Annotated in this window: 207 protein-coding genes, 5 tRNA genes, 3 rRNA genes and 3 pseudogenes (1 of these 218 only partly in view); 143 read left to right on the top strand and 75 right to left on the bottom strand. The window is 34.9% G+C overall.

Annotated elements, in window-relative coordinates; genetic code table 11:
• The 7 genes from yidC to dnaA all read right to left on the bottom strand — a co-directional run.
• A protein-coding gene (yidC, locus tag LKV13_RS02210; protein WP_229088980.1) for a membrane protein insertase YidC crosses the window boundary here: on the bottom strand, positions 1-154 show its 5' end (the start). Its footprint begins 1,469 nt before the window's first position; the window shows 154 of its 1,623 coding nt (coding positions 1-154); its start codon is at positions 152-154; its stop codon lies off the left edge, out of view.
• Positions 130-495 carry a ribonuclease P protein component gene (gene rnpA / locus LKV13_RS02205; RefSeq protein ID WP_229088979.1) on the bottom strand — a complete coding sequence of 122 codons (366 nt, stop codon included), beginning with the start codon at positions 493-495 and terminating at the stop codon, positions 130-132. Before rnpA ends, yidC begins: the two co-directional genes overlap by 25 nt.
• On the bottom strand, positions 476-631 hold the full coding sequence (rpmH, locus tag LKV13_RS02200; protein WP_229088978.1) for a 50S ribosomal protein L34: 156 nt from the start codon (positions 629-631) through the stop codon (positions 476-478). The genes rnpA and rpmH overlap by 20 nt, the downstream gene beginning before the upstream one ends.
• 90 nt (positions 632-721) lie before the next feature.
• On the bottom strand, positions 722-1,021 hold the full coding sequence (locus LKV13_RS02195) for a DciA family protein (protein WP_229088977.1): 300 nt from the start codon (positions 1,019-1,021) through the stop codon (positions 722-724).
• The gene (recF, locus tag LKV13_RS02190; RefSeq protein ID WP_229088976.1) at positions 1,002-2,069 is read right to left on the bottom strand and encodes a DNA replication/repair protein RecF; all 1,068 of its coding nucleotides are present in this window, start codon (positions 2,067-2,069) and stop codon (positions 1,002-1,004) included. The genes LKV13_RS02195 and recF overlap by 20 nt, the downstream gene beginning before the upstream one ends.
• 19 nt (positions 2,070-2,088) lie before the next feature.
• Positions 2,089-3,252 (bottom strand): DNA polymerase III subunit beta, encoded by a 1,164-nt coding sequence (gene dnaN, locus LKV13_RS02185; protein WP_373464039.1) that lies wholly within the window; start codon positions 3,250-3,252, stop codon positions 2,089-2,091.
• Positions 3,253-3,504: 252 nt separating this feature from the next.
• A complete protein-coding gene (dnaA, locus tag LKV13_RS02180) occupies positions 3,505-4,959 on the bottom strand; it encodes a chromosomal replication initiator protein DnaA (protein ID WP_229088974.1) in 1,455 nt (484 codons plus the stop codon).
• A 234-nt stretch (positions 4,960-5,193) separates the two neighbouring features.
• Between dnaA and gyrB the strand changes: the two genes are divergently transcribed.
• Both gyrB and gyrA read left to right on the top strand, forming a co-directional pair.
• Entirely contained in the window at positions 5,194-7,098 is a 1,905-nt protein-coding gene (gene gyrB, locus LKV13_RS02175) for a DNA topoisomerase (ATP-hydrolyzing) subunit B (RefSeq protein ID WP_229088973.1), read from the top strand.
• A gap of 11 nt (positions 7,099-7,109) precedes the next feature.
• Positions 7,110-9,542, top strand: a complete 2,433-nt coding sequence (gene gyrA / locus LKV13_RS02170) for a DNA topoisomerase (ATP-hydrolyzing) subunit A (protein WP_229088972.1) — start codon at positions 7,110-7,112, stop codon at positions 9,540-9,542.
• Positions 9,543-10,088: 546 nt separating this feature from the next.
• Here gyrA and LKV13_RS02165 read toward each other — a convergent pair.
• Together LKV13_RS02165 and LKV13_RS02160 are read right to left on the bottom strand one after the other, a co-directional pair.
• Positions 10,089-10,298 (bottom strand): hypothetical protein, encoded by a 210-nt coding sequence (locus LKV13_RS02165; RefSeq protein WP_229088971.1) that lies wholly within the window; start codon positions 10,296-10,298, stop codon positions 10,089-10,091.
• 399 nt (positions 10,299-10,697) lie between these two features.
• A complete protein-coding gene (locus LKV13_RS02160; RefSeq protein WP_229088970.1) occupies positions 10,698-11,276 on the bottom strand; it encodes a YigZ family protein in 579 nt (192 codons plus the stop codon).
• A gap of 121 nt (positions 11,277-11,397) precedes the next feature.
• Here LKV13_RS02160 and LKV13_RS02155 point away from each other — a divergent pair, with 121 nt between their 5' ends.
• Positions 11,398-11,787, top strand: a complete 390-nt coding sequence (locus LKV13_RS02155) for a DUF1893 domain-containing protein (RefSeq protein ID WP_229088969.1) — start codon at positions 11,398-11,400, stop codon at positions 11,785-11,787.
• A 1-nt stretch (position 11,788) separates the two neighbouring features.
• On the opposite strand, the gene LKV13_RS02150 is transcribed toward LKV13_RS02155, so the two are convergent.
• Positions 11,789-12,109: a hypothetical protein gene (locus tag LKV13_RS02150; RefSeq protein WP_229088968.1), complete on the bottom strand. Its 321-nt coding sequence runs from the start codon at positions 12,107-12,109 to the stop codon at positions 11,789-11,791.
• A gap of 268 nt (positions 12,110-12,377) precedes the next feature.
• Here LKV13_RS02150 and rsmI point away from each other — a divergent pair, with 268 nt between their 5' ends.
• The 6 genes from rsmI (at position 12,378) to LKV13_RS02120 (ending at position 19,442) form a co-directional block, all read left to right on the top strand.
• Positions 12,378-13,052, top strand: a complete 675-nt coding sequence (rsmI, locus tag LKV13_RS02145; RefSeq protein ID WP_229088967.1) for a 16S rRNA (cytidine(1402)-2'-O)-methyltransferase — start codon at positions 12,378-12,380, stop codon at positions 13,050-13,052.
• 41 nt (positions 13,053-13,093) lie between these two features.
• Complete coding sequence (gene radA, locus LKV13_RS02140) at positions 13,094-14,446, top strand: DNA repair protein RadA (protein WP_229088966.1); 1,353 nt, start codon at positions 13,094-13,096, stop codon at positions 14,444-14,446.
• 187 nt (positions 14,447-14,633) lie between these two features.
• Positions 14,634-16,170 (top strand): 16S ribosomal RNA (locus LKV13_RS02135).
• Positions 16,171-16,239: 69 nt separating this feature from the next.
• Positions 16,240-16,313, top strand: a tRNA-Ala gene (locus LKV13_RS02130).
• 256 nt (positions 16,314-16,569) lie between these two features.
• The gene (locus tag LKV13_RS02125; RefSeq protein ID WP_229088965.1) at positions 16,570-18,111 is read left to right on the top strand and encodes an alpha-glucoside-specific PTS transporter subunit IIBC; all 1,542 of its coding nucleotides are present in this window, start codon (positions 16,570-16,572) and stop codon (positions 18,109-18,111) included.
• Entirely contained in the window at positions 18,108-19,442 is a 1,335-nt protein-coding gene (locus LKV13_RS02120; protein WP_229088964.1) for a 6-phospho-alpha-glucosidase, read from the top strand. The genes LKV13_RS02125 and LKV13_RS02120 overlap by 4 nt, the downstream gene beginning before the upstream one ends.
• Before the next feature lie 51 nt (positions 19,443-19,493).
• On the opposite strand, the gene LKV13_RS02115 is transcribed toward LKV13_RS02120, so the two are convergent.
• The 4 genes from LKV13_RS02115 to hpt all read right to left on the bottom strand — a co-directional run bounded on the left by LKV13_RS02115 (position 19,494) and on the right by hpt (position 23,118).
• Positions 19,494-19,567 (bottom strand) — tRNA-Ile (locus LKV13_RS02115).
• A 313-nt stretch (positions 19,568-19,880) separates the two neighbouring features.
• Entirely contained in the window at positions 19,881-21,275 is a 1,395-nt protein-coding gene (gene purB, locus LKV13_RS02110) for an adenylosuccinate lyase (protein ID WP_229088963.1), read from the bottom strand.
• Entirely contained in the window at positions 21,268-22,554 is a 1,287-nt protein-coding gene (locus LKV13_RS02105; RefSeq protein WP_229088962.1) for an adenylosuccinate synthase, read from the bottom strand. Before LKV13_RS02105 ends, purB begins: the two co-directional genes overlap by 8 nt.
• A 9-nt stretch (positions 22,555-22,563) precedes the next feature.
• Positions 22,564-23,118: a hypoxanthine phosphoribosyltransferase gene (gene hpt / locus LKV13_RS02100; protein WP_229088961.1), complete on the bottom strand. Its 555-nt coding sequence runs from the start codon at positions 23,116-23,118 to the stop codon at positions 22,564-22,566.
• A gap of 142 nt (positions 23,119-23,260) precedes the next feature.
• On the opposite strand from hpt, the gene LKV13_RS02095 reads away from it, so the two are divergent.
• Positions 23,261-24,097 (top strand): Cof-type HAD-IIB family hydrolase, encoded by an 837-nt coding sequence (locus LKV13_RS02095; RefSeq protein ID WP_229088960.1) that lies wholly within the window; start codon positions 23,261-23,263, stop codon positions 24,095-24,097.
• 53 nt (positions 24,098-24,150) lie between these two features.
• Here the strand turns inward: LKV13_RS02095 and LKV13_RS02090 are convergent, their stop codons facing one another.
• Complete coding sequence (locus LKV13_RS02090) at positions 24,151-24,630, bottom strand: hypothetical protein (RefSeq protein WP_229088959.1); 480 nt, start codon at positions 24,628-24,630, stop codon at positions 24,151-24,153.
• 203 nt (positions 24,631-24,833) lie between these two features.
• Between LKV13_RS02090 and LKV13_RS02085 the strand changes: the two genes are divergently transcribed.
• The 4 genes from LKV13_RS02085 to LKV13_RS02070 all read left to right on the top strand — a co-directional run bounded on the left by LKV13_RS02085 (position 24,834) and on the right by LKV13_RS02070 (position 33,316).
• A 23S ribosomal RNA gene (locus tag LKV13_RS02085) occupies positions 24,834-27,769 on the top strand.
• A 24-nt stretch (positions 27,770-27,793) separates the two neighbouring features.
• Positions 27,794-27,904: ribosomal RNA gene (rrf, locus tag LKV13_RS02080) — 5S ribosomal RNA — on the top strand.
• 151 nt (positions 27,905-28,055) lie between these two features.
• Positions 28,056-32,399 (top strand): response regulator, encoded by a 4,344-nt coding sequence (locus tag LKV13_RS02075; RefSeq protein ID WP_373464031.1) that lies wholly within the window; start codon positions 28,056-28,058, stop codon positions 32,397-32,399.
• On the top strand, positions 32,387-33,316 hold the full coding sequence (locus LKV13_RS02070; RefSeq protein WP_229088957.1) for a GGDEF domain-containing response regulator: 930 nt from the start codon (positions 32,387-32,389) through the stop codon (positions 33,314-33,316). The genes LKV13_RS02075 and LKV13_RS02070 overlap by 13 nt, the downstream gene beginning before the upstream one ends.
• Before the next feature lie 2 nt (positions 33,317-33,318).
• Here the strand turns inward: LKV13_RS02070 and LKV13_RS02065 are convergent, their stop codons facing one another.
• From LKV13_RS02065 to LKV13_RS02045, 5 genes are all read right to left on the bottom strand, one after another.
• The gene (locus LKV13_RS02065) at positions 33,319-34,359 is read right to left on the bottom strand and encodes a hypothetical protein (protein WP_229088956.1); all 1,041 of its coding nucleotides are present in this window, start codon (positions 34,357-34,359) and stop codon (positions 33,319-33,321) included.
• Between the two features lie 107 nt (positions 34,360-34,466).
• Positions 34,467-35,093 carry a nucleoside monophosphate kinase gene (locus LKV13_RS02060; protein ID WP_229088955.1) on the bottom strand — a complete coding sequence of 209 codons (627 nt, stop codon included), beginning with the start codon at positions 35,091-35,093 and terminating at the stop codon, positions 34,467-34,469.
• A gap of 33 nt (positions 35,094-35,126) precedes the next feature.
• Positions 35,127-36,335, bottom strand: coding sequence for a TraB/GumN family protein (locus LKV13_RS02055; protein WP_229088954.1), 1,209 nt, complete (start codon positions 36,333-36,335; stop codon positions 35,127-35,129).
• A gap of 23 nt (positions 36,336-36,358) precedes the next feature.
• Entirely contained in the window at positions 36,359-37,519 is a 1,161-nt protein-coding gene (locus LKV13_RS02050) for a chemotaxis protein CheB (protein WP_229088953.1), read from the bottom strand.
• A gap of 35 nt (positions 37,520-37,554) precedes the next feature.
• Positions 37,555-38,415, bottom strand: coding sequence for a CheR family methyltransferase (locus tag LKV13_RS02045; protein ID WP_229088952.1), 861 nt, complete (start codon positions 38,413-38,415; stop codon positions 37,555-37,557).
• Positions 38,416-38,562: 147 nt separating this feature from the next.
• Here LKV13_RS02045 and LKV13_RS02040 point away from each other — a divergent pair, with 147 nt between their 5' ends.
• The gene (locus LKV13_RS02040; RefSeq protein ID WP_229088951.1) at positions 38,563-39,585 is read left to right on the top strand and encodes a peptidylprolyl isomerase; all 1,023 of its coding nucleotides are present in this window, start codon (positions 38,563-38,565) and stop codon (positions 39,583-39,585) included.
• Positions 39,585-40,175, top strand: a complete 591-nt coding sequence (locus tag LKV13_RS02035) for a diacylglycerol/polyprenol kinase family protein (protein ID WP_229089689.1) — start codon at positions 39,585-39,587, stop codon at positions 40,173-40,175. The genes LKV13_RS02040 and LKV13_RS02035 overlap by 1 nt, the downstream gene beginning before the upstream one ends.
• 2 nt (positions 40,176-40,177) lie before the next feature.
• Here the strand turns inward: LKV13_RS02035 and LKV13_RS04300 are convergent, their stop codons facing one another.
• Genes LKV13_RS04300 through LKV13_RS02025 form a run of 3 tightly spaced genes read right to left on the bottom strand, consistent with a single transcriptional unit; the run spans position 40,178 to position 42,464 of the window.
• Positions 40,178-40,948 carry a hypothetical protein gene (locus LKV13_RS04300; protein ID WP_373464030.1) on the bottom strand — a complete coding sequence of 257 codons (771 nt, stop codon included), beginning with the start codon at positions 40,946-40,948 and terminating at the stop codon, positions 40,178-40,180.
• On the bottom strand, positions 40,945-41,826 hold the full coding sequence (locus LKV13_RS02030) for a DNA/RNA non-specific endonuclease (protein ID WP_229088950.1): 882 nt from the start codon (positions 41,824-41,826) through the stop codon (positions 40,945-40,947). The genes LKV13_RS04300 and LKV13_RS02030 overlap by 4 nt, the downstream gene beginning before the upstream one ends.
• Positions 41,823-42,464, bottom strand: coding sequence for a hypothetical protein (locus tag LKV13_RS02025; RefSeq protein WP_229088949.1), 642 nt, complete (start codon positions 42,462-42,464; stop codon positions 41,823-41,825). The genes LKV13_RS02030 and LKV13_RS02025 overlap by 4 nt, the downstream gene beginning before the upstream one ends.
• Positions 42,465-42,648: 184 nt before the next feature.
• Here LKV13_RS02025 and LKV13_RS02020 point away from each other — a divergent pair, with 184 nt between their 5' ends.
• Together LKV13_RS02020 and manA are read left to right on the top strand one after the other, a co-directional pair.
• Positions 42,649-44,520 carry a fructose-specific PTS transporter subunit EIIC gene (locus tag LKV13_RS02020; RefSeq protein WP_229088948.1) on the top strand — a complete coding sequence of 624 codons (1,872 nt, stop codon included), beginning with the start codon at positions 42,649-42,651 and terminating at the stop codon, positions 44,518-44,520.
• On the top strand, positions 44,517-45,653 hold the full coding sequence (manA, locus tag LKV13_RS02015) for a mannose-6-phosphate isomerase, class I (protein ID WP_229088947.1): 1,137 nt from the start codon (positions 44,517-44,519) through the stop codon (positions 45,651-45,653). The genes LKV13_RS02020 and manA overlap by 4 nt, the downstream gene beginning before the upstream one ends.
• Before the next feature lie 27 nt (positions 45,654-45,680).
• On the opposite strand, the gene LKV13_RS02010 is transcribed toward manA, so the two are convergent.
• Together LKV13_RS02010 and LKV13_RS02005 are read right to left on the bottom strand one after the other, a co-directional pair.
• On the bottom strand, positions 45,681-46,400 hold the full coding sequence (locus LKV13_RS02010) for a DUF3996 domain-containing protein (protein ID WP_229088946.1): 720 nt from the start codon (positions 46,398-46,400) through the stop codon (positions 45,681-45,683).
• A 9-nt stretch (positions 46,401-46,409) separates the two neighbouring features.
• Complete coding sequence (locus LKV13_RS02005) at positions 46,410-47,003, bottom strand: DUF3996 domain-containing protein (RefSeq protein ID WP_229088945.1); 594 nt, start codon at positions 47,001-47,003, stop codon at positions 46,410-46,412.
• Between the two features lie 420 nt (positions 47,004-47,423).
• On the opposite strand from LKV13_RS02005, the gene LKV13_RS02000 reads away from it, so the two are divergent.
• Complete coding sequence (locus tag LKV13_RS02000) at positions 47,424-48,101, top strand: DUF2259 domain-containing protein (protein ID WP_229088944.1); 678 nt, start codon at positions 47,424-47,426, stop codon at positions 48,099-48,101.
• Between the two features lie 45 nt (positions 48,102-48,146).
• Positions 48,147-49,613, top strand: coding sequence for a proline--tRNA ligase (proS, locus tag LKV13_RS01995; RefSeq protein ID WP_229088943.1), 1,467 nt, complete (start codon positions 48,147-48,149; stop codon positions 49,611-49,613).
• Between the two features lie 23 nt (positions 49,614-49,636).
• Here proS and LKV13_RS01990 read toward each other — a convergent pair whose 3' ends face one another.
• Entirely contained in the window at positions 49,637-50,827 is a 1,191-nt protein-coding gene (locus tag LKV13_RS01990) for a cation:dicarboxylate symporter family transporter (RefSeq protein WP_229088942.1), read from the bottom strand.
• 134 nt (positions 50,828-50,961) lie between these two features.
• Here LKV13_RS01990 and LKV13_RS01985 point away from each other — a divergent pair, with 134 nt between their 5' ends.
• A complete protein-coding gene (locus LKV13_RS01985; protein ID WP_306701191.1) occupies positions 50,962-52,485 on the top strand; it encodes a hypothetical protein in 1,524 nt (507 codons plus the stop codon).
• Here the strand turns inward: LKV13_RS01985 and LKV13_RS01980 are convergent.
• Together LKV13_RS01980 and LKV13_RS01975 are read right to left on the bottom strand one after the other, a co-directional pair.
• A complete protein-coding gene (locus LKV13_RS01980) occupies positions 52,415-53,134 on the bottom strand; it encodes an ankyrin repeat domain-containing protein (protein ID WP_229088940.1) in 720 nt (239 codons plus the stop codon). The genes LKV13_RS01985 and LKV13_RS01980 overlap by 71 nt on opposite strands.
• A 42-nt stretch (positions 53,135-53,176) precedes the next feature.
• The gene (locus LKV13_RS01975; RefSeq protein WP_229088939.1) at positions 53,177-54,490 is read right to left on the bottom strand and encodes an SH3 domain-containing protein; all 1,314 of its coding nucleotides are present in this window, start codon (positions 54,488-54,490) and stop codon (positions 53,177-53,179) included.
• A gap of 15 nt (positions 54,491-54,505) precedes the next feature.
• Here LKV13_RS01975 and LKV13_RS01970 point away from each other — a divergent pair, with 15 nt between their 5' ends.
• From LKV13_RS01970 to LKV13_RS01870, 21 genes are all read left to right on the top strand, one after another.
• Entirely contained in the window at positions 54,506-55,537 is a 1,032-nt protein-coding gene (locus LKV13_RS01970) for a tetratricopeptide repeat protein (protein WP_373464038.1), read from the top strand.
• Positions 55,538-55,548: 11 nt separating this feature from the next.
• Complete coding sequence (locus LKV13_RS01965; RefSeq protein ID WP_306701190.1) at positions 55,549-56,394, top strand: hypothetical protein; 846 nt, start codon at positions 55,549-55,551, stop codon at positions 56,392-56,394.
• A gap of 85 nt (positions 56,395-56,479) precedes the next feature.
• A tRNA-Thr gene (locus LKV13_RS01960) sits at positions 56,480-56,552 on the top strand.
• A gap of 18 nt (positions 56,553-56,570) precedes the next feature.
• Complete coding sequence (gene rpmG, locus LKV13_RS01955) at positions 56,571-56,750, top strand: 50S ribosomal protein L33 (RefSeq protein ID WP_229088936.1); 180 nt, start codon at positions 56,571-56,573, stop codon at positions 56,748-56,750.
• An 11-nt stretch (positions 56,751-56,761) separates the two neighbouring features.
• Positions 56,762-56,834 (top strand) — tRNA-Trp (locus LKV13_RS01950).
• Between the two features lie 31 nt (positions 56,835-56,865).
• Positions 56,866-57,036 carry a preprotein translocase subunit SecE gene (secE, locus tag LKV13_RS01945; protein WP_229088935.1) on the top strand — a complete coding sequence of 57 codons (171 nt, stop codon included), beginning with the start codon at positions 56,866-56,868 and terminating at the stop codon, positions 57,034-57,036.
• Positions 57,037-57,044: 8 nt separating this feature from the next.
• Positions 57,045-57,599, top strand: a complete 555-nt coding sequence (nusG, locus tag LKV13_RS01940; RefSeq protein WP_229088934.1) for a transcription termination/antitermination protein NusG — start codon at positions 57,045-57,047, stop codon at positions 57,597-57,599.
• A 48-nt stretch (positions 57,600-57,647) separates the two neighbouring features.
• Positions 57,648-58,082 carry a 50S ribosomal protein L11 gene (gene rplK, locus LKV13_RS01935; protein WP_229088933.1) on the top strand — a complete coding sequence of 145 codons (435 nt, stop codon included), beginning with the start codon at positions 57,648-57,650 and terminating at the stop codon, positions 58,080-58,082.
• A complete protein-coding gene (gene rplA / locus LKV13_RS01930) occupies positions 58,082-58,756 on the top strand; it encodes a 50S ribosomal protein L1 (protein WP_229088932.1) in 675 nt (224 codons plus the stop codon). Before rplK ends, rplA begins: the two co-directional genes overlap by 1 nt.
• A 10-nt stretch (positions 58,757-58,766) precedes the next feature.
• Complete coding sequence (gene rplJ / locus LKV13_RS01925) at positions 58,767-59,255, top strand: 50S ribosomal protein L10 (protein ID WP_229088931.1); 489 nt, start codon at positions 58,767-58,769, stop codon at positions 59,253-59,255.
• Between the two features lie 73 nt (positions 59,256-59,328).
• On the top strand, positions 59,329-59,700 hold the full coding sequence (rplL, locus tag LKV13_RS01920) for a 50S ribosomal protein L7/L12 (RefSeq protein ID WP_229088930.1): 372 nt from the start codon (positions 59,329-59,331) through the stop codon (positions 59,698-59,700).
• A gap of 84 nt (positions 59,701-59,784) precedes the next feature.
• Complete coding sequence (gene rpoB, locus LKV13_RS01915) at positions 59,785-63,252, top strand: DNA-directed RNA polymerase subunit beta (RefSeq protein WP_229088929.1); 3,468 nt, start codon at positions 59,785-59,787, stop codon at positions 63,250-63,252.
• 14 nt (positions 63,253-63,266) lie between these two features.
• A complete protein-coding gene (rpoC, locus tag LKV13_RS01910) occupies positions 63,267-67,406 on the top strand; it encodes a DNA-directed RNA polymerase subunit beta' (protein ID WP_229088928.1) in 4,140 nt (1,379 codons plus the stop codon).
• Between the two features lie 58 nt (positions 67,407-67,464).
• Positions 67,465-67,839, top strand: coding sequence for a 30S ribosomal protein S12 (gene rpsL / locus LKV13_RS01905; protein WP_229088927.1), 375 nt, complete (start codon positions 67,465-67,467; stop codon positions 67,837-67,839).
• 12 nt (positions 67,840-67,851) lie between these two features.
• A complete protein-coding gene (gene rpsG, locus LKV13_RS01900) occupies positions 67,852-68,325 on the top strand; it encodes a 30S ribosomal protein S7 (RefSeq protein WP_229088926.1) in 474 nt (157 codons plus the stop codon).
• Positions 68,326-68,381: 56 nt separating this feature from the next.
• Positions 68,382-69,401, top strand: coding sequence for a BMP family ABC transporter substrate-binding protein (locus LKV13_RS01895; protein ID WP_229088925.1), 1,020 nt, complete (start codon positions 68,382-68,384; stop codon positions 69,399-69,401).
• 579 nt (positions 69,402-69,980) lie between these two features.
• Entirely contained in the window at positions 69,981-71,054 is a 1,074-nt protein-coding gene (locus LKV13_RS01890; RefSeq protein ID WP_229088924.1) for a BMP family ABC transporter substrate-binding protein, read from the top strand.
• Positions 71,055-71,088: 34 nt separating this feature from the next.
• Positions 71,089-72,102 (top strand): BMP family ABC transporter substrate-binding protein, encoded by a 1,014-nt coding sequence (locus LKV13_RS01885; protein WP_229088923.1) that lies wholly within the window; start codon positions 71,089-71,091, stop codon positions 72,100-72,102.
• A 232-nt stretch (positions 72,103-72,334) separates the two neighbouring features.
• Positions 72,335-73,759 (top strand): MGH1-like glycoside hydrolase domain-containing protein, encoded by a 1,425-nt coding sequence (locus tag LKV13_RS01880; protein WP_229088922.1) that lies wholly within the window; start codon positions 72,335-72,337, stop codon positions 73,757-73,759.
• A gap of 54 nt (positions 73,760-73,813) precedes the next feature.
• Positions 73,814-75,175: a magnesium transporter gene (mgtE, locus tag LKV13_RS01875; protein WP_229088921.1), complete on the top strand. Its 1,362-nt coding sequence runs from the start codon at positions 73,814-73,816 to the stop codon at positions 75,173-75,175.
• A gap of 40 nt (positions 75,176-75,215) precedes the next feature.
• Positions 75,216-75,635: an HIT family protein gene (locus tag LKV13_RS01870; RefSeq protein WP_229088920.1), complete on the top strand. Its 420-nt coding sequence runs from the start codon at positions 75,216-75,218 to the stop codon at positions 75,633-75,635.
• Between the two features lie 589 nt (positions 75,636-76,224).
• On the opposite strand, the gene LKV13_RS01865 is transcribed toward LKV13_RS01870, so the two are convergent.
• From LKV13_RS01865 to LKV13_RS01850, 4 genes are read right to left on the bottom strand one after another with little or no spacing between them, the layout of a single operon-like run.
• Positions 76,225-76,707 carry an S-ribosylhomocysteine lyase gene (locus LKV13_RS01865; RefSeq protein ID WP_229088919.1) on the bottom strand — a complete coding sequence of 161 codons (483 nt, stop codon included), beginning with the start codon at positions 76,705-76,707 and terminating at the stop codon, positions 76,225-76,227.
• A complete protein-coding gene (gene metK / locus LKV13_RS01860) occupies positions 76,704-77,867 on the bottom strand; it encodes a methionine adenosyltransferase (RefSeq protein WP_229088918.1) in 1,164 nt (387 codons plus the stop codon). The genes LKV13_RS01865 and metK overlap by 4 nt, the downstream gene beginning before the upstream one ends.
• The gene (locus LKV13_RS01855; protein WP_229088917.1) at positions 77,864-78,592 is read right to left on the bottom strand and encodes a 5'-methylthioadenosine/adenosylhomocysteine nucleosidase; all 729 of its coding nucleotides are present in this window, start codon (positions 78,590-78,592) and stop codon (positions 77,864-77,866) included. The genes metK and LKV13_RS01855 overlap by 4 nt, the downstream gene beginning before the upstream one ends.
• 10 nt (positions 78,593-78,602) lie before the next feature.
• Positions 78,603-79,742, bottom strand: a complete 1,140-nt coding sequence (locus LKV13_RS01850) for an HD-GYP domain-containing protein (protein WP_229088916.1) — start codon at positions 79,740-79,742, stop codon at positions 78,603-78,605.
• 128 nt (positions 79,743-79,870) lie between these two features.
• Here LKV13_RS01850 and LKV13_RS01845 point away from each other — a divergent pair, with 128 nt between their 5' ends.
• The 6 genes from LKV13_RS01845 to LKV13_RS01820 are packed head-to-tail and all read left to right on the top strand — an operon-like array spanning position 79,871 to position 88,079.
• A complete protein-coding gene (locus LKV13_RS01845) occupies positions 79,871-80,647 on the top strand; it encodes a hypothetical protein (protein WP_229088915.1) in 777 nt (258 codons plus the stop codon).
• Between the two features lie 13 nt (positions 80,648-80,660).
• A complete protein-coding gene (gltX, locus tag LKV13_RS01840) occupies positions 80,661-82,142 on the top strand; it encodes a glutamate--tRNA ligase (RefSeq protein WP_306701179.1) in 1,482 nt (493 codons plus the stop codon).
• Positions 82,143-82,162: 20 nt separating this feature from the next.
• Positions 82,163-83,497, top strand: a complete 1,335-nt coding sequence (locus tag LKV13_RS01835; RefSeq protein ID WP_229088914.1) for a glycine--tRNA ligase — start codon at positions 82,163-82,165, stop codon at positions 83,495-83,497.
• Positions 83,498-84,715, top strand: a complete 1,218-nt coding sequence (tyrS, locus tag LKV13_RS01830) for a tyrosine--tRNA ligase (RefSeq protein WP_229088913.1) — start codon at positions 83,498-83,500, stop codon at positions 84,713-84,715.
• Between the two features lie 10 nt (positions 84,716-84,725).
• Positions 84,726-87,017, top strand: coding sequence for an AAA family ATPase (locus LKV13_RS01825; RefSeq protein WP_229088912.1), 2,292 nt, complete (start codon positions 84,726-84,728; stop codon positions 87,015-87,017).
• An 18-nt stretch (positions 87,018-87,035) separates the two neighbouring features.
• On the top strand, positions 87,036-88,079 hold the full coding sequence (locus LKV13_RS01820; RefSeq protein WP_229088911.1) for an NAD(P)H-dependent glycerol-3-phosphate dehydrogenase: 1,044 nt from the start codon (positions 87,036-87,038) through the stop codon (positions 88,077-88,079).
• Positions 88,080-88,095: 16 nt separating this feature from the next.
• Here LKV13_RS01820 and LKV13_RS01815 read toward each other — a convergent pair whose 3' ends face one another.
• Entirely contained in the window at positions 88,096-88,362 is a 267-nt protein-coding gene (locus LKV13_RS01815) for a PTS transporter subunit EIIB (RefSeq protein ID WP_229088910.1), read from the bottom strand.
• Between the two features lie 5 nt (positions 88,363-88,367).
• Positions 88,368-89,744, bottom strand: a complete 1,377-nt coding sequence (locus LKV13_RS01810) for an aminopeptidase (RefSeq protein WP_229088909.1) — start codon at positions 89,742-89,744, stop codon at positions 88,368-88,370.
• Between the two features lie 114 nt (positions 89,745-89,858).
• On the opposite strand from LKV13_RS01810, the gene LKV13_RS01805 reads away from it, so the two are divergent.
• The gene (locus tag LKV13_RS01805; protein WP_229088908.1) at positions 89,859-90,452 is read left to right on the top strand and encodes a hypothetical protein; all 594 of its coding nucleotides are present in this window, start codon (positions 89,859-89,861) and stop codon (positions 90,450-90,452) included.
• An 86-nt stretch (positions 90,453-90,538) separates the two neighbouring features.
• Here LKV13_RS01805 and LKV13_RS01800 read toward each other — a convergent pair whose 3' ends face one another.
• Genes LKV13_RS01800 through LKV13_RS01785 form a run of 4 tightly spaced genes read right to left on the bottom strand, consistent with a single transcriptional unit; the run spans position 90,539 to position 95,104 of the window.
• Positions 90,539-92,524: an EAL domain-containing protein gene (locus tag LKV13_RS01800; protein WP_229088907.1), complete on the bottom strand. Its 1,986-nt coding sequence runs from the start codon at positions 92,522-92,524 to the stop codon at positions 90,539-90,541.
• Positions 92,525-92,577: 53 nt separating this feature from the next.
• Positions 92,578-93,537 (bottom strand): prolipoprotein diacylglyceryl transferase, encoded by a 960-nt coding sequence (lgt, locus tag LKV13_RS01795; RefSeq protein WP_229088906.1) that lies wholly within the window; start codon positions 93,535-93,537, stop codon positions 92,578-92,580.
• 9 nt (positions 93,538-93,546) lie between these two features.
• Positions 93,547-94,680 (bottom strand): P-loop NTPase, encoded by a 1,134-nt coding sequence (locus LKV13_RS01790; protein ID WP_229088905.1) that lies wholly within the window; start codon positions 94,678-94,680, stop codon positions 93,547-93,549.
• Between the two features lie 4 nt (positions 94,681-94,684).
• Complete coding sequence (locus LKV13_RS01785) at positions 94,685-95,104, bottom strand: hypothetical protein (protein ID WP_229088904.1); 420 nt, start codon at positions 95,102-95,104, stop codon at positions 94,685-94,687.
• A gap of 61 nt (positions 95,105-95,165) precedes the next feature.
• Here LKV13_RS01785 and LKV13_RS01780 point away from each other — a divergent pair, with 61 nt between their 5' ends.
• The 6 genes from LKV13_RS01780 to LKV13_RS01755 are packed head-to-tail and all read left to right on the top strand — an operon-like array spanning position 95,166 to position 101,206.
• A complete protein-coding gene (locus LKV13_RS01780) occupies positions 95,166-96,584 on the top strand; it encodes a S41 family peptidase (protein WP_229088903.1) in 1,419 nt (472 codons plus the stop codon).
• Between the two features lie 3 nt (positions 96,585-96,587).
• A complete protein-coding gene (locus LKV13_RS01775) occupies positions 96,588-97,316 on the top strand; it encodes a 16S rRNA (uracil(1498)-N(3))-methyltransferase (protein ID WP_229088902.1) in 729 nt (242 codons plus the stop codon).
• A complete protein-coding gene (locus LKV13_RS01770; RefSeq protein ID WP_229088901.1) occupies positions 97,309-97,902 on the top strand; it encodes a hypothetical protein in 594 nt (197 codons plus the stop codon). The genes LKV13_RS01775 and LKV13_RS01770 overlap by 8 nt, the downstream gene beginning before the upstream one ends.
• A gap of 48 nt (positions 97,903-97,950) precedes the next feature.
• The gene (locus tag LKV13_RS01765; protein WP_229088900.1) at positions 97,951-98,436 is read left to right on the top strand and encodes a CarD family transcriptional regulator; all 486 of its coding nucleotides are present in this window, start codon (positions 97,951-97,953) and stop codon (positions 98,434-98,436) included.
• A 28-nt stretch (positions 98,437-98,464) separates the two neighbouring features.
• Positions 98,465-99,406: a hypothetical protein gene (locus LKV13_RS01760; protein WP_229088899.1), complete on the top strand. Its 942-nt coding sequence runs from the start codon at positions 98,465-98,467 to the stop codon at positions 99,404-99,406.
• A 12-nt stretch (positions 99,407-99,418) separates the two neighbouring features.
• Positions 99,419-101,206 carry a hypothetical protein gene (locus tag LKV13_RS01755; protein WP_229088898.1) on the top strand — a complete coding sequence of 596 codons (1,788 nt, stop codon included), beginning with the start codon at positions 99,419-99,421 and terminating at the stop codon, positions 101,204-101,206.
• 19 nt (positions 101,207-101,225) lie between these two features.
• Here the strand turns inward: LKV13_RS01755 and LKV13_RS01750 are convergent, their stop codons facing one another.
• Positions 101,226-102,323: a hypothetical protein gene (locus LKV13_RS01750; protein ID WP_229088897.1), complete on the bottom strand. Its 1,098-nt coding sequence runs from the start codon at positions 102,321-102,323 to the stop codon at positions 101,226-101,228.
• Positions 102,324-102,428: 105 nt separating this feature from the next.
• Between LKV13_RS01750 and LKV13_RS01745 the strand changes: the two genes are divergently transcribed.
• Positions 102,429-103,997 carry a hypothetical protein gene (locus tag LKV13_RS01745; protein WP_229088896.1) on the top strand — a complete coding sequence of 523 codons (1,569 nt, stop codon included), beginning with the start codon at positions 102,429-102,431 and terminating at the stop codon, positions 103,995-103,997.
• A 9-nt stretch (positions 103,998-104,006) separates the two neighbouring features.
• Positions 104,007-104,285 carry a 50S ribosomal protein L28 gene (gene rpmB, locus LKV13_RS01740; protein ID WP_229088895.1) on the top strand — a complete coding sequence of 93 codons (279 nt, stop codon included), beginning with the start codon at positions 104,007-104,009 and terminating at the stop codon, positions 104,283-104,285.
• 10 nt (positions 104,286-104,295) lie between these two features.
• Here rpmB and amrB read toward each other — a convergent pair whose 3' ends face one another.
• The 3 genes from amrB to LKV13_RS01725 form a co-directional block, all read right to left on the bottom strand.
• Positions 104,296-105,036, bottom strand: a complete 741-nt coding sequence (amrB, locus tag LKV13_RS01735; protein WP_229088894.1) for an AmmeMemoRadiSam system protein B — start codon at positions 105,034-105,036, stop codon at positions 104,296-104,298.
• 17 nt (positions 105,037-105,053) lie between these two features.
• A complete protein-coding gene (gene pyk / locus LKV13_RS01730) occupies positions 105,054-106,487 on the bottom strand; it encodes a pyruvate kinase (protein WP_229088893.1) in 1,434 nt (477 codons plus the stop codon).
• A 105-nt stretch (positions 106,488-106,592) separates the two neighbouring features.
• Entirely contained in the window at positions 106,593-108,002 is a 1,410-nt protein-coding gene (locus LKV13_RS01725) for an NFACT RNA binding domain-containing protein (protein ID WP_229088892.1), read from the bottom strand.
• A 166-nt stretch (positions 108,003-108,168) separates the two neighbouring features.
• On the opposite strand from LKV13_RS01725, the gene LKV13_RS01720 reads away from it, so the two are divergent.
• From LKV13_RS01720 to rpsI, 9 genes are all read left to right on the top strand, one after another.
• Positions 108,169-108,825, top strand: a complete 657-nt coding sequence (locus LKV13_RS01720; protein ID WP_229088891.1) for a LolA family protein — start codon at positions 108,169-108,171, stop codon at positions 108,823-108,825.
• An 11-nt stretch (positions 108,826-108,836) separates the two neighbouring features.
• The gene (locus tag LKV13_RS01715) at positions 108,837-110,039 is read left to right on the top strand and encodes a helix-turn-helix domain-containing protein (RefSeq protein ID WP_229088890.1); all 1,203 of its coding nucleotides are present in this window, start codon (positions 108,837-108,839) and stop codon (positions 110,037-110,039) included.
• A complete protein-coding gene (locus tag LKV13_RS01710) occupies positions 110,039-112,135 on the top strand; it encodes an ATP-dependent helicase (protein ID WP_229088889.1) in 2,097 nt (698 codons plus the stop codon). Before LKV13_RS01715 ends, LKV13_RS01710 begins: the two co-directional genes overlap by 1 nt.
• 9 nt (positions 112,136-112,144) lie before the next feature.
• Positions 112,145-112,429 (top strand): Asp-tRNA(Asn)/Glu-tRNA(Gln) amidotransferase subunit GatC, encoded by a 285-nt coding sequence (gene gatC / locus LKV13_RS01705; RefSeq protein ID WP_229088888.1) that lies wholly within the window; start codon positions 112,145-112,147, stop codon positions 112,427-112,429.
• Position 112,430: 1 nt separating this feature from the next.
• Positions 112,431-113,876 carry an Asp-tRNA(Asn)/Glu-tRNA(Gln) amidotransferase subunit GatA gene (gene gatA / locus LKV13_RS01700; RefSeq protein WP_229088887.1) on the top strand — a complete coding sequence of 482 codons (1,446 nt, stop codon included), beginning with the start codon at positions 112,431-112,433 and terminating at the stop codon, positions 113,874-113,876.
• Positions 113,866-115,323 carry an Asp-tRNA(Asn)/Glu-tRNA(Gln) amidotransferase subunit GatB gene (gene gatB / locus LKV13_RS01695; protein ID WP_229088886.1) on the top strand — a complete coding sequence of 486 codons (1,458 nt, stop codon included), beginning with the start codon at positions 113,866-113,868 and terminating at the stop codon, positions 115,321-115,323. Before gatA ends, gatB begins: the two co-directional genes overlap by 11 nt.
• Positions 115,316-116,107, top strand: coding sequence for a hypothetical protein (locus tag LKV13_RS01690; RefSeq protein WP_229088885.1), 792 nt, complete (start codon positions 115,316-115,318; stop codon positions 116,105-116,107). Before gatB ends, LKV13_RS01690 begins: the two co-directional genes overlap by 8 nt.
• 70 nt (positions 116,108-116,177) lie before the next feature.
• Positions 116,178-116,627 carry a 50S ribosomal protein L13 gene (gene rplM / locus LKV13_RS01685; protein ID WP_229088884.1) on the top strand — a complete coding sequence of 150 codons (450 nt, stop codon included), beginning with the start codon at positions 116,178-116,180 and terminating at the stop codon, positions 116,625-116,627.
• A 10-nt stretch (positions 116,628-116,637) separates the two neighbouring features.
• Complete coding sequence (gene rpsI / locus LKV13_RS01680) at positions 116,638-117,048, top strand: 30S ribosomal protein S9 (protein ID WP_229088883.1); 411 nt, start codon at positions 116,638-116,640, stop codon at positions 117,046-117,048.
• A 48-nt stretch (positions 117,049-117,096) separates the two neighbouring features.
• Here rpsI and eno read toward each other — a convergent pair whose 3' ends face one another.
• Positions 117,097-118,398, bottom strand: a complete 1,302-nt coding sequence (gene eno, locus LKV13_RS01675) for a phosphopyruvate hydratase (protein ID WP_229088882.1) — start codon at positions 118,396-118,398, stop codon at positions 117,097-117,099.
• Positions 118,399-118,552: 154 nt separating this feature from the next.
• Between eno and LKV13_RS01670 the strand changes: the two genes are divergently transcribed.
• Entirely contained in the window at positions 118,553-119,278 is a 726-nt protein-coding gene (locus tag LKV13_RS01670; protein WP_229089686.1) for an early set domain-containing protein, read from the top strand.
• A 119-nt stretch (positions 119,279-119,397) separates the two neighbouring features.
• Here LKV13_RS01670 and LKV13_RS01665 read toward each other — a convergent pair whose 3' ends face one another.
• The 7 genes and pseudogenes from LKV13_RS01665 to LKV13_RS01635 all read right to left on the bottom strand — a co-directional run.
• Entirely contained in the window at positions 119,398-120,378 is a 981-nt protein-coding gene (locus LKV13_RS01665) for an ABC transporter ATP-binding protein (RefSeq protein WP_229088881.1), read from the bottom strand.
• Positions 120,368-121,252, bottom strand: a complete 885-nt coding sequence (locus LKV13_RS01660; protein WP_229088880.1) for an ABC transporter ATP-binding protein — start codon at positions 121,250-121,252, stop codon at positions 120,368-120,370. Before LKV13_RS01660 ends, LKV13_RS01665 begins: the two co-directional genes overlap by 11 nt.
• Before the next feature lie 12 nt (positions 121,253-121,264).
• Positions 121,265-122,317 (bottom strand): ABC transporter permease, encoded by a 1,053-nt coding sequence (locus LKV13_RS01655; RefSeq protein WP_229088879.1) that lies wholly within the window; start codon positions 122,315-122,317, stop codon positions 121,265-121,267.
• An 11-nt stretch (positions 122,318-122,328) separates the two neighbouring features.
• Complete coding sequence (locus LKV13_RS01650) at positions 122,329-123,249, bottom strand: ABC transporter permease (RefSeq protein WP_229088878.1); 921 nt, start codon at positions 123,247-123,249, stop codon at positions 122,329-122,331.
• A gap of 496 nt (positions 123,250-123,745) precedes the next feature.
• Positions 123,746-124,921: pseudogene (locus LKV13_RS01645) on the bottom strand (peptide ABC transporter substrate-binding protein); the annotation flags it as partial.
• Positions 124,867-126,021: pseudogene (locus LKV13_RS01640) on the bottom strand (peptide ABC transporter substrate-binding protein); the annotation flags it as partial. The pseudogenes LKV13_RS01645 and LKV13_RS01640, both read right to left, overlap by 55 nt.
• A pseudogene (locus LKV13_RS01635) lies at positions 125,997-127,151 on the bottom strand (peptide ABC transporter substrate-binding protein); the annotation flags it as partial. The pseudogenes LKV13_RS01640 and LKV13_RS01635, both read right to left, overlap by 25 nt.
• A 296-nt stretch (positions 127,152-127,447) precedes the next feature.
• Here LKV13_RS01635 and LKV13_RS01630 point away from each other — a divergent pair.
• The 3 genes from LKV13_RS01630 to LKV13_RS01620 are packed head-to-tail and all read left to right on the top strand — an operon-like array spanning position 127,448 to position 132,327.
• Complete coding sequence (locus tag LKV13_RS01630) at positions 127,448-128,341, top strand: 1-acyl-sn-glycerol-3-phosphate acyltransferase (RefSeq protein ID WP_229088876.1); 894 nt, start codon at positions 127,448-127,450, stop codon at positions 128,339-128,341.
• A gap of 13 nt (positions 128,342-128,354) precedes the next feature.
• The gene (gene flcA, locus LKV13_RS01625) at positions 128,355-131,156 is read left to right on the top strand and encodes a periplasmic flagellar collar protein FlcA (RefSeq protein ID WP_229088875.1); all 2,802 of its coding nucleotides are present in this window, start codon (positions 128,355-128,357) and stop codon (positions 131,154-131,156) included.
• A 52-nt stretch (positions 131,157-131,208) separates the two neighbouring features.
• Positions 131,209-132,327: a vWA domain-containing protein gene (locus LKV13_RS01620; RefSeq protein ID WP_229089685.1), complete on the top strand. Its 1,119-nt coding sequence runs from the start codon at positions 131,209-131,211 to the stop codon at positions 132,325-132,327.
• A gap of 9 nt (positions 132,328-132,336) precedes the next feature.
• Here the strand turns inward: LKV13_RS01620 and LKV13_RS01615 are convergent, their stop codons facing one another.
• From LKV13_RS01615 to LKV13_RS01605, 3 genes are all read right to left on the bottom strand, one after another.
• Positions 132,337-132,696, bottom strand: coding sequence for an outer membrane protein assembly factor BamD (locus LKV13_RS01615; RefSeq protein ID WP_229088874.1), 360 nt, complete (start codon positions 132,694-132,696; stop codon positions 132,337-132,339).
• 104 nt (positions 132,697-132,800) lie between these two features.
• Positions 132,801-133,937 carry a LysM peptidoglycan-binding domain-containing protein gene (locus LKV13_RS01610; RefSeq protein WP_229088873.1) on the bottom strand — a complete coding sequence of 379 codons (1,137 nt, stop codon included), beginning with the start codon at positions 133,935-133,937 and terminating at the stop codon, positions 132,801-132,803.
• A gap of 96 nt (positions 133,938-134,033) precedes the next feature.
• The gene (locus LKV13_RS01605) at positions 134,034-134,174 is read right to left on the bottom strand and encodes a hypothetical protein (protein ID WP_229088872.1); all 141 of its coding nucleotides are present in this window, start codon (positions 134,172-134,174) and stop codon (positions 134,034-134,036) included.
• Between the two features lie 728 nt (positions 134,175-134,902).
• Here LKV13_RS01605 and LKV13_RS01600 point away from each other — a divergent pair.
• Genes LKV13_RS01600 through LKV13_RS01575 form a run of 6 tightly spaced genes read left to right on the top strand, consistent with a single transcriptional unit; the run spans position 134,903 to position 140,754 of the window.
• Positions 134,903-135,946 carry a hypothetical protein gene (locus tag LKV13_RS01600; RefSeq protein WP_229089683.1) on the top strand — a complete coding sequence of 348 codons (1,044 nt, stop codon included), beginning with the start codon at positions 134,903-134,905 and terminating at the stop codon, positions 135,944-135,946.
• A 10-nt stretch (positions 135,947-135,956) separates the two neighbouring features.
• On the top strand, positions 135,957-136,523 hold the full coding sequence (locus tag LKV13_RS01595; protein ID WP_229088871.1) for a 5-formyltetrahydrofolate cyclo-ligase: 567 nt from the start codon (positions 135,957-135,959) through the stop codon (positions 136,521-136,523).
• Positions 136,516-137,556 carry a BMP family ABC transporter substrate-binding protein gene (locus LKV13_RS01590; protein ID WP_229088870.1) on the top strand — a complete coding sequence of 347 codons (1,041 nt, stop codon included), beginning with the start codon at positions 136,516-136,518 and terminating at the stop codon, positions 137,554-137,556. The genes LKV13_RS01595 and LKV13_RS01590 overlap by 8 nt, the downstream gene beginning before the upstream one ends.
• 4 nt (positions 137,557-137,560) lie before the next feature.
• Positions 137,561-139,018, top strand: coding sequence for an ATP-binding cassette domain-containing protein (locus LKV13_RS01585; protein ID WP_229088869.1), 1,458 nt, complete (start codon positions 137,561-137,563; stop codon positions 139,016-139,018).
• The gene (locus LKV13_RS01580) at positions 139,015-139,947 is read left to right on the top strand and encodes an ABC transporter permease (protein ID WP_229088868.1); all 933 of its coding nucleotides are present in this window, start codon (positions 139,015-139,017) and stop codon (positions 139,945-139,947) included. The genes LKV13_RS01585 and LKV13_RS01580 overlap by 4 nt, the downstream gene beginning before the upstream one ends.
• Positions 139,948-140,754: an ABC transporter permease gene (locus LKV13_RS01575; protein WP_229088867.1), complete on the top strand. Its 807-nt coding sequence runs from the start codon at positions 139,948-139,950 to the stop codon at positions 140,752-140,754.
• Here the strand turns inward: LKV13_RS01575 and LKV13_RS01570 are convergent.
• Both LKV13_RS01570 and LKV13_RS01565 read right to left on the bottom strand, forming a co-directional pair.
• Positions 140,732-141,421, bottom strand: coding sequence for a tetratricopeptide repeat protein (locus tag LKV13_RS01570; protein WP_229088866.1), 690 nt, complete (start codon positions 141,419-141,421; stop codon positions 140,732-140,734). The two genes, LKV13_RS01575 and LKV13_RS01570, sit on opposite strands and share 23 nt — an antisense overlap.
• Positions 141,418-142,464, bottom strand: coding sequence for a polyprenyl synthetase family protein (locus LKV13_RS01565; protein WP_229088865.1), 1,047 nt, complete (start codon positions 142,462-142,464; stop codon positions 141,418-141,420). Before LKV13_RS01565 ends, LKV13_RS01570 begins: the two co-directional genes overlap by 4 nt.
• A 42-nt stretch (positions 142,465-142,506) precedes the next feature.
• On the opposite strand from LKV13_RS01565, the gene LKV13_RS01560 reads away from it, so the two are divergent.
• The 50 genes from LKV13_RS01560 to LKV13_RS01315 are packed head-to-tail and all read left to right on the top strand — an operon-like array spanning position 142,507 to position 186,982.
• Positions 142,507-143,085: an RlmE family RNA methyltransferase gene (locus LKV13_RS01560; RefSeq protein WP_229088864.1), complete on the top strand. Its 579-nt coding sequence runs from the start codon at positions 142,507-142,509 to the stop codon at positions 143,083-143,085.
• Positions 143,086-143,119: 34 nt separating this feature from the next.
• Positions 143,120-143,650 carry a chemotaxis protein CheW gene (locus tag LKV13_RS01555; RefSeq protein ID WP_229088863.1) on the top strand — a complete coding sequence of 177 codons (531 nt, stop codon included), beginning with the start codon at positions 143,120-143,122 and terminating at the stop codon, positions 143,648-143,650.
• Positions 143,640-144,473: an NAD(+)/NADH kinase gene (locus LKV13_RS01550; RefSeq protein ID WP_229088862.1), complete on the top strand. Its 834-nt coding sequence runs from the start codon at positions 143,640-143,642 to the stop codon at positions 144,471-144,473. The genes LKV13_RS01555 and LKV13_RS01550 overlap by 11 nt, the downstream gene beginning before the upstream one ends.
• 35 nt (positions 144,474-144,508) lie before the next feature.
• Positions 144,509-146,173 carry a DNA repair protein RecN gene (locus LKV13_RS01545; protein WP_229088861.1) on the top strand — a complete coding sequence of 555 codons (1,665 nt, stop codon included), beginning with the start codon at positions 144,509-144,511 and terminating at the stop codon, positions 146,171-146,173.
• A 13-nt stretch (positions 146,174-146,186) separates the two neighbouring features.
• A complete protein-coding gene (locus LKV13_RS01540; protein WP_229088860.1) occupies positions 146,187-146,945 on the top strand; it encodes a hypothetical protein in 759 nt (252 codons plus the stop codon).
• A 19-nt stretch (positions 146,946-146,964) separates the two neighbouring features.
• Positions 146,965-148,038 carry a hypothetical protein gene (locus LKV13_RS01535; protein WP_229088859.1) on the top strand — a complete coding sequence of 358 codons (1,074 nt, stop codon included), beginning with the start codon at positions 146,965-146,967 and terminating at the stop codon, positions 148,036-148,038.
• A 5-nt stretch (positions 148,039-148,043) separates the two neighbouring features.
• The gene (locus LKV13_RS01530; protein ID WP_229088858.1) at positions 148,044-148,874 is read left to right on the top strand and encodes a hypothetical protein; all 831 of its coding nucleotides are present in this window, start codon (positions 148,044-148,046) and stop codon (positions 148,872-148,874) included.
• Positions 148,867-149,766, top strand: a complete 900-nt coding sequence (gene rsmH / locus LKV13_RS01525; RefSeq protein ID WP_229088857.1) for a 16S rRNA (cytosine(1402)-N(4))-methyltransferase RsmH — start codon at positions 148,867-148,869, stop codon at positions 149,764-149,766. Before LKV13_RS01530 ends, rsmH begins: the two co-directional genes overlap by 8 nt.
• On the top strand, positions 149,763-150,017 hold the full coding sequence (locus LKV13_RS01520; RefSeq protein ID WP_229088856.1) for a hypothetical protein: 255 nt from the start codon (positions 149,763-149,765) through the stop codon (positions 150,015-150,017). The genes rsmH and LKV13_RS01520 overlap by 4 nt, the downstream gene beginning before the upstream one ends.
• Before the next feature lie 25 nt (positions 150,018-150,042).
• Positions 150,043-151,434, top strand: a complete 1,392-nt coding sequence (murF, locus tag LKV13_RS01515) for a UDP-N-acetylmuramoyl-tripeptide--D-alanyl-D-alanine ligase (RefSeq protein WP_229088855.1) — start codon at positions 150,043-150,045, stop codon at positions 151,432-151,434.
• 16 nt (positions 151,435-151,450) lie between these two features.
• Complete coding sequence (gene mraY, locus LKV13_RS01510) at positions 151,451-152,506, top strand: phospho-N-acetylmuramoyl-pentapeptide-transferase (protein ID WP_229088854.1); 1,056 nt, start codon at positions 151,451-151,453, stop codon at positions 152,504-152,506.
• A 52-nt stretch (positions 152,507-152,558) separates the two neighbouring features.
• Positions 152,559-153,617, top strand: coding sequence for a putative lipid II flippase FtsW (gene ftsW / locus LKV13_RS01505; protein WP_229089681.1), 1,059 nt, complete (start codon positions 152,559-152,561; stop codon positions 153,615-153,617).
• A gap of 38 nt (positions 153,618-153,655) precedes the next feature.
• Entirely contained in the window at positions 153,656-154,399 is a 744-nt protein-coding gene (locus LKV13_RS01500) for a cell division protein FtsQ/DivIB (protein ID WP_229088853.1), read from the top strand.
• Positions 154,399-155,640, top strand: a complete 1,242-nt coding sequence (gene ftsA / locus LKV13_RS01495) for a cell division protein FtsA (RefSeq protein WP_229088852.1) — start codon at positions 154,399-154,401, stop codon at positions 155,638-155,640. Before LKV13_RS01500 ends, ftsA begins: the two co-directional genes overlap by 1 nt.
• Before the next feature lie 20 nt (positions 155,641-155,660).
• Entirely contained in the window at positions 155,661-156,857 is a 1,197-nt protein-coding gene (ftsZ, locus tag LKV13_RS01490; protein WP_229088851.1) for a cell division protein FtsZ, read from the top strand.
• Positions 156,858-157,547 (top strand): tetratricopeptide repeat protein, encoded by a 690-nt coding sequence (locus LKV13_RS01485; protein ID WP_229088850.1) that lies wholly within the window; start codon positions 156,858-156,860, stop codon positions 157,545-157,547.
• A gap of 7 nt (positions 157,548-157,554) precedes the next feature.
• Entirely contained in the window at positions 157,555-158,499 is a 945-nt protein-coding gene (gene dprA, locus LKV13_RS01480) for a DNA-processing protein DprA (protein WP_229089679.1), read from the top strand.
• Positions 158,500-158,507: 8 nt separating this feature from the next.
• Positions 158,508-159,050, top strand: a complete 543-nt coding sequence (gene hslV / locus LKV13_RS01475; protein WP_229088849.1) for an ATP-dependent protease subunit HslV — start codon at positions 158,508-158,510, stop codon at positions 159,048-159,050.
• Positions 159,050-160,390 (top strand): HslU--HslV peptidase ATPase subunit, encoded by a 1,341-nt coding sequence (gene hslU, locus LKV13_RS01470; RefSeq protein WP_229088848.1) that lies wholly within the window; start codon positions 159,050-159,052, stop codon positions 160,388-160,390. Before hslV ends, hslU begins: the two co-directional genes overlap by 1 nt.
• Before the next feature lie 31 nt (positions 160,391-160,421).
• Positions 160,422-160,829: a flagellar basal body rod protein FlgB gene (gene flgB / locus LKV13_RS01465; RefSeq protein WP_229088847.1), complete on the top strand. Its 408-nt coding sequence runs from the start codon at positions 160,422-160,424 to the stop codon at positions 160,827-160,829.
• A gap of 25 nt (positions 160,830-160,854) precedes the next feature.
• The gene (flgC, locus tag LKV13_RS01460) at positions 160,855-161,313 is read left to right on the top strand and encodes a flagellar basal body rod protein FlgC (protein WP_229088846.1); all 459 of its coding nucleotides are present in this window, start codon (positions 160,855-160,857) and stop codon (positions 161,311-161,313) included.
• Positions 161,314-161,325: 12 nt separating this feature from the next.
• On the top strand, positions 161,326-161,655 hold the full coding sequence (fliE, locus tag LKV13_RS01455; protein WP_229088845.1) for a flagellar hook-basal body complex protein FliE: 330 nt from the start codon (positions 161,326-161,328) through the stop codon (positions 161,653-161,655).
• Positions 161,656-161,668: 13 nt separating this feature from the next.
• Positions 161,669-163,375, top strand: a complete 1,707-nt coding sequence (gene fliF / locus LKV13_RS01450) for a flagellar basal-body MS-ring/collar protein FliF (RefSeq protein WP_229088844.1) — start codon at positions 161,669-161,671, stop codon at positions 163,373-163,375.
• Positions 163,376-163,390: 15 nt separating this feature from the next.
• Positions 163,391-164,425, top strand: coding sequence for a flagellar motor switch protein FliG (gene fliG, locus LKV13_RS01445; RefSeq protein WP_229088843.1), 1,035 nt, complete (start codon positions 163,391-163,393; stop codon positions 164,423-164,425).
• 14 nt (positions 164,426-164,439) lie between these two features.
• The gene (gene fliH, locus LKV13_RS01440) at positions 164,440-165,351 is read left to right on the top strand and encodes a flagellar assembly protein FliH (RefSeq protein WP_229088842.1); all 912 of its coding nucleotides are present in this window, start codon (positions 164,440-164,442) and stop codon (positions 165,349-165,351) included.
• A 24-nt stretch (positions 165,352-165,375) separates the two neighbouring features.
• Positions 165,376-166,683 (top strand): FliI/YscN family ATPase, encoded by a 1,308-nt coding sequence (locus tag LKV13_RS01435; RefSeq protein ID WP_229089677.1) that lies wholly within the window; start codon positions 165,376-165,378, stop codon positions 166,681-166,683.
• Complete coding sequence (locus tag LKV13_RS01430) at positions 166,680-167,111, top strand: flagellar protein FlbA (RefSeq protein WP_229088841.1); 432 nt, start codon at positions 166,680-166,682, stop codon at positions 167,109-167,111. The genes LKV13_RS01435 and LKV13_RS01430 overlap by 4 nt, the downstream gene beginning before the upstream one ends.
• Positions 167,104-167,718 carry a periplasmic-type flagellar collar protein FlbB gene (locus tag LKV13_RS01425; RefSeq protein ID WP_229088840.1) on the top strand — a complete coding sequence of 205 codons (615 nt, stop codon included), beginning with the start codon at positions 167,104-167,106 and terminating at the stop codon, positions 167,716-167,718. The genes LKV13_RS01430 and LKV13_RS01425 overlap by 8 nt, the downstream gene beginning before the upstream one ends.
• Before the next feature lie 3 nt (positions 167,719-167,721).
• The gene (locus LKV13_RS01420; protein ID WP_229088839.1) at positions 167,722-168,888 is read left to right on the top strand and encodes a flagellar hook-length control protein FliK; all 1,167 of its coding nucleotides are present in this window, start codon (positions 167,722-167,724) and stop codon (positions 168,886-168,888) included.
• A gap of 46 nt (positions 168,889-168,934) precedes the next feature.
• Positions 168,935-169,333, top strand: a complete 399-nt coding sequence (flgD, locus tag LKV13_RS01415; protein ID WP_373464037.1) for a flagellar hook assembly protein FlgD — start codon at positions 168,935-168,937, stop codon at positions 169,331-169,333.
• A 4-nt stretch (positions 169,334-169,337) separates the two neighbouring features.
• Entirely contained in the window at positions 169,338-170,666 is a 1,329-nt protein-coding gene (gene flgE / locus LKV13_RS01410) for a flagellar hook protein FlgE (RefSeq protein WP_229088837.1), read from the top strand.
• Between the two features lie 11 nt (positions 170,667-170,677).
• The gene (locus tag LKV13_RS01405; RefSeq protein ID WP_229088836.1) at positions 170,678-170,902 is read left to right on the top strand and encodes a flagellar FlbD family protein; all 225 of its coding nucleotides are present in this window, start codon (positions 170,678-170,680) and stop codon (positions 170,900-170,902) included.
• Complete coding sequence (locus LKV13_RS01400; RefSeq protein ID WP_229088835.1) at positions 170,899-171,681, top strand: motility protein A; 783 nt, start codon at positions 170,899-170,901, stop codon at positions 171,679-171,681. The genes LKV13_RS01405 and LKV13_RS01400 overlap by 4 nt, the downstream gene beginning before the upstream one ends.
• The gene (motB, locus tag LKV13_RS01395; RefSeq protein WP_229088834.1) at positions 171,681-172,463 is read left to right on the top strand and encodes a flagellar motor protein MotB; all 783 of its coding nucleotides are present in this window, start codon (positions 171,681-171,683) and stop codon (positions 172,461-172,463) included. Before LKV13_RS01400 ends, motB begins: the two co-directional genes overlap by 1 nt.
• Positions 172,464-172,500: 37 nt before the next feature.
• Positions 172,501-173,031, top strand: a complete 531-nt coding sequence (gene fliL, locus LKV13_RS01390; RefSeq protein WP_229088833.1) for a flagellar basal body-associated protein FliL — start codon at positions 172,501-172,503, stop codon at positions 173,029-173,031.
• Positions 173,032-173,048: 17 nt separating this feature from the next.
• A complete protein-coding gene (gene fliM, locus LKV13_RS01385) occupies positions 173,049-174,107 on the top strand; it encodes a flagellar motor switch protein FliM (protein ID WP_229088832.1) in 1,059 nt (352 codons plus the stop codon).
• A gap of 41 nt (positions 174,108-174,148) precedes the next feature.
• Positions 174,149-174,493: a flagellar motor switch protein FliN gene (gene fliN, locus LKV13_RS01380; protein ID WP_229088831.1), complete on the top strand. Its 345-nt coding sequence runs from the start codon at positions 174,149-174,151 to the stop codon at positions 174,491-174,493.
• Positions 174,486-175,115 (top strand): flagellar biosynthesis protein FliZ, encoded by a 630-nt coding sequence (locus LKV13_RS01375; RefSeq protein WP_229088830.1) that lies wholly within the window; start codon positions 174,486-174,488, stop codon positions 175,113-175,115. The genes fliN and LKV13_RS01375 overlap by 8 nt, the downstream gene beginning before the upstream one ends.
• A gap of 9 nt (positions 175,116-175,124) precedes the next feature.
• Positions 175,125-175,889: a flagellar type III secretion system pore protein FliP gene (fliP, locus tag LKV13_RS01370; protein ID WP_229088829.1), complete on the top strand. Its 765-nt coding sequence runs from the start codon at positions 175,125-175,127 to the stop codon at positions 175,887-175,889.
• A 7-nt stretch (positions 175,890-175,896) separates the two neighbouring features.
• Positions 175,897-176,160: a flagellar biosynthesis protein FliQ gene (gene fliQ / locus LKV13_RS01365; RefSeq protein ID WP_229088828.1), complete on the top strand. Its 264-nt coding sequence runs from the start codon at positions 175,897-175,899 to the stop codon at positions 176,158-176,160.
• 15 nt (positions 176,161-176,175) lie between these two features.
• A complete protein-coding gene (gene fliR, locus LKV13_RS01360) occupies positions 176,176-176,964 on the top strand; it encodes a flagellar biosynthetic protein FliR (protein ID WP_229088827.1) in 789 nt (262 codons plus the stop codon).
• A complete protein-coding gene (gene flhB, locus LKV13_RS01355; RefSeq protein WP_229088826.1) occupies positions 176,961-178,088 on the top strand; it encodes a flagellar biosynthesis protein FlhB in 1,128 nt (375 codons plus the stop codon). Before fliR ends, flhB begins: the two co-directional genes overlap by 4 nt.
• A 4-nt stretch (positions 178,089-178,092) precedes the next feature.
• A complete protein-coding gene (gene flhA, locus LKV13_RS01350) occupies positions 178,093-180,183 on the top strand; it encodes a flagellar biosynthesis protein FlhA (RefSeq protein WP_229088825.1) in 2,091 nt (696 codons plus the stop codon).
• Positions 180,183-181,349 (top strand): flagellar biosynthesis GTPase FlhF, encoded by a 1,167-nt coding sequence (gene flhF, locus LKV13_RS01345; RefSeq protein WP_229088824.1) that lies wholly within the window; start codon positions 180,183-180,185, stop codon positions 181,347-181,349. Before flhA ends, flhF begins: the two co-directional genes overlap by 1 nt.
• Before the next feature lie 12 nt (positions 181,350-181,361).
• Entirely contained in the window at positions 181,362-182,252 is an 891-nt protein-coding gene (locus LKV13_RS01340; protein ID WP_229088823.1) for a MinD/ParA family protein, read from the top strand.
• 1 nt (position 182,253) lies between these two features.
• On the top strand, positions 182,254-182,757 hold the full coding sequence (locus LKV13_RS01335; protein WP_229088822.1) for a hypothetical protein: 504 nt from the start codon (positions 182,254-182,256) through the stop codon (positions 182,755-182,757).
• 2 nt (positions 182,758-182,759) lie between these two features.
• Complete coding sequence (locus LKV13_RS01330) at positions 182,760-184,655, top strand: FapA family protein (protein WP_229088821.1); 1,896 nt, start codon at positions 182,760-182,762, stop codon at positions 184,653-184,655.
• A 27-nt stretch (positions 184,656-184,682) separates the two neighbouring features.
• Positions 184,683-184,994: a hypothetical protein gene (locus tag LKV13_RS01325; RefSeq protein ID WP_229088820.1), complete on the top strand. Its 312-nt coding sequence runs from the start codon at positions 184,683-184,685 to the stop codon at positions 184,992-184,994.
• A gap of 15 nt (positions 184,995-185,009) precedes the next feature.
• The gene (locus tag LKV13_RS01320; RefSeq protein ID WP_229088819.1) at positions 185,010-185,507 is read left to right on the top strand and encodes a DUF6115 domain-containing protein; all 498 of its coding nucleotides are present in this window, start codon (positions 185,010-185,012) and stop codon (positions 185,505-185,507) included.
• A gap of 2 nt (positions 185,508-185,509) precedes the next feature.
• Entirely contained in the window at positions 185,510-186,982 is a 1,473-nt protein-coding gene (locus tag LKV13_RS01315) for an Hsp70 family protein (RefSeq protein ID WP_229089675.1), read from the top strand.
• Positions 186,983-187,033: 51 nt separating this feature from the next.
• Here LKV13_RS01315 and lepB read toward each other — a convergent pair whose 3' ends face one another.
• On the bottom strand, positions 187,034-187,555 hold the full coding sequence (gene lepB / locus LKV13_RS01310; RefSeq protein ID WP_229088818.1) for a signal peptidase I: 522 nt from the start codon (positions 187,553-187,555) through the stop codon (positions 187,034-187,036).
• Between the two features lie 49 nt (positions 187,556-187,604).
• Between lepB and LKV13_RS01305 the strand changes: the two genes are divergently transcribed.
• Positions 187,605-188,852, top strand: a complete 1,248-nt coding sequence (locus LKV13_RS01305; RefSeq protein WP_229088817.1) for a peptidoglycan DD-metalloendopeptidase family protein — start codon at positions 187,605-187,607, stop codon at positions 188,850-188,852.
• A 1-nt stretch (position 188,853) separates the two neighbouring features.
• Here LKV13_RS01305 and LKV13_RS01300 read toward each other — a convergent pair whose 3' ends face one another.
• Positions 188,854-190,236 carry a tetratricopeptide repeat protein gene (locus LKV13_RS01300; RefSeq protein WP_229088816.1) on the bottom strand — a complete coding sequence of 461 codons (1,383 nt, stop codon included), beginning with the start codon at positions 190,234-190,236 and terminating at the stop codon, positions 188,854-188,856.
• Positions 190,237-190,402: 166 nt separating this feature from the next.
• Between LKV13_RS01300 and LKV13_RS01295 the strand changes: the two genes are divergently transcribed.
• The 4 genes from LKV13_RS01295 to LKV13_RS01280 are packed head-to-tail and all read left to right on the top strand — an operon-like array spanning position 190,403 to position 196,888.
• Entirely contained in the window at positions 190,403-191,554 is a 1,152-nt protein-coding gene (locus tag LKV13_RS01295; protein ID WP_229088815.1) for a hypothetical protein, read from the top strand.
• Positions 191,532-193,703, top strand: coding sequence for a flagellar assembly lytic transglycosylase (locus tag LKV13_RS01290; RefSeq protein WP_229089674.1), 2,172 nt, complete (start codon positions 191,532-191,534; stop codon positions 193,701-193,703). The genes LKV13_RS01295 and LKV13_RS01290 overlap by 23 nt, the downstream gene beginning before the upstream one ends.
• Before the next feature lie 17 nt (positions 193,704-193,720).
• Positions 193,721-194,512, top strand: coding sequence for an undecaprenyl-diphosphate phosphatase (locus LKV13_RS01285; protein WP_229088814.1), 792 nt, complete (start codon positions 193,721-193,723; stop codon positions 194,510-194,512).
• Positions 194,513-194,533: 21 nt separating this feature from the next.
• Positions 194,534-196,888 carry a DNA translocase FtsK gene (locus tag LKV13_RS01280; protein ID WP_229088813.1) on the top strand — a complete coding sequence of 785 codons (2,355 nt, stop codon included), beginning with the start codon at positions 194,534-194,536 and terminating at the stop codon, positions 196,886-196,888.
• 39 nt (positions 196,889-196,927) lie between these two features.
• Here the strand turns inward: LKV13_RS01280 and rpsU are convergent, their stop codons facing one another.
• Genes rpsU through LKV13_RS01260 form a run of 4 tightly spaced genes read right to left on the bottom strand, consistent with a single transcriptional unit; the run spans position 196,928 to position 200,918 of the window.
• Positions 196,928-197,140: a 30S ribosomal protein S21 gene (rpsU, locus tag LKV13_RS01275; RefSeq protein ID WP_229088812.1), complete on the bottom strand. Its 213-nt coding sequence runs from the start codon at positions 197,138-197,140 to the stop codon at positions 196,928-196,930.
• A 13-nt stretch (positions 197,141-197,153) separates the two neighbouring features.
• Entirely contained in the window at positions 197,154-198,095 is a 942-nt protein-coding gene (locus LKV13_RS01270) for a M23 family metallopeptidase (RefSeq protein WP_229088811.1), read from the bottom strand.
• Positions 198,095-200,209, bottom strand: coding sequence for a single-stranded-DNA-specific exonuclease RecJ (gene recJ, locus LKV13_RS01265; RefSeq protein WP_229088810.1), 2,115 nt, complete (start codon positions 200,207-200,209; stop codon positions 198,095-198,097). Before recJ ends, LKV13_RS01270 begins: the two co-directional genes overlap by 1 nt.
• Before the next feature lie 22 nt (positions 200,210-200,231).
• Complete coding sequence (locus LKV13_RS01260; RefSeq protein WP_229088809.1) at positions 200,232-200,918, bottom strand: hypothetical protein; 687 nt, start codon at positions 200,916-200,918, stop codon at positions 200,232-200,234.
• A gap of 95 nt (positions 200,919-201,013) precedes the next feature.
• Between LKV13_RS01260 and lon the strand changes: the two genes are divergently transcribed.
• Entirely contained in the window at positions 201,014-203,434 is a 2,421-nt protein-coding gene (lon, locus tag LKV13_RS01255) for an endopeptidase La (protein ID WP_229088808.1), read from the top strand.
• A 9-nt stretch (positions 203,435-203,443) separates the two neighbouring features.
• Here lon and LKV13_RS01250 read toward each other — a convergent pair whose 3' ends face one another.
• The 7 genes from LKV13_RS01250 to rdgB form a co-directional block, all read right to left on the bottom strand.
• Positions 203,444-205,747 carry an efflux RND transporter permease subunit gene (locus LKV13_RS01250; RefSeq protein ID WP_229088807.1) on the bottom strand — a complete coding sequence of 768 codons (2,304 nt, stop codon included), beginning with the start codon at positions 205,745-205,747 and terminating at the stop codon, positions 203,444-203,446.
• Between the two features lie 10 nt (positions 205,748-205,757).
• A complete protein-coding gene (leuS, locus tag LKV13_RS01245) occupies positions 205,758-208,289 on the bottom strand; it encodes a leucine--tRNA ligase (protein WP_229088806.1) in 2,532 nt (843 codons plus the stop codon).
• 127 nt (positions 208,290-208,416) lie between these two features.
• Positions 208,417-208,500, bottom strand: a tRNA-Leu gene (locus tag LKV13_RS01240).
• A gap of 19 nt (positions 208,501-208,519) precedes the next feature.
• Positions 208,520-209,128, bottom strand: a complete 609-nt coding sequence (locus tag LKV13_RS01235; protein WP_229088805.1) for a DedA family protein — start codon at positions 209,126-209,128, stop codon at positions 208,520-208,522.
• A gap of 9 nt (positions 209,129-209,137) precedes the next feature.
• The gene (locus LKV13_RS01230; protein WP_229088804.1) at positions 209,138-209,842 is read right to left on the bottom strand and encodes a CDP-alcohol phosphatidyltransferase family protein; all 705 of its coding nucleotides are present in this window, start codon (positions 209,840-209,842) and stop codon (positions 209,138-209,140) included.
• Between the two features lie 15 nt (positions 209,843-209,857).
• Complete coding sequence (gene pepF, locus LKV13_RS01225; RefSeq protein WP_229088803.1) at positions 209,858-211,627, bottom strand: oligoendopeptidase F; 1,770 nt, start codon at positions 211,625-211,627, stop codon at positions 209,858-209,860.
• A gap of 124 nt (positions 211,628-211,751) precedes the next feature.
• Positions 211,752-212,351, bottom strand: a complete 600-nt coding sequence (gene rdgB / locus LKV13_RS01220) for an RdgB/HAM1 family non-canonical purine NTP pyrophosphatase (protein ID WP_229088802.1) — start codon at positions 212,349-212,351, stop codon at positions 211,752-211,754.
• A gap of 218 nt (positions 212,352-212,569) precedes the next feature.
• Here rdgB and LKV13_RS01215 point away from each other — a divergent pair, with 218 nt between their 5' ends.
• The 3 genes from LKV13_RS01215 to LKV13_RS01205 are packed head-to-tail and all read left to right on the top strand — an operon-like array spanning position 212,570 to position 214,628.
• On the top strand, positions 212,570-213,595 hold the full coding sequence (locus tag LKV13_RS01215) for a M23 family metallopeptidase (RefSeq protein ID WP_229088801.1): 1,026 nt from the start codon (positions 212,570-212,572) through the stop codon (positions 213,593-213,595).
• Entirely contained in the window at positions 213,596-214,144 is a 549-nt protein-coding gene (locus tag LKV13_RS01210) for a bactofilin family protein (protein WP_229088800.1), read from the top strand. It abuts the gene before it with no gap.
• Positions 214,134-214,628 carry a DUF327 family protein gene (locus tag LKV13_RS01205; protein ID WP_229088799.1) on the top strand — a complete coding sequence of 165 codons (495 nt, stop codon included), beginning with the start codon at positions 214,134-214,136 and terminating at the stop codon, positions 214,626-214,628. Before LKV13_RS01210 ends, LKV13_RS01205 begins: the two co-directional genes overlap by 11 nt.
• 258 nt (positions 214,629-214,886) lie before the next feature.
• Here the strand turns inward: LKV13_RS01205 and LKV13_RS01200 are convergent, their stop codons facing one another.
• The 6 genes from LKV13_RS01200 to LKV13_RS01175 all read right to left on the bottom strand — a co-directional run bounded on the left by LKV13_RS01200 (position 214,887) and on the right by LKV13_RS01175 (position 222,180).
• Complete coding sequence (locus LKV13_RS01200) at positions 214,887-216,452, bottom strand: glycerol-3-phosphate dehydrogenase/oxidase (RefSeq protein ID WP_229088798.1); 1,566 nt, start codon at positions 216,450-216,452, stop codon at positions 214,887-214,889.
• Positions 216,453-216,485: 33 nt separating this feature from the next.
• On the bottom strand, positions 216,486-217,502 hold the full coding sequence (gene glpQ / locus LKV13_RS01195) for a glycerophosphodiester phosphodiesterase (protein WP_229088797.1): 1,017 nt from the start codon (positions 217,500-217,502) through the stop codon (positions 216,486-216,488).
• A 73-nt stretch (positions 217,503-217,575) separates the two neighbouring features.
• Positions 217,576-218,940: a glycerol-3-phosphate transporter gene (glpT, locus tag LKV13_RS01190; protein ID WP_229088796.1), complete on the bottom strand. Its 1,365-nt coding sequence runs from the start codon at positions 218,938-218,940 to the stop codon at positions 217,576-217,578.
• Between the two features lie 102 nt (positions 218,941-219,042).
• On the bottom strand, positions 219,043-220,533 hold the full coding sequence (gene glpK / locus LKV13_RS01185) for a glycerol kinase GlpK (protein WP_229088795.1): 1,491 nt from the start codon (positions 220,531-220,533) through the stop codon (positions 219,043-219,045).
• Positions 220,534-220,568: 35 nt separating this feature from the next.
• Positions 220,569-221,336, bottom strand: a complete 768-nt coding sequence (locus tag LKV13_RS01180) for an MIP/aquaporin family protein (RefSeq protein WP_229088794.1) — start codon at positions 221,334-221,336, stop codon at positions 220,569-220,571.
• A 28-nt stretch (positions 221,337-221,364) separates the two neighbouring features.
• On the bottom strand, positions 221,365-222,180 hold the full coding sequence (locus LKV13_RS01175; RefSeq protein ID WP_229088793.1) for a hypothetical protein: 816 nt from the start codon (positions 222,178-222,180) through the stop codon (positions 221,365-221,367).
• A gap of 239 nt (positions 222,181-222,419) precedes the next feature.
• On the opposite strand from LKV13_RS01175, the gene LKV13_RS01170 reads away from it, so the two are divergent.
• Both LKV13_RS01170 and LKV13_RS01165 read left to right on the top strand, forming a co-directional pair.
• A complete protein-coding gene (locus LKV13_RS01170) occupies positions 222,420-223,022 on the top strand; it encodes a deoxynucleoside kinase (protein WP_229089671.1) in 603 nt (200 codons plus the stop codon).
• Positions 223,023-223,080: 58 nt separating this feature from the next.
• A complete protein-coding gene (locus LKV13_RS01165) occupies positions 223,081-223,851 on the top strand; it encodes a hypothetical protein (RefSeq protein WP_229088792.1) in 771 nt (256 codons plus the stop codon).
• Here LKV13_RS01165 and lnt read toward each other — a convergent pair.
• Positions 223,794-225,365 carry an apolipoprotein N-acyltransferase gene (gene lnt / locus LKV13_RS01160; protein ID WP_229088791.1) on the bottom strand — a complete coding sequence of 524 codons (1,572 nt, stop codon included), beginning with the start codon at positions 225,363-225,365 and terminating at the stop codon, positions 223,794-223,796. The two genes, LKV13_RS01165 and lnt, sit on opposite strands and share 58 nt — an antisense overlap.
• A 140-nt stretch (positions 225,366-225,505) precedes the next feature.
• Between lnt and LKV13_RS01155 the strand changes: the two genes are divergently transcribed.
• The 6 genes from LKV13_RS01155 (at position 225,506) to LKV13_RS01130 (ending at position 230,588) form a co-directional block, all read left to right on the top strand.
• A complete protein-coding gene (locus LKV13_RS01155; RefSeq protein WP_373464036.1) occupies positions 225,506-227,512 on the top strand; it encodes a tetratricopeptide repeat protein in 2,007 nt (668 codons plus the stop codon).
• A gap of 33 nt (positions 227,513-227,545) precedes the next feature.
• Positions 227,546-228,652, top strand: a complete 1,107-nt coding sequence (gene ychF / locus LKV13_RS01150; RefSeq protein ID WP_229088790.1) for a redox-regulated ATPase YchF — start codon at positions 227,546-227,548, stop codon at positions 228,650-228,652.
• A gap of 22 nt (positions 228,653-228,674) precedes the next feature.
• Complete coding sequence (locus LKV13_RS01145; RefSeq protein ID WP_229088789.1) at positions 228,675-229,508, top strand: hypothetical protein; 834 nt, start codon at positions 228,675-228,677, stop codon at positions 229,506-229,508.
• Between the two features lie 73 nt (positions 229,509-229,581).
• On the top strand, positions 229,582-229,839 hold the full coding sequence (rpsT, locus tag LKV13_RS01140; RefSeq protein ID WP_229088788.1) for a 30S ribosomal protein S20: 258 nt from the start codon (positions 229,582-229,584) through the stop codon (positions 229,837-229,839).
• 11 nt (positions 229,840-229,850) lie between these two features.
• Entirely contained in the window at positions 229,851-230,177 is a 327-nt protein-coding gene (locus tag LKV13_RS01135; protein ID WP_229088787.1) for an HU family DNA-binding protein, read from the top strand.
• Positions 230,178-230,180: 3 nt separating this feature from the next.
• Positions 230,181-230,588 (top strand): bactofilin family protein, encoded by a 408-nt coding sequence (locus tag LKV13_RS01130; protein ID WP_229088786.1) that lies wholly within the window; start codon positions 230,181-230,183, stop codon positions 230,586-230,588.
• Positions 230,589-230,686: the final 98 nt, after the last annotated feature.

Here is a 230,686-nt window from a genome sequence, read left to right as displayed (position 1 = left end):
CAACATCGAAACTCTTGTTTAAATTAAAACCAACCTTTTTGTCTACCACAGGAGAAGATTTTTGAGAAAAAAAGACGTCATTAATAAGCATAAAAACACCGACAAAGACCAACGACAAATAAACAGCTCTTAAAATTCTTTTGTTCTGCCCCACACTTCCCTCTTATCGATATCCGAAAATAGAGTCATCATTAGCGTTTCCACTTCACAATAGTCAACACCTGCCTTCTGGGGAAAAATTAAGAAGATAAAATCAAGACCACCGCCCCTAAACAAATGCGACTGCCTCCTAAAACACTCCCTAAAGAGCCTTCTGACGCGATTTCTCCTGACAGCACCTTTAAAAACTCTGGGAAACGTAACAAGAACCCTAGAAACCCCCAATCCTGCACGCTCATAAAATACACTAAGCCCACCCATCCGAATCAATTTACCTTTTCTAAAAATGCTTTGAATTTCCGCCCTTGTCCTTATGCTAGTATTTCTTCTTTTCATCAGAAACAGTCAATCTCGTTCTCCCCTTAGCCCTTCGCCTTGCAAGAACAAGCCTTCCGCCTCTAGTCTTCATCCTAGCTCTAAATCCAAACTTCCTGTTCCTCTTAACCCGACTCGGCTGGTACGTCCTCTTCAAAAAAATCCTCCAATTGAAAACATTCCCTATTGCTAACGCACAAATTAAACACTGTAATACTATATTATACAACCACAATTGTCAATAAATTCATTTTATCAAAACCTTTATATCCACTATCTCAATACCAGTAAAATCCTTTATTAGCTTTACTATCTTCGACTTTCGTAAAGAAACACTATACAAAACACTTGAATTTTTAACTCCAACATACAGCACTTTATTGTCCTTCAGATTCAATAATCTTACACTACCCGAAAGCTCGCCAAATATCATCTTCCAATTTTGAGAAAGCACTAAACTAGCATTTAGATTTTTATTAGAAATAATATCTGAGTTTAAATATTTCTTAAGCACATCGCCCACTTTTTTAAAGTTCAAATCTTCCATTTTTAACCCTATATACTACAAAGCTATTATTTCTTCCAAGATCATAACAATCATCCAGAAAAGTAAAAAAGCACTGAGAGCTTTTTGGTAAAACATCAAACACTCTTCTTCTTTTTTTCCTGTCTAGCTCCAAAAACACATCATCGAAAAGCAAAATAGGCGCCGCATTATATCTCTTGTTGAAAATAAGAACCTGAACAAGCCTGTAAATTAAAGAAAGCGTTCTGTTCTGCCCCGTTGAGGAATGATTTGTAAAGATCCTTTCTCCATCTAACACCTCATACAAATCCCTATGAGGTCCTATTAAGGTATTCCTTACAAGAAGTTCATTTTTCTCGTTTGAAAGCAAAGTTTTTAAAAATTCATCTCTTTCGCTAAACTTAACAGAAGGCATATATCTGACCTCTAGGTGATAAGAAACACCAAAAATTAAGGAATAATAGTATCGAAAAATCTCATAAAAGTGCTTGATAAAATCTTCCCGCATCTTTGTTACCATAAGGGCGTAATCAACAAAAGTTTCATTGTAAACTTTAAGTAATCTTTTATTTCCCTGCCTTAAGATCAAATTCCTCTGCTTTAAAATCTTTCGATATTTCCTAAGGGAATCAACATAGCCTAAAGAAGTAAGACTTATTGCCTGATCAAAAAACCATCTCTTCCTGGCGGGAGTTCCAACAATAAAATCAACGTCGTAATTTGAAAAGACAACTACGGGTATATTCAGTATCAACTCCTTCCTGTCCTTTATAATGCTATTGTTAACTCTTATTTCTTTTTTTTCATTTCTGAGCGATATATTAATTTCCCCTTCACTTCCATTAGTATTGTAAAAACATTTTAAATAACACTCCTGTTCTCCATATTTGATAAGCTCTTTGTCCGTATTGACCAGAAATGAGGAAGCAAAGGCAAGATAATAAATAGCATCAAGTAAATTAGTTTTTCCCGCACCGTTCTCTCCACAAAAATAAATGTTGTCAAAATTAAAGTCGATAACCTGATTCTCTATGTTTTTAAAATTACAAAGCTCAATTTTACTTATCATCTTGCCTTAACAAAGAATATCAATTTAGAATCATAGGCATTATTAGGTGAGTAAAGTCATCATTGCCAGGCTCTCCTAGTTTTAACACATCCCCTTGACTAAATTTTATTTCCAACCTAGGAGTGTCAAATACACTAATTGCTTCAGTAAGGTATGCACTGTTAATAGCGATAACTTCCTCATCTCCTTTGTAGTCGTAATTGGGAACTTGTACGAAAAATTCTCCTCTTCTTCCTGTAATCAAATCCTCTGCCACAAGTTTTAATTGATCAACTAAAAAGCTTAAAATGACCTTTCTAGATCTCTTATCCGTATAGGAACTTACTCTTGCAAGTCTATCTTTTAAAACGCTAACTTCAACCAAGCACTCATTTTTCTGTTCCCTCGGCACGATGCTTTCATAATCGGGATAATTTCCACTTATAAGGCTGCATGCTATTTTGTAATTGTTAAACTCAACATAAAACTTTTTATCCGAAATTTTTACTCTTACCATCCCCTCTCCAGTCATCATTTGTCTTAAAAAATTAAACATTTTGACGGGTATAATGAAGTTAATATCTTCTTCAGACACTAATTCTGTTCTATATATAGACATTCTATGTCCATTGGTTGCAACAAATATCAACCTGGATTCTTTATCCTTTGTAAAATAGACTCCGTTTAAAACGTTTTTAGATTCATCTGAAGATGCTGCGAAAGAAACCTTATTTATAATCCTTTTAAGCTCATTTTGACTTAGTTCAACCGCAAAATTATAAATTTCTCCATTTATCTCGCAATCGTAACTCTCAATTTCATCGTTGGGAAAAGTCGGTTCACTCAGCTGATCGTTTGTTTCGTCGTCATGCTTACTTTCAGATTCTCCACTGATCTTCAGTTTGCTCTCATTCTCATCAAAAATTATTTTCAACTCATCGTACAAATTTAGTGCCTTTACTGCATCTGAAAAATTTGAAGCATTTATTAATACTTTAAAGTTTTCTGAGGAAACGATAGGGACTGTGCTTTCAAAAAATATATTTCTATCTGTTGATTTTATTGTAAGGTTAGAATTTTTTACCTCAAACAATATTGCACTCCAAATATCGTTTATATTTCTGTTTACAATTATGTTCTTGGCTTTGTCAATTTCATTGGAAATTTGACCTGTGTCACATAGTACTAATTTTTCATTCAAGATTTTACCCTCTTTGGCTTATTATATTATCATCATTTGGTTTTAATAAGTTTAGTTTTTAATAGGATTTTTGTTTGGTTATCTTTTATATTTGTTAGTAGTTGTGTTAGTAGAGGATTGTCTAATTGTCGAATTCTTCTTATTTGATTATGCTAAAATGAATAACATATGTCGAATTGTTTGTCCAATTGTCTGTTTTTTTGTTGAATTTTTTGTTTAAATTGTTCAAAAGTATTTTAATTTTTATGGATTTTATCAGTTTTTGTTGATTTTGTTCATAAGTTCTATGATTAAATTGTTAATTTCTAGGTCATTGTTTCTTTCTTTATCGATCTTATTTATTGAATAAAGTACGGTTGAGTGAGTTTTTCCTCCGATGATTTTTCCTATTTCAATTGTCGAAAGCTCTGTAAAATTCCTCAAAAGATATGCATAAATGTGTCTTGCTTTTGTAATTTCTGGTTTCTTACTTCTTCCTTCAATGTCTTTATTTGTGAGTTTTAATTCCCTCAGTATAACTTTTTTTATGTTCTCAATGTCTACTTTGTTATACTCCTCTTTATCATTTTCTTCGCAAGCTATTATTTCTTTAATAATTTTGTCTACTGTATTGATATCGATTTTTATATTCTCAAGGTCTATATAGGCCTTTAATTTTGTTATAGCCGATTCCAAATCTCTTATGTTTGTTGTGACTTTTCTTGCGACTAGGTTTAGGATGTCTTTTGGAACTTTAATGCCGCCCTCTTCGGCCTTTTTTTCTATAATAGCTACTCTTAATTCAAAATTTGGTTTTGATATATCTACATTTAATCCCCTTGTGAATCTACTTTTTAATCTATCTGTAAAATTTGTAAGCTCTGAGGGCGGCCTGTCACATGTAAATACCATTTGCTTGTTATCTTCGTAAAGAGCATTAAATGTGTGAAAAAGTTCTTCTTGTATTCCCTCTTTTTTTTGCAAGTCATGAATGTCGTCTATTAAAAGCATATCCAGATATCTATATTTCTTTTTGAATTTTTTCGTCTCATTTGTTTTTATGCTTTCTACGAATTCGTTTAAGAAATTCTCAGCAGTTACATATAGTGCTTTCAGTTCCATATGTAGTTCTTCTGCTCTATTTCCTATACTCTGGAGCAAATGAGTTTTTCCAAGACCGACTCCACCATAAATCAAGCATGGGTTGTACTTTTTTCCGGGGTTTTTTGCTATTGATAAACTTGCGTTATATGCAAGTTTATTATTTGGGCCTATGATGAAGTTATCAAATGTATATTTTTTTTTCAAAAATGGATTTCTGTATTTTGTATGAATATCTTCTTTTGTGAAATGTTTGTTTGTACTTTCTGTTACATGCTTGGTATAGCATATAGAGGGCTCTCTTTTTTTGTGTAAATTTTGTTGCACAGAGATTTCTTTTAAGTTGGGGTTTTTGTATTCCATGTTGTCGGGGTTAAGTTCATTTTTTTTGCTTGTAAATTCGATGTTAATTTTTTTGTAGCCTTTCTCAATTAGGATTTCTTTTATTCTTTTGGAGAATCTTTTTTCCACTTGATTTTTATGGAAAGAATTTGGAGCAAATATTTGTATATTTTCGTTGGCCACATTTATGAAATATAGATTTTCAAACCATATATAAAATTCTTCATCAGATGTTTCTTTTTTTATTTCTGCTAAAATTAAACCCCATATGTCTTTTCCTTTTTGCATTCCTCTTCCTCGTTGGCTCTGGCGATTATAAGCACATCCTCGTTGATTTTGGTGATGTATGTATAGTATATAGTATAATAATTAACCGGAACATTATCTGATTATGAGTTGCAAGTTTTGAGGGTTTGGGTTTAGGTCAGTCTAATTATGTTCTATACTGTTTAATGTATGTTATCTACGTTTTTGGTTTTAATGCAGAGTTTGCTTGTTGGTTATGTGGAAGGTTGAAGGTTTATGAGTTATGTAGCTAGTAATATTCAGGTTTTAAAGGGGCTTGAAGCTGTTAGGAAGAGACCCGGTATGTATATTGGCTCTGTTTCAGTTAGTGGACTACATCATTTGGTTTATGAGGTGGTTGATAACAGTATTGATGAAGCTTTAGCTGGATTCTGTGACAAGATAGAGGTCGTTATCAATTCGGATAATTCCATAACAGTAAGTGATAACGGTAGGGGAATACCTACAGATATTCATGAAGAAGAGGGAGTTAGTGCTCTTGAGCTTGTTTTAACTAGACTACACTCTGGGGGAAAGTTTAATAAGGGTACTTACAAGGTTTCTGGGGGGCTGCATGGAGTTGGAATTTCTGTTGTTAATGCTTTATCGTCTTTTTTGGAGGTTTTGGTTCATAGAGATGGTAAAGTTTTTAGGCAGACCTTTTCAAGGGGTATTCCGACATCTGGAGTTGAGGTTGTTGGAGAAAGTTTTTCTAGGGGAACTAAAGTTACTTTTTTGGCTGATTGTGAGGTTTTTGAGACCTTGGAATATAGTTTCGAGATTCTTTCAAAGAGGCTTAAGGAGCTTGCATTCTTAAATGATAAAATACGAATTTCAATTGAAGATAGAAGAGTAGGGGAAGAGAAATTTAAAGAATTTTATTTTGAAGGTGGGATAAAAACTTTTGTAGATTACTTGACAAATAATAGTAGGAATATTCAAAGCGAACCATATTCTATTGAAGGATCTCTAGATGAGGTTGTTGTTGATGTTGGGCTTAAGTGGACTGAGGGGTATTCTGAGAATATTTTATCTTTCGTAAACAATATTAACACTAGGGAGGGGGGGACTCATGTTGCTGGGTTTAGGAGCGGGCTTTTTAAAGCAATGAATGAGGCTTTTAAGGGAATGAAAATAAGCAAAAAAGATGTTCCGTCTCTCACTTTGGATGATTTTAAAGAGGGGTTGACGGCAGTAATTTCTATTAAGGTGCCTGAGCCCCAGTTTGAAGGACAGACTAAGGGGAAGCTTGGTAATTCTTATGTGAGAAAGATTGTTGAGACTATTGTATACAATGGGCTTTTAGAGGTTATTGGCGATAATCCTTTAGAGATGGAGGTTGTTTTTGATAAAGCAATAAGAGCGGCTCGTGCGCGTGAGGCAGCAAGGAAGGCGAGGGAGTCTGAGAGGAAGAAGAGTACTTTTGAGAGCTTGGCATTACCTGGAAAATTAGCAGATTGTTCTTCTAGAAATCCAATCGAGAGAGAAATTTATATTGTAGAGGGGGATTCTGCTGGGGGGAGTGCGAAAATGGGGAGAGATAGGTTTTTTCAAGCTATCCTGCCATTATGGGGAAAGATGCTTAATGTTGAGAAAACAAGGGAAGATAGGGTTATCACAAATGATAAACTTATTCCGATAATTGCATCCCTTGGTGCTGGAGTTGGGAAAACTTTTTGCATTGATAAGCTTCGTTATCATAAGGTTATTATTATGGCCGATGCTGATGTTGATGGGTCCCATATTAGGACATTGCTTCTTACTTTTTTCTTTCGCTACATGAGGTCTTTGGTTGAAAATAATCATGTATATATAGCTATGCCGCCCCTTTACAAGGTTAAATCTGAAAACAGGGTTCATTATTTTTATGATGATTTGGAAAAAGATTCCTTTTTGGGATCAATTGATAGTGGAAAGAGGGATCGTGTTGATTTTCAAAGATATAAGGGGCTTGGGGAGATGAATCCCGCTCAACTTTGGGAAACTACTATGAATCCTGAAACTAGAAAGATGAAATTAATAGGGATAGATGATGCTGAGCAGGCTGAGAGGATTTTTGTTACTCTTATGGGAGATGATGTTGAACCTAGGAGGGAATTCATTGAACAGAACGCGCTTGATGTGGTAAATCTGGATGTGTAATTGGAGCAGTGATGCCAACTGAAGAGAATTTTGAACAAATACTAAATATTAAAATAGAGGATGAGGTTAGAACCTCCTATTTAAATTACGCAATGTCTGTAATTGTTTCAAGAGCGCTTCCCGATGTAAGGGACGGGCTTAAACCTGTTCACAGAAGAATCCTTTATTCAATGCATGAAATGGGACTTAGATCGGATAAGTCATTTAAGAAGGCAGGAAGAATAGTTGGTGATGTACTTGGAAAGTATCATCCACACGGTGATCAATCGATTTATGATGCACTTGTAAGACTTGCTCAGGGGTTTTCTTTAAGGTATCCTGTGATAAGTGGACAGGGGAATTTTGGTTCTGTCGATGGCGACCCTCCTGCTGCTATGCGATACACTGAAGCACGGATGGCAAAGATAGCAGAAGAGCTTGTAAGGGATATAGATAAGCAGACTGTTGATTTTAAGCCTAACTATGACGATTCTTTAAATGAGCCTGGGGTTTTGCCGGCAGCATTTCCGTTTTTATTGGTAAATGGGTCTAGTGGCATTGCTGTTGGAATGGCTACAAATATGGCCCCGCATAATTTGGGCGAGGTTTGTGATGCTTTGGTTTATATGTTGGATCATGATGATGTATCTGTTTATGACTTGATTGAAATAGTTAAAGGACCGGATTTTCCAACTTCTGCTGAAATTATTTATAGCGATAGTTTGGTTAAAGCTTATACAACAGGTAGGGGTAGTGTTGTTATTCGAGCCAGATATCATATTGAGAAGAAAGCAGAGGATATTGTTTTTATTGTAGTAACAGAAATACCTTATGCTGTTAATAAATCATCTCTGCTTATGAAAATTGCATTGCTTGCAAAAGAAGAAAAATTGGAAGGAGTTTCTGATATAAGAGATGAGTCGGACCGTGACGGAATTAGAATTGTACTTGAAATCAAGAAAGGATTTGATCCTCACGTTGTTATGAACTTGCTTTATGGGTATACTGAGCTTAAAAAGAATTTCAGTATAAATAACCTGGCTCTTGTTAATGGAATACCGAAGCAGCTAAATTTAGAAGAGCTTTTGTCTGAGTTTATTAAGCATAGAAAAGAAATTGTTAGAAGACGGACGGAGTTTGAATTAAGGAAAGCAAGGGAAAAAGCTCATGTGCTTGAAGGGTTGAGTGTGGCTTTAAGGAATATTGATAAAATAATAGAGATAATAAAATTTTCTAGAGTTGTAAAAGAGGCCAGGGAGTGTATTATTAAAGAGTTTAATCTATCAGAGATTCAATCCAATGCTATTCTTGACATGAAATTACAAAAGTTAACATCTCTTGAAATAGAAAGAATTGAGGAAGAGTTTAAACTTATTTTAGCTTTAATAAAAGATTATGAGGATATTCTTTTAAATCCAGCAAGAATTGTTGATATTATAAGGGGAGAGATTATTAATTTAAGTTTGAAATTTGGTGATGAGCGCCGAACAAAAATAATTTATGATGAGGAGGTTTTAAAAACCAGTATGGCAGATTTAATGCAGAGGGAAAATGTTATTGTTATTCTTACAAAGAGAGGCTTTATTAAGAGGATCTTGCAGGATGAATATAAACTTCAGGGTATAGGTGGTAAGGGTCTGAGTTCTTTCGAGTTGCAAGACGGAGACCAGGTTAATTTTTCTTTATGTGCAAGTACTCACGACTTTCTATTTATGATTTCAAACGAGGGGAAGCTTTATGTAATTAATGCGTATGAAATTAAGGATACTTTTAGGGCTTCAAAGGGTCAAAATATACGTGAGCTTGTTAATTTGGGAGAAACAGAAGAAATATTGGCTATTAAAAATTGTAACGAGTTAACGGAAGATAGTTATTTATTAATAACAACTGCTAGTGGAAAAGTGGCTCGTATTGAAACGGAAGGACTTAAAACAGTTAAGACAAGAGGAGTTATTGTTGTTAGGCTTGTTGATGAAGACTTTGTTACAAGTGCTGAAGTTGTTACCAGGGACGAAAAAATTATTTGTATTTCTAGAAAGGGAAATTCTTTTATATTTAATTCAGATGATATTAGGCTTACGCACAGGGGAACCCAAGGTGTATCTGGAATGAAGGTTAAGGAGGGCGATATTTGTATTAAGGCTTTAGCTGTCAGACAGGAATCTCATCTTTTAATTGTTTCTGAGAATGGATATGGTAAGAGATTAGGCATATCTAAATTGACCGAGCTTAAGAGAGGGGCTACCGGTTATACTAGCTATAAGAAATCGGATGAGAAGGCAGGTGAAGTTGCTGATGCTATTACGGTTTCGCATGAAGATGAAATATTGCTTATAAGTAAAGGCGCAAAGATGTTAAGAACATCGGCAGATAAGGTATCTGAACAGGGTAAGGACGCTAGGGGAATTCAAGTGTTGTCTCTTGATGAGGATAAGTTAGTGTCTGTTTCTAAATTTATTAAATAATAAATCAGCATTATCTGTACTTTTAGAATGTTCTAGCGGGGGCATTCTTTTTGTTTGTCTGAATTTTGCCAGGGTAAAGGGGCTTATGCGCTTTCTGGTTCTATGGGGGGGGGTTCAGTTTGTTTTGGAATCAGAAGTGAGTTGTTTCGTGTGGTCTGTTTTCTAATTTAATATTTTTAATGTTTTCTAATTCTTGTAGTAACGATTCTATTGTTCTTATAATTTCTTCAGATTTGGTTAGGGGGCTTGCTAATTCCTGTTATAGAATCTTTTTTATAATTTATGCCTTTTGTGTAGAGCAATTTAAATTCTTTAAGGATTTTATGTTTCATTAAGAACTTCTGTTTTTAAATTAACAGGACAAGATTTTTTGAAATCTCATATGAAGGATGAAGGAGATAGTGGTAAGTTTTCTATTACACGCTGTTTATTGGAATATTCGACAGGTAACTTATATCTTGATATCAATGAGGAGCAAGTCTTATCTTTTTAAAGCTCCACACTGTTAAACCATTTATAAAAGCTTATCATGCTGATTGCCTTCTCCTAGCCTTCTTGCGCTTCTTTTAATATCCTTCCGATTTCTGTGTGTATGTTGATAAAGATTTTAAAAATCTCGTATTGCTTCATCTGTTGTAAAAATTTGGCCATTTCTTTGTCTAAATTGTCATACTCAAAATTTTTATTTTTAATGACAATTAGTTCTTGTTTGAGATATTTAATGTATTTTTTCTTTTTAATGCCATAATCATTCATAAAGACCCCAGTAATTTTTAATTCTTTAGCTATCTGGCCACGGTTATTGTGTCTAATATTTGATTAATGTTTGCAAAGGCAAAAATTCCGTTTCTGAGGATGATCAATAATAATAAAATCGTATCTATCTTTTTTGTATTTCAGAAGATATTTTTCAAAAAACTTTTCCTTGTAATTTTATTCATTAATATTTTCTAAAGTAATTTTAACTTAATGCTGGAAGGAATTACATATATAAATTTAAAATTTTAACAGACTAGATTTTTTGTTTTTTATAAATAAATAGGCACTACCTTCATAAAACTTTCTCTTGGTAACCATTAGCAACATTCTGTTGTAGAACACAAACGGTAAAAATAAATTGTGCTAGGATGATGAAATAAATGCACATAAAGAAGATTAAACTAATAAATTTTTTTGTAAAAATAGCAAAATACTTGCCTTGTCTTTCATATTAAATGTAATTGTGGTGTTTATCTTTTCTAAAAAACTTGCATCTACGATTTTAATCCCCATCTTCCTCTTTATCCTCATAAGCAGGTTATACTGATTATAGTTTAAATTTAGACTTAATGTTTCCATTTCTTCTTTTTCTGTTAAGCTTGATTTATTGATTATCTCCAATGCCGCCTTGGAATATGCTTTAATTAATCCTCCCTTTCCAAGTAGAGTTCCTCCAAAATAGCGCACTGTAATTATTAGGGTATCTGTTAAATTGTTTTTCAGTATTGCATCTAGTGTAGGTTTCCCAGCTGTCAAGTATGGTTCTTTATCGTCACTCATTCCATTTATAAACGAGGCTGAATTTCCAAGTCTGAATCCATAAACGACATGTGATGCATTTTTGAATTTTAATTTATATTCTCTTAATATTTTATTTATTTCTTCTCTTTTCTCTATATGAAAAATATATGATAGGAAAATGGATTTCTTTATTTCAATTTTTGAGTGGATACTTTCTTTAGGAATTAGTAACATGTAACTTAATGATATATCATCTTTTTATGTTGAAGTATTTTTAATTTATGTATATCATTAATGGTGTTTAATAGTATTTATTTTTAGTAAACGCTATTAGCAGGTGTTTGAGGGGTTAGAAATGATATCAGGGTTAAATCCTACGTTGAGGCTGTTTAAGGACCACAGGATACTTTATTCTAATATGGAGAGAGGCCTAAAACCCCTTTTGGAGGTCGATAATTTTATTAATAAATACATTCAAAATAAAGATGGTTTGGAAATTTATGATAAGGTTGTGGGTAAGGCTGCTGCCGTTATAATATATAACATTGGGCTTCAAAATGTCCAAGCTGGGGTTATTTCTCAGCCAGCTAAGGATTTTTTGGAAAGTAGAGGGATAAGGGTGACCTTTAAAAAGTTAGTAGAAAAAATAAACGACAAGGCTGAAAATCTGATTGAGAGTCTAGAAAACCCAGAGGAAGTCTATAAATATATGATAAAGAGCGGCATTATTATTAATAGTGTCTAACTTATTGTCTGGTTGACTTAGAGTATACAGAAAGGATCAGGCCTATGTTGTACACCAGTATGATCAGGCTTCCCCAGTTTAAATAGAAGTCTTTCTTTCCATAGTCGAAGATCCATATACCAGCGTAGACTCCCAAAAAGCCTCCAATTGAAGAGGTGAATATAAGTAAATTAGGTTCAATCTTGTGCTTAACAATGTATCCCTTGCCATTTTCAACAACTTCCCTTTCCGAAAACTTACTGTCAAAGAAAACCATAACAAGCCCAGCAAGGGTAACACATAGGAAATAGACCACAAACACCTTTCTAATTAGCCTAAGCATAGAACTTACCACCTTTCAGTTCAACCATCCAGTAGTATAAATATAACATGAAACAAGCATTTTCTCATATGAATATACAATATTTGAACTTTTTACAAACTATTAAATGTTTAAAGTGGCTAGTATTATGTATAATACCTCGTTAGCTGCAGGGTGTGATTTACAGAATTAGTATAAATCAATATGTTAACCTTTGTCTTTATTTAACGTCAGGCTTAATGTAATTAGTGGGTATTTGTGTTTTTATTTTATATGCAAAGGAGACTATATGTTGTATATTGTTGGAACACCTATAGGTAATTTGGGAGATATTACGTATCGTGCGATTGATATTTTAAAATTGGTAGATGTTATATTTGCTGAGGATACAAGAATTACTAGTAGACTTTTGTCTCGTTATAGCATTGTTAAAAAGTTAATTTCCTGTAATGCAGTAACAGAAGAGAAGAGGATAGAATTGTTATTAGAATATTTATCTAGCAAAAAGAGTGTAGCCTTTGTCAGCGATGCGGGGACGCCTTGCCTGAGTGATCCTGGCGGATTGCTTGTTGATGCAGCACTGAAAAATGGACATAAGGTTTGTCCTATCCCAGGCGTTAGTTCTTTTAATACAATCATTAGTGTAAATCCTTTCAAAGATAAGGTGATAGTATTTGAAGGGTTTTTAGCAAATAAAGGAGCTAGGAGGGTTAAAAGGATGGAGGAGCTTTATAGTAGAGGAGATGCATTCGTGATTCTTGAATCTAGCCATAGAATTTTAAAATTATTGTTTGAACTTTCTTTAATAAGCTCGGATGCCAATATTCTTGTTGGACGCGAGATGACAAAAGCATATGAGGAATATAGGATTGGAAAACCTTTGGAGTTGAAGAAATATTTTGAAGAAAATAAGAAAGACAAAGGTGAGTTCACAGTCTTGGTTAGCAGGAGAACTAAGGGTTAAGTGTCTTAATCTCTTAATCATTTTGTCTAATTATTGATATTATGGGAAAAAATAAAGAAAGGGAAATTTATAAGTGTTTAAATTGTGGGTATAGGTCTTTAAGATGGCTAGGGAAATGTCCTGAGTGCCTTAGTTGGGATAGTTTAGAGTCTTATATCGAACATAAGCCTGGCCATGAAAAGACGTTAAATAGTAGTAAAAAGAATGAAATTTATTCTTTAAAAGATTTTAAACAAGTTGATAATGTTAGACAGTTAACAGGTATTGGAGAGTTTGACAGGGTGCTTGGCTCTGGAGTTGTGCTTGGTAGTATAACTTTAATATCAGGGGAGCCTGGGATTGGAAAATCAACTTTTTTGCTTCAGATTGCTGATGTTGTCTCGATCGCTAACAAGAGGGTGCTTTATCTTGCAGGAGAAGAGTCAATTCCTCAAATTAAATTAAGATCAAATAGACTTAACCTTTCTACTGATATATTGATAACTAATGAGGTAAACGTTGATTCTTTGATTGAAATGGTTGAAAGCATTAAGATTGACTTTATTTTTGTTGATTCCATTCAAACTTTACATTCAAAAGAGGCTCAAGGTGGGCTTGGGGGCGTGTCTCAGTTAAAGCATTGTGTTTATAAACTCGTAGAATGGGTAAAGCGAAAAAATATAACTCTGTTTTTGGTGGGGCATATTACAAAAGACGGTAATTTGGCAGGACCAAAGATAATAGAACATGTTGTAGATGCAGTTTTTTATTTTGAGGAGGCAGAAAAATCTTTGCGTATGCTTAGGGCGACTAAGAATAGATTTGGATCTGTAAGTGAAATAGGTATTTTTGAGATGACATATTTAGGCCTCATGGAGATTAAGGATCCTTCCTCTATTTTTTTGGAAAAAAAGGAAAAAGTATCTTCAGGGATTGCCATTGGAATTGTTAATAGAGGGAGTAGAGTTTTATTCGTTGAGATACAGGCTCTAATAGTAAAGACGGGAATGAATATCTCTAGGATTTTTTCAGAAAAGATAGACTCTAAGAAAATATCAAGAATTCTAGCGATCCTTGGTAAGTATTTAAACCTTAATTTTAATAACGATGATGTGTATGTCAATGTGTCTGGCGGTCTCAAAGTTGATGATATAGAAATTGAACTTGCTATTTTGGTTGCATTATTTTCGGCCAAGACGGATGTTGTTGTAAGTCAGGAGTTAATTTTTACGGGTGAAATTTCGCTTTCAGGAGAAATTAGAGCATCTTCTAATGTTGAAAGTAAGGTGCAGGCATCTCGTAAGGCGGGATTTAAAATTGTCTTGGGTGCAAATATAAGCGGAAGTTTTTATGATGGTTATGAAGGGATAGGTAGAGTTTTAGATGTTATTAAAAGGTTGGTAAAAAAGAGGTGAAGTGGTGGGTTAGTGTGTTAGAAATGTTGATACAAAAAATAAATTCAAAGTATTGACAAAGATTAATGTATGTTATAGAGTAGTAAGAGCTGAAATTAGGATTGGAAGAGAAGAGAAGGGAAGAGTTAAGTAAGGTTTTAAGAGCCGAATATAATAACCTGTTGATTTTGAAATAAAAAAATGAAAAATAACGAAGAGTTTGATCCTGGCTTAGAACTAACGCTGGCAGTGCGTCTTAAGCATGCAAGTCGGACGGGATGTAGCGATACATTCAGTGGCGAACGGGTGAGTAACGCGTGGATGATCTACCTATGAGATGGGGATAACTATTAGAAATAGTAGCTAATACCGAATAAGGTCAATTGATGTGTCGATTGATGAAAGGAAGCCTTTAAAGCTTCGCTTGTAGATGAGTCTGCGTCTTATTAGCTAGTTGGTGGGGTAAAGGCCTACCAAGGCTGTGATAAGTAACCGGCCTGAGAGGGTGAACGGTCACACTGGAACTGAGATACGGTCCAGACTCCTACGGGAGGCAGCAGCTAAGAATCTTCCGCAATGGGCGAAAGCCTGACGGAGCGACACTGCGTGAATGATGAAGGTCGAAAGATTGTAAAATTCTTTTATAAATGAGGAATAATCTTTGTAGGAAATGACAAAGAGATGACGTTAATTTAGGAATAAGCCCCGGCTAATTACGTGCCAGCAGCCGCGGTAATACGTAAGGGGCGAGCGTTGTTCGGGATTATTGGGCGTAAAGGGTGAGTAGGCGGATATGCAAGTCTATGTGTAAAATACCACAGCTCAACTGTGGATCTATGCTGGAAACTGTATGTCTTGAGTCTGATAGGGGAAGTTAGAATTCCTGGTGTAAGGGTGGAATCTGTTGATATCAGGAAGAATACCAGAGGCGAAGGCGAACTTCTGGGTCAAGACTGACGCTGAGTCACGAAAGCGTAGGGAGCAAACAGGATTAGATACCCTGGTAGTCTACGCTGTAAACGATGCACACTTGGTGTTAACTGAAAGGTTGGTACCGAAGCTAACGTGTTAAGTGTGCCGCCTGGGGAGTATGCTCGCAAGAGTGAAACTCAAAGGAATTGACGGGGGCCCGCACAAGCGGTGGAGCATGTGGTTTAATTCGATGATACGCGAGGAACCTTACCAGGGCTTGACATATATAGGATATGGTTAGAGATAACTAGTCCCCGTTTGGGGTCTATATACAGGTGCTGCATGGTTGTCGTCAGCTCGTGCTGTGAGGTGTTGGGTTAAGTCCCGCAACGAGCGCAACCCTTATTGTCTGTTACCAGCATGTAAAGATGGGGACTCAGACGAGACTGCCGGTGATAAGCCGGAGGAAGGTGAGGATGACGTCAAATCATCATGGCCCTTATGTCCTGGGCTACACACGTGCTACAATGGCCTGTACAAAGCGATGCGAAGCAGTGATGTGAAGCAAAACGCATAAAGCAGGTCTCAGTCCAGATTGAAGTCTGCAACTCGACTTCATGAAGTTGGAATCGCTAGTAATCGTATATCAGAATGATACGGTGAATACGTTCTCGGGCCTTGTACACACCGCCCGTCACACCACCCGAGTTGAGGATACCCGAAGCCACTGTTCTAACCCGTAAGGGAGGAAGGTGTCTAAGGTATGTTTAGTGAGGGGGGTGAAGTCGTAACAAGGTAGCCGTACTGGAAAGTGCGGCTGGATCACCTCCTTTCTAAGAGAAAGAATTTAATAGTAGGTATTGATTTAACTCTTCCTTTGTCTTTTTGGAGACTTTTTCTTTGGGGGTTTAGCTCAGTTGGCTAGAGCATCGGCTTTGCAAGCCGAGGGTCAAGGGTTCGAGTCCCTTAACCTCCATTTGGTTGCGGTGGAGGATTAGCTTGTAGTTTTTGTTTGATTTGGGTTGTTTTGTGGTGTTGGCTGCAGACGGGGGTGTTGTTTAAAACAACACCCCCGTCTGCAGCCTGTTTATTGTTTGTTGACAAAACCTGGGAATACCTTTATTCTATTATAAGTTATTTAACTTCGTTAAATAACTTATAATAGAATAAAGGTATTAAATTTATTCTAAATCTTTAGTGATTGTTGTTATTCAGCAATAGGAGTTTTGTTTATGGTACAAACAATGCAAAAATTCGGAAGTGCAATGGTTATTCCTGCTTTGTTTTTTGCTTTATTTGGGTTGGTAGTAGGAGTATCATCTGTATTCTTGGTTGGAGCAAGTCCTGGAGTTTGGAGAGATTTTTGGTGGATGGTCGGGGAGGGTGGTTGGACAATTTTTAGGCAAATGCCTTTGCTTTTTGCTGCCGCTTTGCCAATAAGCCTAGCAAAGAAAGCTTCTGCCAGAGCTTGTATTGAATCTTTTCTTGCATTTTTACTTTTTAATTATTTTATTGCGGCTATTTTGAGTCTTTATGGGCAAACTTTTGGTGTTGATTATTCTATGGATCCAGGAGGAACCAGTGGACTTACTATGTTAGCCAATATTAAAACGCTTGATACTAGTATATTTGGGGCAATTACGGTTTCCTGCATCATTATTTATTTGCATAATAGGTATTTTGATGTCAGATTTTCTCCTTATTTTCAAATTTTTTCAGGTAGTAATTACATAGTGGCTCTAAGCTTTTTAACAATGCTGCCACTAGCAGTGATTTTTTGTATTATTTGGCCAAAAATACAGATGGGAATTGCAGGGTTGCAGGGGGTAATGGCGTATTCGGGAGCTTTTGGCGTATGGCTTTATACGTTTCTGGAAAGGGTGTTAATTCCCTTTGGATTTCACCACTTCATTTACCAACCATTTATATTTGGACCAGCTGTTGTTGATGATGGAATTTTAAAGTATTGGGCTGAACATATCCAAGAATTTTCTCAAAGCACCATTCCTCTTAAGGATTTGTTTCCAGGAGGTGGATTTGCCCTTCATGGAAATTCCAAAGTGTTTGGTGTACTTGGACTTTCTTTAGCCATGTATTACACTGCCAGAGAGGATAAGAGAAAGGCTTTAAAGGGTTTACTAGTACCCGCAGCGCTCACTTCAATGATTAATGGAATAACAGAGCCTATTGAATTTACGTTCCTTTTTGCTGCTCCCATGCTTTTTGTTCTACATTCCGTTCTTGCAGGATGTATGTCTGCTATTATGTATTCGTTTGGCCTTGTGGGGAATATGGGTACTGGTATAATTGATTTTGCGTTGTTAAATTGGATTCCCATGTGGAAGAACCATCCCGAGCCTTATGTAGCGCAACTTATTATTGGTAGTATTTTTACAGCTATTTATTTCTATTCATTTAAATACCTAATATTGAAGTTCAATTTTAAGACGCCTGGTAGATGGGAAGATGATACTCCTGTTAAATTGCATACTAAGAAAGATTACATTGGAGATCAACGTAGACATCAATCTTTAAGCATAATTCATATGTTGGGAGGGAAGGCCAATATTGAAGACATTAGTAACTGCGCCACAAGACTGAGAATTACTGTTAAAGATGTCAATAAAGTTCATCCTGATGAAAGTTTTAAAAAGTATGGTGTCAAGGGAATATTTAAAACAAATAATTATTTTCAAATCGTTATTGGACTTGATGTTTCAATATTAAGAGAAGAGATGGAATCTATTCTTAATAGCAAAGAGGAGGAAGTATGAAAAAAAAATTTAATATTGTGATTGCTGGCGGAGGAAGTACCTTTACTCCGGGCATAGTTTTAATGCTGCTTGATCATCTTGATGAGTTTCCTATTGAACATATTAAGCTTTACGATATTGATGGTGCTCGGCAAGATATTGTTGGCAAGGCTTGCCAAATATTAATTAAGGAGAGATATCCTGATATAAAGTTTTCCTATACTACAGAACCACAAGAAGCTTTTAGTGATGTTGATTTTGTAATGGCTCATATTAGAGTTGGGAAATATGAAATGAGAGAGCTTGATGAAACAATACCCATTAAGCATGGGGTTGTTGGGCAAGAAACATGCGGACCTGGTGGAATTGCTTATGGTATGCGTTCGATTGGAGGAGTTATTGAGCTTGTTGACTACATGGAAAAATATTCACCCCATGCTTGGATGCTAAATTACTCTAATCCTGCTGCAATTGTTGCTGAGGCTACAAGATGTCTTCGTCCCAAATCTAGGATATTAAATATTTGTGATATGCCAGTTGGAATAGAGAATAGATTTATTGATATTTTAAGATTGAAATCTAGAAAAGAACTGATTGTAAGATACTATGGACTCAATCATTTCGGTTGGTGGACTGAGGTTAGGCACGTGAATGGTGACGATTTGATGCCAAAATTAGTAGAACACGTAAAAGAACATGGGTATCTTTCAGGAAGAGAGGCTGAGACAGGGCAGCATATTGATGCAAGCTGGACTGCAACCTTTAGTAAGGTAAAAGATATAGTCGCTCTTGATCCAAGTACCCTGCCGAATACTTATTTAAAATATTATTTGTATAGCGATTACGAACTTAAGCATACTGATCCTACTAAAACAAGAGTTAAAGAGGTCAAGGAAGGAAGAGAAGCTAAAGTTTTTGGGGAATGCAAGAGAATAGCTGAAAATAAAACTGCTGTTGGTACTACTATTGAGATAGATGAGCATGCATCTTATATTGTTGATCTTGCGCGAGCAATAGCTTTTAATACGGGTGAAAGGATGCTTTTGATTGTTGAGAATAATGGAGCTGTTGAAAACTTTGATCCTACTGCCATGGTGGAAGTTCCCTGTATTGTCGGTTCTAATGGACCCGAGCGTATATGTATGGGCAAGATTCCACAGTTTCAAAAGGGACTTATGGAGCAACAAGTTTCCGTTGAAAAACTCACAGTTGAGGCTTGGATGGAAAAATCATATTTAAAGTTATGGCAAGCCTTGACCATGTCCAGGATGGTTCCAAGCGCAAGTGTTGCCAAAGCAATTCTTGATGATCTTATTGAGGCCAACAAAGGTTATTGGCCAGAACTGAAATAACGAGAGGCAGGCATCAAAGCCTGCTTCTCGTTTACACAACTAAAAATAAAGTGGGACCAGGATGAGTTGAACATCCGACCTCAGGTTTATCAGACCTGCGCTCTAACCACCTGAGCTATGATCCCCAAGATTTGCTTGTCTCTTAAGATTTTATTGAACTTTATTTTGTTTGTCAACATAAAGACTTGTTAGGACTTGTTTTTATACATTGATTTGGAATGATGTTGCTGTGTTCAATAATTTCCAAATTTAGTTTTAATTTAACACCATACAAATAAAGAGAGAGTTTTTGCTTATGATTTTGTTGTGCCAGAATTCGTTGTTCTTATGGGGGAAGGGAAAAGATCGTGAAAATATTACACAAGCCCAAAACAAATACGGGCGGAGCGCTGCTAAACGGCAGAGATTTCATATAAGTGGAAATAAGTTTTTAATTACTTATTTTTCTTTAAGAATAGGAATTACTACTTCTTGAATAAAATCTTCGACTTGAGAAGAGGCAAATCCTGTATTTTGATTTGAACTTAAAATTTCATTCATATCGTTAGGTGTTAGTTTGAAACTTTCATCGTCAAGAATTATCTTAATCAGGTTATTATCATGGTTTCCTAAATAAATATGCTCCCTCACCTGCATGGAATAAGCTCTGAGCTTTTCATGTAATAATTGCCTATCGCCGCCATTTTTTGTTGCTTTCATTAATATGTCTTCTGTTAAGATAAACGGCATTTCTATTTTTACATGTTGTTCAATTATTTTGTAGTTTACCCTAATATTGTTAAATATCTTGTCGAGTAATATTAAAATGGCGTCTGCTGCTAGGCATGCTTGGGGAATGTTTAGTCTCTTGCAAGCCGAGTCATCTAAAGTGCGCTCAAGCCATTGGGTTGCGACTATAAATCCACCACTTGTTTGTAAACTTATTATAAACTTGGCCAGAGAGGCTACCCTCTCGCTATGGATAGGGTTTCTTTTGTAAGGCATTGCCGATGAACCTATTTGTTTTTTTTCAAACTTCTCCTCAATTTCCTTAAGGTGTTGCATGAACCTAATATCGTTAGTAATTTTGTGTGCACTTTGAGATAGATTACTCAGAAAGTTTAATACCGATGAATCAATTTTTCGATCATAAGTCTGACTAGTTATTTTGTAAACTTTACTAAAGCCCATTCTTTTAGCCACTCTCGTGTCTAGATTTTTTACCCTCTCAAAGTTAGATGATAGTAATTCTTTAAAGCTACTTTGATTACCAACAGTGCCCTTTACTCCTCTGAAACACAGATTGGACAATAGGAAATCAAGCTCTTTAAGATCAAAAATTAAACTTTTAAGCCACAAGCTACTTCTTTTTCCTAGGGTTGTCAATTGAGCCTCTTGTAAGTGTGTATAGGCAAGTATTGTCAAATTTTTATGCTTTATTGAAAAATTACTTAAAGTTTTGATGATAATTTTTAATTTTTCCCTAATAAGCAATAGTGCTTCTTTTATCTGAATTAAATCTGTGTTGTCCATTAAGAATGCACTTGTAACACCAAGATGTAAAATTTTTTTAGCATCTTCACCAGCTGAGTCAGCATAGGCATAAAGATGTGCCATGACTTCGTGTTTAAATTTTTCTTCGTATTTTTCTACAACAGTAAAATCAATGCTCCCAATATGTTCATATAGTTTATCTAATTGTTCTTGTTTAATGTCTACTCCTAGCTCTTTCTGAGTTAAGGCCAAGTTATACCAAAGTTTTCTCCATGTTGTATACTTAAATTTCGGCGAAAAAATGTAAAGCATTTCTTTGCTTGAATACCTTGATTTTAATGGATTTACGTATTTATCCATTCTTTATTCCTAAAAATTGAGTCTTAAAAATGGTTTTTTCTCGCTCCTTTCCAAAAGAAATAATTGAAATTTGAATTCCCACTTCTCTTTCAATGAATTCGATATATTCTCTAGCTTCAATTGGTAAGTCTTCATAACAACTTATGTTGCCAATATCTTGCCTAAATCCCTTGAAGCTCTTGTATATAGGTGTAGCCTTCTCTAGTATTTCACAGGAAGTAGGTATATATTCATATATTTTTCCCTGATATTCATAAGCTACACAAATTTTGAGTTCTTTCATATCGTTTAGAACGTCTAGCTTGGTTAAAGCCAAATGGTTTAACTCATTAAGGTATGCCGATTTTTTGACAGCCAAGAGGTCGAGCCAACCAATTCGTCTAGGTCTTCCTGTAGTTGTTCCGTATTCTTTCCCCCTTTCCCTAATCTTGTCTCCAATAGCCGAAACTTCACTTACGAATGGGCCTTCTCCAACTCTTGACGAGAATGCCTTTACTACCCCAATTTTCTGTTTGATTTTTGAAGCAGGAATACCACATCCCACGGCTGCCGTGATTAACGTACTACTTGATGTTACAAATGGGAATGTGCCATGCTCAATATCAAGCATTGTGCCCTGAGCTCCCTCTATTAGTATATGCTTTCCAGAGATGACAGCATCTTTTAATATTTCTTCCGTGTTTGTTATTATAGGCTCAAGTATTGCCATATATTCTTTGTATTTATTTAGGATGTCGGCATAACTGAAGGGTTGCTCTCCGTATATTTTTTCTATAATTTTATTTTTCTCATCTAAATTTATTTTAAGTTTTCTTTCGAAAATTTCTATATCAAGCAGGTCAACGGCTCTTATACTTGTTCTATTTATTTTATCGGCATAACAAGGTCCAATTCCTTTCCCAGTGGTTCCGATTTTGTCAGTACCCTTTTTTTGTTCGCTAAGCTCATCAATTTTAATGTGATAGGGCATTATTATGTGAGCTTTATCGCTGATTAGCATTTTTATTTTAATGTTGTTTTGTTTAAGTATTTCGAGTTCTTCAATTAAAACCTGTGGATCAATTACGACTCCAGAGCCAATTACACAGTTTGATCCCCGCAAAGCTCCAGAAGGTAATAGGTGGAAAACGAATCTTTTATTGTCAGCAACAATTGTGTGTCCAGCATTATTGCCTCCGTTGAACCTTACAACATAATCTGCCTTTGCTGACAGAAAATCTATAATTTTTCCCTTACCTTCATCTCCCCATTGGGTACCAATGACCGCATAAATTGACATCTCTGTCTCCTACTTATTTATTTTTGCCACATCTTTTAATGTTCTGTGTTTTTCATTAAAATCAATGCCATATCCAACTATGAAATGATTATCAATCTCAAAGCCTACATAGTCTATTTGTAATTCTGTTAATCTCTCAGATGGTTTATTAAAAAGAGCACAGGTCTTAATCTTTTTAGGATTTTTCATCTTTAAATATTCAATAATTTTTTTACATGTTAACCCAGTATCCACAATGTCGTCGAAAAGTATTACATAACAGTCTTCTATGTTAATGTCTATATCTTTTTTTATGATCACCCTCAGCGATGAGTGAGCCTTAGTGCCATAACTTGAAGCTTGTAAGAAATCTATTTTTACGTTAAGTCCAATCTCTCTTGTAATATCTGCAAAAAATATAAATGAGCCCTTAAGAAGAGATATAAAAACTACATCATTCTTATCCTTGCAATAATCTCTAATCTCTCGAGACAGCTCTTTGATTCTGTTCCCTATTTTTTCTGCTGAAAACAAAGTTGAAATCTGATCATCCACTAAGCCCATATTTGATTCTTCTTTTTGCATCCGTCACTACAATTGTATCACTACAATTGTATTTTTTTGTTAATTTAATTCAAGTTAAATTATGGGTTATGGTTTGTAGTCAATGGAAATATGATATCATTTATCTCAAGAGGGATTTGAATATGAATAGAGGGATTTGAATATGAATTCTAATTGTATGAAATATAAGATGCTAGTCTTTGATCTTGATGGAACTTTGCTTAACAATGAGCATAGGGTTACGTCATTGACCCTTAAAGTTCTTTCAAAATTAAGGAATGATTTTCGTATAATTATTGCTACCGGTAGGAGATTGGATGAAATTAAGGATGTTATGGAGCAACTTAAGGAAATTGATATTGAAAAAGGGTATATGATAACGGCTAATGGAGCTGAGGTATTTCTGCAAAGTAATTTAATCTTGAGGTACGAGATAGGGTGTGATCTGGTAAGAGAGATTCTTAAGCTTGAGAGGGGAGAGATCGACATTAATCTTTATACTTTAAGCGCTTGGTATTCTGATAGAGCAATTAGGAGCCCGATTATGAATTATTTTATTCATAAATTGGGAATAAAACCCGTTATCACTGATTTATTTGCTCTTCAAGTAGACTCTTTTTCTAAAATAGTTTATTTTTCACAAAATATTGACATTCTTGAAAATTTTGGAAAAACAATAAGGGATAGGAAATTCAAAGGCATACATGTATTTTATTCTGCTCAGGACCTTTTAGAAATTACAAACGCTAATGCTAGTAAGCATAATGCTGTTAAAAATGTTGCTTCATTAGAATGTGTTGATATTGGAGATGTACTCGCATTTGGCGATAACGGCAACGATTATGAAATGTTAAAAAATGTTGGAAAGGGTGTTGTAATGAGGAATGCGAATGAATTTGTGAAGGCTAATTTACCCAACAACGAGGTTACGAAGTTTAGCAACGACGAAGACGGAGTTGCAAAATTTTTAATCGACTTTTTCAACCTAGATATCGATTAAAGTCAGTCTTCCCAAATAGTTCTGGTTGCATTTCGCTGCTGAGATTTGAGTCTCTAGCGGTTCTTGTTTTGAAGCATATACTCGTCATAAGCGTTTTTGATGCTTTCTGCTCTACTGTATAAAAAAGAAGTTTCAGCCATTAACGGTAAGAAATGTAATTTTTTTTCATTCAGTGTATACTCGCGGTAAGCGTCGTCTTTGATGAACAGGTTTTTGTTATAATCTTCCAGTCTCTTTTCTAATTCATCTTTAATGAATTGTTTGTCTTCTTTGGACATTTTGTTTGCAAATTCAATGTTATTTTTCTCAACTATTTTTTTTGTGACAATAAACCAATTCATTAATTCTCTAACATATCCCTCGGCATATCTTTTCAAACCGGTAATTTCCTGCTCATTTGTGTTTGTTTCCAAGGAAATTATTTTGATAATATTATCTTTGTCGACCTTTGGTATTTCAGGGACATCCTTTTGTGTCGAGATACAGCCTAGGATAAGTGAGCATGATATTACACTTATCATTTTTTTGTTCATACCCTACCCCTCGCGGGTTAATTATAGCATTTGGTAGTTCGTTTTGCTGTTTTGTTTTATAAATTTATGTTCGAGATGTGTTTTCGGAAAATTATTGATAAAAATATTTTGAAGGTATTGACATAGAAAAAGCAAAAGTATATATTAGTCTATGTTGTATAGACGATTAGGATTGGCATTTTAGAGACGGAAGATAAAAATATGGTCAAAGTAATAAAGAGTCTATGGTGGATGCCTAGGAGCTTTAAGGCGAAGAAGGTCGTGGTAAGCTGCGAAAAGCTTGGGGGAGAAGCAAACATTTTATGATCCCAAGATTACCGAATGGAGTAATCCAGTTAGCTAGATGCTAATTATCTACTGCGTGGGTGGTAGAGGCTATACCAGGGGAAGTGAACCATCTAAGTACCCTGAGGAAAAGAAATCAAAGAGATTCCCTGAGTAGTGGCGAGCGAAATGGGAGTAGCCCAAACTTCGGATGTGCCAAGCTGCAGAGCGTTGCATTCGGGGGGTTGCAGGACACTTGAAGTTTAGTCTGTGATAAGCTGAGAAGTTATAAAATATTTGTATAGAAGAATAATCTGGAAAGATTAGCCAGAGAAGGTGATAGCCCTGTAATTTAAATGCAAATATCTTCTTAAAGATGTTCCTGAGTAGGACGGGGCACGGGAAACCTTGTCTGAAGCTGGGGAGACCACTCTCCAAGGCTAAATACTAGAAAGCTACCGATAGTGAAGAGTACCGTGAGGGAAAGGTGAAAAGAACCCCGGGAGGGGAGTGAAATAGAACTGAAACCGTAGACTTACAAGCAGTCAAAGCCATGATTTATTCATGGTGATGGCGTGCCTTTTGCATAATGAACCTGCGAGTTATCATGTCTAGCGAGGTTAAGGCATAGAAGTGCTGGAGCCTGAGCGAAAGCGAGTCTTAAAAGGGCGATTTAGTTAGATGTGGTAGACCCGAAGCCGAGTGATCTATTTATGGCCAGGCTGAAGCTTGGGTAAAACCAAGTGGAGGGCCGAACCCTAGTCTGTTTAAAAAGGCAGGGATGAGCTGTGAATAGGAGTGAAAGGCTAAACAAACTCGGAGATAGCTGGTTCTCCCCGAAATGGATTTAAGTTCAGCCTTACTTTAGTGCAATAGAGGTAGAGCACTAATTGAGCTAGGGCCTGTCAAAGGGTACCAAACTCAGTTAAACTCCGAATGCTATTGTATGATGAGTAGGAGTGAGACTATGGGCGATAAGGTTCATGGTCGAGAGGGAAACAACCCAGATCAACAGCTAAGGTCTCAAAAATGTGTTAAGTGGAAAAGGAGGTTTAGGTACGTAGACAGCCAGGAGGTTGGCTTAGAAGCAGCCATACCTTTAAAGAGTGCGTAATAGCTCACTGGTCGAGTACTTGAGCGCCGACAATGTAACGGGGCTAAACACATTACCGAAGCTTTGGATTCTAACTTAGGTTAGAGTGGTAGGGGAGCGTTCTGTAAGCCTGAGAAGTCGAACTGGGAAGTTTGATGGAGGTATCAGAAGTGAGAATGCAGGTATGAGTAACGAAAAAATGGGTGAGATCCCCATTCGCCGAAAACCTAAGGTTTCCTGGGTGAAGGTCGTCTTCCCAGGGTTAGTCGGCCCCTAAGGCAAAGCTGAAAAGTGAAGTCGATGGGAAACGGGTTAATATTCCCGTGCCTCTTATAGTTTCGATTGGAGTGACGCATGAGGTTAACTACTGCTAGGCGATGGTTGTCCTAGTTTAAGCATTGAGGTGTTGATTTTAGTAGGAAAATCCGCTGGAAGAGCTGAGATGTGATGATGAGCGTTGTTTAGGCAACGTGAAATGTAGGTAGTCAGGGTGCCAAGAAATAGCTTCTAAGGTTAGGCTATAAGGGACCGTACCGCAAACCGACACAGGTAGGTGGGATGAAAATTCTAAGGCGCGCGAGAGAATCCACGTTAAGGAACTCTGCAAAATACGTACGTAACTTCGGGATAAGTACGACCTAAGAGATTAGGTAGCATAAAAATGGTCCAAACGACTGTTTACCAAAAACACAGGTCTCTGCAAATCTGTAAAGAGAAGTATAGGGACTGACACCTGCCCGGTGCTGGAAGGTTAAGAGGAGATGTTAGTGTAAAAGCGAGGCATTGAATTCAAGCCCCAGTAAACGGCGGCCGTAACTATAACGGTCCTAAGGTAGCGAAATTCCTTGTCGGGTAAGTTCCGACCCGCACGAATGGTGTAACGATTTGGACGCTGTCTCAACGTGGAGCTCGGTGAAATTGAAGTATCGGTGAAGATGCCGATTACTTGTGGTTAGACGGAAAGACCCCGTGAACCTTTACTATAGCTTGGTATTGAGATTTGGTTAAGTATGTGTAGGATAGGTGGGAGACTTTGAAGCTATCTCGTTAGGGATAGTGGAGTCGATCTTGAAATACCACCCTTGTTTAATTAAGTTTCTAACTCATAGCAATATGAGGAGAGTGCCAGGTGGGTAGTTTGACTGGGGCGGTCGCCTCCTAAAGAGTAACGGAGGTGCGCAAAGGTTACCTTAGAGTGGTTGGAAATCACTCTGTAAGTGTAAAGGCATAAGGTAGCTTAACTGTGAGACTGACAGGTCGAACAGATACGAAAGTAGGTCTTAGTGATCTGGCGGTAGCGAGTGGAAGCGCCGTCACTTAACGAATAAAAGGTACTCCGGGGATAACAGGCTTATCCTCCCCAAGAGTTCACATCGACGGGAGGGTTTGGCACCTCGATGTCGGCTCATCGCATCCTAGGGCTGGAGCAGGTCCTAAGGGTATGGCTGTTCGCCATTTAAAGCGGTACGCGAGCTGGGTTCAGAACGTCGTGAGACAGTTTGGTCCCTATCTGCCACAAGCGTTGGATATTTGAGAGGAACTATCTTTAGTACGAGAGGACCGAGATGGACGAACCTCTAGTGTACCAGTTATCCTGCCAAGGGTAAGTGCTGGGTAGCTACGTTCGGAAGGGATAACCGCTGAAAGCATCTAAGTGGGAAGCCCTCCTCAAGATGAGATATCCTATGAGGGTCCTGGAAGAATACCAGGTTGATAGGTTAGAAGTGTAAGTATAGTAATATATTGAGCTGACTAATACTAATTACCCGAATCTTTGACCATATTTTTGTCTTCCTTATAAAATACCCTGGTGGTTAAAGAATGGAGGAAACACCTGTTATCATTCCGAACACAGAAGTTAAGCTCTTATTCGCTGATGGTACTGCGAGTTCGCGGGAGAGTAGGTTATTGCCAGGGTTTTTTGTTTTTAGTCTAGGTGTAAGTATGCGTAGTTTAGGTATTGTTTTTTTGTTTTTTTTTTGCCTTTGATTTATTTGCTAATCGGACTATAAAATTTAAGCTTGTAGACCAGTATTATCCTCTTTATTATAAGAACGGAGGGGGTAGAATGGTAGGGATGATCTTTCCCCTTATTTCTAGGTGGGCACGAGATAACAATTACGATGTTAAGATAGAGGCCATTAATCGTCTTGATGAAGACGAAATTGAAGACGATGTGATCTATTTGGGCCTGACTTACAATTCAAATTTAAATGAGTATCTTCATTTTAAAAATGAGATTGGCAAGTGTGTTACTGCGTTATATTATGACAAAAAGGGGGGCAAAAACAAGCCCAGCTCCTTTTTTTCAAATAACTTACGAATAGGGGTTGTGAAGAACACAATATATGAAGATATTTTGAGATTTCATGGGCGGATTGATGATATTTTTTTGTTTGAAGACACTGAAGAGTTGCTTTTAGCATTAAGAGATAATAAAGTCGATTTAGTATATGGGAGCTGTAAATCACTGACTTGTGTGTGGTATAAGTCCTTTTACCCATATTTTATCGAACTTTTTAATTCCGACTATTTTCATAGTGTCAGTGTAAGGCTTGCCGTTAGTAAGAATGCTATCAGTGGTTTAAAGACTTTAAATGTTGATCTTTTAAGTTACATGAAATCGCTTTCTAGGGAAGAGTATAAATCTTTTAAGGAATTGGATATTTTGTTTACTCTTGATATTGGAATATATAGTGACTATCCTCCTTTAAGTTTTATTGATTCTAAAGGGCAACCTTCAGGTATTTTAGTGGATTTGTGGGAGACCCTTTCTAGGGAATACGGGTTTGCGGTAAACTTTGTAGGATTTCCAAAAGAAAGCATTAAAAAGGGACTAGACGATAAGAATGTGTCTATTTGGGGTGGCATTATTAAGGAAGGTGATAATGTTTTAGCTTCTGAAAATTATAAAGAGACTATTCCAATATATTCACTTAATTTTAAGCTTTATTTTACGAACGCTAAAAATAGTCAAAGGATGATAAATTCGCAAATTGTTGATTTCAATTTTGATAAGGGTACTCTAGACAAAAACACGGATATAGTAAAAAATTTTTCAAATGTAGTAAATAATTCATATGGATTTATAGAAAATTCGGCAACCGCAAGGTATTTATTAAAAAAACATGGGCACAATAATGTATTAAAGTCTGAGGATTCAAATTTTAATCAAAAGAGGTTTTTGATATTTGCAACTAATAATAAAAGATTTAGATTGTTTGCGTATATGCTTAATGCATTAATAGAAAACTTTTTCTTTGATACTTTATTACAAATAGATAATAATTGGCTTGACCAGGATGAAATTAGAGATTATCGAAATAATGGATATGGCTATGTAGGCAAGAATGATTTTAACATTGAGGAGAGAATTTGGTTACTAAACAATAAGAAATTAAATATTATTGTAAAGGATTGGTACCCTATTGATTATTTCGATTCTAATAGTTACAGAGGGGTAAATGAGGGATTAATTGATAAAATACAAAGGTTGACAAATTTAGAGTTCAATATACTCAGGGCGGATAATAGGGAGGGGATCGAGAATTTAATTAAGGCAGGGAAAGTAGATGTATTAGCTACTAATTTAGAGGGGGAAAACTCAGATTACGTGTTTAACATTCAAACAAGTTCGGATATTCCTCTTTATGTTTTTTCAAATAAAATCAAGCTATTCCCTTTTAATTTTTATGATCGGTGCGCGATACTTAAGTTTTTATACACAGAGAAATTGCGTTTTAAGTCAAAGACAAAGTTAGTGCAAGTAGAGAGCTTTAGGGAAGCTTTGGATCTTCTTTATAGCGGTAAAGTTAGTGGGATTATTAGCGACGAGTATACTGCTGCTGTTAACTTTGGGGATTTAAATGTTCTAGACGTTAAAAAGATTCCCACTTATGTAGACTTAAAATTCGATCTAAATGTTGCAGTATATAATCAAGATTATATTTTAAGGGGAATCATACAGAAAAGTTTATTCCGTGCAAATGTTAAAAATAGATTGTATTTTGATGATTGGGTTTCCAATGTTTATGAGAGATCCAAGGCTATGGGATCTAGAAAGTTTTTGATGACAACGGTAATCACTGGTGTACTTGTTTTTACCATTTTTTTAGTTTCCCTGTTTAATCTGAGTCAGGAGGTAGATTTTACGAGGAAGATGTACTTTTCTGCAGTAAGTGAGAAAAGAGTTGTTAAGGGTGCTATTAATGCTAAAACTATTTTTGTTGCAAGCATGAGTCATGATATTCGAACTCCTGTTAATGGAATAGTGGCAGCTACTGAGCTCTTAGAGCGTACCGATCTTGTTGAAGCTCAAAGAGAATACGTCCAAATTATAAATTATTCATCCAAATCACTGCTTTCTTTGATTGATGACATCTTATACATTTCTAGAATAGATATGAATGGGATATATATTGAAAATAATGATATAGACTTGGAACGTGAAATTGAAAGTGTTTTAAAGAGTTTTCAGCCGCAGAGTGCAAAGCAGAATCTTGATTTAGTTTTTTATTCAAAATCGAATTTAGAAAATTACTTAATAGGCGATATTGCTAGGTTGAAGCAAGTGCTTATCAATTTGATAGGGAACGCTTTTAAGTTCACTAATGATGGGATTATAGTTTTAAACTACGAGAATGTATACAATACAAAGAATAGTAAGGGAGAGGAGATAGTTACTATTGAGTTTAAGGTGATTGATACTGGGAGGGGAATTAAACGGCAGAGCATACCTGAAATATTTGAATTATTTAAGCAAGAAGATAACTCTGATTCAAGGATGCATGGAGGTATTGGCCTTGGGCTTGCAATTTCAAAGAAACTTGTCAGCTTAATGGGGGGACCTGGTATTTGGGTTGAGAGTGAAGTGGGTATGGGAACAACTTTTTCGTTTATGTTGCCTTTTGTTTTAAGTAACAGGATTGAGGGTCGGAATAAAGAGTTAAATAGATTTGAGTTAATAAGAGACAAAAAGACCTTAAGCCTAATTCCAAATGAAAAGGCTGTTAAAGTGCTTAGTCAAATAAGTGAGATATTTGATTACAAAGATAACATACATTACTCTTATTCTTATGATGATGCTTATGAGATGTTTCATAAAAATCCTTGCTATGATTTTGTTTTTATAAATGTAAATAGCGCTGGAGTTCAAGAAGGGATTAATTTTGCCAAAAAGATAGAAAGCTTGAACTCCGATATAAAAATAGTTTTTGTTGTTCCTTATTTAATAAATGATGAGGCAGTTGATCTTGAATATGAATACATTCAAAAGCCTTTCAGAAGGTGGGACTTTTATTCTAGTTGGATTAAAGGTTTTAATGCGGATGAGTCAATACCAAACGACTCTAGTGTTCTTCAAATAAGAGACAATGTTCGGATCTTGATAGCCGAGGATAATGAAATTAATCAGAAAGTTTTAAAGAATATTTTGGTTGCCATAGGTCTCAAAGAGGATTCCATTGATATTGTTGATGATGGAGCTCGTGCTATTGAATCTTTAAGTAACAGTAGATATGATGTAGCTTTTATTGATATAAGAATGCCGGTTTGTGACGGTTTTTCAGTTGCAAAGGCGGTACGTGAATTTGAGATTAATAATAATTTAAGCCCTTGTATTTTAATAGCCGTAACGGCGCATGCATTAAGAGAATATAAAGATAGATGTTTTGAGAATGGAATGAATGACTATATTGCAAAACCAATACATATAAGGGCAATTCAAAACGTGTTGACAAAGTACTTACAAGTTGAGTTTAAAGGTATTAATAATGCAGAAGATCTTAGCAAAGATGAGTATCCTGATTTCCCTCATTTAGATATTAAGAAAGCTTTAAGAGATCTTGACATTTCTTATAGTGTATATAGTGAGCTATGCAGGGGATTTGTTGATGTTATTTATAATTTCATTAATGAATTGGATGAGGCTTTCAATGTGGGAGATTTAGAATTGGTGAAGAGTGTGTCGCATTCGGTTGCTGGGGCTCTTGGTAATATGCGTAGTAGCTTATTTGAGAAATTTAAAGATATTGAGATAAGCGAAAGGCCAATTCATGAATTGAAAATGCTTTACTATGAAACTCGTAAAGAGTTGGTTATCCTTATTGAAAATATAAAAACACAAATTTTAAATTCTATTGATAATGCAAACCAAGGGAAGCTAAGCTTTAAGAATAATGATGAGTTTTTGTATCTTATGCAAAAGCTTTTACGTGGAATAGAGAATAGAAATCCAAAAGAATATAAGGAAATACTTGAAATTCTTAAGAATTATAATTTGGACGATAATACAAGGGTACTATTTGATTCTCTTCTTAAAAATTTAAGGTTATATAGGTTCAAGGATAGTTCCAAAATTGTTCAAGATATGATGGGTTTTGTTAATGTAGAGAAAACACAATGGAAGGGATAGTACTGGATGATTTGGAGGAAGATAGAGCTGAAATTCAAAAATTACTTCTTGTGGATGATACCCCTACAAACCTAGATCTACTAATAGATATATTGCAAGATGAATATGAAATCAGAGTTGCAGTAAATGGGTTTGATGCTTTAAAACAGGTTAAGTTTGATAGTCCTGATCTTATTCTTCTTGATGTATTGCTTCCAGACATTAGTGGTTATGAAGTGTGTAAGAGACTTAAAGGTGACCCTGAAACAAGAGACATTCCTGTAATTTTTATTAGTTCAAGAGATTCTACCGATGCTCAACTTGAAGGATTTAATGTCGGTGGAGTGGATTATATTTTGAAACCTTTTAACTCAAGGATTATTGATGCAAGAATTAAAACCCATCTTGAGCTTAAAAGACTTAGGGATCATTTTAAAAATCTTGCAAGAATTGATGGACTCACTCAGATTCCTAATAGAAGATTCTTTACAGATAAATTTGCTAAAGCTTGGATGAAGGCCTTGGAGCATAAAGATCGAGTCATTGTGGGGATGCTGGATATTGATTATTTTAAAAAATATAACGATAACTATGGACATACCAACGGAGATGAGTGCCTTAAGTTGATTGCAAAGAGCTTAAATAAAATTGCTATTAGATATAAAATATGGGTTGCTCGCTATGGGGGCGAAGAATTTATTTTATTTTCCGTTAATAAGAGTTTAGAGGAGATGATTAATATTGTCAATTTGATAATTGAGGATATTAGAAACTTGGAAATAGTGCATGAATATAACAGTGTGTCTGGGTTTGTTACAGTTTCAATCGGACTCGCCGAACAAATCCCTTGTGATACTAATTTTACTAACATTATTAAACTTGCTGATGATAAGTTGTATGAAGCTAAGATTTCTGGTCGAAATCAGTTTAAATATTGAAGTTAAATTTTGTAAGTTAAGGAAAACCCAATAGAATCGTAGTGCATGTATGAGTTATTTGTAGTAATTTTCTTTAAAATATCAGACATGCCTACTGTATCTTTCGTGTACATGGGTTTTGTTGAAAATTTGAGCTGTACATCTACACTTAAATGTGATGTGATTTCAAAGTTTGTAACAAAGGAAATATTATGATAAAAGAAATCACTTCCCCATCCTTTATTTGATACTGTGCTCACATTTCTAGCATCGCCAATGTATGTTTTTCCTTCATATAAAAGGCCTATTGTATTGAGGGATAATGGCATTTTATAGGCTAATAGTGCATAAGGATTTATTGTAAATCCATTTATTGTTTTGCCCTCATCGGATTTGTATATCCAAAGTTGGCCGGAAACAGCATGAGCATTATTTATGTGTAAAATATGGCCACCAAGTACTGTAATAATATGAGTCCATTCCCCACCAATTACAGCATTAAGGTCAAATTGTAGGCGACCCCCCGTCGTTATTTCAGAATAAAATTCAGCACTTTTTGAATAGATTCCATCTCCAATGTGTATTCCAATGCCCTTAAATCCAAATCCCTTCCAGCCTACTCCAACTTCAACTGCTGTGTATAAATTCATAAAGGCAATGGGAGTGAGGCTGACTCTGCCTTTAAGTAAGGTAAGAACGGGAGAGAGTCCAACGTTTAGGTCTAAATCAACCCCATTGCTTTGGAATAAAATTGAGTCGGGATTATCTAAAACTTTAATAAATTTATAATAGCCTAAATATGAGATTAGCTTAATACTTCCCCATGAACTGGGTGAAATTTGATTGTTTGGTGTTACGGGTTTAATCTGAGGAGTTATGAAACTTGGAGAGAAAAAGCCACCTGTTGTTCCAAGTGCGTGAGGAGGATAATAAGCAGTTTGGAAGTTGATATAAAAATATTCTTTGTTTATGGCGTCTTGATTCTCATTTGGATGAACCAAAAAGGACTGCAAGAACAACAAATACACAAACAAAACTTTTAGTACATAAATCTTTGCTTTCATATTTTCCACCCCATCAACAGTTTCAGATGTATCTATATTGTGAAGTCTATTGCTAATTGAGTAGCAATCTGTTAGTGGCCTTGCTTGCAAGAATACTCTATATTAAGCTATGTTATTATTTTCATCAAAATTTTTTCCACCCCATCAACAGTTTCAGATGCATCTATGTTGTGAAGTCTATTGCTAATTGAGTAGAAATCTATTAATGGCTTTGTTTGCAAGTGATATTCTTTAAGTCTTACTTTTAAAGATTTTTCTGTATCATCCTTGCGCTGATAAAGAGCTCCCTTGCAAAGATCACAAATTCCCTTTTCTTTTGTGGGAAGTGTGTATATGTTAAATATCCCACCGCAGGATTTGCATATTCTTCTTCCAGAAAGTCTTTTAATGAGGATGTCTTCATTAATTAAAAAATTTATTATTTTAAAATTTTGCAAGAAGTTGTCTAAAGCCTGAGCTTGGCAGATGTTTCTTGGGAAACCATCAAGAATAAAGTTGTCTTGATTATTAAGTGTATTAATTTTATTCTCAACAAGTTTAATTGTGATTGAATCGGGAACTAACTTTCCGCTTTCAACTATCTGTTTTATTTCTTTACCAAGAGCCGTACAACAGGAGATCTCTTCTCTGAATAGATCTCCTGTTGAAATGTGATAATAGTTTAGCTTCTTTAAAATTAACCTAGCAACTGTCCCCTTTCCAGAGCCCGGGGATCCTAAAAAAACAAGTTTCATAGTCAAACTCCTGTATGTCCTTATTCCTAGTGTTTAGTTGAAAATATTTAACAAAAATTTAAGACCAACAATTGTTCCAATAGAAGAGCCGATGTTGACAAATAGCACTATCAGTAAAATCTTTGTAACTTTATTCTTAAAGTATCCTCTTATATTAACTAAATCTTCTTGCAGGCCTTCAAAGTCTTTTATTTTGGGTTTATTTATGTAAGCCTCAACAAGCCCCGCAACCATACCTGTTCCAATAAATGGAATCAGAGAAAATATTGGAGCACCAACCGAAGCTGTTAATATTGTTACAATGTTGGCTCCAAGAAAAACAGCAGCGAGCCCTGCAAATGAAGCGTTAAATAATATCCAAAGTTCTAAATTTTTATAGGCAAAGTCAAAACCTTTAAAATAAAATGAACTTACTATTAGCATAATAACCAAAGCTGGCACTAAACAAGATATTAGTTTGCCAAATGAGAAAACCTTCCTAGGTATATTGCACAGAGCATCAATGTCTACTATCTTCTTGTTTTCTTTAATGCTTCTCAGATTTGTTATTATACCCTTTACATGCCCAGCACCGACAATCGCAAGAATTGCCCCCGAACCTTCAAGTATCTTGCTTGCTATAAATTCATCTCTTTCATCGATTAAAATCTTTTTAACAGTAGGGATTTCCCTTGCAATCTTTTCCATCATACTTGAGAGGATATCTTGTTCTTTTAATCTCTCAATTTCGGCTGTTGTCACTTTTGTATCCGAGAATGAGAACAGACTGGATATTATTTTGATTTTTTCCACAAATGGGACACAATTCCAAGCTCTCCTCAGTGTTATCTCAACCTTTCTATCTGCGAGTATTATTGGAATATTGCGCTCCCTAGCTTTCAAAATGGCCGTTTTCATCTCTTCGCCGGGGCAGATCCCCTGCTCTTTTGCTAACCTTTTTTGGAAGTTACTCAAGATTATTTGAACTATTAATAAAAATGCTTTTCCCTGCTTTATTGCTTTGTATATGTCTAAATCTTGCCATCTTTTATGTTCATCCGTGTCCAAAATTGCATCATAGCGTGCCCTGTCAAGCTCAACAGCAACAAATGAAGGTTTTAACCTTTCAATCAGTGCAGCCGTATCTTGCGAGCTTTTCTTTGACACATGTGCCGTTCCTAATATGTATATCCCACCATCACTCGTATTAATAGTGCTAACATGCGAAAAACAATCCTCAGTGCTCTCTTCTTTAACGTCCAAAGAACATCTCCATCTTTCGATCCTCAGTCATCAAGCAAAATGGCCTTTAACAATTTTACCACATGGTTTATTGAAACTACATAGTCTACATTGTTTTCTTCTATTGCTATTTTTGACATACCAAAAACCACTGAACTCTCCCTGTCTTGAGCGATAGTAAGTCCACCAGCTTTCTTAATATCTCCAATTTCCCTAGAACCATCACTCCCCATGCCTGTCATTATTAAAGCTATTGCTTTTTCTTTCACAGTTTCTGATATGGATTTAAACAATACCCCAATAGATGGCTTATGTCCGTTTACATTCTTATCGTCAAACACCTCTATTTGATAGTTGTCATTGATCTTATTAATTCTTGTGTGGTATCCACCGGAACTTATGTATATGAAGCCTTTTTTTAGTATTTCTTTATCACTTGTTTCTTTTACAACCAGGCTGCATATATTGTCAAGACTCCTTGCAAACTCTGATGTAAAGCCCTTTGGCATATGTTGAACAATTATTATTGGTATAGGGAAGTTCTCAGGAATTTCTGGCAACATAGCCTTTAACGCTGCAGGACCTCCTGTAGATATTCCAATTACAACTATATCAAATTTTCTAGTTTTAAATTTCTTTAGATCTTCTCCGTTTAATATTGCTTCTTTGTCAAAATAGTTGTTTTTAAGTGTATCTTTTTTTACTAGTAACTTTTTATCTATTGTGTCTGCTACACTTGAGATTTCCTCTTTGGCTGTACTGCCTATCTTAATCTCGTCTGCCTTTAATTTTAAACTAATATTATGGATAATTTTGTTTTTTATGGTTTTTGCACCGTACACATAGAGTAAATCAATAATTTGATCTTTTATACACTCTATTCCGGCCTCGGATTTGATAACAAAATCATCTGCCCCGCTTAAGATTGCATTTTTTGCTATATCATCGCTTGATGACAGGACTATGACAGGAATTTTGTTATTAATGTTTCTCTTTACTTGTAAAAAATTAATCTCCTTTATCGTTTCTGTTTCTAAGCTTAATAGTATGACATCGGGCTGTTTATTAAGTTTCTTAAGAGCAAATTTTCCGTTAGAAGCGGTGGCGATAACTTTAAGTTTTAAAGATGAATTGATCGCATCCGATATAACTTTCCTGTTGATAGCAGAATCTTCAATAACAAGCACATAAACTCTTGTCCTCATTCGTGCTTTGCTCCTACAAACCTGTGTTCATCAAATTATAACCTATATCTGGGTTGGAATTGAAATTTTTTCCTTGGAATACTTTGATCGTCTTTTTCGTATATTATAGCCCAAGGTGTTTTTAAAAATTTGAAGGGAAGATCAAGACCGAACAGCGATTCTGAATGTCCAATAAACAAGTAACTTTTCATTGACATGGAGGAATAAAATTTTTTTAAAACTTGTATTTTGGATTTCTCATCGAAGTATATGAGCACATTTCTGCAAAAAACAACATCAATATTTGAAAATCCACTTTCAAAATTCAAGTTATGGTAATCAAAACGTATGTGTTTCTTAATATCAGACATCACCCTATACCCATCCATGTGTGGTGTTATATATTTTTTATATTTTATTGGAATGTGTTCGCACTTTTGAGTAGAATAGTAGCCTTCTTTTGCTATCATCAGAGATTTTAAGCTTAAATCAGATGCGATGATAACAAAGTCAAAACTCTTTGGAAGGTTAGATTTAAGAACAAATGCTAGTGAATACGGCTCCTCTCCACTTGAACAGCCAGCAGACCATATAACTATTTTATTTTTGTTTTCTTTATTTTTAATTTTTACTAAACTTGGAACTATGAATTTTTCAAAGGTTTGAAAGTGCGCTTCGTTTCTGAAAAATCTTGTTAGATTTGTTGTAACAAGATCTAGAAAATAATCTCTTTTAAGTTTATCAGCCAGAATTAAGTCGTATAATTGATTTGGGGTGTCAATGTTTTCAAGCTCACGTATAGCATCACTAATACGACCCTTCAGCACAATTTTATTCTTTTCATCAAAACGAATGCCACTGTTTTCATACACAAAACTGCAGAATTTTAGGAGCAGCTCACTGCTAACATTTAGCATTTAACGAAACCCAAACTTTATACCCTTTCCTATTAACTAAATATTACTTAATTATGATAAATTTCTAGTTAATTTTACAAATTTTACAAAATAATTGTAAAATTAAAGCTGATAATTTTATTTAATATCGGTAGAAGGAAGATGTATGTGAGGAAGTGTTTATTTTATTCTTTGTTTATTTTAGTATTAGTGAGTTGTGTTAATAAAAAGGAAAATTCAGTGGAAAGTAGTGGGATATTTGCCTCGATTCATACAAGCAAGGGCAATATAAAAATAGAGCTTTACTATGAGATTGCTCCTCTGGCGGTTATGAATTTTATTGGACTTAGTGAGGGTCTGATTAACAATTCAGTCACAAAACGGCCTTATTATGAAAATGTCATTTTTCATAGAGTTATTGATAGGTTTATTGTTCAAACGGGAGATCCTACGGGGACAGGCACGGGGGGGGGACCGGGGTATTCTTTTCCCGATGAACTGGGCAGAGGTTTGAGTCATAATGTAAAAGGAATTGTTTCTATGGCTAATTCGGGTTCTGATACTAATGGAAGTCAGTTTTTTATCACTCTAACTGATGATCTTACTTACCTTGATTCTAGGCATTCAATTTTTGGCAAAGTGGTTGAGGGAATGGATACGGTTCACAGAATTCGTCAAGGAGATAAGATAGAGAGAGTGGACATCATTCGTGTTGGTGATGTTGCTGAGGCCTTTAGGGTTAGTAATGAGGAATTTATAAAATTAAGGGAGAGTTATGAGGCGAGGAAGAGGGAAGAGGCAGAAAAGTATATTTCTTCTCAACTTGAAATGATTTATGAAAATTATAGGGATTATCAAAGGGATAGTAATGGCATCTTTTATAAGATTAATAGGCAAGGAAAGGGCGAAGGCGTTAAGAAGGGGGATGTTTTAAGAGTAGACTATGAAGGATTTTTATTAAGTGGAGTAAAATTTGACAGTTCAGTTGGTAGGGGAGACCCGATTGAGGTTGTAGTTGGTAGTGGTCAAGTAATTGAGGGTTGGGACATAGTGTTGACGGATATGCGGGAAGGAGAAGAAAGGATGATAATAATTCCACCAAAACTTGCATATGGTGAAAGAGGTGTTGGTGAAGTTATAAAACCAAATTCCTTTTTAAAATTTAACATTATCTTAAGGAAGATTAATTGATATTTGGTCGATTTTTTGAGGAGAATATTAAGTATGAGATTTATAGGAAATTTTTCCATGTCTCTGCTTTAATATTTTTATTGTTTTATAGAATAAATTTTTGGCTAGGTCTTGTATCTGGCCTATTTTTTGTGTTAGTATACCTGACTTCGGAAATTTTTAGGCTTATGGGAATAAATTTACCCTTGCTAAAAGGTATATCTGAAGTTATGCTTAAGACCAGAGAAATATCTTCTTGTAAGATATCTCTTTCTCCTATATTTTTAGTAGTAAGTATGTTTTTCACTTATTATCTTATACCAGAGCCTTTTAGCTATGTTGGAATATTTTCAGCTTGTCTGGGAGATGGGCTTGCAAGTCTTTTCGGAAAGATGATTCCTTCTTTTAAACTTGTGAATGATAAGACATTTGCTGGCAGTGTTGTTATTTTTTTAGTTTCCTTTGTTGTCTGTTATTATTTTTTCCCAAACTTAATGGTATCATCAGTTGTTGCTATGGGGTCTGTTTTTGTTGAACTCTTTGATTTTAAAAAGTACGATAACTTATTTTTGCCTATGGGCGTGTCAGTGATATCTCTTGCTGTCTGTTGATGCTATAGCCAATAGAAGAAAAGTTTGCCGGCTTCTCTTAAATATATTGATACTCCTATCGAGATCGGAATGAAGGAATAGGGTGTTTCATTAAGTTGTAAGCGGATGCCCACTACTATTAGAAATATCGATACAAATAAAAGAAGATAGCTGGAAGTTTTTTTTCTCAAAAATGCCACAAAGAAGTTTATCAATATGAGTAATAAGAAAAGATTAACGTGAAATTTGTGATTTCCTGTTCCAAAAAGGTAATCGTTCATATTGGTATGCTCGTATGCGTTAATGGGCGCTAGAGAGGTATATATGATTGAAAAAGTGAAAATTAAATAGGCAGTGTAAGTGATTGATTTTATTTGAAAATCACATATATGTAGACTCAAGAAAAATAAATTGAGCAACGAAAATACAGTTATTAGATGGTGAATTTTCGTGTAGTAATAAAATTCCAGACTTAATTCATGATGTAAAAAGTAATACTTAAAAATTGAAAAAGATTCAAACATATGTGAGCATATAAAGCAATAAAAGAATATAAATTGCGTGTTGTTTGTTCTCTTGTAATTGATATATGTCCAAATAGAGCCCAGTATTCCTGTGCTGAAAATAAAGAAATTGTTGATCAATGTTGGTAAATTTCTATTGTAATTCTTTATAAAATAAGTATAAAACTCTACCTTAAAGTTTGCGTAATACATAAATGTTGATATTACAGCTATTCCGAATACAAAGGTCGTGAATAAAAAGACATTAAGTCTAATAAAGGCTATTCTCATTTAAATTTCCAAGAGTATGGGTCTTTTTTCATTTTAATCACTCTCTTAATATCGGAGGCGAGCTTTGAGAAAAAATCTATGCTAGTTTTTTTTTCAATTGAATGAACACTCACAACATAATTTCTCAAGTTTAAGTCTTTAGCCTTCTCATTTGGAATAATGAAGGAGACTATATCATAAGAATCATCGTTGTTCAACGATAGCACTATTTTGTAGAAATTTTTCGGTACCAAAACTTTGCTTTTCCCGATAAATCCCTTATTTTCTGTCAAAATACCGGCACTAATGATATAAACTTTTCCCTTCAAAAGGGTCCATTCTCTGACTAATTTTTCAAGTTTTAGCCAAATTCCAGAATTAAATTCTCTTTTTTGGGGGGATATGTTTGATAAAAAATAAGTATCTATCATTGCCTCTTTAGAAAAAGACATATCAGCTGAGCTTACAATATGCCCTCTATCATATCCGCTCTTAAGATAATCAGTTAACTTTGGACCAATTCCTTTAATTTCTTTATCTTCAAAAAATTTGTTAATTCTCTTTATTTTTTTGCTCTTGAGTAATGTTAAAGCCAGTTCAACCATCTCTCTTTTTAAAAGATATGCTACCCATTCTGCTTGTCTTGCACTCTCAGCATACCCCAAAGAATAGTATTTTTTGTGTAATACTTGAGTAGTGAGGTGTCCCCTCGGCAATAGATGCTCTTCGTTTAATTTAATTGTACCTTGAGGACTTTGAATCTTATCTTTAGCTATTTCTATGTAAACAGAAGCTATTTCTTTAAGATTTTTAAGAATTTTGGGATTTTGATGAAGGAATATAAAACCTAACAAAACTAATATGTAGCAACACAACATGAATCTTGATTTCTGTTTCACGGTCTTATCTCCTTATCCCCAAAATTATATCTAATTCCAAAATCGAAAGAAATATTGAATGTATCAAGAAATAAAAAATCAATTCTTGAATATAGGCTCAGATAGGGTATAGATCTTTTAGTGGAGAATTCAAAGAATATGTATGGTTCTATTATGTAGGGCAGTTTATCATAAAATTTAAAGTCACCTATGAAGTTTGTTGAAAGGTAAAATCGACCCCCAACTCCAAAGGTCAATGAAAAATATTTTGTTTTGCTTGCTAAATTTACAATGTGCCAATTGACCCCCGCTCCAATATACGAGCTTGAATATTTTAACTTTTTTGATATGTTATAGTCCTCATTAATTGAAATGGCGGCCACGGCTAGAAAATCAAAACTATTATTTGCAAACATATAATAAGGCCTAAATATTAAGTGATTTATTTTAGAATTTAGGAAAAAACCGGTTCCAAGTCCTATTCCCGTTGAATAAGTAAATCCTCTTTCTACAGAGAAAAAATTGTATTCATTTCTATTTGATGACTCTTCTAAAGTTAAGTTTTCTCTATTACTTATCTCATCTCTTTGTTGTTCTGCATTTAAAAAGGGCAGCATAAAACACAGTAAGAACAAATGAAGTTTTAGTATTTTTCTCATAGTTAAATTAGCTTCAATAATATAAGATAAATTAGCAATAAAAAAGTAAACTCAGACGAGTAAAATTAATAGATTTAATTTTAATGTTTATAATATGCTTTTATTAATGTTTTTAATAGAAAGAAATCAAGTTTAATTTTATGTTGTGATACAATTAGTTTGAATGGTTAGGAGGTTTGGGGATATGTTTTTAGATTTCTTGAAAAAAGAGCTTATTTTTATATCTACAGAAGTAAAATCTAAAGAAGGTGCCATTAAATTTTTAGTAGACAAAGTAAATGAGAAGGGCTATATAAGCGATAGGAATGAATTCTTTCAGGGTATCCTTGATAGAGAGAATATTGGAGATACAGCTTGGGAGAATGGTGTTGCTATCCCTCATTTTATAGGAGATTCTGTTAAGGCAAGTTTTATTTCATTCCTTTATTTAAAGGGAGATGGCATAAGGTGGTCCGATGATAACCCTCCTGTTAATTTAATATTTTTAATTTGCATGTCCAAGGGGCAACAGGGTAGCGATCATATTAAATCAATAGCTTTCATAGCTCAATTATTTGAGAATGATGACTTTAAAAATATTTTGAAAAGTTCAAATCACCCCGATGAGGTTTATTCCTACATAGAGAAGATTGAAAAGACTCATACAGATAATGTTGTGACTTATTCTGGAGGGGGGAAAATAGTAGCTGTATCTGCATGTCCTGTAGGCGTTGCACATACGTATATTGCTGCTAAGAAGATTGAAAATGAGGCCAGAAAGCAAGGTTATGGGGTTAAAGTTGAAACTCAAGGTTCCATTGGTGTTGAGAATGCTTTAACCGAAGAAGATATTAAGGATGCTGATGCTGTAATACTTGCTGTTGATAAGGATATTGATGAAGGAAGATTTGATGGAAAGAAAGTTTATAAGGTTTCAACTGCAAAGGCTATAAATAGTATAGAGGAAGTTATCAGGGAGGCGTTTAATGCTTCAACATTTAATTATAGGAAGATGAATCATTCTTTAAGAGATACGACCATAAGACATAAATCTAGTTTATATAAGTACTTAATGAGCGGAGTTTCTCCTATGATTCCAATTGTAGCAAGCGGTGGTATTTTGATCGCTATTGGAATATCTCTGGCAGGAATTGGTTCTGATGGTCCAAATTTTGCCGAACACCCTTTTTATAAGACGATTACTGATATTGGTGCTGTTGCTTTTGGGATGATGTTGCCAATACTTGCTGGGTTTATTGCCATGGCAATCGCTGATAAGCCAGGACTTACACCAGGGCTTGTAGGGGGGGTTCTTGCCAGAGATGTTGGGTCAGGGTTTTTAGGGGCAATACTTGCCGGATTTATTGCGGGTTTTGTTGCTAAATGGATAGCGCAGCTTAAAGTACCTGAATGGATAAGACCTGTCATGCCTATTTTTGTTATTCCCTTAATAAGCTCTGTCATTATTGGATTTTTTATGCTTTATGTTGGGGTTTATATTGCACAATTTATGACATTGCTTGAGAGTGGACTTAAATCTTTACAGAGTAATACAGAAGCTTATGGTATTTTGGGAAAGGTTCTTCTTGGCTTAATACTTGGTTCTATGGTGTCTGTTGATATGGGAGGCCCTTTTAATAAGGTTGCATTCCTTTTTGGTGTTGGTATGATTCCTCAGGTTCCACAAATAATGGGGATGGTAGCGGCGGCTATTCCTGTTCCTCCGATGGCCGTGGGGCTTGCTACCCTGATTATGCCTAAATTATTTGAGGAGGAGGAAAGAGAATCGGGTAAGATATCATTCTTAATTTCTTTTATTGGAATTAGTGAGGGTGCTATTCCATTTGCTGCTAGTGATCCTGCTAGGGTTTTGCCGTCAATAGTAGCTGGGGGAGCTGTTGCAAGCATTGTTGCAGCATTTTTGGGAGTTGCAAATCATGCGCCGCATGGAGGACCTATAGTACTTCCTGTGGTTGATAATAAGTTAGGATTTATTGTTGCAATGGCTGCCGGCGTTGCTGTTGCAACAATCTTGGTGGTCTTGTTAAAATCTTTGAAATTTAGGGAATCCAAATGAGAATAGACAATATATTTTTAATGAAAAATGAGATTAAGGAATATGATTGGGGTGGAGTTAGTTTCATCCCTTCTCTTTTAGGACAAGAACAAGACGGACGACCTAAAGCTGAAATGTGGCTTGGGGCTCATAAGACATTTTCCAGTAAAATATTGATTGGGAATCAATATGTCCCTCTTTGTGATTTTTTAGAGCATAATAGGGAACTTTTGGGAAATGGGAACGAGTTATCTTTTCTATTTAAGGTTCTCTCGGCCACAAAACCTTTATCAATTCAAATACATCCTTCAAAAGAAATTGCCTCAAGGGGGTTTAAGCGCGAAAATGACAGAGGAATAAACATCAATGATCCCTGTAGGGTTTATAAGGACGAAAATCCCAAAATAGAACTTGTATATGCTTTAAGTGATTTTTATGCTCTTAAAGGATTTTTGCCTTTTATTGAAATTAAGAATATATATAAAAATCTAAAGTTAGATTTTAGTTTTCTAGACTATAAGGAATTTATAAGTAACGTATTCAACTTGCAAAAGTGTGAAGTTGAAGATGCCGTTGGGAGAGTAAGAGAAAATTTGGATTTCCTAGAAAGAGATAGAGCTTATTGGTTTAACGAGATTTATAAGATTTATGGAGCGGATGTTGGTCTTTTGACATTTTTAGGGATGCATATTTTTAAATTAAAACCAGGCGAGGTTCTCTGTACAGAGAGCCAAGAGGTGCATGCTTATCTTAAAGGGGAATGCCTTGAGCTTATGACTAATTCTGATAATGTAATAAGAGCCGGTCTTACTACTAAATATATTGATAAGAATGAGATGTTAAAGGTAGGTAGGTTTGAGGAGAGTAAATTTTCACTGTTGAAAGGCGAGGATATTGATAATTTTAGTGTTTTTAAACTTCCAGGCACTGATTTGATGCTTCTGCGCAGAGAAATTAGTGAAGAAATTTATTTTAAGAGAGACAGTGCAATGATCTTGTTAGTTATGGATGGTCAGATACAAATAAATGATCACTTTTTTCTTAAGAGGGGAGATAGCATATTCGTGGGAGCATGTGACGAAAGGCTGTTGATTCGAGGAAACGGAGAAATCTTTATTGCACTCTCTGATGAAAAGCTTTTCAAACCACTTTAATGAAAACATTATTGTTTACATTAAAGCTTAAATAGTGAACTTGATAAAACCGACTGCAAAGAACTTAAACCTGACACCCTCATATACTATTTTTGGTTTTGTGAGTAGTATGGTCGGACCGAATGAGGGATAAAATTTAAGACCTAATGACAGATTCTTTGCGAACTTGTACTCCATTGATATAGGTAGTCTAGTTACTGTGCCTATTCTTTCATAAGTAGTAGGGATCTTATTCCCAGGAGGAACTAGGTCTACTTTAGACCAATCTGCTCCAATACCAAAACCACCCCCCACAATTACGGTGGGTCCTATTTCCTTTTTGAAAACCAAATCGAGACCAAATAGAATATAATTTTGAAAATTCCCAGGCTTGAAACCAATGAAGCTACCATATCCGAGATCTATGTCCACATATGGCATCGAAAATAAAATATTCCCTACTGGACTTCCAGTTCCTACACCCAGAGCAAGGGAGTCATACACAGTTTTTTCCTTATGCATAACAGGCGCTGCAATTTTGGCTCTAGGTACAGTAGGGGGTGGAGGGGTAGGCTTGGGCCTTGGTTTTGGAGGGGTAGGCTTAGGCTTTGGGACAGCTTTTTGATTATTATTTGTAATGCAAGTGGTTCCGTCATCTTCTGTGTTGCACTTAATTTTATAGGCATCGCCAACGGATTTGGAAAATGCGAAGTAGTGCAAGACAAATATTAGCAATAAAATGAGTAACCCTCGAGTGTTCCTTCCCATCAGCTCTCCTTATATGTATATTTTGAGGTACCCAACACCAAAAAACCCGAACCTCATTCCTTCCATGGATATATGATCCAACAACATTATTCCCCCGAGCGTAGCCACGGCTTTAAATCCTATTACAAGATTTTTTAAAAAACTGTACTCTAATGAGATAGGAAGCCTGAGCACAATGCCTATTCGACTCTGAACTGAGGGTTTTGAAGGAATCTCTACATCTTCATCATCATCTTGTTCTGGTTTTTTTGTAGTATTTGGTTTGTCTTGGGACCAATCCACGCCCGCCCCAAAGCCACCGCCCATTATGGTATTTTTATAAAGCTCTTCCCTAAACATAATATCAAGTCCACCAATAACGTATGGCGTGAAGTTATTAGGATGCAAACCATTAAAACCCCCATATCCAAATTCTATGTCCAGATACGGAACAGAAATTGTAATATTTGTAATAGGGTTCCCAATACCAAAACCCACCCCAAATAGGTTATTTAAATTTTCCTTTTCCTTTAGTACATTATCAAGATTTAACGAATCGACCTGTTTAGCAGTAGATGGGTGCGTTAACAGCAGAAGCACAACCAACTTTAACAATGTTTTCATAAATTCTCCTTTAACTTATACTTAACCAAATACGTACAATCGCTAGAATTGCATTGTATAAAGTATAAGATATAAAGCAGATTACTGGTAGATAATAGGGCTATGGCCACCCTTGCCATGTACCTCTTCAGTATTAAAGCTAAAGCATTGTAAGCACTGAAGGATTCGCTATAGTCTTTAGTCATAAAAACCAGATTGATCCCTTTGGAACGTGTTAATCATCACCAAAAACCTTGAAACAAAAATCAACACAAGAAAAATCCACGTTTCTTAAAAAGCTCACTGTAAAATTTAAGCATAACTTTTCAATCATAAAACAAATATTAGAGCAAAGATTCATATTAAAAATATATTTGACATATTTTTAATATGAAGATACCTTTAAATTAAGGCTTTATTTATAGGTTTGCTAGAGAGTTTATGTTGGTACGTTTTTTTGCTTTGTGCTTCGTTTTTCATTCTTCTTTATTTGCTGCTGGGGATATTTTTTTTAAGAACCTAGGTTTCTCTGGTGACGGATCTTGCTTTATGTTTGGTGAGTATGGTCTTGGCAAGGGGGGATATTATTCTGGTATCTATTTTGTAGATGTTTACAAAAATAATTTCATAAATCCTGGAGTTTATACCAGAGTTTTTAATGAATACGTAGATTATACTGACACCGCTGAGAAAGGTCTTTATGAGCTCTTGAAAATATTTAATTACAGGGTCAAGAACCTTAACATAAATCATCTAAACAAGGGTAGGAATATTTATCTTTATGCTGAAAATGAAGGGATTACAGATGATTCTTTGGATTTTATTGATTTTTTAACAGGGAATAGATATCGGGTATCAATTAATAAGACGTTTAGTGACTCTTTGAAATCTTCTGCTTTTACTATTTCCTTTTCTGTTGAGGATGAAGGTGTTCTTGTTAAAGATATAAGGGGTGTTGGAAGAGAAAATTACTATAGAAAAGATGTAATTGATTACAAAATAAGACAGATTTTTCTGTTTCCCAAAGAGGATGGAGTTGTTTTTGTAGTGGAGAAGATTATGCTGGATCCTTTTGGGGGTAAATATGGACGTTTTATGGTCGAAGTCCATAAGTATTGAACTTGTGTGATAGATCTTCTAAATTATTTATCAAGGAACGGGGGTATGGGTAGTTTTATTACTTTAAAAGAAGAAGATTATTCCAGGTGGTATTTAGATATAGTGCAGGAGGCAAAGCTTGTTGATTATAGTCCTGTTAAGGGATGTATGGTTATTATGCCTTATGGGTACGCTATTTGGGAGAGGATTAAAAGCGTACTTGATGATAAGTTTAAAGAAACGGGACATGAGAATGCATATTTTCCATTGCTTATTCCTTATAAATTCCTAGAAAGGGAACAGGAACATGTTGAGGGATTTTCGCCAGAGCTTGCTGTTGTAACGACTGCTGGCGGAGAAAAATTGACTGAGCCTTTGGTCTTAAGACCCACTTCTGAAACAATTATTTGGAATATGTACAGTAAGTGGATAAAGTCTTACAGGGATTTGCCCCTTAAGATTAACCAATGGGCAAATATTATTCGTTGGGAGAAGAGGACAAGACCATTTTTGCGAACGACTGAGTTTTTGTGGCAAGAAGGACATACTGCCCATGAAACTGCAGAGGAGGCTGAAAGTGAAACCTTGTTTATTTTAAATCTCTATAAGAGCTTTGTTGAGGATTACTTAGCTATTCCCGTATTCCATGGAAAGAAGTCGGAAAGAGAAAAATTTGCGGGTGCTGTTTGTACTTATACAATCGAGGCATTAATGCAGGATAAGAAAGCTTTACAAGCGGGAACATCTCACTATTTGGGTTTAAATTTCGCCAAGGCCTTTGATGTTAAATTTCAAAATAAAGAGGGGGAGATGGAGTATGTTTCAGCCACTAGTTGGGGAGTTTCAACCAGATTGATTGGGGCACTGATTATGGTTCATTCCGATAACAGGGGGTTGGTGTTGCCGCCTAAAATAGCACCAATAGAGCTCATTATTGTTCCTATTTTTAGGAGAGATGATGAGATAAATAAAAGGATTTTTGACTATGCTATTACCATCTTTAACAAGTTAAAGAAAGAGAAATTTAGGGTCGAGATCGATAAGGATATAAGGAACTCCATAGGATTTAGGTTTTCTTCTGCAGAACTTAGAGGAATTCCAATACGCATAGAAATAGGTTCTAACGATATTCTTATGGACTGTGTTACTATTGCAAGGAGGGATAAGGATAAAAATTCTAAGTATCAAGTGTCGGTTAAGGATCTGTCAGCTAAAGTTAAAGACGAGCTTGAAAGTATGCAGTGTGATTTGTTTAATAGGGCTTTGGAGTTCAGGAGTTTAAACACTAAAGAAATTTTTGGAGTTGGAGATAAGAGCTATAGTACTTTTAGAACCTACATTGATAATAATTTGGGATTTGTGATCTCTTCATGGTGTGGGAGTGAGGCATGTGAAGAGAGCATTAAGGACGATACGAAGGCTACAATAAGATGCATACCCGAAGATTTTAAAAATAGCCCTCTAGATGGTCTAAATTGCATTTATTGTAACTCGAAGGCTAGACATTTTGTTTTGTTTGCAAAATCTTACTAATGCTTCGCAAGCTTTTCTGTTGTCTAGGCTTCTCTTGATTCGTTAAAGGTTATTATATGCATAATTGCAATGTTGAATGTAAAATCGATCATTAAAGCTAGAGATGTTAGTATCGGTAGTATTGGGGTTATGCTGGAGTAGCTCAGTTCAATCCCTTTTGTGTAAGTTGAACACAGCATTGTAATTACGTATACTAAACTGCTTGGTACGTGTGGAAATGAAAAGACGAATAGAAATGCCAATATGCTCATGTAGCTTATTTCATAGATTGATATGGGCAAACTAGAATAAGATTTTAAAATAATGAAAAATGAGATCGTTGAAATAAAAATTGTTCCGAATTTAGAAACAAAGTTGATTATGGGTATGTTTGTAATGATTGATTTTTTTATGTTTATTCTCTCATTCTTAATGTCTTCTAGTAACACAGAATAAGGGGAGTAGGCGTCCATTGTCAATCCTGCAAATATTATGTTTTGAAACGAAATTAATACACTCCTGTATGCCAATCTAAAGTTTTTGGTTAATTTATAACTTATCGTTGGAATTATTATTAGAATAATAATGAGCGTCCATGAAGAAAAAAATAGTATGCTGTTTGTGTAGTATTGATAATCTTTAAAATTTCTTAAGTTGTTAGTATAAGACGCTGTGATGAAGATAGTTCCAAAATTTAGTATATTAACCACTATTCCGTTTGCATTGTAAAAGAGGTTTGAGGTGCTTAAGATAAGCTCTCTAGCAATTCTTCCCTTCTGTTTTGCATAGTAAAAACTAGTACCAACAATTATTGAGATAATGTAAATACTTAAAAGGTTTGGATTGCTGCTTGTGAGTGTTGTAAAGATGTTTTTTGGGAAGAATGTTTCAAGGAATTCTGATTTATCAAATATGTATAAATTTTTAACATTTTTATCTAGGACGGGAATTCTTTGTGGTATGTATATTATCGCAACTGCGATGGATGTGATGACTCCCATAACATTGATTAAAATTCCATAATAGATTGTTTTTCCAAAAAGTTTTTTAAATTTTTTATTTTCAATAATATTTTCTATTCCTAGTGGAATTGAGAATATTAAAAAAGGAATTAAGGAAAAATAGGCAAGTCTTACAAAAATGCTTGCTAGCGTTTCGTAAACGTCAGATGGGAGAACTAATCCAATAAGTATCCCAATAGATACAGCTAGAAAAAATTTCATTTTCGTGTTCATAATCCATTCCTTTGAGGTTTTAAAAAAAAGAATTCTATAGTGTATCAATCTTACTAAATTTTTTGGTAAATATAAACTTTGGCATTACTATTTATTAGGGTAGTGAGCAGGTTGGTTTTTTGAGGGGGGTGATCTTGTATAGGTATCCAGATTTGGTTAATACGGATTTGAATTTAAGATTGCCTGAGGTTGTTGCTTTAGAAGAGCATGATAAGGGGTTTTTTACTGATGATTATTACAGGAATTTGATTTTAAGCGACAGAGAGGTCGGTACAAGGCTCCATAGGCTATTGCTAGATTATTTGAATCCAAAATCAACAGATGGAGGGGACAGGGTTACCAAGTATAGGCAGATCATTAGTGTTTATTGGGAATTTTTAAGATCAATTGCTCGCAATGTCCTAAGTTTAACCCAAGAACAGAAACTTTTATTTAGATTTGCGGCACTTCTGCCAAGTGCCCTTGGTAGTGAACTCAGGTCTTTAATTTCAAAAACTTTTTGGGATAATAATTATGATGAACCGTTTATTTATTTTGATGAATGGATTTATGGAGTTAATGAGTTAAAACTCAGGAAGCTTGCTATAGATGAGCCAACGGAGAGAATTAAAGATGAAGATGTGAGAAGAATATTGCTTGACAAGCAAGAAAAGCTGTTGGCCGATATTGGTTTTGCAAAGAGTAGTCTTAAGAAGAATGATGTTGCGAGGATTGAAGCTGTTAACAAGTTAAAGGATATGTTTAAATTTCTGTTTGTCGATGCAATTCCATCTGAGATTTGTATGATCGAGCTTGGGATAAGTGGGTTTTATTCTGATGATATTTTAAAACCTTTAAAATTTGCTTCTGGTTATATTGATGATCTTATTAAGTTTAGCAGAGAGATTACATCTTTAGTTGCTCAGATTGAAGAGTTGAATAAGAAGCTTGCTGAGATTAAAGATAAAATGCTAGACGTTGATGTTTCTGGTTCATCTAACATTGCGGTGGAGGAAGTGGGGTCTTTAATGGAAGCCAACAAGCTTACTATTGGCCCTAGGGGGAATCATTTTCCGATATTGCTTAAAAGTAATGTGGTTGCAAATCCTAGTCTTTTTGGTAGTAGAGAGAGGATCATACAACTTGTTAGAGAGATTGAAAGTATTCAGCCTAAAATTTTTCACAAAAATTATAGAGGAGATTTTTTAAGGATAGTTCCTTATTTTATTTTAATACCATCTTACGGTGAGAGGGGCGTTTGTTGGGAGCCTATTGATGTTAAAAATCGAGCCACAGGGAGGGGTAAAATATTGGTGCCCATGTATCCTAAAGATTTAAGAAAAGCTTTGATTTTGGGTATTGGAGATTTTTTGTGGGAACTTGCTAAAGAGCAGACATCGTTTAGGTGGATGGAAACAGGAATGACTGGTCAATATTATGAATACTATTCTAAATTTATCAAGAAGGGTAATGTTAAAGATGCCTTTTTAAATGATTATTTTTTATGGATAGAGAAGGAAAGCAAGGGTATACAAAAGATGGAGAAAATGGTTCGCGGTGTAATGTGGAGGAATGCACCTTTTCCAAAAGATTTAAAAGGAGAGCTTGCTAGGAAGTCTTTTGTATATAAGGACCTTCTTGATAAAGATAAAAATATTGAGATTTCGGATGGGTACTAATTAGTTTGAATTTTTTGAAGATATTTTTTATGTTTTTGTTTCTGAGATTCTTAATTTCTTTTTTGTAAGAATCTGCCATGTAGGTGTTTTTTTTAAGTAGTAGTTCGATTAGTTTGGTGTTTTCGATTTCTACTGCAGCCTGCATAGGTGTTTTCCCGCCCTTAAGTGTAAAGCTTAAATCAGCTCCTTTTTCTGCCAAAAGATCAAATATTTCTTCGTTGTTTAAGTATATTGCCCAGAAAATTGGTGGGTGTTCCGTTTCATCTATTTTGTTTATGTTTATCCCATGGTCTATTAATATTTTTGTAATTTCTAAATCATTGTTGATTATTGAAATTGATATCGGAGATATTTTGTGTTCATAATTTATTTCTGCTCCGATAGTTAAGGCGATAATAGTACCCCTTATATTTCTAAAATATACAGATGTGTTTAAAAAATCATTTTTTGTCTCTTGAATATATTTTAAAATATCGCTGTTATTTAATTCTATTGAAGATACGAAGTTATCTAATTCTTTTTTGTTAAGTAAATATTCTTGACTAGTAGTACGATAGAGAGTTTTTGTTAATGCTTGTATTATTCCAGTATTCTCATTTGCATTCAAACACACAACAGACCGTGCAATTAAAATGAATATTATCAACATCGTTTTCAACCTTTAACAATTTAAGAATCTTACAATTTTGACTTAATTAGAACGATTCTCACTGAACAGTACTATTGCAGTTTTATCCCTATCGTCAATTATTACGTCATCTTCAACATTTTCAGAATTTATGAATATTAGTTGTAGGGCATTCTTCGTATAGTCTAGCAGACAAAAGTATTCCCCATTGTCATCATCGATAAGCTTTATAGCGTTTTTGTATGAGATTTGTAGATTTGGAGTAAGTCCTATTATTTTAAACTTCCCAAAGCTTGGCAAGCTGTTTAATTTTGAATTTGTTTTCCAAACAAAAGTTCTGTCTGATCTAAATTCAATACTTCCATATGTCTCATTTTCCAATGTTTTATAAGATGTTAATCTGTGCATTAAGTTTCTATTTTGTGTTTCCATTTCAGGTATTACTTTCTCAATGACTTGTTCAATGAGAACAAACTTCGATTCGAAATCGTGTCCTTTAACCTTTATGTACGAATTATAATAATTTGAAAATTCTTTTTCTAGTAGAATGAAATCTTTATCCGAACTGTTAGATCTGAATAAAAATCCATTTGGTTTAACGGAGTCAACAACATCAAATTTGAAAGTTAAGCTTAATTCGGGCATGTTTATCTTTATTTCGTTTTGAAGGGTGAAAAATAGACCATAGTCTTTTTTGAGTAGATCAGTGTCGTAAATATGGTTAGCAATCATTTTTTCATAGTAGAATGGCCTTAAGTATTTAATGTTTTTGAATTTGCTTATTATATCGTCCTGTGAGGACCTATTTAGTGGATTTGTGATTATTTTGCCCGTGATATTTTCAAAAATTTCGAGTGCATAGTCGAAGACATAACCCTTATACCCATCTTTTGTCAAAATGTATATCCATCTACCCTGAAGGGATCCAGCTTTTGTTTCTTCTCCAATGCTTATTATCTTTAGGATAGAGTCCTTTGGAATTCTATATATTATGTTATCTTTGTAGTTATCAGGGGATTCTCTTAAGGGCAGGGTGTCTTTTTTACTTATGGCATATTTGGTCACATATGGGTTGATGCTTAATCTAAATTTTTCCGCTTCTTCTCTTGTTTGGAATTCTTGTATTGTAAATTTATGTACTATAAATTTCGTTTCGTTATGCTTTATTGTTATTGTGTTTTTGTTTTGACTGGTGTTTTCTATTTCCACAAGAGATCCATTTGGAAGTTTTTCTCTGTTTTTTGAATCTAGGACGACACCATATTTATTGGTTTTATTAAAGCAACATAAAAGTAATGCGATAAATACGATGTATATTAATTTTTTATTGATGTTCCTAGTTGTACCATTGAACCTAGAACGTATTTTGTTATACATAACTTCCATTATATAATAAAGGCAATGAGGGCATTGATTCAATTGTTTGGGCTGGTTTTGATTTTAGGTGCTTGTAGGGTTAAGCAGGGGGAAGTTCAGAATCTTGTAGGTCTTTTAGGAGAGTTAAGTAAGAATGGGCTGGATAGATTTCTTATTGTTGATAGGATAGTTGACATTTACATTAGAAACAAGAATTATGAGAAAGCTTTAATGATTGTAAATCAAGGAATTGCTAGTGATGGGAGCAGTGAATATTATCCCTTGTATTTTTATTTAATGGGAAATGTCTATGCTGCTATGAAGGAAGATTTAGTGGCTTTTACCTATTACAGGTATGTTGTTAGCAATTTTGATGATTACGTTTATGAGAATAGTTCTATAAAAGTAAAAATTGCTAAAAGGGTGATTGGCTTGAATATTGAAGCTGGTAACAAGATTCATTATTATAAGTTGTTGATTAACAGCGGTTCCGATGGTGTTAGGGAGGAAGATAAGGCTAGTTATTATTATAATCTTGCCCTAGATTTGGAGAGTGTGCAGGATTACGACGAGGCATATTTTTATTACAAAAAATTGCTTTTGGTGCCAAGGTCGAATTTGAAAATGGACTCTAGGGATTATTCTAACGTTATTGCTAAAGTTAATCACTACAATAATCCGGAGTTTGTGGTTTATAGAAATTTGAGTGATTTAATTCAGGATGTTAAGGGGTGTATTTATTCTGGGAATACGGCAAAGCTTTTAGGTATAAGGGATAAGCATAATTTCTTTATTCAGAGCTGGGATCAAAGAGGGGGGAGGGGTAATTCAATTAATACGAACAGTTTTTTAACAACGATGATTAAGCTTGGAAGTAGGCGGAAAAACGGAATACAGTTTGCAAATAGTTTTGAGGCTGATTCTAGTGATGGTATCTCTTATCTTGAATCTACCGGTTGGGAGCACATATGGGAGTGGTATTTTGTCTTTAAAAAAATCTCTTATCCAAAGGATCCAAAAATTAATAATGGGTGGGCTTGGATAGGAGTTTATTTGGGGAAAAAATAAGGAGACTTAATGTGGATTTACTTCATGTCCTTTTTAAATTTTTTCTTTTATTTTATTCTAACGCCTCTGCGATCAAGGATTCTGCATCCGGGGCGAGTGTGGAGAGGTTAATTGATTGGGAGAAAAAGGTTGTTTATTTCGACATTAGTAAAACGGTAAGCGAGGATAGGCTTGGTAGAGTTGGACTTAACTCTACCTCTAAATTGATGTTGGACATTAATGATTTTAAGGATTCCTTAATAAGGAGGTCTCTTTTTGAGATGGTAATCGATTCTGATAATACTTTCAGAGATTATTTTGATTCAGACCCCAACCTGATACTTCATTTTTCAGGACTTGATAGTATTTTAAAAAGGAGCTATATAAAGTATTCGGAGGATTTAAGAAGTATAACTATTAGGTATAAGCTTTGTCTTTTCCCTGATTTTATTGACTTGTTCTTGTCTCACGACAAGCCTTATAGGGCTTTTTATCCATTAATGAATACGGGTGATGATCGGTTTTATACTGGCATTGTTATTTATGTAGGGGGGGAATATGAATCCCCATCAGGTTCTATTAGATTAAGAGATTCTTTTTTTGTCAAGATTTATGATGAAAACGTTAAACTTTATTTTGATAAGAGAATGGTTGAGCCAGATGCATTAAGAAGATGGGGAATGCTTGAGTATACGAACGATATTTCTTATATTAATAAAGATAGGATTGGGGATTATCCTTTAAAATTGGTTGCTAGGGGAATTTATGGTAGGAATAGGTCAGATATAATACTTGATGAATTTTCTATTGGTAAGTTATTTTCAAATAAAAATAATATTAACCTTTTAAGAGAGGGTAGACTCGTTGTCATAAGGTGAGATGTTTAAAATATAAGTTTAATACTTGTCTTTTTTAAGATAATCAATTAATATGGTACAAGAGTTTGTTGTAAGGGAAGATGGTGCCCTTATAGCTCAGTTGGTAGAGCACCACCATGGTAAGGTGGGGGTCGTCGGTTCAAGTCCGATTGGGGGCTTTTTGTACGAGGGGTGTTATGGGTAGGAAAAAAGGGAAAGGTGCTGTTGAGCTTGTGGCTTTGGTGTGCGAAGAAACGGGTATTAGGAATTATACGACCACTAAGAACAGGCGTAATAGGCAGGAAAAGTTGGAGCTGATGAAGTACTGTCCGATACTCAGGAGGCATACTCTTCATAAAGAGGGGAAGATAAAATAACTGTGAGTCATAGGTCAGTAGTTCCAATGGTAGAACGGCGGTCTCCAAAACCGCATGTTGGGGGTTCGAATCCCTCCTGACCTGTCGTCTTGGTTTGTTGAAGGGGGGGCTTTTAGTGTTTAAATTTATTAGGGAAAGTTTTTTGGAGCTTAAGAGGATAACTTGGCCTAGGTACGGTGAAGTAATAGGTAACGGAAAGCAAGTTTTTTGGTTGGTTCTTTTTGTTTCGATGTTTCTAGGCGCGGTGGATTATGTTATGTACCTTGCTGTAGCTCACGTGTTTTAGGGGAGATTATGTCTAGGGCTTGGTATGTGTTGCAGACTTTTTCCCAGTATGAGAAGAGAATAGAACAGGAGATAAGACTTTTAGTAAGTGAAGGTGTTTTGGGTGGTGAGGTTTTAGATGTACGAGCACCCATAGAGAAAGTAGAGGAAGTTAGGGGTGGGAAGAAAAGAGTGAGAGAAAGGAAGATTTGGCCGGGTTATGTTTTGGTTGAGTTGGATCTTCCCGAGGTGGGGTGGAGAGATACTGTGGCTAGTCTTGTTAAAATACCGGGTGTTGTGAGTTTTGTGGGTACTAGTAAGGATCAAAAACCTCTTCCTATTAGCGATGAGGAAGTGAAGAATGTGTTTATGCTTACTGGAGAAATTAAGGCTGATAAATCCATTTTTGTACTTTATGATTTTGAAGAAGGGGAGAGGGTTAGAATTAAGGGGGGGCCTTTTGATTCTTTTGAAGGCGCTATTGGATCTATCGATTATGAGAAAAAGAAATTAAAGGTTGCGGTTCAAATTTTTGGAAGGTCGACTCCTGTTGAGGTTGATTTTCAACACATAGAGAAGATTTAATAATTAAGATGGGAGCTTTAAGAGCGTTATTACCATAAGGAGTTGTTTATGTCTAGGAAAAAGAAAGAAGTTGCTTGGGTGAAGTTGCAGGTACCGGCTGTGCAGGCTGCTCCGGGAGCTAAGATAGGGCAGGCTCTTGGGCCTCATGGTGTAAGTGGTCCTCAGTTTGTTAGGGAGTTTAATGAGAGAACGGCTAGAATGGAACCTGGGATCGTTGTTCCTGTTATTATTACTGTTTATAGTGATAAAAGTTTTTCGTTTGTTGTCAAAACTCCGCCTGCTTCTGTTTTGATAAAGAAGGCCATCGGAATTGAGACGGGTTCTAGGAAATCAAATACGGACAAGGTTGGAACTATATCTAGGGAAAAGATAGCAGAAATTGCGAGGGTCAAGATGCCCGATTTGAATGCAAAAACAGAAGTGGCGGCTTTTAAAATTATTGCAGGGAGCGCCCGCTCAATGGGCGTTGAGGTGGAAAAATAATGGCTAAAGTAGGGAAAAAATATATTCAAGCCTTGTCTAGGGTAGATAAGCTTATGTCTTACAACATAGATGATGCAATATCTTTGTTAAAGGAAATTAAATTTGCTAAGTTCGATGAAACCATAGATGTTTCTATTAATCTTAACTTAAAGAAGAATCATACAGTCAGGGATACGATCGTCTTACCAAATCAGTTTATGAGAGAGAAAAGAATACTTGTATTCGCAAAGGGAGATAGAGCGGGGGAAGCTATAGAGGCTGGTGCTACTTATGTTGGGGATGATGATCTTCTTAATAAGGTTAAGGGTGGATTTGATGAATTTGATATTGTTGTTGCAACGCCTGATATGATGAAGGATGTGGGGAAGCTTGGGCCTATTTTGGGCAAAAGGGGATTAATGCCAAACCCCAGGACGCAAACGGTTACAAACGATGTACGGGGTGCGATCAGTAGCCTTAAGAAAGGACGTACGGAATATAGGGCTAATAAAAATGGTGTGATAAGTTTTTCTATTGGTAAATCTTCTATGGATAATGAGAAGATAAGGGAAAACTACGATGAGTTTATTGGGGAATTGCTTAAGAAGCGTCCTAGTGATTTAAAGGGTACTTTTGTGGATAGTGTTTACATTTCATCTACTATGGGGCCTTCTGTGAAGATTGATTTTGTTTAGGAGTTGGTTTATGAGTACGAAGATAAATCCTAGGAAGGTGGAAATGTTTAATTTATTTAAGGGCTTTCTGAATGGTAAAGATAATATTTTTTTTCTAGATTACAGGGGGTTAACGGTAGCGGAGCTTACTAGACTTAGGGGTAGGATAGAGGATGAGAAAGGTGCTTTGAGGGTTGTGAAGAATAATATAATGAAGCGAGTTTTGAAAGAGAAGAACATAAATGGACTTGATCCTTACCTTTTAGGACCAACGGCTGTTGTGACTGCTGTTGATGAGGCTAATGCCGTTGTGAAGATTTTTTATGAATTTGTTAAAGAGAGCTCTTTGAAGGTTAAGGGAGGTTTTGTTTTAGGTGAAGTTTATGATGAAGCCAGGCTTAATGAGTATGGCAAACTTCCTACTAGGAAAGGGGCTATTTCTTTGTTTGCAAATGTACTTAAAGCCCCAATTTCAAAACTTGCAAGAATATTAAAGGCTTTGTCTGATATTAAGGTTTAATGAGGGCAGTGTTAGTCTTGATTGAGTGCATGCTATCGCTGTTTTATAATAATACGAAAGGAGTAAAGTTAATATGTCACTAAGTAAAGAGGATATTCTAACATGGCTTGAGGGAGCTAAAACAGTTGAGATTGTTGACCTTATAGCAGCTATTGAAGAAAAGTTTGGAGTTACTGCTGCTTCTGTTGCTGTTGCGGCTGGGTCTGGGGCTTCTGGTAGTGTAGCTGAGGAGCAAACAGAGTTTGATGTAATTCTTGTATCTTTTGGGGATAGTAAGATTAATATTATTAAGGAAGTGAGAGCTATTACTGGCCTTGGGCTTGGAGAGGCTAAAACTTTGGTTGAGGCTGTTCCTAAAGCAGTTAAGGAAGGCGTTTCAAAGGCAGATGCGGAGGAGATAAAGAAGAAGCTAGAATCGGTTGGTGCAAAAGTTGAAATTAAATAAAGCGATAAAAATATTGAAAATTTATTTTTCCACATGCTGGATAATCGGCGTGTGCTTTATTGTGTCTTTAAAAGGAGTCTTTTAATGATAAAGAGGGTTCACCTGGGGCAAGGTAAGGCAGAAGAAATTCTAGACTTGCCTAACCTGATAGAAATACAATTGAATTCCTACGAGAAATTTTTGCAGCTTGGGAGATTAAAGAACGGGGAGCCTTTTCTTAATGAAGGGCTTGAATCTGTTTTTAGGAACGTTTTCCCTATAAGGAGTAGCAATGGCGAAGTTGCTCTTGAGTATGAGAGATACTATATTGAAGATGATTCTATTAGTTTTACTGAGAAAGAATGTAAGAGGAAGGGGCAAAGTTATGAGGCTGTTTTAAAGATAAGGTTGAATTTGCAGTTTCTAACAACAGGAGAGATAAGACAGAAGGATGTGTATATGGGTACTATTCCTTTAATGACTGATAGAGGAACTTTTGTTGTAAATGGTGCTGAAAGGGTAATCGTTTCTCAGATTCATAGGTCTCCTGGGGTTGTTTTTTACAAGGAAAAGGATTTGTATTTTGCTCGTATTATTCCTTATCGGGGTTCTTGGTTGGAGTTTGAGATTGATTCAAAAAAAGATTACCTTTATGTTAAGATAGACAGGAAGAAGAGGATACTTGTTACTCTTTTTTTAAGGGCATTGGGACTTGATACCAGAGAAAAGATCATTGACACCTTTTACAACATTAAAAAGATTGAGGTAAGCGAAAATACTAAGAGAGAGATTGCGGGGCAATATTTAGCCGTAAATGTTAACATAAAAGAGAATATGACTTATCGGGCAGGAGATAAGATAACTTTACAGGATATTGAGGATTTTTTACAGAATGGTATAGGGGAGATAAGTCTTATTGATTTTGATGGTTATGATGGTGTTCCTGGAAAATATTTTATTAGTTCTGATATCATTTTAAATTGTTTTGAAAAGGAAGATGCTTATTTTTCTTTAAAGGATGGCCTTAGGGAGCTTTCAAAAGAATCGGTGATGCTTGCTGTTTATAATGTACTTTTGCCAGGAGAGCCAATATCGGTTGATAGTGCTGAGAATGATTTAAAGACAGTATTCTTTTCGGAGAAGAGGTATGATCTTGGGCATGTGGGTCGGTATAAGCTTTCTAAAAAATTTGGACTTGATGATTTGACAACCTCAGTTCTTACTATGATGGATATTGTAAATACTATATCTCATCTTTTAAGGATATATGATGGGCATGATACTCTTGATGATATTGATCACCTTGGTAATAGAAGGGTTCGTTCTGTTGGGGAGTTGCTTACGAATATATATAAGGGAGCGATGGCTAGGGTAGAGAAAATTGCAAAGGATAGGATGTCCAATAAAGAGGTATTTAATCTTAAACCTCAGGAACTAATAAGTGTTAAGCCTATTGTCTCCGCTGTTAAGGAGTTTTTTGCAACTAGTCAACTTTCACAGTTTATGGATCAAGTTAATCCTTTGGCTGAGTTGACTCATAAAAGGCGTCTTAATGCTTTAGGTCCGGGTGGGCTTTCAAGAGACCGTGCGGGTTTTGAAGTAAGAGATGTTCATTATACGCATTATGGTAGAATGTGTCCAATTGAAACACCTGAGGGTCCTAATATTGGTCTTATTGTTTCGCTGGCTACTTATTCTAGGGTAAATGATTATGGATTTTTGGAAACTCCTTATAGGAAAGTAGTGGGTGGAAAGGTTACTAGTGAGATAGAGTATTTATCTGCGATTGATGAGGAGAAAAAAATTATTGCACAGGCGAATGCTGATGTTGATGCTGATGGTAATTATGTTGATAATTTGATTTCCGTTAGGGTCTCTGGTGATTATACTACTATGGTACCCAGGGACATAGATTGTATGGACGTTTCCCCTAGGCAGTTGATTTCTGTTTCTTCCGCGTTGATACCTTTTCTTGAACATAATGATGCTAACCGTGCTCTTATGGGTTCAAATATGCAACGACAAGCGGTTCCTTTATTGTTTCCTCAGCCGCCTATTGTTGGTACTGGAATGGAGAGGGTAGTTGCTAAATATTCTGGTGTTGTTATTAAGGCAAAGAGGTCTGGTACAGTTGTATTGGCGACAAACAGAAAAATAGTTGTCAAGGCAAAGAAAGGCGATGGTGTTACTGACTTGGATGAATATCATCTTTCTAAATATGAGAGAACTAATCAGGATACTTCTTTTAATCAGACGGTTTTAGTTAAAGAGGGGCAGGAAGTTAGTGAGGGTGAGATAATTGCCGATGGACCTGCTACTAGGTACGGAGAACTTGCTCTTGGGAATAATTTGTTAGTTGGTTTTATTCCTTGGAATGGGTTTAATTATGAGGACGCCATATTGATCTCTGAGAGAATTGTAAAGGAAGATCTTTATACTTCAATTCACATTAAAGAGTTTAGTATTGAGGTTAGAGAAACTAAACTCGGCCCTGAGAAAATTACTGCAGATATTCCCAATGTAAGCTCAAAGATATTGAGTAAACTAGATGAGAATGGGATTGTAATAATAGGAACTTACGTAAAGCCGGGCGATATTTTGGTTGGTAAAGTTACGCCAAAGTCGGAGGGGGATATTACTCCTGAATTTAGGCTTTTAACGTCTATTTTTGGGGAGAAGGCAAAAGATGTTAAGAATAATTCGCTAAAAGTTCCACACGGTACTGAGGGTACTGTGATTGATGTACAAAGAATTACAAAGGATGATGTTGGAAATCTTCCCCCTGGAGTTGACGAGATATTGAAGGTTTATATTGCAAAGAAACGAAAACTTAAGGAAGGCGATAAAATGGCGGGTAGGCATGGAAATAAGGGAGTAGTTGCAAAAATTCTTCCGGTTGAGGATATGCCTTATCTTTCTGATGGGACACCTCTTGATATATGTTTAAACCCTTTGGGGGTTCCTTCCCGTATGAATATTGGGCAGTTGATGGAATCTCAGCTTGGGCTTGCTGGGAAATATCTTGGTGAATATTACGATATTCCTGTTTTTGAGTCTGCTACTAATGAGCAAATCCAGGAAAATTTAAGGAGAGCTGGGTTTAATGAGACATCAAAGGAAGTTTTATATGATGGGTATACGGGGGAACCGTTTGAGAATGAGGTGATGGTTGGGGCTATATATATGCTTAAGCTTCATCACCTTGTTGATGATAAAATGCACGCAAGGTCTACAGGCCCTTATTCTCTTGTGTCTCAGCAGCCCCTTGGGGGCAAGGCACAGTTTGGTGGTCAGAGGCTTGGAGAGATGGAAGTTTGGGCGCTTGAGGCTTATGGGGCTGCGCATACTCTTCAAGAGTTATTAACGGTGAAATCTGATGATATGTCGGGCAGAGTTAAGATTTATGAGAATATTGTTAAGGGTATTCTTACTAATGTATCTGGCATTCCTGAATCTTTTAATGTTTTGATGCAGGAGTTAAGAGGTCTTGGGTTTGATTTATCGATCTATGATGATAAAGGAGATCAAGTGCCTTTAACAGAGAAGGAAGAAGAGTTGATTAATAAAACTTAGGTTTTGGGGTTTCTATGAAAGAGATAAAGGATTTTGAAAAAATAAAGATAAAGATAGCCTCACCTGATCAGATTAGGAATTGGTCTTATGGTGAAGTCAAGAAGTCTGAAACTATTAACTATAGAACTTTAAGGCCCGAAAAAGATGGACTTTTTTGCGAGAGGATTTTTGGAACAACGAAAGAATGGGAATGTTATTGTGGCAAGTTTAAATCTATAAGATATAAGGGTATTATTTGTGATCGTTGTAATGTTGAGGTAACTCATTTTAAAGTTAGGCGTGAAAGAATGGGGCATATTGAGCTTTCAGCTCCAGTTGCGCATATCTGGTACTATAAGTATATTCCTTCCAGAATTGGTCTTTTGCTTGACGTTACTGCTTCTAATTTGAATTCTATTCTTTACTATGAGAAGTATATTGTAATTGAGCCAGGTGATACTGACCTTAAGAAGATGCAACTTTTAAGTGAAGATGAGTATTCTGAGGCAAGGGAGAGGTATGGAATGTCTTTTAACGCTTCAATGGGGGCTGAGGCGATCAAGACTTTGCTTGAAAATCTTGATCTTGATGAGCTTTCATCTAAACTTAGAGTTCAGATGATCGATAAAGATGATAAGACGGATAAGAAGCTTTTAAGACGACTTGAGATTATTGAGAATTTTAAAATTTCTGGAAACAAACCGGAATGGATGATTATGGATGTTCTTCCTGTGATTCCTCCCGAGATTAGACCTATGGTTCAGCTTGATGGGGGTAGGTTTGCAACTTCTGATTTAAATGATCTTTATAGGAGAGTTATAAACAGGAATAATCGTTTAAGGAAGCTTCTGCTGTTAAATGCACCCGAGATTATTGTTAGAAATGAGAAGAGAATGCTGCAGGAATCGGTTGATTCTCTTTTTGATAATTCACACAAGAGAAAAGTTGTTAAGGGGTCATCGAACAGACCGCTTAAGTCTTTGTCTGATGCGCTAAAGGGCAAGCAGGGTAGATTTAGGCAAAATCTTCTTGGAAAGAGAGTTGATTATTCTGGTCGTTCTGTAATCGTTGTTGGACCTGAACTTAAGCTACACCAGTGTGGTATTCCTTCAAAGATGGCACTTGAGCTTTTTAAGCCGTTTGTGATTAGAAGATTAATTGAGAGTGAGTCTGTATTTAATATAAAGAGGGCAAAAAGTTTAATTGAACAAGAAGTAGATGAAGTGTGGCAAATTTTAGATGATGTTATTAAGGAGCATCCTGTGCTTTTAAACAGGGCGCCAACGCTTCACAGATTGGGAATTCAAGCTTTTGAACCGGTTTTAGTTGAGGGAAAGGCGATAAAACTTCACCCTCTTGTTTGTCATGCTTATAATGCTGATTTTGATGGTGATCAGATGGCTGTTCATGTTCCCTTGACCCCTGCAGCGCAAGCGGAGAGTTGGGCCTTGATGTTGTCAACTAATAATTTGTTAAACCCTGCAAATGGGCATCCTATTGTATTCCCTTCTCAGGACATTGTTTTAGGCCTTTATTATTTGACTATGCAGAGGAAAAATGTGGTTGGAGAGGGACGTAAATTCTTGAATTTCAATCAAGTTCTTCTTGCGGTTAATAGTAAGAGTTTGGATTACAATGCGAAAATCTATGTAAAGGTTAACGGTGAGTACGTCGAGACTACTTCGGGTCGTGTTGTATTTAATGAAGCTCTGCCAGATAAGGTTAGGTTTGTAAATAAGACGCTTAGCGATTATGAATTACAGGCTTTGATTTCTGAGGTTTATGTTGTGCATGGTTCTTCCATTGTAATTGAGATGCTAGATATTATTAAAGAACTTGGGTTTAAATACGCTACTAGATTTGGGTGTACAATAAGTATGAGCGATATTATTGTACCTAGAGAGAAGAAAGCATATGTGGATAAAGCTAGTAGAGAGATCGCAAAAATACAGAGTGATTATACTAGAGGTGTTATTACTGGAGAAGAAAGATATAACAATGTTATTTCTGTCTGGTCAAAAACGAATGAAGAACTTACTACGAAGATGATGGAAGTTCTTAAGGGAGATAGAGATGGATTTAATGTTATTTATATGATGGCTGATTCTGGTGCGCGTGGAAGTAGGAACCAGATAAGACAACTTGCAGGAATGAGAGGATTGATGGCCAAGACCTCTGGGGATATTATTGAGCTTCCAATTATTTCTAATTTTAAGGAAGGATTGTCTGTAATAGAGTTCTTTATATCTACAAATGGTGCGAGGAAGGGGCTTGCGGACACAGCCTTAAAGACTGCGGATGCTGGGTACTTAACTAGACGGCTGGTGGATATTGCCCAGGATGTTGTTGTTAGAATAGAAGATTGTGGGACTATTAATGGTATAAAAGTTGAGGCCTTAAAAAATGGGGAAGAGTTAGTTGAGTCTTTAAGAGAAAAGGCTGTGGGGAGTTATTCAATTGAGCGGATAAAGCACCCTATTACAGGGGAGATTGTCTTGGATGTAAATGAGGAGATTACAGAAGCTAGGATAAAGTTATTGGAAACTATTGGCGTTGATAAACTTGTAATTAGATCCGTTTTGACTTGTGAAGCTGAACATGGAGTTTGTCAGAAGTGTTATGGACGAGATTTTTCGAATAATAAACCTGTAAATATTGGTGAGGCTGTTGGGATAATTGCGGCTCAGTCAATAGGTCAACCTGGGACACAGCTTACTATGAGGACTTTTCACATTGGAGGAGTTGCGCAAGCTGGTAGTGAGGACGACAAGATTTCGCTTAAGAACACTTTTATTCTTAATGGAATAGAAGGTTTTAATGTTAAAGTTGATAATGGTTTGCTTTTTACAAGAAAGGGGATTTTAAGGATAGTAAATGTTGTTTATGAGGAAGATGTTAAATTTATTAAGGAAGTTAAGGTTCTAGATGCTCAGAAAGTGATTAAGGGCATGCCTTTGTTTGTCAATAATGAAGGTATGGATGTATTATCATCTCATATTGGCTTTATTAAGATTATGGATGATAGGTTTATGATTGTCTCTGAAGAGCAAGAGGTACCCTTAAGAGCGGGCACGAGGCTTGAAATTGAGGTTGGAGATTATGTTGAAGCTGGGAGCGTTATTGGAATGTTTGATCCTTTTGCAGAGCCTATTATTGCTGAGGCTAGGGGTAGAGTTAAATTTAAGGACATTATTTTGGGCACAACCCTTAAAGAGGAGATAAACCTTGAAACAGGTAATATTGAAAAGAGAATTACAGACCAGGTTTTTGAGTCTCTTGATCCTAGGATTTTAATTATTAATGATAGGGGCGTTGAGGTATCATCTTATGTTCTTCCTGGAGATGCTTATCTTCAGGTTGAGGATGGACAGGGTATTAATATTGGAGATATTATTGCTAAGCTTTCTAAGGGTTCTGAGAAAACGCAGGATATTACAGGGGGTCTGCCTAGGGTTAATGATTTATTTGAGACGAGGATTCCTAAGAACTTGACTGAGATGGCTAAGGCAAGTGGGGTTGTTCATTTTAAGGCAATTCAGAAGGGTAAAAGACTTATTAATGTTTTGGATGAGTATGGGGTTGAGCATAAGCATTATATTCCCGCTGGAAAGCATCTTTTGGTTAGGGATGGAGATATTGTGAAGGCTGGGGATATGCTTTGTGATGGAAGAATTAATCCGCATGATGTGCTTGAAATTCTTGGTGGAATTAGCTTGCAAGAGTTTTTGTTAGAAGAGATTCAGGATGTTTATCGTAAACAGGGCGTAAGTATTAATGATAAGCATATTGGGGTTATTATTAAACAGATGATGAAGAAAGTTAAGATTGTATCTGTAGGTGATACCAACTTTGTTTATAATCAAAAAGTGGATAAGCATACTTTTTACGAACAAAACAAGAGGGTTATTGAGCAGGGTGGTGAGCCTGCTGTTGCTAGTCCAATTCTTATTGGGATAACGAAAGCATCTCTTAATATAGATTCGTTTATATCAGCTGCTTCTTTCCAGGAGACTACTAAGGTTTTAACGGATGCTTCGATTGCAGGTAGGGTTGATGACCTTAAGGGCTTGAAAGAGAATGTTGTAATTGGTCATTTAATTCCTACTGGAACAGGGATGAATTTATATAAAAGAATTAAAATAAGGGAAAATGTAGAAGACGGGAGTTTAAATTGACAATAGATTATATATTTGTTAGAATCCTTTTGGTAATGGGAAAGGAGGGCAGTATCGAATGCCTACAATTAATCAACTAATAAGGAAGCCTAGAAAGAGTCAGAAGGAGAAGACGGCGTCTCCTGCGCTTCAGAATTGTCCTCAAAGAAGGGGTATTTGTACCCGTGTAATGACAGTTACGCCTAAGAAGCCAAATTCGGCTTTAAGAAAGGTGGCTCGTGTTAGACTTTCGAATGGGTTTGAAGTAACGGCTTACATCCCAGGTGTTGGGCATAATTTACAGGAGCACTCGGTTGTTCTTATAAGAGGCGGAAGGGTCAAAGATTTGCCGGGTGTTAGGTATCACATTATTAGGGGAGCTAAGGACACTTTGGGTGTTAACAATCGTAAGAAAGGACGTTCTAAGTATGGAACCAAGAGGCCTAAAGCCTAGGGGGTGTTGGATATGTCGAGAAAGAGTAGAAAAATTAAAAAAAAGGTTTTCGTAGATGCTAGGTATGGCTCTAGAGTCATTGCTAAGTTTGTTAACAGAATGATGTATGATGGGAAGAAATCAACAAGTGAGGCTATAGTTTATAGCTCTATCGATATGCTTGCAGAAAAGCTTGAAGAAAGTGATAGAGTAGCTGCTTTTAGTAAGGCTTTGGATAACATTAAGCCTTTGGTGGAAGTTAGGAGCAGGAGAGTTGGTGGGGCTACTTATCAAGTGCCTGTTGAGGTTAGAGAAGAGAGACGTGAGGCTTTGGCGATGAAATGGATAATTTCGTCCGCTAGGAAGTCTAGTGGTAAGTCGATGCAGGAGAAATTAGCTAATGAGCTTGTAAATTCTTACAATGCTACAGGTGCTGCTTTTAAGAAGAAGGAGGATACTCATAGAATGGCAGAGGCGAATAGGGCTTTTGCTCATTATAGATGGTAGGGCACCTTTTTAAGGTGTTTTTTTTATGTTTATTTTAATTGGTTGGAGGTTAGTTTATGTTGAAAAAACTTGTTTTGCTTTTTTTGTGCCTAGGATGTTCAAATCCGAAAAATGAGGCTGTGGTTCCTAGTACTGTTTCTGTAATAGTTGATGGTATTTTTGATGATAAAGGCTTTAATGAGAGTTCTTCTAATGCAATGAAGCAACTTGAGAGAGAGTTTGGGGTTAATATAATTGAGAAGGAATCCAGGGCTTCTGATTATTTGGGAGATATTGGAGGATTAGAAGACGGTGGTTCTAGTTTGATATGGGGACTCGGGTTTAAATTTACGGACGTTTTTTTACAAAAGGCCAGAGAGAACGCTAATGTTAATTATGCAATCGTTGAGGGTTCATACGTAGAAGATATTGAGTTGCCTGAAAATTTAGTGAGTGTAAACTTTAGATCAGAAGAAGGAGCCTTTTTGGTGGGTTATATTGCAGCCAAAACTTCTAGAACAGGGAGGATTGGATTTTTAGGGGGGATTGAGGGAGAAGTAATTAATTCATTCAGATTTGGATATGAGGCTGGGGCTAAATATGCAAATAAGTTGATTGATGTAAATGTACAGTACGTTGGGACATTTACTGATCTTTCATTAGGGCGCTCAATCGCAAGTAAGATGTATAATGATGGGATTGATATAATATTTACGGCAGCAGGGCTTTCAGGACTTGGGGCAATTGAGGTGGCAAAAGAAATGGGAGAAGGGTATTATGTAATTGGAGTTGATCAAGATCAGTCATACCTTGCGCCGGATAACGTACTTTTGTCATATGTTAAAAGGGTTGATGTAGTAATGCTTGATATGACAAGATCTTATTTGGAGATTGGTAAGTGGAGCGACAGAAATAGAATGGAGTTTGGACTTAAGGATGGAGCCCTTGATTTAATCTTTAATAAGTCGATAAATCTTAATCTAGAAGAGGACTACGATATTTTATTGGAAGTCAAGAACAGAATAGTTAGTGGTGAGATTGAGGTTCCCAGAAATGAGACGTCTTATAATACTTTTATTGCAAAATTAGTTTCATAAAAGATACCATACCTAGTTTATAGTATTTCAAGTTTTATAAGGGAATGAATTCGTATTTACTGGTTTTTGTGGGCATAATAGGGACATTTGCCCGCAATCCTTTAACGATTTCAAACTCTTTTTCTAGCTGTCTATCATCCATTAAAGCGTTTTCATTAAGGCTTCGTCATAGGAATGGTCATTTAGGAAACAAGGTGTTGATATCCCTAAAGGTTTAGCGGGCCTGAGTAAATGATCACATTGTAGGAATAATTCAAATAACCATCCTTCTCCATTTCTACACCCCTCCCATTTTTTGGCATCTCAATTATTGCAGATCCTGCTTCTGTGGACACTATGTCAATTCCATCGCTATACAAAATTTTACAGTAAAACGATTGGTGTTAAATATTTAATTCCAATCAATTTTGATGAATGTTAATGAGTTTTTGAGTATTTATAGTCTATAATTTATTGGGTCGGATTGTGTTGATTTTTGTTCAAGGAGAGAGGGTTTTCTTTCTGCTGTTCGTGTGTCCGGGTGTGTTTTGTATTGAAATTTAAAAAATTTTGAATCTGTTTTGTTAGGAGAGGGCAGAGTTGTTTAAAAATATTTGTTTTATTTCTTTTTTTTTATTTGTGTCTTGTGTTAAATCAGAGGAATCTTCTTTATCTTTTGGTGGGAAATTTACTATGGGAATTGTGGCTGAGGCGGAATTTAAAGATAAGGGGTTTCTACAAGGCGCTTTTGAGGGAACCGTGAAGGTAAGAGATGAGTTTGGAATAAATCTTATAACAAAGATTTTAACACCTTACCCTGTGAAGGGGAAGGAACTTATGACAAAAGAAGAGGCTGCGTTAGAAGATATATATTCTTTACAAAAGGAGGGAGCCAATTTTATTTGGTTAATTGGTTCTCTTTATTCAGGGAATTTATTGAGATTGTCATATGAAAATCCTAATGTTTTTTATGGAATCGTAGATCCTATTGACTATGGTTCTCTTGGTATTAAGGTGCCTAGAAATGGTTTGGGTATTAAGTTTAGACATCAAGAGGGAGCGTTTTTAGCTGGTTATGTAGCTGCTAAGATGAGTAGGCGTGGTAAAGTTGGCTTCTTAAGTTTGCCTTTTCTCGAGTATTTGGAGGATTTTTTAGTTGGGTTTCAGGCAGGAGCTCTTTATGCAAACCCCAGGGTAAGGGTATTTGTAAAGAGGCTGTTCGCATCGGGCTTTTATGATAAAAGCTCCGGCAAGTTCGCTGCCAAGCATATGTATGTTAATGATGGTGTTGATGTTATTTTCCCTGTGGCGGGGATTGCTTCTCTTGGTGTTTTTGAAGCGGCAAAGGAGCTCGGGCCTGGGCGCTATGCAATTGGGGTTGATAGAGATCAGGCATATCTTGCTCCTGAGAATATTATTACTTCTGTAATTAAAGACGTTGGAAAGGCGATATATGATCTTTCAGTAGATGCCATTAAGAACAAAAACTTTAGAGGAGGACGCATTGTTGAGCAGGGCCTAAAGGAAGGAGTTATTGATATTGTTAAAGATCCTAGTATCATTGGTGATAAGCTGGTTGAAGATCTTTTTAAACTTCAGAATGATATAATTGAAAGAGAACTTATTGTTCCTGCCACCAAATATGAGTTTGATTTATTTAAGTCAAACCTATAAACTTTTAGTTAGATTTGTTTTAGGGGGATGTAATATGGGGGGGGTGTTTTTAGTTTTATTTGCTCTTTGCCTTTCGTGCTCGGGCTCCAAGGATGTGGGGGGGGATTTTAAAGTTTCTGTGTTAATTGATGGTCATTTTGATGATAAATCTTTTAATGAGAGTGCTTGGAAGGGTGCTATTAAACTTGGGGAGGATTTTGGAATAGAGGTAGTGTCTAAAGAGTCTACTTCGAATTCTTATTTGGCTGATATTGAAGCATTAAGAGATAATGGTTCGAATTTTATCTGGTTAATTGGGTATAAGCTCAGCAATGTTTCTATTAGTGTTGCCTTGGAGAATCCAGATTTAAAATATGCAAACATTGATCCTGTTCACGAGGATGGTGTGTTGGTGCCAAAGAATTTAACAGCCGTAACTTTTAGAACGGAAGAAGGAGCCTTTTTGGTAGGTTATATTGCAGCCAAAACTTCTAGGACAGGCAAGATTGGATTTTTAGGTGGAGTTGAGGGCGCTATAGTTAATTCGTTTAGGTTTGGTTACGAATCTGGGGCTAGGTACGCAAACAAAGATATTAGTGTCTATAGTGGATATGTAGGAAGCTTTGCTGATACTGAAACTGGAAGATCAATGGCAAGTAAGATGTATAGCGATGGGATTGATGTTATTTATCATGCAGCAGGTTTGGGTGGACTTGGGGCAATTGAGGTGGCAAAAGAAATGGGGGAAGGGTATTATATAATTGGGGTTGATCAAGATCAGTCATATCTTGCGCCTGATAATGTTCTTACGTCTTCAATCAAGGATATCGGACGGGTTGTGTATATCTTAACAGCTAATTACTTAAAAACAAATACGTTTGAAGGCGGTAGGGTATTAAGCTATGGGTTGAAGGAAGGATTTGTAGGTTTTGTTAGAAACCCTAGGATGATTCCTTTTAAATTGGAGAAAGAATTAGATGATGTTTCCGATAAAATAATTAATGGCGAGATTGCTGTTCCAAATAATGAGGGGCAGTATAAGGTTTTCCTTAGTGAATTTCTTCAATAACAGATATTTATAGTTATTTAAGCATTGTTTAGTGTTGGTTAAGGCCTAGGGGTGTGGTTCCCTTGGGTTCTTCTTTATAAGTTGGTGGATTTTGATTTACTTTTAGGGGTTTGTTTTTAGAAAGAAAATAGCTTGAAACTAAAAGTTTTAGGGTGTTAGGTTCCGTTTTGTTGATGTAATGATGATATAATAAGTAGGAGTTTATTTATATTCGTTTTCAGAGGTTTGGTTGTTGAGCAAGAGAATATTTCCAAAAATATACTATTATGATCAAGATTTTATTGATATCTATAATAAGAGTCTTTCCTGGATACACGATAAAATTGTTTTTCCTCAAACTTTAGAGAAGAGTAGACGAGATAAGAATTATTATTCCGAGAACCTTGACTTTATAGATCAAATGCAGGCTTGTCTTTCAAGTTTTTTTCTTGTCTACAGTAATGGAGAGTATTCTCCTGCATCTGCTATTGATAAATTTTACCAACTTCAAGAAACTTCGGGTGCGATTAGATCTCGTTACGACAAGAACAATAAGGCTATTTACATGGAAGGAAATGAAGAGGGCATTGGGTTGCCAATTTTTGCTTGGGCTGAATATAATTTATATCATAAAACAGGCAATAAGAGACGTATTTCTGATATTTTGCCAGTTCTTGATAAATATTATCGATGGATAGAGAAAAAATTTTTAAAGAACAACGGGCTTTATTCGATTGATGTAAATAAAGTTTTTTATAAAAACTCTCCTAGGAAGGAGGCATATTATCCGATTGATTTCAATTCATTTCAGGTACATAGTGCTTATTGTATTTCGAGATTGGCAGACATATTAAATGATAAAAATTTATCATTAGAGTATAAAAAAAGGTTTTTTTCCCTCAAGGCTAAGATTAACTCTTTGATGTGGGATGAGGGCGATGGGTTTTATTATGATCTTGATATTAATGAGAACATTATTAGATGTAAGACAATAGTAGGGTTCCTGCCTATGCTTTCTGAGATTCCAAGCGAAGATAGGATAGAGAGAATGGTTTTTTATTTAAAAAGTGATAAGCATTTTGGAACTCTAAATCCTTTTCCCACTCTTTCTGTTAATGATTCTGAGTTTAATCTGGACGGGAATGGGTACTATGGGTCTGTTTACACTTATATGAATTTTTTTATCATTAAGGGGCTTGAGTATTGCAGGCGTGCGACTATTGCAAGAGAATTTACTATAAGGCATTTATATTATGTCCTAGATACTCTGTTGCCCGATGGTAAGGTTAAGGGGCATATTTGGGAAGCTTATAAGCCAATGAAAGAGGGTCCGGCTTATTTTGATGTTGATAAGAAGATCCTTCCGGAAAAGGATATCATTTGTTATCTTGCGCTTTTTAGTATTAGCTTGATGATAGAAAATATTATTGGCCTTACAATTAGTTTGCCTGATAAAACCGTCTATTGGAATATACCTGCGCTTGAAGTTATGGGGATAGAGTCCTTATCTCTCAGAAGAAATCAAACCACGATCATTTGCAATAAAGGTAAGAGAGGGTGGGAAATAAAGATGGAATCTGAGAAACTTTACTACTTTACAATAAATATATTAAATAAAAAAGAGAAGACGCTACCTATACCATCGGGTAGATGCTCTATGCTTTTAGATAAGTTATAGTTAGTCGTTTTATTTTTAGTAGTTGTTGATAGTTAGAATCTTGGGAGTATTAGTATGATGGATGTTGTGTTTTTAAAGACCTTGCTTGAAGAGAAAAGATACTCTGAAATAAAAGAAGAGCTTTTAAAGTATGATGCTTTTGATATTAGTGAAACGATGAGGAGACTTAATGGTTCTGATTTAATTTTGCTCTACAGATTTCTTCCCAAGAAGGTCGCTGTTGAGGCTTTTTCTAATTTTGACCAAGCCACAAGAAATAAGTTAGCTAATTCTTTTACAAACAAAGAAATAAGTGAAATGATAGATGAGTTAAATCTTGATGATGTTATTGATCTTTTGGAGGAAGTGCCGGCAAATGTTGTGCAGAGATTTTTGGCAAGTTCTACTGAGGAGAATAGAGAAATTATTAATAAATTTTTGTCCTATAGTGATGATTCTGCTGGCTCAATAGTAACGATAGAGTACATTGAGCTTAAAGACTATTTTTCCGTTGGGGAGGCTCTTGACTATATTAGAAGGGTGGCAAAGACTAAAGAAGATGTTTATACTTACTACATTACAGATGAAGAGAAGCGGTTAAGAGGAGTTGTCAAGATTGAAGATTTAATGTTGTCTAAGGATGATGTTGTTATTTCTTCAATAATGAGAACTAGTGGATTTTACATTGTGAAAGTTAGTGATGGGAAGGAAGATGTTGCTCTTCTTTTCCAAAATCATGATATCTTAAGTGTTCCTGTTGTTGATAATGAGGGAAGGATGATAGGAATCATTGTTATTGACGATATTCTTGAAGTTGTACAGAGTTTAAATACCGAAGATTTTCATATAATGGCCGCAGTTACTCCTTTAGGCGAATCTTATCTTGATACTTCTATTTTTGACATGACAAAAAATAGAATAGTTTGGCTCTTAATTCTTATGATATCCTCTACTTTAACAGCCACTATAATTACAAGTTATCAGAATTTGATCTTGTCTTTAGTGATCCTAACTAGTTTTATCCCACTTTTGATGGACACATCAGGTAATGCTGGTTCTCAGGCCTCTGCATTAATTATTCGTGAGCTTGCTCTTGGAACTCTTAAAGTAAAAGATTTTTTTCGTGTGTTATTTAAAGAAGTGTGTGTAAGTATCCTAGTCGGTTCAATCCTTGCCAGCATTAACTTTTTAAGGGTAGTGTTTTTTGTAATTCCTGAAAATGGTGAAAGGTTTAGGATAGCTTTTGTTGTTTCTTCGTGTTTGATGATAGGCTTGACGGTAGCGAAAGTATTGGGAGGTCTTTTACCTATTTTTGCCAAGATTTTAAAAATTGATCCAGCTTTGATGGCGGGGCCTTTAATTACAACTATTGCTGATGTTATTACTTTAATTGCTTATTTTAATATAGCTAGATTGGTGCTGTATAATTATTTTTGAAGCTTAATCATATTTTTGACATTGTTAAATTGGAGGAGTTTTGATTAATTGTGCCTTTTGCAGGATAGTGAAAAACGAAGCGCCATCTTATAAGGTGTATGAGGACGATCTGGTACTTGCTTTTCTTGACATTAACCCTTTAAATGCTGGGCATACGCTCGTTATTCCGAAAAAACATAGCAATGATGTATTGGTCATGGACGATGTGCTTAATGGTAGAGTATTGGAAGTGTGTAAGAAAATAGCACTTTCTTTGAAAAAGTTGAACTCACATGGTTGTGGAGGAGTAAACATTTATACTGCAATTGGCTCTGAAGCTGGACAGGTTGTTTTTCATACTCATTTTCATGTAATTCCGAGATTTCAAGGGGATGGTTTTGGTTTTTTAAGGGGTTCTAACGTTAATCTTTCCAGAGATGAATTTCTGGATTTATCCAAAAGGATAGGTCAAAATATTTAATTTTTATTTGGTTTTAAAAGATGCTAATTTGCGTATGTGTTGGTTTTTTATAATAAGCGTGGCTGAGTTTTGTGCCTTTTCCATAGTAGGTACTTTTCTGCAGATGCAAGATTTTTATCAATTTATACGCCTTATGCATGCATAGGGAAGTTGTTTTTGTGTTAACGGGAGCAAATGACATAAAAGAGCTCATAAGGTTCCATGACAATTTTGAGCTTCGTGATATTTCAGCATCAGTTTATTGTATACTAATTATTTTTTGCTCCCAACATGGCGATATTTAGTTTAACTATTTTTTCGATGCGTTAAGGCAGTACGCCTAGACTTTAGGTGCCATTCTCATGTTTATTTGGGTTATGTGGATGACAGAAATCATTTTGTCGTGGGACTTGATTTTTATCCAAGAGCTAATTTGGGATTTGTCTACTAGGGTAGGTGATCTCACCGATCCTTCATGACAACCCTTTGCTTTGCTATCTAGCCAAATGTGCGGAGTGTCTGTGGGATTCATCTAGCAGGATAACATATAATCCACTTGCTCCTGTATTCTTGACTGTGAATTATGTTTTAATTGTTCGAATGAAAAACATCATGAGGGGTAGGTTAGGTTTTCTTCCCTTATGCTTGTTAGTATCTTTAAATACTGAATAGACTCGTATTTTGCCATGTTCAGGTTGTGGTCTTGATAATTCCCGCATTCTTTCTCAGTTGCACCTATATCTGTAAGGTTTCCTTGAAAATTTGCTATTTTTGTGAAAAGCCAGGATATTAATTCAACAAGGTCTCTGCTCTCATAATCTCCTGAAAGTATTAGATAAAACCCAGTCCTACAACCCATCGGACCAAAGTATAACGTTTTTCCCCCCCAATCCTGATGATTTCTAATTAGCGTTGCGCCTATATGTTCAATCGTGTGTATCTCTGCGTTATTTATCACGGGCTCTTTATTAGGAGCCTTCATTCTGATATCTATGGTAGTAAATGTTACGTTTCTAAAAACATCTTTCCTTGAGACGTATATACCAGGATTTAGTCTTGTGTGATCAACCTCAAAGCTTGATATTTTATTCATATCTTAAATTCCTCCCTAATTTTGTCCACAAAGTCTAGCCTCTCCCATTCTAGTTCACTTTTTCCAAAGTGCCCATATGTGGATGTTTTAGAATAAATAGGCTCCCTTAGTCTTAATTTCCTTATTATACCATCGGGAGTTAGATCAAAGTTGTTCATAATAAAGTTTAATATCCTATTCTCATATGCATCGTCGTTTATTCCCGTGGTTATCTTAACGGATACTGGATTAGAGATTCCAATAGCATAAGCAAGTTGTATTTCAAATTCCCTAGAAATACCCGCTGCTACCATGTTCTTGGCAATATATCTTGCCATATAAGCAGCCGAACGGTCAACTTTAGTGGCATCTTTTCCGCTATAAGCCCCCCCCCCATGTCTTGCAAAACCACCGTAGCTGTCAGCGATAATTTTTCTCCCCGTAAGACCGGTATCCCCAGTAGGACCGCCAATAACAAAATTTCCGGAAGGATTAATGTAGTATTTAATATTATGATTAAACATTGATTTGTCTTGAAGTGTGGGTTTTATAATTTCTTCAATTATTGTTTGGCGAATGGAATCCTGGGAAATATTGGGGTCGTGTTGGTGAGAAACAACAATGTTGCTTATTCGAGCAGGATTTTTATCAGAATTATATTCAATGGTAACTTGTGATTTTGCATCAGGACGTAGCCATTTAATTATTCCTGTTTTTCTAAGCTTACTGGCTCTTTGCAAAATTAAGTTAGACAATTCGTATGCTATGGGCAGGAAATTTTCAGTTTCATTGCAAGCATAGCCAAATATTATCCCCTGATCCCCCGCACCAGTAGCCTTTGTGTCTTTTCTTTCAACTGCATTTGTAATATCTGTTGACTGATATCCAATAGCGTCGATTATTGTAACAGATTTGTAGTCAAGACCGTACTCTATGTTTGTATATCCAATATTTTTTATTATGTGCCTAGCAATTGCTTTTATGTCTATGTCTTTTCTTGCCGTGCTATTTATTTCTCCTGCTATGACCGCTAAATTTTGTGAAATTAATGTCTCACATGCAACTTTAGCCATTTTGTCTCTCTTCAGTATCTCATCAAGGATTGCATCAGAGATCTGGTCTGCAATTTTGTCAGGATGTCCCTCAGACACAGCCTCAGAAGTTGATATCTTATTTATCATATTGAATCCCCTTCCATGAGGCCAATAAGTTCTTCTACCATTCTAGCTGCATTTGTAGATGCGATTTTTAGGAATTTATCAAAATCTATGTGATTATCTTTGATATTCGGTAAGTCAGATATAGAACGTGTAATGATGAAAGGTATTTTAAATGTGTGTGCAACTTGTGCAATAGCAGCCCCTTCCATTTCCACAGCCAAAGCATCTGGAAAGTTGCGCTTAATTGTATCTAGTTGGTTTTTGTCTCCAATAAATTGGTCTCCTGTAAGTATCAAACCAATATGAGCGCTGATGCCCTTGATTTTGTCTTCTATAACCTTAACTGATTTTTTAAGTAAACCTTCATCTGCTTTAAATCTTTGAGGTAACCCCGGAACCTGTCCCACGTTATGTCCAAACCTAGTTAAGTCAAAATCATGAAATGCTACTTCCGATGATACTATTATGTCTTTAATCCTAAGGGAAGAGTCCTCCTTTATTCCACCAGCCGTTCCTGAGTTGATTATGTGGTCTATTTTATATTTTGATATAACATAACTAACCCAGGAGGCAGCGTTTACCTTTCCAATACCAGTAGTTAAAGAGATTACTTCATGTCCCGAAATCCTTCCCTTATAAATCTTTTTCTTCCCCAGATAGTCATCCAATGTAATTTCTTGCCTATCGTTAATTATCGCATTTACTTCTTCTGCTTCTGCATCCATTGCAGATGTGATTAAAACCATACTTTCTCCTTTATATTTCCTTTAAAGAGTATTTTTTTAAAAGAAATTCTATCTCGCCTTGTCCGAGTATTTTCTTAATTCCTGTTTCCGTTTTGGGTATCGATTTTATGTAGTCTTGGCCTTCATTAGTGGGCACAACCTTGTCATCTCTGATTATGTACTTTATATATGGGTAATTAAGGTTTTCCTCATTGACTTTGACTATCTTGGCAATCGATTTATCGTTAAGTTCTACAATAAAATCTAGCGGACATTGAGAGAGTACCTTAATAATTAATTTTAAAACCCTCTTGTCGAATTTCTTATCAGCATCCTGTATTAACTCTATAAGAGATGCACCAGAGTTTAAAGATTTCCTATATGTTTTATCCAAGATAATTGCGCTATACGCACTAGCAGCCCCAATTATATTTGACTCAATACTAATATTTTCACCCTTAAGCTTTTTAGGGTAACCCGAGCCATCCAAATTTTCTTTATGACCTAGTAAAGTTGAACAAATAGAATGTGAAAAATCAGTCGCTGATATGACCTTATAACTGAGTACAGGGTATTTTTTTATCATTTCAAACTCTTCAGCACTCAGTTTTTCCTGCTTTCCGCTTATCTTTAAAGGGATAAATAGGAAGCCTATTTTATGAAGAAGAGCCACTGTGCACAGCTCAACCGTCTTGTGATTATTTAAATTCATCTCACTTCCAAGCGCGACCGTTAGTATGGCAGTGTTTACCGAGTGTACAATGTGGTAATCGTATAAGAAGTTGGGTGCTTTTATATACCTTATGAACGTTTTTTGATTCTTCTTGTAAAACTCTATTACTTTTTTCGCGATCGGTAGGACGTCCTGATAATAAATCTTCTTATTTTTCTTGCAGGTTTCATATACTTCTTCCAAATTGCTCACTAGCATGTGATAGCTTGAAACTGATTCCTTATCACACTCCGGATGTGCTAACATATTCCCTTCGTTCATTAGTGATTCATCAAAGAAGTTGATTTTTTCGTGAAGCTCTTCTCCCAAGTCCCATTTTTCAACCAGTTCAACATTCCTAGGCTTTAGAACAGAATTCTCAGGCCACACCAAAAAGTCCTTTTCTACCACGTAAGAAAAAGACCTCACGCCCTTTGCCAATCGATCAAGGCCACCCATCTTTCCTCTTAATTTTAAACTGTTAATAAATATGTATAACACATTATCTATTAATTGTCTATCATGTTTAGTACAATGTAGCTATATACTTCAACTGTGTAATTTAATTTGTTTTTAAAGAGATTTTAGTGGTAGATAGGGTACTTTTAATTTTTAATGTCATGTTTGTCGGCTTTTTTGTGTGTTTGATTTTTTTTCTAGAAATTTTAAAATATTTGAGTTTATTAGATTTTATTCTCTTTCATTTTCATGTTATTTTAGGATTTATTCTGCTTATGTTTATTTTTAATATTTTTTATTCCAAATTTCTTTATTCAAGATTATATTTTGTATTTAATGGAGTAGATAGTACTTATGCCTTTTTAAAGCTTAAGATACTACGGAAGAGACTCAAGAGTGTGTTTGATATTTCTCTTTGTTTAAAAATGATTTTAATCAGGCAAGACAAAAAGAGTCTTGATGAGATTTATCTTTATTTGAAAGATAGCAAGATTAGCAACAAAACAATAGTGGAACTTTATTCTGTACTCATTAGTTTTAGGGAAAAAGAAAAGGCATCTAGTTTGATTTTAAAGTACGCAAGTAGTAGGAATAGGTGGGTAGAATATTGCGTAGCACTTAGTATGATTTCTTTCAAAGAATATGAAAAATTGAGCGAGACACTAGACCTTTTAAAGAAATTTTTCTTAAAAGAGCCAATTTTTACAATTTACTATTATTATGCGCTAAAGCGTTCTAATGCAGGGCCTAATTTGATTGAAACCGTTAAACTTGATATTAGGGATAAGTATTTTAAATATAGGGATAAACTGAACGCTAAACATGCAAAACTTTTGGGTTCAAACTTATTTTTTGTAGTTTTTTATTACATCTATGATAGCGCAAAGAAGGATATTTTTTATTAAGGGAGGATAGATTTTGAATGTAAGAGTTAGATATGCACCCTCTCCAACGGGCTTGCAACATATTGGAGGAATTAGAACGGCCTTATTTAATTATTTTTTTGCCAAGTCTTGTAGTGGGAAATTTTTGCTCAGAATTGAGGATACTGACCAGACGAGGTATTTTAAAGAGGCCGAAGATGACCTTTATAGAAGTTTGGAATGGCTTGGTATTGATTTTGATGAGGGACCCACGTGTGGTGGCCCGTATGAGCCTTATGTCCAGTCAAAGAGAACGGCAATATATGATGAATATGCTAGGAAATTGATAGAATCAGGGAGTGCTTATTATTGTTATTGCACTCCGGAGAGGTTAGAGAGGATCAGGAAGATCCAGGCTCTTAATAAGATGGCAACAGGGTATGACAGACATTGTAGAAATTTAAGTGAAAGGGAGGTGCGAGATGCTTTAAATTTAGAAATAAGACCTGTTATTAGATTTAAAGTTCCTCTTGATGGGGAGACTAGTTTTGATGATATTTTGCTCGATAGGGTAACATGGTTAAATAAGGATATTAGTCCTGATCCTGTTATTCTTAAGTCTGATGGCCTTCCAACTTATCATCTTGCAAATGTTATTGATGATCATTTAATGAAGGTATCGCATGTCTTAAGAGCGCAGGAATGGGTGGCTTCAGGGCCTTTGCATGTTCTTCTTTATAACGCTTTTGGATGGACTCCTCCCATTTATTGTCATCTTCCCATGGTAATGGGTAGTGATGGACAAAAATTGAGTAAAAGGCATGGTTCTACGGCTTTAAGACAATTTATTGAGGATGGGTATCTTCCAGAGGCCATTATTAACTACATTACTTTGCTTGGGTGGTCTTATGATGATAAGAAAGAATTCTTCACAAGTGATGAGCTTCAAAAGCTTTTTTGCCTTAAGAAGATAAATAAATCTCCTGCTATTTTTGACTATCACAGACTAGATTTTTTTAATAGTCATTACATTCGAGAGAAAAAAGATGAGGAATTGGTTAGTCTTTTGCTTCCTTTATTGCAAAAAGTAGCCTATATTAAAGAAGATGTTAAACCTGAAGACAGGGAAATATTAAGACTTTTAATTCCCCTTATAAAGACAAGAATTAGAAAGCTTAGCGAGGCTACGAGTATGCTTAAGTTTTTTTACGAAGATATTAAAGTGTGGAATTTAGATGAGTTTTTGGGGAAGAAGAAAACAGTAGGCGATATACTTTTGATTTTAGACAAGATTAAGCCAATATTGAAGGGATTTGAAACAAGGACATCAGCTGAGAACGAAAAAGTGTTTAACGACTTTGCTAGGGACAGCAACCTGAAGTTGGGGGAAGTTCTTCTTCCTATTAGGATTGCGGTACTTGGTAGCAAGGTGTCGCCTCCTCTTTTTGATTCTTTAAAACTACTTGGAAAAGATAAGGTTTTTGATAGAATAAAACTAGCTCAAGGATTTTTGAAAAGACATGAACGGCAAATATAATACATTTTAAGGATATTGATATGACAAGGATGGAAGATATTATTGCACTTGCTAGGAGGAAGGGTTTTGTATTTCAATCTTCAGAAGTTTATGGAGGGCTTTCGGGGGCATGGGACTATGGGCCTTTAGGTGTTGAACTTAAAAATAATGTACAGAGGGAATGGTGGAAAAATATGGTTTACTTGCATGAAAATGTGGTGGGCCTGGATAGTGCTATTTTTATGAGGCCTGAAGTTTGGGAAGCCTCAGGGCATGTTGATAGTTTTTCAGATGCATTAGTTGACTGTAGGAATTGTAAAAACAGATTTAGGGTGGATTTTGTTGATGTATCTGAGAATTGTCCCAGTTGTAATAAGGGTAGTTCTTTTACAGATCCGAAAAATTTTAATCTAATGTTTAAAACCAATATTGGGGCTGCAAAAGAGAGTTCGAGTGAAATTTATTTAAGACCGGAGACGGCTCAAGGTATTTTTGTTAATTTTAGGAATGTATTAGATTCTACAAGACTTAAGATTCCTTTTGGCATAGCTCAGGTTGGTAAAGCATTTAGGAATGAAATAATAACTAAAAATTTTATATTCAGAACTTGTGAGTTTGAACAAATGGAAATGCAGTTTTTTGTGCACCCTGGGCAGTTGGATGATTGGTATTATTATTGGAAGCAAAATAGAATGAATTTTTTTGTGGAAACTCTTGGAATAAAGTCGGACGGTCTCAGGTTGAAAGAGCATGGAGCAGATGAACTTGCGCATTATGCTAAAGAGGCTGTTGATATTGAGTATGAATTCCCGTTTGGTTTTAAGGAGATTGAGGGAATTCATAATAGGGGTAACTATGATCTGACTCAGCATGCTAGGTTTTGCGAAAAGTCTAAATTGTTTGAATATCATGATTTAGTAAGTGGGGAGAGGTATATTCCTTATGTTATTGAGACATCGCTTGGGCTTACAAGGAGTATTTTAATGATTCTTTGTGATGCTTATATACACGAGGAGCTTGAAGGTGGGGATAAGCGAACAGTTTTAAGACTGCATCCTAGGATTGCGCCTTATAAGGTTGCTATACTTCCTCTTGTAAAAAAAGATGGCCTTGATGATCTTGCCAGGAGAGTGTTTATGGAGCTCAGTGATGATTTTTATATGTTTTATGATGACAGTGGCACAATTGGCAAGAGATATAGGCGTCAAGATGAAATTGGAACTCCTTATTGCGTAACAATAGACTACGATACTATGGAAGATAGGACAGTTACCTTAAGAGAAAGGGATCGTATGACTCAGGTAAGGATTTCTCTTAACGAGTTATACTCCTACATTAGGACTGAAATGTTAAATTATAGGGGGAGTTGCAAGTAGATGAATCTTGCCCTGGGTATTTTAAATAAACGAGGATTCTTAAAACAGTGCACAAATTTGGGGGCTTTAAGTGATTTGATGAATAGGGAGAGGATAGTTTTTTATGTGGGATTTGATGCCACCTTTAGTTCTCTTCATATTGGACATTTGGTTCCCATTATGGCAATGATGCATCTGCAAAAGCAAGGACATGTTCCTATTGCTTTGGTTGGTGGAGGGACTACGAAGATAGGCGATCCTTCTGGCAAGAATGAGATGAGAAAAATTTTATCGGAAGAGAATATAGAAAGAAACGTTAATGAGGTAAAGAAACAGTTGTCAAGGATAGCGGGTTTTGGCGGTGGTTGTGTTTTTGATAACTCGGAATGGCTTGACAGTATTAATTACATCGAATTTTTAAGGGATATTGGAGTGCATTTTTCTGTTAATCGAATGTTAGGGTTTGAGACTTATAAAAGAAGATTGGACTCTGGTCTTTCGTTTATTGAGTTTAATTATCAGCTTTTGCAGGCTTATGATTTTTATATGCTAAATAAGATTAAAAATTGCAATCTTCAGATGGGTGGGGATGATCAGTGGGGCAATATTGTTTCCGGAGTTGAGTTAATAAGGAGGAAGAAGGGAGGTGAGGTTTTTGGGCTCACATTTCCTCTTATTACGCGCAGTGATGGGGGGAAGATGGGAAAAACAGAAAAGGGAGCTGTTTATCTTGATTTAGGGCTTTACAGTGTTTATGATTTCTATCAATATTTTAGGAATGTTCCAGATTTAGATGTTAAGAAATTTTTGTATTTATTTACCTTTTTAGAAGATGATGAGATTGAGAGTCTTACAAGTTTGGGGGGGAATTTATTAAACAAGGCAAAAGAAGTTTTGGCTTTTGAAATAACAAAGATTGTACATGGAGAGGAAGCTTCCTTAAAAGCAGCAGAGGCAGCTTCTGCTGCTTTTAAAGGGGTTGGAGACAGAGCCAATATTCCCTTTTTTAAGTTGGGGTTAGCTAATTTAGAACGGGGAATTTTATTGGTTGATTTAATGATTCTTGCAAAAGTTGTATCTAGCAAGTCGGAAGGCAGAAGGTTAATTAACTCAGGTGGAGTTTATATAGATAAGATAAGAATAGGGGATCAGGATTATTGTCTTACTGTCAAAAATTTTACTAATGGTGAGCTTGAAATTAGGGTTGGCAAGAGGAAAGTTTTAAGAATTATTTTATAATCGGTGTTCCATGTATAACAGGAGAGCTTTAAATAATTTATTTTTTAGGTCATTTCTGTTTTTTATGGAGCGTCGACATGGCGTCTTTACGGAAGAGCATGTTTTCCATAGTTTAATCAATGATGATAAGATTAGGGAACTTCTTGAGTTGTGCACTCTTGATTTTTACAATCTTGATAAAATACTAGAAGAGTTTTTCAATAAACTTCCCTTAAGGAAATCTAATGTTTCAGATTATGCTTTCAAGATAAATGATTTGTATCAGGAAATAATTAGTACGATTTTTTATTATAAGAAGCCTTATAAAATACAAGAGAAAGATTTGCTATGGGTATTGGTTAGAAAAAGACAAAATACGATTTTGGATGCCTTGCTAAAGTCGGGCTTTAATTTAGCTATCTTTGATAAGATGATTGAAGTATATGATTACTTGGGTGCAGACTCGAATTTGGGATTGGTTGGGAATGAAAGAACAGGCCCTGCTTGTGTGGATGATAAAAAGATAGATAAAGAGGGAGGTTTTGATATTTTTCAGGAAGAGCATTTCAGGTTGGAAAATGATAATAGTTCGTTGGACGATAGTAGTCCTGTTGAAGGGTTTCTAGTAAATGTTATTGATAGTTTGGATCCAAAGTTAGAACAAAATCCTTTAATAGGGCGCGATAGAGAATTGAACAAGTTGATTCAAGTAATGCTGCGTAGACATAAAAGTAACCCAATCTTGATTGGAGAGCCTGGTGTTGGAAAAACAGTATTAATTCAAGGACTTGCTTATATGATAAAAGTGGATAAGGTGCCTCAGGAGTTGAGGGGGTATGGGCTGTATGCTCTTGGTATTGGCAAGCTCATATCTGGGACTAGATACAGAGGAGACCTTGAAGATAGGGTAAATAAAGTTTTAGATTTTTTGTATTTAAAAAAGAAAACAATTCTTTTCATAGATGAAATTCATATGATAGTTGGCGCTGGTGCCACCTCTTTTAGTAGCATAGATATTTCAAATTTATTAAAACCTATTTTGACTTTAGGAAAAGTGAAATTTATAGGTGCTACTACAGAATATGAATATAAAAAGTTCTTTTTAAGAGACAAAGCGTTGGCAAGAAGGTTTCATAGCATAGAACTTAAAGAACCGGGATTTGAAGACACTTATCTTATATTGAAGGGGGTTAAGGGGCAGTATGAAAAACACCATAATGTAGAGTATACAGAAGGGGCGATACGGGCTTCCATTACTATGTCTTGTAAATATATTAAGGATAAATTTCTTCCTGACAAGGCTTTTGATTTGTTAGATGAGCTTGGAGCCAAATTTAAGCTTGAGAATAACAAGAAAATAATCACTGAAAATGATGTTAAGGATTTTATTAAATCTATTGTTGACACAAGTATTTTTAATTTGGAGGATCATGATGATGTTTTTTTTGTCAGCCTAGAAAATAAAATAAGAGAGAGCGTGATAATTAATGAAGATGTTTTGTCTGACTTGATATTAAACATAAAGCTTTTAAAGGTCAAATTTTTGTTTGAAAGCAATGCACTTGGGATTTTTGTTTTTATGAGCTCTTCTGATCTTGATAAGGATAAACTTTTGTGTATTTTATCAGAAGAACTTAAACTCCCTAGGTTTACTCTGGGGATGAGTGAGTACAGTGATTTTGATGCTATTAATAGACTAATAGGCCCTATGTACGCCTCCGATTCCTATGATGAGCCTGCTAGGTTTTTTAAATTTTTAAGCAGATATTCAAGTTCAGTTATTTTTTTATCGGATTTTGACAAAGCTCATAAAAGAGTCATAGATTTTTTTTCTCAGGGATTTAGTACTGGAAAATTTTGTGACAGCTTTGGCAGAAATTTTAGTTTGTCAGATAGTATAATAATAGTAGATATTAATACGGAAAGTAGAGAATTTAACAGCATTGGATTTAAAAATGAGATAGCAAGCGGGAGGAGTCTGCTAGAGAGGAGGTTTTCCTCTCAATTTTTGGATTTGGTTGATCATATTTTTTTCTTCAGGCCTGTGGATGAGAGTGGTTTTGAACAGGTTATTAGGGAAGAGATTAATCACTTTGTTAGGTTATTAAAGGAGAAGGAGATTAATGTTTTTTTTGAAGAAAGTATTTTAGGTTATTTTAAGAGTAAGACATACGGAAGTGGATTTGGAATTAAGAGCGTAAGAAAGATTGTAATCAAGGAGATAGGGAGTTTGTTAATTAATGAGATGAATTTAAAAAAAATAAAGAAAAATGATAGAATTAGGATCTACCTTGAGGACAGGATGAGATATGAGTTATTATGATCATTTAGAGGTGTATAAATGAAAATAGCGATAATTGGGGCAGGAGCTTGGGGAACAGCTGTTGCTAGGGTGTTGGCGGATAAGGTACAAAATAATGTATTATTATGGTCTTTTGAGGAGTCTGTCAAGGATAGTATCAATAATGAGCATGAAAATGTTAAGTATCTTAAGGGAATTAGATTACCAGATAATTTGGTTGCAACTTCTGATTTAATTGACGCTGTGAGCTGGGCTGAGTATGTTTTTATTGCAACTCCTTCTCTTTACACTTTGGGAATTTTTAAGAGTATAAAGAATATTATTACTAACGCAACGCCTAATTTGGCAGTACTTACTAAGGGCTTTGTAACTATTGATGGAAAACCTTGTCCTATTGTGGAGGTTGCAGAAAGTATTTTGGAAGGATATAAGCATAGGATTGTTTATATTACAGGTCCAAGTCATGCTGAGGAAGTTGGTCTTGGTGTAGTTACGGGTCTTATGGCTGCTAGCAAAAGCAAGGATCATGCTTCTGCATTTATAAATTTATTTAGTGGTACTTCCATTTCCGTGTTTTATAGTGATGATGTTTTGGGTGTTCAGATAGCAGCAGCCTTGAAAAATGTATTTGCAATTGCTTTTGGAATTTTGGATGAGTATAGGGGCAAGAATCCAAATTTGATAGGAGATAACACAGAATCTTTTTTATTTTCAGTTTCTTTAAACGATATGAAAAACATTGCATTTAAGATTGGCGATTGCGATAAGGACACATTTTTATTCATAGCTGGTTCTGGAGATCTGGATGTTACTTGCCGGAGTGCCTTTGGAAGAAATAGACGATTTGGTCGTGAAATTGTTAGCAAAAACATTTTAAATGGTTTTGCAGGAATAGATGACTTAATAAATAACATACATAAAATTGGCTATTTTCCAGAGGGATTAGTTGCTGCTAAAGAAGTATCTTTGCTTTTAGATCATGGTTTAAGTATCCAAGGGTTAGCAGGTGTTGTTTACAGGATACTGAACAAGGAGGCAAGCCCAGAGGCTGTTATTGAGTATATAAGGAACTTTAAATATTAGGACCCAATAGGGCCCCCTAATTTGTGTGATTACTCATCATATATAGAATATTGTTGTAAACATCTTCAATTATTTCAAAGTTCATTACGACCTCTGTAAATTCTTTTGATTTAATTGTTCCTATTATGTTTTTGTCTTCTGTTAAATTTTCTCTTTTAACTAGTGAGTTGCTGTCAACTAGTATTTTTATTCTAGTAATATCTTTCTCGATTTCTTTAATGTTTACAATTCCACCAAAACACTCTACGATATGTTCCGATGTTTTTATTGCTTTTTCATTCATAGTTGTTATCCCTTAAAAAATGCCTTATATGCCATGTAAGAAGTGTAAACGTCAAATTTGGAAGTTATTTCAAATGGTGAATGCATACTGATGACGCCAGGTCCCATATCTATTGTTCTTATGCCGTAATGGGCTAGGAACTTTGCTACGGTTCCCCCTCCACCTTCTTCTACTTTACCAAGTGTAGCCACTTGCCAAGCTATGTTATTTCTGTTTAGTATGTTTCTAACATAAAGAACAAGTTCAGCATCGGCATCGCTGGCCATGTACTTACCCCCGTTCCCCGTATATTTCATGATAGGAATTCCGTATCCTATCTTGGGTGCGTTTTGCTCGTCATGAACTGAGTGAAATAAGGGATTGATTGCGCCACAAACATCGGCGGATATGCTTTTTGAGTTCCATAATGCTCTTTGAACAAGAAGATCGTTGTATTTACTACTTTCGAGTTTAAATAGGATATCTGAAACAAAGTATTCAAGATATCTTGAATTTAAACCAGTCGATCCAGTTGATCCAATCTCCTCCTTATCAACTAAAAAGCATACGGAAGTTCTGTTTGGTGTTTCTTCTAGATCTAGAATAGCTTTCAGTGAAGTGTAAACACAAACCCTATCGTCTTGACCATATCCACCAATCAACGCTCCATCAAGCCCTACATCCCTTGCCTTCCCTGCCGGTACTATTTCTATTTCTGCTGAGATAAAATCCTCTTCCTCTATTTTATATTTTTTATTTATTAAATCAAGAATAGCAAGCTTTACCTTTTCTTTTTCTTCAGTCTCAATAGGTAGGCTTCCAATTATTATTTTTAAATTTTCACCTTCAATAATTTCTTCAGATTTTTTGTCTCTTTGTACTTTTCTATCAAGGTGTGGCAATATATCAGGAATTACAAATACGGGATCGTCCTCATTATCTCCGATGTTAATTTCTACCTTATCTTCGTTTTTTAAAAAGACTACTCCTCGTATTGATAGAGGAATAGATAGCCATTGATACTTTTTTATTCCTCCGTAGTAATTTGTTTTAATTAATGCAAATTCTTTTTCTTCCGTAATTGGTGATGGCTTTGCATCAAGCCTTGGTGAGTCTGTGTGAGATACGATGAAATTCATTCCATTTTCAACAGGCTCCCTACCAACGAAAACAAGGGCAATATTTTTGCCTCGGCATGTATAAAAAACTTTGTCTCCGGCCTTTAATTCTTTCTTTTCGCATGAACAAGTGAAACCTTTCTCTTTGGCTCTTTGTTCAGCATAATGGACGGCTTCCCTTTCGGTTTTTATGGTACTCAAAAAATTTTTATATTGTTCTGAAAAATCTAAAATTTTACTCTTTTCTACTTCGTTTAAAGAAATCCAAGGGTTTTGTTTTCTCATTAAAGTTTCTCCTTACTCGTTCATTATAACAGGTTAATTATCCATAAAATTTACATGAAATAATTGATTTATCATTATCTTTTAAAGATAATGGTATACCATAGGAGAGCATTTATGTATAGAAGTGATTTTTTTAAAACTGTTTTATCGGTGGTTATGTTTATCTTGCTTTTGGTGGGATGTGAGTCTAGAGATAAAACGGAAGGGGGCGAGGAGGATATGCACACTCACCCTGAGCATTTAGGCGCTATAGATGAGCATACTCTGGGGCATGTGTTGCATGCTATGGGGGTATCTGCTGCGGGGGAGGAGCGCTTGAAAATAGGGCAAGCTGTTAAAGTTATGTATTTTGTAGGGGATAATGGGGGCTTGAGAGAGGTAGGTTCAAGCGCTGACGCTAATATGACTGTTTATTTGTATGGGGATGCGTATGTGGCAGAGACACGTATTGATGTTTCTGGGGGTAAGGAGGATTCTCATATTTTCGTGGGGGTAAGTTCAGATATTAAAAGAATTATAGATATGAATTTGCATGGGGTTAAGAATAACCTTGCGAGAGATTTTGTAAAGACCTTTAAGGGACTTGATATTACCGACGGTAGAGTGGATCTTTCCATTGGTGAGAATGATGGAGATGCTGGTAATATACTATCTACTGTGAACTTCATAATTGGCAGTCTTGCAAAGACTGTATCATTAGTGAAATGAATTAGATTTTAGAGCTATTTTGACTGATTTTAAGTTTAGACCTTATGGCTAGTGAGGTCTATTCTTGGCTCTGAATACCTTTATCTTTACATTGGTTCTGGTGTGTGCCATAGGAACCCTTGTCCGTAGTCTATTCCGATTTCATTTATTTTTTTAAGTATTTCTTCATTTGATACGAATTCGGCTATTATTCTTATTCTCTTTGTATCAGCAATTTCCTTGATCGATTTTATTATCACAAGATCTGTTTGGCTAGAATTTATTACTTTAATGAAAGATCCATCTATCTTTATTATATCTATGGGTAATATTTTAATGTGTGAAAGTGAAGTATGACCACTTCCAAAGTCATCAAGTGCCAGCTTGACTCCAAAGCTTTTAAGTTCCTTAAAATAATTGTTGACTAATTCAAAATTTTCTAAAATTCCGGTTTCTGTTATCTCCAAGCATATATTTTGAAGCGGAACATGACTTGTAAGGAGTGTTTCCCTTAAGAACATTCTAAAATTTTTGGATTTCAGCGATTGTGGCGAAATGTTGATTGAGAAAGTATGTATACCATTTTTTGCCACAAAATTTGTGTATTCTCTTAAGGCTTTAGTAACAACCAGTTGATCTACTTCAACAGTCAGATTGTACTTTTCTATTAAATTAAATACTGTGATATTCGGGACAGGATTACCCGTGTGATCAAAAAGTCTTGTCAGTATTTCGATTTTAGGTTTTAAGTTCTTTTTAAGTGGAGTTATTTTTTGATAATAGAGGGTAAAGAAGTCATTTTTAATTGCTTTTACTATGTATTCAAAAATTTTATTTTGGTTTTTAATAAGTATTGTTTCTGGCAGTTCATCTTTGTATAAAATAGGAAGAGAATCTTTATATTCGGAAGATATTTTTGTTGCTATTTTTAGTTTCGAAATTGTTGTCTCTATGTCTTCTTGTAAATTAGCTTCTATTACTCCTATGTTGAATTTGAATATTATAAATCCTTGTTTTCTAAGCTCGTTAGAGATGGTTTTCTTGATTTCTTCTGCAATGGCAATGAGTCTCCTCTCGCCACCATTTGTGGAAACAATAACTATTAAATTATTATCCTTTACTCGAAATATGTATTCTGAATAAAATGACATTATTTTAGAGGTAATTTTTTTAAGTATCTTTAAGTCTACGCTTTTTCTATTTCCTTTATATTCATACTCTGTGTTCAGGTGTAGGTCTAGGTCAAATAAATATGTGTTCTTGTAAGAGGACTCAATTTGGTTTATTAAGAGATCTTCAAGTTCCTTGATGTTGTATAAATCTGTTTGTGTGTCAACAATCTCAAGATTTTTGGACTTTAAATGAGATATATCCTTTATCGTTATCAATTTGTCAATGTTATTCTGGCCAATTGTGCTAATAAATAAATCCACAATTAATTTTTTATTGTGCTTTGCGGTTAAAAGACAGTCAGTTATTAATATGTTTCTGAACTCAGGAATATCATCTACGTTATAACTTAAGTCTATTTTTTTCTCTTTCTCTAGGTCTATGATGTTTATATCCGTTATTTTGTTTGGTTTGCCTCTAGTCTTTAGTGGAAGTTCAAGCTCTTTACTACCTCTTTCATTAATGTAGATAATATCGTTTTCAACATTTGTAATTATTACGATCTCTTTAATAAGCTCAGATAAGTTCAGGAAAAAATCAAGGTTTGCATTAATGTTGTCATGAAAAAGCTTTTTCTGATATATAAAATTGTAATTAAGGCTTAGCTCTTTGACATCGTTTAATATTTCTATGTGGTTGAATCTGTAATTTGTTGCCTCTATAGGCTCGTTGTTTATTATGATTGAATATACCTTATTTATACTCTGTAGGTCATTTGCTATATTGATTGAAAATTCTATTGGGGTTTTGTTGTTATAAATAACGGCAAACTCAATGTCATTTTGCTTAATGAAGTCCCTAGAGATGCTTTTTCTGGATAATGATACGCATAACAAGCTGAAAAAAGATCCAAGCCACGCAATCTCCTCCTCACTAATTTTTTCCCCAGATATCGCGATTGCATTCGGACATGTATTCTTCATCTTACTTTAAATAAATCTATATTGGTTTTGTTATAAATCTATATTTTTGTGATTTATTTATTTAATTTTTCGGATCTCATCTTGGCCCATGAGAGCCAAATTATTCCTGACAACATCAGGAGCAACGAGAGCACTTGTCCCATTGATATGTTTAAAAACGAAAAGTCCAACAGGCTTTCAGGCTTGCTATAGGTAAATACAAATCCTATTTCCTTATCTGGTTCTCTTAAGTATTCAATTAAAAATCTGAAGAAACCGTAAAGAATTACGTATACCCCAAAAATAAATCCGTCATATCTTTTTACCTTTCTGAAAACAAACCACAGCAATAAAAATGTCACAGTTCCTTCAAAAAATCCTTCAATAAGCTGCGATGGAATCCTTGGTAGATTAATAAACAAATCATGAGGCGATACCTCAAGTCCAATTGATTCTGCGAAATCTTTCACTCCCTTGTAATCTGTGCTGAAAGGCTCTGCATTTGGGAATATCACCCCCCCTCTCATTGGCCTTCCATAAAGCTCCGCATTTGCAAAATTAGCAAGTCTCCCCAGTATGTACCCGGAGGAAAAAGCTATTGCTCCATAATCTGTTATCTTTGCGAAATATTTTTTCACATTTGTATTCTTAAGCCTAGTATTAATCGTTATCAATAGTCCAATGACTACTCCAAAGAATCCTCCGTGTATCGCCATTCCTCTAAAGCCTGTAAAGTTCCAGTGCTTGTCAAATGGTAGAAAGATTAACCAGGGTTGGGTATAATAGACTCCACTTTTATCATAAATCAATGTAGACGCCAGCCTACCTCCGATTATTGCCCCCATAACAAGCGAGAACATCATTGTTTCATAATCACTTCTATTAATATCAATTTTGTCAACCCTTATTTGGTACCAGATGAATTTGTAGCAAATCATGATTATTACGATATAGGAAAGGCTATACCATGTAATTGGAATTCCTTTAATTATTTCTGGATGTAACCAGTCAGGATAATTTATGTAATTAGGCACTTCTTCTCCTCAATCTTTTACTAACTGCTTAAACAACTTTTTTTTAAACATCATGTTTTGTTTTCTTAACGTTGCAATCTCTCTTTGTTGGGACTTTATTATATCAATAATTTCATTATTGTCCACCGTTTTGTCCAATAGCAATGATTTAAGATATTCAGATTTTTCCAAGTATTCGTCTTGTGCTTCTTTTATAACAAAGTCATGACTTTCGTGTATATCCTCCTCGCTTAAGAGCACTGCATCATCTACTAGGGTTTCAAGTTCAATCAATTTACTTGCTATTTTTTTAATGCTTCTAGAGGTTAGGCTTGCAGGCTTATAGATTGTTATAGGTATTTTATGGTTTAAGGCTTTGTCAATAATTTCATCTCTATAAATTGAACCTATGCTTTGTAAGTTTATATTCAGATAATCCTTTGCAGACTTTAGTATCTTTTCTGTTTTTTTAATGTCATCAGGTGTGTTTAGCATATTAAAGACTATAAAAGGACTAAATCGCGAAAACATTGTCATGAACTTTTCGTAATTTTCAGGATCATAATTTTCCATTTTAAGTAGTAGATTTGGGACGTATATTTTTTGCAAGTCACTAGAGTCCTTTTTTATCTCAGAGATTATCTTGTGTCCTTTTGTTTCCTTTGTAAATATTCTTGACATAAGCCTAAAGATTGTATTTTTTAAGAATAAATAGGCATTCATTGTTGCTGTTACTGTTGGGATTGTTACTATGATCCCACGATTTGACATTAAAAAGAAGTCTATTGTATTAAAAGTTGTACCAGCTCCAAGATCAATGATTAAATAGTCATAAGTGAGTGCTCTTAAACTGCTAATTATTCTCCTCTTTTGAAAGACAGCTATATTTGCAAGCTCCGGAATATCAGAATCTCCTGCAATAAAGTCCAGATTTTTAAGACCGGATTCCATTATTATGTCCTTAAAGGGAACCCTTGTCTTAAGGAAGGTTCCAATGCCCTTTCTGGGAGTAATATTGAACATAGAGTGCAGATTGGAGCCTCCAAGATCAAGATCGACAAGGAGCACCCTTTTTGCTTCATTTGCAAGACAAATCGCGACATTAGCCGAAAAAAGGGACTTTCCAACTCCCCCCTTTCCACTGGCCACAGGAATAATAACCAATCCCCTACTCCGTTATTTTATCTTTTATTTTCATTAAAACTAGAATCACTGAATTAAATGTAGCGTAAATTATTGTTATTCCTAAAAGATGAAATAGCGATATTTGGTATACGTACAAGTGAAGGAAATAGCCCAGCACAAATAACATAACACCCATTACTATTTGGAAAATTTTTGTTGTTACAATCAGGCTGTGAAGTATTTTAAATTGTTCGCACAATAAATAGTTTGTTGTCAGTATCGCAAGACATAACTCCGGAGAGAATATGATAAGGGATAGCATGAGCTTGATAGAAGAGTTGTTGACAAATATCGTTTTGCTGATAACTCCATAAAGTTCTGAGAGTACTAACAAGCTCTCGATAGCCTGAACAGCGACAATGAAGCCTGCAATTTTTGTTTTTAAAGCATTTGTCTTTGACATAATCTTAAAGTATTATATCATGAAGATAAAATCAAGTTTTATTTGTGTAGGAATTAATTGGATGAGAAATAAATTTTTAGCATTTGTATACTTTTTGTTGGCTTTTGGTATCAGCTCTTTGGTTATTGTAGAATCTATCTTTGCACAAGTGGGTTCTTCTGGAAGTAAATTATCTGCGTCAAATTATGGTCATATGATGACGGAAGCTTTCGATTTCATTAAGAGAAATTACGTTGAGCCTGTTGATGATGAGGCCGTTTTTGAGGGGGCTTTAAAGGGTATGTTTCAGGCGTTGGGCGACCCCTACTCTCAATATTTGACAAGAAAAGATTTGGAGGAAATATCAAAGACTACGGAGGGGAATTATGTTGGTATTGGGGTTACTATTACCAAAAAAGATTCTTCTGCGAGCTCTAACCTTGATCATGGTGTTCCTTATGTTAAAATTCTTACTCCTTTTGAGGAGGGGCCTGCGTACAGAGCTGGAATAAGGTCTGGTGATTATATTACGGCGATTGATGGCAAGAGTGCTTCTTTAATGACAGTGGAACAGGTTGTTGAACTTTTAAGAGGTACAGAAGGTACAAAGGTTAAGGTTTCTATTCTGAGAGGTAAGGATTTAAAATTGGACTTTGAGCTTATAAGGGAAAAATTGGATATAAAGACTGTTAAATATGATGTAATTGGTAAAGATGTTGGGTACATTAGGATAGTGAGTTTTAATCCAAATACTAACAGTTACTTCAGAAAAGCTTTGGAAAAACTTAAATCTCAAAATATTAAGTCTTTAATACTGGACTTAAGACTCAACACTGGGGGTTTTCTTAAGGATGCAATAAAGATAGCCGATGATATTTTGACTGAGGGAATTATTGTCTCAACAAAGGCAAGAGATGCTAGGGTTCCATTTGAATATAAAGCTAGCTCCGAGTATTTAGTGCCTTTGGACATGAAGATTGTTGCCTTAATTGATAAGCATTCAGCATCCGCATCAGAGGTTTTAGTGGGCGCCTTAAAAGACCATCAGAGAGCTTATGTTGTGGGGGAAAAGTCTTATGGCAAAGGAGTAATACAGAATGTGATTCCTTTCCATACGGGAGGATTTAAGATTACCAACTCTAAGTACTACACTCCTTCTGGACAAAGCATTCATAATGTTGGAATTAAACCTGATTTGGAAATTGTTTCAAAGGATTTTTCTGAAGAGGAAGTTGCAGTGTATAAGGAGATTTTTGATAAGGATTTGATAGGGAATTTTTTGAAGGATAGAAAAACTATTACGGAAACTGAAATAGATGGTTTTATTGATAATCTTGTTAGACAGCATTCTAGTTATAATGTGGATAGGGATTTTTTGGGTCAATATGTGCTTAATAGGTTTTATCAAGATACAAATCAAGAAGCGTTAATCTATAATCTACATTATGATAAGGCGTTAAAAGCTTCTTATGAGTATCTTATGAGAGAAGTTGGAAATTAATTTGTGAAACAAATAGTCCTAGGCGATGACTGTTTATTTGGAAATGATATCGTTATTAACGATGTTAAAATCTATCACTATCTTGTTGATGTGAGGCGGGTTAAGGTAGGGGATAGATTGAATGTTTTGCTGAAGGGAGAGGACGTAAGGTTTGCTGAAATTTTAAGCATGGATAATAAACTTATTAGACTGTCTACTCTGAGGGTAGAGAAGATAAAGAAGAGAGACTTTGAGATAAGTGTGTTTATATCCAGTCTTAAGGGTAGAAGGTTAGATTTTTGTTTGAGGCAAATTGTTGAAATTGGAGTAGACCAAATAAATATTGTTAATGCTGATAATTCTGTTTCTAGAGTAGATGTTAATGATTTGAACTTTAAAAGTTCTAGGTTTTCAAGAATAATTGATGAAGCTTTGAAACAGAGTGGTAACGTGCATGTACCCAGTGTTAATTTTTACAAAAATTTTTTTAGCATTCCTTATTCATCTGCTGTTAGTTATTATGTTGCTCATCAACTGGGGGTTTTATTAAGTTGCGGGGATGGTGTGGGTACTTCGAATAAAATTGGCATTTTAGTAGGGCCTGAGGGCTGTTTTTCAATGTCGGAAATTAATTTGTTTAAGGAAATGGGTTTTAAATTTGTAAGGTTTAATACTCCAGTTTTAAGATCAGATACAGCTATTGTTTATTCGCTTATTTGTTTTAAACTGTTATTAGAGGGTAATGGTGGCTAATCTAAAAGATATATATTCAAAGCCGGATAGGATTTATTTTTGTGGATTCCCAATAGATGTGTTTAGGAATGCTGATAAATTGTCGAGTCGATTTGAATACCTTTTATCGCATCCATATCATTCAATGGTGATTTTTGTTGATTTTAAGGCTTTTTTGAAATTTTTGATCTTTAAAAAATTTAGAAATCTTGTTAAGGCTTCTTCGCTTGTTTTTTCAAATTCTAGGTTACTAAGAGTTCTTTGTAAGCTTTTTAAAAAGATTGATATCGGTTGTTATGATTCAAATTCAATTTTGCTTGTTTTAATGCGTATACTAGAAAATACATATAAAACATGCTATATTATCGACGAGGACAAGGTAGTTTCTAAGAGGAATTTTTTAAGATTGAAAGGGTCGCATAAGGAGATTAATTTCATTGGTTACTATGATCTGAGGGCTGTTAGGAGGAACAGGGAGATGTTTTTTGCAAATATTAATAAACTTACTCCTAGTGTGATAATAAGTTTTTGCGGTGGTAATTACCTTAAGGATTTGTTTTATGCAGATAAGTTTAGTATTAGAACTAACTTGAGTGTGTTTTTGTAATTTCTTTTGATTTAAACGTTAGTAGAATTTTGTTATATGAGGGAAAGAGTGGCGTTTGTATTAGATCAAGCTATCGTCTATCCGATGCAGGGAGTGGGTAGGATAAAAAATATTCAAAATAAAGAGTTTAATGGTAAGTTTATTGATTATTATGAAATATACTTTCCGTTTAATGAGATGACTTTCATGGTTCCGGTTGATAGGGCTAGCGATCTTGGTATCAGGGCTTTGGTTAGTAGGGAGAAAGTAGAGGAAGTGTTTGATGTTATAAAAGATTTCGAGGGTCAGATAGATCAGAAAAAAATAAAGGATGGTAGTCATGATTTTTATAAGCAGAGCGATATACTAAATACTGCTAGGTTGTATAAATACTTATACACGAAATCTATTCAAAAAGAGTTACCTTTCTATGAGAAGAGGATTTTAAATGATTTTGAGTTGATTTTGGAACATGAGATTAGTTTAGCCTTACAAATTAGTTTTGAGGAAGCCAAGCAGAAGATTAGAGATGTTTTGCTTGTTGGGAAGTCTTAAGATATTAGTTTTTGGCTAGGGGTTTTTTGTGTTTGATGTTTTAAGATCTGTTTTTTTGGTATCCTGTAGGTTTGTTTTTGTGTTTTTTGTTTTGTCTTTTGTCTTTCTTTGTACATTTTATTTGAAATATAAATTTTTGTATGTGAATTTTTCTGTTTTTAGTTACGAGCTTTATCATGATGCTTATCTTTATGCCTTTCCCTTGGCTCTTGTTTTTACTTTTATGAGAATTTCTTATCCCTTCAACGCAGAGGCTATGGGAATGTCTAGGGTTTTGTGTTTTGTCACTTTTGTTTCTATATTGGTATTGTCTTACTTTGGATTTAAAGCGGCCTACGACTTTAATACTATATTTGTGGGATTTCATCAAAAGAGCGGTAGGACTATTAGAGACGGGATAGTACATTTCTTTGATGATAAGTTGGTTTTGTACAGTGATGATTCCAAACAGTTTGGCTTTAAGGGTCTTTTAAAGGTAGAGCGTAACGATGATGATGGGGATTTTAGTGGGTTTTCATATGCCCAAGACTTTCCTAGAGATAACATTGTTTATTCCAAGAAAGATGTATTCTTGATGCAAAGAATATATAGCAAACTGATCAGCTATGTTTTTAATGATTTAGAAACTTTAAATAATTTTTTTCTATCTTTAGGTCATACTGATCTGATTTTTAATGCATTTGGATTCGGTTTACTTTTGTTCTCATTTTTCTATATTTTTAATCTCATATTTTCAAGTAGTTTTTCTCTATTTCTTTATCCTATCTTTGTTTTTTTATTTTTTAAAGTTTATAATCTTTATGCGGTTGAGTTTCCTAAGAATTTTGATTCAATTATGGGAAGGAGTTTAGTATCTGATTACATTCCTTTTGTTTTTTGTGTTCTGACATTCTTTTCTGTTTATTTGTTTGGGTTTATTGCCTCTTGTATTAAGGTTGGCGAAGGATTTGATACCAGTTTGCTAAAATAGTCTGTGGAGTTTATGAAAAGAGAGTTGTATGTCTTTTTGAGTAATTTTGTTATTTATTTGTTTTTATTTATTTGTTTAATTTTTTGTTATACGTATTTTTTAGGGCCGGGTTATTTGGAAAAATATAGGTTAATAGCCACGTTTTTCGACACTGTTTTGGATGTTTATCGTTATTTTAATGGATTTTTTATATTTTTTGTTTGTGTTTACTTTATTTTTTTAAGTAGTTATGAAGTGAAATGCTATTTAAAAGGGTATACGGGGTACTTATTTGGAAGATTTTATCCATTTGTATTTTTATTTTTTATAGTGGGAGTTTTGTTTTCTTTTGTTTTTAATTTTATTCTACCTTATGCCCTCACACAGAGGAGTGAATATAGGTATACCTATGATAGGTATAATCTTTTGGAGCGTCAGGCAAATGAAATAGTTTACAAGGTAAGGGGTATAGACATAAACTTATCAGAAAACAGGATTTTAGGCTCAGATTATTTAGTAGATGCAATGAAGAAGAAAAAAAAATATCTTGAGGATTTAATTAGGATCTATAATAAAATGAGGCTTATTGACTTTGATAACGATGAACTTTCCACTAATTATTACCTAGTTAAATCAGAATACGATAGAATGCCTGTCTATGATGTTGATCTGGAAAAGATAAACAAGACTGTTAATGCATATTTAATTAGAAAGCTTACCAAGAAAGATTTTCAGGATATTGTTAATGAGCTTATTGGTAGGGGCGATTATCCTACTGCTAATTATCTTGCTTATATAGGATTTGCTTCCACTGGGGATGATGGTCTTGCTGCTCTTCTGGATTTAACTTTCAAGGCTATTAACGAGAGCAAAAATATTGAGAGTGAAAAGGGACATTTGGTTTTAGAAGAGAAACAGAAAAATTTTTTGTATTTTAACACAGAGAAATTTAAATCTGCCTATTATGGGTTCTTAAGGCTCCATAAATTATTTCCGAATGACAATGAGATTTTAGGCTATAAAAATAAGTCTCTGGAAAAACTTAGAAGTGAGTACCTTTTCTTCGATGAGATTGAAAAATATTATGAACATCATGGTATAAATGATATATTTTTGTTTCAATTTAATCCTGATAGTAAAACACATGATTATATTTATATGCAAAAAGTTGTAAGTGATATCTCTTATATAAAGATGATTAGAAATTTTGAGCTTATTAGATTTAATAAATCAGGCAATGTTGTGTTGCACATTAAAGTTCCATTTGCTACTCTTCAGGGCAATGAGGTTTATCAGAATGTGTTGGATAAGGATAATGAAGACAGCAGTATTACCGCTACTAAAGTTATTGTTTCGACCGGAGACTTTGATTTAGGTGGTCGTATTATTAGCATTAATAAAGATGTTGATAATTTGCATTTATTTTCTAATTCTAGTAGCAACTTATTTTTGTCTGCCCAAGGGCTTTTGAAAGCTTTTAGTCAAATTGAAATGCTTAACTTAAGATTGGTAAGTATTTTTTCGTTCAGTCTTTTATTATTGATAAACCCTGTATTATTAGTTTTATGGGGAATGTTATTTATTGCTGTGTCTTCTAGGGTGAGTTTTCAAGTGGGTTCGAAGTTCTTAATATTTTTAGTATCCATCATGATAGCTGTATTTTCGATTATTGTTTCGATTTTCGTAAATTATTTGTTATTTGTTTTGGTAGCAGTTTTTATTCAAATGTTTGCCAGCATGTATTTGCCCTTTGTTCTGATCCTTCTTCTCTTGTTGATTGTTATGTTTCATTTAATACATTTTAATTATAGAGAATCATAATTTCAGTTTTTTTGAAAGACTAGTAGTTGTCGATAAACAATTCATTAATTATTTGGATTTCTTTCTCTATTTGTTTTTTATTGGGTATATATGTGCTTTCGTCTATGTAGTTTTCATCGATGATGAAAAGAGGGGTTTCTTTTTTAATGTTTAGTTTTAAATTTAAGCTTTTATAGGGCGTGAGGCCGCTTATGAAACCGAAATGTTCATCAAATTTAGCTCTGTTTTTAAGTTCAATTAGGGCTTTCTGTACTTCTTTATCCAATACCCAGACGACAAATCTTTCTGCAAGTTGTGACAACTCTTTAACTCCCATAAAGCTTATATTGGATATTGTTAATTTTTTGTTTTGGTTTGTTAAGTATGAAAAGTTAATTTTATTTCTGACGTCTTTCTTTAACCCTTTGTAATATTCTAAATCAGCCAGCCCTGCTATTAAAAGTGTGTTTTTTTCAAGTAAAATATTTTCTAATTTTAAATATTGGTATTTTTCTGCAAAATCTTTTTGAATTTTAATTTCATTTACGTCTAAAAATGATTTAAAGTGTTCTTTCATGCTTAACATTTTTTCCTCATCATATTCAGGATTATTGTTTGCAAGATGAAAGTCTACCTTGTTTATTTTAGACACTACGTAGAAAAGATTTTCAGAAATGAAGGGAGAAAGAAAGAATTTTTTTTCCCTTTGAAAAAGTTTGTATATTGTTTTAATATTTTGCACATCAATGTACTGCTCTATATCGTATTCGTTTTTATACATTAAGATTGGAATATCAAAGCTTATAGGAATAATTCTGTATGTGAACTTCTCAGATATACCATTTAGAACTGGATAATCTGGGTGATAGTACTTTTGAAGATTTTTAAAATTTTTAATTATATTAATATCGTCTATGGTTTTTGCTATAACTACCTGAGCATTTTCTTTGTTAATTATTTGTGCATTAATATGATCTTTGTATTTAACTATAAAATTTGTTTTGTTTTCTATATTAAATTGTGATACGTAAAATGGAATGATTTTACTGTCGGTTAGTAAGACTACATTATCATTTGCCGAACAACTAAGAATCAAGATAAAAGCTGTGATTAGAACTGATTTTTTATGTACATGCAAATTATTTACCTTACTTCCTTTTATTTTACAATAAATTATGTATAATTTTGGTAGCGCAGGTGTTTTGAAGCGTTATTTATTTTGTGCTTAATTTTTAGCGGGGGATTGGTAAGTTTGGGTTTGTTTGATTTTTTATTTTCTATCTTTAATAAAGAGCTTACTCCTGAACAGGTCAGGCATAAAAGAATTAGAGAATTAAAGAATAACTTGGATAAGGTAAGTAATTTTTTTAATGCTTCAAAAATACAAGCTTTGCCTCAGTTTGCTAAGTTTATTTATAATCTTTACAGAACTTTTGCTCCTTTAAAGCTTTTTGTGCAGAGATATCGAAATTCAAACAAGATAATTCACTTTGTTGTTGAGAATTATCTAAATGAGAATCAGAAAAAGGCTTTAGATTATGTTTATTCTTTTTCTGCAGGTGATATGCCTAGTTTCACATCAGATGTGCCTAAAAATTTGAATAATAATTTAAATTTTTTATTTAAGAATGTAACTCAAGAGCAAATTAGATTGATCGATGAGACTTGTGAAGCTTTATATGTCTTTTTTGATTTGGTCTTATATCCATATCACTCGATTATTAAGAACTTTGATAATCTATTTCCGGAAGATGATTTTGTTTATAAGCCAAGGTTCAACGCTGTTGGTTGCGGTTCAATTCTTGACGAGATTAAAGATTTTTTAGAGAACATATATTCTGTTGTAGATTCCTCTGTCTGGAAGAATCTATATGATATCCTTTCGGATGTGTATGGGGATAAGGGAAATTTTCCTCTTAAGCCGAATGTTTGGCTTAAGATAATATCTTCAATCATTGAAATAAATAAGAATAAGGAAATTTTGTATCTTGTAAGGTATGTTAGCGGAGACCCTGATTATTTTCCTATATCTAATAGGAAGAAGCCAAAGCCTATGGCAAAAGCATTTTTCAATGATCTTGCAAAGCATGTTGCAAATGAAATAGAAAAAATTAAGGTTTTGCAAAAAAATAGTAAATCTAGGGTTTTGGCTGAGAAATTGTTCCCTGCAGGCACGATTTTACATTTGGATAACTACAATGAGAGGATGAATGTTAAGATTACATCTAAAATTCCAAGCACTCCTGGCTATGTTTATTATGAACTGCTAGGTTATTTGAAAACTTATGTGATCAATTTTGTGAAGAAAGAGCTCAATGATATTGTCAATGTTCTTATCATTAAGGGGCAGTGGAAGGATATTGAGATTTCAAGGCATATGTCTAATGATATGCATTCTTTAATCAATACTTATTCGAGTCTTATTGATTTTGATAATAATCTTGGTGAGCAGGGGAGCTATGGTAATAGAATTAAGGCTCTTTTGCATAGGGCTTCTGTTGGAGATAAATCGTCAGAAAAGTTGTTAGTAAGCATAGTAGCAGATATTAATAAAAAGGCCCTTGTGTTATTGAATGATTATTATTCGATAATTTATTCTATGGAACAACGGTTAAGGGATTGTTTAGAAGATTATGTTAAAACTTCTTCGGAAAGAGAATTGATTTATAACTGGAAGGAGCTTGATATTGATCTTATAAAAACATATGGAAATAATTTAAACTTTGGTAGTATAATTAAGAACGTAACAGGTAGTTTGGGCTTGTTTTTAAAGTTGATGGACTTGTATTTAGAGAGGAAACAAACGGTTTAGGAGTTTTGGATGGGCAGAGAGTGTGAGATAACAGGAAAGAGGACCTTGTTTGGAAATAATGTGCCAAGGAAGGGACTTGCTAAAAGAAGGGGTGGGGCAGGGCAGCATATTGGTGTTAAGACTAGAAGAACCTTTAAAGTCAATTTGATTAATAAGAAGTTTTTTATTCCTGAGTTGGGGAGAAGTATTAGTATCAGGGTTTCTGCGAATGCGTTAAGGAGCATTTCAAAGGTGGGTCTTGATGTCTTTTTGAAGAAAAATTGCAAGAGACTAGAAGACTTTATTTAGGATTTTGATTTCAGTTTATCAATATGTTTTCTATTATTGAATGTTCGTTGTCGTTGTATGCGGCTTCCCTGTGTGCGAATTCGAATCTTTGGAAAAGTTTGTGCATTATTACGAAAGCGTTTATGTTTTCGGGGGATATTTTGTTCGAATTGTAATGTTCTAGGATTATGGAGGAATTTAGGCTGTTTGTAAGTAAGAGCTCTTTTAGTGTTGCTGCTTGTCTGATAGTCTTGTTTGGGTTTGTAGAGCGTGCGGTGAAATAGGAAAGAAATAAGAAAGAATTTTCTTCTTTTTTTGTAAATTCGCTTAAAAATTGACTAAATTCCTTTAGGGCTTGGTAGTTGAGTTTGCCCAATATTAGGGGGATTATTTTTATTTCTCTTGTCATGTCTTTGATAAAATTTGACGCGATTTCGATTTTATGGTCGTTTTCTATTATTTTATCTTCTGTGTTTATAAATTCAAGGTTTTGTATTGATTTTATTATGTCTGTATTTACATCAATTTTTGAGTCTAGTATGCTCCAGGCTTTGTGAGTTGAAATGTTAACCCGTGCATTTTCTTTTGTTTGTGAGAATATGAAAATATTTTTCGTGTTCTTGGCTATTATTTTTTGGAACAAGTGGGAATTTTTTAAGAAAAACTCATAACCTCCGTAGCTAACTAGAAGTGCTTTATGAGTCCTTCTTTTGTACAAGTCTAGTGAGTCTAGATCGAACTTGTCGTTTGAGTAAAATATATTGTCAACCAAACTATTTCTTATTTTGTTTATATGTTCCGTCCCTTAATTGCGTCTTCTACTGTATTTATTTCCATAAATTCTGTACCCTTGCTTGCGTCTCTTTTTGGGTTTCCAGAGATAATGACTACAGTGTCTGAGTCTTTAACTATTCCTTGTTTCTTGAGTAGCTCAAGGGAAGTTACTACAAACTCAGTTGTTCTTTTAAAGCTGTTATCAACAAGATTAGAATAAACGCCATAAGAAAGGGATAGTTCTCTTGCAATTCTCTCATTGCTTGTTGTAATAAACAAAGGAACGCTCGCTCTATATGTAGCCATTACTCTTGCAGTACGCCCCTTTAGTGAGTCAACAATGATAGCTTTTATGGGCATTATTTTAGTTGAGTCAATTGCACATTTAATAATGTAGTTTCTAATAATCCTTTTACTACAAAAGATTTCATCTCTAAATAATGTTTTTTCCCTATGTTTTTCAACTTCTCTAGCGATTCTAGTCATCATCTTAACAGACTCAATTGGATATTTACCGTAGGCTGTCTCACCTGACAACATGATAGCGTCTGTACCATTTAAAATTGCATTAGCAACGTCGGAAACCTCTGCCCGTGTAGGCCTTGGATTTTCAATCATTGAGTGAAGCATTTGTGTTGCAGTAATTACGGGTACTCCATACTTGATGCAAGTTTTTGTTATTTTAATTTGAGCCAAAGGGACATCCTCAGCAGGTATTTCAACACCCATGTCCCCTCTTGCCACCATGATTCCATATGAAGCCTTTACAATTTCTTCAATATTATCGATTCCTTCTTGATTTTCAACTTTAGAAATGATTTTTACATCAGGATTCCCAGCAGTATTTAATATATCCTTGACGTCTTGAATATCCTTTTCATGTCTTACAAATGAGTGGGCAATAAAATCAATATTTTGTTTTGCAGCAAGTTCAATAAATCCTTTGTCCTTTTCGGTTACAGATTGTAGTTTAAGTGGAACTCCTGGTGTATTTATCGATTTTTTATTTTTAATTTGTCCGTCATTTTTAACCTCAAAAATCAATCTGTCTGTTAGTTTTTCAATAACAATCATTTCGAGTTCGCCATCATCAATAAGAACCCTGGAGCCATTTGGAACCTCATTAACAAAGTTATTGTAATTAGTTTGAAACGATTTGGGATCGTCAATAGGTGATGTTGAGATCATTACCCTGTCTCCCATTTTGACGGAAATGGGGGTTTCAATGTTTGCCGTTCTAACTTCTGGGCCTTTTGTGTCAATCATTAATGCTATTTTATTTGAAACTTGTCTAACATTGTTAATCACCTTTAAAGCATCTTCATGAGATTGATGAGCTGTGTTAAGTCTTATTACATTAACCCCTGCTTCATATAAATCTTTTATGTGATCTGGGTCGCATCTAAGGTCAGATATCGTTGCTACTATTTTTGTTAATTTTTTTATCATTTGCTTGTCCCTCCGCTATTTAAATTTTATGCTTTTTAAGTTCCAATAACAAGATTTTTATCGACTTGCAATTCTATTTTAAATTTAAATTGGAATTAATTAGCATTAATTTTTGCTTTTCAGTTTGTTTAGTATATTAAGATCTAGTTTAATATGTAAATTTTTCTCCTTACTGGGTATCACAATCCCCTTTTTCCCCTTTTTTATTCTTCTTAAATTTTTAACATTAGTGTAATAAAGGTCAGCCTTCCCCGATTTTCTTGCGGTTTTTGTATAAAAAACGCATAAATTACCAGCATCGAGTAAAACTTCAAGAGGAGGAGTTTTGTCTTTTTTGTTTCTGATGAATACATAAGCACCAGGACAGTCTCTTGTGTGCAACCAGTAGTCATTACCCTTTGCCCAGCCTCTTAAGAGTTCGTCGTTTTCTTTTGCATTCCTTCCCACAACGATTTCAAACCCCAAAGAGATGAAATGGATACCAATGGTTTGTTTCTTTGGGGGCGAATGTTTTTTAACTCTTGCATTTTCTGAGGAGATTAAATCTTTTTTATCTTTACAGGTTTCCCCTGATATTAATTCATCGTATTGTTTTCTTGCGTTTTTTAATTGTTCTCTTATGATAGTCGAAGAATTTTTACTTTTTTTGTATTCTCTAAAGTATTTAAGGGCATTTTCTTTAGGTAGAAGTGTGTTGTCTAATTCTATTGTGATTTCTTCTCCATCGCTTTTTTTGACGGTAATTTTGTTCATTCCTTTCTTTATTAAATTAATACTTGATAAAAGAGCTTCGCCTTTTTCTCTGCTAGATTCAGCTACTTTAATCGAGTTTATTTGTGTTTCTAAAGCTTGTATTCTTTTTTCCAAATTTATTTTTTCTTTCTCGTATTTTTTTCTAAATAATTTTGTATTGAGTTCTTCATTTTCTTTTGCCTCTAGGTTGCTGTAGTAGTCTTCAATAAATTCAGAGTAAGAAGATTGATTATTATAGCCATCCTTTAGCCTAGCTTCTATTTTTTGGGCTGCATTATTATTTGCGATAATTTCCAGTACTTTTGTAAAAATTTCGCCTGTAATTTCTCTCGATTTTGGCCTCCTGTAAAATGTATCAAGTATTTTAAAGATTTTGTCCGTTGCGATTATGTTAGGAGATGATGGCCATAATTTTATAAAGATAAATGTTATCATTTCATTTTTTGCAACCTTAATCGAGATTATTCTTTCATTGTTTATCTGGTAAGCCTCAAGTAATTTTCCATTTTGAGTTTTTGATTTTAGAAATTCAAAAAATCTTAAAGGAGGTTGAATATTGTTAAATTTTTTACTTGTTCTGTGTATCCTGGTTGTTCTGGGGTCCAATGATATTAATATACTGAAATTTTTTTCATCTATTTCCTTATTGTAGAGTTCTATAACCAAAGTCTTGTAATTTGGTTGTTTTATTTTTTTTAAAAACGAATTTTTTAAGGGAAGCTCCTTAAGTAGTACATTTATTTCGCTGTAGTTTAGTGACATTTTCTCTCTTCAATCTTTTAAAAACTATGTTTATTATTAGTACACAAAATGGTATATTTGTGAATAGTAACTTATTGTTTTAACAAATGATAGTGTGAGTGTTATGCATGGATTGTGTAATATATTTTTCTAATATAGTTAGGCTTAATAAGGTGAGGATTTTGCGATGAAGAGAATAATGCTAATGCTGGTTTTGTATCCGTGTGCTGTTTTCGCTCAGGTATCTGCCAATCAGTATTTCGAGAATATTTATTCAAAGTATCAAAATGTGGAAGATATGCAGGTCAAGATTAGTCTTAATATAAAGGGCTTAAAGCAGACGGGGACTCTGTTGTATAAATTTCCAGACAAGTTTATCGTTAATTTAGATTCAAATAGTCAAGTTTTTGTAAGCGATGGAGAGCTTTTAACCGTTTATGTTCCGTCTCTTGGTACTTCTTTTAGACAACAATTAACAAGAGGGAAGTCAGGGGGTGGTTTTATGAGTGTTTTAGGCACCGAATACAGTGTGTCTTACACCAATTCTCCCAATTTGGAGCCTCTTGATGAGTCTGGGGGGAGTGCGGAAAGTTTTATAAAATTGACTTTTTCAAGACGGCTTTATAAGGGAGCTGCTACAATCGATTCTTTTATGATTGCTTTTGCAGAAAGTGGTGCGATTAGGAGGATTATTGCTTATCCTACTGGTGGTGGAAGAGAAATCGTTATTGACCTTTTGTCTGTGAAGTTTAATGTTGGAATCCCTGAGAGTAGTTTTAAGTATGATCCGCCGAAAACTTCAAACAAGGTAGATAATTTTTTGTATGATGTTAAGAGAGCTTGAGGAGCTAGACTATGGAAGAGAATGAGTTCGTCAAGTTTGGAGATTTTTTGAAGAAAGCTAGAGTTGATAGAGGACTAAATCTTGAGGTTATATCTGATGAAATTAAGATTTCTGTTAAATATCTTAAAGCTCTTGAAGACTCTGATATTGAATTATTTCCAAATGAAGTTTTAGCTGTAGGGTTTTTAAGGACATATAGTGAGTATTTAGATATTGATGTTTGGTATATTTCATCTCTTTTTAAGGAGCACAAGAGAAGGATTAATGACAGTTACATTGGCATTAAAGCTGAAAATAAAAATGTTGGTTCAAAGTTTACAAGTGAGGGGAGTCTTTCCAATAAGAGTATGGATATTTCCAATGTAGGTTCTTCTACAGCGATTAAAATATTATTGGGATTGGTTGGCTTTGCGGTGCTGCTAATATTTTTTATCCTCAATTTTAATGAAATCAATGCTTATTTAAAGAAAATATTTAGGGCAAACCATGTTGCAAGGAAGTCTCCCGCATTTCATGAAATTCCTTTTGATAAAGAAAATTTTTGGAATGCTTCTCTTGCAGATGGTGATTTTTTATCTTTGATTTATGGTAACACTATTTCAAGATATAGAGTTTCATTTAATAACGATGATTTAGTTATTACAGATGAGCTTGGTAATAGTCAAAATGTTTTCAAGTTAGGTAAGTCTCGAGAAATAGGCCTTAATGATGATATGAGGGTGAGAATGATTTATGAAAATTATTCCAGTGGTAGGGTCAGGAAAGCTCATGTGAGCTTGGAATCCTTTGTTTTGAATGTTGAACATGTGTCTGAAACTAGCCTTTCTAGTAGGTTTGAAATTTTAGATTGGGGGTTTGAGGTTAATGGACCCAGAAGTAGGATGGTTAGTGAATATCCTACTTTGTATTCTTCTAGAAATATTGTGTATGTTGATTTAGTGATTCATTTTTTAAATGATACATTTCTGAGGTACGCTGATGAGGGGAATCTTTCAGGAAGATCTTTACTTGCTGCTAAAGATGATCCTCTTAATTTGAGCTTTAAGAAATCCTTAATATTGTTTTTATCAAGGCTTTCTGATGTTAGTATTGCCCTTCAAGGGAAAGATATTACTTCTGTTTTGAGGGGGTATGAAAAAGAAATGATGACAGTTCAATTTTTTTGGTTAAAAACTCCTACGGGGTTTGATCTTAAGGTTTCTGAAGTTTATTAGTGGCGGACAGGGTAGAAGAATTTCTTTTTAGTTTGAATTCTTGCCAAAGGGAAATTGTTCTAGATAATACTGGTAATCCTATTCTTGTTTTAGCGGGGCCAGGCAGTGGGAAAACAAGGGTTATAACGGCCAAAATAGCTTATTTGATAAAAAAGATGGAGTTAAAGCCAGAGGAGATACTTGCTTTAACGTTTACAAATAAGGTTGCAAGGGAGATGAATGAAAGGATAAATCATCTTTTTGATTTTAATAGGTCTTTACACATTCAAACTTTTCATTCTTTTGGTGCTTGGCTTTTAAGAATTTACTTTAAAGAATTTGACAAGAATTATGATTCAAATTTTACAATTTGGGATACTGGTGATGTTGTGAAATTTGTTAAGCAAATTGGTCTTGCTCCGACCATTGAGTTTGCAAAGCAAGTTTCGTCTTCAATACTTAAGGTGAAAGAAAGTAGTTGTCTAAATGAATATTTCGGCGTTGAGGGGAAAATTTATAGAGAAATTAAGACTTATGAGCAAGAAAAAGCCAAGAGTAATGCCTTTGATTTTGCTGATCTTATTCTTAAGTCTACTCTAATGTTAAGAGGTTCTGAAGATATAAAGAGGCGGGTGCAGAAAAGGTTTAAAGCCATCCTTGTAGATGAATATCAGGATACTAATTATGCGCAGTTTTTGTTTTTAAAGGAGCTTTATGGTCAGGGAATGCACTTTATGGTAGTAGGGGACGAAGACCAGTCTATATACTCCTTTAGAGGAGCCAGAGTTGAAAATATTCTTGAGTTTGAAAAGACATTTAGTGATGTATCCAGGTATTATTTGGTACAAAATTATCGCTCTACTTTGGGTATTGTTAATGTTGCAAATGAAGTTATTTCAAAGAATAAGAATCGGTATGAGAAGATGATAGTTGCTAATAATAAGATGGGTAAGAAAATGAAATTTTTCGTCTTTCAAAATCCTACAGAAGAGGCAGAGTATTTTTCTAGTTTTCTTATTAAAGAAAGGCTTGATACGGCGGTTCTTTATAGATTTAATTACCAGTCTTTTCAGTTTGAAAAATCTTTCTTAAAGAGGAATATTCCATATAGAGTGTTAGGTTCGATTAGATTTTATGAGAGGGAAGAAGTTAAAGATGTAATTTCTCTGCTCAGGCTTTTTGTAAATAGAAAGGATAAGGTGTCTTTCCTGAGAGTAGTAAATAAACCTGCAAGGGGGATTGGCAAAACTACCACAGATAAGATAATAGGGGCGTTAAATGATAGTGATGTTGATCTAGATTTGATTATTGCGAGTAGAAGGGTTGCTGGGTCTCTAAGGGGTAAGGCAGGGGATGCTCTTATTGCCTTTTTAAGTATTTATGATTCATTGGGTAAAAGAATTAAAGAAGATATTTATGTGAACTTATCTACGTTTATCAAAGACGTTGCAATTAAGTTTGGCCTTTGGGATTACTATCAAAAGTTTGATAAAGAGGAAAAGACTAGGAACATTGATGAGCTTATTGGGAGTGGAGTTGAGTATTCTGGTAGTTTTGAGGGGCTTGTAATGTTTTTAGAAAATTCATCTCTGGCGCCTTTAATGCACGGAGATTCTAATTCTGGTGTACTTTTATCTTCGATTCATGGGGTTAAAGGGCTTGAGTTTGATAGAGTGATAATATCTGGGCTTGAGAAGGGATTGCTACCTGCTGAGATAGAGGAATTGACAGAAGGAAGATTAGAAGAAGAAAGAAGGCTTTTTTATGTTGCTCTTACCAGAGCTAGGTTTGAGCTTATTATTACGCTCAGTTTGCAGAGATTTTTTGGAGGTATGTTGAGAAATACCGCTATTTCAACCTTTTTTCAAGATATTAGCAAGGATTGTTATGATATTATCTTTGTCCCAGAATATCTGGAGGATAATTTTAAATATTTTTTTTCAAAAAGTAATGACAAGAACTTTAATATTGGAGATTATATAACTTACAATGGAGAGCGTGGGGTGATTGTGGATAGGTGGTATCAAGGTGGAGAGCAATTTATTAAGATTAATCTAAGGAGCGGGAAGAGAGCGATTTTAAATTCAGCCTATATTAAAGGACTTTCTAAAATTTAGAGGTGAGGTTTGAGAGATATCCATTTGGAAAATAGCTTGAAGTTAAGTTTGTTGAGTTTGGACGGGGATGAAGAGCAAAAGTTTGTTGAAAAGTTTGAAAAAGTTGTTGGTATGTTAAATAAAATTTCTGAATTTGATGTTGGAGATGATTTTAAACAGAGGGCGTGTGCTTTATCTGATTTAAGGGAGGATGAGGTCTTGCCTTCTTTGAAGATTGAGTCCATTAAAAAATTTAGTAATCTATTTCTGGATGGATATTTCCCATCTCCTAAAGTACTTGAATGGGGGCATTGATTTGGATTTGAGAAATGTAAGTTTGGTGAAGATTAAAGAATTGATATTAGGCCGTAAATGTAGTGTTTACGATATTGTCCTTTCTTATAAGAGGCAATATGAATTAGGTAAAGATATTAATGGTTATATTGAATTTTTTGATGATTCTTTGGATTGGGCAAAAGAATACGATGTTCTTTTGGCGAAGGGGGGGGGACAGGATTTTCCTTTAATTGGAATGCCCATTGCTGTTAAGGATAACATTGCGATTAAAGATAAGGGCTTAACATGTGCCTCCGAGATTTTACAGGGTTATGTTTCTCCCTATGATGCAACCGTTATTAAAAGGTTAAGAGATAGGGGTGCAATTTTGCTTGGTAGGACTAATATGGATGAATTTGCGATGGGTTCTTCTTGTGAATTTTCTTATTACGGTGCAACCCTTAATCCTTTAAATAAGGAGTATGTTGTTGGGGGTAGTTCCGGTGGCTCTGGTGCGGTTGTTGCGGGAAATCAAGCTCCTTTTTCACTCGGTAGCGATACAGGGGGGTCTGTTAGACTTCCTGCTTCTTTTGTTGGTGTCATTGGCTTTAAGCCTTCTTATGGAGGTCTGTCCCGTTACGGGCTTGTCTCCTATGCATCGTCACTTGATCAGATAGGTTTTTTTTCTCGTTTCATTGATGATATAGCTTTAGTATTAAGATACACCTGTGGAATTGATAAAATGGACGCTACTAGCATAGATATTATTACAAACCCTTATCCGTTGCTAGATAGATCCTTGAAGAATATTAGGTTGGCTACAATCAAGGAGCTTGGTGAAGATTTAATGGACAAGGATGTTGTTTGTGAATTTTCTAGATTTAAGTCTGAGCTTTTAAGTAAAGGGGTTGTAATACATGAGGTTTCAATAGAAGAAATTTCTTACGTGTTGTCTCTTTATTATTCAATATCTCCTGTTGAGGCAGCCTCTAATCTTGCTCGTTATACGGGACTTCGTTATGGAAAAATGATAAGGGATAATTTAACTTTAAGCGATTTTTATTTTAAACACAGAAGTTCATTTTTCAATGAAGAAGTGAAAAGGCGTATTGTTCTTGGTAATTATTTATTGTCAGAAGGTTATGATTTAAGGTATTACGCAAGGGCTTGCCGAGTTATTGAAAATGTGGTAGTCCCCAAATTTAATGAGCTTTTCAGTAAGTTTGAATATATTATTACGCCTACCAGTTTTGTTAAACCTTTTAAAATTGGTGAGGTTTGTGATGACCCTATAAGAATGTATTATTCTGATATATGTACTGTGATTGCTAATCTGATTGGTGCTCCTGCAATTTCACTTCCTTTTGCGAAAGACAAAGAGGGACTGCCTATTGGTATGCAGATAATTGGGCAAGCTAGAAGAGATTTTGAGCTTTTAAATTTTTCAAGAAATGTGATAAGGGAATTGGGGCTAGATGGTATATAGATTACTTATTGGAATAGAGTTGCATGTGCAATTGGGACTTAAGACGAAGGCTTTTTGTGGGTGCAGGAACGAGTTTGGTGGGATTCCGAATTCTCGTACCTGTCCGACATGTCTTGGGCTTCCTGGAGCATTGCCTACCGTTAACAAGGAATTAGTAAATAGTGCGATTCTTGCAGGGCACGCTACAAATTCTAGGATCAAAAATATTGTCAAGTTTGATAGAAAACATTATTCCTACCCTGATTTGCCCAAAGGATATCAGATATCTCAAAATGATGAGCCGATTTGTGAGAATGGATTTATTTTTATTGGAGTTTCTTCAGGTTTTAAAAAAATTAATATTACCAGAATACATATGGAAGAAGACTCTGGGAAGAGTTTACATTTGCTTGAAAGTGATAATAGAAGTTATGTTGATTTTAATCGCTCAGGCGCTCCATTGTTAGAGATTGTTTCTGCCCCAGACATTAACAGTAGGGATGAGGCTGCGGCTTATTTAAATTCTTTAAGGGAAATTTTTAGATACCTTAATTTATCCGATTGCAATATGGAAGATGGTTCTTTTCGCTGTGACGTTAATATCAATTTGCTTATCAATGAGGGCGATATTGAGTATAAAACTCCAATTGCTGAGATAAAGAATTTAAATTCTTTTAAGTTCGTGAAGTTGGCAATTGATTATGAAGAGAAAAGGCAAAAAGAGGAATGGATTTTAAATAGAAAGACTTTTAGGGATGAGGGTAAACACACAAGGGGTTTTGATGACAAGAGAGGAGTTACGGTACTTCAAAGAAGCAAAGAAACAGTGGCGGACTATAGGTACATTAAAGAGCCGGACTTGCCTTTAGTAAGGCTGGATGATGATTATATTGAAAGCATAAAGATTGGTAGGATGGTTGAGTTGCCTTTTGATGCAAGAATTAGACTAAAGAAGGAATATGGTCTTAGTGATTTTGATGTTATTACCCTAACTTCTGATAAAAATTTGGTTAAATACTTTGAAGATGCGGCGTTGGGTGTAAGTGACCCTAAAAGGGTGGCTAATTGGGTATTGTCTGAGGTATTGAGCGTGCTTAATGAGAGAGGGATCAATATACTTGATTTTAATATACCCCCGTCGTATATTGGAGAACTTGTTGAGCTTATCGTTAGTAGGAGAGTAAGTGGAAAGATTGCCAAGGAAGTGTTTGTAGAAATGCTTGACACAAATGCTTCTCCTTCTTTAATTGTTGGTGAGAAAAATTTAGAACAGATAAGTGATAAATCTCTGATTGAATCGGTTGTGGTTGAAGTTTTAGGTGAAAATTCTAAGTCAGTTGAACTTTACAAAAAAGGTAAAAGTCATGCGTTGAAATTCATGATGGGACAGATTATGAAAAAGACTTCTGGAATGGCTGATCCTGTACTTGCAAATGAAATTTTAGTGGACAAATTGAAAGATGTGTAGTGAACCTTTGACGAGTTGCCTTCCAGTTATTAAAAGAGCAAGATTTTTTTACCTTTATGATACTAGGGGTAATAGATATTTAGATCTATACTTGAACGGAGGTAATAATTTTTTAGGGCATAGAATTCGAGGCTTAAATCTTGTTCTTAAGCAGACTTTTTCAAGGGGTCTTACTGCTTCCTATCCTTCCATATTTAGAAAGCAATTCGAAAATGTTTTTTTTTCTTTTTTTAAAGAGGCGGGTTGTGTATACATTTTTAAGTTTGAAAGAGATGCTAGGGATTTTTTGTTATTCTTAACGGGACAACATCATTTTAGTAAGCCTTGGGAAGACGATCAGGGGATATATGAATTTAAGGTTGGATTTAGTAATTTTAGGTATCCTATGCTTGTCAATATTCCGATGCCTGGATGCATGTCTATTAGTATTGTTATATTAGATAATTTGTCTAAAAAAATGGAATTTAGGGATAGTTTCGATGCTTTAACTTTGGCAGCTACTAGGCATGTGCTTGCTAGGATCGCATCTTACGAGAGAGATAAAAAAATTAATTTTGATATTTTTGCTACTCCTATGTTTAAAATAATAAATAGGTATATGTTTCCCCTCTATAGATCTGAGCATCATGTTGAGGTTTTTAATGAGTATTTAAATAATGGGTATTTGATTAATCCCTTGTTTAGTAATCCTTCTTTTGTTCCCTTGAAATTTTCTAAAGGCGATTTGGATGGGTTTAAAAAGGTTGCTTTTAAGCTACAGGATAAACTTAACTCTCAGTATTGACAGACTAGCCTACAAATAGTAGACTTGAGGGGTGTGAATTTGTAGAATACTAAGCGAGGGTGTGGTTGTCATGAATAGAGTAACTGAGAACAGAACAGTATGGGTTAAACCGAAGTATGTTGAGAAGAGGTGGTGTGTTATTGATGCCGCTGGTAGGATTCTTGGCAGGATTGCTGCGGAGGCAGTTAGAATTTTGAGAGGGAAGCATAAGGCGTATTACACTCCCCATCAGGATTTGGGTGATAATGTTGTAATTATTAATGCTTCAAAGGTTAGGCTTACGGGTAAGAAGTATAATCAGAAGATTTATTATAGACATTCAAGATACCCAGGAGGACTTTATTCTGATACTTTTAGAACATTGGTTGAGAGGAAGCCAACGGCGCCTCTTGAGGTGGCTATCAAGGGTATGTTGCCAAAGGGGCCTTTGGGTCGTGAGCTTTTTAGGAATCTTAGAGTTTTTGCTGGGTCTGAGCATAATCTTAAGGCACAGAACCCTTATGAGTTAGAGTTGGATTAAGAGAGGAAAAATGACGAAGGTGGATGTTAGGGGTATTAATTTAGCCATGGGTACGGGAAGGCGTAAGGCTTCTGTTGCTAGGGTCTATATTAGAGAAGGTAAGGGTGAGATTAAGATTAATGGTAGGGATTTGGATTCTTATGTGCAGCTTGAAAATCTGAGGACACATGTTGTGGCGCCTTTGGTTTTAACGAATACTCTCGGGAGGTACAATATTTGTGTAAATATTTATGGGGGGGGTATTGCAGGTCAGGCTGGTGCTATTAGACATGGGATTGCAAGAGCTCTTTTTGCACTTGATGAGGAGCATAGAGCAGTTCTTAAATCTAATGGATTTTTGACAAGGGATTCAAGGAGAGTTGAACGTAAGAAGTTTGGTAAAAAGAAAGCTAGAAAGAGTTTTCAATTTTCAAAAAGATAAAGGATTATATTTGTATCTTTGTGAAAAAGCCCCTGTGAGGGGCTTTTCTTATTTTTTCTTAATAGAATAAAACACTTCTTTACCGTGGTATTCAGCGGTGCTTCCTAGTTCTTCTTCTATCCTTAGAAGTTGGTTGTATTTGGCTATTCTATCTGTTCTTGACAGGGAACCTGTCTTGATTTGTCCCGTTCCGAGCGCAACAACAAGGTCGGCGATTGTTGTATCTTCCGTTTCACCCGAACGATGCGAAACTATAGCAGTATATCCTGCTTTTTTTGCCATTTCCACAGCTTCAAAAGTCTCAGTTAATGTTCCAATTTGATTTACTTTAACGAGTATTGAGTTTGCGACCTTCATTTCAATTCCCTTTTTAAGGAATGATGTGTTTGTCACAAATAAGTCGTCCCCAACAAGTTGCACTTTATCTCCTATCTTATCTGTGAGCTTTTTCCAACCATCCCAATCTTCTTCAGCCATTCCATCTTCAATTGATATAATAGGATACTTTTCTACCCATTTTGCCCAATATTCAACCATTTCTTCAGAGGAAAGCTCTTTTTTAGTTGACCATCTGAGTACATATTTTTTTGTTTTTGAATCATAAAGTTCAGATGTTGCAGGGTCAAGAGCAATCGCAATTTCTTTGCCAGGTTCATAGCCCGCTTCCTTGATGGCTTCCATAATAACTTCGCAGGCCTCTTCGTTTGATTTTAAATTTGGAGCAAAGCCGCCCTCATCCCCAACAGAGGTCGCATAGCCTTTTTTGCTTAAAATTCCCTTAAGAGTGTGAAAGACTTCAGCTGCCATTCTTATTGCGTCACTAAAAGTCTTTGCTCCAACCGGCATTATCATGAATTCCTGAAAATCAACAGAATTATCAGAATGAGCACCGCCGTTAATAATGTTACACATAGGTGTAGGTAATACGTTGGCTTTGTAAGCGCCAAGATATTGGTAAACTTTAAGTCCAACATATGCAGCGGCCGCTTTAGCCGTAGCCATTGAAACCGCAAGGATAGCATTAGCCCCAAGTTTTGATTTAGTAGGGGTACCGTCAAGCTCGAGCATTTTTCTGTCAATTTCAACTTGATTTAAAGCACTCATTCCTTCAAGCTCTGGAGAGATGATATTTTTTATGTTTTCAACTGCCTTTAGCACCCCTTTGCCCATGTAAACAGATTTATTGCCATCTCTTATTTCAACAGCCTCATTTATACCCGTTGAGGCACCTGATGGAACAGCTGCCCTACCAAAGGAACCATCCTCAAGTATTACATCTGCTTCAACCGTTGGGTTTCCTCTAGAATCAATTATTTGCCTAGCCTTTATTTCGTAAATATGAAAGCCCATTTTGTAACTCCTTGTCATTAATATTTGTATTTACTTTACTATGTGTTTTCAGTATAATAATAAATAGAATAAATGTGTAGTGTTTCTTGAAAGGGTTGTTTTTAAGTTTTTGGGTCGGGTTGTGAGAAAAATTCCGAGGTTTTTGTTATATTTTATGTTCTCCTTCTTTGGTGTTCGTGGTGGTATTTTGGGAGGGGTTGTTGTTACGGATTTTAATTTAGCTTTAATTGAGTTTTTGGAAATTTCGACAAGAAGGGATGATTTAAGTCCGATTGTTGACTCTAAAAGAGTTATCATGTTTTATCCTCCGGATAAAAGTATTAGGAAAATATTTGCTGTTTTTGATTTTGATGGTTATTCGAGAAAGTATCTTTTCCAGAGGAATAAGTATGGCCTTTTTTTTGTAAAAGTAAGCCTACCCCATGGGCTTGTTAGAATAAAGTATAAGCTTGTTGTGGATGGAATTTGGACAAACGATGAATATAATGCGAACGTAGTTTACGATAAGGATTTGATACCGTTTTCTGTAATTGATATTTCAGGTGCAAATGACAGTTACATTTCTTTAAGAAATCCGATTGATTCTTCTAATGATGGGGAAGTTGAGATTTTTTATATAGGGCGTCCTGGTCAAGTTGTTACAATAGCCGGCAATTTTAACAATTTCAACCCATTTTTAAACAGACTAATTGAGCAGGAACGCAACAAAGGGGTGTACACTATTAGGCTTAAAAACCTTCCCAGGGGTAGGATTTATTATTATTTTGTTGATTCTGGTAACAGGGTTATAGATAAAAATAATGTTAATAGAACCAATCTGTATTTTGCTCAGGGGGTTGATCACAAGATAGATTTTGAGGTTTCTTATTTTGATAACTAGCGTTTTTGCTTGCCACTTCCGAAAGCAAGAAGAGACACCCCATCGATTTCTCCGGTTTATAGGATAGGTTTAAGGGAACTTTCCTGGATGAGCCGTTCAATAACACAGACTATACGTTTTTATTTATTCAGTAGGCTGTTCATTTCGTCAAAAAGGTATCTGGATACGAGGTGATCTTTTTCTACTTCCTCGAGCGATGCTTCTCCTGCCGTCGGATCTGTGTTTCGGATGCTTGTTAGAGATGGTTCGTCAAGTTTTATGGTTTTGTTTCTTCTTTTCTCGGGATCAATTTCAGGAATAGAAGCTATTAAAGTTTTGGTGTATGGGTGTATGGGGTTTGAAAATAAAATATCTCTAGGTGCGATTTCCAAGATAACACCCAAATACATTACAGCAATTTTGTCGCTCATGTATTTTACTACCGCCAAATCATGTGAGATAAAGAGGTAGGATAAATTTAATTCTCTTTGTAAAGTTTTGAGCAGATTCAGAATCTGAGCCCTTATCGATACATCTAGAGCCGATACAGCTTCATCTAGAAGTAAAAGCTTAGGGTTTAGGGCAAGTGCTCTTGCTATTCCTATTCTTTGCCTTTGTCCTCCCGAAAATTCATGTGGGTATCTAGACAACATACTTTTTTCAAGTTCGGTAATATCCATCAGTTCATTGACCCTCTCGTCTATTTCTTGCCTTGTTTTTGGAAGAATTTTATTTTCATTGTATATAACTAATGGTTCTGCTATTATTTCTTTTATTGTCATTCTTGGGTTAAGGGATGTATGAGGATCTTGAAAAACCATTTGCATATCCTTCTTAGTCTTCAAGAGTTCTCTTTTTGGAAGTTTTGTGATGTCTTTTCCATTAAAATATATGCTTCCAGATGTTGGTGTATAAAGCTGCATTATTGATCTGAGAGTTGTTGATTTTCCGCACCCAGATTCTCCCACTAGCCCCAATGTTTTATTGCGTTCAACCTCAAAGCTGATGCCATTCACAGCGTTTATCTTACGTCTGTTTTTCCAAAACAAAAAGTCTTCCCCAATTGTAAATGTTTGTACTAGATCTTTCACTTTAAGAATTATGTCTCTTTCATCGTTCATTTAAAGCTCCTTGATGGTTACTCACAGTTGATGCAATAGAGCTTTCCTTAATTGAGTAAAGTTTTTCATTCGGATCCTGATCCAGAGTAAGTATTGATTTTAGAAGACCGATTGTATACGGATGCTGGGGAGTTTTAAATATCTCTTCCACTGTTCCTTCCTCCACAAATTCACCTTGGTACATTACAGACACTGTATCGCAAATTTCTGCAACTACTGCTAAATCATGGGTTATTAGTATTGTTGAAGTATTGAATCTTTTAGATAAACTTTTAATGAGTAGCAGGATTTGTTCCTGAATTGTAACATCAAGAGCTGTAGTGGGTTCATCTGCTATCAATAAAGACGGATGACAACTCAAGGCCATTGCAATCATAACCCTTTGTCTCATCCCTCCTGAGAATTGATGTGGATAGTGCTCTATTCTTTCTTCTGCATACATAACGCCAACGGTCTTTAGCATTTCTATCGCTTTCTTCTTTGCTGTATGTTTGTCTAGCTTTTGGTGCAACATTATTGTTTCCTCAATTTGTGTAGATATCCTCAAATATGGGTTTAAGGAGGTCATTGGATCTTGAAATATCATCGCTATTTTATTTCCTCTAATACTTTGGAGCTGTTTTTCACTAAACTTGAGTAAATCTTGCCCCTCAAAGAGTATCTCGCCTTCTTTGTATACTGTTGTCATTTCGGGCAATAGCTTTAAAATAGCCATACTCGTAACAGACTTTCCGCTGCCAGATTCTCCAACAATGGCTCTGATTTCTCCTCTTTTCACTTTTAAGTTTATGTTGTTTACAGGGTGTATTGTTGTGTGCTTCAGTCTAAACTCAATTGCTAAATTTTTGATGTCCAGTATGTAGTCTTCTTTCATTTAATTATCCTCCTAGAGGCCATCTTTCGGATCGAATGCATCTCTTAATCCGTCTCCTAAAAAATTCATGAATAGTAAGAATATTGTCATGACTGCCGCTGGAATGAAAATCTTCCATGGATACTCAATAAACGTAGGGATTCCGTTCTTTACTAACTCCCCCCAGCTGGTCATTGGTGCTGATATGCCAAGTCCCAAAAATGATAAAAACGACTCAATCATAATAAAAGACGGAACATTCATTGTTGTAATTATTGCTATCATCCCAAGACTATTGGGGATTAAATGGTTAAATATCATTCTCTTATTTGTTGCCCCCAGTGTTCTAGCTACTTGTATAAATTCAGACTTTGAAAGTGATCGTATCTGCCCTCTAACTATTCTGGCAAGTGATAGCCATGAAATAATGCTAATTGCAATAAACAAACCTATTATATTTCTTTCCATAACGGTCATCAATGTTATTATGACAAGCAAGGAGGGTAAGACATAGAGCATTTCTATCGTTTTAGTTATTATTCTGTCTGGGATGCCACCAAAAAATCCCGCTATTGCACCCACTATGGTTCCTATTATCATAGATATGAACGCTCCAATAAAGCCTACAGATATTGATATTTGGCTTCCCTGTATTATTCTCGCGAGTAAATCTCTTCCAAGGCTATCTGTCCCCAGTAGGTATACTCTTTGATGTATTTTAGTGTCCCTGCCATCAATCTTTTGAACCTCTGTTTCTATTCTTCTCTTCATTTCTTCAAGCCTTGAGTTTTCTTCTTCATTCAGATCCCGCTTTTCCTTTTTAGATAATTTTTTTATGAAATTAAGTTCCTTCTCGTACCACAGCTCCCCAGCGTGTCTAAGAGATGGGGGTAAGTCTGCATGCTCAACTACTTGAGTATAGTACTTGTATATTGGTAAGATTGGCTGAAGAATTGCAATTATTATGTAAAATCCAATAATAAATATGCTTATAAATGCAAGCTTGTTTTCTTTAAACCTCAACCACGCTCTTCTAGTAGATGTATGAGACTCAAATGAGTCATTTTCTTGTTCATAGTTGCTCATTGTGTTACCTCCTATACTCTTGGATCAAGTTTTTTATAAGCAATGTCTGATACTAAAATAGAGATAAGCAGTATGGTTGAATAAACCAAGACTGAGCCCATTAACAGTGGATAGTCTCTATTCAAAGATGCCTCTACTGTAACCACTCCCATGCCAGCAATTCTAAATATTTGTTCAATAACCATGCTGCCAGAAATTATTCCAGCAAAGATAGGCCCCATGTAGCTTATCAGGGGAAGTATGGCCCCTATTAGGACATGTTTCCTGATTATTACACTAAAACTTAAGCCCTTAGCCCTTGCTGTTCTTACAAAATCACTCTTTAATATTTCTAACATCGATCCCCTAAGTATTCTTGTAAAAATAGCTGTGTATGGCAAAGCAAGTGTTAATATAGGCATAACTAAATTTGCAAGACCACCTCGTTCCGTAATCCATCCAGAGGTGTAAAATAGTCCCAATTTTACTGATAGGAAGTATTGCAAAATGGGACCAACTACAAAAGTAGGAACAGAAATCCCAAATATTGCTAATACTCTTATTGCATAATCAATACGAGTATTTTTTTTAACAGCAGCTATTGTCCCCAGTAAAATTCCAAGCACGAGGGACAATACTAAAGTTACTATCCCGATCGTAAGGGATTTAGGCATCCCTAATTTTATATACTGGTTTACGGTTAAGTCTCTCTTTTTCAATGACGGTCCAAGATCCCCTTTTAAGACATTTGCGATGTAGTAGTAAGCCTGAACATGAAAAGGCTTGTCAAGATGATACTTTTGCATTAGCTTTTCTTTTACCTGAGGATCAATAGGTTTTTCAGAATCGAACGGATTTCCGGGAGCAAGTCTCATTATTAGGAAGCACAAAAAAGTTATTGCAATTAGAGTTGGAACCGTTTCCAACAGTTTTTGTACGGTAAACTTCAGCATGGCCGCCCCTCATTTCAGTAATGAAATTTTTAATCTATATAGTTAGTTATTCTAACACATAATGTTTAATTATTATTAACACATTGAGATTTGTTTTATTTCGCTTTAAAGACATTTAGTATTTTTATCGTGTTTGAAGGCTAGGTTTTATAATTTGCATATTACTGTGCGGCATTTGAATTTGATATTTTTAACAAGTTTTATTTGATTCAGATTTGTCTATTAGTGCTTAAGAGATTCAGTTCATCTATTTATTGCCTTTGAAGATATTTTATTTTTTAATTAAAATCGTTAGATCGAGATTTTTATTAAAGCATTGTACTTTTATGCGTACGCAGTGAAATTCCTTTAAGTTCTCTGTTGATGCAAACAGAAAGAGATGGTACTTCGCCGTTCCAGAAACGGAGACTGACCACGGATTCAGGTTTTGAGCCGCTTTCAACCTTACTAATAAAAAGATGCTTGTTAAAGCATCTTTAACAAACACCCCTTCACTCTATTTTATTCTTTTAAGTTCAGAGAAATCAAATCTTTCCAGAATATTGGGATTCCATCCGGTCCATTTGTCATTATTGAAGAGATAGTTGCCTGCATATATGTATATTGGAGCAACAGGGAAATCTTTCTCTATAATTATTTCCTCAGCTTTTCTTAAAATGTCCTGGCGCTTAACTGGGTCTTGCTCAAGGTCAGATTGTTTTATTAGTGAGTCATATTCCTTATTAAGGTATTTGTATGAAGTAAAGTGTGTGAACTCTGTTTGAAATAAGCCCAGAAATGCCATTGGATCTGAATAATCGCCCAACCAGCCCCCCCTTACTATTTCATAATTACCATTTTGCCTATTTGCTAGGTAGGTTACCCATTCCTCGTTTTCAAGTCCGACATTTATATTTAGAGTTGTTGCCCATTGGTTTTGAATAAATTCACAGATTTTTTTATGATTTTCGTTCGTATTGTATTTTAATTTAAGAATAGGGAAGTCCTTACCATCAGGATAACCAGCCTCAGCTAACAGTTGCACAGCCCTTTGGGGATCAAATAAGACAAGTTCCTTGCCATAAGAATAATTTTTAAAATTGGGACTAATTTTTCTTGTGGGAATAGAACTATTTTCTATAACTTTTTCTGTTAACGTCTCCCTGTCAATGGCAAGAGTCAAGGCTTCTCTAACCCTCGGATCATCAAGTGGTTTAACAGTAGTGTTGAACGAAAAATAGTAAAGCCCATTTATAGCTGAGGTATAATAGTCATTTCTGAGCTTTATTTCTTTTATTAAGTTAGGTGGGATGGTTGGAGTTGTTAGGAAGTCAAGTTCGTCATTTTCATACATTCTGTAGGAAGTTGTACTGTTGTCTGCTGTATAAAAGACGACTTCATCTATTTCAACATTACCAGCGTTGTAGTATCTATTATTTTTTTCAATAACCATCTTTTCGTTTAAAATTTTGTGTTTTAGCTTAAAGGGCCCACTTACTACCATGTTTTCAGGATCAGTCCATCTGCTGCCATGTTTTTCAATAACATGAACTGGAACAGGCATGTATGTATGGTGTGTCAGCATGTCAAGGAAGTAAGGCTTTGGATTAGCAAGTGTTATTTCAAGAGTGGAGTCATTTACAGCCTTAATTCCAATTTCAGAATCAGATAAATTACCGTTGAAGTAATCCTCGCAATATTGGGAGTCCACCCGATCCATTTGTCATCCCTGAAGAGATGATATGATTTAGCAATCGAGATAGGAGCGGCAGGGAAATCTTTCTCTATAATTATTTCCTCAGCTTTTCTTAAAATGTCCTGGCGCTTAACTGGGTCTTGCTCAAGGTCAGATTGTTTTATTAGTGAGTCATATTCCTTATTTGAATAGCCATATGCCCCAAATGTATGATTTTCTGTTGTAAATAAACTTTCAAGGAAAGTTAGCGGATCTGAATAATCACCTGCCCACCCCATGTCTGCTATTTGGTAATTACCCAACTTTCTGCCGGCTAGGAATGTAGTCCATTCTTCAGTTTCAATTTCAATGTTAATGTTTAGTATTTTCTTAAATTGTTCCTGTAGAAACTCTTCGAATAATTTTGGGCCATCACGCTTTGAAGTTTTGTATTTAAGAATAGGGAAGTCCTTACCATCAGGATAACCAGCCTCAGCTAACAGTTGCACAGCCCTTTGGGGGTCAAATAAGACAAGTTCCTTACCATAAGAATAATTTTCAAATGATGGAGTTAGGTTCCTTGTTGGTGCTGATTGGTTCTTTAAGGCAATTTTATTTAATGTCTCCCTATCAACGGCGAGAGTCAAGGCTTCTCTAACCCTCGGATCATCAAGTGGTTTAACAGTAGTGTTGAATGAGATATAATTTAATCTGTTTATGGGGTGAGCGTAGTAATCATCTCTTATTCTGGCTTCTTCTAAATACTCCATACCTATCTTTGTTAGGAAATCAAGTTCGTCATTTATGTACATGTTGTATGCAGTATTTGAGTTTGCTGTATAAAAGACGACTTCATCTATTTCAACATTACCAGCGTTGTAGTATCTATTATTTTTTTCAATAACGATCTTATCATTGACAAGTTTTTCCTTCAACTTAAAAGGCCCACTTACTACCATGTTTTCAGGATCAGTCCATCTGCTGCCATGTTTTTCAATAACATGAACTGGAACAGGCATGTATGTGAGGTGTGTCAGCATGTCAAGGAAGTAAGGCTTTGGATTAGCAAGTGTTATTTCAAGAGTGGAGTCATTTACAGCCTTAATTCCAATTTCAGAATCAGATAAATTACCGTTGAAGTAATCCTCGCAATATTGGGAGTCCACCCGATCCATTTGTCATCCCTGAAGAGATGATATGATTTAGCAATCGAGATAGGAGCGGCAGGGAAATCTTTCTCTATAATTATTTCCTCAGCTTTTCTTAAAATGTCCTGGCGCTTAACTGGGTCTTGCTCAAGGTCAGATTGTTTTATTAGTGAGTCATATTCCTTATTTGAATAGCCATATGCCCCAAATGTATGATTTTCTGTTGTAAATAAACTTTCAAGGAAAGTTAGCGGATCTGAATAATCACCTGCCCACCCCATGTCTGCTATTTGGTAATTACCCAACTTTCTGCCGGCTAGGAATGTAGTCCATTCTTCAGTTTCAATTTCAATGTTAATGTTTAGTATTTTCTTAAATTGTTCCTGTAGAAACTCTTCGAATAATTTTGGGCCATCACGCTTTGAAGTTTTGTATTTAAGAATAGGGAAGTCCTTACCATCAGGATAACCAGCCTCAGCTAACAGTTGCACAGCCCTTTGGGGGTCAAATAAGACAAGTTCCTTACCATAAGAATAATTTTCAAATGATGGAGTTAGGTTCCTTGTTGGTGCTGATTGGTTCTTTAAGGCAATTTTATTTAATGTCTCCCTATCAACGGCGAGAGTCAAGGCTTCTCTAACCCTCGGATCATCAAGTGGTTTAACAGTAGTGTTGAATGAGATATAATTTAATCTGTTTATGGGGTGAGCGTAGTAATCATCTCTTATTCTGGCTTCTTCTAAATACTCCATACCTATCTTTGTTAGGAAATCAAGTTCGTCATTTATGTACATGTTGTATGCAGTATTTGAGTTTGCTGTATAAAAGACGACTTCATCTATTTCAACATTACCAGCGTTGTAGTATCTATTATTTTTTTCAATAACGATCTTATCATTGACAAGTTTTTCCTTCAACTTAAAAGGCCCACTTACTACCATGTTTTCAGGATCAGTCCATCTGCTGCCATGTTTTTCAATAACATGAACTGGAACAGGCATGTATGTGAGGTGTGTCAGCATGTCAAGGAAGTAAGGCTTTGGATTAGCAAGTGTTATTTCAAGAGTGGAGTCATTTACAGCCTTAATTCCAATTTCAGAATCAGATAAATTACCGTTGAAGTAATCCTCCTCTAAACGTTATCTTGTCTTTGTGTTCATCGTTAGTACATGAGGATAAGAACAAAACAAAAAAAGATAAAAGAATTACTATTTTGTGTTTCATAACGCGTTCTCCTTAATTTTTGTTATTGTATTCTCTTCTATTATAAATGAGTTTTGTTGCAAGACTTAAATAGATTTTGCTTTAATTTGATAATCAAATAAAGTATAATTACACAGGCTGTTATTGGTTTGTGGGTGTTTTATTTTTTCTAAAAGTTTAAAGGTGATTTTTTATGTTTATACAGAATGAGAGTTTCAGTAGGTACTTTAAGGATATTGAAGATGAATTCATCAGTCAGTTTAAAGCTATTGAAAATGTAAATTGTCTAGGTAGCTCTTATCATATGGCTAATTCTGTTAGTAGGGATTTGGCTGATAGAATGATAGAGAGACTTTTAAGAAAAAGTTCTACTATTGTTGGTATACAACATATTTTAGAACTTTATAACAAGACTAAATCTGGAAAGTCATCTATCATATTGATGGAGCATTACAGCAATTTTGACTTTCCTTGTTTTCAATTCTTACTAAGTAAAATGAGTTGTACAGAAGTTGCAGACCATATCATTCCTGTGGCTGGCGTTAAGCTTTTTAAGGATGATTTATTTGTTAAAAGTTTGTCTTTGGGTTACAGTGTGATATTTATTTACCCTCCGCATTCGTTTATTGGTGTTGACACTGAGACGATTAGAGAGAGGAGAGCTTTTAATGCTAATTCTATGAAATTTATTTCTGATAAGAAGAGCAGCGGGTATGTTATTCTTATTTTTCCAACAGCAACTAGATATAGAAAAGGGAGGCCTGAAACCAAGAAGATAATTTCGGAAATTGGGAATTATTTTAAGATTTTTGATTATTTTGTGATGGTTGGTATCAATGGAAATATTCTTGAAGTTTCAGCAGATGAAGAAATGTCGCATGACATTTTTAAGGAAGATACCATCGTTTATAATGTGACGGAAGTTATAGATATGCTTGAATATAAGAATTTGATCTTAAGGGAGTTAGATCAGGAAGGCTTAGAGCCTACAAAAGAAATATTGAGCTCTAGGATTGCGGATGACTTGGAGAAGCGTTTTGTGGTTCTTCATGAAGAGGGAGCTAGAATATATAATGGTTTGAACTAGGATTTATTGTAGTATGCCTGATATAGAGGAAGTAAAAAAGTTTAAAAGGGAAATATTGGATGATATTTCTGGTGAAAGAGTTAAAAAAGAGCCTTTTGGGGTACAGATGGATATTGAACCTCCGAGGGATGTGGATGAAAGTATTGTTCCATGGGAGGAAAAATCTTTTCTTGATACAGAAGCAGAGGAGGAGGGACCTGATTTAGACTTTATTCTTGATGCCCTTGAAAATGAAGAACAGGGCAGTCTGGGCGGGGAAGACAGATCGATTTTAGGGGATTCTAGGGGGTTGGAGATTGATTCTGAGTTTGATAGTTTGGAGGATGAATTTGATGTTTCAGGATCGCAGCTTGAGGAGGATTTTGAAAAAGTTCTTGATGATAATTCTGTTAGTGTAGACAATGTAATTAATTTTGATGTAGATGATGGGCTAGGCGCCGGCTCGCCGGATGTTAGTAAGTCTCCTGATGCTAAGGATTTTAAGAATTTGAGTGAAGAATCTTTGAACGATGATGGCGATATTTTTGGCGATGATTTTAATCTTGATGGTATAGTTGATAATTCGAATAACTTGAGTGATACTGATGATGTTGTTGGGAATTCTGACTCCGGTGTTTTTGGTAGCAATGCTGATGAAGAGGGCGACTTTTCTAATCTTTCGGATGATTTTAGCTTTTTAGAGGATGATGGGGAAGAGAGCGCCCAAGATCGTAAGTTTACAATTAATTATCCTTTGTTCCTTGAGCATTTAAATTCTTACCCTAGAAATTTAAGGATAGCTGTTGCTGAGGCTTTAACGAAAGATAATATCTCTAGATACAAGCTTGAGGCATTGGTTGATCTTGTTGAGCAAAATAAGAAAGGGCTTAAGTTTATTGCTAAGTTTGTTGGTGATATTGTTGGTCGTTCTGTCAAGTTGCCTGTTGTTTATTATAAGGCAGAGGAGTTCAGTCGGCTTGAACAGGAACTTAGCTACAGAATTTCAAAAGCCTTAATGCCGATATTCAAGATAGCTTTGTTAGCTATTTCTTTAACTTTTGTTATGTTTTATTTTTTAGTGGATGTCATGTTTTTTTATGTTGCATCTGATATAAAGTACAAAGAAGGTGTGTCTTATATTTATGAAAATAAAAGAGATCTTGCTAAGTCTACTTTCAAAGATGCATATTACATGCGGCCTAATGACAGGTGGTTTTTGGTTTATGCTCAGGCTTTCGAAGATATAAGAGATTTTGATAGTGCTGAGGAAAAGTACGAGGAGTTATTTACTATTGATCCCTTTTCAAGGGACGCTTCCAAGAGAAGACGAAAGAAATTTGATAAGAATGGGTATATATCTTATGCTGCTATGAAAATGAGGCTTGGGGAATATTCTGAGGCTAATTCGATTCTTGATGAAGTCATATCTTATGACCTTTATGACCGCGAGGCGTTAATGGCTAAAGGTGATAATTATTTTCGGTGGGCTCAAACGGATGTTAAGTATTATAGGGATAGCATCAATAGTTATACTGTTTTGTTATCCAGGCATGGCTATAAAAAGGAAATCTTGTTTAAGCTTTTCAGTGCCTATATTGAGGCAGGTGCTGATAGAGAAATGGAAAATGTAAATTCCTTTATCAAGGCAAATGAAGGATTAGATATTGATGAGGTAGTTTATACTAGGTATGTTAAGAAATTAATAGATAAATATATTGACTTCACTGTTTACAACAAGAGGATAAATAATTTATCTAGGAATTTGAAGTATTTCAGCGCTCAAATGAATTTATTGAATAAAGAATTTGCTGATTTTAAATCGGGCGATGGAGAGACTGTTTTTAATGCTTTAAACGATGTCAATTTGAATTCAGAGATTGAATATGTTCTCAGAAGGATTTTAATTCATAATCCTAATTATAATAAGGCTCTATTTGAGAATGGTAGGTATTCTTATTATATGGGTGATTTTAAAAAGGCAGAGGGGTATTTGTTGACGGCATTAAATGGTTTCAGGCAGGAAAATTTGATTGAAAATTCTGCTGATAAAATAATAGCCTATAGAATTTTGGCAGATATTTACGAAAAAAGAAACGATTCTCTTAAGGCAAGTAATATTATTGGCTTAGCCATAAACGATTATGATTTTTATAAAAAAAATAGTCTTATTGGAAGATCTAGAGAGCTTTCTTTGGTATATGAAAAGCAGGGTGACATTCTTAGGTCTTTGAAAGGATTTAAGGCGGCAATCTCTTCTTATAATGCAGCAATAAATGAGGGAGTTAATTCCTCGGATGTTTATTATAAGGTGGCATTGCTTAATTATAGAGAGGATAATTATAAGGAAGCATTAAACTATTTGTTTAAAGTTGAAAGCATGTCTGGATTTTCAAATAACAATGAAGTTCTAGGTTTAATTGCGTCTGTCCTTTATAAAATGGGTGATTTTGTGGCTTCTAGGAGTTACTATGTGAGGATATTAGAGAATTTGGAAATAGAAAAATCTAGTATTTTGGGGTTTAGACCTGATAATAATTATCATAAGGCCTTGTTGATAAAAGAAATTGAGAATTATAATAACCTTGGAGTTGTTGAGATAAGAGCATCTCTTGGCAATGGGGTCGGTGTTGGCATTGTTAAAGATAATGAGCTTTTTGATTCAGGGATCGCTAATTTGACCAAATCTTCTAGGGTTTTTGACCTGTTAAATCGAGATGTTGATATGGTTAGAAGTTCGAGGAAAGATCTTGCTAGTTTAAATCTCAGAAGTGTTTTTAAAAATGATTTCTCTGGATCTAGTATCTTATTTTATGATAGTTTGGCTGATAATCTTTAAGTTTTGTTGAATTTTGGGCATGGGTTTGCCTAGTTTGTTTTTAGGGACTTATATGAAAAAAACTTACTTTTTTATTTTCTTGCTTGTTGTTTTTGATTTATTTTCTTTAATGGATGACCATTTAGATATTACTATTGATGATGTGTATGTGGAGGCTCATGAAGATGGGTTTCATCTTTTTATTAGAAAAAAGCCAAAAGTTAAGTCTGTTATTCTAACAGAGTCTTTTGAAATTCCGGACAAAAGCAAGGATGTGTCTACTTATTCTTTTAGAACATTGAGCTACAACAAGATTAATGGGGATGAGATTAGGATTTTAAACGGTAGGGTTATTAAGAATAGAGAGCTTTTATCACTAACATCTTCTACTCCTGTTCCAAATGGAAAGTTTGGAGAGGCTTTTCATATATTGATCCCTAAAAGATTAAAATATGGTTTTCCAGATTTTTCGACAAGAAGCGGTGATATTGATTTGGAAGCACTTAAGAGGAAAAAAGAGCCTTTTTGGTTTTCGATTAGGACTTTTGAAAAAAAATATAATGATTATTTAGGTCAGTACAAAGATAATGCTTATGAATTATTTTTTAAGGATACCCAAACGGAAGGTAGGGTGGCGCTTGATGGTTTAAGAGAAGCATTTTTGAGATTTTCAGATGATGTTATTATTGCAGATAAGGGAATGGATACTATTGAAAAGATAAAGGATATTTTAGAAAGGTCAGAAGACTCACTTGCTGAATTGGATCTCGTTTTTGTTATTGACGCTACTGAGAGCATGAAGAGTCATATTGAAATTTTAAAGGAGCATCTTTTTGAAATAGTAGAACCTCAACTTGAGAAGTTTAAGTCTTATAGGGTAGGTCTTGTATTTTATAAGGATTATCTTGAAGATTTTTTGACAAGATCTTTTGACTTTAATACTAAAGAATATTTAAATAATATCCTTAAATATGTTAATGTGGGTGGCGGTGGGGATTATCCTGAAGCTGTGTTTGAGGGTATTAATGCTGCTGTTACTCAGTTTGACTGGAAGGCAGAGAACAGGCTTATTATTGTATTGGGGGATGCGCCGCCTCATGAATATCCTAGGGGGCCAATAGTGTATGAGGCGGTAATCGACTCAGCTAAAAGGAAGGACATTGCGGTCTATGGAATACTACTTCAGCAATAAGGGGTCTTTTTAAGCTTTAGTTTTTTCAATTTTTTCTATCATTTTTTTAGATAAAGTTAAGATCCATCTGGGGGTTTTTGTACCAGATTTTATTAGTTCTTCAAACAGATTTTTTGCTGTTTCTTTCTTGCCGGTAATATAGTTTATGAACGCGATTTCATATTTCCCAGTAGCGACTACGCTTGAACTTCCTTTGTGATTTTTAATCATTTTTTCATATACACTTAAAGCGGACTGATAGTCATTTAAGTTCATTGCTTTTTGAGCTTCTCTTAAATAGACACCATGGGGAGTTTCTTTTGTAAGTTCCTCCAAACTCGCCGTGTAGCAAGAAAACAAAAGAATGCTAATCAACATCAACTTTCTCACCTTAAGACCCTCTTTTAGAAAGCTACCAAAATAATTTTATTAGATCTGAGAGAAGAAAACAAGGTCTTACTCATTTTCTTCTCTCGCTTTATTTACTTAGAAATTTATTTAGAAGGTATTATAATTTTCCAATCCTTATGTATCAAATCCGGATTTTGTATCTTCTGTCTGTTTGCAAACCAAATTTTCGGCCATAAATAAGGATCCTTGTATAGTTTCTTAGAAATTCCCCACAAAGTGTTACCAATTTTGACTACGTAGAGCTCCCTACTTGCATGGCTTTGGTAAGCCTCCAGGTACCTAGCAGAATCTAGAAATAATTCATTTGCGAGTCTAAGGTTGTTAAGTTTTCTAGCCTCAAGACCCTGTTCCCACAGCTGCCTAGACCTTTCAATAAGCTGGAGGGTTTTAAATTTATTTGAATCTGACCTCTTTATTTCCTCAGCTTCCTCTTCATAAGCAAGCACTAATGGGAAATCAACTTTGCCGAGCAAATAAACCCCACCCTCTAAATCTAGAAGGTTTGTATAAGCTCCCTTGTCCTTAATGAGCGCTCTCCCATTCCATGGGGACGGCTTAATGAGCTTACTGTCACTGTAGACAGAGAGATTAGAAGCGGCCTCAAGTGCCTTTAATTGCTTATACATCCTCTCGTCTGTTTCCTTAAGGGCTCTCGACTCTTTTGCTCTTTTAGCGGTCTGCTGAGCCTTATTGAAGGCCTTGCTATACATACCAAGGGAATTTTCAATATCGTACACCTTGTACTTTCTAGTTGCTTCAAAATACAGATTATTTACCTCATCAACTTCTAGTGGTATCCATACGTACGCCTCGTTCGCTTCAGCGTCATTTAGGTACCTTTCTATATTCTCCCTGAGGTAGCTTATTTTCTCTTTCTTTTCCACTGTATCTCTTGCAATGTTTCTGTATCTTTCCAATGCCTTCAGAGCGATCTCATTACCCTTTTGAGTTTCCCCTTTCTTGAATTTCTCTTTCATTTCCTTCTCAGCCCTCTCGGCCTCGTTAAACTCTTTGGAATAAAAAAGATTTCCTCTTTCTCTTATGACCTCATTCTTAACATCTTCAACGTCTCTTTGCAGATCCTCAGGACGCCCAACTCCGTTTCTTTTTGAAATTCTAGCATTTCCATCCTCACCGTCCTCTGGAGAAGTTTCGCACGATAAGACGGACAAAATAAACGCTGATAACATCAGACACAACAATTTGTTTTTTTTCATCATAGACACATCCTTGTTGTTGAGTAACACCGGCTACTCAACACGCTAAGTAACCAATACTTTTATTTCCCAACAGTACCTGCAGTATACAAAACTGCCCTACAGCTCAGCCCTAACACTTTTCCTAGGGGGTTTTGAAATTTTGAAATCCTCACACTTTCTTTCTTCTGGATAAGTTCCGCACGATAAGAGAGAAAGAGTAAGTATAAACAAACCCAAAAACCTGCTTTTTCTTGTCATAAACACATCCTTGTTGCCGGACAGCCCCAGTTGCTCAACACAACCCGAACCCCAGGCAACTAACGCCTCCGTTGCTCGATAGTACTCATTATACAATTGCCGTTAGCCTAAAATCAACACTTTACTCCTTTTGATAGAGAGCCTTGAAACTCTCACGCTTCCCTTTTTCTAGAGAAACCTTACACGACAGGAGGGACAAAGCACGTAATGCCAAAACCAGTCTCACCACAAACGCATCCCTGCCATTGAACAGCATTGGTTACCTAAGACTCGTAGCCTTAAGTAACCAATACACTATCAATGGTATTCTTATACCCACAAAACTGCTGTTAGCCCAGCAACAATGTCTTATCTTTTTTCTCCAGGGGCTCCCGAAATTTTCGGATTTTCTCCACAATCTTCCTTCTGGAGATGGTAAGTTTTACACGAGAAGACAGACAGGGCAAAGACAAGTAAAAACCAACAATTTATCTTTTTTATCATAAATACATCCTTGTTATACAATATTTGCTGCACCAATCGGCAGCCTCGCTCCTTTTCGAGCCTCTATGTAGGGAAATCTAATTCAAAATATCATTTTTACAAGCCTGGTAGAACTAATAGCTTATTTTCATGTTTATCAAGGTTAAAAATCTTTTGAAAAAGGATATAATTAATTTACAAGTGTTGGAAGGAAGGGAAATTTTATTTTAAAATATTATGCTGTTATCTTTTTGTTACTTCCTGGGATGGTGTTATTCTCTCAGGTGGCGTCTGTTAAGGAAATGGAAGGTAGAGTTAGTGTTTTAAGGAATACTGTTCCTGTTAAATTGGATTTGGGGGATGAAATTTTTGAATATGATTTTATTGAGGTTGGAGACAATTCAAAAGTTAAGATAGGTTTGTATGGAATAAACGGTGTTTCATCAGATTTAACCTTTTATTCTAATACGCATGGTCTTATTTTTTATTCCTCCCTTAAGGACGTACAGGACGCAAGGATATATTTGTTTAAGGGAAGTTTGGAAGTTGTTGTTTATGAAGTTGTTAAAGGATCCTCGCTTTCTGTTGACATTGATAATTATTTTTTCATGACAGATACTCAAGCAAAATTTTATGTTAGTGGTGAGTATTACGAAAATTACTTTGTAAGTGTTTTTGAAGGTGTGCTTAAGCATCATAACAGAGATGAATATTTGGTTTCAGAAGGTACTAGCGTTTTGATTTGGGGTAGCAATTCTTTTTTGAATAAAACTAGTGATCCTGTGTTGAGGAATGTAATACAATCTCTCAGAGAAAGATGTCGTAAAAATTTTATTTCTTTAAGCAATAGGGGTTCAAACTACAAATTTTCAAAATACATTGAAGGTAGCCTTAGATTTGACTTTTTATATGAGAATTTAGTAAAAGATCCTAGGTTTAATTTCATATATTCAAAGTGGAGTTTGGAAGATGAAAATCATACTTTAGGTGATAGGGCTGACATGATTAGTGATGTTAACTATTTGAAGGGAAGGATAGGTATCCTTTTTAATAATTTCATCCATTTGGCAAGTGTGTTTTTTTTCATAGAGGATATTGTAAAGAATTCATCAGACATCTTTGAAAAATTGATTGTTCACGGGTCTGTTTCAAATTTTTTTGAAGATTATAAAAAGAGGAGATTGTCTTTGATGAAGAAATTTTTTAAAACAATCCATTCTTTCAAAATGTATTTAGCTCGTACTAATGGTGATGTTCCTAATAATTTAAGGGTTGATGAATTTTATTTATTAAGACCCAGAGAATTTTAATTTTATGAGCATGGTCTTGTTAAAGCAAGAAATTAGAGACAGGATGGTTCTTCTTTTAAAAACTTATGAGACAGGCAAAATAGCCAAGGTTAGCGAAGATATTTCTTTAAAATTACTGAGGTTTATTGAAAGCGTAAATATTTGTCAGATTTTGACATATTACCCTATGCGATTTGAAGTTCAAATACAAGAGTTATTAAACTCTTTACTAAATTTGAACTTTGAAGTTTTTTTACCCAAGGTTTTAGATAAATGTACCATGAGCTTTTTTAGATATTTTGGAGCATCTTCTCTTAAGATTGGCAAGTTTAATTTGTTAGAGCCCACTTCTTGCATTGAGTTTAATAGTAACAGGTGTTCTGTTGTATTGGTTCCAGGTCTTGCATTTTCGAGTAAAACTGGGCATAGAGTTGGACGCGGTGGAGGATTTTATGATATCTTCCTACAAAGAGGCCACTTTTTAAAAGTTGGGGTTTGCTTTGATTTTCAGGTTTTTAATTTTGTACCTTTTTGTATCGATGACGCCAAGTTGGATGTTCTGATTTGCAGGGAGAGGATGGTTCGTTTCTGTGAGTAAAGCTTTGTTGTCTAGAATTTTTTGGATTTTTATTTCCTTGATTTGTTTGTTTCTTTTTGTGTATATTAATTTTTTCAAAGTTAGAGAGCTTAACACCTCACTAGGGAAAAAGATTGCCTTATTTGTGCCAGGGATTATTAGTGGTGCTCCTTCTTACAAAGGAATGTATGATTTTTTGATTGAATTCCAGAAGAATAGAGGGGATATTGAGATTAAGCTATTTGAAGCTGGATTTAATCAGGGTGAGTGGACGGAATTGCTTGAGAAATTATTAAGTCATCGGAAATATGACTTTCTAATAACCGCAAATAATTCAATGCAGGGAATTATTGATAAGGTTTCAAAGAATTATCCTTATACTAAATTCTTAATTTTCGATTCTTTGGTTAAAAACACTAATCCCCAGGTGTACTCCTTATCCTATAATGTTGCAGAGGAAGCTTACATCTTGGGTTATTATGTAGGTCTATTCTTAAAAGATTTTAATTTGTCATACAAAAATGTGGCCTTGATTGCAGGACAAGAATACCCCGTTATGAATGATTATATTTTCCCTTATTTTAGAAATGGAGTTAAAGAAGTTTCAGATTCGGAAGTTTTCTTTAGGACTTTAGGGAATTGGCACGATAGTAATAAGGTAAAGGCTTTAACCGATTCTTTAATTTTAAATTCAAAAGTTTCTGTAGTTCTTCCTATTGTGGGATCGGCTGTTGAGGGAGTGCTTTCATCAGTGCGTGAACATGATGTATTTGCAGTTCTCTTTGATAGTGAGGATTATTTGAATAATAAGGACAATATTATTGGCTCGGGTATTACAAATAATAGATTTTATATGGAAAAAGTGTTAAATAAAGCTTTAAGTGGGGATATTAAATACGGCACCTACGAAGTGCTTGGACTTGGAGAAATGGGAGTTTCATTCAATTTTTTAAATAAGTTTTATGTAGAAAGTATTAGCGTTGAGATTAAGAAACGCCTTCAAGACAAGGTGAAATTGATAAGCGATATTGGGATAAAGATAGATTTAGAATGACATTATGATAGAGTTTAAGAACATAGTGAAATCTTTTCCAGATATTGAGAGACCCATTCTGGATAGTGTTAATTTAAAAATTGAGGAAGCCAAGATTTTGACTGTGATTGGTAGAAATGGAGAGGGAAAGAGCACTTTGTCCAAAATTATAGCTGGGGTTGCTCATTTTGATAGTGGAGATGTGTTTGTAGATAATAGAGTACAGAAGATTTGGAATGTGGACGAGGCAAAGCGTAATGGTATTTATCTTGTATCTCAGATACCAAAACTTAATATGAATTTGAAAGTGTGGGAGTACCTTAACATTTATTGGTTTGACTCTGGGTTTTTCGTTTTAATGAATAAATCTAGGACTTATAGGTATTATAGGTGGATCAGGCAGTTTTACAAGATTAATTTTGATCTAGAAAAGAGGATACGAGATTTAAATATTAAAGAAGTATATCTCCTACTTATTATTTCTTCTCTTAAGAGTAATGCAAAGATTATTATTTTTGATGAAAGTGTAGCTTATTTTTCTCAGAAGGAAGCTAGGGAGTTTATTAAACTGCTTGAAAATCTTAAAAAGACAGGCATCACTTCTCTTTTTATCACACATAGAGAAATTGGGAGTGCCATAAACTTTAGCGATGAATTTGTTATTTTAAAGGATGGAAAATGCTTTAGGACGACAAATAAGGAGATGATACTTAATAAGCTTGAAATAACAACAGATAAATGTATTCTTACAAATGTTAATTACGGTAAATCAGATGAGGATTTTATAAAATTTAGTTTATTTTTTGAGGATTTTTGGAAGTATGATATTAGTTTTTCTTTAAAAAAAAGAGGAGTTTTTGGAATTATTGCAGAAGAGGCAGCAATAAAAACATGGGAGAAGTTATTTTTGGGAGAGATTCCATTTGTGGGATGTATAAAAATGGGCGGGAAAAGGCATGAGAGTATTAATGTTTACGAACTAAAGGCGGGGTTTTTACCTTTAGGTATCGCGAATTTATTCTCTGATAATAGTACTATCTTGGATAGCTTTCTAACAAAAATAATGAGCTTTGAGGATGAGCTTTTTATTAAGGAGTCCACTATTAAAAAGCTTAAGGAATTTTTTAAAAAAGATATGGAATATTGCGATGATAAAATAATTAAGACTTTTTATTCTAGGTCTTTTTCATTTTCGGGGGGAACTTTGAAAAAACTTGCTCTTTTTAGAGAAAAGTATATTACAAAGAGTGTTTTGATTTGTTTTTCACCCCTTAGTAACCTAGATTATAGGGCTTGTAATGAGATAACCGTTTTTATTCGTAATTTTGCTAGGCGAAAACCCGTACTATTAATTACACCTAATTTAGATGAGTTACTTCTTCTATCCGATGACGTTTTAGCGATTAAGGCTGGTGAAGTTGTATTGAGAATGCAAAGGAAGCATATTAACAAAACAAGTTTAAGGGAACTGTTATTCATATGAGATCATTTAGGAAAGAATATGTGTTCCTATTTTTTTCATTTAGTGCGTTAATCATTAGTTATTTTTTTGATGGATTTTTTAGTCTGTCTTACATTAAGGCAATATTTTGGAATTTTACATTGCTTCTACTGATTGCGACAGGGATTTCTACTTGTGCTAGAAGTAATAGCTTGAATCTTGGTCATGAGGGACAGGTTTATTTTGGAGCGTATTTAGCTTACTTGTTTTGTGAATTGTTTGGGCTCACGTATTTCAATTTTGTGTTAATAATGATGTTAAGCTCGTTTTTGGTTGGTTTTATAGGGATAATTCCTTTTTTTTTAACATTCTTTTTCGGCGTAAATGAGATGCTTACGGGTCTTTTGATGTCCTATGGGAACCAAAGATTGGTAGATGGGTTTATATCAAAACTTTTAGTTTCAAATGGGTTTTTGAATCAAACAAAGAGCATTGATAAGATATTTACTCTTGATACTTCTTTGCCATATTTACTTTTGTTTGGAGTTTTGGTTTGGGGATTTTATATATTTATGCACAAGAGAACTATTTTGGGATTAAAACTTGAGATATTAAGTGACAGGAAGATGCTAGGTAAATTTTTTAGCGTCAATGAGTTTAATTATAAATTATGCACGGTATTTGCTAGCGCTTTTCTTAATGGTCTTGTAGGAACAATGTTTGTCATATTTTTTAAAAATTATCTATTTTTAGGATTAACCTCAGGGCTTGGCTGGAGTGGATTTATTGTGGCTGTAATTTCGGGATTTAATTACATTTATGTAATGTGTTTTAGCTTATTTTTTGCCATGCTGAATGAGTTTACTAATTATCTTAAGATACATTATTCTTTTAATTATGAGTTCATCGGTTTATATCAGGCTGTCTCTATTTTTTTCTCGTTATTCTTAATTAATTCGGATAAAAAATAGATGTTGATTATTTTCATACATTCACTAATATTTGCATATTTAGCACTTGGGGCGCTTTATACGGAAAAAATAGGGCTTTTGAATATATCCATTGAGGGGATTTCTTTTTTATCTGTATTCCTAACATCTCTTTTCATTTATTTGGGGTGTGGCATTTTTATTTCAATTGTTATATCACTTTTAGTTAGTTTTATTTTTGGCGTATTTTTATCTTTTCTTGTAGTGAAAGGTTATGATATTTTCATAGCGGGTATAGGCATTAACATATTGTGTTATTTTTTAGTCAGTTTTTTAATGAGGATTAATTTTGGTTTTATGCCAGGATTCAGTTTGGATCTATCAAACAGTTTTACGGTTTCTCTTTTGATTATATTTTTTTTCGTCTTTTTATGTCTCACTATTTATATAGTGAATTATTCGAGAGTTAGGGTGGTTTTTGAGTTTATACGTTCGGGTGATTATGAGAATGTATTAGGTGAGTGTGTTAGTAACTACTTTAAGTCTTTTGCTATCTTTGTATCTGCGGCTTCAGCAAGTTTAGCTGGCTCATTCCTTGCCATGAGCCTTAATTTTTATTCTTATAATTTGGGATTAAATAATGGCTGGCTCGCTGTTTGTATATTATATATCTCATTTTCAAACCCGTGGCTCATTTTTCCGATTTCGTTCTTGATGGTGTTTCTTGAATATAACTTTTTCAATTTTCAGGGCTACGTAAACTCTTATTTTGCTCTTTCTTTGCCATTTTATATGGCCATATTGATTAATATATTGATTTCGCTTTTTAGGAAAAATAAAAAGGTTTAGTCATATCATTTGTTGAATTCTTAATTCGTTTTAAGGCTCTCATTTGTAATTCTAGCTCCTTTATCTTAACTTTATTAAAGAGGTAAAAAGGTATCTGCTTTAAAATGTTGAGGTTGTGCAGGAAAAGTGTGTATAACATGTCATCGTGTGTTTCTATCTGGAAAATAGTGTTGATTATTAGATTAAACATTGTATCTTCGTCTTCAACAAAATGATAAATCCCTTTTTTTAAAATGGTGTCAATGAGTACGTATGCGTTACTATTTAGCAAATTTTGGTTTTTGTGAATAAAATCTATTATGTAATCCATTGAGTTTTTGGACTCTCCGATGAGAAAATATGCCCATGAGATGTCGAGATAATTTGTTATATCGTTAGAATCAATTATTTTTAAATAAATTTTTGTTTGCTTAATTGCTTCTAGCCAGTTTCCCATCAAATATTCCAGTTCTGAGAGCAATAGGTATGCATCTACTTGTTTTGGATCCTCGTTTATGATTTTCATCAATAATGATTTAGACTCATTATATTTTTTTAAATTTTTTAATAAAATTGACTCTTTGTAAAGTTCATCAATTTTATCTTTGCCTATATCTTCTACGGGTATTGTTGCATAAACAGGAGTAACGATATTCGTAAGGGCTAGAATTAATATATATTTTTTCATGGGTTATCCTCTTTTATTTTGTTTAAAGTTTCTATTATTACGTCTTGGTACTCTCCTATAAGTTTATATGATTTTAATTCTTCCATAAATTTATTAAAATTCCACATAGCAATTTTTAAAGCCTTTTTTACGGCGTTTGATGAGTTGAGCATGTCACTGAATTTTAATATGTCCTCTCTTGATTCATTTATGGGTCTTTTTTTGATTTTATTTAGCATTTCAATTATACTCCTATCAAACTTTTTTTCTTTTAAAAAGTATATTACGGGAAGACTTTTCTTTCCTTCAATTAGATCATCTCCAAAATCTTTACCCTTGATCCCATTTTTGATGTTTCTGATATCATCCATTATTTGAAAATAGGTTCCAAATTTTAGGAAGGTATTGTAAAGATTTTTCGATTTATTTTCGTTATTTGTAAGTATTCCAGCTAAAAAACCGGCCATTCCAAAAAGGGAACTTGTCTTAAGTTCGACTAAAGAGATGTATTCTTTAACGCTTGGGATGCGTGTTCCTTTGTGCAATTCAATGTCGATTCCTTGCCCTATGTGAAGAAAAGTAAGAGTTGTGAAAAAATTTTCATAAATTAGTAGTTTATGATGTTCTTTTAGATTAGAGTTCTTTATTAAACTCATCGGTAGGAAATAAGTTAAATTTGCAGTGTTAATGCTAGAGTCTATTCCATAAATTAAGTGAATAGCAGGCCCTCCTCTTCTTTTTAAGGCGCTATCTTCAATATCGTCAATAATTAAACTTCCGGAATGAGGTAGTTCAAGTAGCAAGCTCAAGTTGTATAGATTTTCAGTATCATTAGTGCTGTGTCCTAATGCATGAGCTAGGGCAATCATGAGCATTGGTCTTATTCTCTTTCCTCCTCTTTTTATTATCTCAATGACTGGAGCCTGAATTTTCTTTATTACGTCTTCTCTTATATTAAGCTTTAGCTCCAACGCTGTGTCTTTAAAGAGATTGAGAAAATATTCACTTGAAAATACTAAATTAATATTTTTTTCAATATTTTCTAAAAATAATTTATTTTCCATATATAAGAATTATAATAAAAGCATCATGACGATGAGAATTGTATGTACGATGTTAATGATGAGTATTCGAAGAGAGCTAGGAGAGAGGGGTATCCTGCTAGGTCTGTTTATAAGTTAATAGAGATTGACAAGAAGTTTTCTTTGTTTTCTTCTGGTAATGTGTTGGATATTGGGGCGTCTCCTGGCGGTTTTTCTCAGTACGCTTACGGTAAGCTGAAGGAAGGTATTCTTGTTGCGGTTGATCTTAATGAGATGGATCTTGACTTTGGTTGCAATTTTTGTTTTATAAAGGGCGATATCTTTCTTGGCAGTGTTTTAAATAAGGTTAAGTCTTTTGCTCCCTACGGTTTAGTTTTAAGTGACGTGGCTCCTAGGACCACTGGCAACAGGTTGGTTGATACTAGTAGTTCTTTTAACTTAAGCATCAGGGTGGTGGAAATGGCTTCTGAGGTCTTGGCGGGAGGTGGAAATTTATTGATTAAGGTTTTTCAGGGGGGGGATGAGGGACAGATTTTTGCTATACTTAAGAAACGTTTCAGGCTTGTCAGGAAGATTAGGCCCAAAGCTGTTAGGAAGAATTCATTTGAAATTTATTTTTTATCTAAGGGTTTCTTGCGTTAGAAGCAGGTAGTTAGGTAACTTTGAGGGTGTAAGTATGTTTGGAAGAGAAAAAGTTAGAGAGAGGAAGTATCAGTTGCAGGTTGCATGCTTTAAAATAGGAAGGGAAAGCTATGGAGTTACAATAGACCATATTAGGGAGGTGATTAAAGTGCCTATGGAGAGTATATACGCAATACCCAATGTTCCTGAGTATATTACAGGTATTTATAATCTCAGAGGAGATATTATTCCCTTAATAAATTTAAATGTTAGATTTAATATTCCTTCTGTTTGCGAGACAGAGGAAGATAAGATTTTAACGGGTTATTTAATAGTAAATATTAAGGGCAAGCTTTTGGGAATATTCGTGGATAAGGTTTTAAAAGTTATTAGCTTTGATGAGGCTAGAGTGCAAGAACCTCCTGCTACTTTACAGACCTTGGACAGAAAATACATATCTGGTGTTGTGAGGATCGATAAAGAGGAGAATTTTGAGAGTGAGTATTTAGTATTAATTGATATTGAGCAAATATTTGACAGGGCTGAATTTGAGGGGATTCCATACAAGAAGAGTAATGGAAGGTAGGGTTTTAATTTATGTTAATTATTCAAACTTACATGCCGAATTTCTTGGATGTGAAATACAAGAGTATCTAAAAGATAAGTATGGTGTTTTAAGTTTGTTGGCAGGAGCCGATAAGAATTTGGATTTATTGGCCTCTGATTTGATTTTTGCAATGACTTTGGGAGGGGATGGCACAGTTTTACTGGCCAGTAGTTTGTTGTTGAAGAACAATATTGATGTTCCAATTATTTCAATAAATCTGGGTAAGGTAGGGTTTTTAGCAGATATAAAACCTAGAGATTTTAAAGAGGTAATAGATAAGTTTTTTGATAATTCTTTAGTTATTCATGAAAGATATCTGCTCAGTGTTAGTGCTTATGAGAACGGACGTAATGTGCTTACTGAGTATGCCTTAAATGATGTGATTATTCGTTCAAGCATTCTTAATAAGTTGATTTGTGTAGATCTTAGGGTTAATGCAGAAGATTTTCTTTCATATAGGAGTGATGGAATAATATTTGCGACCCCTACAGGGTCGACTGGATATTCTTTCTCAGCAGGGGGTTCCATTTTAGAGTCAGATCTTAAGGCCTTTATTTTAACTCCCATTTCTCCACATTCGGTTTATAATCGATCCTTTGTTTTCTCAGTCGGAAGCAAAGTTACGCTTTCGTTTCAGAAGCAATGCGCTTTAAATCCAGTATCAATTTTTGTTGACGGGGTTAATCTTGGCAAATTTGAAGTTGACATTGTTTTTGAAGTGAGCCTTGCGAATAAAAGCCTACGTTTTGCATCTTTCTGTACAGATACTTTTGTGAAAAGACTTAAAAATAAGTTATTATAAATTAACACGTTTTATTGTTTATTTTTGAGTTTGGTATGTTGGTTGAGCTTTTTATAAAAAATTTTGTTCTAATTGAAGAAGTGTTGATTAGTCTTGATGAGGGTTTAGTAGTATTTACGGGTGAGTCTGGGAGCGGAAAGAGTTTATTATTATCATCAATTTATTATTTATTTGGTGGAAAGCTTAAAGACAATATTATTATGGATAAAGAGAGAGAGTGTGTTTTGCTTGCCAAGTTTAGAACAAATAAAGAGGCTAGAGATTATTTGTTTTCTAGGGGTGTATTATCCGACGATTTTATTATTATAAAGAGGTTAATTACATCTAGATCTTCAGACACTTTTTTGAGTAATTATTACATTAACAATGAGCCTACTTCTAGCGCAGTCTTGAAACCAGTTTTTGATATGTTGATTGAGGTTCATTCTCAAAATCAACAGTATTCAATTTTGAGAAATCCATCAAATAATCTAAAAATTTTGGACAATTATGCTAGTTTAAATGTTCGTCTGGAAGAATATAGGTTAGTTTATGAAGAGTACATTAGATTTTTGAATGATTATGATAATTTCATTTTGGAGGAAAGATCACATAAAGAAAATAAAGAGGAGTGTGAAAGGATACTTAAGGATATAGATTCTTTAAATCCTAGGGTAGGGGAAGAGGAAATTTTAAGAGGTAGGCTAGACGAGCTTCGAAATCATGAATCTTTGTGCAATGCACTTTTAAACTTGAAGAATGTTTTAACTTTAAACGAGAATGTTTCTGCTTTAAGTGAGTTAAAAGGGGTGATTTGTGATTCTGAGTATCTGGCCAGTATGAATAGTAGTTGTATTGAGCTTGAAAAACGTCTTAAGAGCTCTTATTATGAGCTTGAGGATATCGGACAAGTTTACAGCAGACTTCTGCTTGATATGACTTATGATGAAAGAGAAATTGAGGAAATAGAAAGTAGGCTGTATGACATTTCTCGCCTTAGGAAGAGGTATGGATCAAATATTGAGGATATCATAGCATTGAGAGAAAGATGCAGTTCTGTTGTTCATTCATCGCTTAATTTTGAAGCCGAAAGGTTGGACAGAGAGCAGAAATTAAATGGCCTGTTAAAACTGGCGGAGAGATTAGCGGGTGATATTTCGGAAGCTAGGAAAAGGGCTGCCCTGGATTTTTCTTCTGGGGTAACAGCGATATTGAGTAGGCTTAATATGGGAAATGCAAAGTTTTTTGCTTCAGTCTCGGAGAGAAAAATGGGCTTAACAGGTATTGATGAGGTGGAGTTTTTAATTTCTAGTAATCTTGGGCTAGAGGCGAAACCAATTTATAAAATTGCTTCTGGGGGGGAGCTTTCAAGGGTAATGTTGGCTATTAAGAGTGTACAAAATGTTAACGAGAATAAGCTTATAATATTTGATGAGATTGATTCTGGTATGGGGGGCGAGGCTGGCGTTAGCTTGGGTAACTATTTAAAAAATTTATCAAATAATGTTCAACTACTTGTTGTGACCCATCTTGCCAATGTTGCAAGCCTTGCAGATTATCATGTTTTAATAAAAAAGGAATGCAGTAGGGATAATACTTGCGTTAGCGCTTCTCTATTGTTTGAAAATGATAGAGTTTTAGAAATTGCTAGGATGCTCAGTGGAGATATTAACGACAGTAGTATTAGACACGCAGAGACTCTTTTAAAAAATAGTAGTTAATAAGTAGGTATTTGTGGATTTAATTGATAGCAAAGATTATCAAAAGATTTTATTTATTGATAATCTTGTTTTGAAAACTTTCAGTGATATAAAAGAAATCAAGGAATCTGGGAAGTTATCGCTTGATCCTGAGGCGACAATTAATTTTATTAATCTAAATTTGAATGCTTTAAGTTACATTGCCTCCTTGAATTACTTTTATACGAGGCCTAGATTGAAGGTTAACTATAATTTTAAGAGAAATCTTTTTAACGTTATCAACGATCTTTCCTTGTTTGTAAGTCCTATTTTGCTTGATTCTCCTAGTGATCTTATTTCAAGAGAGTCTGTAGTTGATTTGGATCCCAGAGAGCGGTTTTTAATTGTCAGAAAATTAGGGTATCTCATTGATTTGGGGATGTATTTTAACAAGGGTGATTCTAAATCAATTTTTTTCCTAGAAGATATGTATCTTAAATTTATTGTTTTTGTGAAGAATTTTATCGATTTTAAGAATTTAACAAAAAATCTGATCATTGATAGTCCTTTTTATAAGGCTCAATTAGCTCATCTTGTCAAGTCCTTGGAGCTTTTGGAAGAGGGTGCGTTTCTTTTAAAAGTGAGGTATGAATCAAATAAGGTTTACGTATTTTCAAGACAAGCATTGAATTATATGCAAGCTGGAAAGATACTGGCTACTGTTACTTCTCAAAATGAGATAGCTGAAAAGTTTTCGAAATTTTATGATGTTTGGTCTGCCAAGTTTCAATCAGATTTGAGTAACGCAGATTAAAAAGGGGAGAAGACTGGAAATGTTGAATTATAATGAGGAAAACTTAATTAAGTATAGAAAAGTAAAGTTTCTTTCATTATTGATTTTTTTGTTAATCTTGACAGTATTGTTTAATTTTTTGCTGAAGATGACTATTTCCGCTTCTGTTTTTTATAAGTTTAAGCATTTTGAAATGGAACCTCATGATATGGTTGGTATTGTTCCAAGTAATAGGGCCTTTATTGGAGAAAAAGTGTTAAAACTAGATTTTAATAAAGGGCACTATAGTGTTTTGAATAATTATTTGGTAAGCCATTCAGATTATTACTATGTGATTTCTAGATTTGAAGATCATTATTCCGTATTCCTCAGGGAAACTGATAAATTTTTATTTTCATTTAAATTTAAGGGTTTTGTTTTTACGAAAGATAATGCCATTTTTGCCTTAAATAATTTATATAAGAAGTTAGAGGTTTATGGGTCTAATGGAGATAAAATTTTGTCTTTGAAGTTCATAGCATCAATATTAAGTATTGATTATAACAATGATGTTTTATCACTAGGATTATCTGATGGTAAGGTTTATGTGTATAAACAAGGAAATTTGGTTCACGACAGTGATGCGTCAGATACTGGATCCCCGGTTTTATGCCTCAAGTTAAGTTTGGATAATAAATATTTATGTGTAATAAGAGAACATGAAAAGCATTCCTTGGAAGTAATTAATTTGGACAATAAATATAATCGGATATTGCGTCTAAGCAATTTGAAGATTAAAAATTTTGATCCTTTTTTAAAGGTTGACGGTTTCTATAATTTATTCATTGAAATTAAGGATTCATTTTTAATAATTAATATTGAAAGCGGTAACTTTTTTAAAATTGATAATAAAAACTATGTTTTAAAGGCTTCATACGATTCTTCCTGTGGAATTTATAGAATATATTTCTATGATCCAGATGCTAAAATAGTAAATGTAAGGACCTATTCTGCGAGTTCTTTTAATTTGTTTGATAATATATTTTTCAACGATGGTGTGGCTTCGTATATTGAGCTTGATAAGGGAATTTTATATTTTAGCGATAATGGTGGTTTAAGGTATTTGGGATTGTAGTTGCTGTGAGGACTATATTTCTTTTTCTTTTTACTTTTTCTAATCTACATCCATTTTTGGAGTTTGGGAAAGGCGAGAAGTTTGACTTAGTTAGGGATTTTGGGGAACTTGTAAACGACGATTTGTGTGTTGGCATAGGTCTTAAGGCTATAGGCGCAAGCATTTCTATTTTTTCAAATAATTATAAGGTCTTATATTCTAAAAATAAGGAAAAGGAATATGATAGGAGTATTTTAATTGTTTTTGATAAAGATTTGGCTCTTAATTTGGAATTTTTTGGTGATTTCGTGTACAAAAATGGAAGAATCTTTTTCATAAACGGCAGCAGGATCTTTGATGTTGTAGTTGTTGATCACCATAGAGGGCAAATAATTAATCCATTATTTGTAATCAAGAATAGAGGTAATCTAACTATAGATACTCCCTTTGTCTTGGGCAGTGTTCTTTTAAAGGGCAAGGATGACGCTATGATTGAATTGCAGAAGAATATAAATCTAGATGTGGAGTTTGGCAGTTATGGGCTTGTTTTAAACTTTTCTAAAGAAAATATTAATGCTTCAAGCTCTCTTAAGGGTATTTACTATTTTGAAGTGTTTTTGAATAACAAAAGTGTTTTTCGTGCGAAATTTCAAAGCATACTTTTAAACGATAACTCATATGTTATCTCTGGAATCAATAACCACGATTCATCTTTTTCTAATATAAAAGGGGATAATGGAGTTATTGAGGTAAATAATCTTGAGTTTGCTAAGGGTAAAAACGAAATTACAATTAAATACGGAGATGTTTATGGGGCAGAGAATAGGTTGACCTATAGGTTTGTTATTAATGGGTAGTTTTATGATTCATATCCCTGTACTTCTTGATGAGGTAATCAATCTTTTGGAGTCTGTTTATGTAGGCGATAAGTGTATTTTCGTTGATTGTACCCTAGGGGAGGGTGGTCATTCGGGTGCAGTGTTAAGAAAGTATGAAGGCATAAGCGTAGTCGGTATTGAACGAGATGTTATTATTTTAGACAGGGCAAAAAAATTTCTTGAAGAGTTTGAAGATAAGATTTCATATTTTAATGTTTGGTTTGATGATTTTTTTGGTGAGTATCCTTTAAGAGATAAGGCTAATTTCATTTTGGTTGATCTTGGTATTTCTATGTTTCATTACAAGAGAAGTGGCAGGGGATTTTCTTTTCTTCAGGATGAGATGTTAGATATGAGGCTTGATCCCAGCTCCTTAAGCCCTACTGCTTATGATATTGTGAATACTTTTAGTAAGGAAAAGCTTGAAAAGTTAATCTATGAGCTTGGAGATGAGTATTATTCTAGAAAAATTGTAAAATCTATTCTGAAAAATAGGAGAGTGAAAAAAATAGAAACTACTTTAGAGTTGCAAAATATAATTAAGAGAGATTATCCTAGGATGGATTTTAAAATAAATCCAGCGACTAAGACATTCCAGGCATTAAGAATTTATGTCAATGATGAACTTCTCAGGTTGAAGAGAAGTTTGCCGTTGTGGTTGGAAAATTTGGCAAAGAATGGGGTTTTGGCTATTATCACCTTTCATTCATTGGAAGATAAAATTGTGAAAGAATTTTTTAAAGGTTTGGATAAGGGTTTGTATTCTGTGTTGACTAAAAAGCCCATAATTCCAAGTGCTAAAGAGAAGAGATATAATAATGCATCAAGGAGCGCTAAGCTTAGAGCTGTAAAAAGAATAGAGGAAAATTGAAGCTTTATTATTTATTGATTTTAATATTGACAGTGGTTGCATGCATTAATATTTATCTTAATTTTAGATATGTTGTGAAGTTGCGAGAGCTTGAAGATTTAAACAAAGAACAAATTAACATTGTTGATGAGAACCTTAGGCTATTGACTGTGATATATGAGTTGGAAAGTGTTGAGAGGATAGAAGAACTTAGTCAAGATTATCTAGATTTAGAGAAGCGGGATAATAAGAATATAAATGTTATTGAATAATGGATTCTTTAGATGAGGGTGTTTAGTGCATATAAAAGTTGAAGATATTTTAAATTCTTCCAAGGATATTAAGTTTGTTGGTCGCTCAAGTAGTATGCAGAGGGTTGTGTCCTTTTATTCGATTGACAGCCGTGAGATAACTGTAGATAACAGTAGCAGTAGTCTTTATTTTGCATGTAAGGGGGATAGAGTAGATGGGTTTTCTTTCGTTGATTCTTTGATTGATATTGGTGTTAAATGTTTTGTGTGCTCTATGGAAAATGAACTTGTCTGTATTAAGTATTTGGAAAAGAGAGATGATTTAGTTTTTTTGCTTACCAGAGGTGTAATCACTTTCCTGCAGAAATTGGCATCGCATTTTATTAAAAAAACGAACTTTAAAAGGATAGCCATCACTGGTAGCAACGGGAAGACTACAACAAAAGAAATGCTTTACAGCATATTATCTGAAAAGTATAGGACTTGCAAGACTTGGGGGAATTTAAATTCAGACATTGGGCTCCCCCTCAGTATATTAAGAACTAGGGGTGATGAAGAATATGCTGTTTTTGAGGTTGGGATTAGTTATGTTGGGGAGATGAAGCTTCTTTCTGAGATGTTAAATCCTGAAATTGTTGTTATTACAAACATAAGCTATGCACATATGCAGTCATTTGAAAACCTAGATACAGTTGCTTCTGAGAAAGGTAGGATAATTACCAAGAGTACTAGGATAGTCATATTAAATGAGAGTTGTCCTTATCATTCTAATTTGAGAGAAATAGCCAATTCTAGGAGCCCAAGTAGTAAGATTTTCTATTTTGAATTCAATAAACTGCAGGTAGGTTCGCTTTCAATATTCAATGATAAATTGTCTTATGATTTTGCTTATAAGGGCTTTAATTACTCTATTTTGTTACCAGGTAGGCATAATATTTTTAATGCAATATCTTGCATCAACCTAGCTTTGCTGCTTGGGCTTAAGGAGGATGAAATTAGAAAGGGACTTATGAATACTGATTTCCAAAGGGGTAGAGCAGAGTTTATGAGGGTGAAGGATTATTTAGTCTTAAATGACTCTTATAATGGCAATTTGGGTTCTTTTATGGCTTTAAAGAAGATGATTTTAGATCTTGATATTGAGGGCAAGAAATTTATTGTTCTTGGAGGTTTCAAAGAACTTGGAGAATTTTCATATAAAGCTCACAAAACAGTGGTTCAAGAGATTATTTTAATGGATTTCGAGAAAGTTTTTTTGATTGGGGAGGAATATCAAGAAATAAAGAAAAACGAGAATTTAGACTTAAATAATTTGTATTACTTTGATAGTTTTGAAGATTTTATCGATTTTTTTGTTAAGAGCCTAGAGTCCCAATGTTTTATTGTCATTAAAGGATCAAGGGCAAATAGACTTGAAAGGGTTCTTGACTACATTTAGGGATTAACGAGGCTTTATGTTTTATCTGCTAGGATTAAGGCTACTTAAGTATATTACTTTCAGGGCGGCTTATGCCACCATTTTTTCATTTTTGCTTGCCCTGTTTGTTGGCCCATTTATTATCTTGAAACTTAAGAGATTGAAACTAGATCAAATCTTAAGAGAGGAAGGACCTAGGCGACATTTGAATGAAAAAATGGGAATTCCTACTATGGGAGGTATTCTAATTTTTTCCTGTGTTTTAGTTTCTTTGTTGTTTTGGGCTAACCCTGCAAATATATACTTTCTAATTATTCTTTTTGTAATGTTTAGCTTTGCATGTTTGGGGTTTGTGGATGATTTTTTGAAGATAAAGAGAAAAAACACGGACGGACTTAATGCTAAATTTAAAATTTATGGTCAAATTTTGTTTTCTTTTGTTTCAGTTAGTATTCTGTATTATTTCGGAAGTGAGCATGTTAGTGTGATTTATTTCCCATTTGTTAAATCTTTCAAATTAGATTTAGGTCTTTTTTATATTCCTTTTGGAATGTTCATTTTGATATCTGCTTCTAATTCTTTTAATTTAACAGATGGACTTGATGGGCTTGCCATTGGCCTTAGTATAGTTATAACAGGGGCTTTAATAATAATTGCGTATCTTACAAGCAGGGCGGATTTCGCGACTTATTTGAGTATCCCAAATATTAAAGGTTCTGAAGAACTTGTAATATTTCTTGGAGCTTTGCTTGGAGGTAGTTTTGGGTTTTTGTGGTTTAATGCTTACCCCGCTAAAATAATGATGGGGGATACTGGTAGTTTGTCGATTGGGGCAATACTTGGAATGGTTGCTTTAATTTTGAAAAGTGAAATTCTTTTTGCGATCCTTTCAGGAGTTTTTGTGGTTGAAACCTTATCTGTAATTATTCAGGTACTTGTGTATAAGAAGACTAGGAAAAGAATATTTAGGATGGCTCCACTTCATCACCATTTTGAAGAGCTTGGTTGGTCTGAAATGCAGGTTGTTATTAGGTTTTGGATAATAGGTTTAATATTCGCTATACTTGCTTTAAGTACTCTCAAGATTAGATGAGTTAAAATTTATTACCATGTTTATAGATAAGAGTTTGATTAAAAGATATTATTTGCTTGTTTTATGGTCGCTTGTTTCTTATGGACTTATTGTGTTTTATACATCTTCGTTCTTTTTAAGTTTGGAGCTTACAGGAGATCCTAATTTTTTGTTTTTAATACGCCTTAAGTATCTTTTTTTGAGTTTTATTGTATTTTTTGTTTTTGAAAGAATTTCTCTAGATTTTTTAAGAAAAATAGTGTCTCTTGTATTGCTTATAACCTTTGCATTGGTTTTGGTGACCTTCCTGTCTCCCAGTATTTCTGGAGCAAAAAGATGGATATTTTTAGGAGGAATTAGCATACAGCCCTCAGAGATTTTTAAGTTATCCTTTACAATATATCTTTCAAGTTATTTGAGTAAGTTTAGACTAAAAACGGACAATAATATTTCTTATTGGATTAAACCTATGCTAATTTTTTCTGGTTTTTGGTTGCTTATAATCCTACAAAATGATTACTCGACAGCCATTTATTTTGCTATTCTTTTTTTTATTGTCTTATTTGTTTCTGAGATGGCAGTTGGATATATGTTTTCTATTTTGTTTACATTTTTGCCAATTTCTGTTCTTTTTTTGATGTTTGAGCCTTACAGGGTTGCTAGGATTTTTGCGTTCTTAAATCCTTATGAGGATCCCTCGGGAAAGGGATATCAGATAATTGCATCTCTTAATGCCTTAAAAAGTGGAGGTATATGGGGCAAGGGGCTTGGCATGGGAGAGGTAAAACTTGGAAAGCTTCCGGAGGCTAATTCTGATTTTATTTTTTCAGTTCTTGGAGAGGAATTGGGGTTTTTAGGGGTTTGTATTGCAATTGTGCTGTTTTTTTTATTTTTCTACCTTGGATATTTTGTTGCCATTTACGCTAGGGATAGGTTTAAATTTTTTATTGCCTTCATTTCAAGTCTTGTAATCTTTCTTCAAAGTATTATGAATATTTTAATTGCAGTTGGTCTTTTGCCTCCTACAGGAATAAACTTGCCATTTTTTTCATCAGGTGGTTCTTCTATTGTTGTCACAATGGCACTTGCTGGGTTGATTGCAAACGTTGCCAGAGATGTTGAGGGTGGATAAGTTATGGGCACCATGGAAGAATCAATTCAGTCTTGAATATGACGGTTTATAAAAAATTTTTATTAGCTTACCTATATATAGTGATTTCTTTTATATTGTTTGAGGTTGTTTTTATTATTTTTGTTTCACCTTATTTTTTAATCAGGTATATTAGCTTTAATGAAGGCATTCACATTTCTCAAGAAGATATAATAAAAATTTCAGGTATTAAGCCTAATACTTACTATTATGAAGCTGATACTATTGCTTATGAGGCAAATATTAAGAAAGATTTAAGAGTAAAGAATGTCAAGGTGGAACTTAAATTTCCTAATAAAATTAGCATTAATATTGAAAAAAGAATTCCAGTTGTTGTTGCTTATGAAAATATCGATGGTGTCTTTGTTTATTATTTTATTGATTCAGATGGTGTAGTTCTGGAGAAGCGTAAAGATTTAATTTATGACCTGCCCATAATCAGTGGACTGCGCCTAAACGATAACGAAGTAGGCGATTTTTTAGAAGATAGGATGGTTTCTGTTGTAAAGAAACTCGATTATATTAAAATAAATCACAATACTTTGTATAATCTAGTATCGGAGATCAATTTTTTAAAATTGAATTTCTACGATTACAAGATAACTTTGTATATGAAAAATATATATAATGAGATATTAATAACTGCTGATATGAGCTTAATAGGTTCGATAAATAGGGTATTAGTGATATCTAATTTGCTTAAGGGGAGCTCTGATACTATTGATTTAAGAAGTGGTGATATCATTTTGTTAGGAGAAGATTAGTGTCTAGGAACTTGATGGTAGGGTTGGACGTTGGGACTTCAAAGATTTGCACTGTTGTTGCTGAGATCAATTTGAATAACCAACTGGAGATAGTTGGAATAGGCACTAGTATATCAAGGGGTGTTAGGAAGGGAGTTCTTATAAACATTGAGGCAGCGCTTGATTCGATTTCTAATTCTATTGAAGCTGCAGAACTCATTTCTGGGTGTGATATTTCTACTCTTTCTGTTTCTATGTCAGGTAGTAGTATTGAGGGCACTAATTCTCGTGGAGTTGTTGCGATAAATTCAAAAACCAGGGAGATTAATGAGGAAGATGTTGGTCGTGTTATTGAGGCGGCTAAAGCTATTGTGATTCCGATGGATAGGGAGATTTTGCATGTAGTTCCTCAGGAATTTATTGTAGATGGGATCCCTCATATAAAGAATCCAATAGATATGATGGGAATTCGTCTTGAGGGCGAGGTGCATATTATTACGGGTTCTAGCTCTTCAAGTCAAAATTTGGTTAGATGTGTAAATCGTGCTGGGTTTACTGTTGATGAGATTGTTCTTGGGAGTTTAGCATCGTCATATGCCACTTTGTCTAAAGAAGAGAGAGAAATGGGAGTTTTGTTTATTGATATGGGGAAAGGGACTACAGATGTAATTCTTTATATTGATGGTTCTCCTTATTATACAGGTGTAGTTCCTATTGGTGCAAACAGAGTGACTCTTGACATTGCCCAGGTTTGGAAGGTGCCAGAGGATGTTGCTGAGAATATTAAAATAACGGCGGGAGTTGCTCATATTTCTGTTCTTGAAAGCCAAATGGAGAGTGTTGTTATTCCTAATCTTGGAACTAGACCCCCGCAGGAGAAGAGTAGAAAAGAATTAGCTGTTATTATTAATTCAAGGTTAAGTGAAATTTTTGAAATGATTAAAGTTGAGGTAATAAAGAGAGGGCTTTATAACAGGATCAATGGAGGGATTGTTTTAACAGGTGGAGGCGCATTATTCCCTGGTATTTCTAGTTTAATGGAAGAGGTGTTTAATTACCCATCAAGAATAGGATTTCCAATGAATATTAATGGGGTAAGCGAGGAATATGTTGATCCTAAGTTTGCCTCAGCACTTGGTCTTGTTCTTTATAAGCATGAACAGCAAAAATTCAACAAATTAAAGAAGGGAAATAATAAATCCAAGAAGCAAAACAAAATATCTTCAAAATTGAAAGGTTGGTTTTTAAAAGAGTGGTTTTGACCAGCCATGGAGGAAATTTAATGAAAGATTATAACATTATTGACAGTCATTCAAGGAGGTTTGATTCTGCTGCAAATCCTACGGTTCTTAAAGTAATTGGCGCTGGTGGAGGCGGTAGTAATGCTGTTAATCGTATGATTGAATATGGAGTAAGAGATGTTGAATTTATTGTGGCAAATACTGATCTTCAGGCGCTTCAAACTTCTATTGCTCCAATAAAAATTGCTCTTGGGGCTAAGGTTACTGCGGGGCTTGGCGCTGGCGGGAAACCTGAGATCGGTCAGGCGGCGGCGGAAGAGGATATTGATATTATTAAAAATCACTTAGCAGGCGCTGATATGGTGTTTATTACTGCTGGAATGGGCGGGGGAACTGGAACGGGAGCTGCCCCTGTGATTGCACAGGTGGCAAAAGAACTTGGAATTTTGACTGTTGGGGTTGTTACTAAACCTTTCAAATTTGAGGGGCCTAAAAAAATGCGACTTGCTGAGCAGGGAATAAATAATTTACGAAAATCCGTTGACACTTTGATAATTATTCCAAATCAAAAACTTTTGACTGTTGTTGATAAGCGAACTACTATCAAAGATGCCTTTAAAAGAGCAGATGATGTTTTAAGGATGGGCGTCCAAGGGATTGCTGGTCTTATTATTGAGCATGGGGAGGTTAATATTGACTTTGCTGATGTTAAGAGTATTATGCAGGGTCAGGGTGATGCTTTAATGGGTATTGGTTACGGTAAGGGAGAGAATAGAGCAGTTGATGCAGCTACTTCTGCCATCAGTAATCCCTTGCTTGAAGAAGTTAGGATTGAAGGGTCTAAGGGGCTTCTTGTTAATGTAACGGGAGGGGAGGATTTCTCATTGCTTGAGCTTGAAGAGATTATGGGAATAATTACTGCTAGTGTTGATGATGAGGCTACTGTTATTTATGGGCATGCTATTAATTCAAACCTTGATGATGAAATTTATGTTACTGTTGTTGCCACTGGATTTTCTTCTAAAAAGCAAAAAGAATTGTCTGGCGTAGTTGAAAGCAATACTTTAAGTTCAAAAGAGTTTGATAGTTTGATGTCAGGAAGTCAGGATAACGTGGGGAATGCTTATGGGATAAATGACAACTTTATAGCAAAATCCAAAAATGCTAACTATTTTGAGGATGACATTGATGTTCCGACATTTTTGAGAAATTTAAATAAAAAAAGTAGCGATGATTGAATGAGAAAATTGGTGCCTTTCTTGTTATTTTTGTTGATCTCTTGTGGGGATGGAGCTAAAGAGAAGGTCAATCTTGGGCTCAGGATAAGGGAAATAGATATAGCTGGAGGAGGCCCTTTAGAAAAGATTGAAGTTTATAAGGAGTTCATTGATAGAGAGGAAAAAAATATTTTAAGTTTGTTAAATTCCATTGATAAAAAGTCTAGATTTTTTAGCTTGATCGGGCTTGAGCTTATTAAGCTTGGTCAATATGGACCTGCCATTGAGTATTTTAATAAAAATTTGGAATATGGCCCGGATAATCATTTGTCTCATTTTTATGTGGGAGTATCTTCTTATAATTTGGCTAAAGAGATAAAGAGCAGAGAAAAGATTGAGGAATATTTAAATCTTGCGGAGCGTTCTTTTTTAAAATCTCTTTCTATTAAAAGTGATTTTAAAAAAGCACTTTTTTCTATCTCTACTATGTATGTTTATGATCTTGATAAGCAAGTGGATGCTAGGGAATATTTAAGTAGGCTTGAAGCTATGGGAGAGAGTTATTTTGAATTTTTTATGTTAAGGGGTTCGAATTACTATGCTCTTGGTGATTTTAGTAATGCTTTGCTATTTTATGAAAAGGCAAAAACTAAGGCTTTAACGGAGGAGCAAATAGAGGGAGTCAATAGAGTGATAAGTAATTTTAAGTAGTTTTATGATTAAATTACTTTATATTGATAATTTGAAATTTTTAAAGGGTAGAGAGAAACTTAGAATTTTTAGTAATTTTGACTTGGGCGATGTTTTTAAATTGACCTTAAGTGATATTTTTTGTTATTTATCCAGAGATTTCAGAAAAGTACATAAACTTCCGGATTTGAAATTGGTAGAGCTTCAGCAGAGGGTTATTGATAGGGTAGGAGCGAAAGTTTCGCTTTTGGGAGATAGGGATTATCCTTTAAAACTTGAAAGGGTTTACGATCCACCGTTTGCTATTTATTATAAAGGAAATCTTCCAGATTCTGTTTCTGTATCTTGGGCTGTTGTAGGATCAAGACGGATCAGTATGACTTTGGCGAAGCGAATCAGGGAGCTAGTGTCTCATCTTGTTAGAAATAATGTTGAGGTGATATCTGGATTTGCAGTGGGCGCTGATATTGAGGCTCGTCTTGGCGCAATAGGCGAAAAGAAAAAAACATATGCTGTTATTGCAACGGATATTGGTAATATCTACCCAAAACAAAATAGAAAATATGTTTCCGAGATTTTAGAAAATGGAGAGGGAATAATTACTGAAACTTTGCCCTACGAGAAAATACATAATTATTTTTTTGCGAAGAGGAATAGAATAATTTCGGGACTTTCAGATTCTGTTTTTGTAACTTGTGCACCGATGAGGTCTGGTGCTTTAATTACTGCCGATATTGGACTTGATTTGGGTCTTGATGTTTATGTATACAATATTGACTATTCCGGAGAGGGTTCTAGAGCTTTGTATGAAAGTGGAGCCCAGGAGATTAAAGGAATATCAGAGCTTTATAAAATACTTGGTGTTGAGTATAATGAGCCTGAAATTAGTAACGATGACCCTAGGGATTGTTTTGAATGTAAGGATGTATCTAATATGCTTGTTGAGGAATTGTTGAATGAAATATCTAAATAGGGGGTTGTATGAGTTTTAAAGGGACCACAGTAATTGCAATAAGAAGAAAGGGAAAGACTGTGGTAGCAGCAGATGGGCAGGTGACTTTTGGTCACACTGTTTTAAAGTCCAATGCCATAAAGATAAGAAAATTACTTAGTGGCAAGATTTTGGCGGGGTTTGCAGGTTCAACATCTGATGCTATTACTCTTTTTGAAAAATTTGAAGAGAAGATTAAAGCTAGAGAAGATGGGATTATTGACATTAAAAGAGCTGCCGTGGATCTTGCAAAAGATTGGAGGTCTGACAGAATATTGCACAAGCTTGAAGCAATGATGCTTGTTGCAGATGCTGATAATATTTTATTGATTTCAGGTACTGGTGATGTCGTTGAACCCGAAGAGGATGTCATCTCGATAGGCAGTGGCGGGAATTATGCATATTCGGCAGCTCTTGCTTACATGGAAGATAAAAAATTAAGCGCTGTTGAAATTGCTTTTAAGTCTTTAAAGGTGGCAGCAAGAGTGTGTATATACACGAATTCAAATATTGTTCTTGAGGAGATTGGTTAATGGATAAATTTGAAAAGCAAGACATAATTCCTAAAAAGATTGTTGCAGAGTTGGATAAGTATATAATAGGACAAGCTGAGGCTAAAAAGTTAGTCTCAATCGCGCTTGTTAATAGATATATAAGATCTAGACTTCCTAAAGAGATAAGAGACGATGTCATGCCTAAAAATATTATTATGATTGGTTCGACTGGAATTGGTAAGACCGAAATCGCAAGGAGGCTTTCGAGGCTCATTAAAGCTCCTTTTATTAAGGTGGAGGCCACGAAGTATACTGAGGTGGGCTATGTGGGACGTGATGTTGAGTCTATGGTTCGGGATTTAATGAGCATCGCTGTTAGTATGGTGAAAGAGGAAATGTATGATTCTGTGCGTGAGGAGGCGAATAAGCGTACGGAGGAGAGAATAATTGATAAACTTTTTAAAACGCCTGAGGATCCTGAAAATGAAGAGGAGAAAGAGATTGGCAAAAAGGTAAGAGATAAATTTAGGAAGCAATTAAGAAGTGGAGCCCTTGATGAAAATCTTATTGATATTTATGTATTAGGTAAAATGCCCGTTTCTACAATAGAGATATTTTCCGGTGGTAATTTTGAAGAGATTGACATGAGCCTTGGTGGATTGATTAATAGTATATTTGATAGAAAAAAAAAGAGAGAAGTAAAAGTAAAAAAGGCTAGAGAAATTATTTTGGCTGAAGAACTTGAAAAATTGGTTGATAATGAAAATATTGTAGAGATTGCAAGATCAAGGGTAGAGAATATGGGAATTATTTTTATCGATGAGATTGATAAGATAGCTACTAAGAATAGGAGTGGAAATGACGTTTCCAGAGAGGGAGTTCAAAGAGATATATTGCCAATTGTGGAAGGTTCCAAAGTTAATACAAGATACGGAATAATCGATACTTCTCATATTTTATTTATTGCAGCTGGGGCTTTTAATTTATCAAAGCCTTCTGATTTAATACCCGAACTTCAGGGTAGATTTCCAATCAAAGTTGAGCTTAAGAGTTTAAGTATTGATGATTTTAAAAATATCCTAAAAGAAACAAAAAATTCTTTAATAAAACAGTACATTGAAATGTTTAAGGTCTATAGTTTGACCTTGAAGTTCAGTGAGGAGGCAATTGATAGAATAGCCGAGCTTACTTTTAATATGAATCTTGAGGGTGAAAATCTTGGGGCAAGAAGATTGCATGGGGTTATGGAAAAACTTCTTGCCGATCTTTTTTTTGAAGCTCCTGGTAGCAAGTTAAAAAAAATTGAAATAGACTTGAATTATGTTAATGAAAAAATAGAGATTAAGGAAAAAAAAGATTTAAATTACTATATAATATAGTTGAAGGTTGTTTCAAGTAGAGGGTGTTAATTTGGTTAATTTTGAAAGGTCAGTTGATTTGGCGCATAGATACTTGGATGTTCTGGGTTTAAGGCAGGATGTAATATCTGATAACATTGCAAATGTGGATACTCCAAATTTTAAGAGGAGTGGGGTCACTTTTGAGTCTGAGCTTAAGCAAGCTATTTTGGGTGAAAACGCGCCCGTTTTGTCTTTATTAAAGGGCAGTGAAAAGCATTTGGACGGAGTTAAGGAGTTGGGATATTTAGACATTAAGCCACATAGAATGCTTGATTATGCCTCTACTTTTAATAATAATGGCAATAACGTCGATATTGATTCTGAGATTAAGAGTCTTGTTCAGAATCAGATGATGTATGGCTTGTTTGCAAATATTCAGACTCATTATTTTAAAAGTGTGAATATTGTAATAAAATAGGCTATTATCTTGAGGAGTATAATTTATGGGATTGTTTTCAAGCATTAATACTGCCTCGACAGGGCTGACGGCGCAGAGGTTAAGAATAGATGTTATTTCAAATAATATTGCAAATGTGGGAACTACTAGAACTCCGGAGGGGGGGGCTTATAGGAGGCAGAGGGTAATTTTTTCCCCAAGAGTTAGGAATCCGTATTGGAAGGGTCCTTTCGTACCTGAGTATCTTGATAATGGAATTGGGCAGGGAGTGAGAGTTGCGGGTATTGAAAAAGATAAGGCTTCTTTGAGGTTGAAGTATGATCCGACGCATCCTGATGTAATAAATTTTGGTGATCGAAAGGGGTATGTAGAGCTTCCTAACGTTAATGTTGTTGAGGAAATGGTGGATATGATATCCGCCTCTCGTGCTTACGAGGCAAATTCTGCTGTTATTAACAGCAGTAAATCAATGTTTAGGAATGCACTGTCGATATTGCAGAATTAGGGGGGGTAGGTAATGAGAGTTGATTCTTTTTTTATGGATAATGGATTTTATTTGGTTGGAGGGGATCCTTTGCATTTTAAATTGAATTCTATTGATCTCTCTCCTGTAGGGAAGGATTTACCTAAAAGTTTTAAGGATGTATTTCTGGATGCGATATCTAGGGTGAATGATAGCCAATTGGATGTGTCTAGGATGACTGAGAGAGCTATTGTAGAGCCGGATAAAATTGATGTGCATGATGTTGTCATTGCAATGGCTAAGGCTAATATGAATTTGAGTATCACAAAGGCTGTTGTTGAAAGAAGTATTAGGGCTTATCAAGACATAATTAATATTCGTTAAGGAGCTGCACAATTTGGGCAATTTTTTTACTAATTTTTTCGCATCGGTAAGAACAGTGCTTAGGAAGGCCAGTGTGATTCAGAAGGTGGCCTTTGGAGTTATTGCTTTATTCGTAATTTTTGCACTCATCTTTTTGGTGGGGTTTTCTACTAAGGCGCAGAGCGTCGCTCTTTTTGGTGTTGGGATTAAGGATCAGTATTTGTTAGATAGGATAGTTCAAAGACTTGATAGGGAGGGTGTTGCATATACTGTTGCTACTGACGGGAAGATTTATTTAACAGATGAGAATATGTCTAAGAGAATGAGAGCAATTCTTGTTAGAGAGGAGCTTGTTCCTGTTCATATGGATCCTTGGTCTCTTTTTGACATTGATAGGTGGACTATTACGGATTTTGAGAGAAATATTAACCTCAGGAGGTCGATTACAAGGGCTGTTGAGCAACATATTGTTGCTCTTGATGATGTTGATGCTGTTAGTATTAGTCTTGTAATGCCCGAGAAGGCTCTCTTTAAAGAGAGCCAGGAAGCGGTTAAGGCTTCTGTTAGAATTACTCCAAGGCCCGGTTCGGATATTGTTACCAATCGCAAGAAAGTTGAGGGACTTGTTAAGTTAATTCAATATGCTGTTGAGGGACTTGAATCAGATAACATTGCTATTGTTGATAATAAGGGGAGTATATTAAATGACTTTTCCAATGTAGATGGCGTCGATAGGATTGATTTAGCTGAAAAGGAAAGGAAGCTTAAATTAAAATATGAGTCTATGCTAAGGGATGAAATTGATTTTGCTTTAAGTAGGGTTTTGTCTGTTGATAGGTTTATGATTGCAAGGGTTAATGTTAAATTGGATACTTCTCGGCAAACTACGGAGTCTAAAGAATATTCTCCTATTGAACTTCAACCTCAGGATCCGAAAGCTTCTTATAATACAAGAAAGATCAGTGATTCTACTGTTATCTCTTCTCAGGTGCACAAAAGAGAGTATCAGGGTCAGGGGTATAGCCCGTGGGGGCCGCCTGGTCAAGAGGGAAATACTCCGCCTGAGTACCAGGATTTAAGTGATATTGTTGGTAAGTTGAATGAATTTAAAGAGACTAAAAATGTTGCTCTTAATGAGAAGAAGTCTTTAAATGAAAAGGAGCCTGCTAGGATCGCAGGAGTTTCTCTTGGTATTTTTGTTGATGGTATTTGGGATTTTGTTTATGATGAGTCTGGTAATTTTGTGATAGAGAATGGTATTCGCAAAAGAGAATACAGGCCTATTTCCGATGAATCCTTAAAAAATATTACAGATGTTTTACAGAGTTCTTTTGAATATAAGCCAGAGAGGGGCGATTCTATTACGATTAGGAATATCGCTTTTGATAGGTTGAATGAGTTTAGGAAGATAGATGAGGACTACTTTGCTGGTGAAAGATTTAAGTCTTTTTTGTATGTATTAAGTGTAGTGATTTCAATATTAATATTAGTCTTTACAATCTTTTTTGTTGCTTCTAGAGAGCTAGAAAGAAGAAGGCGTCTTAGAGAAGAAGAGTTTGCAAAGCAGGCTCATTTAAGACGACAGCAGGCGTTAATGGATGGGGATGATATTGGGGTTGATGACGTTGTCGGTGGACTTAGGGATGGAGATGAGCTTCAAAACAATGCGGAACTTTTGGCTCGAGAGAAGCCAGAGGATGTTGCTAAGCTGATTAGGACTTGGATTTTTAAGAATGCTTAAAGGGTAGTAAAATTTATGGAAGAGAGAAACGAAAAAGAGATACTTGACATATCTACTTTAACTGGAAAGCAGAAAGCGGCCATTTTGTTGGTTTCGATAGGGTCTGAAATTTCATCTAAAGTATTTAAATATCTATCTCAAGAGGAGATAGAGTCTTTGACTTTTGAAATAGCAAAACTTGATACTATTACTTCTGAACTTAAGGACAGTGTTCTTTTGGAATTCAAAGAATTGATGATGGCTCAGGAATTTATTCAAAAGGGTGGGATAGATTATGCTAGAGAGCTTCTTGAAAAATCTCTTGGTACTCAAAAGGCTGTGGATATTATTAATAATTTGGGTTCTGCTTTGCAGTCAAGACCTTTTGAATTTATTAGGAGAGCCGATCCTGCCAATATTTTAAATTTTATACAACAGGAGCATCCACAAACAATTGCTTTAATACTTTCATATCTTGATCCTCAAAAAGCTTCATTTATTTTATCAAGCCTTCCTACTGAGATTCAGACTAATGTTGCAAGAAGAATTGCTTTGATGGATAGAACTTCTCCTGAGGTGGTAAGGGAAGTTGAAAGAGTGCTTGAGAAAAAGTTAGCTTCTTTATCCTCGGAAGATTATACTTCAGCTGGTGGTGTTGATAATGTTGTTGAGATAATCAATATGGCGGATAGGAAAACGGAGAAATTTATTATTGAATCTCTTGAGGAGGAGGACCCTGAACTTGCGGAGGAGATAAAGAAGAAGATGTTCGTATTTGAGGATATTGTTCTTCTTGATGATAGGTCAATACAACGAGTTTTAAGGGAAATAGATGGACAGGAGTTGTCAAAAGCTTTAAAATCTGTCGATGTGCCTGTGCAGGAGAAGATTTTTAAAAACATGTCTAAAAGAGCTGCTGGGATGCTTAAAGAGGATATGGAATTTTTGGGACCTACTAGGCGTAAGGATGTTGAAGAATCTCAACAGAAGATTGTTTCTTTGATTAGGAAGTTGGAAGAACAGGGCGAAATAGTAATTTCTAGAGGAGGCGAAGAAGATGTACTTGTTTAGTAAAGGAGTTTTTTTTGCCTAAGATTTTATATAAATCAAAAGAGATTGCAAGTGTAGTAAAGTTAGAATTTGTTGAGATTGCAAATCCTGTTTTCAAATCTTTAGAGGTTAAAAAGAAGGAAAGTGAAGCTTTTCATATAGACAGTCAAGTCGCTAGCCTTAGGAGCGAGCTTGAGGTTTTGATGGACAAAAGGACAAAACTTCAGGAAGAGATTAGTAGTGGACGTGAGCTTGCTAAAAGAGAAATAGAGGAAGAGTCTTCTAGAGTTCTTAAAGAAGCCAATGAACAGGCTAGTAAAATATTGGATCTGGCTAGGGAGAAGTCCGATATCTTACTAAGAGAGGCTGAGGGTAAGAAAGAGGCAGTTGAAAGGGAGGCTAACTCCGAGATTGAAAAAATAGTCAAAGAGTATGAAGATAGGTTGAAAAGTGAACTTGAAGTTGCAACCACTAGGGGGAGGAAAGAGGGATATGAGGCAGGATTTAGTAGGGGCTGTGAAGATTTTGATAAATTGTTAGGGAAATTAAATAATATAATAGCTTCTTTGGTATCAAAGAGAAAAGAAATTCTTGAGTCCTCGGGAGATCAGATAATGAAACTCGTTATGCAGATTGCAGTTAAGGTGGTTAAAAGAATTGTGGACACACAAAAGGGCGTGGTCATAGAAAATGTTAATGAGGCTTTAAAGAAGGTAAAAAATAAAACTAATATTGTTATTAGAGTTAATCTTGATGATCTAGATGTTGTTGCCCATGAGAAAGCTGAGTTTATTTCTAGGTTTGATTTTATAGAGCATTTGGAAGTTGTTGAGGATATGAATATAGGAAGGGGTGGGTGTGTTATTGAGACGGATTTTGGAGAAATTGATGCACGCATTTCATCTCAGCTTGATAGGATAGAAGAGAGACTTAAGAACTTTGCCTAGAGTCTATCTTCTCAGGAATATATGATGGACAACTTCTTTAAGAATTATTCTCAAGTGTTGGATAAGGTAGAGCCTATATCTCTTGTTGGGAAGGTAAGGAAGATTAGGGGGCTTTTGGTAGAGAGTTTAGGGCCAAAGTGTGGGATAGGTGATTTATGCCTGATTGTTCAGAGAAACGGAAGGGAGATATATGCTGAGGTATTAGGTTTTAATGAATCTTCGGTTAGTCTTATGGCTTATGAGGGTTTTGATGGCCTTGAAGTTGGAGACAAGGTTTATTCTTTAAATAAAAGACCTCAGATTAATCTTAGTGATGAATTGCTTGGAAGGGTTATTGATTCGCTTGGTAGGCCTATTGATAATAAGGGGCAGTTTTTCGGTAAATGTTATAAGGAATTGGGTTTTAGGGGTATTAATCCCTTAAGCAGAGGTGTTTTTTCTGAGCAAATAATTACTGGAGTAAGGGTGCTTGATGGATTTTTACCAGTCGCTAAGGGGCAGCGTGTGGGTATTTTTTCTGGCGCCGGCGTGGGTAAATCTACATTGCTTGGTATGATTGCCAAGAATTCAAAGGCGGATGTTAATGTTATTGCGTTTATTGGAGAAAGGGGAAGAGAGCTTAATGAATTTATTAGATATGAGTTGGGAGAAGAGCGCTTGAAAAAAAGTGTCTTGGTTGTATCAACTTCCGATGAATCTCCTATTTCAAGATATAAGGGAGCCTATACTGCGACATTAATAGCTGAGTACTTCAGAGACAGGGGATTGGATGTGATTTTGTTATTTGATTCAATTACAAGGTTTGCAAATGCGAAAAGAGAGATAGGTCTTTCCATGGGGGAACCGCCTGCTGCTAAGGGGTATCCTCCTTCTGTCTTTGTGGAAATTCCCATTTTACTTGAGCGTTCAGGGCTTAATGGCAAGGGGAGTATTACGGGGTTTTATACTGTTCTTGTTGAGGGCGATGACTTTACAGAGCCGATAGCTGACAGTATGAAGGCTATTTTAGACGGGCATATTATTTTGGATAGGGACTTATCTGATAGAGGAGTTTATCCTTCCGTTAATATTTTAAGTTCTACTTCAAGATCTCTTCATAGGATAGTGAATTTTGAGAAACAGAAGTTGATATCTAGAATTAGAAATTTATTGTCAATTTATAGAAATTATGAAGATTTGATTAAGACAGGAATTTATCTTAAGGGATCTAATGAGGAGGTTGATTTGGCGATTTCAAAATACCCAAAGATTATTGATTTTGTGTCTCAGGGGATGCAGGAAGATTTTGATTTTGAAAATTTAGATAACGAAATAAGAGAAATATTGGCTTGAATAATTTAATTATTAAGAAGAAAAAGTTTGAAAAAATATTAATTGTTAAAACTTATGATAAGAGATGTAGCGAACTTAATTTAATGAATATAAGCGGTGATGTTTCAAAAATAGGAAAATTTATTGATGAGGTTCCTGGTTGCGCTAAGGCATTAAAAGGTGTGGATGTTCTTTGTAAGGGAAATTACCTGGATTACTTGAACAAAAAAAAGAAAGAAGAGTTAAAAAAACTTGCAAAATTAAAGCATGAATATAAGAAGTATTATGATATTTATTTGAAAAAGTATAAAGAAGAAAAGAGGATTAAAATATTAATAAAAATCTTAAATGATACTATAATTAAGGGAAAAGAGAAGAGGGAAAGTTCGTCTTTTGATGAACATATCGAGTATGAGATTTGTAAGGAATTAGGAAATAGTAATGAGTAGCGTTTTGTCGTTCTTGTTCAGAGTGTGTTTTTGGCTTCTTTTAATTGTTTTTTTAATGGGATTTTCGTTTTTTTTGATTGATTTATTTGGGTTACATAAGACTAGAGATTATTTTCCAGTTTATATAAGGAGTTTGCTTTTTGGCGAGGGTATGCATTCTTTTGAGGGCGAAAATATTAGTCTTGATGAGATTAGAATGATAAAGGAAAGAGAGGCTATTGATATTGAGATTCAACAGGTTGAAAAATTAAGAGAGGAATTAAGGGTAAGAGAGGATGGTTTGAATAAGCTTGAAGCGGAGCTTAAGCAGAAGCAAAGGGATTTAGATTTAAAACAGAAGGTTATTGATGATATTGTTGATAAGTATAAAGACGAGGACGCGAATTTTGTACAGGCTGCTCTATATTTGATAAACATGCCACCAGAAGATGCAGTTAAAAGACTTGAGGAGCTTGATGACGAGGTTGCAATATCATACATGCGTAAGGTGGAGGATGTTTTTAGGAAGGAAGGGCGGGCGTCTACTGTTCCTTATTGGTTGTCTCTTATGGATGCCAAGAGAGCCGCTGTGTTGATGAGGAAAATGTCTGTGAGTTCATTGGAGTGATTTGTGAATGTTTTAGGTAAAGTTGTTTCAAGTGGTTCCAGTTTGTCGGGTAAGGGCGGGGGTTCCTTGGTTTTAGGTGGTCTTTTGGGTAAGGACGGCAAAGGCGAGTTTTTAAATCTTGTTTTTTCGGAGATGAAGGGTGTGTCTAGAGCAAGAGGTTTTGTTCTAGATTTTTTGAAGTTTTTGAAAAACAATGGACTTGTGGGTAGGAAATCTAAGGGGCTGTCTTTAAGTAGGTCTTTTGCCTTTGAAAAACTTAGTGATGATAGTTTTATGGCTGATTTGAGATCCTTAATTAAAAAGATGGGTGATTTGTCGGATCTTGGAAATTTTAAAGCTTTGGGTGAGATTTTGTCTGATACTAGACTCCTTGATCGGGAAGAAGTATTAAAAAATATTGAAAAATTTTTATTTGATAACGAGGCTCTGCTTGGGGATAGGGGCTCTCTTTTGAGTTTTGATGTATTGAATATGGATCTTGATACTATTCATAGAGATTTTGATTTTGAAAGAAAGGACAGAGGAAGAAATGTTATTAACATTGATGTTAAGAATTTTAGGAGTAGTGGTGGTTTTAAAGAATTGTTTAATTTAGAGACTGGATTTCGAGTTGTTGATGGAAGCTCCGTTGGCAAGTACAGTCTTAAGGAATCATTTAATGGGATGGGAGGCTTTGTTGGGGATCTTTATGGCTCTGATACAGCAAGAAATATTAAACCTTTAATTGGTGGTGTTAGCGCGGATTTAATGTCAGAGTGGGATTTAAAGGTTAATCAAAATATTGTGGACAAAGCTAGGGTTGTGTTAAAATCGAATGATACAGGAGAGATTAGATTGATTATAAGGCCTAAAGAACTTGGTAGCGTACGAATTAATTTAAATCTTGACTCCGGCAACAATTTATTAGGCAGGATAATAGTTGACAATCAAAATGTTAGGGCTCTTTTTGAGCAAAATATGTATTCGATCAGTAAGATGTTGGATGATAATGGATTTAATACCAGTTTGAGTCTTTCTCTTGCGGGTAGTGATTCTGGTGTTTTTTCTGGTTGTTTCAAAGATGAGAGCGGAGGGCGGGAGTCCTTTTTTGATGAAGATAAGGTGTTCAGGCTTGAGGATAGTATTGAGATTTCTGATGATTTGGAAAAAAGTATTAATTTTATTGTTTAACGGAGGGTAAGTGAGTACTGTTGACGGTGTTTCTGGTTTAATTAATTTGGATAGGGTTAAGGGTGTATCTAACTCTGGTGTGGAAAGGAGTTCTGGGGATGTTAGCCTTGGAAAGGATGATTTCTTGAAGCTTCTCATTACTCAGCTTAAGTATCAGGATCCTACTGATCCAATGAAAGACAAGGAATTTATAGCTCAGATGGCGCAGTTTTCTGCACTTGAGCAGATGACTAATATGAGCAAGTCTTTTGAGAAGCTTTCCTCTGCGCTTAAGATAAATAAAGATTTGGATTTATTAGGCAGGGTGGTTGAATTTGAGCAGGTTGGTGGTGAGGTTGTTAGGGGTAGGGTTACAAGTATCAAAACTGGGGCTAATCCGGGAATTATGGTGGACGGGAGATACTACACTTATGAAAATATTTTATCTATAGGGTTGGAGGAATAATTATATGATGAGATCTTTGTATTCTGGTGTTTCTGGTCTTCAGAATCATCAAACTAGAATGGATGTTGTTGGTAATAATATTGCAAATGTGAACACGGTTGGCTTTAAGAAGGGGAGAGTTAATTTTCAAGATATGCTATCTCAGAGTATCTCAGGAGCGTCTCGACCTGTTGATATGAGAGGGGGGACTAATCCGAAGCAGGTTGGGCTTGGCATGAGTGTTGCCACGGTAGATACAGTTCATACCCAAGGATCTTTTCAAAGCACTCAGAAAGCTTCTGACCTTGGGGTTAGCGGTAATGGGTTTTTTATTCTAAGAGAGGGTGATAATTCTTTCTATACAAGAGCTGGTGCGTTTGATATTGATTCTGATCGCAATCTTGTAAATCCTGCAAATGGAATGAGGATTCAAGGATGGATGGCAAGGACGCTTGGGGGGCAGCAAGTTATTAATACTTCATCTGATGTTGAAGATTTGGTTATTCCTGTTGGAGATAAGGAGGGGGCTAAAGCCACTGAATATATAACTTTTGCTTGCAATCTTGATAAAAGATTGCCTGTAATTGGAGAAGGCGCCAGTGAATTGGACGTTGCTCGTGGAACTTGGGTTGTCAATAAGACGGTTTACGATAGTTTTGGAAACACTAGTGTTGTGGAGCTCAGAGTTGTAAGGGATCCAAATGCTCCTAATGTATGGAATGCTACGGTTTTGGTGAATGGTGAGGAGAATTCTAATTTTTCAATGGGCTTTAACAATGAAGGCGCCCTGCTTTCTTTGAATGGTCAGGTGGGTCAGGTGGGGGATTTACTTGAGTTTCCTGTAACTTTTAATGTTCCTAACGCTAATGCTGGAGAAGTTGGGGAGGTGCAAACTGTTAACCTTAGGCTTGGAAATGTTGGTAGCTATACCGATTCGATTACTCAGTTTGCTGATGCGAGCACGACAAAGGCTATTATTCAGGATGGGTATGGCATGGGGTATATGGAGAACTATGAGATAGATCAGAATGGGGTAATAACAGGCGTTTACTCAAATGGTATTAGGAAAGATATTGGAAAAATTGCTCTCGCATCTTTTGTTAATCCTGGAGGACTTGCTAAAGCGGGTGATACTAATTTCGTTGAGACAAGTAATTCGGGGCAGGCTAGGATAGGTGAAACCGGTTTTGCGGGTCTTGGAGTTATAAGGGCGGGAGTACTAGAGATGGCTAATGTTGATCTTGCTGAGCAGTTTACGGATATGATAGTCACTCAGAGGGGTTTTCAGGCTAATGCTAAAACTATTACTACTTCAGATCAGTTATTACAGGAACTTGTAAGACTTAAGGCTTAGTGGTTTGGTTTATGATTTATGTGACTAAATTAAATGGGGAGGGATATTACTTAAATCCTTATCATATTGAGAGTATTGAATCCAATCCCGATACTACGATTCTGTTGATGAATGGCAAGAAATTGGTTGTAAAGGAAGATGTAGAAGAGGTGGTTGATAGAATTAAGACTTATAGAAGAGAGGTTGTTTTTTTGGGTAAGGTTACGCAAGGAGGAGATGAGGGAGTTGGGTTATGAATTTGGCTAGTATACTTGGTTGGGGAATTGGATTTGGAGCTATTTTAATTTCTATGGCGTTTACTCCGACGGGATTGGGGGTTTTTTGGGATTTAAGTTCAGTTTTTATTACAGTTGTTGGTTCTTTTTCTGCGCTTATGGCATCTGCAGAAGTTATCGCTGTCAGGAAAATACCTACTTATTTAGGCTTTTTCTTTAAAAAGAGTTCTTTTGCTAAGGCTTCCAATATAAAGACTTTGGTGGAGCTTTCAGAAAAGGCTAGGAAAGAAGGGCTTTTGTCTCTTGACGATGAGCTTGAACAAATCAGTGATCCATTTTTTAAGTCTGGAATGAGACTTGTTGTTGATGGTGCTGATCCTGAGATAATTAGGACTATGCTTTATCTTGAGCTAGATCAGATGCAGGAGAGGCACAAGATGGGTTCTAATCTTTTTGGAACTTGGGCAAAGCTTGCCCCTGCGTTTGGAATGACGGGTACGCTTATTGGGCTTATAGCTCTTCTTGGGAATTTGGAAGATAAATCAGCACTCGGTTCTTCTATGGCCGTTGCTCTTATTACGACTCTTTATGGTACGATAATGGCTAATTTAATGTTTATTCCTGTTCAGATTAAATTAGAGTCTATAGATTCTGAGGAGGTAGCGGTTAAGACTATGATAGTCGAGGGTATTTTATCAATTCAGGCAGGAGACAATCCCAGGATTTTGGAGCAGAAGTTGGTGACATTCTTAACACCTAAGGATAGGAATCAAGTTGGGAGTGTTCTTGGAGGTGAATAATGGCATTGCGGGCTAGGAAGCGTTCAAAATGTGAAGAAGGCGCCCCTGAATACATGTTGACGTACGGGGATATGGTTACTTTGCTTCTTGTTTTTTTTGTTACTATGTTTTCATTAAGTGATGTTGTTTTTAAGGAGAATATAGTAAGGATAATGTCGGCTTCATTTACGGGTTCCGGATTTTTTAAAGGAGGGAAGACTTTAGATATTGATAGGCTCTCTTATTTGAGTAACAGTTTTATGTCTTTGCCTTCTACTGCGAAGAATAAGCAAGCTTCTCAGACAGCTAGAAATAAGTCTATGATTGAGTTTATTGAAAAAATTCAGTCCAAGAGTGTTATTGTTAGGCGACTTGAGCGAGGGGTTGTTGTATCCCTTTTGGCAGATTCTTTTTTTGATACAGCTAGTGCTGTGGTTAAGCTTGATGAAAATAGAGAAACTATACAAAAGATAGCATCTTTCATTGGGTATCTGGATGGGCATGGATATAATTTTAAAATAGAGGGGCATACGGACAGTGTCGATACTGGCATAAATGGGATTTGGAAAAGTAATTGGGAGCTCTCGGCAGCGAGAGCAGTGAATATGCTAGAACAGATTTTAAATTACACTGATCAGTCTAGGACGAAAGACATTGAGAGTAAGTTCGAGGTGTCTGGGTTGGCTGGGAGCAGGCCAATTGCTGCGGATGATACACCTGAGGGTAGGGCATACAATAGGAGAATAGATATATTGATTACAAGCGATTCTTCTTTAAGTTCTACTAAGGGTATTAATCAATGATAGATTAGGATAAGGGAAAAATTTTATAGGAGGAAATATGCCTGAGAAGGAAGATGATAGTATGGATGTTGGGGGTGATGGGGGAAAAGGTGCTTTGGTATCGGGCATTGTAATAAAAATTTTACAGATAATAGCTATAGGGTTGTTTACTGTTGTTGTTATGATTATGGTTTCTTATTTTGTGTCTAAAATGGTAGTAAGTCAGAGCGGAGCGCCTAATGATTTTCCAGTTTTCTCTAATGAGTATTTAGGGAAACCTCCTATGCTTATATGGTATGAAAGCATAGATGAGATTAGGGGAACTACTCTGGATACTCCTCCTAAGACTTTTGTGATAAAGCTTGCCTTGGGTTATGCCGAGAATAATATAAATATTCTAAATGAACTTGGAAGACAGAAGGTAAGGTTAAAGGATATTATTAGAGAGTATTTTAGCCAGAGAACAGCACAGGAGATAAAGAACGAAAGTCAGATTAAAGCTGAAATTAAGGCTAGGATTAATAGTGTTCTGAGAAATGGTGAAATAAAGGAAATCGCACTAACACAAATCGATATATTTGACATGTAATTTTAAGAGGGATTTAAATGGCGAGTAATCCAGGGGCGTTGTCTCAAGATGATATAGACAGTCTACTAGAATCTATTAATTCGTCTGATAGCCTGTCGGCAGACGACGCGCTTTCTAATGTTGTATCTAGCCCTATGGGCAAGAAACAGAAGGTTAAGATTTATGATTTTAAGAGGCCGGACAAATTTTCAAAGGAGCAGGTTAGAACGGTTTCGAGTTTTCATGAGGCATTTGCAAGGTATACTACGACTTCTTTGTCAGCTCTTTTAAGAAAAATGGTTCACGTGCATGTGGCTTCTGTTGATCAGTTGACTTATGAAGAGTTTATTAGATCTATTCCAAATCCTACTACTTTAGCAATAATCAATATGGATCCTTTAAAGGGCTCTGCTATATTTGAAGTTGACCCGACCATTGCTTTTGCAATAGTTGATAGGCTTTTTGGTGGAGATGGGGATACTATTAAGGATAAGAGTAGGGATTTGACGGAAATAGAGCAGTCTGTGATGGAAAGTGTTATTATTCGTATACTCGCTAATATGAGAGAGGCTTGGTCTCAGGTGGTTGACCTCAGACCCCGCTTTGGTCATATAGAAGTTAACCCTCAATTTGCTCAAATAGTCCCTCCAACGGAAATGATTATTTTAGTAACTCTTGAGGTTAAAATAGGTAAGGTTGAGGGGCTTATGAACTTTTGCTTGCCCTACATTACAATAGAGCCTATTGTTTCTAAACTTTCAACAAGATATTGGCACTCTTTAATTGGTGTGGGTACTACTAGTGAAAATCTTGATGCATTAAGAAAAAAGCTTGAGAATACAGGCATGCCTTTAATAGCAGAGATGGGAGAGGTTAGGCTGAAGGTAAGGGAAATATTATCTTTGGAAAGGGGAGATGTTATTAGTCTTGAAAATTCTTTAATAAATAAAGATTTGAGTTTAAAGGTAGGAACCAAACAAAAGTTTAAATGTAGAATGGGCCTTGTGGGGAATAAGATCTCTGTTCAGATTACAGAGAAGATGGGTGATGTAAAAGATTTTGATTTGTTGAAAGAACTCACAGAAGACATTGAGTGATTTAAACAATAGTATTATTAAGCTGAGTGAAGAGGTAATTTATGGGTGTAGATGAGAATGATTTTAAGGGAGAGGAGAAGCCTGAGATAAAGGGGGTTAAGCTTCCTGACTTGATTGACACTTTGCCAGAGGGAGTTGATCCTAGTAATTTTGGACTTTTGATGGATGTGTCCATGCAGGTTACTGTTGAGCTTGGTAGGACTGAGCGTAAGATTAAGGACATACTTGGAATGTCTGAGGGTACTATTATTACGCTTGATAAGCTTGCGGGAGAGCCTGTAGATATTTTGGTAAATGGGAAGGTGATAGCCAAAGGGGAGGTAGTTGTAATTGATGAGAATTTTGGAGTTAGAATTACCGAAATAATTAAAATTAAAAATGATTAAGTTTGCACTTTTAATATTTCTTTTATTTTCTAAAAGTTTGTTTGCTCAGGAGGGGGGCGTCGGCTTGGATACTGCTTCCTCTGGATTGGAAAACGAGGCTGACTTGCCTATATTTGGAGATGACGAGACTAAATTGGATAGTGGTGATATACAGGGTATGCCTCTTTTTGACATTGCAGATTTAATTAAGGTATTGTTGTTTTTGTCTTTTTTTGTTTTTTGTGCTTTTTTATTTAAGAAAGTGATTTTTGGCCATAAAAGAACGAGAGATTATAGAAAGTCAGATTCTATAAGAGAACTTGCTTTTTATGAAATAGATGCCAAGAGTTCTATAAGAATTATTAGTGTATTGGGGACTGTTTATGTATTGCTGGTATCTAGCAATGCTTCCGTTTTGTTGCGGGAGATAAGACAAGGAGAAGAGATGGCCAATTTGGAATTTGAGCTTGGAAAGGACGAAATTATTAGTAATAAAAATTCTTTTAGAACAATATTTAATAAAGTTTTGCACAGGGGTAGAAAGGATGATGAAGAGTTGCTTGATAGGGTCGGGTATGCGGAGTTAGAAAAAGATATTGAGATTTCTTTAAAGAGCAAACAAGACAGACTGAAAAAGTTTTAGAGGTTGTTTTTGAGAAATAAAATAATTCTTTTGTTGTTTTTTGGAATTGCAAGTTTTTCGTTTGCGCAGACTAAGTCTTTACAACCTACTACCGGTTTAAATTTCCCATTTGTTGATTTTGAAAATTCCACGGGCGGGGGGATAGTTTTTCCTTTGCAGCTCTTGTTGATATTGGCCATAATAACCCTTTCTCCAGCTTTTTTGGTCTTAATGACTTCTTTTTTAAGAATAGCAATAGTACTAGATTTTATCAGAAGAGCATTGTCGCTTCAACAATCTCCTCCAAATCAAGTAATAATGGGGCTGGCCTTGTTTTTAACTCTTTCTACAATGTGGCCAACTTTTAACATAATATACAAGGAGGCGTATGTACCTCTTAAAGATTCCAAAATAACTTTCAGTGAGTTTTATGATAAGGGAATTGTTCCACTTAGGAGTTTTATGTACAAGCAGATGTCTAATGGTAGGCATGAAGAAATTAGATTATTTATGAGTATGAGCAATTATGCAAAGCCCAAAAATTTTAGTGAGGTTCCAACTCATGTTTTGATTGCATCTTTTGTTTTGCATGAGCTGAAAGTTGCTTTTAAAATGGGGATTTTGATATTTTTGCCATTCATAGTAATAGATATTATTGTGGCTTCGGTCTTAATGGCAATGGGGATGATAATGTTGCCACCTGTGATGATTTCTTTGCCGTTTAAACTTATTCTTTTTGTAATGGTAGATGGGTGGACTTTAATTACAGGGGGGCTTATTAAAAGCTTTGTGTGAGAGTTAAATGACAACTGGTCAAATTATTTATCTAATCAGGATTTCTATTGAGAATATTATTATTTTATCAGCTCCGATGTTGATTACGGCTCTTGTGGTTGGGTTTTTAGTTTCAATTTTTCAAGCGGTCACATCGATTCAAGACCAAACTCTGAGCTTTATACCTAAAATTATCATGATACTGTTAACTCTTGTTATTTTTGGCCCCTGGATTTTAAAAAAACTTATGCAGTTTACTTTTGTGGTATTTAATCAGATACAAAATATATGATTGTGAATTTAGAATATGGATATAAATTTTTTAGTCTTGAAGTCTTTTGTTGTTTTACCTGTATTTGTTAGGGTTTTTCTTTTTTTAAGATTTTCCCCTCTCTTCTCAACAGTGAAGGTAGGTTATTTGAATTTTTTCTTTTCTTTAATTCTTTCTATTGTCCTTCTGGATAAGATAAATATTGCCTATCCTTTAGATAATCTGTTTTCATTTGTGCTGATATTACTAGGAGAAGCGGTTCTGGGACTTATTCAGGCTTTTTTTGTAAGTATAATTTTTAATGTTTTTCACTTAATGGGGTTTTTTTTCTCAAATCAGATGGGACTTGCTTATGCAAATATTTTTGATGTATTTGCAGAAGAAGATAGCTTGGTGATATCTCAGATATTTACATATTTTTTTTTACTTTTATTTTTGTCTAATGATATTTTGCTGCGTTTCTTTTTTATTGGAGTTCATGATTCTATCTTAAACGTTAGAATCGAAAATTTGGTTAATGTAAGCAATTATGAGTTTATTAAATTAATTTTTTATTCTTTTGCCATTCTTTTTGAAAAAGCTTTAGTAATTTCTTTGCCGATACTAGGAGTGCTTTTGCTATTTTATTTGATTTTGGGGATACTCTCAAAAACTTCTCCTCAAATGAATTTATTAATGCTCAGCTTTTCAGTTTCTTTGTGCCTAGGTCTTCTTATTTTGTATGTTAGTTTTCCAAGTTTGACAATATCTGTTAAGAGAGTCATTGAGCTTGCTTTAGAATCTATGCAGAATGCTTTAAATCTGTTTTCTGGGATTTTGAAATGAAAGCTAAAGAGAGCCTATTGGATAAAAATTGGTATATCCCTCTTAATTTTTTTGCTTCAGAAGATGAGGGTAGAACGGAATTACCTACTGATCAGAAAAAACAGAAAGCAAGAGAAGAGGGACAGGTATTAAAGTCAAATGAAATTAACTCAGTAATTAGTCTTTTTGTATTATTAACAGTATTCTTCTTCATGTTATCCTATGCTGCTCAAGATCTAATAAGCGTTTTTAAATGGCAAGCAAGTAAGCTTCCAGAAGTAATGTCTATTAGTATTTATTCACTAGGTTTTGCATATTTTAAAGCAATGTTTGGATATGCAATGGTATTTCTTCTAATATCATTTGTAGTTAACTTTTTTGTTAATGTTGTCCAGGTTGGGTTTTTAATTACTTTTAAGCCTATAACACCTAAATGGGATAGAGTGAGACCGAATTTCTCAAAATGGGTCAAGAATTCATTTGTTTCATTTGATGCTTTTTTTAATTTGTTTAAAAGTTTATTAAAAGTTGTTATAATATTTCTGATATATTACATCATTCTGAAAAGCAATATAGGCAAGGTTTCAAGGATGTCTGAGTATAGTCTTGAAGGTGGGATTTCTGTTGTTTTAAGTCTGGCTTATAGAATGTGTTTTTTTTCAATAATGGTGTTACTGGTTATTAGTGTGCTAGATTATGCTTTTCAAAGGACTCGTTATGTTGAAAGTTTGAAAATGACTAAAGAAGAGGTGAGACAGGAGAAAAAGGAAATGGAAGGCGATCCTCTGCTCCGTTCTAGAATGAGAGAAAGGATGAGGGAAATTTTAAATTCTAATTTAAATGTAACGGTTCCTCAGGCAGATGTGGTAATTACCAATCCAGAGCATTTCGCTGTCGCTATTAAATGGGATAGTAAAACTATGACGGTACCAAAGGTTCTTGCAAAGGGGCAGGATGAAGTTGCTTTTACAATTAAAAGAATTGCTAGGGATAATGCTGTTCCAGTAATGGAAAATAAGACACTTGCAAGAGCTCTTTATATTAAGGTCAAAGTTAATGAGGAGATTCCGAGAGAATATTGGGAGATTGTTTCAAAAGTACTTGTAAAGGTGTATTCTATTACCAAAAATTTAAGTAGAGGTTGAGTTATTGAATGCTAGAAGGGATACTGTATTAGGGTATTTGGGCTTGGCTAATAAATCGGATCTAGTGGTCTCGATTGGTTTAATACTTATTGTTGCTGGTTTTATTTTACCACTTCCTGCGTTTGTTTTGGATGCCTTGATTGCAGTCAATTTGGTGGTAAGTCTTTTAATTGTTCTTATTGTTCTTTATTCTAAGCGTTCACTTGATTTTTCAGTTTTTCCGACACTTTTACTTGTTATGACTATTTTTGGTCTTGTTTTAAATATTTCTTCTACTAGATTAATTTTGACAAGGGGTTTGGACTTTAATGGTCAAATGATAAGAGCTTTTGGGACATTTGTTATTGGAAGTACTGGGACTCAGGGTCTTGTTGTTGGGTTTATAATATTTCTTATTATAGTTGCAGTTCAATTTATTGTTATCACTAAGGGGGCTACTAGGGTTGCTGAGGTGGCTGCTCGTTTTGCACTTGATGCTCTTCCTGGGAAACAGATGGCTATTGATTCTGCGTACAGCTCTGGAAATTTAACGGAAGAGGAAGCTACAAGGCAGAAAAGTGATTTACAGGCGGAGGTGAATTTTTATGGAGCCATGGATGGTGCTTCTAAATTTGTTTCAGGGAATGTAAAGGTTGGTTTTTTAATAACTCTTATAAATATTGTTGGGGGACTTGTAATAGGTGTTACTCTGCAGGGTCTTCCTTTTGACGATGCGATTAACAATTATGTATCTTTAACCGTTGGAGATGGACTTGTGTCGCAACTACCAGCATTGTTAATTTCAACAGCGACAGGACTTATTGTTACAAGGTCAATAGCTAAAGATAGTTTTGGGGGAGAAGTTGTTCGGCAGTTTACCTCTTATTCAGGGATTTATTGGATTGTATCTGGATTTTTATTGTTTTTGGCATTCTTACCAGGGTTTCCTACATTAATACTGATTCTGTTAAGTTTAGTAATAGCGTTACTAGCTTATTCACTTTCTAATTTAATTAAGAACAAGGAGTTTTATGAGAGGCAAAGGGAAGAAGAAGATGAGATGTCAAGTTATGCTGAAAGAGAAGTTGCTCCTGTTGTTCCACTAGATCCTTTATCTTTAGAGATCGGATATAATCTTGTGCCAATAGTGGATGATACAAAAACATCAGAACTTCTTGATCGTATTATAAAAATACGTCGTGAGATTGCACTTGAATTCGGAATAGTTGTACCTAGAATTAGAATAGTTGATAATATGCGCCTTAAATCCAATGAGTATTCATTTAAGCTCAGGGGAGTAGAGGTTGGACATGGGGAGATTAAGCTTGGTAAATTTTTGGTTATCAATGTGGGCGATGATTCTGGTATAGAGGGAGATCTTACAAGGGATCCTTCGTTCGGACTTCCGTCTCTTTGGGTGAATGATAATGGAAGAGAGGTTGCTGAGAAGTTAGGCTATACTGTAGTTGATCCGCCTTCTATTATTGCTACTCATATGACAGAACTTGTTAAGAGGCATGCTTTCGAAATCTTAACACGGCAAGATGTGCAAAATATTCTTGACGTGTTTAAGAAAGATTATGGAGTAATTGTTGAGGAAGTTTTAAAGGATTTTTCAGTTGGAGAGATTCAAAGGGTACTTCAGGGTCTTTTAAAGGAACAAGTTTCAATCCGTAATTTAGTTACAATTTTTGAAACAATAGCAGACTTTACAAGTATTACCAAAGATATATTCTTCTTAATTGAAAAATGTAGACAAGCAATCGGAAGACAAATAGTTAGTGGATATTTGGATTCCAATTTGGAGCTTAATGTAATAACAATAAATCCAGAATTTGAACAAAAAATAATTGAGTCAAGGTTTGAATCTAATAATGACCTTATAAGCTCTCTTGATCCTAATTTGAAGACAAAATTTGTTTATGCGCTTTTTAAAATTATAAATGAAATTCAAGCTCAAGGGTATTATCCCGTTGTGCTATCAAGCGAGTCTGCGCGACCTGTAATAAGGGTTTTAGTGAGTAGAGATCTTTCAGATATTGTTGTTATTTCTGTGTTGGAGGTTCCCAAGAATGTTAAGGTTAATGTGCTTAAGACAGTAGAGGTTGAAGAATAATGGTTCAATATTTTACAGAAAGAGGCTCAACCTATAATGAGGTCATAGAAACGATTAAGAAGAAATATGGAAAGAATGCTAGGGTTATGACTTATAAGACCATACCCTACGGTGGGATCTTTGGCTTATTTAGTAAGGATTGGATTGAGGTCTCAGGTTATGTTAGATATGATATTGGGCAGCAACAGATCAATGTTGAGGAGGAGAAGCGTAAGATTCTTCAAAGTATTAAAAAAGAAGAGAGCTCTTCGATTGAAGACGTTCTTAAGGAGGTTAAATCCCTTAAGAGTGAACTTGCGCATAAGAAGGAAGAAATTAATCATCCAACAATCTTGAAAATAGAAGATATATTGCGTGACAATGATTTTTCTGAAAATTACATCAGAGAAGTTAATGATTTTATTAAGAAAGAGTTTAGTTTGTTGAGACTTGATGATTATGATAGAGTTAGGGACAGTGTGGTAGTATATATCGCTGGTACTATTAAATGTTCGGGCTCCCTTATTGATAATCTTAAGAAGAGGATTTTTATTTTGGTTGGACCAACAGGGGTCGGGAAAACTACCACAATTGCAAAGCTTGCAGCAATTTACGGAATCAATGGTGATAGTAAGAAGTTAGGTATTAAGATTATTACTATTGATAATTATCGTATAGGAGCTAAGAAACAAATTCAAACTTATGGTGATATTATGGGGATTCCGGTTAAGGCAATTGAGTCTTTTAAGGATTTAAAAGAAGAGATAACACAGTCGAAAGATTTTGATCTTGTTCTTATTGATACTATTGGGAAGAGCCCTAAGGATTTCATGAAGCTTGCTGAGATGAAAGAACTTTTGAATGCTTGTGGAGGTGATGCTGAGTTTCATTTAGCCGTAAGTTCTACTACAAAAACGGCAGACATTAAGGAGATATTTCATCAATTTTCTCCCTTTAATTATAAGACTATAATTTTTACGAAATTAGACGAGACAACATGTGTTGGAAACTTGATAAGTTTAATCCATGAAATGAAAAAGGAAGTTTCTTATATCACGGATGGGCAAGTGGTTCCTCACAATATTAGTGTGGCAGAACCACTCACTTTCATAAAGAAGATAAATGGATACAGAATAAGTGATGATGTTGAATTCGTTCGAAGGATTAAAAGTAAATCTTATTATTGAGGATAATATAAAATGGAAGATCAGGCCCAAAGTTTAAGAGATATTATGAGATTGAGTAGTAAGGCTAATTTTGCCGTTGATGATAAAATTCAAAACAGTAGAACTCGGTTTATTTCTATTACCAGTGGCAAGGGTGGAGTTGGCAAGAGTAACATTGCTGTGGGACTTGCCCTTAAGTATTCAAATCTTGGCAAGAAGGTTTTAATTTTTGATGCCGACATTGGGATGGCCAACATTAATATTTTGCTTGGAGTTATACCAAAGTACAGTATTTATCATATGATTATGCAAGGCAAAGATATTAAAGAAGTGATAACAAAAACGGAATATAATATTGATCTTTTGGCTGGTGCTTCTGGGACAACGGAGCTTCTAGATCTTTCAGATGCTGAAATGAGTCAGTTTATAAAAGAGTTATTGAAAGTTTATGAATATGATATAGTTATCATAGATACTAGTGCAGGGATTTCAAGGCAGGTAATTTCATTTTTGTTTTCTAGTGATGATGTGGTGATTGTTACAACCCCAGAGCCTACTTCTATAACGGATGCTTATGGTATCATCAAGGTTTTAGCTCACAGGATGGAGAATTTAAAGAATTTAAGACTTGTTGTTAATAGGGTTGCTAACGTAAGCGAGGGCAAAGCAGTTGCCAAGAAGGTTATTGACATATCGAGTCAGTTTTTGAATTTGAATATTGATTATTTGGGGTATGTTTACGAAGATCAGAACATTAGAAATTCTGTTTTCAAGCAGAGGCCTTTTATTTTGTTAACTCCTAATAGTAGGGCTAGTTATTGTCTTGATTCTATTGTGGCTACCCTTGAAGAAGTTTCTCTGGATGGTAAGAAAAGAAGGGGTGTGATAGGGTTTATATCTAAATTTTTTGGCATGGAAAGGTAGTATGTTGTTTGGTAGGGAAGTTAGGTATGTCTTATTATTTAGCGCGTTTGCGTTTGTTGTTTCAGTTATTTTTGGCCTCATCGCGCGCTTGTATTTTTTTACGATATTGTTTAGAGCATTAGTCCAGTTTGTGTTTTTTTTCCTCATTGGGATTTTGATAGAATTTATATATAAAAAGTATTTGTATGATCTTTTTAAAGATATAAGATTTAACAGCAAGGTAGACTATGAGTATAGTAAAGGCGAGAAGCGCGAAACTGGGACAGTTGATATGGGCTCCTCGTTTGTTGGTATTCCTGTTGATGAGAAAAGTGAGAGTGGTAATGATTTTCAGTTTATGGAGGAGCTTGAAAAATACAGCACAGAGCATAGTGATAGCAAGCCTAAGCCTAGTAGTAACATTCAGTTTAGTGATAAATTGTCTAGTCAGCTCTCTTATCTGGAGGCCAATGATCCAAAAGTTGTTGCTAAAGCTATTAAAACCTTGATTAATAGGAAGGAGTAGACATGCCTAATAGCGTCAGTTTTTCTGACTTTCGCAGTAAGATGAGGGATTATTTGGAAAGGGAAAATAATGTTAATCTAATGGAGGTAGAGGCAGATACTCTTGAAGAGGCTTTAAATGATGCTTCTTTAGAACTTTCTATCCCTTATAAAGATTTAGACTATGAGGTGTTGGAACGAGGAACTAGTGGAATATTTGGATATGGTAGGAAGAAATGGAGAATAGTTGCTTATAAAAATTCTTATACTAAGCTTGGCGTTTCTGATGTTTTAGGTGTGGGGGACAGAGATGAAGAAATTTTGTCAACGGATGGCTTATTTTTTATCAGGAAAACTCCGAGGGGTATATTTCTAAAAGTTGTGGCGCCTAAGGGGCAAGGAGGCGCTGTTAATTTTGAGGATGTAATGAATAAGTTGCGTTTCAAGGTCAACAGGCAAGATTTGGATAAGAATTTTATTCGATCCTTAGTTGAGAATGCTAATGGGAAGTATGAACGGATAGGCGATTTTGATGCCGACCCTTCTGAGAGTGTAACTATGATGGTTCAAATATCTGAAGATTCGATGTCAGTGACTATTGAGTTTACTGAACCTGGGGATAATGGGTATGAGATATTAGACAAAGATATTTTTAATATTCTTAAAAAATATGGAATATCAGAGAGAGCATTCCTTAGAGATAAGATAGAAAATTTTGTGGATTTCCCTATTTACGGTGAGCCGGTTGAGATGGCAAGGGGTGCAGCCCCTATTAAGGGGAGTGATTCTTATGTTAAGTTTATTTTTGATGATAAACATCATGGTGAGCCTGATAATTTAAATATTGGATTTAGGAATGTTAGCGAAGGGGATGAGTTGGCAGAGATTGTGCCCTTAAAGAAGGGCACTGATGGGTATACTGTTTTTGGAAAAGTATTGGAAGCAGAGGATGGCAGTGAGTTGGAATTTGCTTTGGGGGAGAATACTATACGAGAAGGAAATAAAATTATTGCAAAATGCAATGGGTACATGTCTGCTGTAGATGGGGTCATTGCTGTCCATGATGTTTATGTTATTGAGGGTGATGTTGGCCCTGGGACTGGGAACATAGTAAATAATGGTATGGTTCTTGTTAAGGGAAGTGTTTTAGATGGGTATAACATTATGGCTAAGGGCGGAATAGAGGTAAGTGGTCTTGTTGGTAGGTGTAATTTGAGAACGGATGGGCTCCTCGTTTTAAGCAGTGGTGTTAATGGTAAAGGGGGCTCAGAGATTTATTCGAAGAGAGGGATTAAAGCCAAATTCTTGGAAAATGTTAGCATAAAGTGTCATGGTGATATTGAAGTTGTAAGGGGTATTGTCAATTCTTTTGTATCTTGCAAAAGAAGAGTTTTGTGTGTTGGGAAGAAATCTAAAATAGTTGGTTCCAATATTTATGCTAGGGAGGAAATTAGGGCGTATTCAATTGGGTCTGAGGGTAATGCTGAAACTTCCCTTGGCGTTGGGTATGACCCTGAGATAAAGGATTTGCTGTCTAGGTTTACTAAATGTCTTGCAAAGATTGAGAAGAGATTAGAGGTAGTAAGCAAGGATGTTTCTGTTTTAAAGAAGAACATTTTAGCCACCGCTGATAAGGCTGAAAAGTCTTTAAAAATTGACATTTGTAATGAGCTTCTTAATGAGAAAAAGATTCTGATTTTGGAAATAAAGATGGTGAAAGATAAGCAAGAAAGCTTACAATGTGAGCTTGAAGGTAGTATTGTGGATGGTAAAATTTTTGTTGAACACACCGCTTATGCTGGGGTTAAGATTCATATTAGGGGTGTTTATTACGAGCTTTCAAGAGATTATAATAATGTAGCTTTTGTAGAGGATGACGATGTTATTAAGACGGCAGCTTATGTTCCTTTTAAACCATAGTGGGTCACGGGTTGTAGGAGGTACTTTATGGATATTAATGGTGCATTTGAGGGCATAAAGGTAATCACACAGAGTGCTTTTAAGGTTAGTGAAATTTCAAATGAGGATTTAAGAAATAAGAAGATAAGGGATGATAAAAGGTTAAGTTTAAATCCAAATAAGAGTTATCATGTGGATTCTGAGGTAAATGGCGTGTATCCTGCTAGTGGCGTAAAGGGAGAGGGTGTAAGTTTTGCCGTATTATTAAAAGTTAGGGTTAATGAAAGGGATGAAGATGTTGAGCGTTGTATTAAGTTTAATGATCCTAAAATAGGAAGGAATGTTGATATTGAGAGATAGTTTAGGGATTTTTAAATGTTGATTTTATTTTGTTTTGTTTTGATTGTATTTGTCTTTATATATTTTCATGTCTATATTGGTGTGAAAATAAAATCTAATAGCATACTCAGGAAGTTTAGGGGTGAAGTAGATAAAACTATTATCGAGATTAACCAGGCCACGGATCGTAATATAAATATTATTGAAATAAAAATTGAGAGTTTAAGTAGGATTATTAAAGAGGTTGATGAGAGGATAGAAATACTTGATCATAGGCTATCGGGATTTAATTCTCATCCAATGTCGATGGGAAACAATGATTTTGGAGTCAAAAGTGATTCTAGTGTTTATAGGAACAACTTGGATTATTCAATACCTACCATTGAGAAAAATATAATAAAGGAAGGGTATAATATACGCCAACAAGTTATTTCACTTTATGAGCAGGGGATGTCTTTGGAAATTATTTCCAAGAAGTTGAAGTTAGATTTGGGAGAGATTGAGTTGATCATTTCAATTCATAGGGGTAGTTGATGATGCGAAAGTGGATAGGAATAGATTTTGGGACTACAAATACTGTAGTGTCTTATTTTGACAATAATGCTAGAGTGATACTAAATGATAGGGGTGAGAGGATGACGCCTTCTGTTGTATCTTTTACAGATTCTGGCGTTATTGTAGGAAATTGTGCTAAATGTCAGATATTGGTGAATCCGGATAAAACCTTTTACAATTTTAAGGCTAACATGGGTACTGGGATTTCTTATAAGGTAGGAAGTGGTACGTACAGATCTGAGGATATTGCTTCTTATTTGTTTTTACATATTAAAAAGAATGCTGAAAGGTTTTTAGAGGAAGAAGTAAGTGATGCTGTGATAACGGTGCCTGCTTATTTCTCTGAGATACAAAGAAAAGGTATGGTAGAAGCTGCACGCCTTGCGGGATTGCACTGTAGAGCAATACTTAATGAACCAACAGCTGCAGCTATATCTTATGCTTTTGAAAAGCGAGTGGAGGGGGCTTTTCTTGTTTATGACCTTGGTGGTGGTACTTTTGATGTTACTCTTTTGGAAAAACAAGGTGATACCTATACCGTCCTCTCGGTTAGGGGTGAGAGTAAACTTGGCGGTAATAATTTTAATGAGGAAATAGAAAAGAATGTTTTAAGTAATTTTAGGGAAAAATATCCCAGCATTGATTTGGATGATATTTTTATTCTTGAACAAATAAGAGACAGAGTTGAGGAGGCTAAAAAGAATTTATCTGTTATGGATGAAGTTAGTATTGTGTTGCCATTTCTTGATGGCAACCATTTAGATTATCAGCTTACAAGAGATGATTTTGAATCCATGATTAGCCAATTTATAGACAGGACCATCAGTCTTACAAATGACTGCATTTCTGATTCAGGGATTAACCCTGAGAGTATTTCAAAGATAGTGCTTTCAGGGGGTTCAACTAGGATTCCTTTAATAAAGCAGAGGTTGAGGGAAACTTTTCCTAAAATTGAAGTTTTAGATTCTTTAAATCAAGATGAGATTGTCTCGATGGGGGCGAGCATTCAGGCTTTTAGTTTGCTAAATAATAACTCTCTTATTAATTTTAAAGATATAACACCTTATTCTCTTGGAATTGAGACTCGCAATGACGGATTTTTTACTTTAATTAAGAGAAATACTCCCTTGCCAGCTTGCGAGAGAAAAATCTTTACAACTATTAATGACTATCAGGAAGAAATTGAAATACATGTGTTGCAGGGTGAGCATGGCAGGTCTTCTTTAAATTATTCCATAGGTAGATTTTTCTTTAGTAATATACAAAAAGCTTTAAAGGGTATTCCCAAGATAGAGATACTTTTTAGTTTAGATGAAAGCGGTATTTTAAATGTTGCTGCAATGGATTTAGATACTAATATTTCTAAATCTATTGAAATAAGGATGACTAGTGCCTGCGATAGTAGCATTGGAGGGTTTGGGGATATTATTGATTTTGAAGATAGCGATTCCTGAGAGATTTATACTGGCAAGATATTAAATTACTAATCTTGCGTCTGTTTGTTATTACAGGCTGTATATTATTTTGCCGATTATGTCATTTATTTCTATGAATCCATACTCTCTGGAGTCGAGTGAGGCTTGCGTGTTTTCTCCTATTACTAGATAATAATTTTTGGGAATGGATTCGCTCTTTAGGGTGTCTAAATGTTTTTCATTTATGTTGAAGTTTAAGTCGTCTATGCTTATTACGTTTTTTTTTACCTTTATGAAGTTTGCACCTGGCGTAGCGAAAATTTTTTTAACCGATGTTCTTTTTGTCATGGGATCTTTAATAAGTACCATATCGTCTTTTTTGGGCCAGTTCCATAGCACCATGTATTCCCCCCTTCCGTTTAATCTTATTCCGTAGGCCAAATTGTTACTTATGACCCAATTTTTTTCTATAAGCGCAGGAAGCATCGAAGACCCTTTGACTATGTAAAAGGATAGAGGTAATTTGATAACGATCAGCATCAACGTCAAAGCCAGAGCAACAGACGCTAGATGGTATTTATAAAGCTTCATTGTCGTCTTCAAAATTTCCATTAAATGCCTTTCAGTAAATGCTCCTCCCTAGTATATAATAAGGCGTAATATGATTATACCAAAAAAGGGACAGAATGTTGGGAAGAGAAACAGAAATTTTTTGTTCAATAAAACCATTAAGGGTGATTTTGAATTAAAAGATTTTAGCAAAGTTGCCGATCTTACTAGAAGAAGAAATAAATCTTTTCGATTTTTGAGTTTTTTCAGAAAGTCTTTTTATGTGATTAATCTATTTTTAGCTCTATTTAAGCACAGAATAATGGGCATTAAAAGTTATAAGTATCGGTATTTCTATAAGCATTCTGGGATTAATCTTGAGGATAATTTTGATGCTGACCTGAACCATAGCTTTATTTTTAGATTAAATGCCGTAATTTTCATTTTGACATTAATATTTTATTTGGATATCTTTTCCTATTACGGTTCCTATATGTTCCTTAGCAGGCTTAGCTTTCCAAAGGATTATTTTATTGATACTTTTTTATATTACAGCGATCAGGATTTAAATCATATTAACAATGATCCGTTTACTGTAAATGAAGAGAAATATGAGGGTTTAAAAAAGCCTTTGATTTTAAAGGTCGTTGAGCATAAGATTAAGCCGGGAGAGACGCTTTCTCATATTGCCTCCAGATATAGCATAACGAGTGAAACTTTAATCTCTTACAATAAGATTAAAGATGTAAGAAATATTAGGCCCAATTTAGTAATTAATGTTCCCAATATGAAAGGGGTTCTGCATACCGTTGAAAGAAATGATTCTTTGTCTTCAATTGCAAAGAAGTATAACATCGCCAAGGTAGACATTCTTGATGCTAATAACCTTGATAATGAAGTACTCTCTTTGGGTCAAAATCTCTTTATTCCAGGAGGAAGAATGCCTAGGGAGGCACTCAAAGATGCTTTAGGAGAAGTTTTCCTCTTTCCAACTCAAGGAATTATTACCTCTGGCTACGGGTATCGCCCAGATCCCTTTACTAGGGTTATTAGTTTTCATAACGGGATTGATATTGCAAATGCGGCTAATACTCCTATTAAGGCATCAAAAGAGGGTATTGTGGTAACGGCTGGGTTTAATGCGGGAGGATATGGGAAATATATCGTTATCTCGCATAATAATGGCTTTCAGACCCTTTATGCTCATCTGGGTTCTTTTGCAGTCAAAGTAGGGCAAAGGGTTACAAGAGGACAAGTGATAGGGCACATGGGGAGTACAGGATATAGCACGGGAAATCATTTGCATTTCACCATTTTTAAAGACGGAAAAACAGAGAATCCTATGAAGTATCTCAGATGAATTAGTGATATTTTGATATATTTATTTTGTTCAGTATTTGTATTAATTTTTTTCCTTCTATCAGGTCAATTAACCTGCCTTCTATCATTTGTTTGGCCTTAGTGGAAAATACAGCCGGTGCTATGCATAAGCCCTTTAACTTATTCTCTTTAGTTTTTGAAATAAGATCTCTTAAAAATAACTCCCCTAGGATCTCTTGTTCTGTTCTAACAAATCTTACTATTAAATTCTCCTCCCATTGATTATTTGCGAGCTGAAAATTTATGTCCATAAACTGAGAAGTTACTTCATTTGTCTTTGCGTCTCTTACTTGAAATTTGTTTTTATATATCTTAAGTATAATTTCACTGGCTAATTTTTCAAATTTTTCTTTTGAACATTTAAGATATATTCTAAGCGACAGATTTTCGCTTAGCTTTCTACTAAATTCTAGTTTTTCGTTTACTTTTTTATAGTTTGAATCAGCTCTTTCAACTTGAATAAAAACTTCGGTTGCTTTTTGATAGTTTTCATACTCCATGTAAAGCTCTCCCAATTTATAAAACAGTTCAAGAAATATTTTTTTAGGCAAATCAGGTTTTACTTTGATGATTTCTTTAACGTTTTTTTCTAACTTTTCTAAATTATTGTTTTTTGCATGAATTTCAGACTCGATTAAGAGAGATTCGTATATCATGCCATCTCTGTGTCTTAAGTTATCCGCTATTTCAAGAGCTAGGCTGTCTTTATTGAGCTTGAGTAAGCATTTGGCATAAATTAAAAGAGCATTCACATCGTCCTGTATATAATTTTTTATGTTATTAAATATTCCAACAGCCTTGTGATAATTTTCCATATGGAAAAGAACTATTCCTATGTATTTTAAAGCTTGTTTTTTTTCTTTATCAAATTTGTATATCTTTGTAAGATAATGGAGAGCTTCTTTATAATATTCGTTTCTTAAGAATGCTATTCCAAGGTAATAGGTAACATCTGTATCATTTTTTTTTATTGCATAAGCTTTCTTAAGGTATTCTAGTGCTTCTCTGTTAAAATTTCTCTCAAGGTTATAAAACCCGTAACTTAAGAAAGCCTTAAGGGAGTCTATGTCTTGGCTTATAGGATTTTCTTCTATAAGCTGGCATAATCTTTTTGCATATTTAATTCCATTCTCAGAATCCTTGTTATCATAATAGTAATTGTTTAGGGTCTGGAGAGCCCTGATTTCGTTTGGATTTGTTTTAAGCATGTTCGTAGCTTTTTCTATTAACTTCTTTGTTCTATCTGACTTTTTGTTATAAATACTATTTTCTCTCATCTGTGTGGCCTTCATTGCAAGCTTGAAAAGTAGAAATATCAAAAAGGACACTATAAATGAGGAAACTATTATAAATAATGAAAACACCTAAGTTCCTCCTAAACCTATATTTAGTAATACTATAAGAAAAATATAAAGCATAATCAAAGCGTTTCTATTTCGAATAAAAACTAGCTACAAGTTGAATATAATATTACTTATATTATATTATAACTACTATGAGTAAATTTGTTTTTGTAGGGAAACAAAGAGGTTGGAATTATTGAAAGGGTTTTTGGCAATAAGGCTTTCTGACGAGGAGTATTTTCCGGTTTTAGGTCTGGGGGATGTTTCTGTAAAAAAAGTGGTTTTGGGTAAGCTTTTAGACGAAACTAATGTGAAGTTGGATCTTTATGTTAGCGAGTTTGAAGACTTTCCTAATCCTGTTCTTCTTGGATCTTTTTTTTTAGATAATCTTGCAAGGGAGAGTTCCGATATAGATGTTTATTTTAAAGTCGACTCTGGGATGCTTTATGTTTATGGTGAGTGTGGTGGAGTTGAGAGTAGATCTAGGTTTGATTTGAGCTTGCTGAATCTTGGCGTGGATTCGGGGAGATTTGGTGGGAGTCAGATTAAAAAGAAGCCTGCATCCGGTTCTGGTGATTTGAAGCCTGAGGATGAGTCTGCTGAAAGTTTAGGTGTTGATTTTAGTGAGAACGATTTTTCTCCAGATAGTGTTGGTAATTTGTTGGATGAAAAGGAGTTGTATTCTTTCGATGAGACTAGGTTAGTCAATGAAGGCGAGACGGACGTATCTAATTCATTTGGTGCTTTGGATTTCAGTTCTGATTTTATCTTGGAAGAGGTGGATACTAACCCTAAAAGAGATATTTTTGAGAGTGGCGATAATGTGGGTGAATCTTTGCATAGAGTGAATGGTGGGGGTAATTTAGTAGGAGATGCTATTGGTTTGTCTGATTTGTCTTCTGAGGGCAGTAATGATGATGTTATTTTTGATTCCGATAATGATGTTGTAAAGTTCGTTGAGGATGAAGATATTGATTTTAGTAGTGTTGATGTTGTTGGGTACAAAGATTCTTATTTTGATGACTTGAGTGTTAATGATATTATTGCAGATATTGACAAGGGTTTGGGAGAAAGCTCTGTTGGTGATGTTTTTTTGGATAGTAACAAAGTATTTGATGCTGATATTGAAAGTAATCAGTTAAATGCAGATTCAAGGATGGAGGGTTTTGTGCAGACCTTTATGCTTTATTTGAGTCTTATTTCTTTGTTTTTGTTGACATTTTTTTCATTATTTTTGATTTTTTCTAAAGTTTTAAATCCTAGAAATTTGGAAATTTCTTATCATTGTACTCGTGAGGAAGAAAAGATTGAAAAGTATGAAAGAATCGATTCCGTTTAAAATAACATTTTTTTTGTTCAGTCAGCCTATCTTTTCTTTTTTGTTGCTATCGAGTTTATTGTCTTGTTCTCTTGAAAGAGAATCTTTAAATATTGGTGTGGTACAGAGGAATGCAAATACCTTTGATTTGCATCATTTAAACTGGTTGTGGAATTTTGATTATGAGGGTCAAAATTTTGATGAGCATTTTGGTATAGATTCAGGTACGTATGTGTATGTTGCCTATCTTTTCAGGAAAATAGGATATGAAGAAAAATTTAGAGAATACATGCTTAAGGCGATAGATAGTGGCAACGATATTGTTTCGCAGTTTGCTGGTGTTAGGCTTTTGGAATATCATAATGCGAGGAGAGAATATTTTGAGGCTGAACTTATTGGACGGAAGCTTGACAGGAGATATGAAGATAATAGGTATATTGCTTTAGGATACTTTAAAAGTCTTTATTGGCAGAAAAAGAATGAGGAAGCTATTTTAGTTTTAAATAAACTAGATAAGATGGATCTTTTAGAGTCTCAGGTGAATGAAAATATTCTGTTTAAAGCTGTTCTTTATTTCAATATTTCGGATATTGATAAGTCATTGGTTTATTTTAGAAGGTTGTTTGAGGATTTTCCAGCAGGTTATCTGCATGTAAGGGCACATGATTATCTTATTTTGGATGAAAGGTTTGGGAGTTTAAGTATAGGTCTTTTGAGCCTTGTTAGGTTTAAGGCTTTATTGGCTAAAGGGAATCTAGAGGGTGCAATAAATATATTAAGTAATAATTTTAAGGATTATTATAATAATTTTGTATTTTTAGATGATGTTTATAAGGTTTTTTTAGCGTCAGGGCGCCTAGGCAAGGCTTTTGCTTTTTTTAGTAATTTAAATAGTGTGTATAAGGATTACTATTTGGGTCTTATAGGCTTGAGGTTAAAGACAGAAGCTGGCTTGCCCACTGTGATTGACTATTTAGAGGATAATTTGTTAGAAAATGAATCTTATAGGCTGGGGATGCTGAATGAGGTGTTTAGAAATTTGATATTTACACAAAAGGCAAGGAATTATTTTTCTCAAAACATATCTAAATTTTATACATATGCAGACAGCAGTAATCCTGCGTTTATTAAGATATTGGATGAGTATATTTTAGAAGCCATTCAACTTGGGGATTATGATAATTTATATACGCTTTATCATAATGGTAAAGATGTACTTGATGGGTCTGTTTTGGCTAGACTTGCATTTATTAATGCAAGACTTGTATATCATAAGTTTGTTAGGGCTAAATCGGGAAATGAATATGGTGAGCTTTTGCGTTCTTCTATTCGGTATAACAAGGCTTCTTATCCTTCTCTTATGAGTAAATATTTGTTGGGTCAAGATATTGATGATTTTTTTGGAGGTAATTTAGACACTAATTATGAGCTGACTGATTATGAAAGGTTTTTAGAGGGTTTTCTGAGATTTAATCTACATTCTTATGTTAGCGCTTTTGTTGCAGATGATTTTAAGAATGGTCATAGGTTTTCACCCAATTTTTACCGTGTACTTTATGATGATCTTATAAGGAGTGAGTATTATTATGAGGCTGCACTTGCTATTAATTATCTTGTAAGGCAAGATAAATCTGCTTTAAACAGAAATGATTATAAACGCATTTACCCTTATTTGTATAGTTCTTTGGTAAAATATTGGTCAAGCAGGCGCGTACTTGAGTCTAGTCTTGTTTTCTCCTTAATAAAGGCTGAGAGTAGTTTTAAAAAAGCTGCTGTGTCTAGGCCAGGTGCTGTTGGACTTATGCAGATTATGCCTTCAACGGCAATTGATGTATCCAGAGAGATTAAGTATTATGATTACGATTTGAAACATCCAAAAGACAATGTGGTTATGGGGACTTATTATTTAAAAAAAAGAATAGGGACAGTGGGAGATGTTTATAAGGCTCTTGCGTCTTATAATGCTGGGATTGGAAATGTTCGTAAGTGGGAGCAGGCTTATGGACATATGCCCAGGGAACTTTTTATTGAAGCAATTCCTTTTGGCCAAACTAGGAATTATATTAAGAAGATATTGGTTTATTCTGTGCTTTATGATGCGTTGTATGAGGGTAAGGGCATAGATTTTGTGGTTGAGTATATTGTGGGTAGGTTGTCCAGGGGGGTCTAGATTGTTGAGAACGGCTAGTGAATCCTTTTAAGGTTGTTGTTTTAGGAACTGTTCAAGGAATTGCTGAGTTTTTGCCTATTTCGAGTTCGGGGCATTTGTTACTTTTAAAAAAGATTATGGGGCTTGAGGTTCCGATTGTGTTTGATATTTATTTGCATTTCGCTACTGTTTTAGTTGTAGTGATTTATTATCGCTATCGGATATTAGAACTTTTCCTGAGTTTGGTGAGATTCTTTTTAAGAAGATCTACTTTGTTGGATTTAGATAATTTAAAGACTATATTGCTTATAGCAACGATCACTTTTGTCACTGCGTTTGTTGGGATTTTCATAGGGACGATTGAGGTATTGTTTACTTCTAATGTAGTCTTACTGAATTTTGTTTTAACGGGTGTTTTATTGTTGTTAATTGAATCTGAGCTTTTGGCTCTTAAATTGAAGGATTATGTTTTGTTTTCAGGGGTTTTTATTGGGTTTATGCAGGGAGTTGGTGTGATGCCTGGTATTTCTCGTTCTGGAATTACAATTTTTGCCTCAGTTTTTCTTGGGTTTAGTAGGACAAAAGCGTTCGAGATTTCGTTTTTATCTTTAATCCCTATTGTGTTTGGGAGTTTGTTGCTGAGGCAGAGGGAATTATTTTCTTTTAATATGGTTTTTAATTTTTTTGAAATAAATTTGGGGGCGCTTGTTGCTTTTGTCATTGGTCTGTTTTCAATGGGTTTATTTTTTAGAACACTTAAGGAGAGCAAAACTTATTATTTTTCAGCTTATCTATTTTTTCTTTCTGGTATAGTTTATTTCTTTCTTTAATTTTAATAGAGTTAATGTTGTATGAAGGGTTTTTACCAGTATTTTCAATTTTTGTTTTTCTTTATGTTGGCTATTATATCGTTTTCGCTTTGTGTGGCTTTAACCCCCATAGGGAATATATTTGTGTTTTTTGTTTTTAATTTAATGGGGCAAATGCTACTAAATACCTTTTCATTTCTGTCATTTTATTTAATACTCTATCCTCTTGTAAATTGGTATGTTTACAGGAATAATATGCTTAGTAAGAGGTTTATATTTAATTGGAATTATACGGTCATTATATTTTTTACTCTAACATTTTGGTTAAAAATTAATTCTAGCCTTGAAGGTTCTAGTTTTGTGAATTGGTTTTTGAGTAATTTTGGAATAGTGCTCGGTAATTTTTTTGTTTTTCTTCTTTTGGTTTTAGAATCTATCATTTGGTTTTATTTAAATTATCTTTTATTCGGGGATGCTGACTTTGCCTTGGATGCGTTTCGATTTTTAGTCTTTAAGGTTCAAGTCTTATTTGAGAGTTTGTTTGCTTATTGCCCCTTTTTAAGCTCTTCAAGGATTAAAAAAGATATTAAGGTTTATGAAGATTTTGGTAATGACTTGGATAGTAATAAACCCCACGGTGGAAAAGATAATATTATTAATGGAGAAGAGTATCAGGCCTTGTGGTCTTTTAATAAGTTTTCAAGAAAATATAGTACACCGTCTGATGTTAACTTAACTAAAACTGTTTTTGGTCAGTCCGAAGGATTAGATAAGCCATTACTAGATGAAAGATCAATGGAAAATCAAGAGTTGCAACATAGTTATTGTGATTTAAGTGGCGGAGAGTCTTGGCAAAAACCGTTGTTAAAATTTGATAGTAATAAGCTGGTGGCTAGCGGAAAAATTAAGGCGAGTGATATAAGACATAGGGGAATAATAGATAGTATTGCTAAAGTTTCGACTGATGATTTTTTGGGAAGTGGAGTTGGTAGTGATTATTTTATAGATATTTCTGTTTTTAATAAAAGAGAGCCCAGGAGTGAAACTGAGGATATTGAATATGAGAGGGAAATTCAAAAACAGTCAATGATTCTGCAGGAAACTTTTAGAGAGTTTAATATTAACGCCAAGCTTATTGATGTCATTAAAGGTCCTGTTGTAACTATGTACGCTGTACGGCCTGACAAGGGTATTAAGCTTTCAAGGATAACTTCTATATCGGATAACATTGCTTTAAGGCTTGCAGCAGTTAGGGTACGGATTATTGCGCCAATACCCGGCAAGGAAGCTGTGGGGATTGAAATCCCCAATAAGAGACGTGAGTTCATTTTGATATCAGAGATAGTAGATAGTAAAGAATTTAGAGATAATTTTAAAATTCCTTTTGCACTTGGTAAGGAGATTAGTGGAGGTAACGTTATTTTTGATCTTGTTAATGCTCCTCATCTTTTAATAGCGGGTGCTACTGGAGCTGGCAAGTCAGTTTGTGTAAACTCGCTTATTGCTTCCATTATTTTTTCAAAGTCTCCAGATGAGGTTAAACTCATAATGATAGATCCTAAAATAGTTGAACTTAAGCTTTTCAATGATATTCCACATTTGCTGACTCCTGTTATTACTGATGTGCGCAGGGCTTTAGAGGCTCTTCGTTGGTGCCTTGATGAAATGGAGAGAAGATATGTTCTTCTTGATAATTTCCTTGTCAGAGACATTAATGCTTACAATAGAAAAGTGATTGATGAGGGGTTGAATGAATTGCCCTTGCCTTACCTTGTAATTATTATTGATGAATTTGCGGATCTTATCCTTTCTGCAAGGAAAGATTTGGAGAATTTGATTTCTAGGCTTGCAGCTATGGCTAGGGCTGTTGGGATACATTTAGTTCTTGCCACCCAAAGACCATCTGTTGATGTTATTACGGGGGTGATAAAGGCTAATTTCCCCTCAAGAATTTCTTTTATGGTAGCTAGTGCTATGGATTCAAGGATAATTCTTGGAGTTTCGGGAGCCGAGAAGCTTTTAGGCAAAGGGGATATGCTTTATGTTAGTCCTACTACTCCTTTCCCCCAAAGGATTCAAGGTGGATTTTTGGATGAAAAGGAAGTGTGTAGATTGGTTGAGGAAGTGAAGAAACTTGGCGTTCCAAACTATATTGACGATGAGATATTTATTGATAATGTGAGTGAGGCGGAGAATATAGCTGCTGACCCTTCAGACGAACCTATGTTCGAGGAGGCTCTTGAGATTGTTCGTTCTACCAGAAAAGCTTCCGCGTCTTATTTACAGAGGCGACTAAAGATAGGATACAATAGAGCAGCACGAATTGTAGAACTTATGGAAGAGATGGGATATGTGGGTACCGCAAAGGGTGCAAAGCCAAGGGATGTCTTTATCTGATTAAATAAAAGGAGATATCCAAAATTGAATACCTCTCTTTTATTGTCTTCCAATTTTTTGCTTCAACTTTCTGACTTTTTTTGCCTGCTTTCTCTTAAACGCTTTCTCTTTTTTGACACGAATGGCAGACGGTTTTTCGTAATATTCTCTCCTTTTCCACTCCCGGATTATCGCTTCTTTCTCAATCATTCTCTTAAAACGTTTCAATGCTTTTTCTAGACCTTCATTTTTGTCTACATTGACAGTTACCAAAAAATCACCCCCTTTACTGTCTCGTCCCTCTAATATGATTGATTATTTTATTTTTGTCAATAAGCATGTTCTTTAGGAAGAAATCTGGATTTACAGCAACTCCATTAATTCTAACTTCAAAGTGAAGGTGAGGCCCTGTAGAAATTCCCGTACTCCCAACATTTCCAATATACTCTCCAGTATGAACTATTTTGTTTTCTTTAACTCCAAATTTTGATAGATGTAGATAAATTGTATATACTCCTGGTAAGTGTTGAATAATTATAGTTTTTCCAGTGATCTCTCTATCTCTTGCAAATACTACTTTTCCTCTGCCCGCTGCGAAAATAGGTGTTTTTTCTCTTTTAAGAGTGGCATAATCTTTACCTTTATGAATTGTGAGGTTTGATATTTTTTTATTGCCTTGCATATAAACTCGTTGATCTCCATAGGGACTGCTTATTCTGTACTGATCTTTGATAGGGTGAACCAAAGTATCATAGTGATATATTGTTGTATCTCCTGTGTTTCCAATTATGTTCCATAATATGAGAGCTTGTTCTTTTGCCTTTATGGACCTTTGGCGCTTGAAAAGCTTTGCTTTTTTTTTGTCTAACTTGATGGTTTTTTTTCTAAATTCAAATTTTTTTATTTCTATTTCCTCGATGTATTTTTTATTCTCAAATTCTATTTCGATTTCTCTAATTCCTTCTTTAATCATTGGTGTAATGCCCAGTAACGCTATATGGTATGCATTGTTATTTATTTTAAATTCAAAAGGATAAGAGCTTAAAATAGGCTTTTTGTTTTTACCCAATAGGGACAGTTTTTTAAATTTTTTGTTGCTTGCGTAGTAAGTGATTTCTCCTTGGAAAACCTCCCTTTTATAACAGCTCCCTACTTTGCCGGTATCCTCCACTGCACCTACGTTAAACAGGTTTATAAGGATAAGTAATAAGCTTTTCATGCTATGCATTAATTTGCGCTCTTTTTAATGTCCATAATTTTCAGTATTTTGTCACTTTGATTGTAAAAATCTTCACCAACTGTGAATATTATGTCTATGTTCTGCCCATCTTTAATGCCGAGCTCTTGAATATTTTGAGTTCCATTGAAGTAAATAGCTCTGTACTGGTCTTGATTATTTCTAATTTTCATGCTTATATGCTTTGAAGTGCCATTTTTATCTATCGTTCTGAGATCTTGAATGTACACATTTTCCATTGTTAAAACAAATTCTCTAAATCCATGACCGTAAGGTTCGAACAGGTCGATTATCTTTAAAAGCTCTTCTTTTTTAAAGTCTTTAGGTATAACGGCATCAATAATTATAGAGTCTTCAGATAGTTCGCTGTATTCTATCTTTTCAATAGCATATTCAAGTTCCTTAATGAATTCATTTAGAACATTCTCATAAAGCGTAAACCCAGCGGCTGCTTTATGCCCGCCAGAATTTATTAATAAAGAACATGGTATCATTGAAATTAGATCTTTTGAGTTTATTTTATTGTTTGATCTTATAGAGCCTTTAATTACATTATCTTGTTTTGTTAAAAAAACAGCAACTTTTTGATAATAAGAGGAAAGTCTTGTTGCCATTCTAGAGCTAATACCCTTTGGAGTATGTTTGTCATAACATACAATGAATTTGTCATTTTTGAAAATGGTATTCTCGCTATGCGTGTTCCAAGAAACGTCTTCTTTGCGCTTTCTTAAAGTGTTTATGTTTTTAATTTCTTTAAACTTGTTTCCTATGTCACTAATGTCTTCTGTTAATAAAAACTTGATTGTAATATCGGCTTTTTCAAGCCTTCCTGTTGAATTTAATATTGGGGCAATCTTAAAAGCGATGTCAGAAGAGCTTATCATTGGTTTTGTTAATATGTTAGCATCCTTTAGCAAACAGTTAATAGGAATTCTCTCCTTTAGTGCAAGTTCCTTAAGTCCTTCTTTTACAACGGTTCGATTTTCATTAATAATTGGCATATTATCAGCAATGGTTCCTATTGCAACGAATTTAAGGTTCTTAAGGCATTTTTTTAGTAAATCTTTGTTTATTTCAAAAATAATATTATAAAAGATGTAATACAACTTGTCTTTGATATGGATTTCTTTATATTTAAAATACTTTGTAATTTGAATAAGTTCTTTGAGCGTTTTTTTAGCAAATTTTGGATATTTCTTTATAAAATCTTTACTAATATCGATTGTTTCAATTTCTATCCTTTCATTAAAGAATTCATTTAAAAGTTGACTTTGTTCATTTTTGTTAAATACAACTATGTATTTGTCTTTTGAAAACTCTTCCAGCTTATTGATATTAATTTGTAAGTCATTATTGCTATCTAATAAGAGATGTTTTTTTAAAATGTAGTTATGTATCTCTATGGCATTAATGACAATTTTATTACTCATTTTTTCTAGGAATAAAAACACAATGTTTTTATTGTAAAGATCGGTAGTAGATAGATAGAAAGCAAGACATGCTTTGAAGCTAACATAGCATCCAGCTATTTCTTTAAACGGAGATAAATCACCTTTTAAATGTGGATTAACAATAATTATTTCTGTATCAAGCTCCCTGTTGGGAAGGTGGTGATCTGTAATAATTACTTCTATATTTTTCGATTTTGCATAATTTGCTTCTTCAATATTAGAAATGCCACAATCAACAGTAATTATGATCGATATCTTATCTTCAAAGGCTTTGTCAATTAATTCTTGCGTGATTCCGTAAAATTCTCCATTAGAGGGTATCTTATAGGTTACATTAATGCCAAAATCCTTAAGCGTCTCATACATGATGATTGTAGCTGTGATCCCGTCAGCGTCTTTGTCTCCAAATATTAATACATTTTCATTTTCTTCAATAGCCTCATTTATCCTGTAAATAAATTTATCTATGTTTTTTAGTAAAAATGGATTATGCATCAAATTTATACTATCTTCAATAAAGAAAAAAAAGTCCTCCTCCTTGATTTCTCTCCTCATGAGAAGTGTTGTTTCAAGAAGGCCAATGTTATATTTCTTTGCGATACTTACTACACTTTCTTTGCTTATATCAATTTCTTTTTTTTTCCAAATTTTCATTTCTTGTCCCAGTTTGCTCTATTTAGAGTAATGCTTTTCCAAATTCTGTGTTTATTTTATTCTTTATCATGAATTCGATTAGTGCCTTCGATTTACTGGTTAAATCTACAGGTAAGGAGGATCCTATGTCCTTTTGAGTTGTGTGTTTTAAATATTTAAAGCTTTCCGTGTCAACATAATTATTCTTATTGTTAGTGCAATTTATGCAATTGAAACCGTTGGTATGTATGTCATAAAAATAACTATTTTCTATTTGATTACCGCATGTGAAACATGAATTTGATAAGTATAGAAAACCTTTTATCATTAAAAATCTTACTTTGTATTGCAAATCGACCAAATTTACTTTTTCAACAGTCGAAATGTTAAGAGCATCTGTAGCATTTGTAAACAATTCAAAACATTCACCGTCATCAAAACTTAAACTAACTAGCTTTGCCCAAAGATGGATAATAACTAGCTTTTCATAAGTTAGATCTTTTAGAATAAATTCCTCATCATCGACTTCCAATATTTTACATGAATTATCTTCCTTGACAATCTCAAAATTAGCCTTCACCAAGTTATTAATATTTGACTTGAATTTTTTTATTGTGGAACTGTAAATTATCGTATTAATAATTCCCTTTGAATAAAACAAGCTTAAAAGATAATAGCTCCTTTTGTAGAAAGAAGTTAGTATGATAGCACTAATTTTATTAAACTGCATTATACATTATTGTATAATAAAAGAATTCAATGTTAAATGAATTTTCATAAAAATTTTCTTTTGTTATAATTGAGCTCGAGGAGATTTAATCTTTTATGGAAGAATCGAAAAATAATGACTCTAGGGGTAGAAAGCGTTCAAGTGGTTCTGCTGCCATTTTGCCTCATTTTGATAAACCTGTAAGAGTTCCTTTGGTTGCAGTACCATCGCATCCTATATTTCCGGGTATGCTTATTCCAATTATTATAGTCTCTGATACTGATATGAAAGCTGTTGATTATGTTAATAAGGGTAATGGTATTGTCTCCTTATTTGTTTTGCGTGATAAATTTTTAGAAAAGGCTGGCGACAAGAACGATAAAATAGCTATCAATTACAAGCGGGATGTTTATTCTGTTGGCATTACTGCTAAAATAGTGAAAAAAATCAATCTTCCTGATGGTGGATACAATATTTTTGTTTCAACTATTGACAGGGTTAAGCTTGTTAAGGTTGTTCTTAACGAAGATTTTCCCATAATTGAGGTTGATTATCTAAAACAGATTCCCGTTAGGAAGGATGACATACAGGCAAAAGCTATTTACAGCAGTATTTTACTTAGGACAAAAGAAATATTTTCACATAGAAAGATGCCTGAAGTTCAGTTAAATATGGTAAACATTGAGGATAAGGGTAGGTTGTGTGATGTTGTTGCAGGAATGATTTCATCTTCTAAGGAATCTCATCAAGAAGTTCTTGAAACTTTAAGTGTAAAGGACAGGCTTAAGAAGGTCTTGGAATTAATTTATGAGGAATTAAACTTAATTGAAATTCAAAACAAAATTACTAGGGGTATTCAAGAAAAGCTAGAAAAGCAACAAAAAGAATTCTTTTTAAAAGAACAGCTTAAAGCTATTAAGGCTGAACTTGGTTTAGGAGATGATAAGAATAGTGATTTTATGAAACTTAAGGGCAAAATTAATTCTTTAGCGTTGAAGGGTGAAGCGTTGGAAGCGGTTGAAAGAGAGCTTGAAAAGTTTTCATTTCTTGAGACAAATTCAGCGGAGTATATTGTGGTTAGGAATTATCTTGAACTTATTACCAATCTTCCCTGGGAAGAATCTAGGATTGATTTTGATAAGTTTGATTTGCAGAAAGCGAAAAAGATCTTGGATAAGACCCATTATGGTATGGGAGAAGTCAAAGATAGGATTATTGAGTATATTTCTGTCCTTAAGCTGAGGAAATCTCAAAGGGGGGCTATCATGCTTTTGGTTGGGCCTCCTGGAGTTGGTAAGACTTCAATAGGAACGGCTATTGCTAGGGTCCTTAAAACAAAATTTTTTAGATTTTCTGTGGGTGGTATGAGGGATGAGTCTGAGATTAAGGGGCATAGAAGGACTTATGTTGGTGCTTTACCTGGGAAGATTATTCAGGGATTAAGGATTACAAAAACGAATTCTCCCGTTTTTTTAATAGATGAGATTGATAAAGTTTCGGTGTCAAATTATGGTGATCCATTTTCGGTTCTTCTTGAGGTTTTAGATCCTGAGCAAAATATCAATTTCAGAGATCATTACCTTGACTTGCCTTTTGATGTTTCTAATGTGTTTTTTATTTTGACGGCTAATTCTGTTGAGACAATTCCTAATCCTTTATTAAATAGAATGGAAGTGATTCAGTTATCAGGATATGTTGATGATGAGAAAATAGAAATAGCAAGAAAGTATTTAATTTCTAAGGTTTTAAAGGAGAATGGAGTTAGTAAAGATTCTTTAAAATTTCAAGGATCAGCGCTCGTGCAGATCGTTAGGGAGTATGCAAGAGATAACGGGCTTAGAAATTTTGAAAAGTATATAAAGAAAATTGTAAGAAAAGTTGCAAGGAAGCTTGTTGAGGATGAATCTATTAGATCATACCAGATATCTAGGGAAAATCTGGAAGAATATATTGGGGTGCCTTTATTTAGAAAAGAGGAATTTTTAAATAAGGCCATGTCACCAGGTATGGTGATGGGTCTTGCTTGGACTAATTATGGTGGCTCAACCTTGATAATCGAGACTGTTAAAACTGAAGCCAAGTCTTCTGGAATTAAATTGACAGGTAGGTTAGGTGATGTTATGAAGGAATCTGCCAACATAGCTTTTACCTATGTGAACAGCATTAGAAATACTGTACGCATAAACAAGTCCTTTTTTGAGAAGTATATGATTCACTTGCATATCCCAGAAGGGGCTATTCCTAAAGATGGGCCTTCTGCTGGAATTACTATTGCCAGTGCTTTTATATCGCTAGCTCTTAATAAAGAGGTTAGACCTCATTTAGCTATGACCGGAGAATTGTCATTAACGGGTAATGTAATGGCTATTGGGGGGTTAAGAGAAAAAATAATTGCGGCTAAACGAAGTGGGGTTGAACATATTATTATTCCTAGTGCAAACAAAGTGGATCTGGATGAGATCCCCATCAATATCAAAAACGGAATAAATTTTCACTTGGTTAATAGTATGAGCGAGGTCATCAAGCTATTATTTTAAATATTTGGGTTAAGTTTTGTTACTTATCGGTATTGTCTTTAATTTTGGTATTTTTAGTGTTTCCATCTTGGGCTTGAATAGATAAATTAGCAGTGGAAGTAGTGTGAGTGAGGCAAGAGAGGTGGTTAGCATTGTAAAAGCTATTATGGTTCCAAGTGTTGCGATTATTTTGTAGGTGGAAAATATCAATGTTAGGAACCCTACACCTACCGAAATTGAATTTGCAAAAATTCCATTAAATACATTTGGAATTGATTCAAGTAAAGCTATTTTGTAATCATTTGCTTTTTGGTAGTTTAATTTGAATGCGTTAAAGAAGTGTATGGAGTAATCTACTCCTACACCCATGCTAACGGATGCAATTGTTGCTGTTGCAGGGTTTAGTGTTATACCGAAAAGTCTCATTACAGCAAAATTCAAGAATACGGACCATGCAACCGGAATCGCGATGATTATTCCAGTTTTAATTGATTTAAAGAATAGCATTAGCAATATCGTTATTGCACTAAGCGTTGTAATAATATTAGTGATTTGTTCTGCCACCATGGTCTTAGATATTAATATTTTGTCGTATGCTCCTGACAAGTGGTATTCATATCCTGGCATATGCTCATGAAGTAAATTGCTTACATAATCCGCGAAAATTTTTATTTCCTCAGTTGAATTTTTATCAATTCTTACAATGATTGATATTTGGGACCAATCGTCATTGACATACATTTTTGTCATGTTTCTCATGGAGCTACTTCTGCTGATAAGAAGGATTAGTTTATTTAATATGGATTGATTTTCAGGGAGTTTGTATTCGTTTGGATTTTCTTTCTTAAACTTAAAGTTCATAAATCTTATAATGCCGTTTATTGAACTAGATTGTGTTTTATCAGTAAATGAATCAATCTTATCCGTAATTAAGTCTAAATTTTGCATATTTTTTGAATTTTTGAATACACCAGGAGTGCCGTTGATTTCAATTTTAATAATTGAAATCCCTCCTATCTCCTTTTGCATCAAATTTAACGACTGCTTTACGCTTGTATATTCTTGAAAATAATCTTTCTCATCAAAGTTAATTTCTATTTTCAGAAGTCCTATGATAGATATGAATAAAATGAATAAAGTTATGATAGATGAGAGATATTTGTTACTTAATATCCAATTTGTGATCTTTTGATTTGTTGTTGAGAGGATTTCAAGAAAACTATTTCTTGAAATCTTACGTCCCTTTATTTCTTTATGTTTAAATGGTACATAGACTAATATTCCAGGTAATATTAATAAGGACATGCCCATTCCAATAGTTACTCCCATCGCCATAAAAATACCCATTGTTCTGTATGCTTGAATTGATGAAGTCATCAACGATAAAAAGCCAAGCGCTGTTGTAAGCGAGGTTAAAAGTATCGGCACTCTTAAAGTTTTTACTGTAGTAGTTATTGTTTCTATAGACAAAGGTTCCTTTTTTATTCTCTTAAGTATGCCATTTATTATGTGTACAGCGTTAGCACATCCAATCGAAATAAGTAGAACAACCATTGTGGTCTCTGGAACAGTAATAGGAGACCTTACAAGACCTTTAATTCCAAAAGTCCAAGCTAATGCAAATGTCGCAATGAGTACAGGTATGACGGCTCCTGCTATATGCTTTACAACAAAATAAAGCGATAAAATTACTACAAGAGTAGCCAATGGACCCAAGAAGATAAAGTCGTCAGCCATATAGTTGAGTATTTTTTCTCTTACCACAAGATCGCCTGTCAAATAAAGTTTAAGCTCATCAGTTTCATACTTTTTTATTGCAGCTTCCATCTCTTCAAGTTCGCTTTTTAGGCTTCGACTAAAATTTATTTTTTCGACTTCTGTGGGAACGACTATAAAATAAGTTAAAGTTTCATCATTGTTTAAAAACGTGTTTTTTACAAAAGACGTTGAATTTACTTTTTCTCTTATTTTAGCTATTTCTTCATCTGTGTATGTGTCTCTTTTAAATTGCGGAAAGTAAGTGAATATGCTTGTAACAGAGTTAGGTGTTACTTTTAATATATTGGTTATATCACTTGCTACTTTACTAATCTTTTCAAAGGTTTCCTTACGAAAAACACTCTTTTTATCTTTAAATAATACGATTGTCGATAAGAGTGAATTGCTTTTATCTATGTCTATTATTCTTTCAGTCTCTTCGGTTTTTGGAATAAGCTTCAAAATATTAGAGTCAAATTCTATGTTTTTCCAAAAAATTCCTAAAAAAACAGTTATCAATGTGGATAATAGGAATACAAGGATTCTGTATTTAATGGTTAGTTTTTCAAAATTCATTTCCGCCTCTTTATCTTGTTACTATGTTTATAAGCTTATCTTTAACCGTGATTATCTTCAGTATTTGTCTGTTTTCTATATTTTTCATGATTTTGCTATTTTTTAATGCAATTTCCCTAATATCATCCTCACTTGTACCTGTATTGATTACAATTTTGTCTCTTATTTTTCCATTGACTTGCAATGCAATCTCTTTCGTGTCATCAATAATGAGATTTGGATCATATTTTGGCCATTTCGCATTCTTAAACATGCTAGGTCTTCCTTTTATAAATTCCCACAACTCCTCCCCTAGGTGAGGTACAAAGGGAGATAATATGATAATAAAGGGCTTAAATATTTCTTTATAGTTTTTCTCATATTTCAAAAGTTCATTTACAAATATCATTAATGATGATATTGCAGTATTAAAACTTAATCTTTCTATATCTTCTGTCACTTTTTTTATTGTTTTGTGAAGTTCGGATATTACTTCCCTAGGCGCTGTCTGTGTTGTCAATTCTTTATTCTTGATAGTCCAAATCTTATTCAAGAATCTAAAAACCCCAATTAGTCCTTTTGTATTCCAAGGTTTTGAATCGGTTAAAGGGCCCATGAACATTTCATAAATTCTCATTGAGTCCGCTCCATATTCATTGATAATATCATCTGGATTTACGACATTTTTTAGCGATTTTGACATCTTAGCAACTATCTGCTTTAATTCTCTGTTATCACCTTTAGTAAAAAATTTGTTGCCTCTTTCTGTAACCTCATCATTGGGAACTAGAATTCCGTTTTCATCCTGATATGCAAATGATGTTATCATTCCTTGGTTTACAAGTTTTTTAAAAGGCTCTCTTGTATTAACGTACCCCAAGTCGTATAGCACTTTGTGCCAAAATCTTGCGTATAGGAGGTGTAACACTGAATGCTCAGCGCCTCCGATATAAAGATCAACTGGCAACCAGTAGTTAATTTTCTCTTTACTAGCAAATTCTTTTTCGTTATTTGGGTCAAGATATCGAATATAATACCAACAGGAACCTGCCCATTGAGGCATTGTATTTGTCTCTCTTTTGTATATTTTCCCGTTATATTCTACATTTACCCAATCGTGAACTCTGACTAAAGGAGATTCGCCTGTACCGGATGGTTTGTAATTTTCCACCTCTGGAAGTCTTAGCGGTAATTCACATTCTTCCAATGGAGTTGCATTTAGACTTTCATCAAGAATAATAGGAATAGGCTCACCCCAATATCTCTGTCTTGAGAAAATCCAATCTCTGATCTTGTAGTTAACCTTTTTCCTTCCCTTATTATTTTTAATGAGCCATTCTACTACTTTCTCTTTTGCTTCGCTAGTTTGCAGATTATTAAATTCTTCAGGTGCGTTAAAGGAGACGCCCTCCTCAATAAATGGCTTTTCCAATATTTCGTTATTTCCCAACTGTGAAACTACCACCTGTCTTATTTCTAGATTGTACTTTCTAGCAAATTTAAAATCTCTTTCATCATGAGCTGGAACACACATGACAGCACCAGTGCCATAAGATCCAAGTACATAGCTGCCTATCCATATTGGGATTTCTTCCTGGGTAATCGGATTAATAGCATATGCACCCGTGAATAACCCTGTTTTATCTTTCTCAAGGGAAGTCCTTTCAAGATCGCTTTTAAGGTATTCTTCATTTCTGTAATCTGATATAAAGGGTTTAAGTTCCTCTTTTGCTATTTTATCTACTATGTCATTTTCTGGTGCCAGTACTAAATACGTCGCCCCAAATATTGTATCTGGCCTTGTTGTAAATACTTTAATCCTTTCTTTGCTTCCCGCTACTTCAAATTCGATCTCAGCCCCTATTGATTTGCCGATCCAGTTCCTCTGCATCTCCTTAACCGATTCGGGCCAGTCCACCTCCTTAAGATCCTCAGCCAATCTTTCTGCATATTCTGTGATCTTAAGTACCCATTGTCTTAAGGGTTTCCTTTCTACCCTGTGGAGACCCCGCTCAGATTTTGGACCGCTAGGTGTCTGTATTACTTCTTCATTCGACAATACCGTTCCAAGATCAGGGCAATACCAAACAGGCATTTCTTTTGTATAAGCTAACCCCTTTCTGTACAATTTTAGAAATATCCATTGTGTCCATCTGTAGTAGCTCTCATTATGAGTTCTGATTTCCCTGTCCCAATCATATGCAAATCCTAAAGCCTTAATTTGTTCTTTAAATTTTTCAATATTATCTTCTGTTATCTTTTTCGGGTGATTGCCCGTTTGTATCGCATAATTTTCTGCAGGTAGTCCAAAGCTATCAAACCCCATCGGATGAAGCACGTTAAACCCGTTCAGAAGTTTATATCTTGCCAATATATCAGTTGCGGTGTAGCCCAAAGGGTGCCCGACATGGAGTCCATCGGCTGAGGGGTAGGGGAACATGTCAAGAATGTAAATCCTCTTTTCTTTGGGAACATTGGGATCTTCATCAACCCTATACGTCCTATTTCTATCCCAGTAGTCTTGCCATCTTTTCTCTATCTTTCTAAAGTCGTATCCAGACATCCGCTCCTCAGTAAACTAATCTTTGTTCTAAAATTATCAAGCCACCCTCAAATTCTATAGCTATTTCATTAAAAAATAAACCAACTTCCCACCATCTTGAATATGAAGGCAAAATCACCCCTGATCATGCTGTGGACTGGACTTGAACCAGCACGAGCTTTCGCCCACTAGCCCCTCAAGCTAGCGTGTCTACCACTTCCACCACCACAGCGTACAAGCAATTATATTTTTTATTCAAAATCTTTGTCAACTTTTTGTATTTTTTTCCTTTTTATAAAAACCCCGATCAAAATGATTATCGTCAAAATAACAAATGTTATTAATAGTATTGTTTTTATTTTAGGAAATATCATCTTAAATGACGCCCCTACTTTAAAACTTAATGTGAAATAAACTGTGATTGATGTGATAGCTGCGAGGAAGTCGGCTAGGAGAAAATGACGAGGTCTCATGTTTCCCATTCCTGCTGATATAAATATTGCATTTCTGACCCCAAATGGAATGAATCTTCCAAAGAAGAGAGTTAAACTCCCATATCGCCCATAATAATAGTTCATTGTATTGATGAGTTTGTTAGCTTTTAGCTTATGTTTGAATAACTTATAAGCTAAAAATTTTCCTATATAGAACGAAATTATATCTCCAATATAGGCTCCCCAGAAAATTCCTAAAAATATTAAGGTTGTGTACTCATTTTTTCGGCTGGAGAGCACGCCTCCCATTATTACTATCGCATCTTCGGAGATTGGGATATTAAATCCTGCAAGAATAAGTAGTGTAAAAAACACCACGGGAGCGTAACCTATGTTGAGATCTATAAATTCCAGTATCACATGCATAAGCTCTCGTTATTTTTCTCTTGTTTTATACGTTAAATACAAGCTAATTAACGTGAGGTACAGAAAGTAAAAAATCATTAGCATTTTTGATGTATCTAGATAAGCTTTTGGTAGCTTCATGAATATTGTCAATATGAAGGCAAAAGAAGTTAATACTGTTAAGGTAATTGTTAGAAGTCTAAATTCCTTGGTTTTTGACGGATAAACAAATTTAATCGGTGCGAAACTTAAAGTAGTGCACATTACTATTATAGTAAAATTTACGGTTTGCCCTATGTCGAAAATGAGATTGAAAATTATTAACAAATTCCATAAAGATGGAAATCCCCTAAAGAAATCATCGCTTGTTTTTGCATCTGTTCTTGAAAATTGATATGCCGATGCTAACAAAACACCAATGCAAGCTACTATTTTGTGTTCATTTTTTAAAAAAGCGCCGTTATAAAGAAATACTGTGGGGACGAATGCATAATTTATATAGTCTACAATATTGTCAAGAAGTGCGCCATCAATTGTTGGTATTAATTCTTTGACCTTAAGCTTTCTTGCTAATGTACCGTCAATTCCATCAATCAGAAGGCCAATAACGGTAAGCCTTAATAAAAGAGAATAATTTTCATTCACTATGGCAATTATCGAGCAGAGGCCAACTATTAACCCAGATGCTGTTAAAATATGTATTGTCCAAGCTAAGAGGAGGTTTAATTTTTTCAAAAGCCTGTCCCTTTGTTAAAATAATTGTCTTACGTCCTCAAGACGTTCTTTGAATATACTAATTGTATTCTCTATTGTTGATCTTAACGTTAAATCAACTCCGGTGATTTTTAAAGAATCTAAGGGATATTTTGAGCCTCCTGTTTTTAAAAATTCCATGTAGTCCTTAATTGCATCCTCCTTGTTCTCTTTTATATTCTTATATATTAAAAGAGCAGCCGTAATACCCGTGGCATATTGATACACATAGAAGGGTGAATAAAAATGAGGAATTCTGAGACATTCTAGAGAACTATTCTCATCAAACTTAAGGCTTGAGCCAAAATATTTTTCCAGTAACTTTGCATAAGTTGTCTTTAACGTATCTTTTACCACAGGTTCATCTTTGTTAATCATATCATGAATAATATATTCAAATTCGGCAAACATTGTTTGTCTGAAGAATGTTGCAAGTAGATCATCAATTTGGGTTAGTTTTATGTATTTTATTTTTTCAATGTCTTTTTCATTTTGCAGCAAGTAATCTGCAAGTATTTGTTCATTCACTGTGGACGCTATTTCTGCTTCAAAAATAGAGTATTGATAATGAGGGAATGGATTATTTTTAATGCTGAAATAAGAATGCATAGAATGACCTGCCTCATGTGCCAGAGTAAACATTTCTCTTATAGATTCGTCCTTATAATTCATGAGTATATAAGGCCTGCCATTGTAGGACCCTGCACTAAAGGCTCCGGATCTTTTTCCCTTATTTTCATATTTATCAACCCATCGATCTTCAAAAAATCCTTTTCTAAGCATTTCAGCATATTCAACCCCTAGTATTTCTAGAGATTGCAAGATTTTATCACAAGCATCATGAAAAGAATTTTTAAACTTGACGTCTTTCGTTAAAGGGACGTAAACATCATAGTGATTAAGATATTCCTGATTGAGTATGTTTTTTCTAAACTCATAATATTCATGGACGGCAGACAAATTTTCACTAACTGTTTCAATTAAATTTGTGTAAACCTTTCTGTCAATGTTATTGCCAAAGAGCTTCATTGAAATAGTGTCTTCAAATTTTCTCGTTCTGGCCAAAAACTTGCTTTTATTCATATCAGCAATTAAAAGATTAGACAACGTGTTTTCATGTTTTCGATATTCTTTATAAAATTTAAAAAAGGCCTCTCTCCTTATCTCCTGGTTTTCATTGTGAAGAAATAAGCTATAAGTGGAATTAGTTAAAGGACTTCCCTCAACCTCTCCAAATTCCATATCAGCATTGGTTAAAGCAGAAAATATATCATTATAAGACGAGTAAAGGGATGTATAGTTGGCCAATATTTTCTCTTCATCTTCGCTCAGAACATGTTCTTTTTCTCTTAAGATTCTTTCAACAGCTATTTTTTTATCTTTAAGTTCTGTATTTTCAATCCACTCCTTTATCTGTTTTGTGTCTGATTTCAATATTTTTGGAATAAAAAACGAAGTGGCATTTGATACTTCTGTTTCTAGATTAACATTCGTTGTGCGAAGCTCATTTGAAATTTTACTACTTACATCTGTTTCCAACCGAAGATGGGTGTAATAATTTGTTCTCTCTAGTGCCTCTCCAATTTCGTAATAAGCATTTAAAGCCTGCTTGAATGTACTTAAATCAAATTCTAGGTTCTCATACATGCGAAACTTTTCAAGCTTTAATTTAATCTCTTTGACCCCCTGTCTGTATTCTTCATCATTTTTAAAGAGGGAAGATAAATCCCATTTATCACCCTCATCGACCTTACTTCTATCTATCACTGAATTTTCCCCTTTACTTAACACGACAGCAACCGTAGCTACGAATAGTAACCATTTTAAATCTTTGCTTCCGATTTTACAAGAAACGAAAGATTTACATATGAGAGATTCTTGAGTTTTGGTATTAAGCGAAACGCTCTATTATAAAATTCTTAAATTTCGTAAATGCAATTCCTCTGTGAGATATTTTATTTTTTTCTGCAAGACTTAACTCGCTGAGTCTTTTATTGTTATTAGTTAGGAATATTGGATCATATCCAAATCCATTTTTTTGATAACAATTAATGTCAGAAGCAATGCTACCAGTAAAGACACCCTCAAAGGTGCTTATTTGTCCGTCAGTTGAAATATGACTAACCATACACACAAAATATGCTTTTCTATCTGTCTTATGCTTCATCAAGTCGATAATGAGTTGATTTTTTTCGTGAGCATTGAGTTTTTTCCCAAGTTTATATTTTCCATACCTTTTAGAATAAATGCCAGGTTCTAGGTCCAAGGCCTCAATGCAGAGACCAGAATCTTCGCTAAATACATGATATTTTTTGCCCAGGGCTTCAAACAGAGCTTTCGCTTTGATTAAAGAATTTTCTTTAAAAGTTGTACCTGTTTCCTGTATATCAAAATTTTTGGGAACTTCAATTTTTATGTTATGAATGTTTAAAATTTTCTTAACTTCTTTTACCTTGTTTATGTTTGCAGTTGCAAAGAATAATGTTCTCATTGTATAAATAGTAAACCATTTATTTTGGTTTGTGTGTTTGTAATTCACTTTTATCGCTGCCATTTTGGTTGTTTTATTTATTGATTCGTGAATTGTTATGAGATAATGATTACATGGAAAGCGGATTTTGAAAAAATAGTATTTTTCAATGGTTGGGGTCTGAGGTTGGGGTTGGGTTTATCAAAAAAGCTTTATAAGGGTAGCGAGGTAGGGTTTTGATGAGAAAGAAAATGAGATATAAAGTTGCCTTGTTTTTTAAGGGATTGGGTAGGATCTTTTTTTCAATCCTTAGCTCTTTTCTTAAATTTTTGAATGATACTTATTCTTTTTTTAGCCAAAATATTAGCTTTATGATTGTCCCTCATGTTAAAGGGAATGTTAAGAATATAAAAATTTCTTTCTTAACTCTTTTTTTGTTTTTTCTATTTTTTCTTATCATTTTTGTAGGATTTGTTTTGCTAGCTGTTAATTACGTTGCTCTTACGGCTGTTGTTAGGTCTACTGAAAAAAATTATGAACTTGCGGAGACTGAGATTGAAGATTTTAGAAATACAGTCGTTGAGATTAATGCTGTTGCTAATACTTTTTCTAAAGTGTTAGATGAGCTCAGGACTGCCTTGAAAATAAAGGAGAGTAGTATTGATTTGACCCGTAGCAAATTAGATGGCGATCTTGCGGATTTTCTTGATTTACAAGTATTGGAGGCTAATGCAGTTAAAGAATTGAGTGATCTTAAAAATGTCAAAAGTACAATAGAGGGTTCTGTTCCTCCTCTTAAGAGCATAGTTAAATTACTTCATTCACAAAACAAGTTGTTAAATGATATTCCCTCGCTTTGGCCTATTGTTAAGGGGGATGGTATTATTTCCTTGCATTTTGGGCCAGCCATCGAGCCTTTTACAAGGCAATGGTATATTCACAAGGGAATAGACCTTGCGGGTGTGAGAATTGGGACAGCTATTGTTGCAGCCGCTGATGGAGAGATAATCAGAGCTAGTCATCAGTCAACTGGCTATGGTAATTTTGTTCAAATTAAGCATAAGTATGGGCTTTCAACTCTTTACGCACATCTGTCTCGCTTAAACGCCTCAAAAGGTTCCTACGTCAAGAAAGGGCAGGTGATTGGATTTCTTGGGCAAACAGGGTATTCTACAGGGCCCCATCTTCACTATGAAGTCCGCATAGGATCTCAGGTTGTAAATCCGGATATGTATTTAAATCTATCAACAGGAGCTTCAAAGTAGATGTTGAATTTTTTGAGTTTAAATAATAAGAAGACAGCGTCAACTTTTGTTTTTGATGAAATTAAAACAATAGTTGGGAAGAATGATTTTTTTAAGGGAGAATTAATTTCAAATAATTTTATTCGTATTGACGGCGATTTTCTTGGCAACATTAGTTCTAACAAGAGAGTCATAATAGGCGAAACAGGGAGAATTAAGTCAAACATTAACGCAGATGAGATTGTTGTTTCTGGAGTAGTTTTTGGAAACATTTATGCTGACAATAAAGTTAAGGTTTTTCAGTCAGGATGTGTTATTGGCAATATTTCTTGTAGGTCAATTGAAGTTGAGGAAGGTGCAATTATCGATGGATACATGAATATTGGTACTGGTAACCTTGGACTTTCTGAGAAAGATGTGTTTATTTATACAGGTTCTTATAAGGTAGATGAGGACATTTTAATTGAAGTAAACAAGGATATGAAAGGAGAGCGGGTTGTTAGGAATTTTCAAATGGATGAGAGTAATAAATACTTATTCAATGGTGTGAGTAAGATCGATGAAGATTAATAATTTAGTAGCGGGTGCTTTAAGTCTTGAACAAAGAGATTATAAGAGAAATAAGAGAAGGGTTGATGTTGGTAAATCAAATGTTTTCTCTTCGGTATTTAGGTCAGAATTTGTAAGAGAAGATAAGCGTTTTATTTTGCTTGAAAATGGTGAATTTAATATTGATTTTATTAAGAATATGTTAGATGAGATTAATGATATTGGTGAAAAGTTGTTAAGCGAGCCCTCTCGTCAGAATGTAATTTTTTACAAAAAAACCATAGCAGAATTTTTATCTATTGTTCTATCGTCTTCTGTCTCTCTTAAAGAGCAAAAGGGAGGTAACAGTGGAGAGATAAAGAGACCCAAGTATCGCATTATTAAAATTATTAATGAAAAGCTCGATAATCTTGCCTATTCAGTTCTGCAAAATCAAGTTTCTCAAATTAAGCTTTTAAGTAGTCTTGAAGAAATACAGGGATTACTTGTAAATTTGCTTAGATGAGCAATTTGCTTTGATTTTATGAGGTGTTGTTTGCGTATTGAGTGGCGCTTTTGTACGTAGGGGTAATGTAGGAGGTAGAGGTTATGCGATGGTTGTTTATAATTTATTCTTTGGTTGTTTTGTTTCTATTTCAAAGTTGTTATGCTGCCTTTATTTGAGTTTATGACAAAAAGGGGTGTTATTGAAAATTGTGTGTTGTTTCTGTTGAGGCGGTGCCTTCGATTTTTAAAGGGAGGATGTTAAATACCCTCCCTTTAATTAAACTAAATATTTTTGTGCTATCTCTGAAAAAGTTTTTATTTGGTCATTTTTCCATTCTTCAGATTTACCAAGTTTCTGCATCATGATCTCAGCAACTCTCGGTGTAGCTTCAATTGTGGCTTTTGCGTTCAGTAGCAGTGATCTTGTCCTCCTTGCTAAAACGTCTTCTACCGTTTTTGCTTGTTCAAATTCAATAGCAAATGTGATTTGAGCTTCGTTTAATGATAAATCTGCATGAATTTTATTGTTAAAGCCTTCCATTTCACTTAAAATTTTAAAATCACTCCCATAGACTCTAAAGGGTTCAGGAATCTTTAGCACGTCCTCCCTTTCCATGTATCCGTGCAACTTTAAACTTCCTGTAATAGAAGTTGAGGAAGGTATCAATTTTTCATCTATTGCTTTTCCCAGCGTCTTTTCAGCCATCTTTCTGAAGGTGGTATATTTCCCTCCAGCAATTGTAATGAGATTCGAGTTTGAGATAAATATTTTCTCGTCTCTTGATATTTTTGAGGTGTTTTGCTCTCCTTTAGGATCTACTATAAGAGGTCTAATCCCTGTGTAAACGCTCTTGACATCGCTCTTATTTATTTTAACATCTAAACAAGCGTTCATATTGTCTATTATGAATTCAATCTCACTTTCCAGGCTCTTGGGTTCTTCTTCAATTTTGTCTACCGGGACATCTGTGCTTCCGCAAACAACCCCATCGTGCCAAGGTAGCGCAAATAAGACTCTATTATCACTTGTCTTGGGTATAAGCATTGCATAGTCTGTATGGAATTTATCTTTTCCGATTATCAGATGTGTTCCTTGAGATGGTCTAATAATATCGGGGGCGTTAGGATCATCTATTTTCCTAATTTCATCTGCAAAGAATCCTGTTGCATTGATTATACATTTACTCTTTATAACAACTTGTTCATCAGACATTCTGTCTTTAATAACAGCCCCTGATATTTTGCCATTCTCCTTGGTAAACTTTACAAGTTCCGTATAATTAAGCGCAATACCGCCTTTTTCAATAAAAGTTCTAAGCATGCTTATTGCCATTCTAGCGTCATCAAAAGAATCGTCATAGTATAGGACTGAGCATTTAAGGCCTTCTGTTTTAATGTTTGGTATTTTCTCTATTGTTTCAGATTTTGATAGCAGTCTTGTTTTGTACTTGGCTTTTTTATACTCCCCAAGAAGGTTATGATACCAACTTAACCCAAAATAGTAATAAGGTAGGCTAAAAATGTTATATATGGGCGTAACAAAAGCGCACTCATTAACTAGATGAGGAGCATTTTGCTCAAGTAAGGCTTTTTCATGCAATGCTTCCTTTACCAAAGGTATATTAAATTGAGCCAAATACCTTACACCACCATGTATCAGCTTGGTCGATTTTGAAGATGTGCCCTTCGCATAATCGAACTTTTCAATAAGCAACGTCTTATATCCTCTTGTGATAGAATCTATCGCGATACCCAGACCCGTTGCCCCCCCGCCGATTATTATCAGTTCAAAATCCTGATCAGCGAGACCCTTTAACTCTTTTTTTTCATTTTCTCCACTCATAAAAACTAAATATTCTCCTTATTATTAACAAATTTACTTGCTTACAAAGTCTAACACCAGATCGGGAAAGTCTGTAAACACTCCATCTACCCTTGCCTTGTTGAATAGTAAATTTAGCAATTCATTCGGCTCCTTTATATAGGAAGGCAGTGCATCGATCCTCACAGTGTAAGGATGAACTTCCATTTTATGTTTGTGTGCCAAGGAAGTGAGTCCTGTTACCTTTCCATCAATTATGACTTGGGGTATCCAGGGACCAATTCCGTCAGAGTATTTTGCAACTTCTGCCATACCTTCTTCTGATTTAATGTATTCATAGTCAGTTGGAGCTTCATTCCAGTCGTTCTCGCCAATAAGCATTACAAGCTTCCCTTTATAACCAAGCTCTTCTCTTATTCTCTTAAGTTCATCAAAGTCAAATACTTGAAGATAAATATTGTCTTCTTTTGACTTATAACCGTACTTATTTAAAACCTCTATCACGATTTTAGATATGTCTTTACCCTGTTGTTTGTGCCAAAAGGGTTTTTTAATCTCAGGATAAATTCCGACATTTCTTCCTGTACTTTTGTTTAATCCCTGTATAAACTGTATCTCCTCTTCCAAAGTTGGGATTTGGAAATTGTATTCGTTTAAAGGAAATCGGGTAGGATATATTGGTTTTCCAGTTTTAGGATCAAATCTCTCTTTAAGTTTGAGTGATTTGATTTCTCTTAATGTGAAGTCGACGGAATAATATCTGCCGTCTTCTCTGATCCTTCTTGGAAAAACCTCCGCGACATTTGTTGTTGTATCAATTTCTGGATCGTGCATTATAATGGGTATGTCATCTTTCGTTAGAACAACGTCCTGTTCTAGGTAATTAGCACCCAAAGCGTGTGCGTATGCTTTAGCCTCCAGAGTATGCTCTGGCAAGTAGCCACTAGCGCCTCTATGAGCTATAACCAGAGGCGATGCCTTGTTTGTGCCTACTCTTTTTTTCTTCTCACAAGAAATAACGAGAAGGGAGACTATTACGAACAGTAATAATCTGGGGTTTATTTGTTTCATATTGAACCTCTCATATATAATCCTACATTATATATTTGTTAACCTTCTATTTCCATGTAATTATTATGTTCTTTCATTGATTTTGTTTTTTGTCTATTTTTTTCTCTTGTCCAAACGTTAGGCTTATGAATATGATTGCAAGTAGGCAAGAAATTACTAACAAATAAAAATAGACATCCCAATTAAAGTATTGCAACACAAATCCTGTAATAGCACTGGCGGCTACAGAACCTCCTATATATCCAAATAGCCCAGTAAATCCTGCAGCGGTACCAGCGGCCTTCTTGGGTGCAAGATCAAGAGCATGAAGTCCAATCAACATAACAGGTCCGTAAATTAAGAATCCTATTATTGCCAAAAGAGTAGTTGTAAGTGTCGGAGTATTTTCTGGTAATTGCCAATAGATAACGACTGCAACAAGAGTAGCAGCCATGAAAATTATTCCAGTCTCAGTTCTTCTCCCCTTAAAGACCTTGTCGGATATCCATCCACAGATTATTGTACCAGGGATAGCTGAAAACTCATAAAGTGAATAAGCCCACCCTGAATTTTTTATAGAAAAGCTTTTCACCTGTAATAGATATGTAGGCGCCCAGTCCAGTACACCGTATCTGACAAAGTATACAAATGCATTAGCAATGGCTATGTACCAGAGTAAATTATTATTAAGAACATATTTTACAAATATATCTTTTGCGTTAAGTTCTTCTTCTGCTTTCTTTGTGTAGTTCTCAGGATAGTCGTTTTTATATTCTTCAATTGGGGGTAGGCCTACAGATTGAGGAGTATCCCTTAGTGTAAGAAGAACGAATATTGCAATTCCCACAACTATACCCGCTGGTACATAAAGCACAGCCTCCCATTCATTAAAGTGGAGTAATGCCCAAGACGATATGATCCCAGAGAAAGCTGCTCCTGTATTGTGAGCCACGTTCCAGGTGGCAACAGTTATTCCTCTCTCTTTTGTTGACCACCAGTGAACCATAGTACGTCCACAAGCGGGCCATCCCATGCCTTGAACCCATCCATTCAAGAACATTAGAGTAAACATGAGCGTTACAGCTGCTATAGTGTCGATTGCTTTCCATGGAAATAAACCAAAAGTGACGGTGATTGCTGCTGTTAACAGTAATCCAAGTGATAAAAAATATCTGGGATTACTTCGGTCTGAGACGTTCCCCATTATAAATTTAGAGAAGCCATATGCAATTGAAACTCCGGACAATATTACACCCAATTGGCCTTTCCCGAAACCAACCTTCTCAAGCTCTGGCATAGCAAATGAGAAAATCTTTCTCGTCAAATAAAAACCGGCATATCCAATAAATATCGATGCGAATATTTGAAGTCTCAACCTTCTATATAGAGAATCCTCTATGTCCTTGTCTACTCTTTTTATGTGGGGTGCCGGACTTAGAAGACTAAATAACTTTTTCATACCCATCTCCCTATGTTACAAATAAAAACTCGTTGAATATTAAACACAGAATTTCAAACTCACTAGCCTGTCAATATTTCTGCTAGACCAGTGAGGTTAGTTTTATTTAATCCAAGCTTTCGCTCTATTAATTACTTTGCTCCAATTATAAAGCAAATCTTCTCTTTTGCTTTTTTCCATTGAGGGCTCAAAGATTTTATCCGATTTCCAGAGGTCTGTAATTTCTTCGGCACTTTCCCAGTAACCTACAGCAAGCCCTGCAAGATATGCAGCCCCAAGGGCAGTTGTTTCTGTAATTTTAGGCCTTACAACGTTGCATTGTAAAATATCAGCTTGAAATTGCATTAGTAAGTTATTTTTACTAGCTCCTCCGTCAACTCTAAGCTCTTGTATTTCGAAGTTTTGAACGGAATCCTTCATTGCTGTTAGTACATCAAAGCTTTGCAGCGCAATGCTTTCAAGGGCGGCTCTTGTGATGTGTGCTTTTGTTGACCCCCTTGTAAGTCCGATAATTGTTCCTCTAGCGTAGGAATCCCAGTGAGGCGCTCCAAGACCTACGAATGCGGGAACGAAATAAATTCCCCCATTGTCACTTACTGAAGCTGCTAGCGCTTCTGCTTCAGAGCTTTTTCTGAAAAGTTCAAGATTATCCCTTAGCCATTGAACTACAGCTCCTCCGATGAAAACACTTCCTTCAAGGACATAAGTTGTTAAGTCGTTTATTCTCCATGCAATTGAGGTTAAAAGATTCTTATCATTAATAATGGCTTCCCCACCTATATTAACAGTGGCAAAGCATCCAGTTCCGTATGTATTTTTAGCCATTCCCTTTTTAAGGCAAGCCTGTCCAAATGTTGCGGCAAATTGATCGCCAGCAATTCCTGAAATGGTTATTTCTGCTCCAAACAGTGAGGAATCAGTTTTACCATATATTTCAGAGCTTTGTCTAAGATCAGGTAAAATTGCTTTTGGTATGTCCAACATCTGCAAAATCTCTTCATCCCATTCAAGCGTTTTTATATCTAAAAGTAGAGTTCTCGATGCGTTAGAGTAATCAGTAATATGTGCCTTCCCCTTAGTAAGGTTCCATATTAGCCAAGTGTCTATTGTCCCAAAGCACAATTCCCCCTTTTCCGCTCGTTCTCTTGCTCCCGCAACATTGTCTAGTATCCATTTTATTTTTGTACCACTAAAGTAGGCATCCAATACAAGACCTGTTTTTTTTAAAATAATTTTATCTTTTCCTTCTGCTCTGAGTTTATCGCAGATCGATGCTGTTCTCCTGTCTTGCCAGACTATTGCATTATAAATCGGGTGTCCTGTACTTCTATCCCAGATAATGGTAGTTTCTCGTTGATTTGTAATTCCAATTGCTGCAATTTCACTGGGAAAAGTTCTTGCATTTGCTAATGCCTCTGCTACAACCCCTAGTTGAGATCCCCATATCTCATTAGGGTCATGTTCAACCCAACCTGCTTGTGGGTAAATTTGTGTAAATTCTTTTTGTGCGAGCCCCTTTATGTTAGCATTCTTGTCAAATACTATTGCTCTTGAACTAGTAGTGCCTTGGTCAATAGATAGGATATACTTCATGATAATTTCTCCTTCTTTAACGTTCGGATTTATGCCTAGGACTTTTCTTTTTCCTCCAGGGTAAACCCATAAACTATAGCGCCTAAAATGGCACCAATTATTGGCCCTAGTATAGGGATGAGTGCTACACTGATGTCATCAAGGCCATGATTTTTAAAACCAGCCACTAATAGGAGTAGCCTTGGGCCTAAATCTCTTGCTGGGTTAATAGCATAACCATTCATTCCCCCAAAGCTTATTCCAATAGACAAAACTATTGCCCCAATAATAAACGGAAAGAATGGGTTCTTAGCTCCTTCTTTTACAAATTGTCCGACAATCAGGACTAGAAACATCAATAAAAATGTTCCAAATATTTGGTCAATAAAGCCGGGTAAAAACCCAGTGACTGCAGGGAAAGTGGACATAATTCCTTGCGTAGTTTCAAATTTAGGGTCTATTTCGATCCATTTGGGATAAAATACCACCAGTGTCATTAAAGCTCCAAAAAAAGCCCCAAGCATTTGTGCCGAGATATAGTGAAAGAGTTTTGACATTGGAAATCTTCCAGTCATAGCTAGTCCAATGCTAACAGCAGGATTTAAGTGGGCTCCACTAACTCTTGCAGCCGTATAAACCCCAAATGTCACACCCAGACCCCATCCAAACACTATATTTGTATATCCTCCCTTTATTATTTCCCCTGCTACAGTTGGACTTGATGGGAATAAGACCGTCATGGCTACAGAACCTGTTCCAAGGGCTAAAAGAATAAATGTCCCTAGGAATTCTGAAGCAAACTCTTTAGAGCGCGTATAAACCATATATAACCTCCTTATGTTTAATATAAGCTTACTTTAAAATCAACTTTCTGTAATCTTTGTTGGATTTATTGACTATGTTATTATTTGTGTAGTTGGCTAAAGACCCATTCCAACCCAGAGGGTTGTTTTCATTGCTGTGCAAAGCCTTTTTCAGTGACTCACTCATATTTTCTGTTATGCCGGCTCTTTCATGTGCATTTAGCATATCCGAACTATTAAATTCGTTTCCAAACACAACAAACTTGCCTAATTCTGTTTCGTATTCACTTGACGCAGTATTTGCTGATTTTCTCCTTAATGCTTTGATATCCATTGCTTCAAGGAGTGTGCGATTAAGAACAGTAATGCTGTGCTTACATTTCCGCAACAACGCACCCCCAAGAACTAATAATTCCTCTTCTTGAGGGCTCTCCGATAGGTCAGCAGCATTTCCACAATCTGCAAACCTGTCCACAAGCTTGGAGGTTTTACTTGGGGTGTTAATGGAGCCTGATTCCGCACCTATAACTTGCAAACTATCCATATGCGGCTTTGGATAGTTTACAAGTTCGCATATTGCGTGGTGAAAGAAGACCCTGTACTCAAAATTTCCGTCTCTTAATAGGCTTTCCGATGGGGGTCTAATACCACAGATCCCAAACTTCCGCCAACCAAAACCACAAACCTTTTCACGATCCAGAGCGACACAGCTTGCCCCATTTGAACTGACATCCTCTATTCCCTTCTCGTTGGTACTTTGGGTAAGAGTCCCCTCTTTCTGAGTGAATCTAATCGCTACGCCCCCCACCACACCGCCAAGTAACGGCGACTCATTCAAATTAGCCACCATAGATTCGATACCCATATAAATATTCCCCCAAACCAGAACTAAAACGATTAGAATGATGCTTACGCTAAAAATTCTATTTTTTATCATTATGAATGTCAATGGTTTAAAGGTTCTAAATTCGACAATGTGGTTTGTTTGGAAGAGTTAGATGTTTTTAAGATTTTTGCCACTAGTCACTTCGTGTTTTTGAATGTTTAAATAATTCTGTTTTTTAACTATCATGGATTTTGATTTAAATTTTGGAGGCAAATTTGGTGATTATAATCGAGGGTTTAATTGGTGCAGGAAAGACTACTCTTGGAAGCATTCTGTCTAGGGAGCTTAATGTCCCCTTTTATAGTGAGTTGAATAATGAATTTACATTATCGATTTTAGACAAATTTTACAGGGATAAATCTAGATGGGCTTTTCCTGTTCAGATTAATTTCTTAAATGAAAGGTTTAAGCTTATAAAGGCTATATTTAGAACTAAGGGAGGCATACTTGATAGATCTATTTATGGGGATCGTGTTTTTGCCTCCCTTTTAAATGAGGGGGGCTATATTTCCGACGATGAATATAGAATATATCTTGATTTGCTTGACAATATGTTAGAGCATATTCAGGCTGCCGTTTTGATGATTTATCTTGATTGTAGTGTTGATGAAGCTGAACGGCGAATTAAGAATAGAAATAGAAGTTTTGAGACGGGAATTTCCAGAGAATACCTTGATAACCTTAATAGAAAATATTTAAGTTGGTACGATAGTTACAACTTGTCTCCTAAATTGAAACTTGAATATGATAGCTTCAATATTTTTGATGATGAACACAAAAGTAGGATTATTTCTTTAATTGAGGATAGACTTGTAATATAATTTACTTGTGGCTTATCGTTTTTGCTTTTAGAGATTCTGCGTTTTGTTGGAGGTTGGCGTGAGAAAGTTGGCATTATATTTTTTATTTTTTTCTTTGGTCTTTGTGAGTTTGTTTGCGAAGGGTGATTTTGTGGTTGATGATAGACAAAAGGAACTTGCTATTTTTTATTATGAGGTGGGTCAGAGGTATATTGATGTTGGTAAAGACAAGAAGGGGAAAAGATTCCAAAAGAAGGCTTTAGAGCTTTATCCTAGGCTTAAGGAGGAGGTTGACTTTAAGATTGCCATAGAGGAAATCGACTCTAGGATGAGTATGGAGGGGGAAGTTAAGTCCATTGCGTTTGAAGATGTTAAGCTTGATGAGATACCGGGAATAGTTCATGGTAAGATTGAGATCAATGAGTTGACAAATGCCCCTAAAATCGAATACGTTGCCGAGATGGCAAGGGAGAGGAATAAGGAGCAGGCCGTTAAATTCCAATTTAACAAATTTGCAAGAGCTCTTCTTTTGCAAGATGTTAATTTGCTTAATTCTGTTATGGCGGATGAGATTAAGGTTTTAGATAAGGTTGGGGCTAAGGATGTTGTTATTTCAAACTTAGAAGATGCTTCAGCTGGTGTTGGCAAGGATGAGCTGGGTTACCTTTCAGTTGATGATTTTTATGACCTAAAATCCCTAAAGATTGTCAAAGAATCTGATGTTTACTACAGCGTGCGGGTTAAGTCCAGGAAGAATAATATTACTAAAAACATTCCATTTTGGAGCAATAGTCAGACTTTAGGTTTTGTGAAAAAGGGAGATGGATGGGTTTTGTCTTCAATAAAGTAGCCTATTGTCGTTGCTGTAAACATTATTGCAAGGATGTATATGAAGAGGTCTCCGATGTGTTCATAGACTGTTGTTATCTTTGGGGGTAGTTTGATTTTTGCGGTTAGATATCCCTCTTTAAACGTTTTGAGGCTTTCTACATTTTCTCCGTATTCGTTGATTACTGTGGTTATTCCAGAATTTGTGGCTCTGACGGTTTTGATTCCGTTTTCTATGCTTCTGAACTTTGCTACTACGAAATGCTGCCACTCTGATGAGTTTGTTTTTGACCAGGAGTCGTTTGAGAAGTTTAGTAGCAGGTTTGCGCCTTGGTTTTTATAAGCTCTTGCAAGGTCGGTAAATGCGTCATCGTAGCATATTAAAAGACCCAATCGGAATTTCTTCATTTTAAATATTTCAATCTTGTCTCCGCTAGCTTGCCCTGCGATTCCGAAATTGTTAAGAAAAAATTCCCTTACAAATTCATAATCATGAAATGGTACTTTTTCTGCAAATGGAACCAAAAATACCTTAGAGTATATATTTTCTATGCTCAGATTGGGTTTTATTGCATAGACCGAATTTTGATGTGTCCTTAATTTTCGGTCTATGTTTGAAGGTGAACCGATAACGAAATGAGATTTGCTTTCTATGATTAATTTATTTATTGAATCGTATAATTCGAGTAATTCTGAATTATTATGGGCATATTCTTTATAAGAATCAAATGGAAAGGTGAGCACTCCCTCACTCCAGAGTACAAGTTCTATATCTGGATTTTCTTTTAAAGCTTCTCTGGTAAGTTTAATAGATCTCTTAATGCTTTCTTTATAATTTCCAGGTAACCAAGGGTCAATGTTGAGTTGAATTGCTGAAATATTTAAGGTATCCACTTTTTTGTTTAATATTGGGTTTATTTCTATTTTTTTAATAATTCCATAGGTAAAGGATGCCCCCGTTAACACAATAGAAAGTAGAGCACTTAATTTATTTATTTTGTTTTGTTTGATGAAAAGATTTGCAATTCCTGCGTTAAAAAAATAGACGACAAAAGATACAAAAAACACTCCAAAAATGTCAGCCACTTGTATTAATTCATTAAAGTTGTTGACCATAAATGCTGATAATCCCCAAGGGTATGCTGAAAATCCAACTGACTTTGAATAGTCGTAAAGTGTAAAAAGTATAGCCAAGGTTAATGTTTTGTTCTCAAAAGCTCTTAAGGAATGATACAGCAGATAACCTAACACTAAAGAATAGGGCATGTATCCTATTATTGCACCCAGGAATGTAAATAATCCAAACGAGTGAAAAAATGCAAGCCAAAAATTTTGTAAGCTATTGGCCACTAGAAAATAAAAGACCACAAGGATAATTAAGTTTTTTTTGTCTCTTATTTGAATTAGCGCAATGAAAAGTGGTATGTATGCAAAAAATCCGATAGTTGAATATCCTGTATTTTTTATTTCATTTGGAATTGCTAAAGTCGTAAGAAGGCCAGAAAATATAGCCAGGTAAAAATATCTTGTTTTCATTTTTCCTCTTTTTATCATCTACAAAAGTATATTGCATAGTTGGTTTAGGTGTTAATATTCAACATTGCATAGTATAATATATGGTGTGCAATATGCGATAATGCCAGTTCTAGATGGCGCTGCTTAGGGATGAGGGAATGATTTTGTTTTTTAATGTAATTATTTTGTTCTTCGGGGGTACATTCGTGTTAAATTCTCGGGGGATAGTTACAAATAAAGACGCTCAGGAAGAATTTAGGTGGGCCCTTACTTCCTATAATAACGGGCTTTATGATGATGCTTTATTGTCTCTTAAAAAGGTTTTGAGCTTTAATCCGAATAACCTTGATTATCATTTTTGGACGGGTAATGTCTATTACAGATTGGGGTATATTGAAGAAGCTTTGATGGAATGGAGAAATTTAGAGTCTCAAGGGTATAAGGCCGCCTACCTTAAGCAATTAGTCTCTACAATTGAACAGAGAAGAGGTGTCTTTTTGGATCATGAACTTGGTGTTGAAAGACTTATCAGGGTAGCGTCTCTTGATAACTCTATTTATAGGCGGCCACACGGATACCAGATTACGTCCTTGAGGTCAGATCAATACGGTGGGTATTATGCTGTTAATTTTGTGGGAAATGAAATACTGCATTTCGACGCTAATAACAACATTGGTGTTTTGGTTAAGGATGGTGTTAATTATTTGAAGTCTCCTTATGACCTAGTTGAGCTTGATGGATTGCTTTATGTTACCCTTTACTCAAGGGATGAGATTGGTGTATATGACAAGATTATTGGGGTTAGGAGGGGTTCGATTGGAAAGAAGGGGACGGGAGTTGGCGAATTGCTTGCCCCTCAATATATGACGGTTGATGACAGAAATTATATTTACGTAAGCGAGTGGGGAAATAAACGAGTAAGTAAATTTGATGTTGATGGTAATTTTATTTCGCATTTTGGCGTTAAGACAGTAGGTTTTATGGGGCTTTTGGGACCTACGGGTATTACTTATCTGAATGGAAATATTTATGTTGCCGATACGCTTAAAAGCTCTATTGAAGTTTTCGATACTAGCGGTAATCATTTATACACTTCTCAAACCTCTATTGAGGGCATAGAAGGACTCAGTAGCGATGTCGTAGGTAATAACATTATTATATCTTCAAAATATGGTGTTTATAGGTATAACGTTTTGAACAAGATGTTTGATAAGCTGTTAAAAGCAGATAGTATCGAATCGAAGATTTCGTCTTCGATTATTGATGTCAATAATCAAATTGTTGTTTCGGACTTTAATAATGCTAGGATTTCAATTTATAAGAGTGATGTTAGCATTTATGACAGTCTAAATGTTGATGTGAGAAGAGTAATCGGGAACGGAGATTCTAAAATTTATGTTGAACTTAATGTTAGTGGTAGGAGTGGATTGCCGATTGTAGGTCTTAAAAGTGAAAATTTTGCAATTGCTAATGAAGAATATTACATTGTTAATCCTAAAGTCGCTCATGATGTTAATACCTCTAGCGAGATGAATATTTCAGTTGTGCTTGATAAGTCTTTGGGTATGAAAAGTTATGAAGCAGAGCAGATTATGGGTATAAATACTCTTATAAAGGGCGGTAAGAATAAGAAATTTAGTTTTGTAAATGCGACAAGAGTGCCTTTAATAGACAATATCGGTAGTTTATTAAGCACCATTAATAAGACAAATTCTCTTGGGTCTTATGATTCAACTTATGTGAAGACAGATGTAAGCTTAAAGCTGGCGGGCTCTGAGCTCATGTCGAAGAGTTCAAAAAGAGCCGTTCTTTATTTTAATAATGGAGCTTTGGGTCGTTCTGCTTTTGATACATATTCTGTAGGCACTGTTCTAAATTATTATAAAAATAATGATATTAGATTTTATTTGATATTGTTTGGAAATGGGCCTGTAGATCCTAAATTACAATATCTGGTAGATGAGACTGGAGGAGCAGTGGTTCCTTTTTCGTCCTATGAGGGAGTGTCTAGGGTTTTTGATTTGCTGATGAAACAGAGAACGGGAACTTACTTACTTGAGTACAATTATCCGGGTGCCCAAGAACCCAGTGGATATTTAAATTTATCTGTTGAGATCAATTTTAATCAGCAGACAGGGAGGGGAGAATTTGCATATTTTGCTAATTAGGTCTTGATTTGTCTTTTTTTGGGAGTTTTATTTATGTCACTTAACGTAGGAATAGTGGGTTTGCCTAATGTGGGTAAGTCTACTTTGTTTTCGTCTTTAACATCGTCAAAAACAGAAGTAGCCAATTACCCTTTTTGTACTATTGAGCCAAATGTAGGAATAGTACAGGTACCTGATGAGAGGCTTGAGAAAATTGTAAATTTAATTATTCCTAAAAAAACTGTACCGGCTGTAATGGAGTTTGTTGATATTGCTGGCCTTATTAGAGGATCTTCTAGGGGTGAAGGGCTTGGTAATAAGTTTTTAGCCAATATCCGTGAAGTCTCCATTATTGTTCATGTGGTTAGATGTTTTGAAGATGAAGAGGTTATTCATGTTGATGGGGGTATAGATCCAGAAAGGGATATAGGCACGATTAATACAGAGCTTTGTCTTGCAGATCTTGCTACAGTACAGAAAAGTATCTTAAAGAATGAAAAGATGATTAAGAGTGCTGATAAAAAGGTTAGTGAGATCTCGAAGAAGGCTGTTTTGATGCTTAAGAGGCTTGAAGAGCATTTAATGGATGTTAGGCTGGCATCTAAATTTGTGTTTGATGAGTTTGAAAATGAGTTTATTAAATCATTAAATCTTTTGACTATCAAAAAGGCCATATATGTGTGCAATGTTGATGAAAATTCTATTTGTGGTAATAAATATACAGATGTCGTAAAGGATCTTGCTTTAGGAGAAGGTAATGATTATTTGATTTTGTGTGCCAAGATTGAGGCGGAACTTGCTGAAGTTGATGATTTGGATTCAAGGAAGGAGATGCTTGCTTCTTTGGGGATAAAGGATAGTGGACTGAATAATTTAATAAAGAAAACTTATTATGCTCTCGGGCTTAGAACCTATTTTACCGCTGGTGTGCAGGAGGTCAGAGCTTGGACTTTTATTGATGGGATGAAAGCCCCGGAAGCTGCGGGTATAATACATAGTGATTTTCAGAGAGGCTTTATTAGAGCAGAAGTGTATTCATTTGACGATTTGATTGAATTTCAAAATATACAAAATTTAAAGGAAAGGGGAAGGATTAGGCTTGAGGGGAAAGATTATTTAGTAAAAGATGGTGATATAATCTTCTTTAAATTTAACCTTTAGATAATGAGATAATGTTTTCAATATGAGTGAGTTGTACTTTTATGTAATCAGATTATTTTTTATTTTTGTATTCAATGTCGGGTTCTCTGTATTTTATATTTATCTCTACAAAGATATGTTTGTTGTTTTTGTGTTTTGTTTAATACTAATAAATATTTTTGTAATGATTTCTTACTTGAGATATTATTACGATATTGAGTTTAAAAATGATAGTGTTTTGTATAAGAGTTTATATTCCAAATTGAATTTTGATTTTAGTGATATCTTGTGGATCAAGAAGAGGTTATTGGACAATATGTTGATTTTAGGGTTAAGTAACGGACGGAAAATAAAAATTTGTTTTTTGAGAAATAAATATTTAATTAAGTTTTTCATGAAACTTAAAAGTACGAGGAACGATTTGTTTGTTGTAAAAGCACAAGAATTCCCGATTAGGTATTATGTGTCTGGTATCTATTTGGCGACTCTTTCATTTCGAATTTTGATTAGCTTTTTTATTTACTATATTTCGCTTAGTAATATAGTGATATTTTTGTGTATTTTTTTCATTGATATTAGGGTTTTAGCAAGGGATATTTTAGCCATGAAGGATTTAGTTATTTTTTATGAGTTTAAAGAAAGTTCTGTTTTCCAGAGAAAATTGTTTGCCAGAAAAGAATATTTTTATAAATTTTTTCATAATGTGTCGTTTCATAGTCCTGGTTTGAGTACGGATGGTTGTTTGTCTTTTGTTTATGATGATAATTCTGAGAAAAGAAAGCGACTTGATAGAATATTTATTAGCGACAAGGGGATGTCTTATTCTATGCAGAGTTCTTTTGCGTATGTCTATGAACATTGCAGTAAGGTAACTTAATTTGTGGATTGACTATATTTTGATTAGTTGATATATTATTCACTACTATGTTGGCTGTATTAAGGAGTTTGATTTGGGAAATAGTCCATCGGCATTGAAGAGAGCGCGGCAGAATTTAAGGAGAAATTTGAGGAATTCAGGTGTTAGGAGTGAGTTAAAGACGGTAGAGAAACGTTGTGTTGGGATGTTAAGAGAGGGGAGAAGAGAGGAGGCTTTGGAGTTTTTTAGATTTGTGTCGAAGAAGTTGGATACTGCTGCTAGGAAGGGAATTATTCATAAAAATAGGGCTGCCCGTAGGAAGTCGAGTTTGAGTGTTTTGCTTTTAAAATAAGGAAATGGTTTATGTCTTTTTCAAGGAGACCCAAGGTTACTAAGTCGGATATCGTTGATCTGATAGATTTGAATATTAGGAGTGGCGGGGAAAAAGTTGAGAAGAAGTGTATAAAACTTGTGGTTGATGCTTTTTTTGAGGAGCTTAAGAATAGGCTCTGTCTTAATAATGTAATAGAGTTTAGGTCTTTTGGTACTTTTGAGGTTAGGAAGAGAAAGGGGCGTCAGAATGCTCGCAATCCCCAGACTGGCGAATATGTTAGGGTTGAGGATCACCATGTGGCTTATTTTCGTCCAGGGAAGGACTTAAAAGAGCGAGTATGGGGATATAAGGGATAGTTGATGCCTTCTGATATAAGGGATGTTTATAGGTGGGATTGTAGGCTAGATTCGAGTTTGATTTTTAGAGGTAAGTTGAAGTTTGAGGGTTCCTTGTATCTTGATTCGTCTTTTGAGGGTGAGATATCTTCAGAAAGAGGGGTGCTTTTTATAGGGAGAAACAGCAAAGTTATCACTGATGTGGTGACTTGTGATACCTTGATAGTTGAAGGGATTTTGAAGGGAAATGTGAGCGCTAGTAGCAAAGTTTATTTAAATAGTGGTTGTAAGATGTATGGCGATATTAAGACAAAAAAGATATTTATTAATGATAATATAGTTTTTGATGGTAAGTGTGAGATGGTTAAATCCAATGAGAGTATAGATTTGTTCGCTTTTACGGTTTCGCAGATAAAAGATACTTTTCAGTGAAATAGCATTAGATATAATTTTAATTATTAATGGTTTAAATATTTCTTTTTATGAACCCTTCTTAAAAATTTGTCTCATAGAGGAGATTATGGATAAAA

The organism is Candidatus Borrelia undatumii (assembly GCF_020882015.2).
GTDB lineage: Bacteria > Spirochaetota > Spirochaetia > Borreliales > Borreliaceae > Borrelia.
This window is presented reverse-complemented; position numbering and strand designations above follow the sequence as displayed.

Bases quoted from the DNA above. Each gene is read 5' to 3' on its own strand.
- LKV13_RS02025 (WP_229088949.1), bottom strand. From the start codon at position 42,464: ATGAGAAAAATACTAAAACTTCATTTGTTCTTACTGTGTTTTATGCTG.
- rnpA (WP_229088979.1), bottom strand. From the start codon at position 495: ATGAAAAGAAGAAATACTAGCATAAGGACAAGGGCGGAAATTCAAAGC.
- LKV13_RS02020 (WP_229088948.1), top strand. From the start codon at position 42,649: ATGTTTTTAGATTTCTTGAAAAAAGAGCTTATTTTTATATCTACAGAA.
- LKV13_RS01280 (WP_229088813.1), top strand. From the start codon at position 194,534: ATGAAGGGTTTTTACCAGTATTTTCAATTTTTGTTTTTCTTTATGTTG.
- LKV13_RS01210 (WP_229088800.1), top strand. From the start codon at position 213,596: ATGTTGAATTTTTTGAGTTTAAATAATAAGAAGACAGCGTCAACTTTT.
- LKV13_RS01600 (WP_229089683.1), top strand. From the start codon at position 134,903: ATGGTGTTATTCTCTCAGGTGGCGTCTGTTAAGGAAATGGAAGGTAGA.
- recF (WP_229088976.1), bottom strand. From the start codon at position 2,069: ATGATAAGTAAAATTGAGCTTTGTAATTTTAAAAACATAGAGAATCAG.
- ychF (WP_229088790.1), top strand. From the start codon at position 227,546: ATGTCACTTAACGTAGGAATAGTGGGTTTGCCTAATGTGGGTAAGTCT.
- LKV13_RS01825 (WP_229088912.1), top strand. From the start codon at position 84,726: ATGTATAACAGGAGAGCTTTAAATAATTTATTTTTTAGGTCATTTCTG.
- dnaA (WP_229088974.1), bottom strand. From the start codon at position 4,959: ATGCAAAAAGGAAAAGACATATGGGGTTTAATTTTAGCAGAAATAAAA.
- rpoB (WP_229088929.1), top strand. From the start codon at position 59,785: ATGATAAAGAGGGTTCACCTGGGGCAAGGTAAGGCAGAAGAAATTCTA.
- mraY (WP_229088854.1), top strand. From the start codon at position 151,451: ATGTTTTATCTGCTAGGATTAAGGCTACTTAAGTATATTACTTTCAGG.
- hpt (WP_229088961.1), bottom strand. From the start codon at position 23,118: ATGCAAAAAGAAGAATCAAATATGGGCTTAGTGGATGATCAGATTTCA.
- LKV13_RS02195 (WP_229088977.1), bottom strand. From the start codon at position 1,021: ATGGAAGATTTGAACTTTAAAAAAGTGGGCGATGTGCTTAAGAAATAT.
- LKV13_RS01715 (WP_229088890.1), top strand. From the start codon at position 108,837: ATGGAAGAGAATGAGTTCGTCAAGTTTGGAGATTTTTTGAAGAAAGCT.
- LKV13_RS01630 (WP_229088876.1), top strand. From the start codon at position 127,448: ATGTTTATACAGAATGAGAGTTTCAGTAGGTACTTTAAGGATATTGAA.
- LKV13_RS01375 (WP_229088830.1), top strand. From the start codon at position 174,486: ATGATTAAGTTTGCACTTTTAATATTTCTTTTATTTTCTAAAAGTTTG.
- LKV13_RS01535 (WP_229088859.1), top strand. From the start codon at position 146,965: ATGTTGAATTATAATGAGGAAAACTTAATTAAGTATAGAAAAGTAAAG.
- rpoC (WP_229088928.1), top strand. From the start codon at position 63,267: ATGAAAGAGATAAAGGATTTTGAAAAAATAAAGATAAAGATAGCCTCA.
- LKV13_RS01325 (WP_229088820.1), top strand. From the start codon at position 184,683: ATGGATATTAATGGTGCATTTGAGGGCATAAAGGTAATCACACAGAGT.
- LKV13_RS01585 (WP_229088869.1), top strand. From the start codon at position 137,561: ATGATAGAGTTTAAGAACATAGTGAAATCTTTTCCAGATATTGAGAGA.
- rpmG (WP_229088936.1), top strand. From the start codon at position 56,571: ATGGGTAGGAAAAAAGGGAAAGGTGCTGTTGAGCTTGTGGCTTTGGTG.
- LKV13_RS01555 (WP_229088863.1), top strand. From the start codon at position 143,120: ATGTTTGGAAGAGAAAAAGTTAGAGAGAGGAAGTATCAGTTGCAGGTT.
- flcA (WP_229088875.1), top strand. From the start codon at position 128,355: ATGCCTGATATAGAGGAAGTAAAAAAGTTTAAAAGGGAAATATTGGAT.
- LKV13_RS01215 (WP_229088801.1), top strand. From the start codon at position 212,570: ATGAGAAAGAAAATGAGATATAAAGTTGCCTTGTTTTTTAAGGGATTG.
- LKV13_RS01980 (WP_229088940.1), bottom strand. From the start codon at position 53,134: ATGTTGATAATATTCATTTTAATTGCACGGTCTGTTGTGTGTTTGAAT.
- fliE (WP_229088845.1), top strand. From the start codon at position 161,326: ATGAGAGTTGATTCTTTTTTTATGGATAATGGATTTTATTTGGTTGGA.
- gyrB (WP_229088973.1), top strand. From the start codon at position 5,194: ATGAGTTATGTAGCTAGTAATATTCAGGTTTTAAAGGGGCTTGAAGCT.
- LKV13_RS01250 (WP_229088807.1), bottom strand. From the start codon at position 205,747: ATGAATTTTGAAAAACTAACCATTAAATACAGAATCCTTGTATTCCTA.
- LKV13_RS01320 (WP_229088819.1), top strand. From the start codon at position 185,010: ATGTTGATTTTATTTTGTTTTGTTTTGATTGTATTTGTCTTTATATAT.
- LKV13_RS02165 (WP_229088971.1), bottom strand. From the start codon at position 10,298: ATGAATGATTATGGCATTAAAAAGAAAAAATACATTAAATATCTCAAA.
- leuS (WP_229088806.1), bottom strand. From the start codon at position 208,289: ATGTCTGGATACGACTTTAGAAAGATAGAGAAAAGATGGCAAGACTAC.
- LKV13_RS01670 (WP_229089686.1), top strand. From the start codon at position 118,553: ATGTTCTCCTTCTTTGGTGTTCGTGGTGGTATTTTGGGAGGGGTTGTT.
- LKV13_RS01805 (WP_229088908.1), top strand. From the start codon at position 89,859: ATGTATAGAAGTGATTTTTTTAAAACTGTTTTATCGGTGGTTATGTTT.
- nusG (WP_229088934.1), top strand. From the start codon at position 57,045: ATGTCTAGGGCTTGGTATGTGTTGCAGACTTTTTCCCAGTATGAGAAG.
- rdgB (WP_229088802.1), bottom strand. From the start codon at position 212,351: ATGAGAACATTATTCTTTGCAACTGCAAACATAAACAAGGTAAAAGAA.
- LKV13_RS01865 (WP_229088919.1), bottom strand. From the start codon at position 76,707: ATGAATAAAATATCAAGCTTTGAGGTTGATCACACAAGACTAAATCCT.
- LKV13_RS01990 (WP_229088942.1), bottom strand. From the start codon at position 50,827: ATGAACACGAAAATGAAATTTTTTCTAGCTGTATCTATTGGGATACTT.
- LKV13_RS02005 (WP_229088945.1), bottom strand. From the start codon at position 47,003: ATGAAAACATTGTTAAAGTTGGTTGTGCTTCTGCTGTTAACGCACCCA.
- glpT (WP_229088796.1), bottom strand. From the start codon at position 218,940: ATGAAAAAGTTATTTAGTCTTCTAAGTCCGGCACCCCACATAAAAAGA.
- motB (WP_229088834.1), top strand. From the start codon at position 171,681: ATGGCATTGCGGGCTAGGAAGCGTTCAAAATGTGAAGAAGGCGCCCCT.
- fliL (WP_229088833.1), top strand. From the start codon at position 172,501: ATGCCTGAGAAGGAAGATGATAGTATGGATGTTGGGGGTGATGGGGGA.
- rpsI (WP_229088883.1), top strand. From the start codon at position 116,638: ATGACGAAGGTGGATGTTAGGGGTATTAATTTAGCCATGGGTACGGGA.
- LKV13_RS01340 (WP_229088823.1), top strand. From the start codon at position 181,362: ATGGAAGATCAGGCCCAAAGTTTAAGAGATATTATGAGATTGAGTAGT.
- LKV13_RS01580 (WP_229088868.1), top strand. From the start codon at position 139,015: ATGAGATCATTTAGGAAAGAATATGTGTTCCTATTTTTTTCATTTAGT.
- LKV13_RS01205 (WP_229088799.1), top strand. From the start codon at position 214,134: ATGAAGATTAATAATTTAGTAGCGGGTGCTTTAAGTCTTGAACAAAGA.
- rpsL (WP_229088927.1), top strand. From the start codon at position 67,465: ATGCCTACAATTAATCAACTAATAAGGAAGCCTAGAAAGAGTCAGAAG.
- fliQ (WP_229088828.1), top strand. From the start codon at position 175,897: ATGACAACTGGTCAAATTATTTATCTAATCAGGATTTCTATTGAGAAT.
- LKV13_RS01850 (WP_229088916.1), bottom strand. From the start codon at position 79,742: ATGGGTGGCCTTGATCGATTGGCAAAGGGCGTGAGGTCTTTTTCTTAC.
- fliM (WP_229088832.1), top strand. From the start codon at position 173,049: ATGGCGAGTAATCCAGGGGCGTTGTCTCAAGATGATATAGACAGTCTA.
- lepB (WP_229088818.1), bottom strand. From the start codon at position 187,555: ATGGAAATTTTGAAGACGACAATGAAGCTTTATAAATACCATCTAGCG.
- rsmI (WP_229088967.1), top strand. From the start codon at position 12,378: ATGTTGTATATTGTTGGAACACCTATAGGTAATTTGGGAGATATTACG.
- LKV13_RS01835 (WP_229088914.1), top strand. From the start codon at position 82,163: ATGACAAGGATGGAAGATATTATTGCACTTGCTAGGAGGAAGGGTTTT.
- rpmB (WP_229088895.1), top strand. From the start codon at position 104,007: ATGGGCAGAGAGTGTGAGATAACAGGAAAGAGGACCTTGTTTGGAAAT.
- LKV13_RS01665 (WP_229088881.1), bottom strand. From the start codon at position 120,378: ATGAACGATGAAAGAGACATAATTCTTAAAGTGAAAGATCTAGTACAA.
- LKV13_RS01725 (WP_229088892.1), bottom strand. From the start codon at position 108,002: ATGTCACTAAACTACAGCGAAATAAATGTACTACTTAAGGAGCTTCCC.
- fliR (WP_229088827.1), top strand. From the start codon at position 176,176: ATGGATATAAATTTTTTAGTCTTGAAGTCTTTTGTTGTTTTACCTGTA.
- recJ (WP_229088810.1), bottom strand. From the start codon at position 200,209: ATGAAAATTTGGAAAAAAAAAGAAATTGATATAAGCAAAGAAAGTGTA.
- flgC (WP_229088846.1), top strand. From the start codon at position 160,855: ATGGGATTGTTTTCAAGCATTAATACTGCCTCGACAGGGCTGACGGCG.
- LKV13_RS01605 (WP_229088872.1), bottom strand. From the start codon at position 134,174: ATGACAAGAAAAAGCAGGTTTTTGGGTTTGTTTATACTTACTCTTTCT.
- LKV13_RS02045 (WP_229088952.1), bottom strand. From the start codon at position 38,415: ATGCTAAATGTTAGCAGTGAGCTGCTCCTAAAATTCTGCAGTTTTGTG.
- proS (WP_229088943.1), top strand. From the start codon at position 48,147: ATGGGTAGTTTTATTACTTTAAAAGAAGAAGATTATTCCAGGTGGTAT.
- LKV13_RS01400 (WP_229088835.1), top strand. From the start codon at position 170,899: ATGAATTTGGCTAGTATACTTGGTTGGGGAATTGGATTTGGAGCTATT.
- LKV13_RS01485 (WP_229088850.1), top strand. From the start codon at position 156,858: ATGAGAAAATTGGTGCCTTTCTTGTTATTTTTGTTGATCTCTTGTGGG.
- mgtE (WP_229088921.1), top strand. From the start codon at position 73,814: ATGATGGATGTTGTGTTTTTAAAGACCTTGCTTGAAGAGAAAAGATAC.
- LKV13_RS02070 (WP_229088957.1), top strand. From the start codon at position 32,387: ATGGAAGGGATAGTACTGGATGATTTGGAGGAAGATAGAGCTGAAATT.
- flhB (WP_229088826.1), top strand. From the start codon at position 176,961: ATGAAAGCTAAAGAGAGCCTATTGGATAAAAATTGGTATATCCCTCTT.
- LKV13_RS02095 (WP_229088960.1), top strand. From the start codon at position 23,261: ATGAATTCTAATTGTATGAAATATAAGATGCTAGTCTTTGATCTTGAT.
- LKV13_RS01815 (WP_229088910.1), bottom strand. From the start codon at position 88,362: ATGAATGAAAAAGCAATAAAAACATCGGAACATATCGTAGAGTGTTTT.
- LKV13_RS01315 (WP_229089675.1), top strand. From the start codon at position 185,510: ATGCGAAAGTGGATAGGAATAGATTTTGGGACTACAAATACTGTAGTG.
- LKV13_RS01800 (WP_229088907.1), bottom strand. From the start codon at position 92,524: ATGAAGAATACATGTCCGAATGCAATCGCGATATCTGGGGAAAAAATT.
- flgE (WP_229088837.1), top strand. From the start codon at position 169,338: ATGATGAGATCTTTGTATTCTGGTGTTTCTGGTCTTCAGAATCATCAA.
- LKV13_RS01655 (WP_229088879.1), bottom strand. From the start codon at position 122,317: ATGAGCAACTATGAACAAGAAAATGACTCATTTGAGTCTCATACATCT.
- LKV13_RS02120 (WP_229088964.1), top strand. From the start codon at position 18,108: ATGAAAAAAAAATTTAATATTGTGATTGCTGGCGGAGGAAGTACCTTT.
- LKV13_RS01610 (WP_229088873.1), bottom strand. From the start codon at position 133,937: ATGATGAAAAAAAACAAATTGTTGTGTCTGATGTTATCAGCGTTTATT.
- rplJ (WP_229088931.1), top strand. From the start codon at position 58,767: ATGAGTACGAAGATAAATCCTAGGAAGGTGGAAATGTTTAATTTATTT.
- LKV13_RS01560 (WP_229088864.1), top strand. From the start codon at position 142,507: ATGTACGATGTTAATGATGAGTATTCGAAGAGAGCTAGGAGAGAGGGG.
- rsmH (WP_229088857.1), top strand. From the start codon at position 148,867: ATGGGTAGTTTTATGATTCATATCCCTGTACTTCTTGATGAGGTAATC.
- flhF (WP_229088824.1), top strand. From the start codon at position 180,183: ATGGTTCAATATTTTACAGAAAGAGGCTCAACCTATAATGAGGTCATA.
- manA (WP_229088947.1), top strand. From the start codon at position 44,517: ATGAGAATAGACAATATATTTTTAATGAAAAATGAGATTAAGGAATAT.
- LKV13_RS01620 (WP_229089685.1), top strand. From the start codon at position 131,209: ATGAAAAAAACTTACTTTTTTATTTTCTTGCTTGTTGTTTTTGATTTA.
- LKV13_RS01660 (WP_229088880.1), bottom strand. From the start codon at position 121,252: ATGAAAGAAGACTACATACTGGACATCAAAAATTTAGCAATTGAGTTT.
- LKV13_RS01550 (WP_229088862.1), top strand. From the start codon at position 143,640: ATGGAAGGTAGGGTTTTAATTTATGTTAATTATTCAAACTTACATGCC.
- LKV13_RS01595 (WP_229088871.1), top strand. From the start codon at position 135,957: ATGGTCTTGTTAAAGCAAGAAATTAGAGACAGGATGGTTCTTCTTTTA.
- lon (WP_229088808.1), top strand. From the start codon at position 201,014: ATGGAAGAATCGAAAAATAATGACTCTAGGGGTAGAAAGCGTTCAAGT.
- LKV13_RS01425 (WP_229088840.1), top strand. From the start codon at position 167,104: ATGAGTAGCGTTTTGTCGTTCTTGTTCAGAGTGTGTTTTTGGCTTCTT.
- LKV13_RS01650 (WP_229088878.1), bottom strand. From the start codon at position 123,249: ATGCTGAAGTTTACCGTACAAAAACTGTTGGAAACGGTTCCAACTCTA.
- LKV13_RS01820 (WP_229088911.1), top strand. From the start codon at position 87,036: ATGAAAATAGCGATAATTGGGGCAGGAGCTTGGGGAACAGCTGTTGCT.
- LKV13_RS01575 (WP_229088867.1), top strand. From the start codon at position 139,948: ATGTTGATTATTTTCATACATTCACTAATATTTGCATATTTAGCACTT.
- LKV13_RS01405 (WP_229088836.1), top strand. From the start codon at position 170,678: ATGATTTATGTGACTAAATTAAATGGGGAGGGATATTACTTAAATCCT.
- metK (WP_229088918.1), bottom strand. From the start codon at position 77,867: ATGATAAATAAGATATCAACTTCTGAGGCTGTGTCTGAGGGACATCCT.
- gatB (WP_229088886.1), top strand. From the start codon at position 113,866: ATGGTATATAGATTACTTATTGGAATAGAGTTGCATGTGCAATTGGGA.
- LKV13_RS01885 (WP_229088923.1), top strand. From the start codon at position 71,089: ATGGGGGGGGTGTTTTTAGTTTTATTTGCTCTTTGCCTTTCGTGCTCG.
- LKV13_RS04300 (WP_373464030.1), bottom strand. From the start codon at position 40,948: ATGAGAATAGCCTTTATTAGACTTAATGTCTTTTTATTCACGACCTTT.
- LKV13_RS01145 (WP_229088789.1), top strand. From the start codon at position 228,675: ATGAGTGAGTTGTACTTTTATGTAATCAGATTATTTTTTATTTTTGTA.
- radA (WP_229088966.1), top strand. From the start codon at position 13,094: ATGGGAAAAAATAAAGAAAGGGAAATTTATAAGTGTTTAAATTGTGGG.
- glpQ (WP_229088797.1), bottom strand. From the start codon at position 217,502: ATGAAACAAATAAACCCCAGATTATTACTGTTCGTAATAGTCTCCCTT.
- LKV13_RS01290 (WP_229089674.1), top strand. From the start codon at position 191,532: ATGAAAGAATCGATTCCGTTTAAAATAACATTTTTTTTGTTCAGTCAG.
- hslV (WP_229088849.1), top strand. From the start codon at position 158,508: ATGAGTTTTAAAGGGACCACAGTAATTGCAATAAGAAGAAAGGGAAAG.
- eno (WP_229088882.1), bottom strand. From the start codon at position 118,398: ATGGGCTTTCATATTTACGAAATAAAGGCTAGGCAAATAATTGATTCT.
- LKV13_RS02075 (WP_373464031.1), top strand. From the start codon at position 28,056: ATGGTAGGGATGATCTTTCCCCTTATTTCTAGGTGGGCACGAGATAAC.
- gyrA (WP_229088972.1), top strand. From the start codon at position 7,110: ATGCCAACTGAAGAGAATTTTGAACAAATACTAAATATTAAAATAGAG.
- LKV13_RS02155 (WP_229088969.1), top strand. From the start codon at position 11,398: ATGATATCAGGGTTAAATCCTACGTTGAGGCTGTTTAAGGACCACAGG.
- LKV13_RS02125 (WP_229088965.1), top strand. From the start codon at position 16,570: ATGGTACAAACAATGCAAAAATTCGGAAGTGCAATGGTTATTCCTGCT.
- LKV13_RS01895 (WP_229088925.1), top strand. From the start codon at position 68,382: ATGTTGAAAAAACTTGTTTTGCTTTTTTTGTGCCTAGGATGTTCAAAT.
- fliG (WP_229088843.1), top strand. From the start codon at position 163,391: ATGGAAGAGAGAAACGAAAAAGAGATACTTGACATATCTACTTTAACT.
- LKV13_RS01305 (WP_229088817.1), top strand. From the start codon at position 187,605: ATGATTATACCAAAAAAGGGACAGAATGTTGGGAAGAGAAACAGAAAT.
- LKV13_RS01755 (WP_229088898.1), top strand. From the start codon at position 99,419: ATGAAAAGAGAGTTGTATGTCTTTTTGAGTAATTTTGTTATTTATTTG.
- hslU (WP_229088848.1), top strand. From the start codon at position 159,050: ATGGATAAATTTGAAAAGCAAGACATAATTCCTAAAAAGATTGTTGCA.
- LKV13_RS02090 (WP_229088959.1), bottom strand. From the start codon at position 24,630: ATGAACAAAAAAATGATAAGTGTAATATCATGCTCACTTATCCTAGGC.
- LKV13_RS01545 (WP_229088861.1), top strand. From the start codon at position 144,509: ATGTTGGTTGAGCTTTTTATAAAAAATTTTGTTCTAATTGAAGAAGTG.
- ftsZ (WP_229088851.1), top strand. From the start codon at position 155,661: ATGAAAGATTATAACATTATTGACAGTCATTCAAGGAGGTTTGATTCT.
- LKV13_RS02160 (WP_229088970.1), bottom strand. From the start codon at position 11,276: ATGTTACTAATTCCTAAAGAAAGTATCCACTCAAAAATTGAAATAAAG.
- rplL (WP_229088930.1), top strand. From the start codon at position 59,329: ATGTCACTAAGTAAAGAGGATATTCTAACATGGCTTGAGGGAGCTAAA.
- LKV13_RS01130 (WP_229088786.1), top strand. From the start codon at position 230,181: ATGCCTTCTGATATAAGGGATGTTTATAGGTGGGATTGTAGGCTAGAT.
- LKV13_RS02000 (WP_229088944.1), top strand. From the start codon at position 47,424: ATGTTGGTACGTTTTTTTGCTTTGTGCTTCGTTTTTCATTCTTCTTTA.
- LKV13_RS01810 (WP_229088909.1), bottom strand. From the start codon at position 89,744: ATGAGAAAACAAAACCCTTGGATTTCTTTAAACGAAGTAGAAAAGAGT.
- LKV13_RS01175 (WP_229088793.1), bottom strand. From the start codon at position 222,180: ATGGGTATCGAATCTATGGTGGCTAATTTGAATGAGTCGCCGTTACTT.
- fliN (WP_229088831.1), top strand. From the start codon at position 174,149: ATGGGTGTAGATGAGAATGATTTTAAGGGAGAGGAGAAGCCTGAGATA.
- LKV13_RS01270 (WP_229088811.1), bottom strand. From the start codon at position 198,095: ATGCATAGCATGAAAAGCTTATTACTTATCCTTATAAACCTGTTTAAC.
- LKV13_RS01435 (WP_229089677.1), top strand. From the start codon at position 165,376: ATGGACAACTTCTTTAAGAATTATTCTCAAGTGTTGGATAAGGTAGAG.
- rpsG (WP_229088926.1), top strand. From the start codon at position 67,852: ATGTCGAGAAAGAGTAGAAAAATTAAAAAAAAGGTTTTCGTAGATGCT.
- LKV13_RS02060 (WP_229088955.1), bottom strand. From the start codon at position 35,093: ATGAAACTTGTTTTTTTAGGATCCCCGGGCTCTGGAAAGGGGACAGTT.
- rplA (WP_229088932.1), top strand. From the start codon at position 58,082: ATGGCTAAAGTAGGGAAAAAATATATTCAAGCCTTGTCTAGGGTAGAT.
- LKV13_RS01180 (WP_229088794.1), bottom strand. From the start codon at position 221,336: ATGGTTTATACGCGCTCTAAAGAGTTTGCTTCAGAATTCCTAGGGACA.
- LKV13_RS01135 (WP_229088787.1), top strand. From the start codon at position 229,851: ATGTCTTTTTCAAGGAGACCCAAGGTTACTAAGTCGGATATCGTTGAT.
- glpK (WP_229088795.1), bottom strand. From the start codon at position 220,533: ATGAAGTATATCCTATCTATTGACCAAGGCACTACTAGTTCAAGAGCA.
- LKV13_RS01720 (WP_229088891.1), top strand. From the start codon at position 108,169: ATGAAGAGAATAATGCTAATGCTGGTTTTGTATCCGTGTGCTGTTTTC.
- LKV13_RS02065 (WP_229088956.1), bottom strand. From the start codon at position 34,359: ATGAAAGCAAAGATTTATGTACTAAAAGTTTTGTTTGTGTATTTGTTG.
- LKV13_RS01500 (WP_229088853.1), top strand. From the start codon at position 153,656: ATGACGGTTTATAAAAAATTTTTATTAGCTTACCTATATATAGTGATT.
- rplK (WP_229088933.1), top strand. From the start codon at position 57,648: ATGTCTAGGAAAAAGAAAGAAGTTGCTTGGGTGAAGTTGCAGGTACCG.
- LKV13_RS01855 (WP_229088917.1), bottom strand. From the start codon at position 78,592: ATGGTTTTAATCACATCTGCAATGGATGCAGAAGCAGAAGAAGTAAAT.
- LKV13_RS01975 (WP_229088939.1), bottom strand. From the start codon at position 54,490: ATGTATAACAAAATACGTTCTAGGTTCAATGGTACAACTAGGAACATC.
- rplM (WP_229088884.1), top strand. From the start codon at position 116,178: ATGAATAGAGTAACTGAGAACAGAACAGTATGGGTTAAACCGAAGTAT.
- LKV13_RS01335 (WP_229088822.1), top strand. From the start codon at position 182,254: ATGTTGTTTGGTAGGGAAGTTAGGTATGTCTTATTATTTAGCGCGTTT.
- LKV13_RS01235 (WP_229088805.1), bottom strand. From the start codon at position 209,128: ATGCATGTGATACTGGAATTTATAGATCTCAACATAGGTTACGCTCCC.
- LKV13_RS01780 (WP_229088903.1), top strand. From the start codon at position 95,166: ATGAGAAATAAATTTTTAGCATTTGTATACTTTTTGTTGGCTTTTGGT.
- LKV13_RS02050 (WP_229088953.1), bottom strand. From the start codon at position 37,519: ATGAGGACAAGAGTTTATGTGCTTGTTATTGAAGATTCTGCTATCAAC.
- lnt (WP_229088791.1), bottom strand. From the start codon at position 225,365: ATGAAAACAAGATATTTTTACCTGGCTATATTTTCTGGCCTTCTTACG.
- LKV13_RS01330 (WP_229088821.1), top strand. From the start codon at position 182,760: ATGCCTAATAGCGTCAGTTTTTCTGACTTTCGCAGTAAGATGAGGGAT.
- LKV13_RS01570 (WP_229088866.1), bottom strand. From the start codon at position 141,421: ATGAAAAAATATATATTAATTCTAGCCCTTACGAATATCGTTACTCCT.
- LKV13_RS02150 (WP_229088968.1), bottom strand. From the start codon at position 12,109: ATGCTTAGGCTAATTAGAAAGGTGTTTGTGGTCTATTTCCTATGTGTT.
- pyk (WP_229088893.1), bottom strand. From the start codon at position 106,487: ATGATAAAAAAATTAACAAAAATAGTAGCAACGATATCTGACCTTAGA.
- LKV13_RS02105 (WP_229088962.1), bottom strand. From the start codon at position 22,554: ATGTCAATTTATGCGGTCATTGGTACCCAATGGGGAGATGAAGGTAAG.
- LKV13_RS01565 (WP_229088865.1), bottom strand. From the start codon at position 142,464: ATGGAAAATAAATTATTTTTAGAAAATATTGAAAAAAATATTAATTTA.
- LKV13_RS01690 (WP_229088885.1), top strand. From the start codon at position 115,316: ATGTGTAGTGAACCTTTGACGAGTTGCCTTCCAGTTATTAAAAGAGCA.
- tyrS (WP_229088913.1), top strand. From the start codon at position 83,498: ATGAATCTTGCCCTGGGTATTTTAAATAAACGAGGATTCTTAAAACAG.
- purB (WP_229088963.1), bottom strand. From the start codon at position 21,275: ATGGATAAATACGTAAATCCATTAAAATCAAGGTATTCAAGCAAAGAA.
- LKV13_RS01260 (WP_229088809.1), bottom strand. From the start codon at position 200,918: ATGCAGTTTAATAAAATTAGTGCTATCATACTAACTTCTTTCTACAAA.
- LKV13_RS02010 (WP_229088946.1), bottom strand. From the start codon at position 46,400: ATGGGAAGGAACACTCGAGGGTTACTCATTTTATTGCTAATATTTGTC.
- LKV13_RS01200 (WP_229088798.1), bottom strand. From the start codon at position 216,452: ATGAGTGGAGAAAATGAAAAAAAAGAGTTAAAGGGTCTCGCTGATCAG.
- LKV13_RS01785 (WP_229088904.1), bottom strand. From the start codon at position 95,104: ATGTCAAAGACAAATGCTTTAAAAACAAAAATTGCAGGCTTCATTGTC.